A 230,686-nucleotide genomic window follows, 5' to 3' on the forward strand; every position below is an offset into this window, starting at 1 on the left:
CGGGAGGCGAATTCTACAGCGTTTCAACACGCTGTCAACCTTCTTCTCAACCGCTGCCGATCTGTTCGATCGTAGCCTTTACAGCACCACCCGAACTAGCTAACCCATTGAATCTCAAGGAGTTTCGCGTTCCGATGTCGCTGGAAGTGGGGCGCATTATAAGGGGATTCGGCACCGCGTCAACCTTTAATTTCATGTAAATCAAAAGCAAAGCGGGGGGAGGCCCTTCGGCCTCCCCCCGCTTATAGAGAGTAGGCGCAGCGAATGCCTTACTCTGCCTTGAGCGTGACGCGTGCGAACGACTTCTTACCTGCCTGGCAGATATGGGTCGCGCCCAGTGCAACCACAAAATCACGGTCAACTACGGCGCCATCGACCTTCACAGCCCCACTCCCCAATAGATCCCGCGCCTGCGCCGAGTTCTTGACCAGACCGGCACGGTTGAGCACCGCAGCAATGGGCAGCGGCTCGGCGGCAAGCACTTCGATCTCGGGCAAGTCTTCCGGCAACTCGCCGTCCTTCATACGATTCCCAGCGGCGCGATGAGCGTTGGCTGCGGCCTCCTCACCATGGAAACGCGCCACGATCTCCTCCGCCAGCTGGATCTTGATGTCCCGCGGGTTCGCCCCATTGGCTACATCCACGCGAAGCTGATCGATGTCCTCCATGGAACGGAAGCTCAGCAACTCGAAGTAACGCCACATCAGGGTGTCCGGAATCGACACCAGCTTGCTGTACATCACACCAGGCGCCTCCTGGATGCCGACATAATTACCCAGCGACTTGGACATCTTCTTGACGCCATCAAGCCCTTCGAGCAGGGGCATGGTCACGATACTCTGAGCTTCCTGACCGTAGGCACGCTGCAGTTCACGCCCCATCAACAGGTTGAACTTCTGGTCGGTACCGCCCAGCTCGACATCCGCCTTAAGCGCGACAGAGTCATAGCCCTGCACCAGCGGGTAGAGGAATTCATGAATCGCGATGGGTTGATTAGTGGTGTAGCGCTTGTCGAAATCGTCGCGCTCCAGCATACGGGCAACCGTGTACTGCGATGCCAGACGGATGAAGTCGGCGGGTGTCAGCGTGTCCATCCAGGTGGAATTGAACGCGACCTCGGTCCTGGCTGGGTCGAGAATCTTGAAGACCTGCTGCTTATAGGTCTCGGCATTGTCCAGCACCTGCTCACGGGTCAATGGCGGGCGTGTGGCGCTCTTGCCACTGGGGTCGCCGATCATGCCAGTGAAGTCACCGATCAGGAACACCACGGTATGCCCCAACTCCTGGAACTGGCGCAGCTTGTTGATCAGTACAGTGTGACCGAGATGAAGGTCAGGAGCGGTAGGGTCGAAACCGGCCTTGATGCGCAAGGGCTGACCACGCTTGAGTTTTTCAACCAGCTCGGACTCCACCAGTACTTCTTCCGCACCGCGCTTAATAAGCGCCAGCTGCTCTTCAACCGACTTCATAGACAAACCCGCAAGGCTCAGATTCAGGGGGAGCCAACCATACAAGATCGGCCGTCAAATACAAGTTTTGCAAAGGAATGTGACCTGGAGGCGTGTGCGCAGCGTCTACGCGCCCTTGCGTGAAAATAGTTTTGGTTATATTTTATACAGTTATTTCATCTTCATCATGTCATTCATCTATTCCATTTCACCTTTTTCAAAGTCTCCTTACCCATGACCAACGAACCGCCTAAAGCGCCTCCGCTTTATCCGAAAACACACCTGTTGGCCGCCAGCGGCATTGCCGCCCTGCTTAGCCTGGCATTGCTGGTGTTCCCATCCAGCGACGTGGAAGCCAAGAAAACCACCCTCAACCTCGAGCTGGAAACCTCAGCCGAGCAGCTGAAAGACGAATCCCGCGCGGCGCCACTGGTGCAGGCAGCCGGTGAGCAAGGCTCGCCGTTTGCGCAGATCGATGAGGCGGCTGCCTCCACCCAGAAAGCCGAACAGCAAACTCCGCCGGCCGAAGCCGCCGCACAGCCCGCGAAAGACCCTGCCCACCGGGAAGTCACCGTCGCAAGCGGAGATACCTTGTCAACGCTGTTCGCCAAGGTCGGCCTGCCGGCCAATGCCGTCCACGACATTCTTGCCAGCAGCAAGCAAGCCAAGCAGTTCAGCCAGCTCAAGCATGGCCAGGTCCTGCAGTTCGAATTGGACAAGCAAGGCCAGCTGGCCAGCTTGCACAGTAAGGTCGGCAGCCTCGAAACCATTCGCCTGACCAAGACGGCCAAGGGCTACACCTTCAACCGTGAAATCAGCAAACCCGTAGTGCGCACCGCCTACGCACATGGCGTCATCAAGAGCTCGCTCTCGGCATCGGCACAACGCGCCGGGTTGTCCCACAGCCTGACCATGGACATGGCCAAGGTGCTGGGCTACGACATCGACTTCGCCCAGGATATTCGCCAAGGTGACGAGTTCGACGTGGTCTATGAGCAGAAGGTAATGGACGGCAAAGTGGTCGGCACCGGTAATATCCTCTCGGCGCGCTTCACCAACCGCGGCAAGACCTACACGGCAGTGCGCTATACCAACAAGCAAGGCAACACCAGCTACTACACGGCCGATGGCAACAGCCTGCGCAAAGCCTTCATCCGCACACCCGTGGATTTCGCGCGCATCAGCTCCCGCTTCTCTGCCGGGCGCAAGCACCCGATTCTCAACAAGATCCGCGCCCACAAGGGGGTGGACTATGCAGCACCGCGAGGCACGCCCATCAAGGCCGCGGGTGATGGCCGTATCGAGCTGGCCGGCCGGCGCGGCGGCTACGGCAATACGGTGATCATCCAGCACGGCAATCGGTACAAGACCTTGTACGGTCACATGCAAGGCTTTGCCAAGGGCATCAAGACCGGGGGCTCGGTCAAGCAGGGCCAGATCATCGGCTATATCGGGACCACCGGCCTTTCCACCGGTCCCCACCTGCACTACGAGTTCCAGGTCAACGGCGTGCATGTTGACCCGCTGAGCCAGAAAGTGCCGATGTCCGATCCGATCGCCAAGAACGAGCGCCAGCGTTTCCTGCAGCAAAGCCAGCCGCTGATCGCACGCATGGACCAGGAAAAAGCCACGCTACTTGCCATGAACAAACGGTGAGCCCATGGGCCTTTACCTAGGTGTGATGTCAGGGACCAGCCTGGATGGGCTGGACATCGCCCTGATCGAGCAAGGCGAGCACATCGAACTGCTCGCCACCCATTATCTGCCCATGCCAACTGAACTGCGGCAAGCGCTGCTTGACCTGTGTACTTCTGGGCCGGATGAAGTAGCGCGGGTCGCCCTCGCTGAAAACCTGTGGGCGGCCTTGGCAGCCCGAGGCATACTGGATTTGCTCGACCACCATGCCTTGCAGCCCAAAGACATTCGCGCTATCGGCAGCCATGGCCAGACCATTCGCCATGAGCCTGCCCGAGGCTTCACCGTGCAGATCGGCAACCCGGCGCTCCTGGCTGAACTGTCAGGCATCACGGTCGTGGCCGACTTTCGTCGCCGTGACGTAGCGGCCGGCGGTCAGGGCGCGCCGCTCGTCCCGGCGTTCCACGAAACGCTGTTCGGCCATCTCGAACAGCCGCTGGCCATTCTGAACGTGGGCGGTTTCAGCAACCTCAGCTTGATTGCCAAAGACAAGCCGGTCCGAGGCTTCGATTGCGGACCGGGCAATGTCCTGATGGACGCCTGGATCGAGCGCAAACGCGGCCAGGCATACGATGCCAACGGCGCCTGGGCGGCGTGTGGGGCAGTGCAACCTGCCCTGCTGACCTCCCTCATGGCCGACCCATTCTTTGCCGGCAGTGGGCCCAAGAGTACAGGCCGTGAAGTCTTCAACCTGCGCTGGCTGGACAGCCATCTCGCTGCGCTGCCTGCCTACCGCGACGAGGACGTCCAGGCAACGCTGCTGGAAGTCAGCGCCCAAAGCATCATCGATTCGCTGAACACCGCACAGCAGGGCACCAGGACCCTTCTGGTATGCGGGGGTGGCGCACACAATGGCGCCTTGATGGCTCGTCTTGCAATAGGCCTGCCTGGCGTGAAGGTATCCAGCACAGCCGAACAGGGGGTAGACCCTGATTGGGTTGAGGCCATGGCGTTCGCCTGGCTGGCGCATTGCTGCCTTGAGGGCATCCCTGCCAACCGTCCCAGCGTAACGGCCGCCAAAGGCCTGCGTGTTCTGGGCGCCATCTATCCGGCCTGAGCCATTGACCTGCCCAACGAAAAACGCCGCGCTTAAGCGCGGCGTTTTGACGAAGGCAAGGCTTCAGATCGAGAACGAAGAGCCACAGCCACAGGTGGTGGCAGCATTGGGGTTCTTGATAATGAAGCGCGAGCCTTCCAGGCCCTCCTGGTAATCCACTTCGGCACCGGCCAGGTACTGGAAGCTCATCGGGTCCACTACCAGCGAGACCCCCTCGCGCTCCACGATGGTATCGTCGTCGGCCACTTCCTCATCGAACGTGAAGCCATACTGGAAACCCGAGCAACCGCCACCGGTGACGAATACACGCAGCTTCAGGCGGTCATTGCCCTCTTCGGAAACCAGGTTCTTCACCTTCAGCGCAGCACCGTGGGTAAATTCCAAAACCGTAGGGGTGAAGGTTTCGACGCTCATGTTGATTCTCCCGGCCGACGGCCGTCATAAAACTCGATGACGGCCATTATCCGCTTTCCCGAGAAAATCGGTCAACAATAGGCGACGGGCAGGTCGCGATCAGCACAGCTCGCCGTAAGCCCTCGTCAGCTTACGGTAACAGGCCGGCATGGCTCAGCCCCATGCGCTCATCAAGCCCGAACACGATGTTCATGTTCTGCACGGCCTGCCCGGAAGCGCCTTTGACCAGGTTGTCGATGACCGACAACACCACGACCAGATCACTCCCTTGTGGACGATGAACAGCAATGCGGCAGACGTTGGCGCCGCGCACGCTGCGGGTTTCGGGGTGGCTACCGGCGGGCATCACGTCCACGAAGGGTTCGTTGGCGTAGCGCTTCTCGTAAAGCGTCTGGAGGTCGACCGATGTGTCGGCGACAGTCGCATACAAGGTGGCATGGATGCCGCGGATCATCGGCGTCAGGTGAGGGACGAAGGTCAGACCAATGTCCTTGCCCGCGGCTAGACGCAGGCCCTGGCTGATTTCCGGAAGGTGACGATGCCCCTTGACCGCGTAGGCTTTCATGCTCTCACCGGCCTCACAGAACAGCGACCCGACAGCCGCACCCCGTCCGGCACCGCTGACACCGGACTTGCAGTCGGCGATCAAGCGCGACGCGTCGGCCAAGCCAGCTTCGAGCAACGGCAGGAAACCCAGTTGAGTGGCGGTTGGGTAGCAGCCCGGAACCGCGATCAGGCGCGCCTGGCGGATCTTGTCGCGGTTGACCTCGGGCAAACCGTACACGGCATCGTCGAGCAGATCAGGCGCGCCGTGAGGCTGGCCGTACCACTTGGCCCACTCCACTGCGTCCTGCAGGCGGAAGTCGGCCGACAGGTCGATGACCTTGGTGCCCGCCGCCAGGAGTTCGCCCGCCAGGGCATGAGCGACACCATGGGGGGTGGCAAAAAACACCACATCACACGCGCCCAGGGTCTTGCTGTCAGGCACGCTGAATGCAAGGCCGTCGTAATGGCCGCGCAGGTTCGGATACATGTCGGCCACCGCCACACCGGCTTCCGAGCGCGAGGTGATGACCGCTACCTCGGCCTGTGGGTGCTGAGCCAGCAGACGCAACAGTTCGACGCCGGTGTAACCCGTGCCGCCGACGATACCGACCTTGATCATAACGCTTGCCCCTTATCAACGAGCCGTCTGGAAAACGCACGATGATAGGGGCGTGATGCGTCTGTCACAACACTTCAGGTGTCCCTGAGGGTGCCTGGGCACTACTATCTGACGACCGTGAATACCTGAAGGAATGCCCCGATGCTCTACCTATGGATCAAAGCGCTGCACATCGTCAGCGTCGTATGCTGGTTCGCCGGCCTGTTCTACTTGCCACGGCTGTTCGTCTACCATGCCCAGAGCCAGGACAGCATCAGCCAGGACCGGTTCGTGACCATGGAACGCAAGCTGTACCGAGGCATCATGAACCCGGCGATGATCGCCACGTATGTGTTCGGCGCCTGGATGCTCTACCTCACACCGGGGTGGCTGAGCCAGGGCTGGCTGCACGCCAAGCTGACACTGGTGCTTCTGCTGACCGGCTACCACCATGTGTGCGGGGCCCAGCGCAAACGCTTCGCCGCCGGCACCAACACCCGCAGCCATGTCTACTATCGCTGGTTCAACGAGGTACCTGTTCTGATCCTGCTGGCGGTCGTTATCCTGGTGGTGGTCAAACCGTTCTGAGAATGGTGCCCAGCACTGGGGCTGCCAGGACGGTGCAAAGCTACTCGCCGATCGTCGTAAGCGCCACTGACAGCCCACGCAGCGGCGCACTCCCAGGCTTGGGCGGCCCAGCAAAACGCAGCATCCGCCACCGCCAAGCTGTACACTAGATGCCCTCTTCGGCCCCAGGAGCCCTGCATGACCCGTTACGCCATGATCACCGGCGCTTCCACCGGCTTGGGCCTGGCCCTGGCGGAGGCCCTGGCACGGCGCGGGCGCAACCTGATCCTGGTCGCACGCCACCGTGAAACCCTGGAGCCGGTCGCCATCGAGCTTGCCCAGCGTTTCGGCGTCGAAGTGCTGTTGCGTGCGTGCGATCTGAGCCAACCGCTTAGGCTGTCAGGGTTCGTCCTCGAGCTGGAAGAAGGCGAGCGGCGCATCGATTTGCTGGTCAACTGCGCCGGTCAGCGCACCTACGGCCCATTCCTGGCCCATGAATGGGCCGACGAACAGGACCTGCTCGAAGTCAACGTGCTGGCACTGAGCCGCTTGTGTCATGCCATCGGCAATCTGATGGCGGTACAGGGCGGCGGCCAGATCCTCAACGTTGCCGGGCTGGCCGGCGTGGCCCCCGGGCCATGGATGGCCACCTATGCCGCCAGCAAGGCATACGTGATGAATTTTTCCCAGGCCCTGCGTGAAGAGCTCAAACCCACAGGCATCAAGGTCTGCGTGCTGTGCCCGGGGCCGGTGCATTCCCCACGGCGCCACATCGCCCGGCTCGAAGGCAAAAGCCGCTGCCTCAGCCCCGAGGAAGTGGCGCTGTACACCGTTCGCGCGCTCGCCCGCAACCGCGCCTTGATTCTGCCGGGGCGACGCAATCGCTGGCTGGCGTTCGCCCCGCGCCTGCTGCCGAACGGGTTGGTGCGCAAGCTGGCAGGTGTGATTCACCGGCGTTATTGTCCAGTCGGTATGGAATAGTCGCTGGGCGAGCGGCTTCGGCCTGAGTACACTCGGCCCGGACCCTCACCATGGAGCAAGTGCTGTGGACGATTTATTCCTCAAGATCATTAACCGGGAGATCCCGGCGAAGATCATCTACGAAGATGACCAGGTTCTGGCATTTCACGACATCGCCCCCCAGGCCCCGGTGCATTTTCTGGTCATTCCGAAAAAGCACATCCGCACCCTCAACGACCTGACCGAAGAAGACAAGGGCCTGGCTGGGCACATTCTGTTCACGGCCCAGCGTCTGGCCAGGGAACTGGGCTGCGAGGAAGGCTTTCGCGTGGTCATGAACTGCAATGAACAAGGTGGGCAGACGGTCTACCACATTCACATGCACGTGCTCGGCCAACGCCAGATGAACTGGCCACCGGGCTGATCCACCGCAAGCGACTCGAGCGCGATTGGGTTAGACTGTCGGGCACATTCTTGCGGAGGTGCCCGATGGCTACCGAACGTCACTATTCCCCGCTCGACCGCTTGTTGCTGCAGGCCGACACTGCCATGCGCACCTTGCTGCCGTTCAGCGGCCAACCCTCTCGTCCGTCCCCGGCCATCGTCAAGCCCGCCGTCGAACTCGAAGATCGGCAGGCACGTCACGTGGCAGGGCTGATGCGCATAAACCACACCGGTGAAGTCTGCGCCCAGGCGCTTTATCAAGGCCAGGCCTTGACGGCCAAACTGCCGTCAGTGCGCAAGGCCATGGAGCGCGCTGCGGAAGAGGAAATCGATCATCTGGCCTGGTGCGAACAACGCATCCGTCAACTCAACAGCCACCCCAGCGTCCTGAACCCGCTGTTCTACGGTATGTCATTCGGCATCGGCGCTTTTGCCGGGCTGGTGAGCGACAAGGTGAGCCTGGGCTTCGTGGCAGCGACGGAGCACCAAGTCTGCAAGCACCTGGACGAGCACCTGGTACAGATCCCTACTGAAGATGAAAAATCCCGAGCCATCCTCGAGCAGATGCGCGTCGACGAAGAACAGCACGCCGATACGGCACTGCAAGCCGGTGGCTACCGCTTCCCTGCGCCTGTGCGTTTTGGCATGAGCCTGCTGGCCAAGGTCATGACCAAGAGCACCTATCGCATCTGAAGGCTCGCCATGACAACACGTTTCGATGCCAAGGATCTGGCGCGAGCGGTCGAGGCGGGGATTCTCCAGCCAGGCCAGGACCAGGCCTTGCAAGCCTTTCTCAGCCAGCGTCAAGAGGCGACGGGCAGCCTTCAACTGGCCCACAGCGCATTCTACTTCGGCGCGCTGCTGGTCATGGGGGCCATGGGCTGGCTGCTCAACGAGGCATGGCTACGCATCGGCGACACCGCGTTGCTGGCCGTGGCCAGTGCCTACATCGGGTTGCTGACCCTGGTCGCACTCATTCTTCAAAAGCGCAAGCAACCCATTGCGGCCGGCGTACTGGCCGCAGCCGCGGTCAGTATCGTGCCACTGGCGGTCTTCGCGCTGGAGCGGTTGCTCGGTTGGTGGCCGCTCGATGACGTGCGAGCCGATTACCACCAGTACTACACCCATGTACAGGGCGGTTGGCTGGCCATGGAGGCCGCCACCGTTGTTGCAGGTGTGGCGATGCTCCGCCTTGTCCCCTACCCATTTATCGTCATGCCCATTGCCGTTGCCCTGTGGTTCATGTCGATGGACCTTACCGAGTGGGTATTCGGCGCGCCATTTAGTTGGGAACAACGCCGAGTGGTATCTCTGTGGTTCGGGTTGGCGACCTTGCTGGTGTTTCTGGTAGTCGATGGCAGGACGCGGCAAGACTATGCCCACTGGGGCTATCTGGCCGGCCTTGCAGCCTTCTGGGGTGGGTTGACGATGCTCGACAGCGGCAGTGAATGGGGGAAAGCCACCTACTGCCTGATAAACCTTGTGCTCATGGGGGTGGCAGTGTTGCTGCGCCGGTCCGTCTTCATGGTGTTCGGGGCACTTGGCGTTACCGCCTACCTGGGGTACCTGGCGTATGACGTATTTGCCCAATCCCTGCTGTTCCCGCTGTTGGTCAGCTTGATCGGCCTGGGCGTCATAGGGCTGGGCCTGCTTTACCAAAAACACCGGGAGGCGTTGAGCCAGTCGGTCAGAAGCGCACTACCAGGCTGGCTATACGCGACACTGCCAGCACTGCGCCATTAAGCGCCGCCGGCACGCGCCGCGCAGCTCGCACCCGTTGCTCAACCCAGTTCCACGATCTCGTAGCCATGGGTGATTTCAACCCCGGCACGCTCAAGCATGATCGACGCCGAGCAGTATTTTTCGGCCGAAAGCTCGACGGCACGCTTGACCTGGGCCTCTTTCAACCCGCGGCCCTTTACCACGAAATTCATGTGGATCTTGGTAAATACCTTTGGATCCTCGCCTGCCCGCTCGGCCTCGAGAAACGCTTCGCAGCTCTCCACCGCCTGGCGCGACTTTTTCAGGATGCTGACCACATCGAAACTGCTGCACCCGCCCAGGCCCAGCAACAGCATTTCCATCGGCCTGACGCCCAGGTTGCGGCCGCCGGCCTCGGGTGGGCCATCCATTACCACGACGTGGCCGCTGCCGGACTCGCCAAGGAACATTGCCTCACCGGCCCACTGGATACGTGCCTTCATCACCCGAACTCCTGAATTCGCAAAAAGGGTGTCAGCTTAGTCGTTGTGCCGCTGTGGGAAAAGTATGTAAGGAGGCGCTTTAATGCCGAAACATTTTGTAGTGTCTGATAAGCTGGCGCCAATCGAATGGCGTTTTTCCAGCCAACAGCCATGGACGCCCATGGACTGCACAGAACAGGATTTCGCGATGGCAGCCTCTGCCCTACCCCCAAAGATCAAGAACATCGACAAATTGCTGGTGCACTGCCAACGCCGGCGCTACAGCGCCAAGAGCAACATCATCAGTGCAGGTGAACGCGCGCAGACATTGTCGTTCATCATCAAGGGGTCGGTCACCATCCTCATCGAAGACGAAAATGGCCATGAAATGATCATCGCCTACCTCAACAGCGGTGACTTCTTCGGTGAGCTAGGGCTGTTCGAACCGGTTGAGGCGCAGCAGCATCGTAGCGCCTGGGTTCGGGCCAAGACTGAGTGCGAAGTGGCGGAAATCAGCTACGACAAGTTCCGCGAACTGGTACGACACGAGCCGGACATGCTCTACGCCGTCAGCAGCCAGATGGCCCAGCGCCTGCGCGACACTACCCGCAAGGTTGGGGACCTGGCCTTCTTCGATGTCACCGGCCGAGTTGCGCGGTGCTTGCTCGACTTGTGCAAGCAGCCCGACGCCATGACCCATCCAGACGGCATGCAGATCAAGATCACCCGTCAGGAAATCGGGCGAATCGTCGGTTGTTCACGGGAAATGGTCGGCCGCGTCCTGAAGGACCTGGAAGAACGCAGCCTGGTCCAGGTCAAGGGCAAGACCATGGTGGTACATGGCACGCGCTAGCTGACGGGCACCTCAGCCAGCACCTGCGCGTACGCTTGGGATAGCCGTGCGAACCACGGTGCCGTCGGTGCTACCTCATGCAAGGCGATGTGTGCATCGGCGCGGCATCGCTGTTCAAGGTTGCAGCACATATTGAAGTGGTTGACGGCAGCTACCATTGCCTCCCGGTCGTTATCCAGCAGCAATGCCCCATGCACCAGCACCACTGGGCGTTTGCCTGCGGCGGCCTGGCGCCAGCGCTGGGCGGTCCCCACCAACTTGCGGCCATTGAGGTTGACGTTGTACCGGCCATCGCAGAATGCACCCTCGATCTCGCCCACCGAGGCGACACCTCCCCACTCCTGCAGCACCTCGCACAGGGGCAGGCACAAGCGCTGGTAGGCTTTTTCGATACGCCCTTGATCGCCCTCACTGCGCGGGGCCGCATAGACCAGGGCGATATTTACCGTCGAATGGGACTGCGGTACAGGTTCGCCGCCGGTTTCGCGCAGCAGCACTGGCCAGCCAGCGCCAGCCAATTGCGCACTCGCCGCTTCAAAGTGCTCCAGCCGGCTCATCCTGCGAGGCATCACCAGCGCTTGGTCAGTGGGGCGCCAGAACAACACACCGTTATCGCGCTCGCCCCGGCAAACGGCGGCCAGCAGGTCCTGTTCGGCAAGCAGCCCTTGCTTGACGGTAAGGGCCAGGGGCTGGTCAGTCATTGATTCACCTTCGATTGAGTTACGCAGCCTGTGGCCACCACCGTTAGCGTCACAGCCTCTGCACGACAGGCATCAGGGCGAAAGCGCCCCTGAGCCAGATGGCAACCATGAAAAAGCCGGCGACATGGCCGGCTTGGTTCATTCAGTCCAGTTGCTGAATGGTCTTTTTCACTTGATCAGGGAAGAACAAGCGCTGGAGCTCGAGCCCCGGGTTCTCAGCCCGCATGAATGCCTCACCCACCAGGAATGAATAGACGCGGTTGATCTTCATCAGCTGCACATCGGCCTGATTGAGGATGCCGCTCTCGGTAATGGCGAGCCGATCCGCGGGGATACGTGGCAGCAGGTCCAGCGTGGCCTCCAGGTTCACTTCGAAGGTATGAAGGTTACGGTTGTTGACCCCCACCAATGGCGTGTCCAGCGTCTTGAGTGCGCGCTCAAGCTCAGCACCATCGTGCACCTCCACCAGCACATCGAGCCCGACCGACTTGGCCGTGGCCGCCAGCTCGGCCATTTTCACATCGTCGAGCGCCGACACGATCAGCAGCACGCAATCTGCGCCCAGAGCACGGGCCTCGACGATTTGATAAGGGTCGACCATGAAGTCCTTGCGGATCACCGGCAGCGACACGGCTGCTCGCGCCTCTTTGAGGTAGTCGTCCGCCCCCTGAAAATAATCGACATCCGTTAACACCGACAGGCAAGTTGCGCCGCCTTTCTCGTAGCTCACGGCAATGTCTGCAGGGACGAAATGCTCCCGGATCACACCTTTGCTAGGGGAGGCCTTCTTGATTTCAGCGATAACCGCTGGCTGCTTGCGCTCGGCCTGACGCAGCATGGCGTTGGCGAAACCACGGGGCGCGTCGGCCGCCTTGGCCAACTGCTCAAGTTCGGCAAGGCTTACGCGAGCACTGCGCTCGGCCACTTCCTCGAACTTGCGGGCGATGATCTTTTCCAGCACCGTTGGCACGCTCATGCTTCATTCTCCACCTTGAATACGGCCGTAAACGCACCCAGCTCCTGCAGTTTCTCCCAGGCCAACCCGGTGTGCAGCACGTCGTGGGCAAGTTCAACGCCGGCCTTCAGGCTCATGGCGTGATCTGCGGCATATAGGGCTGCACCGGCATTGAGCACGATCATCTCGGCGGCCTTCTGGCCGTTCTCGGTCTTGCGTCGACCCAGCGCATCACGAATCAGCGCCAGGGACGCTTGCGGGTCCTCGACCGCCAGGCCATGAAGGCTCTGGCTCTTCATGCCCAAGTCTTCCGGTTCAACCCAGTACTCGGAAATCTCGCCATTTTTCAATTCAGCCACGAAGGTGGGCGCTGCCAGGCTGAACTCGTCCAGTCCATCCTTGGAATGCACCACCAGCACATGCTTGCTGCCCAGGCGGTGCAGCACCTCGGCCAGAGGACGGCAGAGCGCCTGGGTGAACACCCCAACCACCTGATGCTTCACACCGGCCGGATTCGTAAGCGGGCCAAGCATGTTGAACAAGGTCCTGAGCCCTAGATCGCGACGCGGCCCAGCGGCATGTTTCATGGCGCTGTGGTGGCTCTGGGCGAACATGAAGCCGATACCCAGGCTGTCGATGCAGCGGGCCACCTGAACGGGCGTCAGGTTCAGGTAGATGCCAGCCGCTTCGAGCAGGTCTGCGCTGCCACTTTTGCCGGACACCGCCCGGTTCCCATGTTTGGCGACGGTACAGCCGGCAGCGGCCAGTACAAAAGCGGATGCGGTAGACACGTTGAAGATATTGGCACCATCGCCCCCGGTACCCACGATGTCGACCACCCCATCAAGGGTGTTCAGCTCGACCTTATCAGCCAACTCCCGCATGACCGACACCGCGCCAACGATTTCGTCGATGCTTTCACTTTTCATGCGCATGCCCATCAGAAATGCGCCAATCTGCGCTTCACTGCATTGGCCGGTCATGATCTGGCGCATCACGCCGCGCATTTCATCGGTGGAAAGGTCCAGATGGCCGACGATGCGACCCAGCGCGCTCTTGATATCCATATTCGTTCCTTAGCGGTGGCCGCCAGTCTGCTGGAGGAAATTGGCGAACAGTTCATGGCCCTGCTCGGTGAGTATCGACTCGGGGTGAAATTGCACGCCCTCGATATTCAACGTCTTGTGCCGTACACCCATGATCTCGTCGACCGAGCCATCTTCGTGTACGGTCCAGGCCGTCACTTCCAGACACTCCGGCAGCGTCTGGCGCTTGATCACCAGCGAATGGTAGCGGGTCACGGTCACCGGATTGTTCAGGCCGCTGAATACGCCAAGGTCTCGATGGTGGACGGGGCTCGTCTTACCGTGCATCACCTGGCGTGCACGCACGACATCGCCACCGAACGCTTGGCCGATGGACTGATGGCCCAGGCACACGCCCAGAATCGGCAGTTTACCGGCAAAATGAAGAATGGCTTCGATGGACACACCGGCTTCGCTCGGCGTACAGGGCCCAGGCGAAACGACGATGCGCTCCGGCGCCAGGGCTTCGATCTGGGCAATGGTCATTTCGTCATTGCGAATGACCCGCACATCAGCCCCTAACTCGCCCAGGTACTGGACGACGTTGTAAGTGAATGAGTCGTAATTGTCGATCATCAGTAACATCGGATGAAACCTCTTGAACCTACTGACTTCATGATTCGAACCTTCCTGTACCTGTCGCAGGCGCAACTTTGCCGCTAAAGACGTTGAGACAGGAAGGCAAACAGGGGCGGGCCGGACGGACCGGCAGAGGATAAAGTCAGGCGCGCCAACGCCAACGGGCGTGGGCCTTGATAACGCGCATCAAGAGTTTGCTGACGATCAACACAGGGTAGGTCTCGCTCATACGTCTCGGCACAGTAGCCTACCGGGGCGGCGGGCGCAATATGCCCGTAAACACTGGGAAACGAATGGCATCAGGTGCATTGCGCGGCGTTTTGCTAAGGTCGATGGAGTTGTCCTGATAAAAACAAAGAAAAGGATGTTTCTCGATGCTCAACGTACCGTTATTGCGCGTCACCGCCGCCTCACTGGCATTGGCCTGCGGCCAGGCATTTGCATCTGCTGACCCGTACGCTTCATTGATCGTATTCGGTGATAGCCTGAGCGACGCCGGCCAGTTCGCAGGCCTTCGCTTCACCAACCGCAATGCCGATGGCAGCTATGCACCTGTGTCGCCGATGATCCTGGGCGCTCGCCTGGGCCTGGGCGCCAATGCGCTTGGGCCTTCCACATCGCCGGTCAATGCGGCGCTGGGCCTGCCCGATGGCAACAACTGGGCGGTTGGCGGCTATACCACCAAGCAGATCCTGGACTCCATCACCACCACCTCCAGCACGGTCATCCCACCGGGGCGCCTAGGCGCGGGCCTGGTGCTTCGGGAAAAGCCTGGCTATCTGGCTACGGGCCTTCGCGCCGATCCCAATGCACTTTATTACGTGACAGGCGGCGGCAACGACTTCCTGCAGGGTTTGGTCAACAGCCCAGCCGACGCCGTGGCTGCCGGTGCACGCCTGGCCGCCAGTGCTCAGGCCCTGCAACAGGGTGGTGCCCGTTACATCATGGTTTGGCTGTTGCCTGATCTTGGCCAGACGCCCAACTTCAGCGGTACGGCGCAGCAAAATTCCCTGTCGTTGCTGTCCGGTGCCTTTAACCAGGCACTGGTCAGCCAACTCAGGCAAATCGACGCTCAGGTCATCCCCCTGAATGTCCCACTGTTGCTGAGCGAGGCCCTGGCCCACCCCGCTCAGTTCGGACTGGCCAGCGACCAGAACCTGGTCGGTACGTGCTATAGCGGCGAAAGCTGCGTCGGCAACCCCGTGTATGGCGTCAACGGCATCACGCCAGACCCCACGAAGCTATTGTTCAACGACGCCGTGCACCCGACCATTGCTGGCCAGCAACTGATCGCCGATTACGCCTACTCCGTTCTGGCCGCCCCTTGGGAGCTTACCCTGCTTCCCGAAATGGCCCACGCCAGCGTCAGCGCTCATCAGGATGAACTGCGCAACCAATGGCAGGCCCCTTGGCAAGCGGTCGGTCAGTGGCAGCCTTTCATCGCCGCTGGTGCGCAAGACCTGGACTTCGGCGGGCAACGCAGCGCCGCCAACGGTGACGGCCACGGTTACAACCTGACTGTCGGCGGTAGCTACCGGGTCGACGATGTCTGGCGGCTGGGGCTGGCTGGCGGCGTGTACCGGCAGAAGCTGGAAGTGGGCAGCCATGATTCGGACTACACACTCGACAGCTACCTGGCCAGTGTCTTTGCGCAGTACCGCCAGCACCGCTGGTGGGCAGATGCGGCATTGACCGTCGGGCACCTGGATTATGACGATCTGAAACGCACCTTCGCGCTGGGGGTGAGCGAGCGCAGTGAAAAAGGCGATACCCAGGGCGAAACATGGGCCGTGTCTGGCCGACTGGGCTATAACCTGGCGCCGGAAAGTGCCCGCTGGCAGCTGGCGCCATTCCTGAGCGCTGACTATGCCAGGGTCAAGATCGATGGCTATGACGAAAGGAGCGGTCGCGCGACGGCGCTGGGGTTCGATGACCAGGAGCGCACGTCACGACGGCTGGGCCTGGGCCTGCTGGGTAGCGTGCAGGTATTGCCTGCTACCCGAGTATTTGCCGAGGTGGCTCAGGAGCACGAGTTCGAGCATGACCAGCAGGACGTACGCCTGAACTTCACCGCTTTGCCAGCCAATGATTTCACGCTCGACGGCTATACCCCCCATAGCAACTTGACCCGAGCGAGCCTTGGGGTCAGCCATGAAGTGGTGGCAGGGGTGAATGTGCGTGCCGGCTACAACTGGCGCAAGAGCGATGAGCTCAAGCAACAAGGTATGAGCCTTGCCGTTAGCGTGGATTTCTAGCAAAGGGCCAGCCTGAAATCAACGGGGCCGCTTCGCGGCCCATCGCGGCACAAGACCGCTCCTACAGGTCAGTGTAGGAGCGGCCTCGTGCCGCGATGGACCGTGAAACGGCCCCAACGATCTTAAGTGAACAGCATTACGCTCATACAGGGGCTTGGACTGCGTCACCGCTCAGGCAACCGCCACCTACCGAGAAGTGGTCTGTTCGGCCAACGCCACCGCACGGAACATGGCCCGACGCTTGTTGATGGTTTCTTCCCACTCCAGCGCTGGCACCGAATCGGCAACAATGCCACCGCCGGCCTGTACGTGCAGCTCTCCATCCTTGATCACAGCCGTACGGATGGCGATCGCCGTATCCATGTTGCCGTTCCAGGCGAAGTACCCCACTGCACCGCCATAAACCCCGCGCTTGACCGGTTCGAGCTCATCGATGATCTCCATCGCACGGATCTTGGGCGCCCCGGACAACGTACCGGCAGGCAGGATGGCCCGCAGTGCATCCATCGCCGTCAACCCTTCGCGCAACTGGCCGGTGACGTTGGAAACGATGTGCATGACATTGGAATAACGCTCGATCACCATCTTCTCGGTCAGGCGCACACTGCCTGTGGACGATACGCGGCCGACGTCGTTACGCCCCAGGTCGATCAGCATCAGGTGCTCTGCAATTTCCTTGTCGTCCGACAGCAAATCGTCTTCCAGCGCGCGATCGGCCTCCTCCGTCGCACCGCGTGGCCGTGTACCGGCGATGGGTCGCACCGTGACCAGGTTGTCCTCGACCCGCACCAGCACTTCGGGCGAGCTGCCGACGACATGAAAGTCCCCAAAGTTGAAGAAATACATGTACGGCGTCGGGTTGAAGCAACGCAAGGCGCGGTAGAGGTCGATGGGTGCTGCCTTGAAGTCGATGGACATGCGCTGCGACGGCACCACCTGCATGCAGTCACCGGCCAGGATGTATTCCTTGATACGACCGACGGCATGCTCATAATCGTCACGCGTGTAGCTCGACCGGAATGCAGGCTCGACTGCCTGAGGCCCGCTCAGATCAAGCCCGCGGCGTGGCGTGATGGGTTGGCGCAGCGTTTCGAGCAGGCTTTGCAGGCGCGCCTGGCCTTGCTCATAAGCCTGTTCCTGGGCAGGGTCAACCAGCACGATGGCGTGCATCTTGCCAGCGAGGTTGTCGAACACCACCACGGCATCGGAGACCATCAGCAGGATGTCCGGCACCCCGAGAGGGTCTGGGTTGGGGCTCGCGCCCAAACGTTTTTCAACGTAACGCACGCAGTCATACCCGAAATAGCCGACCAGTCCACCGTTGAAGCGCGGCAGGCCCGGAACGTCGGCCACGTTGTAGCGCTGCTTGAAGGTTTCGACGAACGCCAGGGGGTCCTCGACGTCATGGCTTTCGACCTCGACGCCGTCCTGCAGGATGGACACGTGGTAGCCATGCACACGCAGCACGGTCCGCGACGGCAGACCAATCATCGAGTACCGCCCCCATTTCTCGCCGCCCTGCACCGATTCGAGCAGGTAGGAATTGGGCTGGTCAGCCAGTTTCAGGTAGATCGACAGGGGCGTATCGAAGTCGGCCAGGGTTTCGCAGGCCAGGGGGATGCGGTTATAGCCGGCAGCGGCCAGGCGCAGGAATTCTTCGCGGATCATGAGTAGCCTCGTGGCAAACAGCATTGGTTCGGGCAAACGGATGGGCCGGCACACGCCGGCAGGCAGGCGTCAGGCGCGCCAACGCCATCGGGCCAGGGCCTTGATGACTTTCATCCAGAATTTGCCGGTAACCGCCACGTTGGACCCTTTTTGGTCTGAGGCTTGAAGGTCCGCCAACGTTATCCCAGTGGCAGGGTCTACGCAACCGGGCAACAAAGCCCGCAGGTCATCGATCACAAGGCTGGGCGATTCCTCTTCGATGGGCCGCCCGTGGTTGTAGCCATAGGTCAGCCCGACGCATTGCACGCCAGCTGCCTTGGCTGCCAACACGTCGCTGCGCGAATCGCCGACGAACAACGCTTGCTGCGGGGTCACGCCGGCCATCTGCATCACGAACAGCAACGCCGCTGGGTCCGGCTTCTTCTGAGCCAGGGTGTCTCCGCCGATGATCCAGCGGAAATAGCTGCCCAGCTTCATCTGGTCCAGCAAAGGCCCCACGAAGCGCTCCGGCTTGTTGGTGATCAAGGCCATTTCCACACCGCGCTTGCGCAGCCAGCGCAAGGTGTCCTGCACGCCTGGGTACACGACTGTCAGGTCGTGACTTTCGGCGTAGGCGTCCATGAACAGCGCCAAGGCCTGTTCGGCCAGGGCATCGTCCACCCCGGCGTGATCGATATCACCCGCCAGAGCACGGCGTACCAGCACCTGCGCGCCATTGCCCACCCACTGGCGCACGGCATCGAGGCCAGCGGCGGGTCGGCCGAGTTCGAGCAGCATGCGGTCCACCGCTGCGGCCAGGTCCGGGACGGAGTCGACCAAGGTGCCATCCAGGTCGAACATCACCAGCCTGGGCAGCGCTCCTGGGAACAGCTGCTCGAAGCCGCTCATGGGCGCGCCTGTGCCAGTTCGCTGCGCATCTGGGCGATGACCTGCTGGTAGTCGGGGGCGTTGAAGATCGCCGACCCGGCCACGAAGGTATCGGCACCGGCGGCGGCGATCTCACGGATGTTCTTCACGTTCACACCACCGTCGATTTCCAGACGAATGTCGCGGCCACTGGCGTCGATCAGCGCGCGCGCCTCACGCAGCTTGTCGAGCGTGCCCGGAATGAATTTCTGGCCACCGAAGCCTGGGTTGACGCTCATCAGCAGCACCATGTCGACCTTGTCCATCACGTATTTCAGGACGTCCAGGCTGGTGGCCGGGTTGAACACCAGGCCGGCCTTGCAGCCGCCGTCCTTGATCAGTTGCAACGAACGGTCGATGTGCTGGGTCGCTTCCGGGTGGAAGGTGATGTAGGTAGCGCCGGCCTCGATGAAGTCGCCGATGATGCGGTCCACGGGGCTGACCATCAGGTGCACGTCGATCGGCGCGGTCACGCCGTACTTGCGCAGCGCGCTGCAGACCATGGGGCCGATGGTCAGGTTGGGGACGTAGTGGTTGTCCATCACGTCGAAGTGGACGATATCGGCGCCTGCGGCCAGGACATTGTCGACCTCCTGGCCCAGGCGGGCGAAGTCGGCGGAAAGAATGGAGGGGGCAATAGCGTAGGGCTGCATGGCGCACCTGTTGGGCAGAATCACGGTGGCGCGCATTGTAACTCAGGCAAAGCGGTGAAGGCTGATTGGTATCAACGCATGTCGAGCAGCGGCTGCAACAAGCGCTGGCTTGTCTGTCGCCACACGGGCTGACAAGCCAGCACAGACAGCGCTGTCAGGCCGGCTGCTGGGTGCGCAGTTTCTCGCTGCGCCCCCGTAGCCATTCCAGGGTCAGCAGCAGCACCACCGAAAAACCGATCAGCAGGGTCGCCGCAGCCGCAATGGTCGGGCTCAGGTTCTCGCGAATGCCACTGAACATCTGCCGTGGCAGGGTCGCCTGCTCTGGTCCGGCCAGAAACAAGGTCACCACCACCTCGTCGAAGGATGTGGCGAAGGCAAACAACGCCCCGGAAATCACGCCGGGCGCGATCAACGGCAAAGTCACCTTGCGGAACGCCAGCAGCGGCGAAGCACCCAGGCTGGCAGCCGCGCGCACCAGGTTGTAGTTGAAGCCTTGCAGCGTCGCCGACACGGTGATGATCACGAACGGCACACCCAACACCGCGTGCACCAGAATCAGCGAGGTAAAGCTGTTGCCAAGGCCCAGGGGCGCGAAGAACAGGTAGCTGGCCACGCCGATGATCACCACCGGCACCACCATCGGTGATATCACCAAAGCCATTACCAGGGACTTGCCGGGGAAATCACCGCGGGTCAGCCCGATGGCCGCCAGCGTTCCGAAGACCATGGCCAGCACGGTCGCCGCCGGGGCGACGATGATGCTGTTCTTCAAGGCCCGCATCCATTCGGCCGAGCCGAAGAAGTCCTGGTACCACTGCAGCGAGAAGCCTTGCAGCGGGTAGACCAGGAAGCTACCGCTGTTGAACGACAGGGGCACGATCACCAGCACCGGCAGGATCAGAAACAGCAATATCAGGCCACAGAGAATACGCAGGCTGTAGAACCAGACCCGCTCGATGGGCGACATGTAAGGGCTCAGCATGACAAGGCTCCTCAGCTCAGGCGCAGGCGGCTGGCGCCGACCAGCCAGCTATAGATCAGGTACAGCAGCACGGTGGCCAGCAGCAGCAGACCGCCCAGCGCGGTGGCCATGCCCCAGTTGATGCTGGTGTTGGTGTAGAACGCCACGAAATAACTGACCATCTGGTCGTTCGGGCTGCCCAGCAACGCAGGCGTGATGTAGTAGCCGATGGCCAGAATGAATACCAGCAAGCACCCGGCACCTACCCCGGCATAGGTCTGCGGGAAGTACACTCGCCAGAAGCTGGCGAACGGATGGCAGCCCAGGGAAATGGCAGCGCGCATGTAGCTCGGGGAAATACCTTTCATCACGCTGTACAACGGCAGGATCATGAAGGGCAGCAGGATGTGCACCATCGAGATGTACACGCCGGTGCGGTTGAAGACCAGCTCCAGCGGCTGATCGATGATGCCCATGGCCATCAGCGCACTGTTGATCAACCCGCCGGACTGCAGCAGCACGATCCACGCGGCCACCCTTACCAGGATCGAGGTCCAGAACGGCAGCAGAACCAGGATCATCAACAGGTTGCTCTGGCGTGTCGGCAGGTTGGCCAGCAGGTAAGCCAGCGGATAGGCCAGCACCAGGCAAATGGCGGTGATCACCACGCCCATCCACAGGGTGCGGGTGAAAATATCCAGGTAGATGGCCTGGTCCGGCGTGGCCTTGGCCAGTTCGCCCAGGTCGTCGATACGGTGGTCCAGCGACGCCAACAGGTAGAAAGGTGTAAGGGTACTGGTATTGCGGCGAATCGCCTGCCAATAGGCGGGGTCGCCCCAGCGCTCGTCCAGCGCCTGCAAGCCGTCCTTGTAGGAGACAGGCTCGGCCTTGAAGGGCAGCGCCCGTGCGGTCTTGGCCAACAGGCTGCGGTAGCCGGCCAGCTCCATGTTCAAGCGCTTGGACAGGTCACCCAGGGTCTGGTTCTTGCGCGATTCGGCCAAGTCCTGGCTCAACGCCTTGTAGACGTCCTCGCCCGGCAGGCCCTTGCCATCCCACTGGGTGATGATATCGACCGTGCGCGGCAAGCCGGCGACCACTTCCGGGTTACCGACGCTCTTGTACAACAAGGCTGCGATCGGCACCAGGAACACCAGCAGCAGAAACAGCGCCAGGGGCGCGATCAGCGCCTGGGCCTTCCAGCGGTTGACCCGCTCGGCGTGTTTAAGGCGCTGTTTGAGATTAGGACCGGCGCCTTCGTTGAGGGGCACTGCAATGGCCATGGCGAACTCCACGATACACACTGAAAGAGGGGCCGCCGCGCGGCCCCTTGCACTGGACGTTTACTTCTTCGCCGCCCAGGCGTTGAAACGTTGCTCCAGCTGCTCGCTGTTGTCCGCCCAGAAGGCCACGTCGATCTGCACCTGATTGGCGATGTTCTCAGGCGTGGTCGGCATGTCTTTCTTGACCTCTTCGGACAGCAGGTCGACCGCCTTGCTGTTGGCCGGGCCATAGGCGATGTTTTCGGAATACACCTTCTGCTGTTCAGGCTGCACGCTGAAGGCGATGAATTTCTTCGCCTCGTCGCTGTTCTTGGCGCCCTTGGGAATCGCCCAGGCGTCGAAGTCATAGATGCCGCCGTTCCACACCACCTTCAGGTTGCTCTCCTTCTGCACGGCAGCGATGCGCCCGTTGTACGCCGAACTCATGACCACGTCGCCCGAGGCCAGGTACTGCGGCGGCTGGGCGCCGGCTTCCCACCACTGGATGCTCGGTTTGAGCTGGTCGAGCTTCTTGAAGGCGCGGTCCACGCCTTCTTTGGTACCCAGCACCTTGTACACGTCCTTGGGCGCCACACCATCGGCCATCAAGGCGAATTCCAGGGTGTACTTGGCGCCTTTGCGCAGGCCGCGCTTGCCTGGGAATTTCTCGGTGTCCCAGAAATCGGCCCAGCTGCTCGGGGCGGTCTTGAGCTTGTCGGCGTTGTAGGCCAGCACCGTCGACCAGACGAAGAAGCCGACACCACAAGGCTGGATCGCACCTGGCACGTAGTCGGCCTCGTTGCCGAACAGCGCAGGGTCGAGCTCTTCGAACATGCCCTCGTCGCAGCCTCGGGCCAGTTCGGGTGATTCCACCTCGACTAGGTTCCAGGAGACACTCTTGGTGTCGACCATGGCCTTGACCTTGGCCATTTCACCGTTGTACTCACCGGCGACGATCTTGCCCTTGCCGGCCTTTTCCCACGGCTCGTAAAACGCCTTCACCTGGGCGGCCTTGTTGGCGCCGCCGAACGACACCACGGTCAGGTCCGCAGCCATGCTCTGGCCAGCGGCGAACAGCCCAAGGGCCAGGGCGGTCAGTTTCAACTGCTTGCGCATTTATTATTCTCTCCACAGTTCAGGGTTGGTGCTGCAAACCATCAATGGGCTTCGGTGATCGGATCCAGTGCACGGGCGTGTTCTACTTCCCAACCCAGTGGCACCACATCGCCCACGGCCAGGGCCGGGTCGAGTTCGGCGATGGGCTGCTTGACGAAGAAGTCGGCCTTGCCACACACCTCCAGACGAACGCGCACGTGGTCGCCCAGGTAGATGAACTCGGCCACGCGGCCGGAAAAGCGGTTGGCGCAGTGCTCGCTGTGGCCATTGAGCCGTACCCGCTCCGGACGGATCGACAGGGTCACCGCTTCGCCTGGCCGGCCCACGTTTACAGCCAAGGCCTCGACCCGCTCGCCGCGCGCCAACTGCACCTGGCAGCGGTTACCGTCATGGGTGAGCAAGGTGCCGTTGAGCCGGTTGTTCTCACCGATGAAGTTGGCGACGAACGTGTTGCTGGGTGCTTCATACAGGGTGCGTGGATCGGCGATCTGCTGAATCTCCCCCTGGTGGAACACTGCCACCCGATCGGACATGGTCAGCGCTTCGCCCTGATCGTGGGTCACGTACACCACGGTCACGCCCAGGCGCTGGTGGATGTGCTTGATCTCCATCTGCATGTGTTCACGCAGTTGCTTGTCCAGCGCGCCCAGTGGCTCGTCCATCAACACCAGTTGCGGCTCGAACACCAACGCCCGCGCCAAGGCCACGCGCTGTTGCTGCCCACCGGACAATTGGCCCGGGTAGCGCTTGGCGAAGCTGTCGAGCTGAACCATGTTCAATACCCGTTTGACCCGCTCGCTGATATCGGTCTTGCTCAGGTTGCGCACGGTCAGGGGAAACGCGAGGTTCTCGGCCACGGTCATGTGTGGGAACAAGGCGTAGTTCTGGAACACCATGCCGATATCGCGCTTGTGCGGGGGTACGTTGTTGATGGAGCGACCGGCCAGCTGGATTTCCCCGGCGGTGGGGGTCTCGAAGCCAGCGAGCATCATCAGGCTGGTGGTCTTGCCGGACCCGGAAGGCCCCAGCAGGGTGAGGAACTCGCCCTTGCGGATGTCGAGGTTGAGGTTCTTGACGATCAGCGACTCGCCGTCGTAGCTCTTCTGCACACCACGGAAGCTGACCAGCGTTTCGCCGGTGGCAGCGTTCGACTTCGCCTCGCTCATGCCTGCACCTTATTGTTGGATGACTGCGTGGGGCAAAGCGTAGAAGAGCCGCATCCCCCCGCAAATCGGGCGCCCAGAGAGAATGTCATCGTCCGGATGGAAGATTTGTTGTAGGGAACGCCCTACAAGCATGGCGCTTTCAGAACACAGGCCCACACAGTTCCAGGCGCTTGACCGCCAGCCCTTGAGCGCAAGACCGCGCCTATGCAGGCAGCGGCGCTGCGGGCGGCGGAAGATACAGGCTGGCAGCCTTCGTCTAGGCACCGGGTCACGGCAGCGATGGCGCGGCCGTGAATGTCGCAATCAGATCAGCTTGTGCTCCATCGCATACTTGACCAGCTCGGCCAGCGAATTCACTTTCAGCTTCTGCATCAGGCGCGCCTTGTGGGTGCTGATGGTCTTGCTCGACAACGCCAGTTGCTGGGCGATGTCATTGACGTTGGCGCCCTGGGCCAGGCGTTCGAACACCGAAAACTCCCGTTCCGACAGCAAGGTGTGCAAAGGCCTGGATTCGGTCAGGCCCACTTCGAACACCATGCGGTCTGCCAGCGCCGGATCGATGTAACGCCCACCACCGGCTACCCGGCGTATCGCCGCCAGCAATAATGCCGGGTCGCTGTCCTTGGTCGCGTATCCGGCCGCCCCGGCCTTCAGGGCGCGGGCTGCCATCTGCGCCTCGTCATGCATCGACAGCATCAGGATCGCAGGCGCATCGTGCAGGGTACGGATGCGCGGGATCGCTTCCAGTCCACTCACGCCCGGCATCGAAATATCCAGCAGCACCACGTCGCACCGGGTGTGCCGCAGGCTGTCGAGCAACTGCTCGCCGTTTGCGGCTTCCCCTACCACCTGCATGTCCTTGGCCAGCCCGATCAACTGCTTGATCCCTTCCCGGACAATGGTGTGGTCCTCGGCCACCAGCACTCGAATCACGTTCGCTCCTCCTGCTCCAGGGCAATGGCTACGCTCAAGCGCGTGCCGTCGCCGGGCTCACTGTGCAGCACCATGCTGCCGCCCATCATCAATACCCGCTCGCGCATCCCGACCAGGCCAAACGAGCTGGGGCGCGGCTGGTCTGGGCAGAAACCCTGCCCGTCGTCACTGACCGTCATGCGCAACTGCCCGGCCTCGCGCACCAGCTCGATTTCCACGCTGTGCGCCTGGGCGTGGCGCATCACATTGGTAAGCGCTTCCTGAAGGATACGGAAAAGGCCCGTTGCTCGGGCGTCGCTCAACGCCGGCAGATGGTCAGGAACCTGTACCAGGCAAGGAATCTGGGTGCGCGCCTCGAAGCGCCGGGCTTGCCACTCGATGGCCGAGGCAATCCCGGCATCCAGAATGGGCGGGCGCAGCGCCGTGGCGACATCGCGTACCAGCTGAAACAACTGGCTGATCAGACGCTTCATGGTTGTCAGCCGCTCATTGAGGCCGGGGTCCAGTTCGGCAAAGGCCAGTTCGCACATGGATACTTCAAGCTTGAGTACGGTCAGCATCTGGCCCAGCTCATCGTGCACCTCGCGGGCGATTCGGGCTTTTTCCTCCTCGCGCACGCTTTCAAGGTGCGCCGAGAGTTCGCGCAGCTGCTCTTGGGAACGGGCCAGGGCCCGCTCGGCGCGTTTGCCCTGGGTGATGTCCCAGACCACCCCGTCCCAGACCAGCTGGCCGTTGCCCAGGCGCCGGGTGCTGGCCTTGATATCGGCCCAGCGCTGCTCGCCCTGACGCGTAAGGATGCGCCCCTGCCAGGCCCAGTCCTGCTCATTGGCCAGCGCCAGGTCTTGCACCCGGTGATAATCGGCGCGGTCGTCGGGATGTACCAGGTTGCGCAACCCCATCTGTGGGTGCTGGATCTCGCCAGGCGTATAGCCCACCAATGCTTCACTTCCCTCGCTGACATAAGGAAATTCAAGTCCACCCTCAGCGGGGTCTCGTTCCAGGCGAAACACCAGCCCTGGTACGTTGCCAGCGATCCCCTTCAGCCGTGCCTCACTTTCGCGCAAGGCAGCCGTGGCGCGATGGCGCTCGGTCACATCGGCCAGGTACACCACCAGGTATTCCGCATCGCGAAACCGCAGGAAACTCAATGACAGCTCCACCGGCAGCAGACGACCGTCAGCGCGCAGGCATCGGGTTTCGAACTGCCCCACACCGCTGTCGCCTGAACGCGCACCTTTCCACAGGTCCAGCCAGCGTTCCATGCTCAACGAGGGCTCGAAGTCCCCCAACGGCTTTTCCAGCAAGGCGCCTTCGCCATAACCCAGCATGCGCTCGGCAGCCGGGTTGGCATAGCGCACATGGCTGTCCCAGTTGACCCAGAGAATACCCACGGTGCTCTGGTCGATGGCGAACTGGCTCAGGCGCGAGGCTTCATCGCGCGCATGCCGCTCTACCAGTCGCTCACGGGTGGCCAACAGGCTGCGCTCCAGCTGGCTCTGCTGGCGGCGCTGCCATACCAGGGTGATCAACGCGCAGATCAGCAACAGCCCCAGTAACAAGGCCAGGTTTTGCCAGAACCCCGGCGACTCGCTGATCCTGGGATACCTGGGCTGCAACCACCGCTGATGCAGCTGTTCCAGTTCTTTGGCTGGCAGTGCCTGCAAACCACGCTCCAGCACCTCGGCCAACAGTGGCCAGTCTGGCCGAGAACCCATGCGCAGCAGCTGCGGCAGGCCGATATCCCCCACCACCGCCAGTTCGCTGAACTCGCTTTCACGGGACAGACGACTGAGTTGGGCCTCGTCCATGACGGCGTAGCTGGCCTGCCCTCCGACCACCAGTTGCAGGGCCTCACGGTCGTTCGGTACGCCCTGCAGGTTCAGGTTGCCGTAGTTGGCGCGCAGGTAATTGGCCAGAACCCCGGGCATTCTTACGGCCACGCGCTGGGCGGCGTCCAGTTTTTCCAGCTCAACGCCCAGCGCCGCGTTGCGGGGGCCCACGATCAACTGCGGCACGCGCATGTAGGGGTCGCTGAATAACCATAGGCGCAAGGTGGCCGGCGTCTGGGTCAAACCTGGCGCGAAGTCGATCTCCCCTGCTTGCAAGGCCCTTTCGAGATTGGCCTGGTCTGGGTAATGGCGCCACGTGAGGTCCAGATGCAGCACTTTGGCCAAGCTGCTCACCAGCTCCACGTTAGCCCCGTACAGCTGCTGCAGGCGGCGGTCGAACTGGGCATAGGGGGCTTGCAATACCAACCCCACGCGCAAGCTGCGATGGGTCTCGAGCCATTGTTGCTGCGTCGGCTCCAGTGTGACGCCAGGCAACGTCTCAGGCCTTGCCATGACCATCAGCGGCAGCCACAGGCAACCGATCATCAACAGGCGATGCACTCGCTTCATCTACACGTTCGTCCACACAGGGGCGGCCATCGACCGTGGCCGTAACGGGCAAATACCATTACGCTGCCGGTATCATTCTGGCTTTGGGTTGAGACATGTTCACACTCTATCGCACGACGCTGGCAATGTGCTGCCTGGTCTCGCTCCTTCCTGTGGCAGCGCGGGCTGACGACGCACCGGCTACCCCGCCCGAGACACCGCCTGCAGCAGAAGCTACGCCCTCGCGCCCTCCCCTGATCGAGCGCAGCCAGGAGGACGCCCAGGCACTCGAACGCCGCGTGCCCAAGGCCGAACAGCAGGCCCTGCAAGCCGGTGCCGACAGCTTCCTGGCGTTGTGGAAACCCGCCAACGACAGCGACCCGCAGGGCGCGGTGATCATCGTGCCAGGGGCCGGCGAAACGGCCGACTGGCCCAACGCCGTGGGGCCCCTACGCCAGAAATTCCCGGATGTGGGATGGCACAGCCTGAGCGTAAGCCTGCCTGACCTGCTGCTCGACAGCCCATTGGCGCGTGTGGAGGCCAAGCCTGCCACGGCGCCTGCTCAGGCTGATGGGCAAACGGCGCCTGCCAAGGACGAACCTGCCGACGCCAACGCCAACGTGGCGCAAGCCACCGCTGCCGAGCCCGAAGCGGCACAAGGGACCGATGCCGAAGCTGCCAGCCAGCAGGCCGACCCCGCCGATGCCGAGCGCATTTTCGCCCGCCTGGACGCCGCCGTCGCGTTCGCTCAGCAACACAATGCCCGCAGCATCGTGCTGATCGGCCATGGCAGTGGCGCCTACTGGGCAGCCCGTTACCTGAGCGAAAAGCAGCCGCCAGAGGTGCAGAAACTGGTCATGGTTGCCGCCCAGACACCGGCGCGTGTCGAGCATGACCTGGAGAGCCTGACGCCCACCCTGAAAGTGCCCACGGCCGACATCTACTACGTGACCCGCAGTGCTGATCGCAACGCTGCCATGCAGCGCCTGCAGGCCAGCAAGCGGCAGAAAGACAGTCAATACCGCCAGCTGTCCCTGATCGCCATGCCGGGCAATCAGGCCGCCGACCAGGAACAGTTGTTTCGTCGCGTGCGGGGCTGGATGCAGCCCTGATTGTGCGGGCAGGGCAGGATCTCTGCCGGCGCTCGGTCCCGGCTAGAAATCGCGGCGCTTACGGATCAGCGCGTAAGCCTGGTGCAGTTCGCGGGTTCGCTCGGTGGCTTCGCGTAGCTGCGCCTCGCTGGCGCCGGTGCCGGCCAGCTTGTCCGGGTGATGACGACTGACCAGTCGCCGATAAGCCTGTTTGACAAGCGCGCCCTCGGTGTCGGTGTCCACGCCAAGCAGGCGCATCGCGGCCGCATAGGTCATGCCGACCCCTGCCATGCCTGCCGTTCGACGAGGTTCGTACTCCTGGGACATGGCCTGCACCTGGCGCCGGCTCATGCCCAATTTGTGCCCCCAGTCCAGCAGCAGCTCCCGCTCCTTGTTGCCCATCTTGCCGTCGGCCCAGACCATGCGCCAGCTGGCGCGCAAGGTGCCTTCCGCCCCATGGGGCTGCTGGCGGATCCGGCGCAGATAGCTGCCCAACCGCTCCTTGCCACCCTTGCCCCGATTGAAGGCATCGATCGCCCGCAACCTGGCCGCTTCATCCAGGTTCAGCCGGGCCATTTCCTGCCGAGCCTGCTGGATATGCTGCTCGACCACACGCCCATCGCTCTTGGCCAGCCGCCCCAGCAGCACGAACAGCAACTCTTCGTCCCTTGGCGCCGGACGCCCGCCCAAACGCTCGCGCACATCGTCCCAGCCTTGCAGGCGCAGGTGACGGTCCATCATCTGCCCCGCCAGCGCACCGAGCAGGGCACCAGGAATGCTGGCGATGGCAAACCCTGCCCCAGCCCCGATCAACGTGCCTGGCCACCACATCTCAGCGGTGCTCGCCCAGCAGACGCTCGGCCTCGGCCAGGCGCGCGGCGGTGCCCACGTCGACCCAGTGCCCGGCAAAATGCTCACCGCTCACCTGGCCGCTGGCCATGGCCTGGCGCAGCAAGGGCGCCAACTTGAAGGCGCCAGGTTTGCAGCCTTCGAACAACGCCGGATGCAGCACCGAAATACCGCTGAAGGTCAACGTACCGGCTGCACCGTCCCCATCGACCACTTGGGTACCGACCAGGCGAAAGTCGCCTTGGCCGTGATGCTCGGGGTTGTTCACCAGCACCAGGTGGGCCTGCCCTTGCAGCGGCGCCTGCAAACGCGAGAAATCGTAATCGGTCCAGATGTCACCGTTGATCAACAGGAACGGCGCATCTCCCAGCAAAGGCAAGGCCTTGAAGATACCGCCTCCGGTCTCCAGCGGTTCGCCTTCCGGGGAATAGGCAATACGCAAGCCGTAACGGCTGCCATCGCCCAAGTGGTCCTCGATCTGCTCACCCAGCCAGGCGTGGTTGATCACGACGTCGGTGACCCCTGCCGCGGCAAGGGCCATCAGGTGGTATTCGATCAGCGGGCGCCCCGCCAGCGGTATCAGCGGCTTGGGCGTATGCAGGGTCAGCGGGCGCATACGCTCGCCTTTGCCTGCTGCCAGAATCATCGCCTTCATGCACGCGCTCCCGCTTGCAGGCCAGCAATCAGCTCGCCCAGCTCGGCAAGCTCTGGCCGCCGGCCGATCACTTCTTCTATATAGGTGAAGAAGCGCGGTACGTCGGCCAGATAACGGGGTTTGTCGTCACGGTGGCAGATGCGGGCGAAGATGCCGATCACCTTGAGATGGCGCTGTACGCCCATCAGGTCGCTGGCACGCTGGAAGGCTTCGAACGTGCCCTGCACCGGAACACCTGCGGCCTTGGCCTTATGCCAGTAATCGTGCAGCCAACCTTCGACCCTCGCTTGCGGCCAACTGAGGAACGCATCCTTGAACAGGCAGGTAATGTCGTAGGTGACCGGGCCGTAAACGGCATCCTGGAAATCCAGCACGCCGGGGTTAGGGGCGCTCTGCATCAGGTTGCGCGGCATGTAGTCGCGGTGTACCAGCACCTGCGGCTGGGCCAGGGCGCTGTCGATCAGCAACTGGCTGGACCGCTGCCACGCTGCCGCCTGGGCCTCGTCGAACGCCAGGCCAAGCGCATGCTTCACGTACCACTGGGGGAACAGTTCCACTTCCCGGCGCAGCAGTGCCTCGTCATAGCGGGGCAACGGTGCGTCCATGGGCAGCGCCTGCAAGGCCAGCAAGGCATCGATGGCATCGGCGAACAGGGCATCGGCATTGTCGGCGTTGATGACGTCCAGGTAGGTCTGGCGGCCCAGATCGCCCAGTAACAGGAAACCGCGTTCAAGGTCCTGGGCATGAATCACGGGCACATGCACACCGCCACTGGCCAGCAGGTGATCGATGGCGACGAACGGTCGGCAATCTTCCTGTGGCGGCGGTGCATCCATGATCACGAAACTGTGCCCTGCGCCCTCCCAGCGAAAATAGCGGCGAAAGCTCGCGTCGCTGCTGGCAGGCGTCAGGCTGCCGGCCGGCACCGGGCCCCAGGCCTGGCGCAGGAAAAGGTCTTGGAGTTGCTGGTCGAGCCACGCGGACAGTTGCTGCAGGCGTACATCGTGTTCAGGCATTACAAGGGTCTCCGACGGCCCTAGCCGTCAAGCGGGTCATGCTTTATTATCCAGCATCTTTTTCAGACCATCGAGAGGCGTGCGGCCCCACACGCGGGCAGATGGCACGCAGGAAGCCCGGACTAATAAGATGGCATTGAAATCCCCCGCGTTTCGTAGAAAGTTTCCGTTGCTCGTCACCGGCAGTCTGCTGGCCCTGCAACCTCTGGCCATGTCGCACGTCTTGGCAGCCGAACAATTCGACTGCCAAGTGTCCGCCTCCGGTGGTTGGGACTGCAAGCCCAAAACCGCCGTCACCAACCTGCCACCGCGCCCGGTGCACGAGGGTGCCGCCGCTGCTGGCGGTACCGGCACCGAAGCGGCCGGCGAAGCCGAGGCCGACCGGCCGGTGCTGGTCACCGAGGCCAAGGGCCGTGGGCTGAAGTCGCGCAGCGAGGACTACAGCCACCTGGACTGGGTCCCGCGTGACAAGCTGACCGCCGCGCAACTGGCCGAAACCGGCCCGTACTGCGGCGGTGCCTATGTCGAGCCGCTACGCCCCGGCATGGCTGACACCACGCCCAAGGACGAGTCGCCGACCTACATCAATGCCAAGGTATCCAAGTACCAGCAGGAGCAGCAGATTGCGACTCTGGCCGGTGACGTGGTCATGCGCCAGGGCAGCATGCAGGCCCAGGCCGACGAGGCCAACCTGTACCAGGCCGAGAACCGTGGCGAGCTCAAGGGCAACGTCAAGATCCGCGACAACGGCTCGCTGGTCGTCGGTGACCAGGCGCAGATCCAGCTCGACACCGGCGAAGCCCAGGTCGACAACGCCGAATACGTGATGCACAAGTCGCACATTCGCGGCAGTGCCCTGTACGCCAAGCGCGGTGAGAACGCCATCATCCGCCTCAAGGACGGTACGTACACCACCTGCGAACCGGGCAGCAACGCCTGGCAGCTCAAGGGCAACAACATCACCCTCAACCCGGCCACCGGGTTCGGCACCGCCACAAACGTCACGCTGCGGGTCAAGGATTTCCCGGTGTTCTACACACCGTACATCTACTTCCCGATCGACGACCGCCGCCAGTCCGGCTTCCTGCCGCCGTCGTTCAGCACCAGCAGCGACACCGGCTTCATGCTGGTGACCCCGTACTACTTCAACCTGGCGCCCAACTACGACGCCACCTTGTACCCGCGCTACATGACCAAGCGTGGCCTGTTGATGGAAGGCGAGTTCCGCTACCTGACGCCTTCGAGCGAAGGCCAGTTCGGCGGCGCCTACCTCAACGACAAGAGCGACGAGCGCAAGGACCAGACCGACTACAAAGACCAGCGCTACATGGTCAACTGGCAGCACAAGGGTGGCCTGAACGAGCGCCTGATGACCGAGGTGAACTACACCGACATCAGCGACCCGTTCTACTTCCAGGACCTGGAGTCGGACCAGATTGGCGTCGAGAACAAGGACTTCCTCGACCAGCAGGGTGCCCTGACCTACCGCGGCGACAGCTACACCGCGCGGTTGAACGTGCATGCCTACGAGGCGGCGACCATCTCGCAGATCACGCCTTACGACCGTCTGCCGCAGATCACCCTCAACGGTGTGCTGCCGTACCAACCGGGCGGCTTGACCATGGGCTACGAAACCGAAGCGGTACGTTTCGATCGTGACCTTAAGAGCGACTTCGTCCGCGACAAGGATGGCAACCCAGATCTGTCTGCAGGGTTCCCTGGCCGCCGTCTGGATCAGAATATCTTTGGCGTAGCGCGCGCCAACGGCACGCGCTTGAACGTGGCACCGTCCATCAGCCTGCCGATGACGGCCAGCTACGGTTACCTCACCCCCAAGCTCAAGTATGCATACACCAAGTACGACTTGGATCTAGACAGCGAAGGCAAACGCAACCTTATCGAAGACCCGAGCCGCATTGCGCTCGAAGGTGACTTCAAGAGCAGCCAAAGCCGCGACGTCCCGATCTTCAGCGTAGACAGCGGCCTGTATTTCGATCGCAACACTTCACTGTTCGGTACGAACTACAAGCAAACACTCGAGCCGCGCCTGTTCTACCTCTATGTCCCCTACAAGGATCAGAAAGACATTCCGCTGTTCGATACCAGCGAAACCCTGTTCAGCTACGACTCGCTGTTCCGCGACAACCGTTTCAGCGGTTCGGACCGCATTGGCGACGAGAACAAGCTCTCGCTGGGTGTCACCACTCGCTGGATCGAAGACGACGGCTTCGAGCGTCAGAACTTCAGCATCGGCCAAGCGTACTACTTCAAGGACCGCAAGGTTCAGCTGCCGGGTATCGATTACAAGAACCGCAGCTATGCCCAGTCCGACACTTCGCCTTACGCGCTGGTGTACAACTACTACTTCAACCGCGATTGGCGCTTCAATTCGGATTTCAACTGGGACCAGGACAGCCACAGCACTCGCTCGGCCAGCGCCATGTTCCACTACCAGCCTGAGGCCAATCCGAACAAGATCGTCAACCTGGGCTATCGCTACCGGAACGACACGGTCGCCTTCGATTCCAGCACGGGTCGCTGGAAAGTGGACGGTGGCGACTACGGCACCCCAGGTAGCCCGAACTACATCAAGGACTACTACAAGATCCAGCAGCACGACTTCTCGGTCATCTGGCCGATCGTCCCGCAGTGGAGCGTCATCGCTCGCTGGCAGCATGACTACAACCGCAACCGCACCCTGGAAGCCATGGGCGGTTTCGAATACGACAACTGCTGCTGGAAGCTGCGCTTGATCAACCGTTACTGGCTCGACTTCGACGACTACAGCCAGGCACTGCCGCAGAACGAAAAAGGCGACCATGGCGTATTCCTGCAGGTCGTTCTCAAGGGCCTCGGCGGCGTCGTTGGCAACAAGGTCGAATCCTTCCTCGGCCAAGGCATTCAAGGTTACCGTGAACGTGAAGAACAAGCTTATTGATCGACTGCGCCCAGTGCTGCTGGGCGTCGCTTTGCTGAGTGGCGCGGTGCATGCCGCGGTGCAACCGCTTGACCGGGTGGTGGCCATCGTCGACAACGACGTGGTCATGCAAAGCCAATTGGACCAGCGCGTGCGTGAAGTTCAGCAGACCATCGCCAAGCGCGGCGGCAGCGTGCCGCCAAGCGGCGCCCTGCAGCAGCAGGTGCTGGAACGCCTGATCGTCGAAAACCTGCAGTTGCAGATCGGCGAGCGCTCGGGCATCCGCATCACTGATGAGGAGCTGAACCAGGCGATCGGCACCATTGCCCAGCGCAACGGCATGTCCATCGACCAGTTCCGCGCGGCGCTGGCCCATGACGGCCTGTCGTTCGACGATGCTCGCGAGCAGGTCAAGCGCGAGATGATCATCAGCCGCGTGCGCCAACGCCGGGTGGCAGAGCGCATCCAGGTGTCAGAGCAGGAAGTTAAGAACTTCCTGAATTCGGACATGGGCAAGATGCAGATGTCCGAAGAATACCGTCTGGCCAACATCCTGATCCCAACGCCGGAAGCGGCCAACTCCAGCGACATCCAGAAGGCTGCGCGCAAAGTGGGCGATGTCTACCAGCAGCTCAAGCAAGGCGCGGACTTCGGTCAGATGGCAATCGCCAACTCGGCCAGCGAGAACGCGCTCGAGGGCGGCGAGATGGGCTGGCGCAAAGCCGGTCAACTGCCCCCAGACTTTGCCAAGATGCTGAGCAGCATGCCGGTGGGTGAGATCACCCAGCCCATTCGCATCCCCAACGGCTTCATCATCCTCAAACTCGAGGAGAAGCGTGGTGGCAGCGAGAACGTGCTGCGCGACGAGGTGCACGTACGCCACATCCTGATCAAGCCAAGTGAAGTGCGCAGCGAAGCCGCCACCCAGCAACTGGCTGAAAAGATCTACGAGCGCATCGAAAATGGTGAAGACTTTGCCACCCTGGCCAAGAGCTTCTCGGAAGATCCGGGCTCGGCGCTCAACGGCGGCGACCTCAACTGGGTAGACCCGAACACCCTGGTGCCGGAGTTCCGCGAGCAGATGGCCAACGCACAGCAAGGCGTGGTGACCAAGCCGTTCAAGACCCAATATGGCTGGCATGTGATGGAAGTGCTGGGCCGCCGCGCCACTGACAGCACCGAACAGGCCCGTGAACAGCAAGCCCTGAGCGTGCTGCGCAACCGCAAGTACGACGAAGAGCTGCAAACCTGGCTGCGCCAGATTCGCGACGAAGCCTACGTTGAAATCAAGCTGCCTGGCGCTGACCAGGCCGCTCAGTGAAGCCCCTGCGCTTCGCCGTCACACCCGGCGAGCCAGCGGGGATAGGTCCTGACCTATGCCTGCTGCTCGCTGCCGACGCTCAGCCCCACCCCCTGATTGCCATCTCCAACCGTGACCTGCTCGCCGAGCGGGCCACCCAGCTGGGGCTGGACATCACCTTGCTGCCTGTCATGCCAGGTCAATGGCCGAGTCAACCGGCACCCGCTGGCAGCCTGTATGTGTGGGACACGCCGCTGTCTGCCTCAGTGGTCGCCGGTCAGCTGGACAAGGCCAATGCGCCGTTCGTGCTGCAGACCTTGACCCGTGCCGGACAAGGCTGCCTGGACGGCGATTTCGACGGCATGATCACAGCGCCCGTGCACAAGGGCGTTATCAACGAAAGCGGTATCTCTTTTTCGGGGCATACCGAGTTTCTCGCTGAACTGACCCACACCGCCCAAGTGGTGATGATGCTGGCCACGGATGGCCTGCGCGTCGCCCTGGTCACTACCCACCTGCCCCTGCGTGACATCGCCGAGGCCATTACTGCCGAGCGCATCGAGCGCGTGACACGCATTCTGCACACCGACATGCGCGACAAATTCGGCATCGCCAACCCTCGCATCCTGGTATGCGGCCTGAACCCCCATGCGGGAGAAGGTGGCCACCTGGGCCGCGAGGAAATCGACATCATCGAGCCTACCCTGGCCCGCCTGCGTGCCGAAGGCATGGACCTGCGCGGGCCACTGCCGGCCGATACCCTGTTTACCCCCAAATATCTGGAGCACTGCGACGCGGTGCTGGCGATGTACCACGACCAAGGGCTTCCCGTACTCAAGTACAAGGGCTTCGGCGCTGCGGTCAATGTCACGCTGGGCCTGCCGATCATCCGTACCTCGGTCGATCATGGCACGGCCCTGGACCTGGCCGGCACCGGCAAAGTCGATACCGGCAGCCTGCGCGTTGCCTTGGACACCGCCTACCAGATGGCCGAGAACCGACCATGAACGAGCAATACCAACACCGGGCGCGCAAGCGTTTCGGGCAGAACTTCCTGCACGATGCAGGCATCATCGACCGCATCCTGCGTGCCATTAATGCCAAGCCAGGCGAACACTTGCTTGAAATCGGCCCGGGCCAGGGCGCATTGACCGAAGGCTTGCTGAGCAGCGGCGCGCAACTGGATGTGGTGGAGCTGGACAAGGACCTGGTGCCGATCCTGCAACACAAGTTTGCAGGCAATGGCAATTTCCGCCTGCACCAAGGTGACGCCCTGAAGTTCGACTTCAACCAGCTCGGCGTACCGGCACGTAGCCTCAAGGTGGTGGGCAACCTGCCCTACAACATCTCTACACCTTTGATCTTCCACCTGCTCAGCCACGCCGGCCTCATCCGGGACATGCACTTCATGCTGCAGAAGGAAGTGGTCGAGCGTATGGCCGCAGGGCCTGGGGGCGGTGATTGGGGTCGGCTGTCGATCATGGTCCAGTATCACTGCCGCGTCGAACACTTGTTCAACGTAGGCCCCGGCGCCTTCAACCCGCCGCCGAAAGTGGACTCAGCCATCGTCCGGCTGGTGCCGCACGACGTGCTGCCCCACCCGGCCAAGGATCCGCAGTTGCTTGAGCGGGTGGTTCGCGATGCGTTCAACCAGCGTCGCAAGACGTTGCGTAATACCCTCAAAGGCTTGCTCGACAGCGCCGCCATCGAGGCCGCTGGCGTGGATGGTAGCCTGCGCCCCGAGCAGCTGGATCTGGCGGCTTTCGTGCGCCTGGCCGACCAGTTGGCTGATCAACCGGCCTGACCGACCCCCAGCCCCTGCCCCGCTGACCGCAGTCAGCACTTGCAAGCTGATCGCCGCCCCGATGCTTTGGGCTTGCTTGCCGGGCCAGCCTGCCATCGCGCCGCTGGCCCTCGCCCCTCCCTATGGCCTAGACTGCATCATTGCGTCAGTTCCCCAAGGCCCTTGCATGACCGACCCTCGCTATCAGATCGACGTCAGCGTCGTGACCCGTTACCTCAAAGAGCAATCCGACCCTGAAAGCAGCCGTTTCGCTTTCGCCTACACCATCACGATCCATAACAATGGCTCGCTCAAGGCCAGGCTGCTGTCCCGGCACTGGCTGATCACCAACGGTGATGGCGAGGTCGAAGAGGTGCAAGGCTCTGGCGTGGTCGGTCAACAACCTACGATTGAGCCAGGCCAGAGCCATACCTACAGCAGCGGCGCCGTCATCACCACCCGCGTTGGAACCATGCAGGGCAGCTACGAAATGTTTGCCGAGGACGGCAAGCGCTTCGACGCACAGATCGCGCCGTTCCGCCTGGCAGTACCTGGGGCGCTGCACTGATGGCCACGTACGCCGTCGGTGACTTGCAAGGATGCCTGCAGCCGCTCAAATGCCTGCTTGAACGTGTGCGCTTCGACCCGGCTGTGGACAAGTTGTGGCTGGTCGGCGACCTGGTGAACCGTGGCCCCGAGTCGCTCGAGACGCTGCGCTATTTGTATTCGATTCGCCAGTCGCTCACCTGCGTGCTGGGCAACCATGACCTGCACCTGCTTGCGGCCTGGCGCAACGTCGAACGTCTCAAGAAGAGCGACACGTTGCGCGAAATCATCGAGGCCCCTGACGCCGACCAGCTGCTCGACTGGCTGCGCCAGCAAAAGCTGCTGCATTACGATGAACCGCGCGGCATCGCCTTGGTACACGCGGGCATTCCCCCGCAATGGACACTGGGCAAAGCCCTGGAGCTGGCTGCCGAAGTCGAAGAAGTACTGCGCGATGACAGCCGTCTGCCGCTGTATCTGGACGGTATGTACGGCAACGAGCCCGCCAAGTGGAGCAAGCGTCTGGCGGGTGTCGAACGCCTCAGGGTCATTACCAATTACCTGACGCGCATGCGCTTCTGCACCGCAGAAGGCAAACTTGAATTCAAGAGCAAGGAAGGGCTGGACAGCGCCCCCAAAGGGTACAAGCCCTGGTTCGCCCACAAAGGTCGGCGTTCGCGTCACGTGAAGATCATCTTCGGGCACTGGGCCGCCTTGCAGGGCCAGGTCGAGGAACCCGGAGTCATTGCGCTGGACACAGGCTGCGTATGGGGTGGGTCCATGACCCTGTACAACGTCGATGACGGCCAGTACCACCATTGCGATTGTGCCGATGACGGCACCCTGCGCCCTGCGGCGCCAATTCCAACCTTCAACGATCAACCCGGAACAGAGCCAACTCCATGAGCGAATTCAAGCGCATCCCTCCCGAACAGGCCCTGGCCCTGCGTGCGCAAGGTGCCGTCGTGGTCGACATTCGTGACCCGCAGGCCTACGCAGCAGGTCACATCACTGGTGCCCGCCACCTGGACAACCACTCGGTCGCCGACTTCATTCGCAATGCCGACCTGGACGCACCGACGCTGGTCGTCTGCTACCACGGCAATTCGAGCCAAAGCGCAGCTGCCTACCTGGTAGGACAAGGCTTTTCCGACGTGTACAGTGTCGATGGTGGCTTCGAGCTATGGCGCTCGACCTATCCTGCCGAAACCGCCCAAGGCATTGAAGAATAAATTTTTCATTGTCACTGCAGCCCGCGCCATGCGCGGGCTGGAGACCGTTCTGACGAACGGTCGCTAGCAACTTCCGTCACCCGTGCCCTTGACCTTGCCGATTACCAACTATCCTTAAGCGCAGGCCATCCGGAAAAAGGGGAGAGCCGGTACACCGGCGTGCGGGTCATCGGTAGCGCTATAGGGTGTTTGGGGGGTATATGGCAACCGGCAATGCCGCTTGCATACCAGCATCAGCTGACTGATCCGGCGTCGTCTCAACGTATCGAGCGAGGTGACGTCATGAGTATTTTTAGCCACTTCCAACAACGCTTCGAGTCCACGCGCCAAGAAGAACTCTCGCTGCAGGAGTACCTGGAACTGTGCAAGGAGGATCGTAGCGCCTACGCATCGGCATCCGAGCGCCTGTTGATGGCCATCGGTGAGCCAGAGCTGATCGACACCTCTACCAACTCTAGGCTGTCGCGCATCTTTTCCAACAAGATGATCCGGCGCTATCCGGCCTTTGCCGACTTCCATGGCATGGAAGAGTGCATCGACCAGATCGTGTCGTACTTCCGCCATGCCGCCCAAGGCCTGGAAGAGAAGAAGCAGATTCTTTACCTGCTTGGCCCGGTGGGTGGCGGTAAATCCTCCCTGGCCGAAAAGCTCAAGCAACTCATGGAGCGGGTGCCCTTCTACGCCATCAAGGGGTCGCCGGTCTTCGAGTCGCCGCTGGGGTTGTTCAACGCCACCGAAGACGGGGCCATTCTCGAGGAAGAGTACGGCATCCCGCGGCGCTACCTGAACACCATCATGTCGCCGTGGGCCACCAAGCGCTTGCAGGAATTCGGCGGCGATATCAGCAAGTTCAAGGTGGTCAAGCTCTACCCCTCCATCCTCAACCAGATTGCCATCGCCAAGACCGAGCCTGGCGACGAGAACAACCAAGACATCTCTGCACTCGTGGGCAAGGTGGATATCCGCAAGCTTGAAGAATTCCCGCAGAACGACGCCGACGCCTACAGTTATTCAGGCGCGCTTTGCCGAGCCAACCAGGGCTTGATGGAATTCGTCGAGATGTTCAAGGCGCCCATCAAGGTGCTTCACCCCCTGCTGACGGCCACCCAGGAAGGCAACTACAACAGCACCGAAGGCCTGGGCGCTATTCCCTACTCCGGGATCCTGCTGGCGCACTCCAACGAGTCCGAATGGCACACCTTCCGCAACAACAAGAACAACGAAGCTTTCATTGACCGTATCTACATCGTGAAGGTGCCTTACTGCCTGCGGGTCAGCGACGAGATCCGCATCTACGACAAGCTGCTGATCAACAGCTCGCTGTCCAAGGCCCATTGCGCCCCGGACACGCTGAAAATGCTGGCCCAGTTCACCGTCCTCTCGCGCCTCAAGGAGCCTGACAACTCCAACATCTATTCGAAGATGCGGGTGTACGACGGCGAAAACCTCAAAGACACCGACCCCAAGGCCAAGTCCATCCAGGAATACCGCGACTCGGCAGGCGTCGATGAAGGTATGAACGGCCTGTCGACCCGCTTCGCCTTCAAGATCCTGTCCAAGGTGTTCAACTTCGACCCTCACGAAGTGGCGGCCAACCCGGTGCACCTGCTGTATGTGCTCGAGCAGCAGATCGAACAGGAACAATTCCCGGCCGAGGTGCGTGAACGCTACCTGCGCTACCTGAAGGAATACCTGGCCCCCCGGTACATCGAGTTCATCGGCAAAGAAATCCAGACAGCTTACTTGGAGTCCTACAGCGAGTACGGCCAGAACATCTTCGACCGTTATGTGCTGTACGCCGACTTCTGGATCCAGGATCAGGAGTACCGCGATCCGGAAACTGGCGAGATTCTCAACCGCATCGCCCTGAACGAAGAGCTGGAGAAGATCGAGAAACCGGCGGGTATCAGCAACCCCAAAGACTTCCGCAACGAGATCGTCAACTTCGTGCTGCGCGCCCGGGCCAACAACAACGGCAAGAACCCAAGCTGGCTCAGCTACGAGAAGCTGCGGGTTGTGATCGAGAAGAAAATGTTCTCCAACACCGAAGACTTGCTGCCTGTCATCAGCTTCAACGCCAAGGCCAGCAAGGAGGATCAACAGAAACACAACGACTTCGTCACGCGCATGGTGGAGCGTGGCTACACCGACAAGCAGGTACGTCTGCTGTCGGAATGGTACCTGCGGGTCAGGAAATCGCAATAAAGCGGCAAGCGACAAGCCGCAGGCTTCACGCTGGCCGGCGCCGTGCACCCCTCGGCGCCAGTGCCCGCAGCTGCGGCGGCTGCTCTTTCTTGCAGCTTGAAGCTTATGGCTTGCAGCTGCTCCCCGCAGGAGGAACCATGAGCTACGTTATCGACCGACGCCTGAATGGCAAGAACAAGAGCACGGTCAACCGCCAGCGCTTTTTGCGCCGGTACCGTGATCACATCAAAAAGGCCGTGGAAGAAGCGGTCAGTCGCCGCTCCATCACGGACATGGAGCACGGTGAGCAGATCAGCATCCCAGGCCGTGATATCGACGAGCCAGTGCTGCACCATGGCCGTGGCGGCAAGCAGACCGTCGTACACCCGGGCAACAAGGAATTCACCGCAGGTGAGCATATCCCCCGTCCGCAGGGTGGTGGCGGCGGCAGTGGCCGTGGCAAGGCCGGCAATGCCGGTGACGGCATGGACGACTTCGTTTTCCAGATCACCCAGGAGGAGTTCCTGGAGTTCATGTTCGAGGACCTGGAGTTGCCCAACCTGGTCAAGCGTCACCTGACGGGTGCAGACACGTTCAAGAACGTGCGCGCCGGTATCGCAAGCGAGGGCAACCCGTCACGTATCAATATCGTACGCACACTGCGCTCGGCCCATGCTCGGCGCATCGCATTGACCGGCAGCAGCCGCGCCCTGCTTCGCGAAGCCCAGAAGGAGCTTGCCCGCCTGCGCGTCGAGGAGCCTGACAACTTTACGGACATCCAGGAAACCGAGCAGGAGATCGAGCGGTTGAAGGCGCGTATCAATCGGCTGCCCTTCCTCGACACCTTCGACCTCAAATACAACCTGCTGGTGAAGCAACCGAACCCCAGCTCCAAGGCTGTCATGTTCTGCCTGATGGACGTTTCGGGCTCGATGACCCAGGCCACCAAGGATATCGCCAAGCGCTTCTTCATCCTGCTGTATCTGTTCCTCAAGCGTAACTACGACCGGATCGAAGTCGTGTTCATACGGCACCACACCAGCGCGCGCGAGGTGGATGAAGAAGAGTTCTTCTACAGTCGCGAAACCGGCGGCACCATCGTCTCCAGTGCCTTGAAGCTGATGCAGGAAATCATGGCCGAACGCTACCCAGCAAGTGACTGGAACATCTACGCGGCCCAGGCGTCGGATGGCGATAACTGGAACGACGACTCACCGATCTGCCGCGACATCCTCACCCGGCAGATCATGCCGCACGTTCAGTACTACACTTACGTGGAAATCACCCCACGTGAACATCAGGCGCTCTGGTACGAGTACGAACGTATCGGCGATGCCTTCCCCGATACGTTCGCGCAACAGCAATTGGTATCGGCCGGCGATATCTACCCGGTCTTCCGTGAACTCTTCCAGCGCAGGTTAGCCACATGACCGCCAGAGCACAGAGACGCCAGCCCATCTCCACCGGCTCAGAGTGGACGTTCGACCTGATCCGAACCTATGACCGGGAAATCGGCCGCCTGGCCGAACGTTACGCCTTGGACACCTACCCCAATCAGATCGAGGTAATCACCGCCGAGCAGATGATGGACGCCTACGCTTCGGTCGGCATGCCGCTGGGTTATCACCACTGGTCCTACGGCAAGCAATTCCTCAGTACCGAGAAATCCTACAGCCGCGGGCAAATGGGGCTTGCTTACGAAATCGTCATCAACTCCGACCCCTGCATCGCCTATCTCATGGAAGAGAACACCATGTGCATGCAGGCCCTAGTGATCGCTCATGCGTGCTATGGGCACAACAGTTTCTTCAAGGGCAACTACCTGTTCCGCACCTGGACCGATGCCAGCTCGATCATCGATTACCTGGTCTTTGCCAAGCAGTACATCGCCCAGTGCGAGGAGCGTCACGGGATCGATGCGGTGGAAGACCTCATCGACTCTTGCCACGCCCTGATGAATTACGGGGTGGACCGCTACAAGCGCCCCTATCCCATTTCTGCCGAAGAAGAGCGTCGCCGGCAGAAGGATCGGGAGGAACACCTCCAACGGCAGATCAACGACCTGTGGCGCACCATTCCCAAAAGTGCCGACAAGACCAGTGAACGGGACGACGTGCGCTTCCCCGCCGAACCTCAGGAAAACATCCTCTACTTCATCGAGAAGAACGCACCGCTACTCGAACCCTGGCAGCGCGAGGTGGTGCGGATCGTGCGCAAGATCGCCCAGTATTTCTATCCACAGCGCCAGACACAGGTGATGAACGAAGGCTGGGCGACCTTCTGGCACTACACGCTGATGAACGATCTGTATGACGAGGGGCTGATCACCGAAGGCTTCATGATGGAGTTCCTTCAGTCCCATACCAGCGTGGTCTTCCAGCCTGGTTTCGATAGCCCCTATTACAACGGCATCAACCCTTACGCGTTGGGCTTTGCCATGTATACCGACATTCGGCGCATGTGTGAGGCACCCACCGAGGAAGATCGCCACTGGTTTCCGGACATTGCCGGCAGCGATTGGCTTTCAACCCTCAAGTTCGCCATGAGCAGCTTCAAGGACGAAAGCTTCATCCTTCAATACTTATCGCCCAAGGTGATGCGTGATCTGAAACTGTTCAGCATCCTGGACGATGACCAGCGGGACGAACTGTACGTGCCTGCCATCCACGACGATGCAGGCTATCGCACCATCCGCGAACAATTGGCCGCCCAATATAACCTCGGCAATCGCGAGCCGAACGTTCAGATATGGAGCGTCGATCGTCGCGGAGATCGGTCGCTGACGCTTCGGCACCAGCAACACAACCGCAAGCCCTTGGGGGATTCGACCGAAGAGGTACTCAAGCACCTGCATCGGTTGTGGGGGTTCGATATTCACCTGGAAACCGTGCAAGGCGACCAGGTGATGAAAACCCATCACATGCCCCCTCGTGGCGAGCACGGCGAAGGTTCTGACTACGGGCGCCTGGACATGGCGGTCATTCACCACCTGTGATGCGCCCCCTGGCGGTCGGCAGGTTATGCTGTCGGCAATCAGGGGGAGTTACTTATGCACATTTACAAAGTGGGGGGCGCAGTACGCGACCGCCTACTCGGCCGCCCGGTCACCGATATCGACTGGCTCGTGGTAGGCGCCACGGTTGAAGACATGCTTGCCAAAGGGTTCCGCCCGGTTGGCGCAGACTTTCCGGTGTTTCTGCATCCCAAGACCGGCCAGGAATATGCGTTGGCCCGTACCGAGCGAAAGAGCGGCAGGGGCTACGGCGGGTTCACCTTTCACGCAAGCCCGGACGTCACGCTCGAGCAAGACCTGATACGCCGCGACCTGACCATTAACGCGATGGCGGAGGACGCGGACGGCACCCTCTACGACCCTTATCAGGGCAAGGCCGACCTTGATCGGCGCCTGCTTCGCCACGTTTCGCCCGCGTTTGCCGAAGATCCACTGCGTGTGCTGCGCGTCGCTCGTTTTGCAGCGCGTTATGCGCCGTTGGGCTTCAAAGTGGCCGACGACACGCTGGGCTTGATGCAGCACATCAGCGCTTCGGGTGAACTGCTGGCGTTAACGGCAGAACGCACCTGGAAGGAAATCGAGCGGGCATTGATGGAGGCGCACCCCAAGGTGTTCTTCGAAGTCCTGCGAGCATGCAATGCCCTGCACGTGCTGCTGCCGGAACTGGAGCCTCATCCCCAGACCCTGGTCGCACTGGAACAGGCAGCCCGGCATCAGCTTGCGTTGCCCGTACGCTGGGCCTGTCTGCTGCATCCTTTACCAACCGCGTCGATCAAGGCGCTCAATCAGCGCCTGAAGACCCCGCGGGAGTGCCAGGATCTGTCGATGCTGACCAGCCAGTGCCTGGAGCAGGCCAACAAGGCGTTAGAGCTGCCTGCCCAGACGCTGTTGGATCTGTTGCAAACGTTCGACGTTTACCGCAGGCCGCAGCGTTTCGAGGACTTTCTAGCAGCCTGTCGAGCGATCGCGCAGGGCAACGGACAGACAGACTACCGGCAGGCAGACTACCTGCAAGGGGCTATGGCCGCTGCCCGGGCCGTGGATGTAAAGCCGCTGGTTCAGGCTGGTTTCACCGGCCAGGCGCTGGGTGAGGCCTTGAAAAATGAGCGCTTGCAGGCGCTCGATGCCTACAAGGGCAGCTAGCTACAATGTCGCGCAGCTCGCGCTCGACCTGCGCGACAACCCCAGCAGCAGCTGATGGCCGGCATGCTGGGCATTGTGTGCGACGGTATGAGCCTCAGGCAGGCGTCAGTTGCAACCCGCGCCACTCGAAGGCGACGGGCGCCAGGACCTGATCGATCTGCGACTCTTGCCACACCTGCGCCATGGTTTTGCCTACACCCGGGTGCACCAGATCAGGCGCCAGTAGCGACAACGGCCACAGCACGAAGGCATTTTTCAGAATCTCAGCCCGGGGCAGCACCAGCCCGTCGAAAGTGCCATGCAGGTCGTCATACATCAGCACGTCGATATCCAGCGGCAGGCCGAGTCGATCAGGGGCATACCGGCCATTGTCGGCCTCGATGAATTTCAGCCGCCGGTCCAGTTCGATCAACGGTAGCGTCGTCTGTCCGGTCACCACAAAATTGATGAACGGCCCGCTCTTGATGCCCACCGCCTGGCTTTCGAACGCGGGCGAGCAACGCATGTCGGTCAGAATGGCCGCCAGCGCATCGAGACCGGCACACAGGTGGGTATGCCGATCGACGTTGCTGCCAAGGCCCAGGTATACCGTGCTCAGAGACATCCGCGCTCGATCTCCACGCCAACACCACCGCGCGCTGCCGGCACTGCGCCCGGCTTGGTGAGCTTCAAGCGCACCCAGGGGATGCCGAACTCGTCCATCAACACGGCAACCAAGCGCTCGGCGAAGGTTTCGACCAACTCGAAGCGTGCCTGCTCGGCAAACCCCTGGATGCGCGTCGAAACGCTCGCGTAATCGAGCGCCAGGGCGAGGTCGTCGCCTGCGGCCGCAGGCCTGTTATCCCAGGCGAAGCTCAGGTCAAGACGCAGGCACTGGCGAATATCCCGCTCCCAGTCATAGGCACCGATCACGGTATCGACTTCCAGGCCTTCGATGAACACTCTGTCCAAGCACTTCTCTCCACAGCACGACAAGGGCGACTGGCGCCGTTAGAATCAGGGCGTCCTCGCCCGGAATAGTTAGCATGTTTTGGTTACTGGCGCTGCTCGCCTACCTGCTCGGCTCGCTGTCCTTCGCCATTGTCCTGAGCCGCCTTGCGGGCAGCCCGGACCCGCGTTGCAGTGGTTCGGGCAATGCCGGCGCTACCAACATGCTGCGCCTGGCAGGGCGCAAGATGGCGATCCTGACCCTGCTTGGCGACCTGTGCAAGGGGCTGTTGCCGGTAATGCTCGCCCGCCTTGCCGGGCTGGACCTGCACGCGCAGGCCTGGATCGGTATCTGTGCAGTGCTGGGCCACCTGTTCCCCGTGTACTTTCGCTTTCGCGGTGGCAAGGGCGTGGCGACCGCGGCTGGCATGCTGGTCGGCCTGTACTTGCCTGCCGCGTTGCTGGCCATCGTTGCCTGGGTGCTGACCCTGTACCTCACCCGTACCAGCTCCCTGGCTGCGCTGATCGCTACACCGCTGACCCTGCCATTGCTGGCCTGGCGCCAGCCCGAGGCCCTGCTGCCGATGACGGTACTGACCGTCCTGATCGTATGGCGCCATCGCAGTAACCTGCGTGACCTGTTTGCAGGCCGCGAGCGGCACTTCTGACCCCTACAGAGGCGGCAACTGCTCCATCGGCCAACGCGCCTGCACGCTGATCGCCAGGTCTTGCTGCTGCCCCGCCAGCAGCCGCTGGCAACCGGCATAGGCGATCATGGCCCCATTGTCAGTGCAGAACTGCGGACGGGCGTAATAGACATTGCCCTTGAGGTTGCCGAGCATGTCTTCCAGCGAAGCGCGCAGGGCCTTGTTGGCGCTGACCCCCCCGGCAATGACCAACCGCTTGAGGCCCGTCTGCTTGAGTGCCCGCTTGCACTTGATGGTCAAAGTCTCTACCACCGCCTGCTGGAACGCCAGGGACACGTCGCAACGGGTTTGTTCGTTGTCGTCACCAGCCTCCCGGCACTGCTGCCAGGTATTGAGGGCGAAGGTTTTCAGGCCACTGAAGCTCATTGCCAGGCCTGGCCGATCGGTCATCGGCCGAGGAAACACGAACCGGCCCGGTGTGCCGCGCTCGGCAAGCCGGGCAATTTCCGGCCCACCAGGGTAGTTCAGGCCGATGAGCTTGGCGGTCTTGTCGAACGCCTCGCCGGCCGCATCGTCCAGGCTCTCGCCCAGCAATTCGTACTGACCAATGCCATCGACGCGTACCAGCTGGGTATGACCGCCGGAAACCAACAAGGCAACGAACGGAAACGCCGGCGGGTTTTCTTCCAGCATGGGCGCCAGCAAGTGGCCTTCCATGTGGTGTACACCGATGGCCGGGATGTCCCAGGCAAAGGCCAGGGCCTGGGCGCAGGAGGCACCGACCAGGAGTGCGCCGACCAGCCCGGGGCCTGCTGTATACGCGATGGCGTCGATTTCGGTGGCCACGCAACCCGCTTCGTCCAGCACTTGGCGAATCAGCGGCAGCATGCGCTTGACGTGGTCGCGCGACGCGAGTTCGGGCACCACGCCGCCAAACACGCGGTGCAGATCGATCTGACTGAACAGCGCATCGGCCAGCAGGCCCCGTTCACTGTCGTATAATGCGACGCCGGTTTCGTCGCAGGATGTTTCCAATCCCAGTACTAGCATGGGCTCGTCCCTTGTGGGGGCTGAATTCGAAGGCGCGCATGATAGTCCTCGTGCAAGGTGCCGACCAGCGGTTTTCGATCAGAGGCTTTGCATTCCGGCTTGCTAAGGGTTAACATCCGCAACCCTTGAAAACCGACGTTCTCCAGCACACCTTTGTTTTGCCAGGAGCGCGTCTACCCCGGTAATGAATTAAGGTAGCCCTGGATGCCAGCCGTCAAAGTTAAAGAGAACGAACCCTTCGACGTAGCTCTGCGTCGTTTCAAGCGCTCCTGCGAAAAAGCCGGTGTACTGGCTGAAGTTCGTAGCCGCGAGTTTTACGAGAAGCCGACCGCAGAGCGTAAGCGTAAGGCAGCTGCCGCTGTCAAACGTCACGCCAAGAAAGTTCAGCGCGAACAGCGCCGCGCCGTTCGTCTGTACTAATACAGACGTTCATCGCAAAGCTTCTGCCCTGCCCGGTTAACCACCGGGCGATGGCAGTGGTCGTTTCAAACTTGAGCAGCTTGCTCAAGGCTCCATGCACATGTTCAAGCACCGTGCATGCGGGCAACCTGCCTGAAACGTCAGAACTGGTCATTGTGTTGTAGGCCAGGCGTGCACGTCCGACTGACGGGCCTCATGGGCCGGCGACGGGCACTTATTCCCCGCATAGCTTCAAGCATCACCCGCTGCATTCGGCGCGTGAGCGATTAGACTTGCCAGTTGCCAGATTGACGAGACTGCCATGGCCGGGCTGATTCCCCAGAGTTTCATCGACGACCTCATCAACCGCCTCGACATCGTCGACGTGGTCAGCTCCCGTGTCCAACTGAAAAAAACCGGCAAGAATTATTCTGCCTGTTGCCCGTTCCACAAGGAAAAGACCCCCTCCTTCACCGTGAGCCCCGACAAGCAGTTCTATTACTGCTTTGGTTGCGGCGCCGGTGGCAACGCCCTTGGCTTCGTCATGGACCACGACAACCTGGATTTCCCCCAGGCCGTCGAGGAACTGGCACGAGCGGCAGGCATGGAAGTCCCGCGCGAGCAAGGCCGGCGCGACCAGAAACCGCGCCAGCCGACCGACTCACCGTTGTATCCGCTGCTGGATGCCGCCTCGGAGTTCTACCGCCAAGCCCTGCGCAGTCACCCGACCCGCAAGGCAGCGGTGGAGTACCTGAAAGGCCGCGGTTTATCCGGCGAAGTGGCGCGCGACTTCGGCCTGGGTTTCGCGCCGCCTGGCTGGGACAACCTGCTCAAGCACCTGGGTGCCGACACGCTACAGCAGAAGGTCATGATCGATGCCGGCCTGCTGATCGAGAATGCCGAAACCGGCAAACGCTACGACCGCTTCCGCGATCGGGTGATGTTTCCGATTCGCGACAGCCGTGGCCGCATTATCGCCTTCGGCGGCAGGGTGCTAGGTGACGACAAGCCCAAGTACCTGAACTCTCCCGAAACGCCTGTGTTCCACAAGGGCCAGGAGCTGTACGGGCTGTACGAGGCCCGCAAGCACAACCGCAACCTCGACGAAATCATCGTGGTCGAGGGCTACATGGACGTGATTGCCCTGGCCCAGCAGGGGTTGCGCAACGCCGTGGCCACCCTGGGCACCGCCACCAGCGAAGAGCACCTCAAGCGCCTGTTTCGCGTGGTACCGAGCGTACTGTTCTGCTTCGACGGCGACCAGGCCGGGCGCAAGGCGGCCTGGCGAGCGCTGGAGTCCGCCCTGTCGAACCTGCAGGACGGCCGTCGCGCGCGTTTTCTGTTCCTGCCTGAAGGCGAAGACCCAGACAGCTTGGTCCGCGCCGAAGGCACCGACGCCTTCATGGCCCGCATCAACCAGCACGCGCAACCATTGGCTGACTACTTCTTCGAGCAGCTGAGCATCGAGGCAGACCCTCGCTCGCTCGAAGGCAAGGCGCACATGGCCACCCTGGCTGCACCGTTGATCGAAAAAATCCCGGGCGCCAACCTGCGTCAACTGATGCGCAACCGCTTGCGGGAAATCACCGGGCTCGATCCGCAGCAGGTTGAGCAACTGGCGCAACAGGCCCCCGCGGCGCCCAGCGCAGATTACGACCCAGGCTATGACTACGATGCCATGGTCAGCTACACGCCTGATTACGCCGACATGCCGCAGCCCGATTATGCTGGCGCTCATCAGGAACAGGCCTGGACGCCCAAAAAGGCCGGCGGCAAGAAAGCCTGGAGCGACAAACCCTGGGACAAGCATCGCAAGGGCGGCAAGCAGTGGCAGCGTGACGAGCCCCCGCCCCGCGTGCCGGCACCGGTCGAACCGCCTACGCTGGCGGCGCTGCGCACGCTGTTGCATCACCCGCTCCTGGCCGGCAAGGTGGAAGACGCCAGCCATTTTGCCGACGAAGAACAGCTCTACAGCCAACTGCTGGTGGCATTGATCGAAGCTGCACAGAAAAATCCTGGGCTAAGCTCAATGCAGTTGATCGCACGCTGGCATGGCACCGAACAAGGTCGCCTGCTGCGGGCGTTGGCGGAGAAGGAATGGCTGATCGTGGCCGACAACCTTGAACAACAGTTTTTCGACACCATTACTAGCTTGTCCGCTCGCCAACGTGAGCGAAGTCTGGAACAACTGCTCAGGAAATCCCGTCAAAGCGAATTGACCAGCGAGGAAAAAACCCAGCTTCTCGCCTTGTTGAGCCGGAATGTTCCCGCACAAAACCCGACCTCATCTGGCGCGTGAGGTCCATGCTCGGGTATAATCCTCGGCTTGTTTTTTGCCCGCCAAGACCTTCAGTGGATAGGGTGTTATGTCCGGAAAAGCGCAACAGCAGTCTCGTATCAAAGAGTTGATCACCCGCGGTCGTGAGCAGGGCTACCTGACTTACGCGGAGGTCAACGACCACCTGCCTGAGGATATTTCAGATCCTGAACAGGTGGAAGACATCATCCGCATGATCAACGACATGGGGATCAACGTATTCGAGAGTGCTCCGGATGCGGATGCCCTTCTGTTGGCGGAAGCCGACACCGACGAAGCCGCGGCCGAAGAAGCCGCTGCTGCGTTGGCGGCAGTTGAGACCGATATCGGCCGCACGACCGACCCGGTACGCATGTACATGCGTGAAATGGGTACTGTCGAGCTGCTGACCCGTGAAGGCGAGATCGAAATCGCCAAGCGGATCGAAGAAGGCATTCGTGAAGTCATGGGCGCCATCGCCCACTTCCCGGGCACTGTGGATTACATTCTCGGCGAGTACGACCGCGTCACCACCGAAGGTGGCCGTCTGTCGGACGTCCTCAGTGGTTACATCGATCCCGATGACAACATCGCGGCACCGACAGATGAAGTGCCGATTCCAGGCGCCAAGACTGCCGCTGCGAAGGAAGAGTCCGAGGACGAGGAAGAAGAGTCTGACAGTGACGACGAGGAAGAGACCGAAAGCGGTCCGGACCCTGTCGTTGCAGCTCAACGCTTCGGCGCGGTCTCGGATCAGCTTCAGGCCACCAACAAGGTCCTGAAGAAGAACGGTCGTGAGCACAAGGAAAGCGTTGCTGCCCTGCAGGCGCTGGCCGATCTGTTCATGCCGATCAAGCTGGTCCCCAAGCAGTTCGAAGTGCTGGTCGAGCGTGTTCGCAGCGCATTGAGCCGCCTGCGTCAGCAAGAACGCGCCATCATGCAGCTGTGCGTGCGTGATGCCCGTATGCCGCGTGCCGACTTCCTGCGCATGTTCCCGAGCAACGAAACCGACCAGACCTGGAGCGGTGACCTTGCCAAGCGCAACACCAAATGGGCTGCGGCCCTGGGTGAAAAAGACGCAGCCATCGTTGCCTGCCAGCAGAAACTGATCGACCTTGAGACCGAAACCGGCCTGACCGTTGCCGAGATCAAGGAAATCAACCGTCGCATGTCGATTGGCGAAGCCAAGGCTCGCCGCGCCAAGAAGGAAATGGTCGAGGCCAACCTGCGTCTGGTGATCTCCATCGCCAAGAAGTACACCAACCGTGGCCTGCAGTTCCTGGACCTGATTCAGGAAGGCAACATCGGCTTGATGAAGGCTGTGGACAAGTTCGAATACCGTCGCGGTTACAAGTTCTCGACCTATGCCACCTGGTGGATTCGTCAGGCGATCACCCGCTCCATCGCCGACCAGGCACGCACCATTCGTATTCCGGTGCACATGATCGAAACGATCAACAAGCTCAACCGCATTTCCCGGCAGATGCTGCAGGAAATGGGTCGTGAGCCGACCCCGGAAGAGTTGGGCGAGCGCATGGAAATGCCTGAGGACAAGATCCGCAAGGTACTGAAGATCGCCAAAGAGCCGATCTCCATGGAAACCCCGATCGGTGACGATGAAGACTCGCACCTGGGTGACTTCATCGAGGACTCGACCATGCAGTCCCCGATCGACGTGGCCACGGTCGAAAGCCTCAAGGAAGCGACCCGCGATGTGTTGTCGGGCCTCACTGCACGTGAAGCCAAGGTGCTGCGCATGCGTTTCGGCATCGACATGAACACCGATCACACCCTTGAAGAAGTGGGCAAGCAGTTCGACGTGACCCGCGAGCGGATCCGTCAGATCGAGGCGAAGGCGTTGCGAAAGCTGCGGCACCCGACTCGAAGCGAGCACTTGCGCTCCTTCCTCGACGAGTGATGACCAACCCCGGCCCAGGCCGGGGTTTTTTCTGGGCTTCGTATACCGCTGGCCATCCGTCTCCAAGGCCCTGTTAAGCCTGAAAAAATCTCCCTGACACCCATCCCAGAGCTAATTGGCCGTCTACACTCGACTCAGTCCATTTGAATGCGAGAGGCCGCTATGCCCCTGATGCCGGCCATCCTGCTGGTGGCCCTGAGCCTGTGGACCACGACGGGCGTTGCGCAAGTGCAACAACCAAGTCCGATCGCCGAGTACGTTGCCGTAGCGGTACCCGGCAAAACCACGGCACAACCCGCCCCCCCGCAAGCCTCCGCACAACACGGCACTGCGCGCATGTTCTGGTCCGATCTGGTGGTGTATGGCGTACCTACTGTATTGTTGCTGGTACTAGTGCTGGCCACGGTCATGCGTATCAACCGGCGCCTGAGCTCCGAAATCTCCCGGCGCATCGCATTGGAGCAGGAGCTGCGCAGCAGCGAATACCATTACCGTGGCCTGGTCGAGAGCCTTTCAGCCATCGCCTGGGAAGCGGACGTAAACGATTTCACGTACAGCTATGTATCGCCCCATGCCGAGGACCTGCTCGGCTATCCGCTGAGCAACTGGCTAAAGCCCGGCTTCTGGCGCAGCATCGTGCACCCTGACGATGCGCTATGGGCCCAGGCCTACTGCGAAAGCGAAACTGCTGCCGGGCGCGACCACAGCCTGGATTACCGGGTAATTCGTGCCGATGGCCAAGCGTTGTGGGTACGCAACATCGTCAGCATGATCAAGCATGGCCACCAGCCCGTCATGCGCGGCCTGATGATCGATATCAGCGAAACCAAGCGCACCGAAGACGCACTGCGTCTGTCCGAGCAGAAGTTTGCCTCGGTGTTCCAGCAGTGCCCGGACATCTTACTGATCGCTCGCCACAGCGACGGCTGCCTGCTGGAGGTCAACGAAGCGTTCGAAGAGCAGATAGGCCTGACGCCTGGTCAGGTCATCGGCCGGACGGCGACCGAGCTCAATCTATGGGCAGTCGAGGGTTCAGGGCCTCGCCTACTGGAGCGCCTGCACCTGGGCGGCATCCGCAACCTGGAAATGAGTTTCAGGCGCAGCAACGGCCAGTTGTTCACAGGGCTTACGTCCGCTGAAACCTTCGAGCTCGACGGCACGCCTGCGCTGGTGGTCGCCGTACGCGACATTAGCCAGCTCAAGGAAACCCAGCAGCAACTGCAGATTTCCGAGGAAAAGTTCGCCAAGGCGTTTCATGCCTCCCCAGATGGCCTGTTGCTGTCCCGTCAGCACGATGGCTTGCTGCTGGAGGTCAACGACGGGTTTTGCCGCCTTACCGGCTACGCCCTGCACCCCACCCTGGACCAGACGTCGCTCGACCTTGGCATCTGGGTAGACCTAAACGAACGCAAGCGCCTGCTCGACCAGCTCAACCGAGAGGGCTTCGTACGCGACTTCACCTGCCATATCCGCCGTAGCGACGGGCAGATTCGCCTATGCGAATTGTCTGCGCGCCCGCTGCCAATCGCCGGCACCGACTGCATGTTGACCATCGCCCGGGACATCACCGAACGCCACCTGATGCAGGAAAAACTGCAACTGGCCGCCACGGTGTTCGAAAACACCGCCGAGGGCGTGTTGATTACCGACATCGACCAGCGCATCAGTGCGGTGAACCGTGCTTTCAGCGAAATCACCGGGTACAGCGAGATCGAAGCGCTGGGCCAAACCCCTCGCCTGCTCGCCTCGGGCCAGCATGACAGCGCCTTCTACGCTGCCCTGTGGCATCAACTGACCGATGAAGGGCACTGGCAGGGCGAGATCTACAATAAACGCAAGAACGGCGAGCTGTACCCCAGCTGGCTGACCATCAGTGCCGTGCGCAATGCCGAGCGCGAGATCACGCACTTTGTAGCGGTGTTCGCCGACATCTCCAGTATCAAGCATGCCCAGGCCGAACTGGACTACCAGGCACATCACGACCCTCTCACTGGCCTGCCCAACCGTACCCTGTTCGAAAATCGGCTCCAGGCCGTGCTGACCTGTGGACAACTGTCCAACCGCCAGGGCGCCGTGCTGTTCCTGGACCTGGACCGTTTCAAGCATATCAACGACAGCCTCGGCCATCCGGTAGGTGACCTGCTGCTCAAGGGTATCGCGCAGCGTCTCAAAGAGCAGGTGCGCGATGTGGACACCGTGGCGCGTTTGGGGGGCGACGAGTTCATCATCCTGCTGCCTGGCCTGCACAAGCCCAGTGACGCGAGCACCATCGCCAACAAGCTGCTGACCTGTTTCAACGCTCCCTTCCAGGCCGGCGAGCATGAGTTCTTCACCAGCGCAAGCATTGGCATAAGCCTCTACCCACACGACGGCAGCGATGTCGCCACGCTCATCCGCAACGCCGATGCCGCCATGTACCGCTCCAAGGCCAAGGGGCGCAACCGGGTGGAAGTCTATACCCGCGACCTGACCGCCCAGGCCAGTGAGCGTGTCGCCTTGGAGCACGAACTGCGCCGGGCCATCGAACGCAACGAGATGAGCCTGTGCTTCCAGCCCAAGCTCAGCCTGCAAACCCAGACCCTGGTCGGTGCCGAAGCCTTGATCCGCTGGAGCCACCCGACGTTTGGCGAAGTGCCACCGGAGCATTTCATTCATCTGGCAGAGGAAAACGGCACCATCCTGCAACTGGGTGAGTGGGTACTGGAACAGGCCTGCCGTCAGATGCAGGCCTGGAAACAGCGGTACGAACCCTTTGGTCCGCTGTCGATCAACCTGGCCGGCGCGCAACTGCGCCAACCCAACCTCGCACGGCGCATCGAGGTACTGCTCAGGCAACACCAACTCAAGGCCGGCGACCTGCAGCTGGAGATCACCGAGAACTTCATCATGAGCCAGGCCGAAGAAGCCCTGGCGGTGCTGCACCAGTTGAAGAAATTGGGCGTGCAACTGGCGATCGACGATTTCGGCACCGGTTATTCGTCGTTGAGCTACCTCAAGCGGCTGCCGCTGGACATCCTCAAGATCGACAAATCCTTCATCCGCGGCCTGCCCGACGACCCCCACGATGCCGCCATCGCACGCGCCATCATCGCGCTTGGCCGCAGCATGCAGCTGACCATCATCGCCGAAGGCGTCGAGAACCAGGCCCAGCAGCGTTTTCTGGCTACCGAAGGCTGCGAGCAGATCCAAGGCTACATCGTCAGCCTGCCCTTGCTGCCGGAGGAATTCGCTGCGCGGTTTCTTCGTATAGCACTAACGGATCTTTCGGATGGCACAGGTGCGAAACCCTCGTTATAATCGCGCCTCCTACTGAGGGCCTATAGCTCAGTTGGTTAGAGCAGAGGACTCATAATCCTTTGGTCCACGGTTCGAGTCCGTGTGGGCCCACCATATTCAAAGCCGCGCTTAGCGCGGCTTTCGGCTTTTTGGGTCGGCGGCGCGAGCAGCAAGGTCATCGTGGCTCAGGCCAGCAAGCGGTCGATCAACGCCTGCTCGTAATCATCGAGAGGCTGATCCTCATAGAGCTTGTCGGAAGCCGCGACCAGCGCCTGGCCCTCGACCTCACGCCCAGTATCGCCATATACATGCCCAAGGTTCTCCAGCGACTGCAGGTTGCCGTGCAGAGAGAACGAGATCAGATACCAGCGCTCTGCCGCCTCGAGCTCGCCCAAACGGTGATAGGCCACAGCCAGGTTGTGCTGGGCGTAGACGTGGTCGGATTCCAGGGCCTGCAACAACGCCTGCTTGGCCTGCTGATAATCTTCGAGCTGCAAATACAGAAGGCCAAGATTGTTGTAGCCGTCGACATTGCCCAACTCGGCAGCGCGCCGGTAGGCCTGCTCAGCCTGCGGATAACGTTCGGCATGCAGATGGACGTCGCCGAGCAGGTTCAGCGCCTCTGGATGATCGTGGCGCACGGCGTCGTTGAGGTGCTCGACGGCGGTATCGTGATCGCCGTCCTGATAGGCCATGCTGCCAAGGTAGAAGTGGCTACGGGCACAATCGTACTCGGCGGCTTTCTGGAAGTACTGGCGGGCGGTGTCGTGATCACCCTCCTGGAAGGCCATGCTGCCGAGGTTGTAGTGACTGCCCGGATAATCGTGCTCGGCAGCCCTCTGGAAGTGTCGACGGGCGACGTCGTGATGACCGTCCTGGTAGGCCATGATGCCGAGGTTGTAGTGGCTGCCGGGATAGTCACGATCAGCAGCCCTCTGGAAGTGTCGATGGGCATCGGCGCGATCGTCACGCGCCAGGCTCACCGCGCCAACGCCATTCATCCAGCGTGGGTCGTCGGGACACGCTTTGGCAAGGTTTTCGAAGCACTCCTGCGCGGTGTCCAGATCCTGCTCTCGGAACGCCGCCCAGCCCTGGTCATTAAGCGCAGTCGCCTGCTCGGCACTGAGCGTTTTCTTGTTCATGAACCACATAGTGTTTCCTGCCTTGCGAGGGCCTCCCATTCTAGACGCGTGTATGGAAGCCAACAAGACAATGGCTCTGCTGGGCAGGTTTGAACCGTACCCGCCACACCCAGGCTGCGGCGGCGTGGATCCGAAGCGGGCGCAGCAGCAGGAAGCTAAATGAGTCTATGCATGGCTTTCAATGACTTAGCTTGAGGACATCGCCATCAACTGTTAATCCCTTGGTGGACGGTTCGCGTCCGTATGGGTCCAACCTTTGCCAAGCCGTGCATTCGCGCGGCTTTTGCTATTTACGGTGATGCAATCCGCGCCAAGCCTAGTCCGATCAATAATTGATGAGCCGATTAACCAGCCTATTCGGCTCATTTGATGAGCCGAATAGGCTGGTTAATCGGCTCAAGTGAATACCACTCATTGATAAACCGGCGCGTCGCTGGAGAAAAATGGCAAGCATGACCCCAAGCAGGACATCACCGCAGCACAACACCAAGCCGTGGCGAAGGCAATGAACGGCTGGGTTCACTCGTTCACTCCTCCTTGCCCCCACCCACCCACGCTAGCTAGGCTACCTCCCCCTTCCGCTCGCCGAGCCACGCCATGCCAGACCTTCGCCCATTTGCCCTGGATGAAATCGACCGCCAGCTGATCGCCCTGTTGCAGATCAATGCCCGCGAAAGCGTAGCCATGCTCGCGCGCCAGTTGGGCATCGCTCGCACCACGGTCAACTCACGGCTCGAGCGGTTGGAGAAGAACAAGGTGATTTCCGGTTACGGCGTGCGCTTGGGGCAGCAGGTGATGGGCGGTGGGCTACAGGCGTATGTGGGCATCAAGGTGCAGCCACGCTCGGGCAAAGAGGTCGTCAAACGGCTAAGCGCGATGGCCGCTGTGCGGCAGTTGTGCGCGGTGAGCGGTGAATTCGACTACGTGGCCTGGCTGCACACGGAGTCACCGGAACTACTGGACCAGTTGCTGGACCGGATCGGCAACGTCGAGGGCGTCGAAAAAACCACCACGTCGATCATCCTCAGCAGCAAGGTGGATCGCGGTCAGGCGCTTTGAAACCTGTATTCACAAACATGAATTCGTCAAAATACTCACAAACCACGCCACTATGACCAAAGAGGAGACATTTCGACCTCATTCTGCTTCTTAATAACGAAATGCCCCCTCTCTAAAATGACCGCCAGACGTCTCCTATACTCAGGCTCAGCACATCGCGCAGCCGCTCTGGCAAGGTCCTTTAATGAACAAGAACAACCGGCACCCTGACGACGGCAAGAAACCCATCACCATTTTCGGCCCTGACTTCCCATTCGCCTTCGATGACTGGCTGGAGCATCCGGCGGGCCTGGGCACGATTCCGGCGCAACGCCACGGCGAGGAAGTCGCGATCATCGGCGCCGGAATCGCCGGCTTGGTGGCCGCCTACGAGCTCATGAAACTGGGGCTCAAGCCAGTGGTGTACGAAGCCTCGAAGCTGGGTGGCCGGCTGCGCTCGCAAGCCTTCAATGGCACCGATGGCATCGTCGCCGAGTTGGGTGGCATGCGCTTTCCGGTGTCGTCCACGGCGTTCTATCACTACGTGGACAAACTGGGGTTGCAGACCAAGCCCTTTCCTAACCCATTGAGCTCGGCCTCCAGCAGCACGGTGATCGACCTCGAAGGGCAGACCTACTACGCCGAAACCCCTGCCGATCTTCCCAAGCTGTTCCATGAGGTGGCTGATGCCTGGGCTGACGCGTTGGAAAGCGGTGCGCAATTCGCCGATATCCAGCAAGCCATCCGTGATCGCGATGTACCACGCCTAAAGGCGCTGTGGAACAAACTCGTACCGCTGTGGGACGACCGCACCTTCTACGACTTCGTCGCCACCTCGCGCTCGTTCGCCAAGCTCAGTTTTCTGCACCGGGAAGTATTCGGCCAAGTGGGCTTCGGCACAGGCGGTTGGGACTCGGACTTCCCCAACTCGATGCTGGAGATCTTCCGGGTGGTCATGACCAACTGCGACGACCACCAGCATCTGATCGTGGGCGGCGTGGAGCAGGTACCGCAGGGTATCTGGCGCCATCGGCCCGAGCGCTGCGCCCATTGGCCCGAGGGCACCAGCTTGCGTTCCCTGCATGGCGGTGCACCCCGCACCGGGGTCAAGCGGATCCAGCGCGCTGCCGATGGCCGCCTGGCCGTCACCGACAACTGGGGGGACACCCGCCACTACGGCGCTGTGCTCGCCACCTGCCAGACGTGGTTACTGACCACCCAGATCGACTGCGAAGAATCGCTGTTTTCCCAGAAAATGTGGATGGCACTGGACCGTACCCGCTACATGCAGTCGTCGAAAACCTTCGTCATGGTCGACAGGCCGTTCTGGAAGGACAAGGACCCGGAAACCGGCCGCGACCTGCTGAGCATGACCCTGACCGACCGCCTGACCCGCGGGACGTACCTGTTCGATAACGGCGACGACAAGCCGGGGGTCATCTGCCTGTCCTATGCCTGGATGAGCGATGCCTTGAAGATGCTGCCGCACCCGGTGGAGAAACGTGTGCAGCTGGCCTTGGACGCGCTGAAGAAGATCTATCCGAAAACCGACATCGCCGGCCACATCATTGGCGACCCGATCACCGTTTCGTGGGAAGCGGACCCGTATTTCCTCGGTGCCTTCAAGGGCGCCTTGCCGGGTCATTACCGCTACAACCAACGCATGTACGCCCACTTCATGCAAAAGAACATGCCCGCCGAGCAACGCGGCATCTTCATTGCCGGCGACGATGTGTCGTGGACGCCTGCCTGGGTAGAGGGCGCCGTGCAGACGTCGCTCAATGCGGTGTGGGGTATCATCAATCACTTCGGCGGGCACACCCACCCCGAGAACCCGGGGCCGGGCGATGTGTTCGACGAGATCGGCCCGATCGCGCTGGCCGACTGACCCAGGAGCTGTCATGCGCATAGCCTTGTTCCAAGCCCTACCTGACCCGCTGGATGTGCCTGGCAACCTGCAGCGGCTGCGCGATCAGGCTCAGTTGGCAGCCGACCAGGGCGCGTCATTGCTGGTTTGCCCGGAAATGTTCCTGACCGGCTACAACATCGGCTCGGCTCAGGTGCAGCAACTGGCCGAAGCCTGCGATGGCCCGTCAGCACAGCACATCGTGCAGACCGCGCGCACCTGCGGTATCGCCATCGCCTACGGCTATCCGGAACGGGATCCGAACGGTGCCGTTTTCAACAGTGTGCAATTGATCGCTGCCGATGGCCGCCGCCTTTGCAACTACCGCAAGACGCACCTGTTCGGCGAGCTCGATCGCACGATGTTCGAGCAGGGGCCGGATCACTTTCCGGTCGTCGAGCTGGACGGCTGGAAAGTCGGCCTGCTGATTTGCTACGACATCGAGTTCCCGGAAAATGCCCGTCGGCTGGCCTTGGCCGGCGCCGAACTGATCCTGGTCCCGACGGCCAACATGCAGCCCTACGACTTCGTTTGCCAAGTGACGGTGCGGACACGGGCCCAGGAAAACCAGTGTTACCTGGTGTATGCCAACTACTGCGGCGCAGAAGACGCCATCGCCTATTGCGGACAAAGCAGCATCGTCGGCCCGGATGGCGGCGTATTGCGCATGGCAGGCCATGAAGAGTGCCTGCTGCTGGCCGAGCTGGAACAGCAAGCCGTGGTGCAGGGCCGTCGGGCCTTCCCCTACCTCACCGACCTGCGTCAGGCCTTACACGGACGAATGCCCCAGCAGGATCACTGACAGCGCACCGCTTGCAGGCTAGCATGGTCGGACCACACGGAGCCCCCATGCCTGACACCATCCGCCAGCTCACCCTTGCCAACGGCCTGCAGCTCACCCTGCGCCACGCCCCTCGTCTCAAGCGCGCGGCGGCGGCGCTCAGGGTGCACGCGGGCAGCCATGATGCCCCTGCCAAATGGCCTGGGCTGGCGCATTTTCTCGAGCACCTGTTCTTTCTGGGCACAACGCGTTATCCCCTGGAAGATGGCCTGATGCGCTACGTGCAAGCGCTTGGCGGCCAAGTCAATGCCAGTACCCGCGAGCGGACGACGGACTTCTTCTTCGAAACCCCGCCCACAGCCTTGGCGGGCGGTTTGATGCGGCTGTGCCAAATGCTGGCCGAGCCGGACCTGGCCATCGCCCGCCAACGCGACGAGCGCGAAGTGATCCACGCCGAATTCATCGCCTGGTCGCGTAGCCGCCAGGCCCAGGCGCATCATGCCTTGCTGCAATCCGTGGCGCCGGGGCATCCGTTGCGGGCCTTCCAGGCCGGTAACCGTTATACCTTGCCGCTGCAAGACCCCGCCTTCCAGCGAGCGTTGAGCGAGTTTCACCGAGGCTATTACCAGGGTGGTCAGATGGTGCTGGCGGTGAGCGGCCCTCAGTCCCTGGATGAGCTGGAACAGTTGGCCGTGCAATCCGCTCGACTGTTCGCCAGCGGCACGCGCGTGTTACAGCGCCCTCCACCCCCATTGGGCACAAGCTGCAACCGGCAACTGTTCGCCCATGAGCAGATGCCGGCCGGCGCTGAGCAGGCCCTGGCGCTGCTGATCAGTTGTCTGAACGACAGTCGCCCCGGCATGTGGCTCGCGGCCGCGCGCCAGCACTGCGGGTTGCAGGCCATCAAGGTGGAAACGCTCTACGCCTTTGCCGGGCAGTTGCTCTGGCACATTGACCTGACGCTGGGCGCCGGTATGCCAACTGGGCAGGCCATGGCCCTGCTGCACGGCTGGTTCGGATACATGCAGAACGCGGATTTTGCGCAACTCAATCGAGAATTCGGGCGTTTGCAAAGGCGCCGTGAGCACAGCGCCAGCGCCATGGAACTGGCACGCAGGGACAGCGCAGGGCTTCCCTTCACCGCGCTTGATACACAAGGGCAGCACGCCTTTACTGCGCTTCTGGCGAGCTTGCCACGTTCCGACCTGGGCCGTTGGCAGTTCCCTTTGAGCGAGCCATTGCTGCACACGCGGTTGCCTGAAACCGGTGAGTGTTCGTTACCCGGCGGGCTGAGCATCAGCGACGCCTTGCCCACCGCGCGTCAGCACGCCGCCCTGCTTGTACGCTGGCAGGTGCCCCTTGCTTTGAAGGAATCACTGCATGCTGTTCTGGACCAAGCCCTTGCCCCACTCAAAGCGCGCTGTGAGCGCGCCTCGGTACAACTACAGTTCAGCGGAGCGGGCCAGGGATGGGAGCTGCGCTGTGCAGGCGTAGCCTCGGCCGTGGTCACCGCCATCGGGATTGCCCTGCCCTTGTTGAAGGCCCCGCCGGCCGACTGTTGGGCTGACCGTGCTGGGCCACCCAGCCAACCCATGCCCATCAGGGCATTGCTGGAACAGTTGCCAAACGCCGTGGCAGGCCTCGACGTGCAAGCGGTGGCCGGGTCACGACAGAGCCAGCCCCAACTCGACAGGCTCTGGCAGCAGGTCACCTGGCACGGGCTGGCCGTCGGTTTCGATGCAGATGCACAGCAGGCACTGTCAGCCGTCCTGCAAGGCCTGCCCGGCCATGGCGGCGCGCCTGTTCCCGTTCCGCCGCTCACCCGTCGTTGGTACACGGTGGGCGGGTACGGCAGCGAACATGCCTTGCTGGTGTTCTGCCCTCTGCCAGCGGGCATGGAGGCAACGGGCAGGCTGCTGGCTCACCTGTTGCAAGGCCCTGTCTATCAACGTCTGCGGGTCGAGCTGCAACTGGGCTATGCGGTGTTCAGCGCCTTGCGCCAGGTGGAGGGGGTGCACGGGCTGATGATCGGCGTTCAATCGCCTCACGCCAGCCCGGACATGATTCTGGAACAGGTGGTCACGCTATTGCGCGAGCGCGTCACGCTGGACGTTCCCTCGCAGCAACTGCTGGCCGATCAGTTCGATGAAGTGGTCATGAGCAATGTCGAGGTTGTGGAGTGGGCCTGGCAGACACACCTGGCTACACAACCCCGGACGCTAGATGACGTACGCAAGGCTATCCTCAACGTGCGGCAGCATGATCTGGAAAGGCTACAGGATGCATTGCTCGATGGGCAGGCGCCCTGGACCTGTCTGGCCAACGCTGCCGCGCCACCTGACTTTCAGGCGCAGCAGCGCGAGATTGTTGCACCTGGTGCAACGCTACTTTCCTGATACACAGTCTTCGGATGAACGGTTTTCTTGTAAGATAGCGCAACCCTGATTCAGGGAACCTCCTGCCTATGGCGGTACCCAAGTAGTAGTCAAGCGTTCCTCAAACCCATTCGGAAGGAGTAATCCCATGTGGACCAAACCTGCATACACTGACCTGCGTATCGGCTTCGAAGTCACCATGTACTTCGCCAACCGCTAAGCACGGCTTAGGGTACGACGCCTCGGCCTGCCGGGGCGTTTTCGTTTTTTGGACACGACTTTCCGCACAGCATAGAGAGCACCCATGTATATCCAGGTTCTCGGCTCGGCCGCCGGTGGCGGGTTTCCGCAGTGGAACTGCAACTGCGACAACTGCAAGGGCTTCAGGGACGGTACCCTGCGGGCCACTGCCCGCACCCAGTCATCCATCGCCCTGTCAGACGACGGTGTGCATTGGGTGTTGTGCAACGCTTCGCCAGACATTCGTGCACAGCTCCAGGCCTTCGCGCCCATGCAGCCTGCCCGAGGTCTGCGCGATACCGGCATAGACGCCATCATCCTGCTAGACAGCCAGATCGATCACACCACTGGCCTGCTCAGCCTGCGCGAAGGTTGCCCGCACCCGGTCTGGTGCACGGACATGGTCCACCAGGACCTGACCACCGGCTTTCCGCTGTTCACCATGCTCAGCCACTGGAACGGCGGCCTGCAATGGAACCGAATCGAGCTTGAAGGCAGTTTCGTCATCCAGGCCTGCCCTAACCTGCGGTTCACCCCTTTCCCGCTGCGCAGTGCGGCACCGCCCTATTCCCCACACCGCTTCGACCCGCACCCAGGCGACAACCTTGGCCTGCTGGTGGAGGACACCCGCACCGGTGGCAAGCTGTTCTATGCCCCGGGCCTTGGCCAGGTGGACGAGCAGTTGCTGGAGATGATGCAAGGCGCCGATTGTCTGCTGGTCGATGGCACCTTGTGGGAGGACGACGAGATGCAGCGCCGCGGGGTGGGCACGCGTACCGGCCGTGAAATGGGGCACCTGGCCCAGAACGGCGCCGGCGGCATGCTCGAAGTACTCGACGGCTTTGCGCGCCAGCGCAAAGTGCTCATCCACATCAACAACACCAACCCGATTCTCGACGAAGACTCACCCGAGCGCGCCGAAGTGCTGCGCCGCGGTGTGGAAGTAGCCTTCGACGGCATGAGCATCGAGTTGTAACGGGCCTGCCTGCCACCCCAGCCTTCCAGGAGCCAGCCGAATGAGCGATGCACTGCCAATGTCCCCTGCCGAGTTCGAGCAGGCCCTGCGCGCCAAGGGCGCCTACTACCACATTCACCATCCCTACCACGTAGCCATGTATGAAGGCCGTGCTACCCGCGAACAGATCCAGGGTTGGGTAGCCAACCGCTTCTATTACCAGGTCAACATCCCGATGAAGGACGCCGCCATCCTGGCCAATTGCCCGGATCGCGAGGTACGCCGGGAGTGGATACAGCGCTTGCTCGACCATGATGGCGCACCTGGTGAAGACGGCGGCATCGAAGCCTGGCTGCGCCTGGGCCAGGCGGTTGGCCTTGACCCTGAGCAGTTGCGCTCACAGGAATTGGTATTGCCGGGGGTGCGCTTTGCCGTGGATGCCTACGTGAATTTTGCCCGTCGCGCCAGCTGGCAGGAAGCGGCCAGCAGCTCGCTGACCGAACTCTTCGCCCCGCAGATCCACCAATCACGCCTGGACAGCTGGCCGCAGCACTACCCCTGGATCGACCCGGCAGGCTACGCGTATTTCCGCACGCGCCTTGGCCAGGCTCGCCGCGATGTTGAGCATGGCCTAGCCATTACCTTGCAGCACTACACCACCTGGGCTGGGCAGCAGCGTATGCTGGAAATCCTCCAGTTCAAGCTGGACATCCTGTGGAGCATGCTCGATGCCATGAGCATGGCCTATGAGCTGAACCGGCCGCCCTATCACTCCGTCACCCAGGAGCGGGTGTGGCATAAAGGAATCACTCTATGAAATTCGATCGTCAGCAAGTGCCCAGGTGGCGCCAGGGTTACCGCTTCCAGTACGAGCCTGCCCAGAAAGGCCATGTACTGCTCTACCCTGAAGGCATGATCAAGCTCAACGAAAGCGCCAGCCTGATCGGTGGGTTGATCGACGGCCAGCGCAATGTGGCAGCCATCATCGACGCACTCCAGCAGCAATTCCCCGATGTGCCGGAAGTGGCCGACGATATCGAGCAGTTCATGGAGGTGGCCCGTGCCGAACACTGGATCGAGCTTGCCTGAGCTACCGCCCACGCCCGAGGTCGGCCTGCCGCTGTGGCTGCTGGCCGAGTTGACCTACCGCTGCCCGCTGCAGTGCCCCTATTGCTCCAACCCCCTGGATTTCGCAGCCCAGGGCCAGGAGTTGAGCACTGCGCAGTGGTTCAAGGTCATGGCCCAGGCCCGCGAGATGGGCGCCGCGCAGATTGGGTTTTCCGGGGGCGAGCCGCTGGTTCGCCAGGACCTCGCCGAGCTGATCGCCGAGGCCCGCCGGCTGGGGTACTACACCAACCTGATTACCTCGGGTATCGGCTTGACCGAGGCGCGCATCGCCGCCTTCAAGCAGGCCGGCCTGGACCATATCCAGATCAGCTTCCAGGCCAGCGACGAGCAGGTGAACAACCTGCTGGCCGGTTCCCGAAAGGCGTTCGCACAGAAGTTGGAAATGGCCCGCGCCGTGAAGGCCCATGGTTACCCCATGGTGCTCAACTTCGTCACCCACCGGCACAACATCGACAAGATCGACCGCATCATCGAGTTGTGCATCGCCCTGGATGCGGATTTCGTCGAACTGGCCACGTGCCAGTTCTACGGTTGGGCGCACCTTAACCGGGTTGGGCTGTTGCCCACCCGTGATCAGCTGGAGCGGGCCGAGCGGATTACCAACGAGTATCGCGACAAGCTCAAGACCGAAGGCAACCCGTGCAAGCTGATCTTCGTCACGCCGGACTACTACGAAGAGCGGCCCAAGGCCTGCATGAACGGCTGGGGCAACCTGTTCCTGACCATCACCCCCGACGGCACCGCCCTGCCGTGCCATGGGGCCCGTCAGTTGCCGGTGCAGTTCCCCAACGTGCGTGAGCATGACCTGCGACACATCTGGTATGAGTCGTTCGGTTTCAACCGCTTCCGTGGCTACCAATGGATGCCGGAACCCTGCCGCTCCTGCGATGAAAAGGAGAAGGATTTTGGTGGCTGCCGCTGTCAGGCCTTCATGCTCACCGGTGATGCCAGCAATGCCGACCCGGTATGTGCCAAGTCGCCCGACCACGGCTTGATCCTCAAGGCCCGCGAGCAGGCGCAAAGCGCCGACCTCGCCATAGATCAGATGACTTTCCGAAATGAACGAAACTCCCGTGTCATCGCCCGAGGCTGAATTCACCGCCGCCCAGGCCGTCGCCGCCGGCACCGATTTTGCCGAACTCAAGGTCGGTGATGCCGGCCTGTTCTGGGTTGAATTTCGGCCGGCCGACGACGCTTGCCGCATCTGGCACTGGCATCATCACCAGGCACGTTGCCTGACCCCGGACGGCTTCAGTGTACGCAGCCGTGTCTACGAATATGGTGGGGGCAGTTTCTGCCTGGGCGGGGACGGCCTCGTGTTCGTCAACGAGAAGGACCAGCAGGTTTACACCCAGCCCTTGGACAACACGCCGCCGCGCCCCCTTACCCAGGACCCCGCCTGCCGCTATGGCGATGTGCAATGGCATGACGGGCAGGCTCTGGCTGTGGAGGAGCGCCATGGCGAAACCGTGGAGCACCGCCTGGTGGCTTTGGCCGAGGGGACGCGTCAGGTGCTGGCCGAAGGCGCCGATTTCTACGCCTCGCCCACGGTCAGCCCGGACGGGCAGCGCCTGGCCTGGATCGAATGGGACCGCCCGGCGCAGCCGTGGACGGTAACGCGGCTGATGACCTGCCGTCGCGAGGCCAGCGGCCAATGGGGGGCAGCGCAAACGGTAGCAGCGGGCGATGAATCGCTGCAGCAACCTCGCTTCGATACGGCTAACCGCCTGTACTGCCTGTCCGATCGCAACAGTTTCTGGCAGCCGTGGGGTGAGCTTGATGGCAGCTGGCAAGCGCTGGCAAGCGAGCCTGCCGACCATGCCGCAGCACCGTGGCAACTGGGCGCCAGTACCTGGCTGGCACTCGGGCCACAGCATTACCTGGCCACTTGGTTCGAAGCAGGTTTCGGGCAACTGGGCCTGCGCACGCCCGATGGTCGCAGCGAGCGGTTCGCCAGCGCCTATACCCGCTTCCGCCACCTGGCCATGGACGCCACCTGCGTGTATGCCATCGCCGCCTCGCCTATCAGCCCTGCGGCGGTCATTGCGATTGCCCGTGACACCCATGAAGTGAACGTACTGGCCGGTGGCGCCGAGGTATTACCGGCGCATCGGATCAGCTTGCCCCAGTCATTTCATTGCGGGGCTGGAGAGGCGCTGGCCCATGGCTTTTTCTATCCGGCTGCCGGCAATATCACGCCATCGCCGCTGATCGTCTTCGTTCATGGCGGCCCGACCTCGGCCTGCTATCCCGTGCTCGACCCGAGAATCCAGTTCTGGACCCACCGAGGTTTCGCCGTTGCCGACCTCAACTACCGCGGCAGTAGTGGCTATGGCCGTGAGTACCGCCATGTCCTGCACCTGCGTTGGGGCCAAAGCGATGTAGAAGATGCCTGCTCAGCCGTCGAGCGTCTGGCTGCCGATGGCCTGATCGACAGGACCCAGGTGTTCATCCGGGGCGGCAGCGCCGGCGGCTACACCGCTCTTTGCGCACTGGCGTTCACGGACGTATTCCGGGCAGGCGCGAGCCTGTATGGCGTCAGCGACCCGGTGGCACTGGCGCGTGCCACGCACAAGTTCGAGGGTGACTACCTGGACTGGCTGATCGGTGATCCGGTCCAGGATGCCGAGCGCTACCGGCAGCGCACGCCGCTGCTGCACGCCGAGCGAATCAAGGTGCCGGTGGTGTTCTTTCAAGGGGAACTGGATGCGGTCGTGGTGCCAGAGCAGACCCGCGCCATGCTCGCAGCGCTCAATGCCAATGGCATCGAAGCCCAGGCACATTTCTACAAGGGCGAGCGGCACGGGTTTCGCAAGGCCCGTAACCTGGAGCATGCGCTCGATCAGGAATGGCGATTCTACTGCAAGGTGCTTGAGCAGCATTAAGCCGGCGGCTCACGGCTATCCGTGAGCCGCACGGAATTCAGCGCCTGGCGATGATGTACACCGCGTGCACGATGCCTGGGATATAGCCCAGCAAGGTCAGCAGAATGTTCAGCCAGAAGGCTCCACCAAACCCCACCTGCAGAAACACGCCCAAGGGCGGCAGAATGATTGCGATGATAATCCGGATAATGTCCATGCGAGTCTCTCCGTAAGGGGTTACATCACAGACTCGCCGCCGCTTGCAGAGGTTCCACAGCCAAAAAAAACGCCCAGGGCCGAATGTGACAGGCCCGGGGCGGTGCGCAGAAACGCCAGACGGTTCGGTTTTACGTGGGTGGACTAGGCGGGCATCTTTCGTCCCGAGGCCTGGACAGCGTGCAGTCGCGCGAACGCGCGCGAAAGCCTCAACAGCATTTCGTCGACATTGCCGCGGGTCACCGTTAGCGCCGGCGAGAACCGCAGCACATCGGCCTGGGGCGCACCGACCAGCAGGCACTCTTGCAATGCCGCACGCTCCAACGCCCGTGCCAGGGGATCACTGAGCTGCAACGTCCACAACAGCCCACTCCCGCAGACCTGGCCCTGGCCAAAGCGGCCCGCCAGGCGGCTAAGTCCCTCACGTAGATGACGGCCAGTGTCCTGCACGTGCTCAAGGAAGCCTGCATCCAGCACCGTCTTCAGGACTGCCAGGCCTGCTGCGGCCGTCACCGCATTGCTGTACCGGGCACCCGGCAGCCCTGCCAACGGCGAGCAGCAAGCGCTGTTGCGCACCAGCACAGCGGCAAGTGGCACACCCCCACCAAGGCCGGCACCCAGCACCAAGATGTCGGCTTGCACGCCGTACAGGGTTTCGGCCAGCAATGCACCGCAGCGGCCCATGCCTGTGCGCGCTTCATCAAGAATCAGCAGAATGCCCAGCTCGCGGCAAAGGGCCTCTGCGCCCTTGAGGTATTCGGCGGTTGCAAGAACGATCGCACCCTGACTTTGCAATGGTTCCAACACGATGGCTACCGTGCGCGACTCGACTGCGGCGTGCAGTGCAGCCAGGTCATTGAACGGCACATGACTCAGATGGGCGTGTTCCGTTTTGCTATGGCTTGCACTGCTGGCCACAGGCACACCGTACACGTCTTCCCCGCCCTGGCGGGCAACGATGATATGGCCCGCGCCGTGGCGGTGGCGTTCACCCCAGTGGCGAGCCAGGCGAATAGCGGCTTCATGTGCCTGTGCCGCGCTGTCGAAAAGCAGGGCACGTTCACTCCCGGTCGCTTGGCAGAGCTGGTCGCTCAATGCCAGAACGCCCTCGTGCGAGCGCCCCACACCCGGATTGATCAAGGCCTGAGCCTGGTTCGCCACCGCTTTGACGATCGACTCGGGGCTGTGCCCCAGCGTGTTGACCCCGTCGCCTTGGTTGAAGTCCAGACAGGCTTGGCCTTGGTCGTCCCAAAGCCACGCACCTTGCCCTCTGATGAAAACAGGTGAGTCAGGGGCCTTGGCATCAATACGAGGCCGAGCGCGTGCTGGCTCAGGCAACGTTTCAGTCCCGACAGCACGCGCTGGACGGCGAAGGTTGAACAGGTTCATCGAAGTTATGCACGCTTGGATGATGGGCAGGGCTGGAACGGCCTTAATTGAAGTGAAATGCCGTGCCTATGGATAGGGAGTCAGACCGTGGTAAAAATAAGGTCCTCGTAAAGCCTGTAACCCGTTGTTATACCGCGATAGACTAGGCGCCGGATACTGATTCCGACATTTCGATTTAGCAGTATTTTCAATAAGTAGAACTTATGGATTTTCGCCAACTGCGTTATTTCGTCGCGGTCTACGAAGAAGGCCATGTCGGGCGTGCCGCCGAGCGCCTGTCATTGTCTCAGCCGGCCCTGTCTCAGCAGATTCGCCAGCTCGAGCATGGCCTGGACCTAAGCCTGTTCGAGCGCAGTAACAAGCGCCTGCTGCCTACACTGGCGGCGCACACCTTGTACAACCATGCCCTGCCCTTGCTCGATGGCTTGCAAAGGGCCCACGAGGCGATGCGAAACTTCAAGGGGCAGGCACTGCGAACCCTGGCGATCGGCGTCTTGCAAACGGTTCGGCCGAGCCTGGTACCGCAGCTTCTGGAACGACTGCGAAAGGCCCAGCCGCACCTGGTAGTGCAGATCTATGAGTTGTCGGGGTTGGAAATCGAGAAGCGCCTGATCAGCGGCACGTTGGACATCGGCATCAGCTACCTGCCCGCGCGCCAACCTGGGCTGCATGGCGTGTTGTTGTACGAGGACGAATTGCAGTTGGTCATCCCAGCGACCCACCCGCTCAAGGACTTCAAGAAGGTGTCGATCCGCCAGGCGGCGGAACTGCCCATGCTGATGCTGGGCGAGGAATTCCAGATGCGTCAGATCTGGCAGGCACAGCTGGCCAGCCAAGGTCGTCGCCCGCAGGTTCAGGCAGAAATGAATAACATGGCAGGCATTCTCGACAGCCTATCGCACACCTCACTGGCGACCATCCTGCCGGGGCGGGCCAAGGAAGCCGAACAGGCGCAGCAAGGGCTGCTGTGGAAGCCGTTGAGTGAACCCAGGGTGCCCTTGAAGGTAGGCCTGGTGTTCCGTGACGCTCAGCGTCAGCAGGCCTCAATAGAACTTCTGCGTGGCCTGCTCGAAGAAGAGACTGACTTGCGTGGACCGGCGGCTTCGCCACTCGATGCACTGGGCTGAACGTGACGCACAAGAAAAACCCCGCCGAGGCGGGGTTCTTCAGACTGTTTCCCTGTGACATCCGTATCGCCCCACCATCCTGGCAGGAAATCCTTCGTCGTCTTCCGTGATCTGTCCTATGCGCTTCCTGCGCAACGTCCATGGAATAAAGATAACCCTGGATCCAATCTGAGAACAGTGGTGAAAAGTCACCACGTGCTGTAGGAAAAGGCTTACAAAGGGTAATCATCCCTATCTGCACCCTTTGTAGTGGCGCCCACCCTGAAGCGGGCGCCCTTAGCTACGGCCGTATCAACGTCTGCGCCAGTCCTAGAACTGCTCCGCATCCAACAGGTACAGCGTTTCGCTACCCGCCTTGACCGAGGCGATGAGCGAGTCGACGCGCGGCAGCAAGCGAGCAAAATAGAAGCGTGCCGTGCCGAGCTTGCCTTGGTAGAACGCTTCATCACCCTCGCCTGCCAGGGCAGCCTGGGCCATCAATGCCCACATGTAGGCATAGGCGACATAGCCGAAGGCATGCAGGTATTCAACCGACGCTGCCCCGATCTCGTTCGGATTGCCCTTGGCTTGTTGCAGCACCCAGTCGGTCACACCGTCCAGCTGGTCGAGCGCGGCGCCTAGGGGAGCGGTAAACGCAGCCATGTCAGCCCCGGCACCGGCAATGAACTGACGCACTTCGTCGGAGAACAACTGGTAGTACGCGCCACCACTGGCCACCACCTTGCGGCCCATCAAGTCCAGCGCCTGGATACCATTGGTGCCTTCGTAGATTTGGGTAATGCGCACATCGCGCACCAGCTGCTCCTGCCCCCATTCGCGGATATACCCGTGCCCACCGAACACTTGCTGGCCGTGAAGGGTGCACTCAAGGCCCAGGTCCGTCAGAAATGCCTTGGCCACAGGAGTTAACAGCGCGACCAATTCTTCGCTGCGCTTGCGTACGGCACTGTCTTGCGCGTATTTGGCGCTGTCCAGCTGCATGGCCACGTAGCTGGAAAACGCCCGCCCGCCCTCGGTCAGCGCCTTCATGGTCAGCAGCATGCGCCGCACATCCGGGTGCACGATGATCGGGTCAGCAGGCTTTTCCTTGGCTTGCGGCCCAGTCGGCGCACGACTTTGCAGGCGCTCGCGGGCATAGTCGACAGCATTCTGATAAGAGCGCTCGGCCGAGGCGAGCCCCTGGATACCAACGCCAAGCCGCTCGTAGTTCATCATGGTGAACATCGCGGCCAGGCCCTTGTTGGGCTCCCCAACGATGTAGCCGACCGCCTCGTCGAAATTCATCACGCAGGTGGCCGAGGCCTGGATACCCATCTTGTGCTCGATGGACCCGCAGGTCGCCGGGTTGCGGGCACCCAGGCTGCCGTCGTCGTTGACCAGGAATTTGGGGACCAGAAACAGGGAGATCCCCTTGGGGCCCGCCGGTGCGTCCGGTAGCTTGGCCAGGACCAGATGAATGATGTTCTCGGTCAGGTCGTGCTCGCCACCGGTGATGAAGATCTTGGTGCCGGTCACCCGGTAGCTGCCGTCAGCCTGAGGCTCGGCCTTGGTTCGGATCATGCCAAGGTCAGTGCCCGCATGGGGTTCGGTCAGGCACATGGAGCCTGCCCACAGACCTGAATACATGTTCGGCAAATACGTGTGCTTGAGCGCCTCGTCGGCGTGCGCGTTGATCGACAGGCAGGCGCCTGCGGTGAGCATGGGGTACAAGCCAAACGACAGGCTGGCTGCGTTGACCATCTCCTCGACTTGGGCCGATACCGCCTTGGGCATGCCCATGCCGCCGAAGGCTGGGTCACCACCCACGCCTACCCAGCCACCTTGAGCATAGGTGTCATAGGCTTCGATGAATCCTGCGGGCGTATGCACCGCGCCATTGTCCCAGCGGCAGCCTTCCTCGTCGGCAGCGCGGCTAAGCGGTGCGATGCTGCGTGCAGTGACCTTGCCCGCCTCTTCGAGCACCGCCATGGCCGTCTCGGCATCGACCAACTCGGCCAGGCCCGGCAGTTGCGCCCACTGCTGGCCTACGTTGAAGACTTCATTCAGTACGAAGCGCATGTCGCGCAGGGGCGCTTTATATTCAGCCATGACAACCTCTCGCTGGTCAGGACGGGCGGCGATGAGTACCGCAGCACGGGTAGTGGAACCAGTGTAACCGAACAACTTTTACGACACATAGGGTCATCAACAGACTGTAGAGTCAGCAATGGTCACGCTTCCCGCACCGCTCCACGACGGTTTCTCAGGCCGTGAACCATCAAACAATTGCGCCCTGCGGCCTTGGCGGCATACAGCGCCTGGTCGGCAGCCTTGAGCACCTCATCAACGCTACGGTTGTCGCCCTGCCGCTCGGCCACACCCAGGCTGATGGTCACCGTAACCGTGTCGCCACTGCTGCCCGCGCGGCGCTGGCGCCCGGTGTTGTCATCCAGCGGACGCGCACTTTGGTCACGCAAGTGCATGGCATAGCCGGCGATCGCCTCTCGAACCGCTTCCAGATGCGGCACGCACTGCTCGGCCGTCTTGCCCGCGAACACCACGGCGAATTCTTCGCCGCCGTAGCGATAGGCGCGGCCTCCCCCTTTGACCTTGCCAAGCCGGCTGGCGACGAGGCGCAATACCTGGTCGCCGACATCATGCCCGTGGGTATCGTTGAAGCGCTTGAAATGGTCCACGTCGGCCATGGCAATCACATAGGAGCGCCCTAGTCGCTGCAGGCGCTCATTGAGCGCGCGACGGCCCGGCAACCCGGTGAGCTCGTCACGAAACGCCATCTGGTACGCTTCATGGGCGACTGCCGTGGCAATCATCAGCATGACCTGACTGCACATGATGTTAAGCGTGAAGGGCAACACGAACGTCTTGGGCAGCATCCAGAAAATACCGACTTGGCCCACGATCAAGGCGCCATGCAGGGGCCTGGGCGCACGCAGGTACTGCACGACGAGTAACGCCAGCATGCCCATGAACACCGGGTAGGCCAGCTGGATCAGGCTCATCCACTGGCCGTGCAGGACCGGCCAGCGGATTTCCGCCAGGCTGGCCAGCAACGCCTCGGGAAAGCTTTGCTCGAAGCCTGCCGCCACCGCGGCCGTGGCCACCAGCACCGCACACCGGGCGACCAGGTCCTGGAGCAGATGCGTGCGCTCCTGCCAGATGCCATAAAGGCCATACAACGCCGGTAGCAGCAGGCACACCAGGTGAAAGATCACGGCAGCATCTTCACGAACGCGGCCGTTGTCCCGGTAGAAGTCGGTCTGGGTATCGAGCAGGAAATAGGCGATGTACACCGTGAGCATCAGAAACAGCTCCCGCTGGCGCCTGTATACCGCGCAATAGGCGCCACCCATCAACAGCACGAGGGTTGGCAAAACATTGAAAAGCGACGTGAAGAAAACGCTGAGGTCCTTGACGTAAGCCGCAGCCAAGCCTGCCCCCAGCAAGACGAGAGAGGGTACGAAGTGGATTGCGCGAACAGCGTCAAGGCGAAGCAAAGGCAATTCCAACCTGGCAGACCAATAGTGGCATTGTGCCCTTAGTTGATCGGCCATTCACCCGTACACTTGAGCACCTTTGCTATTGGCTTGCGCCAGACATAAAAAAACCGTCTGCCGGAGCAGACGGTTCGCGTACAACCTGAGGTAACTCAGTAAGCCAGGCCGAAGTGTTCTTCGTCCATGGCCATCAGGTTGTCCGCACCGGACAGCATGGCAGCCACATGCGTGCGGGTGCGCGGCAGGATGCGCTGGAAGTAGAAGCGTGCCGTCTGCAGCTTGGCGGTGTAGAACGCCGCTTCACTGGTACCTGCTGCCAGCTTTTCGGCAGCCAACCGGGCGATGTCGGCCCAGAAGTAAGCCAGGCAGGCGTAGCCGGAGTACATGAGGTAGTCCACCGAGGCCGCGCCAACTTCCTCACGGTCCTTCATGGCGGCCATGCCTACCTTCATGGTCAGCTCACCCCATTCCTTGTTCAACGCGGCCAGGGGCTGAACGAACTCGTTGACGGCTTCGTTGCCTTCCTGCGACTGGCAGAACTTGTGCACGATCTTGGTAAAGCCCTTCAGGGCCTCGCCTTGGGTCATCAGCACCTTGCGGCCCAGCAAGTCCAGGGCCTGGATACCTGTGGTGCCCTCGTACAGCATGGAAATACGGCTGTCACGAACGTTCTGCTCCATGCCCCACTCGGCGATGAAGCCGTGCCCACCGTAGACCTGAACCCCATGGTTGGCAGCCTCGAAGCCTACTTCGGTCATGAAGGCCTTGGCGATTGGGGTCAGGAACGCCAGCAAGGCATCGGCCTTCTTGCGCTCTTCCTCGTCCTGGCTGTACTTGACGATGTCCACCTGCTTGGCGGTGAAGTACACCATCGCACGGGTGCCTTCGGCAAAGGCCTTCATGGTCAAGAGCATACGACGCACATCCGGGTGGACGATGATCGGGTCGGCGGCCTTCTCAGGCGCCTTGGGCCCGGTCAGCGAGCGCATTTGCAGGCGCTCGCGGGCGTACTTCAAGCCCCCCTGGAAGGCCACTTCGGCATGGGCCAGACCTTGCAGCGCAGTACCCAGGCGTGCCGTGTTCATGAAGGTGAACATGCAGTTCAGGCCTTTGTTGGCCGGGCCAATCAGGTAACCAGTGGCTGCGTCGAAGTTCATCACGCAAGTGGCATTGCCATGGATGCCCATCTTGTGCTCAAGGGAGCCGCAGCTCACACCATTGCGCTCACCCGCTGCGCCTTCGGCGTTAGGCAGGAACTTCGGCACGATGAACAGGGAAATACCCTTGGTACCAGCCGGTGCATCAGGCAGGCGTGCCAGCACGATGTGCACGATGTTCTCGGCCATGTCGTGCTCACCGGCCGAAATGAAGATCTTGGTACCGCTGACTTTGTAGCTGCCGTCGGCCTGGGGTTCGGCCTTGGTGCGCAGCATGCCCAAGTCGGTGCCGCAATGGGGTTCGGTCAGGCACATGGTGCCGGTCCACTCACCCGAAACCAGCTTGGTCAGGTAGGTGTGCTGCTGTTCGGCAGTACCGTGGGCCGAGATCGTGTTCATCGCGCCGTGGGACAAGCCTGGGTACATGCCCCAGGACCAGTTGGCACCGCCTACCATTTCGCTCAGGGCCAGGCCCAGCGACTCGGGCAGGCCCTGACCACCATGCTCCACATCGTGCGCCAGGCTTGGCCAGCCGCCTTCGACGAACTGCTGGTAGGCTTCCTTGAAACCGGTCGGCGTCTTCACGCCCGACTCGCTCCAGGTGCAACCTTCCTGATCGCCTACGCGGTTGAGCGGCGACAGTACCTGCTCACAGAACTTCGCACCTTCCTCGAGGATCGCGTCCACCATGTCGGGCGTGGCGTCCTGACAGCCTGGCAGGCTTTGATAGTGCGCCTCGTAGCCGAGCAGTTCGTCACGTACGAAGCGAATATCACGCAGGGGGGCTTTGTAGTCAGGCATGGCGATGAACCTCTAGGTGAGTTCTGTGGGGGACCGGCACACGCGGCAGGGTCTATCAAACAGTTGTTTGAAACTTACGTTTACCGCTGCCGGATGTCAAGAAGGCCCCACGATGCCATTTACGCCACGAAAAATGACGAATCTGCCATCCGCACACATGCCTGCGTCCCCGCAGGAACGAGGACACTTCAAGCGGAGAAGAGGAAACGAGGCAGTGCAAGCTTCCGAGCGTTGCGTGTCAGGCGAGAACGCGCTATCGACCGTCAGGCATAGGTATCGATGATACGACCCAGCATTTCGTCGGATGCCTTGACGACTTTGGCGCCAAGCTCGACTTCGGTTCTGCCCAAGGCCATTTGCACGGTGCTGGTGGCCATGTCCATTTGCTGACTTCTGTCGACGGCACGCAGCCGCTCGGCCTGAAAATCACTCGATTGACTGGTGGCGGAACGTTCGGCGGTGGAATTGGCGATCTGGCTGGCGGCCTGGTCGACGCGATTCTGACCAGTGTGAATGGCGCCTAGGCCGGCGTAGAAGGCGGAGCTACCGGTGATTTCCATGTCAGGACTCCATCGACACTGGATGACGGTGAGGCCCCATTAAAGCAAGCCAGCCACAAAAAAACCCGTTTAAATCGCTAATGGCTCGGTGCCACTTGATAGACCTTGACCATGCCAGCGTCGGGTAACCTTCATACGCTCGACCCTATCCGCAGCGCAGGTACGCGCAGGTTATGCCAGCAGGTCCAGTTGCAAATGCTCGGCCACCTTGTCCGCCGTGGCTTGCTTGAGCTTGGGCACACGGCCCAGACAAGGCGCTGGCAGCCGTTCAGCCAGGCTGGCCAGGTTATCTTCGAGCCGCGACGTTCTTGGCTCGATGATGTTCGCCACCCATCCGGCGAGCTGTAGTCCGTCACGCTCGATGGCTTCGGCACTGAGCAGCGCGTGGCTGATGCAACCCAGCCTTACCCCTACCACCAGGATGACCGGCAGCTTCAATGCAACGGCCAGGTCGGACAGGTTCTCAAGGCCCGAGAGCGGCACCCGCCAGCCACCGGCACCCTCGATCAAGGTGAAATCGGCCTGCTGCTCCAATACCGTGTGCATGTCTGCCAGCAACTTCGCCACCGCCAGCGTCACACCGGCCTCCCGCGCGGCGACATGGGGGGCGATGGCTGGCTCGAAGGCGAATGGGTTGACCTGCTCGTAGGCGAGCTTGATGGTGCTTTCGTCGATGAGCGCCAGGGCGTCGCTGTTGCGCAAGCCCTTGGCTGTCATGTTGCAGCCCGATGCCACCGGCTTGGCGCCCAGGGTGCTCAACCCCTGCAACTTCGCTGCATGCAGAAGACCGGCGGCAATGGTGGTCTTGCCGACATCGGTGTCAGTTCCGGCAATGAAATACGCCTGACTCATGAAGTACTCCTATGCCACAGGTTTGCGCAGCACGCCGTAGACCACTTGATAAGTGGCAGGCAGCCCTTGTGGCTGGCGATAGGCTTCGTATGCCTGGAGCATACCCTGTAGACGGGCGCGTCCGGTGAGCCCGGCGGGACGACCCGGGTTGAGATTGTGTGCCCCCAGTGCTTTGAGCTCATGGGTCAATGTGCGCACGTCCGCATAATGCAATACATGCGGCAACTGTTGCAGGGTCAGCGTCTCGAGCGTGCTGGCTGCACATGAATGTTGGTATTCGTCGAAGCGCCTGAAGCGGTTGACATGCACTTGGCCATCCACGGCCTGCCAACTGCCGCGCAATTCATCCAGCGTACCCACGCACAGGCTGCTGAAGGCCAGGACACCGCCCGGTCGCAAGATACGCAACGCTTCATCCAGCACTTGGGCGAAATGGTTGCACCACTGCACGGCCAGGCTGGAAAAGACGAGATCGACGCAACCCTCGCCCAGCGGCAGGCGCTCGGCATCGCCGACGATGTAGCACTGGGCGCCATCGGCTCGACCGCGAGCATGGCGCAGCATGCCTTCGGCGATGTCCACGGCGATACCGCTTGCAGGCCCGTAACGCTCTGCAAGCGCCCGGCTGAAATGGCCCGTGCCACTGCCCAGGTCCAGCCAGCGAGACGGCTCGAGGTCAGATGGCAGCATCGTCAACAGGTTCATGCCGACCGCACGCTGCAGGGCTGCCACGCTGTCATAGCTGGCGGCCGCACGCGAAAACGACGCGGCCACCTGGCGTTTATCGGGCAAGGCGCCAGGCAAACCTGGCTGGGATAGGTCAGTCATCGCCACTCTCATGCAGAAAACTTTTGATACCGCTGGCCAGTTCTTGTGGATACTCGAGCACAAACGCATGGGAACTGTCTTCCACAAGGCCGACTTCCACGTCAGGCAACAGCTCGCTCAACCCCTGCGCAGCTTCGGCTGGCACCAAGGCATCTGCGCCGGCAAAAAGGTGAAGCTGCGGGCCGGCGAATGCCTCGAGGGCTGCGCGGGTATCCAGCTGAGCCAGTACCTGCAGCGCCGTAGCCAGGTACAGCGGGTCCGTGTCTGGAACGCCTACGCCCAGCTGCCGAAGCAATGTGCGCGGTTGCATCGCCCCATCGCTGCACAGGGTGCGAAAGCGCTTGAGCGTGACCGAAGGATGGCTGCGACAACCATCCAGAAACGTTCCGAAGGTGTCTTCGGCCATCCCGTGAGGCCAATCGGCACGGGCCACGAAACTGGGGTTGCTGGCCAGGGTGAGCAAGCCGCAGCAGTGGTCGCCGCGCTTGTCGGCCAGGGCACTGGCCAGCATGCCGCCCAATGACCACCCCCCAAGCCACACATCGTGGGGTACCTTGCGATCCAGGTGGTCGACCCACCCCTGCACATCACAGTGATCCAGCTCCGGCAAGGGCATCAGCGTCACCTCAAGCCTAGGGTCCTGGGCGCGCAGGCTGGCTGCAAGCGGTTCAAGGGAAGCGGTTCCCAGGCCCCAGCCTGGTAGCAGTACGAGTCGGTTACGCATCGGCGCGCTCCAGCTGTGGATAACACTCTGCCAACGCATTCAACAATAGCTGCACCTGGGCTGCCGTGTGGGCGGCGCTCAAGGTAACGCGCAATCGCGCACTACCGACCGCCACCGTAGGTGGCCGGATAGCCGTCACCAACAGGCCGCGCTCACGCAGTAACCGCGACAGGCGAAGCGCTTGAGCGCTGTCACCGATGACAATCGGCTGGATCGGCGTCTGGCTCTCCATCAGGCGCAAGCCCAGTTGTTCTGCGCTCTCGCGAAATTGTTGTATCAGTGCCGCCAGGTGCTCGCGCCGCCAGGCCTGTGTCCGCACCAGCTCAAGGCTCTTGAGGGTGGCGCAGGCCAAAGCGGGCGGCTGGCTGGTGGTGTAGATGTAGGGCCGGGCGAACTGGATCAGCGCCTCGATCAGCGCTTCACTGCCTGCCACGAATGCACCCGCCGTACCGCACGCCTTGCCCAGCGTACCCACCAGTACCGGGACATCGTCCACGCCAAGGCCATAGTGCTCGACGACCCCACCGCCGCCCGCACCCAGGGTGCCCAGGCCGTGGGCATCGTCCACCATCAGCCAGGCGTCGCGCGCACGGGCCGCCTGGGCCAGCGCCGGCAGATCGGCTACATCACCGTCCATGCTGAACACGCCATCGGTCACGACCAGCGCATTGCCTGTAGCCTTGGCCAGACGGTCACTCAGGCTGCCAACATCATTGTGCAGGTAACGGCTGAAGCGCGCGCCGCTGAGCAGGCCGCCGTCGAGCAGCGAGGCATGGTTCAGGCGGTCCTGCAACACCGTATCGCCCTTGCCCACCAAAGCGGTGATCACCCCCAGGTTGGCCATGTAGCCGGTGGAGAACAGCAGCGCTCGCGGCCGCCCGGTTAGTTCGGCCAATGCTTCCTCAAGTTGGTGGTGTGCCGTGGTGTGGCCTATGACCAGGTGCGAAGCCCCCCCACCTACACCCCAGCGATCGGCACCCGCCTGCCAGGCAGCGACCACGTCGGGGTGATTCGCCAGGCCCAGGTAATCGTTGCTGCAGAAGGCCAGCAGCGGCTGGCCATCGACCACCAGCCTTGGCCCTTGTGGGCCTTCCAGCAAGGGGCGCTGTCGATAAAGGTCCGCCGCGCGCCGTTCGGCCAGCCGCGCGGCCAGGTCGAAGGCCATGTCAGGCCGACGCTGCGTCGTAGAACAACGCGTCGTTGCGCTGCTCGACCAGCGCCTGCTCGATCGCAGCCTGGTGCACTTCGTCGGCGTGCTCTTCACGGGCTTCAGGCTGGATCCCCAGGCGTGCGAACAGCTGCATGTCCTTGTCGGCCTGGGGGTTGGCCGTTGTCAGCAACTTTTCACCGTAGAAGATCGAGTTGGCACCGGCCAGGAAGGCCAAGGCCTGCATTTGTTCGTTCATCTGCTCACGGCCTGCCGAAAGGCGCACGTGCGACTTGGGCATGAGGATACGGGCCACCGCCAGCATGCGGATGAAGTCGAACGGATCGACGTCGGCCTCATCGGCCAGCGGCGTACCGGCCACCTTGACCAACATGTTGATCGGCACGGACTCCGGATGCTCGGGCAGGTTGGCCAGTTGGATCAGCAGGCCTGCGCGGTCATCGAGTGTCTCGCCCATGCCGAGGATGCCGCCAGAGCAGATTTTCATGCCGGCATCGCGCACATAGGCCAGGGTCTGCAAGCGCTCGGCGTAGGTGCGAGTGGTGATGATGCTGCCGTAGAACTCGGGGGAGGTATCGAGGTTGTGGTTGTAATAGTCCAGGCCCGCCTGGGCCAGCGCCTGGGTCTGCTCCTGGTCGAGCTTGCCGAGGGTCATGCAGGTTTCCAGGCCCATGGCTTTGACACCTTTGACCATCTCCAGCACATAGGGCATGTCCTTGGCCGAAGGGTGCTTCCACGCAGCGCCCATGCAAAAGCGCGTAGAACCGATCGCCTTGGCGCGCGCGGCCTCCTCGAGCACCTTCTGCACCTCCATCAGCTTCTGCTTTTCCAGGCCGGTGTTGTAGTGGCCGGACTGCGGGCAGTACTTGCAGTCTTCGGGGCAGGCACCGGTCTTGATCGACAGCAACGTGGAGACTTGCACCCGGTTGGCATCGAAATGCGCACGGTGTACGGCCTGTGCGTTGAAGATCAGGTCGTTGAACGGCTGTTGGAACAGCGCCTTGACCTCGGCCAGGGACCAGTCGTGACGTGTTGTTGCAGTTGTGCTGGCGCTCATCGGCGTTTCCTTGTTTAGGCTCTAGCAAGCGCCGGGCAAGGAGAACGCCCGCGCTTCACGGATCGCCGAAATAGTCAGGGAAGGCCCATGAACTGTCAACTTATGCTTAAAAGACTGGTTTACAAATGGTCAGTAATTGACCAGACATGTGGTTTATGCAGCGCACCTGCGTTGCAACCTTACGCACTGTGCGAGCCATGTGAACAACAATTGCCCTGGCTGGATGATGACCACTGCATACGCTGCGCCCTGCCTCTGGCCATGGCAGGCATGGAGTGCGGGCAGTGCAACCGCAGGCCGCCAGCATTCGAACGGGTGCTTGCACCCTGGCATTTCACCTTTCCGGTGGACACCCTGATCAGTCGATTCAAGCACAACCGCCAGTGGCCGCTGGGACGCCTGATGGCTGAGATTGCCGGTCATGCATTGAGCCATCACTACGCCGAAGACCTGCCCCGTCCCGACGTGCTGGTTCCCGTACCCATGGCACAGCGCCGGCTGCGCGAACGGGGATTCAACCAGGCCGCGATGCTGGCGCGTTGGTGGTCCAGGCAATTGGCAGTGCCCTGTGTCGAACATCTGCTGGTACGCACCCGCCACACCACGGCCCAACAGCATTTGAGCGCCAAGGCTCGATGGCGCAACCTGCGCCAGGCGTTCGCCGTGTGCGATGGCCTGCACGGCCAACATGTCGCGCTCGTCGACGATGTACTGACCACCGGTGCGACGGCGCAGGCTATTGCACAGGTCCTGCGCAAGGCAGGTGCCGCACGTGTGGACGTCTATTGCCTGGCACGTACACCCAAGCCCGGCCATGCATAGCCTGCAGACCAGTGATGGCGACGCAGTGGTACGCTACGCCCACCCCGTACACTGGCCCATCACCGAACCGGTCGGATGCCCATGCCCCTACCTGTCCCACTGACCCACCACATTACCTGCCGCCCACAGCGCGTGGCCCTCTTGCAGCATATTGCCGAGCAGGGTTCCATTACCCGCGCCGCCAAGGCTGCCGGCATGAGCTACAAGGCTGCCTGGGATGCCATCGATGAACTCAACAACCTGGCCAGCAGCCCCCTGGTGGAGCGCAGCACTGGTGGTCGCGGTGGCGGGGGGGCACGCCTGTCTGCCGAAGGCGAACGGGTGCTGCGGCTGTATCAGCGTCTGCAAGCCCTGCAGGCTCAGTTACTCGAAGCCACCGATGATGTGAGCGACCTTGACCTGCTCGGTCGCCTGATGCTGCGCACCAGCGCCCGAAACCAGCTGCAAGGGCAGGTCAGCGACCTGCATCGCGTGGGATGGCATGACCAAGTTGGGCTCGCACTAAGTGGGGGGTTACAGATCCAAGCCTTGATTACCCACGACAGCACCGAGCGCCTTGGGCTAACCCTGGGCACGACGGTGGTGGCCTTGCTCAAGGCAGGCTGGGTGCGCCTGCTGGGCCACAGCGACCAGGCGGATCAACAGCACAATTGCCTGCAGGTGACCGTGGACGCGCTTCTCACGGGCACCGACGGCCCCCACGAAGTGCGCCTTGCGCTTGGCAATGGTCAGATCCTGTGCGCCTTCGCCGAACCGGCCTGGCTGGCAGAGCACCAGGTGACAGTGGGTAGCGCCCTGCGTGTGCAGTTCTCTGCCGCTGATGTGGTGATTGGCATCCCGGCCTGACCTGTCGCGGCCCTGGCAAATGGCCGAGTGCCCTGCGGCGCCTGGCTGGCCAACGCGGTAACATGAGGACCACGCTGCCTACCGCCGGAGTCATCATGTCCCACCCGTTCGCCACACTTACCCCCGACTTGGTGCTCGACGCCGTGGAATCCCTGGGGTTTCTCAGCGATGCGCGGGTATTGGCGCTCAACAGCTATGAAAACCGCGTTTACCAGGTGGGTATCGAGGGCGAGCAGCCCTTGATCGCCAAGTTCTACCGGCCCGGACGCTGGAGCGATGCAGCCATCGTCGAGGAGCACCGCTTCACGGCCGAACTGGCCGCCTGCGAAGTGCCGGTGGTAGCGCCCCTGCAGCATCAAGGCAACACGCTGTTCGAACACGGTGGCTTTCGCTTTACGCTGTTTCCGCGACGTGGTGGCCATGCCCCGGAACCCGGCAACCTCGACCAGCTGTACCGCCTTGGCCAGTTGATCGGTCGTCTGCATGCCGTGGCTGCCAGCAGACCGTTCGAACACCGGGAGGCGCTGGCTGTGGATAACTTCGGGCATGACTCGCTGGATACACTGCTCAAGGGCGATTTCGTTCCCCGAGAATTGCTGCCCGCATTCGAATCGGTTGCACGCGATGTGCTGGCACGCGTGGAAGCCGCCTATGCCCGCACCCCGCACCAGACCATCCGCCTGCACGGTGATCTGCACCCGGGCAACCTGATGCACCGCGACGAGATCTACCATGTAGTTGACCTGGACGACTGCCGCATGGGCCCTGCGGTGCAGGACCTGTGGATGCTGCTGGCGGGCAATCGGGATGAGCGTCAGGGCCAGCTGGCCGAATTGGTTGAGGGCTACAACGAATTTCACGACTTCGACCCGCGCGAGCTGACGTTGATCGAGCCGCTGCGTGCCCTGCGTCAACTGCACTACAGTGCCTGGTTGGCGCGTCGCTGGGATGACCCGGCATTCCCACCCAGCTTCCCTTGGTTTGGTCAGCCGCGGTACTGGGGCGATCAGATTCTGGCGCTGCGTGAGCAAATGGCCGCCCTCGATGAGGCCCCACTCAAGTTGTTCTAGATCGACCGTCGGCTCTGTCTACAATAACTGCCGTTAATCAGCATCTTAAGCAAGGACTCTGCATGCACGCTGCAAACCCGCGTCGCGGGTATCTCCTGGGCCTGAGCGCCTACATCATCTGGGGCCTGTTCCCCCTGTACTTCAAAGCCATCCAGAGCGTGCCCGCCGTGGAGATCATCGTCCACCGTGTGCTGTGGTCAGCACTGTTCGGCTCGGTACTGCTCGCCTTCTGGAAGCACCCCGGCTGGTGGCGTGACCTGCGCGACAACCCGCGGCGCCTGGCCATCCTGGCGTTGAGCGGCACATTGATCGCAGCCAATTGGCTGACGTATGTCTGGTCGGTGAACAATGGACGCATGCTCGAGGCCAGCCTTGGCTACTACATCAACCCGCTGATCAACGTCCTGCTCGGCATGCTCATCCTCGGCGAGCGACTGCGCCGCCTGCAGTGGCTGGCGGTCGGCCTGGCCGCGCTCGGCGTGATGCAACAGGTCTGGCAAGTGGGCAGCTTGCCCTGGGTATCCTTGGCACTGGCGCTGACCTTCGGGTTTTACGGGCTGATTCGCAAACAAGCCCCCGTGGCGGCCCTGCCCGGGCTGGTGGTCGAGACCTGGATGCTGGTACCGCTGGCGCTTGGCTGGCTGCTGCTGCACCCCGCCGCCATGAGCGCGCAAGGCACGTTCTACGCCACAAGCGAGGCCTTGTGGCTCATGGCTGCAGGCCCTGTGACGCTGGTGCCGCTGGTGTGCTTTAACGCTGCCGCACGGCACCTGCCTTACACCACGCTGGGCTTTCTGCAGTACCTGGCACCAACGCTGGTCTTGCTCCAGGCCATATGGCTGTTCGACGAGCATCTGTCCCCAAGCACGCTCACGGCATTCATGTTCATCTGGGCGGGGCTGGCGCTGTACAGCGTCGATGCGTGGTGGAGTTTGCGTAAAAGCCGCTGATCAAAAAATGATCATGTCTCTGTATACCTTGATTTCCAAAGGCTGCAGAGACATCTCCAGAGCTTATCCACACCCTCTTCCCCGTCGTTTGTGAACAACCCCCTCTGCATTGATCAATTTTCGATCAAATCTCCGCAGCCCTTGCAGGCCGGGCGCTCGGGCGCGATAGCCCCAGCTTATCCACAAGGCCGTCCCCTTTAAATAGGGATAACCCCTGCAAGCTTTACTGCAAGCGCGATCGGCATTCACTCATCCGCGCGTAGTCGCAACTCCACCATCAAGTCATCGGCCAGGGCCTCCAAACGTTGCTGCAGTTGCTCCAGAGGAAGGGACGCGGGCACTGCCAGAAGGGCCTCGGCATGGAACAGCGGTTCGTTGCTCATCGGTGCCGGACGTACCTGCGTGGCGATCCGTTCGACGTTCACGTTCAGCTCGGCCAGCACACGGGTGATATCGCGCACGATCCCTGGCCGGTCGTTACCAACCAGGTCCATGCCAAAGGGTTTGGATGCATGGGTAGGCTCGCCGCCACTTTCTGCCAATTGCACGCGAATGCCGTGTGCGGACAATGCCCCAAGCGCGTCTACCAACGCGTCATACCGATCCGCCGGCACTGCTACCCGCAGGATGCCGGCAAATTGCCCAGCCATGCGCGACATGCTGCTTTCCAGCCAATTGCCCTCGAAATCAGCGATGCACTGGGCGATCCGCTCGACTTGGCCAGCCTTGTCTGGGGCGATCGCGGTAAGCACAAGATGTTCCACGGGATGTTCCTCGAGTGGGGTTCAGGCCCTGCATGGGCCGGGGTGTCGCCACAGTATAGGCACGGCGCGTCAACCTGCCGCAGGGCAATCTGACTTATAAATCGTGTACTGTTTTTAGATTTATCTGGAACAATCACTCCGTTTTTTGCGAACATGGCGTTTCCTTGCATGATCTTGTGCGACCAACAGGTCGCCTGACGCCGCTTTTAGTCTGATAGTGCCCAGCCGGCTGCTTCATGTAGTATCCGTGGGCGCGGACTACACAACGTCGTTTGAAGGTCTGTCGAGGCGCCTGTGAAGAATGCACGCTGCTTGCCGTCAGGCAGGCAAACCGCACCCAGCCGCGTCCGGGCTCCTACCGGAGGCATGCACTGGTGCCGTGCGAGGAGAAGCGCTACAGGCTCAATACAAAAGAGCGAAATAGCTGAGCAGAGTGAGGCAAGCAATGACTGGATACGTTCAAGTCGGTGGCCTTCAGGTCGCCAAGGTCCTGTACGACTTCGTGAACAACGAAGCCATCCCCGGAACCGGCATCGTCGCCGAGCAGTTCTGGGCAGGTGCTGAAAAGATCATCAACGACCTCGCTCCAAAGAACAAAGCCCTCCTCGCCAAGCGCGACGAGCTGCAAGCCCAGATCGACGCCTGGCATCAGGCCCGCAAAGGCCAGGCCCACGACGCCCCGGCTTACAAGGCTTTCCTTCAGGAAATCGGTTACCTGCTGCCACAAGCCGACGATTTCCAGGCCACCACGCAAAATGTGGACGAAGAAATCGCCCACATGGCCGGTCCGCAGTTGGTGGTACCGGTCATGAACGCACGCTTTGCCCTGAACGCCGCCAATGCCCGCTGGGGCTCGCTATACGACGCGCTTTACGGCACCGACGCCATCAGCGACGAAGGCGGTGCCGAGAAGGGGCAAGGCTACAACAAGGTACGTGGCGACAAAGTGATCGCTTTCGCCCGTGCCTTCCTCGATGAAGCGGCACCGCTGGCGGCAGGTTCGCACGTCGATTCCACGGCTTATCGCATCGAGGCCGGCCAGTTGGTCGTCACCCTCAAAGGCGGTAGCAACACCGGCCTGCGCGACGATGCCCAACTGGTTGGGTTCCACGGCGACAGCAACGCCCCGACTGCCGTGTTGCTCAAGCACAACGGCCTGCACTTCGAAATCCAGATCGATGCCAGTACCCCGGTGGGCAGCACCGATGCTGCAGGCGTCAAGGACATCCTGATGGAATCGGCACTGACCACCATCATGGACTGCGAAGACTCCGTGGCGGCAGTCGATGCCGACGACAAGGTGATCGTGTATCGCAATTGGCTGGGGCTGATGAAAGGTGACCTGGCCGAAAGCGTCAGCAAAGGCGGCAAGACGTTCACCCGCACCATGAACCCTGATCGCGAGTACGCAGCGCCCAACGGGGGCAGCGTTACCCTGCATGGTCGCTCGCTGCTGTTCGTGCGCAACGTGGGTCACCTGATGACCAACCCGGCCATCCTCGACGCCCAAGGCAACGAAGTCCCGGAAGGTATCCAGGACGGTCTGTTCACCAACCTCATGGCGCTGCACAACCTCAACGGCACCACTAGCCGTCGCAACACCCGTACCGGCAGTGTGTACATCGTCAAGCCGAAGATGCATGGCCCGGAAGAAGTGGCGTTCGCCGCCGAGATATTCAGCCGGGTCGAAGACCTGCTGGGCATGAAGCGCAATACCGTCAAAGTCGGCATCATGGACGAGGAGCGCCGCACAACGGTCAACCTCAAATCCTGCATCAAGGCCGCTGCCGAGCGCGTGGTGTTCATCAATACGGGCTTCCTCGACCGCACTGGCGACGAAATCCATACCTCCATGGAGGCAGGCCCGGTGGTGCGCAAAGGCGCCATGAAAAACGAGAAGTGGATCGGCGCCTATGAAAACAACAACGTCGATGTAGGCCTTGCCACCGGCCTGCAAGGGCGTGCGCAGATCGGCAAGGGCATGTGGGCCATGCCCGACCTGATGGCCGCCATGCTGGAGCAGAAGATCGCTCACCCGCTGGCCGGTGCCAATACCGCGTGGGTGCCTTCGCCAACGGCCGCCACCCTGCACGCCCTGCATTACCACAAGGTGGACGTGCAGGCGCGCCAGCGCGAGCTGGCTTCGCGCACACCGGCTTCGGTCGATGACATCCTGGCCATTCCGCTGGCGACCAACCCCAACTGGTCTGACGAGGAAATCCGCAACGAGCTGGACAACAATGCCCAGGGCATCCTGGGCTATGTGGTTCGCTGGATCGACCAGGGCGTGGGTTGCTCCAAGGTGCCCGACATCAACAACGTGGGGCTGATGGAGGACCGTGCCACCTTGCGCATTTCTGCCCAGTTGCTGGCCAACTGGCTGCGCCATGGCGTAGTTAGCCAGGAGCAGGTGCTCGAAAGCCTCAAGCGCATGGCGGCGGTGGTCGACAAGCAGAACGCCAGCGACCCGCTGTATCGCCCGATGGCGGGCAACTTCGACGACAACGTTGCCTTCCAGGCGGCAGTCGAGCTGGTACTCGAAGGCGCCAAGCAACCCAACGGCTATACCGAGCCTGTGCTGCATCGCCGTCGCCGTGAGTTCAAGGCACGCAACGGACTTTGAACGACCGGTGGATAAAGTGAGCTGCTTGCAGCGTTGATCGGCGGGGCCTTAGGGCCCCGCTTGCGCGTCAGGCCATCTTCAGTTCGCGCTTCACCAGTTCGAGCAGCTTCGTGAGGTCCACGGGCTTCAACAGAAAGTCCACAACCCCCAGGTGCATGACATCAACGGCCTCTTTCACATCGGTATCGCCTGATACCACGATGATCGAAAGCGCGGCCCGGTCCGCCTCCGGCATCTCGCGCACCTTGTGGATAAGGGACAGCCCATCCTCGGGCTGCATCCGCAGATCGGTGATCATCAGCGCGATTCGAGGTTCGTAATGAAGCTTGAACAGCGCCTCCTGGGCGCCATCGGCCGTCATGCCGTCGATACCCTTGCTTTTGAGGTACAACATCAAGGCTTCGCTATTGACCGGATTGTCGTCGACCACGAGCACCACCGGCCGGGCAGGCGGTGGCGCGCTCACAGCAGCCAGTGCCGCGCGCTCTGCGTCGCTCAAAATGTCGGTGTGCTCAGACATGGTCGTCTCGTATCCATTCGCTCTACAGGTAAGACCGCGGATTTTCCGACACCCGATTTACCTTTCGTCGGATCATTGACGTGGTCGCGCCCTAGACTTACGTCCAATGGGCACCAAGCCCCTGCAGGCCGACCATGAACGCCGAAAACAACAAAGCCGGCCCTATAGATAGATATATATAGTTCGGCGTAGCGATACGGTCAGGTCGATGAGCAAAAAAGACGCCTACCAGCAAGCGGGTAGAACTGCGGTGCTGCAGAACATTCAGGGCACCCTGCAATTCCTCCAACGCTTTGCACCCTTCAATCAGATGGAGCAGAGCCATCTGGCCTATCTGGTCGAGCAGTGCCAGCTGCGCTTCTACGCCAGCGGCGAAAGCATCATCAAGCCAAGCGACGGGCCGGTTGAGCATTTCTACATCGTCAAGCAGGGCCGCGTCGTCGGTGAACGGCAGCACCTGGTCAAACCGGGGGTTGAGACCACGTTCGAGATTACCCATGGCGAGTGTTTTCCATTGGCGGCCCTGCTCGGCGAGCGAGCCACGCGTACGGAGCACCTGGCCGGTGACGACACCTTCTGCCTGCAACTGAACAAAGCGGCATTCATCCGCGTCTTTTCCCTCTCCGAGGTGTTCCGCGATTTCGCCTTGCGAGGGGTCAGCAGCCTGCTGGACCAAGTCAACCAACAAGTCCGTCAGCAGGCGGTGCAGACCCTGGGCACCCAGTACTCCCTGAATACACCGCTGGGCGAACTGGCCATGCGTCATCCCGTGGCCTGCGCCCCTGAGACTCCGCTGCGCGAAGCCGTAAGGCTGATGCATGAGCAGCAGGTTGGCTCGATCGTGATCGTCGATGGGCAGCGCCAGCCCACGGGCATTTTCACCTTGCGCGACCTGCGCCAGGTGGTGGCCGCAGCCGATGCCGACCTGGGTGCACCCGTGGCGCGGCACATGACCGCCGCACCGTTCTACCTGAGCCCCCAGGCAAGTGCCTTCGATGCCGCCATGGCAATGACCGAGCGACACATCGCGCACGTCTGCCTGGTGGAGAACCGGCGATTGTGTGGGGTGGTGTCCGAGCGCGATCTGTTTTCCCTGCAGCGGGTAGACCTTGTTCACTTGGCACGCACCATTCGTCATGCACCGCGCCTGGACACCCTCGTTTCCCTGCGAGGCGAAATCAGCCAGTTGGTCGAGCGCATGCTCGCACACGGTGCTTCCTCTACACAGATCACCCAAATCATCACCTTGCTCAACGACCACACGGTGTGCCGAGTCATCGAACTGGCGCTGGCAGAGCGTGGCGATCCGGGGGTGCCATTCAGTTGGCTCTGTTTTGGCAGTGAGGGGCGGCGCGAGCAGACCCTGCACACCGACCAGGACAACGGTATTCTTTTCGACGCGGCCGATGACACCGAAGCCCAGGCCATTCGGGCGCGGTTGCTACCGTTGGCGCAGTACATCAACCAATGCCTGGCGCAGTGCGGTTTTACGCTGTGCAAGGGCAATGTCATGGCCGGCAACCCTGCGCTGTGCCTGTCGCACAGCGAGTGGTCGCGGCGCTTTGCCGGCTTCGTGCGTGAGGCCAGCCCGGAAAACCTCCTGGGCTCGAGCATTTACTTCGACCTGCGGGTGGTCTGGGGCGATGAGCACACCTGCGAGGCGTTGCGCAGCACATTGCTGAAGCAGATAGGCGACAACCGTATCTTCCAACGCATGCTGGCTGACAATGCCCTGCGCCAACGCCCGCCTGTGGGCCGTCTGCGCGACTTCGTGCTGACCCGCCAGGGTGCTGACAAGGCTGGCACGCTGGACCTCAAGGTTCAGGGCCTGACGCCCTTCGTCGACGGCGCACGTGTGCTGGCGCTGGCTCACGGGATCAGCGCCTGCAATACCCTGGAGCGCATTCGCCAACTGGTGGGCAAGGGCGTGATCGACCCACTGGACGGCGCCGCGTACGAAGAGGCGTACCATTTCATCCAACAGACCCGCATGCAGCAACATCAACGCCAGGCACGCGAGCACCTGGCCTACTCCAACCGCCTGGACCCAGATAGCCTCAACCACCTGGACCGGCGCATCTTGCGCGAGTCCCTGCGCCAAGCTCAGCGGTTGCAGAGCAGCCTGGCCATGCGGTACCAGCTGTGAGCTTGTTCGCATGGCTGCGTCCCCATGCTCCGCAGCTTGCGCTTTCGCAGCGTGAACGCCTGGCGGCCTTGCCTACACCCACTGCGCTTGGCACCTGCACCCTGCGCGAGCAGCGCTGGGTGGTGCTTGACCTGGAAACTAGCGGCCTGAACACCAACCGCGATCAAGTGCTGTCCATAGGCGCAGTGGCTATCGAGGACGGGGCGCTGGACTTCTCGCAGCAGTTCGAACAAACCCTGTACCGACCTGAGCAGAAAACCAACCCCAGCGTCCTGATACACGGCCTGGGCCCAAGCGCTCTGGCAGCGGGGTGCGACCCAGGGCACGCACTGCTTGACCTGCTCGAGTTCATTGGCACCAGCCCGGTACTGGCATTCCACGCGCCATTCGACGAACGCATGCTTGCACGGGCCCTCAAACAGAGCCTGGGTTATCGTCTGCAAATACCCTTCCTAGATGTGGCCGAGATGGCACCCATGCTCAATCCCGACACGGTGTTGCGAGAGGCCGGGCTCGATGACTGGGTGGCGCGTTTCGGGCTGCAGGTACAGGCGCGTCATCACGCCAGCGCCGACGCACAGGTGACCGCCGAGCTGGCGTTGATTCTGCTGAGCCAGGCGCGCCGCCAGCACATCCAGAGCCCGGCGCAACTTGAGCAATGCCTACACAACTGGCGACGCCGGATGGCCCAGCGCCACGGCCTATAGGCAACGGGGGCGTGGTCTGGCAGCCGCGCCTTACTGCGTAATGGCAGTAGCGGGTTAGCACGCATGCCCCTGCCATATCGCCCAGGCTCGCGATCTCTCTAAAGGAGCTCGCATCATGCCATCCGTCTCACCCTTGCAACATTTCGAGTCATTCGACGCGGCAATCACTGACCTGTTGTCCCCCCTGCCCTCACCAGACTTGCAGCTTCCACCGGTGGCGGGCCGGCAACAGTTCTTCGGCGCGCTTGCAGACTACTGGAACCTGCCGGACGCAACAGGCAATAACCGCCGTACTCGGCTCATTGCGCTTCGGCGACAACAGCTTCAGGCCGAAATGGACCTGCGCATCACTGACGCAACACTGGAGCCTGTGGCGGCATCGCTGTTACAGACGTGCCTTGACCAACCCATGTCCTGGGCTCGCCAAGGCATCGAGGCGTCCAGGCGTCCACAGCTCTATCGCCTGCTGCTCGACTGCTCACGACCCAACTGGCGGGCCTACTTGCCAGGCGCCGTACTGCTTGTACAAGGCGGTGTCGAGGGGCAGATGATGACGGGCGATGCGGTCAGCGGCCCAGCCTTGTTATGCAGCCTCTCTCACGGCATCGAAGCGTTCGCCGATGTTCAGAGCCTGCACCTGGAACTGTGCGAGCGGCTGGATGATCCCCTGCAAAGTCAGCCGATGCTCACGCTGCTGGCGCTGGGTGATGCCGACCGCGCCCATAACGCACAGCGACTGCGTTACGACTGGCTGCCCGACGATCTTGTGGAAGTCCAGATCCAGGCTTTGATTGATGCCCAGCATGGGCGATTGAACGAGGCATGGAGTAGCCAACCCATGGATCAACCGGGTTTTGCCGAGCGCCTGACCAAGGCCGCAGACCTGCTGCCCTGGGTGACCAGCAAGGCAGCGATGCCGACGCGTTATGGCCTGCTGCTTGAAAAGCACGCTCCTGCCTGGCTCAAGAAGACCTCTACCCAAGGGCTCACGCATATCATGCAGACGATGCAAGAGCTGATCGTGGCCATTGATCAGGCCGCAGCGCCGGGCATTCCTACGCTTGAACAATTCACCGAACGTAACAGCCTGCTGCAGTGGACCCGTGCCCGCCTCAGCGAGCGCCTGAGATTGGACCACCAACTCGATCTGGCACCGGAGCAGATCTTCATCAGTGTCACCATTGCCCGTCAGACCGGCCCGGTGATGCCTCCCGGTCAGCCCAGCAGCTATATACCCATCGCTAGCCGACCGCAGACAGGGAACACCGTGGAGTTGGTCAGGCAAACCTACAGCCTGGATCAGTTGGCGTTGCTGAACGTGGGCTTGCTAGACCTGGACTATTGGCTAACCGCTCGCGTCCACCATAGGGACGAGACGAACATTCAAGGCTTGTCCCCTGCGCAGGCTCGCCAGATGGTCCGTGAACTCAATGTCGGCGACAGCTATTCGCGTTTCCTGCGCAGCCACCTGATCGACCTCGCGCAAGGGCAGTGGCGACGGGATGCACATGCCCGAATCAACTGTGCTCGCATGCGGGCAGAGGCCGCCAAGGCCCGCTATGCTGGCCACTTCATACCCGACCCGCTCGAACAGGGCTATCGCTGGAGCAGGGCCGTTCTCAACTACCCCGACAGCGACTGGCGCCCCTTGGTGCAAGAGAACCGCCTGAGTGTCCGGCAGTTGTTGATTGCCGGGCACACCGTACAGGGGGTATTGCTGATCACGCCTGAAACACCCCAGATGCAGCGCTTTCTGGTGTATGCGCCAGATGCACCGGATCGCAGGCCATGGCGCGAATACGCCAATGCGCGTGCGCTGCTCCGATCGCTTCGCGCCAGCCCGGATCTACGCACTTACGTGATCGACCGCATGCCCTTGGCCCGGCGCAAAACCGTCGAGCGCCTGTTGAGCAAGGGCGGGCTCGCTCAACGGCTGAGTCGTCCGGTCATCTCCGGCAATTTTTTGCATGCCTGTTATTTGGCAGAGGTCCGCGCGTTCATATCGGCGGTCGATGCCAGCACTAATACCAAACAGGAGCTGCTGGGCGAGGCCAGCCTGCATGCCTTGTGGATCATGCTCGATTTGATCAGCTTCGTGATTCCGGTCCGTGCCCTGACGCCGCTGGCATTCGCCCGCGCTGTGCTGAGCGTACTGGACAGCCTTGAAGCACTGGAAAAGGAGGATCAGGTAGGCGTGCTCAAGCATATGGTGGAGGCTTTTACCCATATGAACGATGGCATCAACAGCATCGGCGGCACGACAGTGATCAGGCGCGCCATTCGCGCCATGCCTCCTACTCCGCCATTGATGCTACCACCTACCTTCCAGGTACGCCCGGACACCGCCAAGTTGCGTTACCGAATCGATGGTATCCATAGCGAAGGCGTGTATGAAAAGCCATCCGAACGTGCAGGGCTGGCTCTCTACTACATCCAGGACAAGCAAGGCCGGTACTACCAGGTGGCGTTCGACGGTTATCGCTGGCGCGCCATCGATCCCAGGCAACCCGATGCCTACAGCAAGGTGGCGGTCAGACGGAGCGCTGAAGGCGAGTGGATCGTCGACTCACCCGTCCTGTGGCACGACGGCCTGCCAGACCTCACCGCATTGCTGGAACACTGCCAGCTTCCCGCGACCCCGGATGGGGTACCACTGGAAGGGGCGAGTGAACTGTACGAGAGCGATGGCCAACCCTACTTGCTCGCCGGTGGCCATGCCTTGCCCGTGCGTGCCCACCTGCTAGCCGATCACTACCATCTGCTGATACCCGGACAGCCTGCCGCGACCACCACCGCCTGGGCAATCCTGCGCTGGCGCGACGGCCAGTGGCGTATACGCGTGCGCCAACCGGGGCGAAGCAGCGACTGGCTGGCGCTGCCTGCCGCTTATGCCGTTAACGTAGGCAGCACCTGATCGAGCCGTTGGTGCAAGGCACTTTCAGCCGGCCAGTTGCGCAGCAATCGTGCCCGGTCCCGAGCGAAGGCCGGCGCGAAGCTGCCCTGGCTGCTGTGCTGGCACACGGCGTCCAAGTCGATCAGCGACCACCGACCCTGATCCCAAAACAGGTTGTGGCCCTTGAAGTCACCGTGGCTGATGCGCTCGCGGATCAGCTGTTGCATGAGCTGCACCAGGGCCTCCACCTGTTCGGCCGGCGCATCGCCCTGCTCGACGAAGGGGGCAAAGCATTCGATGAGGTCGGGGCCGTCGATGTAGTCGGTGACCAGGTAGGCACGCGTGCGCAATCCCAGCACTCGCTGCTCCAGCACCGCCAGTGGGCGCGGGGTAGCGATGTCGAGAAATGACAGGCGATGCCCTTCGATCCATGAGTGCCAGGCCCTGCTCGGTCGCCAGAAGCGCTTGAGCCAGTGGACAGTGTTCTTGATGTTGTAGCGTTTGATGACCCGTTTGCGGCCATCCACCTCGACCCGTGCCACGCTGGCCGCGCCGCCAGTCTTGTACAGGTGCCCACGATCGATCAGCGCATCCGCCTGTTCAAGCACTGGCAACAGGGCCTGGGCCTCGCTACGGACCACCGCCCGCAGGGCGGTCAGGCTGCGCTCGACACTGAACAGGCTACAATCGCGGCCGGCCTTGTCCAGGAAGTCGCGTTGGCGCCAGGCGCGGACTTTGTCTATTTGCTTCTGCAAGGCCTCCATGGGCAATGCGTGCTCGGCATTGGCCAACAGGTAATGCACCAGCAGCTCTTCGGTGAACGGCTCCAGCCGCTTGGGTAGCTGCGCGAAGAACACACCCAGGTTTTCCAGTACGCGAGGACGCGAAAGCTGCTGGCCTGGCGTTTCAGCCTTGATACCGGCCCCATCGATCAGGTACAGCTTGCCTGCATGACGCAGCAGGTTGTCCAAGTGCAGGTCTTCCTGCCACAGCCCCCGGCGGTGCATCTGCGCCACAGCCGCCAGGGCCTCGCCCAGCACCTGCTGCTGCTCGTCGGCAAGCACAGGCAGGTGCTCGACCACGGACCAGGCATCGGCCAGGCTTTGGGCGCCATCGAGGTACTCGAACAACAGCCAGCCGCCCTCGCCTTCCACCAGGCCATCGGCGAGCAGCACCGGCGTGGTCAGCCCCTGCGCCGCGAGCAGCTTTACCCCTTGCAGCTCACGCTGGAAGTGACGCGCGGCATTGCTGCCCACCAGCAACTTGGCCAGTACCGGCCTGCCACGCCATACCCCGGCCCCCACGTAACGCTGGCCCGGCAGCACGCGCAGCAGGCTGAGCAATTGCAACTCAGCGCTACCGGCGGCATCGGCGAGGTTGACGGCAAGCGGCAGCGATGGGCTGCGACCTGTTTCCTTCAGCTCGGAAAGCTGCATCAGCGAGCCTCCTTATGATGACGGCGTTGTACCAGGCGGTTGACCCAGGTTTCGACCAGCGTGCTGTCGATGGGTTGTGCGAGGTAGGCTGCCAGCAATGTACGTATCTCGCCGTCACTCCATACCGGCGCCCGGCGCAGCAAGGGCTCGAGGTCCTTGAGGCGGTCACGCATGCCAAAGAGCAAGGGACGGGTTTTCTCCAGGTCGATCAACTGCGCGTCCCAGCCTTCTCTGCGCTTACGCAGAAAAATGTGCTTGGGATAGAAGCAACCATGCACCTGCCCAGCACCGTGCAGCGTGCGCGCCAACTGGCCGCAGGCCTGGAGCATGCCAATGCGCACCGATGCATCGAGTTCGGGCCATTGCAGCAACTGGCTGTCGAGGTCGTGCCAGTCGTCCAGCGCGCGGGTCATCAACAAGGCTCGATGCTGGCCACCTTGCTTGCGCTCGCCGTAGAACACGGCTTCCAGCGCAGGGATGTGCAGCTTCTGGTAGCGAACGATATTGCGAAATTCGCGGGCGAAGGTCGGCTCGCCAAAGGGCTTGTGCAGGCTGCGGGTAAGGTAGTCGCTCTGGCGCTTGAGGTAATAGCCCTTGCCCTCGAGTTCCAGGCGGTAAACGCTGCTCCAACCGCCGCGGCCGGTATTGGGCTCGTCCACCGCGTCGAGTTCGAGTGCCCACAGCGCCTCGAAGTCGTCCAGGCCATGGCGCTGGAGCAAGGCACGGTCTGCACTGGCCATATAGTCGGTCATTCCCTTCCCTCGAAAAAGCCCAGTACCTGACGAATGCGCTTCTTGTCCCGGGCGTTCAGCCGGTCGCGGCCTCGGTACTGCAAGTAAAAGCGCAGGCGCTGGGTTGCCGAAAGGTGGTACTTGGCGACCTTGTCCAGGCAGGCCAGGTCCTTGATCAGGCGATGGCGCCACATGAACCCACGCCAGAAATCACCTGTGGGGCAGTCGATGAAGAACAGCGTCCCTTGGTCATCGACCAGCAGGTTGCGCCACTTCAGATCGTTATGGGCGAAGCGGTGCTCGTGCATGACCCGGGTATGGCGTGCCAGCTGGCGGCTGATGTGGTCCACCCAGGCGCGATCGGCCAGGCGGGCATCGTTGCGCTCGGCCAGCGCCGAGAGGTCCTCGGTGTTGGGCAGCTCGCGGGTAATCATCGCGCCACGGCCGAACGCCAGGCCATTGCGTTCGAGCCCCCAGGCGACCACCTCGGCCGTGGGAATGCCCCACTTGGCGAACTGCTTGAGGTTCTGCCATTCGGCCTTGATACGTGGGCGGCCCAGGTAGCGGCGCATGTGCTTGCCAGCGCCGGTGTAGCGCTTGACGTAATAGTTGACGCCTTCACGCTCGACACGCACCACTTCGCTGAGCGGATCACGGGTCAGGCGTTCGCCCTGAACGGCGAATACCGCCTCGAGGCTGCCAAAATCCTTCGCCAGGTGCTCGTAACCTGGCGCCAGTGTCCAACTGGCCATCAGAGTGCATCCCCATAGCGTTGTTTACGGTCGTAGAGTTTCTGCGCCTTGCGCTCAAGCCAGGCGAGCAGTGCAGCTTCGTCCTTCATGACCTGACGCAGCGGGCGCTGGAAGTAGCTGCGCAGAAAACGCAGCTTGTCGCGTTGGGTCAGGCCAATGTCCAGGGCTGAGAAGTACAGGGCGGCCAGGTCCTTGTTACGCCAGCGGCGGCTAATGGCGGGGCGTGTCTGGGCGCGGTGCAGGTCGATCACCGACAGCTTGAAATCATCGGCCGTCACGGGCCGGTCGGTGTGCAGCAGGAAGTGACAGATGTAGCAGTCCCGGTGGTTGACGCCGGCACGGTGCATGCCACCGGTCATCTCGGCCACGCGCGCGATCAGGGCACGCTTGAGGCGTGGCGCAGGCGGCTGCCGGAGCCAGTCGATGCTGAAGTCTTCCAGGCTGACGGTCGGCGCCAGTTCCTCGGTGATGATGAAGGAGTGCTGGGTGGCCGGGTTGCCGCCCCGCTCACCGAAGGCCACGGCCGTCATGGTTGGCACGCCGACCTGATGCAGGCGCTCGATGGCTTGCCACTCCTGGCCGGCGCCCAGTACTGGCAACTTGGCCGTGAGCAGGTTCTTGAAGATCTCGCCCCAGCCGATGCCACGATGGATCTTCACGAAGAAGCCTTCGCCGGCGACCTCCGTACGCAGGGTACGGCGCCCTTCAAGTTCCCGATAGACTTCGCCTTGCAGCGCTTCTACCGCCTCGAAGGCATCGCGCCCCGCCCAAAGCCGCTTGAAGGGCTCTGCCACGATCAACTTCATGCCCCCTCCTGCCCTAGGATCACATCGGCGGCATGCTGCGGCATGCTGTAAAGGTCGGCCGTATCGGCATACGCCAGGCCGTTGCGCGACCAATCGGCCCGCGCCGCGGGGTCATCGAGCATACGCTGCAGGTAGCGGTTGAGCTGCTCCTGCTCGAACGGCTCGTCCAGCACCAGACCGCAGTCGGCCTCGGCGATGTAGTGGGCATAGCCGCACACGCGCGACACCAGCACCGGCAAGCCCGCGACCAGGGCTTCGAGCAGCACGGTACCGGTGTTCTCGTTGTAGGCCGGGTGGATCAGCAGGTCGGCGCCCAGCAGGAAGCGCGGGATATCGCTGCGCCCCTTGAGAAACTGCACTTGGTCGCCCAGGCCCAGCGTCGCGCTCTGCAACTGGAAGACCTTGGGGTCATCCTGACCGATCACCAGCAATCGGGTGCGCTTGCGCAAGGCCGTGGGCAATGCCGCCAACGCCTTGAGGCTGCGGTCCACGCCCTTGGTCTTGAACCCTGAACCGATCTGCACGATCAGCAACGCATCCTCGGCCAGATCGAACTCCCTGCGCAGGTCGGCACGGATTTCAGCGGCGTTGGGCGGTGCACGACGATCCTGGGAGATGCCCGGCGGCAGCAGGTGAAAACGCTCGACCGGCGTGCCGTAGTGCTTGATGAACAGCGGCTGCTGCACCTCGGAGATCATCAGGATCTCGGTACCGGCCTCCTTGGCGAACACCGCCCGCTCGTATTCGGCGAAATGCCGGTAGCGGCCCCAACGCCGGTACAGGTCGCTGCGCAGGTTCTGCGCCTTGTCCTCGAAGCAGCCGTCGGCGGCGTAGTACACATCCAGCCCAGGCATCTTGTTGAAACCGATGAGCCGGTCCACCGGACGCTTGGCCAGGTCGGCCTGCATCCAGGCGGTGAGTTTCTCATTGCGCCGATGATTGAAGATCGCCTTGACCGGCGCCACCAGCACTTCGAAACCTGGCGGAATATCGCCCTCCCAGATCAGCGTGTAGACGCGGATCTGGTGGCCGCGCTGCTGGCATTCCAGGGCGATGCGCATGAAATCGCGCTGCAGGCCGCCAAAGGGGAAGTATTTGTAAAGTACGAAAGCCAGTTGCATCAACGGACATCCTCAGCCAGCAGCAGCGCGCTCAGGCGGCTCGCTACATGCTCGGGATTCAGGCGAGTGAAGCACAGTGGCCACTCGCGGTTCAGATCGTACCGGCGCAGGTCTTCGGCGCTCGGTTTGTAGGTGCACTTCTTCTGCAGGCAGGGTGCGCACGGCCAGTCACTGGCCTGGTGGATCTGGGTCCGTCCATAAGCGCCGGTCAGGCCCGGGTTGGTCGGGCCGAACAGCGAAAGCGTCGGTACATCGAGGGCTGCGGCCAAGTGGCCCAGGCCGGTATCGACGGCGACGCAGGCCTTTGCAGCGGCCAGCACCCGTGCAACGCCGGCCAGGTTCAATTTGGGCAGCACTTGGCAATTGTTCAAGCCCTGGGCGATGCGCTCGGCCCTGGCCTTCTCAACCGGGTTGCCCCAGGGCAGGCGCACTTCCAGCCTGCGCCGGCCCATGCGCTCGGCCAACTCGCGCCAGTAGGCCTCGGGCCAGTGCTTGGTGGCCCAGGTGGTACCGTGCAGGAAGACCACATAGGGCGCTGCCGGCGGCAACTGCAAGCGTTCAAGGTCCAGGCCGTAACGGCCGATGCCCTCGGGCAGGTCATAGGCCAGCGCCATGGCGAATAGCTGGCGCACGCGCTCGACGGCATGCTGGCCGACCGCAACCGACAGGCGTCGGTCGTAGAAGCGGCTGGCCCAGCCTTCACGGGCCGAGTACCGGTCCAGGCCTGCGACCGGCGCCTTCACATAGCGGGTCAGCCATGCTGACTTGACCAGGCCCTGGGCATCGATCACCAAGTCGTACTGGCGCTCGCGCAGGCGCTGCTTGAAGGCCTTCCACTCGCCGCTGCGAACGGTCTGCCAGAGGTGCTTGCGCCAGCGACGGATGGCCACCGGAATGACCTGATCGACCGCCGGATGCCAGCTGGGTATCTCGGCGAAACCTTCCTCGACGACCCAGTCGAAGCGGATGCCGGGGATGGCATGGGCTGCATCGGTAAGCGCTGGCAGCGTGTGGATCACATCACCCAGCGAGGACGTCTTGATGATCAGTACCCGCACTTAGTCGACCTCGGTCAGCACGTCGATGATGTTCGCACCGCCCAGGCGGGTCAGCGCGGCTATGACCTGACCGGGTTCGAGCAGACGCAGGCAGTTGTAGTGACCGAAGCGGCAGGTGCGATCGAAACACGGACTGCATTCGATGCCCAAGCGCACCACCTCGACCTGGCTGGCCAGCGGCGGTGTGAAACCAGGCGATGTGGAGCCGTACACGGCGACCAGCGGGCGATTGAGCGCCGCCGCAACATGCATCAAGCCAGAATCGTTAGAGACTACGGCGTCTGCGCAGGACATCAGGTCGATCGCCTCGGCCAGGGAGGTTTCACCGGCCAGGTTCACGGACTCTTCGCGTAGCCCAGGGATCAGCCGTTCGCGGATCTGCTCACCCACTGGGTGATCGCTTTTCGAACCGAACAGCCAGACCTGCCACCCCTGGCGGATCATGGCATCGGCCACGGCGGCATAGTGCTCGGCCGGCCAGCGCTTGGCTTCGCCGAATTCAGCGCCTGGGCTTAGCGCCAGCACCGGACGGTCCAGCTCCAGGCCGAACTTGGTCAGCGCCGCTTCACGGCTGTGTGGCTCGATCTGCAGGCTGGGCTGGGGGTAGGGCTTTGGCAGCTCGGCACCGGGGGCATAGGCCAAGGCCATGAAGCGCTCGATCATCAACGGGTAACGCGCTTTGTCCAGCTTGCGGACATCGTTGAGCAAACCGAAACGCATTTCGCCACGCCAGCCGGTGCGTTTGGGGATACCGGCAAAGAACGGTACCAGCGCCGATTTCAGCGAATTGGGCAACAAGATGGCCTGGTCGTACTGACCGCTGAGCGACTTGCCGATGCGCCGCCGTGTGGCCAGCTCCAGCGCACCGTGGCCGAGCGGGAAGCTCAAGGCCTGGCGCACCTCGGGCATGCGCTCAAGGATTGGCCGGCTCCATTCGGGGGCCAGCACATCGATCACGCAGTCGGGGTGCTGCTGTTTCAGGCACTGGAACAAGGTCTGCGCCATCACCATGTCGCCGACCCAGCTGGGGCCAATGATCAGTATTCTCATGCTAGGTCCAGAAACGCTCGGGGAGGCGACAGGCTGCAATTCAGCCCGGCCTCCCCTCTTTATATTCAGGCTATGTGGCCGACAGTGTAACACCGGGGCTGCTTCACGCCTCAATCGCGGCGGATCCTCACCCTGAGGAGCCGCCTCGACTGGGCTCAGCTCAGGCCGAGCTCGCTCCAGATACGCCGCACCTGGCGGCGCTCATCGGCAAACTGCGCAGCATCGATCACCCCGGCCTGCTTCTGCAGCGCCTGGCGGTGAGAGGCCGAGCGAAATGCCTTGTACACCTCGCGCAGCAACACCGCGTCGGCGGCAGGCATCAGCCCCACTTGCTCCAGCTCTTCAAGAATACGGATGTTATCGGTCCATCGAACCAGGCCCGTGTGGTCATGGGACCAGGCCAAAGCGGCGTATTGCACCATAAATTCGATATCGACGATACCGCCCGCATCCTGCTTGATGTCAAAGGGCATACCCGGCTCGAAGGCGTTGGGTGCGGTGCCGGCGACCGTGGCCTTCGTGCCCAGGCTGGCGCGCATCTTGGCGCGCATTTCACTGACTTCGATACGCAGCTTCTCAAGGTCGCGGGGTTGTCCCAGCACCTGCGCCCGTACTCTCTCGAACGCCTGTCCAACCCGCGGGCAGCCCACCAGCACGCGGGCACGGACCAGTGCCTGGTGCTCCCAGGTCCAGGCCTCGCTTTGCTGGTAGCGCTCGAATGCGCCCAGCGAGCTGACCAACAGGCCCGCGGCGCCTGAGGGCCGTAGACGCATGTCCACGTCATACAGCTGGCCCGAGTTGGTCTGGGTGGTCAGCAGGTGAATGATGCGCTGCCCCAGCCGCGTGAAGAACTGGGCACCGTCGATAGGCTTGGCGCCGTCGGTTTCGGCCTGGGGGTCGCCATCATGGATGAACACCAGGTCCAGGTCCGACCCATGGCCCGTTTCCAGGCCGCCAACCTTGCCGTAGCCGATGATAACGAACCCCGGGTCGCAGGGCATGCCGTCGCTGCCCATCGGTTGGCCGTGGCGGGCAACGGTCTGGCGCCAGGCCAGGGCAAGCACCTGATCGAGGATGGCCTCGGCCAGCCACGTCAGGTAGTCGCTGACCTTCATCAACGGCAGGTTGCCACTGATTTCCGAGGCGGCCACGCGCAAGCTATGCGCCAGCTTGAAATGACGCAGCGCCTCCATTTGTTGTTCCAGGTCATCTTCCGGAATGCGCGTGAGGCGCTCGCGCAATTCGCTGGCCAGCTCCGGTGCCAGGGGCGGGCTGAACAGGCGGCCTTCATTGAGCAACTCATCGAGCAACAACGGGTAGCGTGCGATCTGCTCGGCAATCCATGGACTGGCTGCGCACAGGGTCAGCAGACGGCGCAGGGCACCGGGGTTCTCGGTGAGCAATACCAGGTAGGCAGAGCGCCGGGCCACGGCCTCGACCAGCGGCAGTACTCGCTCAAGCACCAGGTCGGGGTTCTCGTGCTCGACCGCCTGGGCCAGCAATCGCGGAATGAAGGCGTCCAGCCGCTCGCGCCCAAGGCGCTGCATCGAACGCAGCTGCGGGCTGGCACGCAGAGCTGCCAGGCGCCGCAAGGCCTCGCCCGGCAGCTTGAAGCCGGCCTCCTCCAGCTGACGGCCAGCAGCCTCTTCATCCTGGGCCTGCTCCCATAACGGCGACCATTCACCGCCGACCACCAACTCGCTTTCGCTTTCGTCTTCGTCGGGGTCGGCGATGACCTGCCGGAAATGCCAGTCAATGCGCTCACGCCACTGGCCAAGTTGAGCTTGGAAGGCTTGCCAGTCGGCGTAGCCCAGCATGTAGGCGACACGGGCCTGATCGGTTTCGTTCTCCGGCAACATCTGCGTCTGGCGGTCGGCAATGGCCTGGATGGCGTGCTCGGTGTAGCGCAAGAATGCATAACCCTCCCGCAGCTCGGTGACTACGGCAGGGGGCAGGTAGCCTTGGCCTTCCAGGGTAGCCAGCACCTTGAGCAGAGGCCGCTGCTGCAAGCTGAGGTCGCGACCGCCGTGAATCAGCTGGAAGGCCTGGGCGATGAACTCCACTTCGCGAATGCCGCCTGCACCCAGCTTGATGTTGTCCGCCATGCCCTTGCGCCGCACTTCCTGCTGAATCAGCTGCTTCATGGTGCGCAGGGCTTCGATGGCTGAGAAATCCAGGTACCGCCGGTAGACGAACGGGCGCAGCATGTCTTGCAACTGGGCGCCGGCGGCCTGATCGCCTGCCACTACCCGTGCCTTGATCATGGCATAGCGTTCCCAGTCGCGGCCCTGGTCCTGGTAATACTGTTCCAGCGCGTTGAAGCTGAGCACCAGTGCACCGGATGACCCGTAAGGGCGCAGGCGCATGTCGACGCGAAACACGAAGCCATCGACAGTGACCGGGTCCAGGGCCTTGATCAGGCGCTGACCCAGGCGGGTGAAGAACTCCTGGTTGTCCAGCGAGCGTTTCACGCCTTCGGTTTCGCCGCCTTCGGGGAATGCGAAGATCAAGTCGATGTCCGAGGAGAGGTTCAGCTCGCGTGCACCGAGCTTGCCCATGCCCAGCACCACCATGTGTTGTGGGTGGCCGCTGCGGTTGCCGATCGGCGTGCCGAATTGCTGGCAGTGCCGTGGGTACAACCACTGGTAGGCCTCGTCGATGGCGGCATCGGCCAGGTCGGAGAGATCGCGGCAGGTCTCACCGAGATCGGCCTGGCGGGTAATGTCACGCCAGATGATGCGTACCTGCTGGCGGTTGCGCTCGCGACGCAGGTTGCGGGCAAGCTCGTCCTCGCTTTGAGCCGCCTGGGCAACCTTGGCAACATGGCCGCGCAGCTCGCCTGGCCCGTAGCTGCGCTCCAGCTCGCCGCTGCGCATCAGCCCGCAGAGCAGGCCCGGGTCGCGCTGCACCTGGGTCAGCACGAAGTCGCTGACGGCCGCCACCTGGTCGAACTGCCGAGCATGCCACTCGCTCCAACTGCCCAGGTCCAGTTCGGGGTGTGCGGCCACTGCCTCGTGCAGAAACTGTTGGTTGCGCAGGGTCAGTGGTTGAAGAACGGCAGGCAGCTGGCAAGGCAAAGGCAGGCGCATGGGCTATCCTTGATCGGCGTAAAATGGATGAGGAAAGGCGGCCAAGGGAAAGCCGGACCACGGTTGGACTGTCATACAAAAGTTGGAAATAGCTGAAAACATCGAATTCGTGGCATGGAACATCAACAGTTACCCGTTCGTGGAACATTGCCAACCAACATGAACGTTTTTCCTCACAAGCCAGGATGCGACCAAACGTCGCACAAATGTAGTTTTACTACTGTGCCTGTCGCGCAAAAGCATGAAATGCGAAAGCAAATGTAGTAAAACTACACGGCGCCGGACGAAGATCCCGGTAATCCAAGAATTCACGACGTCTGCCCATAAGGCCAGTCGCAATCTCAGGCAATCGATTCTGGTTGCCTTTCCGCCCTGGAGCAAGCCATGCAAGACCTCGATCCAATCGAAACCCAGGAATGGCTGGATGCCCTGGAGTCGGTCCTCGACAAAGAAGGCGAAGACCGCGCTCATTACCTGATGACCCGTATGGGCGAGCTGGCCACCCGCAGTGGCTCCCAGCTGCCATATGCGATCACCACGCCATACCGCAACACCATCCCTGTCACCCACGAAGCACGCATGCCTGGCGACCTGTTCATGGAACGCCGCATTCGCTCGATGGTGCGTTGGAACGCCCTGGCCATGGTCGTGCGCACCAACCTGAAAGACTCGGACCTGGGCGGACACATCTCCAGCTTCGCCTCCAGCGCCACCCTGTACGACATCGGCTTCAACTACTTCTTCCAGGCGCCGACCGAAGAACACGGCGGCGACCTGATCTTCTTCCAGGGCCACGCCTCGCCGGGCATCTACGCCCGCGCCTTCATGGAAGGCCGCATCAGCGAAGAGCAGATGAACAACTTCCGCCAGGAAGTCGATGGCAACGGCCTGTCCTCGTACCCACACCCTTGGCTGATGCCTGACTTCTGGCAGTTCCCGACCGTTTCGATGGGCCTGGGCCCAATCCAGGCCATCTACCAGGCACGCTTCATGAAGTACCTGGAAGCCCGTGGGTTCATTCCGGCAGGCAAGCAGAAAGTCTGGTGCTTCATGGGCGACGGCGAGTGCGACGAGCCCGAATCCTTGGGCGCAATCGCCCTGGCCGGCCGCGAGAAGCTGGACAACCTGATCTTCGTCATCAACTGCAACCTGCAGCGCCTCGACGGCCCGGTTCGCGGCAACGGCAAGATCATCCAGGAACTCGAGGGCGTGTTCCGCGGCGGTGGCTGGAACGTCAACAAAGTGGTCTGGGGTCGCTTCTGGGATCCGCTGCTGGCCAAGGACACCAACGGTGCCCTGCAACGCCGTATGGACGAAGTCATCGACGGCGAGTACCAGAACTACAAGGCCAAAGACGGCGCTTACGTGCGTGAGCACTTCTTCAACACCCCAGAGCTCAAGGCCATGGTCGAAGACCTGTCCGACGACGAGATCTGGAAGCTCAACCGTGGCGGCCACGACCCGTACAAGGTCTATGCAGCCTACCACCAGGCGGTCAACCACAAGGACCAGCCTACCGTCATCCTGGCCAAGACCATCAAGGGTTACGGTACCGGTGCCGGCGAAGCCAAGAACACCGCGCACAACACCAAGAAGGTCGATGTCGACAGCCTGCGTCACTTCCGTGACCGCTTCGATATTCCCGTCAAGGATGCGGACCTGGAGAACCTGCCGTTCTACAAGCCCGAAGAAGGTTCTGCCGAGGCCCGTTACCTGGCCGAGCGCCGTGCAGCCCTGGGCGGCTTCGTGCCACAGCGCCGCGCCAAGAGCTTCAGCGTGCCGACCCCGCCTCTGGAAACCCTCAAGGCGATCCTGGACGGCTCGGGCGACCGCGAAATTTCCACTACCATGGCGTTCGTGCGCATCCTGGCGCAGTTGGTCAAGGACAAGGAAATCGGTCAGCGCATCGTGCCGATCATCCCTGACGAAGCGCGTACTTTCGGCATGGAAGGCATGTTCCGTCAGTTGGGCATCTACTCGTCGGTTGGCCAGCTCTACGAGCCGGTCGACAAGGATCAGGTGATGTTCTACCGCGAGGACAAGAAAGGCCAGATCCTCGAGGAAGGCATCAACGAAGCCGGCGCCATGTCGTCGTTCATCGCTGCCGGTACTTCGTACAGCTGCCACAACCAGCCGATGCTGCCGTTCTACATCTTCTACTCGATGTTCGGCTTCCAGCGTATCGGCGACCTGGCCTGGGCCGCTGGCGACAGCCGTACCCGTGGCTTCCTGATCGGCGGCACCGCCGGCCGTACCACGCTCAACGGCGAAGGCCTGCAGCACGAGGACGGTCACAGCCACATGATGGCCGGTACCATCCCGAACTGCCGCACCTATGATCCGACCTACGGCTACGAGCTGGCGGTGATCATCCAGGACGGCATGAAGAAGATGACCGAAGAACAACAGGACATCTTCTACTACATCACCGTGATGAACGAGTCCTACCAGCAGCCAGCCATTCCGGCAGGTGCCGAAGAAGGCATCATCAAGGGCATGTACCTGCTCGAGGAAGACACTCGCGAAGCCGCACACCACGTGCAGCTGATGGGTTCGGGCACCATCCTGCGCGAAGTGCGCGAAGCGGCGAAGATTCTGCGTGAAGAGTTCAACGTCGGTGCCGACGTGTGGAGCGTCACCAGCTTCAACGAACTGCGTCGCGACGGCCTGGCCGTGGAACGTGCCAACCGCCTCAAGCCTGGCCAGAAGCCACAGCAGACCTACGTCGAGCAGTGCCTGAGCGGCCGCAAGGGGCCAGTCATCGCGTCCACCGACTACATGAAGCTGTTCGCCGAGCAGATCCGCCAGTGGGTGCCGAGCAAAGAGTTCAAGGTCCTGGGTACCGACGGTTACGGTCGCAGCGACAGCCGCAAGAAGCTGCGTCACTTCTTCGAAGTAGACCGTCACTTCGTGGTACTGGCTGCCCTGGAAGCGCTGGCTGACCGTGGCGAGATCGAACCCAAGGTTGTGGCTGACGCCATCGTCAAGTTCGGCATCGACCCGGACAAGCGCAACCCATTGGACTGCTGAGGAGTATTTTTAAGTGAGCGAACTCATTCGCGTACCTGACATCGGCAGCGGTGAAGGTGAAATCATCGAGCTGTTCGTCAAGGTCGGTGATCGTATCGAGGCTGACCAAAGCCTGCTGACCCTGGAGTCCGACAAGGCCTCCATGGAGATTCCGGCGCCAAAGGCCGGCATCGTCAAGGAACTGAAAGTCAAGCTGGGTGATCGCCTGAAAGAAGGCGACGAACTCCTGGTTCTGGAAGCCGAGGGTGCCGCTGATGCGGCCCCTGAGGCACCTGCGGCCGAGCAGCAGCCCGCACAGGCCGAAGCGGCCGCACCGGCACCTGCTGCCGAGGCAGCGCCAGCACAAGCTGCCGCCCCGGCTGCCGCTAGCGTGCAGGACATCCACGTGCCTGACATTGGCTCGTCGGGTAAGGCCAAGATCATCGAAGTGCTGGTCAAGGCAGGCGATACCGTCGAAGCCGATCAGTCGCTGATCACCCTGGAGTCCGACAAGGCCTCCATGGAAATCCCTTCGCCTGCCGCTGGCGTGGTCAAGGAAGTCATTGCCAAGCTTGATGACGAAGTGGGCACCGGCGACCTGATCCTCAAGCTGGAAATTGCAGGTGCAGCGCCTGCCCCAGCGCAGGCTCCAGCCGCCGCTGCACCGGCCAAGACCGAAGCCGCACCCGCCGCTGCCCCTGCCGCTGCTGCCCCGGCTGCCGCTGCGCCTGCGCCAGCTGCAACCGCCCCGGCTGCCGGCAACAACGCCAAGGTGCATGCCGGCCCAGCCGTGCGTCAGCTGGCCCGTGAGTTCGGCGTAGAGCTCGGTGCCGTGGCAGCGACCGGCCCACACGGCCGCATCCTGAAAGAAGACGTGCAGGTTTACGTCAAGGCCATGATGCAGAAGGCCAAGGAAGCGCCGGCAGCTGCCGGTGCAACCGGCGGCGCTGGCATTCCGCCAATTCCGGTAGTCGATTTCAGCAAGTTCGGTGAAGTCGAAGAAGTGGCCATGACCCGCCTGATGCAGGTCGGTGCTGCCAACCTGCACCGCAGCTGGCTGAACGTGCCGCACGTGACCCAGTTCGACTCGGCTGACATCACTGAGCTCGAAGCCTTCCGGGTTGCCCAGAAAGCCGTCGCAGAAAAGGCCGGCGTCAAGCTGACCGTCCTGCCGCTGCTGCTCAAGGCCTGCGCCTTCCTGCTCAAGGAACTGCCAGACTTCAACAGCTCGCTGGCACCAAGCGGCAAAGCGGTCATCCGCAAGAAATACGTGCACATCGGTTTTGCCGTGGACACGCCCGATGGCCTGCTGGTACCGGTAATCAAGAACGTCGACCAGAAGAGCCTGCTGCAGCTTGCTGCCGAAGCGGCTGCCCTGGCCGAGAAGGCGCGCACCAAGAAGCTGTCGGCGGACGAGATGCAGGGCGCCTGCTTCACCATCTCCAGCCTTGGTCACATTGGCGGCACCGGCTTCACGCCGATCGTCAACGCCCCCGAGGTGGCCATCCTGGGCGTCTCCAAGGCGACCATGCAGCCTGTCTGGGACGGCAAGGCCTTCCAGCCCAAGCTGATGCTGCCGCTGTCGCTGTCGTACGATCACCGTGTGATCAACGGCGCCGCCGCTGCGCGCTTCACCAAGCGTCTGGGCGATGTGCTGGGCGATATCCGCACCATGCTGCTGTAAAGCAGCGCACTGCCCCTCCTGGTGAGGGGCAGCTTCTTTTTCGAGCTGCCACGCTCGTACCTCAACCCCGTCGATTGACGGGGCTTTTTTTGCCTGGAGCAAAGTAGGCGCTGAGCGGGAACAGGATGGTCCCGGCGCACGGCCGCGTTGCCGAGCATCGCTGCAAACCCGCACTGAACAGCCGTCCTACAGATTTCGTGGTGTCGGCCGATAACCCTGTTACAGCTTCGTACATGGCCGCTTGCCAGCTATAGGGACATGATGCAACCTTGCCAGATTCGACGCGGTCCAACGGGCGCGTTCCCTCTTCAAGCGAGTCTTCGATGAAAAGCCAACCCGATGCTGGCAACCGTGTGACGGGCGAGGTCGTCACGCAGTTACCCGTGCCCTCGCGGTTGGGCATGCTGCGCTTCGAAAGGCTCAACGAAGCCAGTTGGTCGCTGCTCTACCTGGACCCAGCCTGCGAGCGCCAGTTCGGCGTTCATGCCAGTGACCTCTGCGCGCTGGTCGATGCCCCTTACGCCAGCCTCATGGAACCCGAGGCCCGCTACCGACTTCATGACGACATCCAGCTGCAACTGTCGCAACGCGGCTATTACCGCGTGCGCTACACCCTGCACACGCCAGGCGCCTGCGTGCGCATGCTGGAGGTCGGCGAAGTTTTCAAACAGCATGCCCGCCAGTTGTTATGTGGTTACCTGAGCGTACTCGACGATCACCCGGAAGACACGGGCGAGACCGCCAGTGACCTGGAATCACGCAACAACCGCCTGCAGTTGGCCCTGCAACTGAACCAGCGTGCCCAGCGTGAGCAGCTCGAGCACCTGGAGCGCGTGCGCAGCCAGCAGGACCTCATCCTGCGCCTGGCCCGTCAACGCTACAGCGCCGAGAACTCGTTGCTCGAAGCCGCCGAACTGATCACCCGTAGCGCTTGTGAGATCTACAAGATCGACTGCGCCGGTATCTGGCACTTGGAAGGCCAACGGCTTGAGCCGATCACCGCCTGGTACAGCGACGTGCAAGCGCACCGCCAGCCCGAAGCCATCGATGCCAGCCATTTCCCGGACTACCTCGAGGCCCTGCATGCCAGCCGTGCGATCGACGCGCACAACGCCGGGCACGATCCCCGTACACGTGCATTAATGCAGAGCCTGGGGCCTGGCAACAAGGCGATGCTCGATGCCAGCATCCGCGTCGACGGACAGGTGGTGGGCGTCTTGTGCCTGGAACAGGCCGGCCAGCCACGCGCCTGGCAGTCCGATGAGATCGCCTTTGCCGGTGAGCTGGCCGACCAGTTCGCCCAGGTCATCACCAACCACAACCGCCGTGCGGCGGCCAGTGCGCTGCACCTGTTCCAACGCGCCGTGGAGCAGAGCGCCAGCGCCTTCCTGCTGGTGAACCGGGATGGGCAGGTTGAGTATGTGAACCCAAGCTTCACCGCCATCACCCAATACAGCACCGAGGAAGTGCAAGGGCGTCACCTGGGTGAATTGCCCGCCCTGGAGAACCTCAACGAGCTGCTGTTCGACTCGCCTTCGAGCCTGGCCATGGGTAACAGCTGGCAGGGCGAATTCAAGAGCCGGCGCAAGAACCTGGAGCCCTACTGGGGGCAGCTGTCGATTTCCAAGGTGTATGGTGACAACCGCGAGCTGACCCACTACATCGGCATCTACGAAGATGTCACCCAGAGCAAGCTTGCGCAGCAGCGCATCGAGCGGCTGGCCTACACCGACAACCTGACCAACCTGGGTAACCGTCCGGCGTTCATCCGCAGCCTGGACGAATGCTTCGCCCGGGATGTGCAGAATCCGATGTGCCTGCTGCTGGTGGACATCGACAACTTCAAGCGCATCAACGACAGCCTGGGCCATCATACGGGCGACAAGTTGCTTATCAGCCTGGCCAGGCGCCTGCGCAACAGCCTGCATGCCGGCGGCATCCTGGCCCGATTTGCCAGCAACGAGTTTGCCGTGTTGCTCGACGACACCAGCCTGGAGGCCGGCCAGGGGGTTGCCCAACAACTGTTGCGCACCCTCGACAAACCAATGTTCGTCGACAACCAGCTGATCAATGTCACTGCATCGGTGGGCCTGGCCAGCGCTCCCCAGCATGGTGCCGACCCCACCAGCCTGATGAAAAACGCCGGGTTGGCACTGCACAAGGCCAAGGCCAACGGCAAGCACCAGGTGCAGGTATTCACTGAGGTCCTCAACGCCGAAGCCAGCTACAAACTGTTCGTCGAGAACAACCTGCGCCGCGCATTGACCCAGAACGAGCTGGAGGTGTTCTATCAGCCCAAGCTGTGCCTGCGCAGCGGCCGGCTGCTGGGCTTGGAAGCCCTGCTGCGCTGGAACCATCCCGAACGGGGCATGATCCGCCCTGACCAGTTCATCAGCGTGGCCGAAGAAACCGGTCTGATCATTCCCATCGGCAAATGGGTGGTGCGCCAGTCGTGCCGCATGAGCAACGATCTGCGTGCAGCAGGGCTTGGCAACCTGCACGTTGCGATCAACCTGTCGCCCAAGCAGTTTTCCGACCCTGATCTGGTCGCCTCGATCAGTAGCATCATCGGGGAAGAAGGCTTGCCTGCGCACCAACTGGAGCTGGAGCTGACCGAAGGGTTGCTGCTCGAAGCCAGTGAAGACACCCATCGGCAACTCGACGAGCTCAAGGCATTGGGCCTGACCCTGGCCATGGATGACTTCGGCACCGGTTACTCCTCGCTGAGCTACCTGAAGAAGTTTCCGATCGACATCCTCAAGATCGACCGCAGCTTCATCAAGGACATCCCCGACAACCAGGACGACATGGAAATCACCTCGGCGGTGATCGCCATGGCCCATAACCTCAAGCTGAAGGTGGTGGCCGAGGGCATTGAAACTCCTGCGCAGCTGGGTTTCCTGCGTCGACACCGGTGTGACATCGGGCAGGGCTATCTGTTTGACCGGCCTATCCCGGGGCGAGAGCTGGCAGAGCGCCTGCAACGCTACCCGCGAGGCCCAGCCGCCTGACAGCAGCGCAAACCTCGGGCACACTAGAAACCATTCGGGCTGCATCGCAGGCAGGTCCGTCCTCACAGATCGCGCAGGTCATGTGATCGGGAACGGACTTGGCGGCGATGGCCCTGACGCTATCCAACTGAATAGACACAGAGGAACGGCCATGGTCCTGCGTTCGGAAATACTGGTGAACAAAAATGTCATGCCTACTGCGGAGCAGGCCCTGCCCGGCCGCGAAACGCCGATGAGCCTGCCCGAGTTCCACTACGTGTTCAAGGAGACGCCGCTGCTTGGGCCATTCTTCGAGGACGTGGATTTCGCGATTTTCGGCCTGGGGTGTTTCTGGGGCGCGGAACGCCGATTCTGGCAGCGTGAGGGGGTGGTCAGTACCGTTGTGGGTTATGCCGGCGGCTTTACGCCGAACCCTACCTACGAAGAGGTCTGCTCAGGCCTGACCGGGCACACCGAAGTGGTGCTGGTGGTCTTCGACAAGAGCAAAGTGAGCTACGGTGAACTGCTGACCATGTTCTGGGAACTGCACAACCCGACCCAGGGCATGCGCCAGGGCAACGATGTCGGCACGCAGTACCGCTCGGCCATCTACTGCACCAGCCCCGAACAGTTGGAACAAGCCAAGGCCAGCCGCGACGCTTTCCAGGCCGAACTGAGCAAGGCTGGCTTCGGCGAAATCACCACTGAAATCGACCAGGCACCGACGGTGTACTTCGCCGAGGCCTACCACCAGCAGTACCTGGCCAAGAACCCGGACGGCTACTGCGGTATCGGCGGCACGGGCGTGTGCATGCCGGCCAGTTTGCAAGGAAACTGAGCATGAGCACCATGACCCTGTTCCACTCGCCCCTGTCGCCATTCGTACGCAAGGTCATGGTGGTGTTGCACGAGACCGGCCAACTGGACCGAGTGGCACTTGAGCCTGTGAACATCAGCCCGGTCAACGGGGACGAGCTGCTCAACGCCGGCAATCCGATTGGCAAGATTCCGGCGTTGCGCCTTGCAGACGGTACCGTGCTGCACGACAGCCGGGTGATCTGCGAGTACCTGGATCAGCAACATGTGGGGTTGCCGCTGCTGCCCCGTGAAGGCTCTGCTCGCTGGCGACGCATGACGCTGGCCTCCCAGGCGGATGCCATTCTGGATGCGGCCGTCTCGAGCCGCTACGAAACGTTCGTGCGGCCGGTCGAGAAACGTTGGGACGGGTGGCTGGAGGCGCAGGGTGACAAGATCCGCCGCAGCCTGGCCAACCTTGAGCAAGCCCACTTGGCGGAGCTTATGTCGGGGTTTGACTTGGCAGCGATCGGCGTGGCTTGCGCGTTGGGTTACCTGGACTTGCGTCAGCCGGCGTTCGGGTGGCGTGAGCGCCAGCCTGGACTGGCGGCTTGGTATGCCGAGGTGAGCAAGCGGCCTTCGATGGTGGCAACGGCACCGGATGCCTGACAGACGGGCCAGTGGAGCGGCCTCACCGATGCGCCTGCTCAGGCAACGATGATCAGCAGTCAGGCTCGCCAGCGGTGAATCGTTTTGCCGGATTCACCGCGCCCTTGAACTCACGCAGCGCCTTGGCACCCACCAGCAGCGGGTAGTTGAAGTTGCTGCGATCCACCAAGTTGACCTCCACGGTTCGCTTCACGTCTCCCAGGCACAGTTCCAGGTCTACCACCGGGCGCTTGGCACTCTCGGGTGTATCGCCCTCATCCTCGTCATCGGCACGGCCCTTGATCTTGCTGATACGCGAGACTTGGTGCTCGTAAACCTTGCCGTCGGCATCCTTGGTCGCCAGGCGGAAACGTACCCACTCCTGCCCATGGCGGGTGAACAACTCGATGTCCTTGGCCGACAGCGACGCCGTATAGGCGCCAGTATCCATCTTGGCCTTGAGCGTCTGGCCAATCTCCGGCAGCGCGATATTCTCGTAGCGCCCGTACAGCGTAGGTTCGGCGGCCACCACCGGTAGCGTCAACAACGTCAGCACGGCAAACAGTGATTTCACAAGCAAGGTTCCTTGATCGATTTACGGATTAGACCGCACAAGCAGCCCAGGTTCGCGGTCCAAAGCCTAACCAACATAATGTGAAACATTTGTCCGTGCCGCCGGGCATTGGAGGTTTGGCGTAGTCCGCAAGCCTGCTTATCATTGCCGATCGTTATGGTTCTGACAGAAAGAGTCTCCTTATGCGTCGCGTGCTGACCGGCATACTTACAGCCACCTTGCTGCTGCTCAACACCTTGGTGTTGATCGGGCCCCTGCTGGTGTTCGCCTTGTTCAAACTGGTGCTGCCTGGCCGTGGGCGCGACCGTGCATCAGGAGCCGTGATGTGGGTGGCCGAAACCTGGTCGGAAATCGACAAAGCCATCTTTGCCTTGTGCACACCCACCCAATGGGACATTCGCGGTATCGAAAACCTGCGTCGTGACACCTCGTACCTTGCAATGAGCAATCACCAGAGCTGGGTGGACATTCCCGCCTTGATCGAGAGCCTCAACCGGCGTACCCCCTTCTTCAAGTTCTTCCTGAAAAAGGAATTGATCTGGGTGCCGCTGCTGGGCCTGGCGTGGTGGGGCCTGGACTATCCGTTCATGAAGCGCTACAGCAAGGCCTTTCTGGAGAAGCACCCCGAGCTCAAGGGCAAGGATCTGGAAATCACCAAGGCTGCCTGCGAGCTGTTCAAGCGCCAACCGGTGACCGTGGTCAATTACCTGGAAGGCACCCGCTTCACCGAGGCCAAGCGCCAGGCGCAACACTCACCTTACCGCCATCTGCTAAAGCCCAAGGCCGGTGGCGTGGCGTTCGTGCTCGCAGCGCTGGGTGAGCAGCTCGATGCGCTGCTGGACGTCACCATCGTGTACCCCGGCGACAAGGCGCCAGGTTTCTGGGACTTGCTCAATGGCAGTGTCAGCCGGGTAATTATCGACATTCAGGTGCGCGAGCTCGACCCAGCGCTGTGGGCGGGCGATTACGAAAGCGATCCTGTTTTCCGTCAGACAGTGCAGGCGTGGGTGAACCAGCTGTGGCTGGAAAAGGATGAGCGGATCGGGCGGTTGCGTTGGGAATGAATGCACTTTGTTGCTTCTGTGGCTCTAGCGCCGGCAAGCCGGGGCCTGAAGGATCATGACAGCCATCGGACATTAAGGCGGCCGGGCTACTTGACGCTGGAACAGCCTGCCAATGCCCGCCAAGTTTTTTTTCGGCCTCCTGATACTTCTTGTCACACACCCCTTTTGTGGATAAAGATCGATCACAGACAACTACAAAAAACTCTGGATCGATCGATGACCCAACCATCAAGCTCAGCCCCACCCCAACTCCGTCGAGTTCTGGGCCTCCCTGCCCTGGTATTCTTCGGCCTTGTGTACATGGTCCCGCTGACCATTTTCACCACCTACGGCATCGTCACCGAGCTTACCGGTGGCCGCACGTCAGGCGCCTATCTGATCACGCTGATGGCCATGCTGTTCACAGCCGCGTCCTACAGTTTCATGGTCAAACGCTTCCCGGTCGCGGGTTCGGCCTACTCCTACACCCACATGGCTTTCGGCCAGAACACAGGCTTTCTGGCGGGCTGGTCGCTGCTGCTCGACTACCTGTTCCTGCCGATGATCAACTACCTGCTCATCGGCCTGTTCCTGAATATCGCCTTCCCAGCAGTGCCGGCTTGGGCTTTCGTACTCGCCTGCATCGCTTTGGTGACCGTCCTCAACGTGCTCGGTATCAGCTCGGTGGCCAAGACCAGCAACCTGATCGTGGGCGCGCAAATCGTCTTCATTGGGGTGTTCATCGCGCTGTCCTGGCAGACCCTCAACCACGGCCAGCCCATCGACTGGCTGGCGCCGCTGCACGGTGACGGTAGCGCACCTGGCTTTGGTCCGATGATGGCAGGCGCGGCAGTGCTATGCCTGTCCTTCCTGGGGTTCGATGCCGTCTCCACCCTCGCCGAGGAAAGCCGCGATGCTCGGCGTGACGTGCCTCGGGCAATCATCCTCACCACGCTGTTCGCCGGCCTGCTGTTCACCGTGCTGGCCTATGTGAGCCAACTGGTGCTGCCAGGCAGCACCTTCGCCAATGCCGATGCTGCTGCGAATGAGGTCATGCTCAAGGCAGGCGGGCAGTTCCTGGCCAACTTCTTCACTGCCGCTTATGTCGCCGGTAGCCTCGGCTCGGCCTTGGCATCGCAGGCCGCAGTGTCGCGCATTCTCTACACCATGGGCCGTGACCGGGTGCTGCCGCAGCGCACCTTCGGTCACCTGTCGCCACGCCTCGGTACACCGGTATTCGCCATCGTGGTGGTGTCGGCGTTCTCACTGCTGGCGCTGGTGATCGACTTGTCCACCCTGGCCTCGCTGATCAGCTTCGGCGCCTTGGTGGCGTTCTCGGCGGTGAACCTGGCGGTGGTGAAGACGCATCTGATGGACGATGCAAGCCTGCGCACTGCGAAAGGGCTATTGAGCTATGGCGTAGTGCCACTGGTGGGCTTGGGATTGACGCTGTGGCTGTGGACCAGTCTGTCGGCGCTGACCTTGGTGATTGGCCTGTGCTGGTTTGCGCTGGGGCTGGCATACCTGGCAGTGCTGACCGCCGGCTTCCGCCGCCCGGTGCGCTTGGTGGACTTCACCGAGGCTGCCTGACCCAATCATCTCGCGGCCTGCGCGGCCCCTTGAGCGGCCTTGCCGGGGCGCCGGACCGGTCGGAAAGGGCCGCGTAGCTGTCCTGGCAATCTCCGAGGCGAAGCTGAAATTCCGGAGCCGCTACGCCAGGGCAGCTCCCCTGAAGTAGTCTGAAGCCAGCGGCGTGCACTAGTAATTCTGCTAGTTGTACCTGGCCTCGAAAGCGCCAAGACTCAGGCTTACCGACTTGCAAGGCCAAACCCTGTGTCAACAACGCTGCCTGCCTATTGCCCTTATGGGTACCACCAAAATCAAGCAAGCCCTGCATCTATGCTTGGCTTCAATGGTGAGCGATACGACCCGTTTACTTATGGGTATGCCTTGGGTCAAGGCTACCGTTGCTACAGCCCGACATTGATGCGTTTCCAAGGGCCAGACGACCTCAGTCCGTTTCTAGAAGGAGGGTTTAATACCTATATTTATTGCAAGGGTGATCCCGTTAATTACCAAGACGACTCAGGGCGTGCTCCGACGCCCGCGCAACTGACTGCGGCCATCAATAAGCTGAAGCCTGTTTCATCGGCCCGTGCCGAACAGCAAATCTTTACCAAAACAAATAGGCACCACGAGCAACCCGCCGCCCGTGCGATTAAAATGAAGCAGAAGGCAAAAAGCGTGAGTTTTGCGGAAGACACCATCTTTGAAAGGAACCGCTCTGCTCATTACAGGGAGTACCAAGAGCGAAAAAAACTTATCAACGAAATGAATCGGCTTCATACATTCAATGAGGAACTGAATAACGACCTCAATCAACTCTGGAGCCCTGTCACTCGAAGCAACTATCGAGCGTATAACCTCTTACCCGATTATCGGCGCCGGCTTGAGTCGATCAATCACAGCCTCCGTAAAGTGCAGTTGAAAAAGGAAGCAATCCAGTTACGCCTGCAACAAATCCGGCGATAAAGCACGCTATTTCACACCGACGGAGTGGCTGCCGCTGCTGGCATAGTCCATAGACTACCCAGATTCTGCAACAACGACCCGGCAATCCCCTGCTGCCCCAGGTACTGCAGAATCAACGGCGCAAACTTCCCGATCATCCCGGTATCCATCCCCAGCGCTTTGAACGCATTGTCCAGGTCGCTCCGGCTCTGCACATCGTAGCCCAACGCCTTGTTCAAGGCGGACTGGCTGCCCTTGTCATTGCCCAGCAATTCACCCAGCCCGCTCAACCCGCCCAGGGCATTGGCGCCCGACAGCAGGTCCAGGCGCGGCATGACCTTGGTCAACTGGCCATAGTCGTCGCTGCTCAGGTTGTTACGCGCCAGCCCCAGCATCGCCCCTGCCCCGCCCACGGCCTGCTCGGGGGTGATATTCAACTGGCTGCCCAGCGTGTTGAGCAGGTTGGCCTGCCCTTCAGGCGCCTACACCTGGCTTTGTTGCTGCGGGTTCTGCATGGCGGGGACGGCGTTGGCAGCGTCGCTGAGGTTGAAGGCGAACACAGGGCTTGCGGCCAGGGTTGCCAGGGTTGCCAGGGTCAATGCTTTCATCGGGAGTGACCTCATTGGCCGGGATGGTCTGGGAAACGAGGGGTTTAACTCGTGGTTCTGGCGTTCGTTCCGAACCGGCTATCGATACTCAATCGTCGGCCCCCGTCGTAAGCATTGGGATTTGAAGAACGAAATGACAGCGCACAGTCAACTCGCCCCCCTCAACCTTGCGTTAAACATTTGGACGTCGCGTGCCATTTGATCTTCCAGAGTTATAAACCTGTCGAAATCCGAAGCTGGACCCGCGGTTGAAACCCTCGTAAACCTGAGTAAATGGTGCGCAGGCCTCTCAATCCTCAATTCGTTTATACCTTTACTCCGCACCAACCCTCGCGCAGAATTATCCTTAACCTTAGCAAAATCAACTGTACTTACAGCCAATACAGTACCTTTCTTCTTCAGGGCTGCATAGCGATCAGCATTGCCGAACGTATCGGTCAAAAAAAATGTACCCGTCTTACTTTCAACACCCTTCTTCAAAATTTTCTTTGCCGCAGTACCACTTGTCCCATGATAGCCAACAAAAGTTTCTTGAACCGCCTGGCTTTTCCCAGGCTTCCGAGAAGAACGGAATGGTTTACTCAAGAAATTCCATACGGATCCAATTCGAAAGTGCCCTGATGGATCGGAAAAATTCACTGGATCACCCACGCAGTACATATACGAACTCAGCCATCCCTTACCAAAAGGACTCAAGCTATCCGAACTGCCAAATCGCATCAGGCTTGGGATATACACGCGACAACCATTCCCTAGCAGGTAACAGCCAGCACGCTGTTCAAACATTTGCCCATTAAATCCAATTAAAGTATCCATTAAGCGCTCGGAAGATGCATAACCATAAGGCGCATAAGCGACATCTAATCCCGCACCATGTTTCAATACACGTGAAACTGATAGTTTTGCATCTTGACAAATCATTCCTACATCGTAGCGATTGTCATGGGCGTGGAGTTGAGCAAGCAAACCATGCTCTGTTCTAAAAATTGACTGCTGTTTCGAGCCTTGAATGTGGGTATGCAGATTATTACCCTGGTAAAAATGTCGGGCGGATGTGACCGTCAACCTGCTGTCACGTTTCCCAGACATCCCTTGTTCGTACACAGATGCAGATGACATAAAAGCACCTCCAATAGCACGATCACCTCAGCCTATACACTAGCTCAATTCAGGAGAGGTCATCTACCAGCAAAAATGTCAGGTCAAAGCGTAATCCCCGCGTGCTCGGAAATGCTTCGGAGAAAGGCCGGAAAGCCATATCGTTCAAAAAGCAATTGTTAGTTTTTCTAGTAGCAAGAACGAAACAAATCAATTTAGTGTAATTATATTTACTAAAATTCGCCGTCTCACTACCGGGCGCCACAAAACAAACTCGATGTATTGGAGTGCGGGCTTTGAGGCCAATGACACAGCCATGAAAAAGCCCCTCGGTTAGAGGGGCTCTTGTAAAGCGATGTTTGTTACGCCGCCCCCCACATCTTATGCGGGTCAATCACAAACTTCTTCGGCACGCCCGCATCAAACTCGCCATACCCTTCTGGCGCCTGATCCAGGTTAATCACCTGCACGCCCACCACTTCGGCAATGTTGATGCGGTCCCACATGATTGCCTGCATCAGCTGGCGGTTGTACTTCATGGTCGGAGTCTGGCCGGTGTGGAAGCTGTGCGACTTGGCCCAGCCCAAGCCGAAGCGGATGCTCAGTGCACCGATTTTGGCAGCAGCGTCCACCGCACCCGGGTCTTCGGTCACGTACAGGCCCGGAATACCGATCTGCCCAGCCACACGGGTCACCTGCATCAGCGAGTTCAATACAGTTGCCGGCGCCTCGTGCTTGGCGCCTTCATGGCCATGACCGCGAGCTTCGAAGCCTACGGCATCGACGGCGCAATCCACTTCCGGCTCGCCGAGAATGTCCACGATCTGTTCGTGAAGCGGCGTGTCCTTGGACAGGTCGACCACTTCGAAACCCTGGGACTTGGCGTGGGCCAGGCGCGCAGGGTTCAGGTCACCGACGATGACGCAGGCGGCGCCCAGCAGGCGGGCCGAAGCGGCAGCAGCCAGGCCTACAGGGCCAGCACCGGCTACGTAGACGGTGCTGCCAGGGCCGACCCCAGCGGTCACCGCACCGTGGTAGCCGGTCGGCAGAATATCGGACAGGCAGGTCAGGTCACGGATCTTCTCCATGGCCTTGTCGCGTTCTGGCAGTTTCAACAGGTTGAAGTCAGCGTACGGCACCAGCACGTATTCGGCCTGGCCGCCCGTCCAGTCACCCATGTCGACATAACCGTAGGCACCACCAGCACGGGCCGGGTTGACGGTCAGGCAGACGCCCGTATGCATTTCCTTGCAGGAGCGGCAGCGACCACAGGCGACGTTGAACGGTACCGAGACCAGATCGCCGATCTGCATGCGCTCGACGTCACTGCCCTTCTCGACAATTTCGCCGGTGATTTCGTGGCCCAGCACCAGACCGACCTGGGCCGTGGTACGGCCTCGGACCATGTGCTGGTCGGAACCGCAGATGTTGGTGGAAACCACCTTGAGGATCACGCCGTGCTCGATCTTCTTGCCGCGTGGGTCTTGCATTTTCGGGTAGTCGATTTTCTGCACCTCGACCTTGCCCGCGCCGAGATACACCACTCCACGATTGCCAGACATGCTCTTACCTCGCTTTATTTGTATTTATGCAGCGGTGGTGAACGCGCCGCCATCCATGGGCGGCATGTGTTACTGGATGGGGGAATTGTGGGCTCGATGGGCGATGTCACAGTGACTGGTTGCGACAGGGGTATGCCTGTTAGCGGCGCCTACCGCCTGGAGGGTGAGCGGTCGCAGCCAAGCCGCTACCTGACATTTATTTATATGCAGCCAGCGGTGGTGAACGCGTCACCCTCCATGGGCAGCCCGTGTCATTGAAATGTAGGGGTGGTGGGCGTGTTAAGCCGCTGTGCGGTGACTGGAGACAGCAGGGGGATACTTTTTCACCGTGCCCCGTTTGGCAACCTATTAGTTTTGCCAGTGGTAGAGGCACGGCGGGTGTTGAGAATGGACGTGTGTCAACCGCGCTCATCCGTTGCACAGAGACGTTCATCATGACGACAACGAACCGTTCACTTTATTTCTACCAGGCCAACAGACTCATCGCAGTGCAACAGAGTGGCGACCACCGCTCAGTTTTTCGCACCGCAGGCACACCCTTAGCCGAACAATTATCAGGACAACTGGGCACGAGCCTGCTCGCAGTCGAGGGGAGCGGGACCGTACTGCGGGCCGGCTGTGCTGGTCAGAACGAACCACACCACTACACAGCTTACGGGTACGATCCGAAACTGCCGTCCTACATGACGCTGCTGGGGTTCAACGGCGAAGTATTAATTGCGTTGCAAGATGACTACGCCCTTGGCCAAGGCCATCGCTGTTTCAGTCCGGTGAGGATGCGCTTCAATACGCCCGATAGGTTGAGCCCTTTCGAGGCGGGCGGTTTGAATACTTACTGTTACTGTGAAGGGGATCCCGTCAATTACATAGACCCCAGCGGGCAAATGAAACGCTTAGGGAGGAACGCCAAGCCGTCCGTGAGTGCTCATAATGCGAGTACCCGACGACCCCGCCACTCACCGCCTCCCACCACCGGGTTGTCAAACTTAACAAACGACAACAAGACGGTGGCGGCCGCACAACCGCCTGCGTCAAGGAAACCCGCTGGGCTTTTACCCCGGCAGGCCGTATTACGTTCTGACAACCCCAATCCCAGCCCTAGGTCTGATTGGATAGAGGACCCCAGAAGTGACTCATTTATATTCAACGTAAATATAAACCCAAAACCCACGGCCGTGGTCACACCCATTCAAACTTCACGGCCATCAAGCCCCTACCGGCAGCAGCCCCACTCCCCTGCATCTTCAGCGAACTCGTCAAGGGACTCGACGCCCGCTGAAAGTCGATCATCCAGTCCTCCATCTGGACTGATACCCGACTTCGTTCAGAGAACTATCGATATTCGCCAAAGCTCTTTTTACAGCCGTCGACATGATCCATCTAATTTCTATGGCTCATAGCCAGCATGCCGGCTCCCACACGGGCCTCCCCTGCCCTGATGTCCAAACAGCCAGCACAACCGGTCAGAGCACAACCGTCCGATTGGCGTTCAGAAACACCCGCCTTTCAATGTGGTACCCCACCGCCCGCGCCAAGGTCAGGCACTCGATGTCTCGCCCTTTGGCGATCAGGTCCTCGGGGTAATAGGTGTGGTCCACCACCTCCACGCCCTGGGCGATGATCGGCCCTTCGTCCAGGTCGTTGTTGATGTAGTGCGCCGTGGCCCCGACCATCTTCACACCTTTGTTGTACGCCTGGTGGTAAGGCTTGGCGCCCTTGAAACCCGGTAGTAGCGAATGGTGGATGTTGATCGCGCGGCCATCGAGCTGGCGGCACAGTTCAGGCGAGAGCACCTGCATGTAGCGGGCGAGGATGACCAGCTCTGCGCCCGTGTCCTCGATCACCTGCAATACCTTGCGCTCCTGCGCAGGCTTGTCTTTGGGATCGAGCGCGAAGTGGTAGTAGGGAATCTTGTGCCAGTGTGCCAAAGGCTCGAGGTCGGGGTGGTTGGAAACCACCGCCGCCACGTCCATGCCCAGTTGACCGATGCGCTGGCGATACAGCAGGTCGTTCAGGCAATGATCGGCCTTGGAGACCATGATCACCACCTTGGGGCGATGGTTGGGCGCCGTCAGCTCGAACGCCATGCCAAACGCCTCGCTGCGCTCGGCAAGGCCTGCACGCAACCCGTCTTCGTCGAAGCCATCAGGCACGCGAAACTCCACGCGAATGAAGAAGCGCCCTGACAGCCGATCATCGAAGGAATGGTGCTCCGTCACGTAGCAGCGTTGCTCGAAGAGGTAACGCGTCACCACGTCGACGGTACCGAGCATGCTCGGGCAGTCGGCGGTGAGAATCCAGGTATCCGGTGCCCGACTCATGGTGTTTCTCCTTAAGCCTCGATGGCCAGTCCGTACTCAGCCGATGCGTCCTGCAGCCACAGCCACCAGTAATCGGAGAAGCTGCGGCGGATGACCAGTTCCCAGGTGTCTTCGGCGGTGCGCCGAATCACCAGTTGCGACTTGGCAAACACCGTGCCGACAGCCTTGCCGACCGGGAAGTTGTTCGGATGCACATCATAGCTGGTGGATTTCATCAGCACTTCGCGCACGTTCGGGCCGCGCAGTTCCAGCAGGCTCTGCCCACCGCTGACGTTGACCACCTGGATGTGTTGCCCTTCCAGGGCATCGCGCAACTTCTGCTCAATCGCCACTTCCTGCCCACCCGGAACGATCAGCAGCCATTCGTCAGGGCCGACCCATTGCAGCGACAGGTCGCCATTGGCAACGACGGTCAGTGCCACCGGCAACTCCAGGCCCAGGGCCTTGTGGACGCCACCGGCAAAGGCGGGATCATGGCCGTTGCCACGCAGGGTCAGGTGACCGAGGAACTTGCGCTCGCGCAAGGTCACGCCGGCATTTTTGCGGCCCTTACCCACCAGGCTTGCCAGGTCGGCGTGGTGCAATGGCGACTCGGCCTTGGCCGAGGCACCAGGGTTTTGCTCGAAGACGTTGATAGCGCTCATTTCATACCTGCCTAGAATTCTTGTTCGTCGATGGGATGCAGACATCCGGTCCTGCAAACTCTGCCGGCCTCATCGCCGGCGAGCCTGCGCCGATCCTTGACGTCTGCATCGCGCCATTAGGAGCAGGCCTGGCCTGCTCCTAATGGAGCCCGGAGTCAAACGTTCTGCCGCTCACCCTTCGGATCGAAGAACACCGAAGACACGATTTCCGCCTCGATCACGCTGCCATCGGCCTGAGGCGAGTAGACACGCTCGCCCATGCGCTTGAGGCCGCCCTTGACCACACCCATGGCGAACGAGTAGCCCAGAGAGTTGGCAGCGTAGCTGGAGGTAACGTGGCCAACCATGTCCATCGGGATGGGCTGCTTCGGATCGAACACCAGTTGAGCGCCTTCAGGCAGCCACTGGTTCGGGTCGATCGGTTTCAGGCCAACCAGCTGCTTGCGGTTTTCACGCACGCAGTCTTCACGGTTCATGCCGCGCAGGCCGATCCACGAATACGGCTTGTTGCGCCCTACGCACCAGCTCATGTTCAGGTCGTCCGGGGTCATCGAGCCGTCCGTGTCCTGGCCGACGATGATGAAGCCCTTCTCGGCACGCAACACGTGCATGGTCTCGGTGCCGTACGGGGTCAGGTTGTACTTCTTGCCTGCCTCGACGATCTGCTCCAGCACGCCCATGGCGTAGTTGGCCTGCACGTTGATTTCGTACGACAGTTCACCGGTGAACGAGATACGGAAGACACGGGCCGGCACACCGCCGACGTTGCCTTCCTTCCAGGTCATGAACGGGAAGGCTTCCTTGTCCATGTCGATGTCGGTCAACTCGCTGAGCAGCTTGCGGCTGTTCGGCCCGGACAAGGTCATGGTCGCCCAGTGGTCGGTCACCGAGGTGAAGTACACCTTAAGGTCCGGCCACTCGGTCTGGTGGTACAGCTCCAGCCACTGCAACACGCGCGCCGCGCCGCCAGTGGTGGTGGTCATGATGAAGTGATTGTCGCCGACGCAGGCGGTCACGCCGTCGTCGAACACCATGCCGTCTTCCTTGCACATCAGGCCATAGCGCGCCTTGCCCACATCGAGCTTGGTCCAGGCGTTGGTGTACACGCGGTTGAGGAACTCGCGCGAATCCGGGCCCTGAATATCGATCTTGCCCAGGGTAGAGGCGTCCAGGAAGCCGACGCTGTCACGCACGGCCTTGCATTCGCGGGCAACGGCGGCGTGAATGTCTTCACCGGCCTTGGGGAAGTACCACGGGCGCTTCCACTGGCCGACGTCCTCGAACTCGGCGCCGTTCTTCACGTGCCAGGCATGCAGGGCCGTAAAGCGCACGGGCTCGAACAAGTGCCCACAGTGACGGCCCGCCACCGCGCCGAACGTCACCGGCGTGTAGTTGGGGCGGAACATGGTGGTGCCCATTTCCGGAATGGTAATGCCCATCGAACGCGCCGCAATGGCTAGGCCGTTGATGTTGCCCAGCTTGCCCTGGTCGGTACCGAAACCCAGCGCGGTGTAGCGCTTGACGTGCTCGACCGACTCGAAGCCTTCACGGGTAGCCAGCTCGATGGCAGCGGCCGTGACGTCGTTCTGCTGATCGACGAACTGCTTCGGCGCACGGGCGGTGCCCTTGTCGTGTGGCACCTGGAACAGCGCCAGGGTGGCGTCTTCCTTGCGCGAAACGGTTTTCGGCAAGGTGCCTACGCTGGCCTTGAAACCTGCTTCGGTGGCTGCACGCACGCCGCCTTCGAAGCCGTCGGCAATGGCATCGCCCAACGGGTAGACACCGTTGATGCCGCCAACGCACTCGCGCTTTTGCGGGGCATTGCCCGGCACGAAGCCCAGGATGTCTTCACGCCATACCGGACGGCCGCCCAGGTGCGAAGCCAGGTGAACCACAGGGCTATAGCCCCCGGAGGTGGCGATCAAATCGCACTCGAGGGTTTCACCAGGGCTGGTGACCTTGTGGGCCTGCACATCGATGGCCGCCACACGAGCGCCGGTGACGTGCTTGCTGCCCTTGGCTTCGATGACGGCACTGGAAGTGAGGATACGAATACCCTTGGCGCGCGCTTCTTCGACCAGCGAGCCACGTGGGTTGTGGCGCGCATCGGCGATGGCCACCACTTGCAGCCCAGCATCGTGCCAGTCCAGCGCGGTACGGTAGGCGTGGTCGTTGTTGGTCGACAGCACCAGCTTGCGGCCAGGTGCTACGCCATAGCGACGAACGTAGGTCGAAACGGCGCCGGCCAGCATGTTGCCCGGCACGTCGTTGTTGCCGTACACCAGCGGGCGCTCATGGGCGCCGGTGGCCAGTACGACACGTTTGGCCCGTACACGGTGCACGCGGTGGCGCACCTGACCAAGCGGAGCACGGTCGCCCAGGTGGTCGGTGAGGCGCTCATGGATGGTCAGGAAGTTGTGGTCGTGGTAGCCGTTGACCGTGGCGCGTGGCAGCAAGGTCACTTCCGGCAGGCCTTCGAGCTCCTTGATGACGCCACTGACCCATTCAGCGGCCGGCTTGCCATCGAGGGTTTCACGGGTGTCCAGCAGGCTGCCACCGAATTCTTCCTGCTCGTCCGCCAGGATCACGCGAGCACCGCTGCGCGCAGCGGCAAGGGCCGCCGCCAGGCCCGCAGGCCCTGCACCGACGATCAGCACGTCGCAGTGCTGGTTCATGTAGTCATAGCTGTCCGGATCATTCTGCAGCGGCGCGCGGCCAAGGCCGGCTGCCTTACGGATGTACTTCTCGTACGTCATCCAGAACGACTTAGGGTACATGAAAGTTTTGTAGTAGAAGCCCGGCGGCATCATGCTGCCGCCCACCTTGCCGAGGATACCCATGACGTCATTGTTGACGTTCGGCCAGCCATTGGTGCTGGTGGCGACCAGGCCCGAATACAGGGCTTGCTGGGTGGCGCGCACGTTGGGGATCTGGGTGGCTTCGCTGGAGCCGATCTGCAAGATGGCGTTCGGCTCCTCGGTGCCTGCGGCAATGATGCCGCGCGGACGCGAGTACTTAAAGCTGCGGCCAACGATGTCGACGCCGTTGGCCAGCAGGGCCGCTGCCAGGCTGTCGCCGGCATAGCCCTGGTAAGTCTTGCCGTTGAAGGTGAAGTTCAACACCTTGCTGCGGTCGATACGGCCGCCGCTGGCGAGGCGATAGGTCTGGCTCATACGTTGACTCCCCGTTCGTTTACAGCAGCCGAGCGCGCCGGTGTGTGTTCACGGGCGCTGACTTGCGGCTTCTCGCCAATCTTGTAGGTTTCCAGAATCTCGTAGGTTTCGGTGTTACGGGTGACGTTGAAATACTGACGGCAGCCGGCAACGTGATCCCACAGTTCGTGGTGGATACCGCGCGGGTTGTCACGGTAGAACATGTACGTGCCCCACTCCTGGTCGGAGCAGGCGTTGGGGTCCAGCGGGCGGGCAATGTGCGCCTGGCCAGAGGCGTGGAACTCTTCTTCGGAGCGCAGCTCGCCGCAGTGGGGACAGAAAATATGCAACATGACGGTGTCTCCGGTTAGTGGGCGACGGCGGCAGCGCCGTGTTCGTCGATCAGGGCGCCGTTGTAGAAGCGGTCCATGGAGAACGGCGCGGCCAGTGGGTGCATCTCGCCCTTGGCCAGGCTCGCGGCGAAGACGTTGCCCGAACCTGGGGTCGCCTTGAAGCCGCCAGTACCCCATCCGCAGTTGAAGAACATGTTCTTGACCGGGGTCTTGGTGATGATCGGGCAGGCGTCCGGCGAGGTGTCGACGATGCCGCCCCATTGGCGGTTCATGCGCACACGCGAGAGGTTGGGGAACATCTCGACGATGGCCTGCAAGGTGTGCTCGATCACCGGGTAAGAACCACGCTGGCCATAGCCGACCCAGCTGTCGATACCCGCACCGATCACCAGGTCACCTTTGTCCGATTGGCTGATGTAGCCGTGCACGGCGTTGGACATGATGACGCTGTCGATGATGGGCTTGATCGGTTCGGAAACCAGTGCCTGCAAGGGGTGCGATTCGAGCGGCAAGCGGAAGCCGGCCAGCTTGGCCATGTGGCCTGAGTTACCTGCCGTGACCACACCCACGCGCTTGGCGCCGATGAAACCCTTGTTGGTTTCCACGCCGATGACCGCGCCATTTTCCTTGCGGAAACCCGTCACTTCGGTCTGCTGGATCAAATCCACGCCCAGGGCGTCGGCGGCACGGGCGTAACCCCAGGCCACGGCATCGTGACGGGCAACGCCGCCACGGCGCTGTACGGTAGCACCCAGGATTGGGTAACGGGTGTTCTTGGAGCAGTCCAGGTACGGAATCTCGGCCGCGACCTGGGCGGTATTGAGCAGCTCGCCATCGACGCCATTAAGGCGGTTGGCGCTGACCCGGCGTTCGGAGTCACGCATGTCCTGCAGGGTATGGCACAGGTTGTACACGCCGCGCTGGGAGAACATGACGTTGTAGTTGAGGTCCTGGGACAGGCCCTCCCACAGCTTCATGGCGTGCTCGTAGAGGTGGGCCGACTCGTCCCACAGGTAGTTGGAGCGCACGATGGTGGTGTTACGGGCGGTGTTGCCGCCGCCCAGGTAACCTTTTTCGATCACCGCGACATTGGTGATGCCGTGTTCCTTGGCCAGGTAGTAGGCCGTGGCCAGACCGTGGCCACCACCGCCGACGATGACCACGTCGTACACCTTCTTCGGTGTCGGCGTACGCCACATGCGCTGCCAGTTCTCGTGGTGGCTGAGGGAGTGCTTGAGAAGGCCGAAGCCCGAGTAACGTTGCATGGTGTGGGACTCCACTCAGCGGTAAACAGGGAAATCTGCGCACAGCGCCGCGACATTGCTGGCCACATCGGCTTCGACGTCAGCGTCACCGAGGTTGTCGAGCACGTCGCAGATCCAGCCGGCCAGGGCCACGCATTGGGCGACCTTGAAGCCACGGGTGGTGACCGCCGGGGTGCCGATGCGCAGGCCCGAGGTCACGAACGGCGATTGCGGGTCGTTGGGGACGGCGTTCTTGTTGACGGTAATGTGCGCGCGGCCCAGGGCAGCGTCGGCATCTTTGCCCGTCAGGCCCTGGCGAATCAGGCTGACCAGGAACAGGTGGTTGTCGGTGCCACCGGAAACCACGTCATAGCCGCGTTCGATGAACACCTGCGCCATGGCCTGGGCGTTTTCGATGACCTGCTTCTGGTAGCTCTTGAACTCAGGCTCAAGCGCTTCCTTGAAGCAGACCGCCTTGCCGGCGATTACGTGCATCAGCGGGCCGCCCTGGGCGCCCGGGAAGACGGCAGCGTTGAGTTTCTTCTCGATCTCTTCGTTCGACTTGGCCAGGATCAGGCCGCCACGCGGGCCGCGCAAGGTCTTGTGGGTGGTGGTGGTCACTACGTCCGCGAACGGGACCGGGTTCGGGTAAAGGCCCGCAGCGACCAGGCCGGCCACGTGGGCCATGTCCACGAACAACAGCGCCCCGACCTTGTCGGCGATGGCGCGAAAACGCGGGAAATCCAGGGTCTTGGAGTAGGCCGAGAAGCCCGCGACGATCATTCTAGGCTTGTGCTCGACCGCCAGTCGCTCGACTTCGTCGTAGTCGATCAGGCCGGTATCGGTGTCGATGCCGTACTGCACGGCGTTGTACAGCTTGCCCGAAGACGACACCTTGGCGCCGTGGGTCAGGTGGCCGCCATGGGCCAGGCTCATGCCCAAAATGGTGTCGCCAGGCTGCAGCAACGCCAGGTATACAGCGCTGTTGGCCGAGGAGCCGGAGTGCGGCTGGACGTTGGCATAGTCGGCACCGAACAGCTGCTTGGCGCGCTCGATGGCCAGCGCTTCGACCTTGTCGACATGCTCGCAGCCACCGTAGTAGCGCTTGCCTGGGTAGCCTTCGGCGTATTTGTTGGTCAGGCCGCTGCCTTGGGCCTGCATCACGCGCTTGGACGTGTAGTTCTCCGAGGCGATCAGCTCGATGTGGTCTTCCTGACGCTGCTCTTCGGCACTCATCGCCGCCAGCAGTGCATCGTCGTAACCTTGAATCTGGTCTTGCTTGCTGAACATCTTGTATCTCCCGGCAGCGATCATTTTTTGTTCGGAGGGTTCACTTTGACCCTTTGTGGCGATGGTAGGGCTGGCCGGGGTGTGCCAGATGCCTGCGCACGCCTTGCAATGGCGCGTTTACGACATTGGTCAGCGTCCCGATCACACTGACCACACGTACGGCTTGCGTTGGGGGGCGCTGGCCTGAACACCCGCCAGGCCACGGCCCGTTTCTTCATCGGGCCAAGCTCACTGACCTGACGCTTCGGCACGCCTGCCTGGATTTGGATACAGCGAAGCCCGTGAACAAGTGCGCTTGAAACGCATGGGTATCGGGGTTGTATAGTCAACCGCTGAATCGATGGTTTAGAGTGCTGTCCTGCGTCGTTCACAGGACAGTGTCATGACAGATAAGAGCCAACAATTCGCCAGCGACAACTATTCCGGCATCTGCCCGGAAGCCTGGTCTGCGATGGAAAAAGCCAACCACGGCCACGACCGCGCCTACGGCGACGATCAATGGACGGCGCGCGCCTCGGAATACTTTCGGGCCTTGTTCGAAACCGACTGCGAAGTGTTCTTCGCCTTCAACGGCACCGCCGCCAACTCGCTGGCCCTGGCCTCGCTGTGCCAGAGCTACCACAGCGTGATCTGCTCGGAGACCGCGCATGTCGAAACAGACGAGTGCGGCGCCCCGGAATTTTTCTCCAACGGCTCCAAGCTGCTTACCGCCCCCAGTACCAACGGCAAGCTCACCCCCGAGTCGATCCGCGAAGTGGCGCTCAAGCGCCAGGACATTCACTATCCAAAGCCCCGCGTGGTCACGCTCACGCAAGCCACGGAAGTCGGCACCGTCTACCGCCCCGACGAACTCAAGGCGATCAGCGCCACCTGCAAGGAATTGGGCCTTAACTTGCACATGGACGGCGCGCGCTTTACCAATGCTTGCGCTTTCCTGGGCTGCAGCCCGGCCGAACTGACCTGGAAAGCCGGCGTCGACGTATTGTGTTTTGGCGGCACCAAGAACGGCATGGCCGTCGGGGAAGCCATCCTGTTCTTCAACCGGCAGTTGGCCGAAGACTTCGACTACCGTTGCAAGCAAGCCGGGCAATTGGCTTCGAAGATGCGGTTTCTGTCTGCGCCTTGGGTCGGGATACTCGAAGACGGCGCCTGGATGCGGCACGGCAAGCATGCCAACCACTGCGCCCAATTATTGGCATCACTGGTGAGTGATTTGCCAGGCATCGAGCTGATGTTCCCAGTGGAAGCCAACGGGGTGTTCCTGCAAATGCCCGAACCGGTGATCGAGGCCTTGCGAGGCAAGGGCTGGCGCTTCTATACCTTCATCGGCAGCGGCGGTGCGCGGTTCATGTGTTCCTGGGACACTGAAGAAGAACGTGTGCGCGAGCTGGCGGCAGACATCCGGGCCATCGCCGGCACTTGATACTTCTGCCAGTTTCTCCCTCCCGGACAGGACGATAGGCTGCTTGCACCTGGCCGGGGAATCACTCTTGTGAACTGGAGAAACGCGATCAATGTAAAAAATACCTTCAGTCATTCAATAACGATAAAAAAAATCGTGAAGGGCTTGTGGTTCAACACCCTCATCGGCAGCGACGGCGCAGGGTTCATGTGCGCTTGGGATAGGAAGATGCGAGAGCTGGCAGTGGACATACGCAGCTTTGTCAGTCATTGACACAGGCGTACTGACAAATGTGCCAGTAGGTGGGCCGGTGCAGGGTTGTTATGGTGGGCGTACGGTCCCACGAAAGCACCCCTCATGCCAACCCGTTTATCACCAGCGTGTCCACGATCCACGTTGAGGCCCTCACCGGCCTTTACGCCATTCGGGTATAAGCCACCTCTGTGCAACATGCACATAGCCTTTGTCGGTGAAGTGCTGGACCCGGCAAGTTCTGCCTATTTGCTAGGTAACGGACGGCGGGCCTACTCCCCTTTGCTAATGAGGTTCCGATCCCCCGATCCGCTCAGCCCGATGGGGGCCGGTGGCCCCAACTGTTATGCGTACTGCACCAACGATCCGGTCAACTTCACAGACCCGTCTGGCCACGCACCGCTGCGCCGAAGTCCAGTAAATTCACAGCCTTCTCTTGTCCAGCATTACGCAGCGAGGGGGGCAAACGCGTTCGGCTCTGTGGTGGGTATGGGCATGTCATTCGCCGAGATAGCCATTGAGCACCGCCAACTGCAGCGTCAGCAGCCAGGGGCATCTTTTCCGGCCCTTCACAGGGCTCGCAGAATTGCGGGGTTTCATGCTCTGGCAACACCGGCAGTGTCGGATACCATCGAGTTGTTTTTGCCACCTGAGGCGGCGGACCGTACAGGTTTGGTCGACAATCTCGGCCTGGCCAGCGCCGGACTTTTCACAACAGAAGCGGCAGTAGCGTTAGGTTCGACGCTGCGCACTGAGGGCGTCGCAGGGCTAATACCCGGAATGCAGTCGCTCATCTACGCTGCCGGGGAAGTGACCTTGATCGGGCCCATAAAAGATGCTGCCATGCATGTTGGCCGTTATACCGTGAGGCGGGTGGGGCAATTGCTTTCGAACAGAAGGCAGCCCCCCCCCGGTATCGTACTGCAAACTATCCGAGGCCTTCGGGAGCCTGCAGAGTCTTGACGATCGCCTCGACGGTCGCATCAACCTTGGCCTGAGTCTGCTCCAACACTTGCTGATGTTCACGCTGCTGTTCGATCTGCCGCGAACACAGGTTCAGTGCTGCCAAGACCATGAGCTTGTCGCCGATGAGTGTCGGAAACTGGCGCTTGGTCTCAGCCAGCACTGCATTGAGCATGCGAGCAGCCTGGGCCAGGGTTTCTTCCTGACCAGCGGGTGCCTTGAGGGAATAGTCATTGCCCAGAATGGAAACGACATTGACCGGGCTTGAGTGGGAGGTCATGCGCCTACTGCACCCGAGTTGGCGCGTTCCAGCAGGGCCTGCAGGGCCTGCAGGCGGGCGGCAGTGCTGCCGTTCTGCTCTTCCTGCTCCATCAGCGACAGCTGCAGGGTTTCGTTTTCTTCCTTTGCCTTGGCCAGTTCCTGGCCCAGGGCGGTGTTCTGCTCGGTGAGTTGAGCGTTTTTTTGCATCAGGTCGCTGACCAGCTGCTCGATTTGATTGAGGGAGGCTTCAAGCATGGGTCTATCTCAGGTTGTTGCGAGGGGCGCACACGATAAAGAAAAGTGCCGCCCATCGCCATTAAATATCGAATTCACAAGGTTTCCGCCCCGCAGATTGACAGGGTATCCACCTGCTTGTTCCGACCTGAGTCAACCACCGGTCAGTCAGGCTGCACAAACACAACCCCAGCCTGGCCCTCAATAATCGATGCGCACATCCCCTTTCGGCACGCTGCAGCACGACAGGATGTACCCCTCGGCTTCATCTTCCTCGGTGATACCGCCGTTGTGCTCCATTTCGACTTCGCCACCCAGCTTGAGCACCTTGCAGGTACCGCAAATGCCCATGCCGCAAGCTTTCGGGATCATCAGGCCGACCTTGGCCGCTGCAGCGTGCACGGTTTCGCCGGGGGCGATGCGGATGCTCTTCTCGCTGCCGATGAACTCAACCAGGTTGAGGTCGGCGGCGTCCACTTCGGGTGCCTCGGCGGCCGCTTCGGCGTGTTCGACCGCATCGGCCTTGGCCTCGGCTGGCGTCGCCCCGAACGACTCCTCGTGGTAATTGTTCATGTCGAAGCCGACAGCCTCGAGCATGCGCTTGACCGCCGTCATGTAAGGGGTCGGGCCACAGCAGAACACCACACGCTCCATGTAGTCCGGCGCGATCAGCTCCATCAGCCGTTGGTTCAGGTAGCCACGGTAGCCCGCCCAAGGCTCGCCCAGGCCATGCTTCTCGCAGATGATGTGCAGGCTGAAATTGGGCACGCGGGAGGCCATCTGCTCCAGTTCGCGATGGTAGATGATGTCCTTGGGTGAACGGGCACTGTGAACGAAGACCATGTCGACATTGGCGTTGGTGTCATAGAACCAGCGGGCCATGGACATGACCGGGGTGATGCCCACGCCGCCAGACAGGTACAGCACCTTGGCGCCTGGAAAATCGATGGCGTTGAACAGCCCCACAGGTCCGTGTACCGGCAGCTCGGCACCTTCGTGCATGGTGTCATGCAGGAAGTTGGACACCAGTCCGCCGGGTACGCGCTTGACCGTGATGGAGAAGCTGTAGGGCACCGATGGCGAGCTGGATATGGTGTAGGAACGCATCACCGGCTTGCCTTCGATTTCCAGCTCCAGGGTCACGAATTGCCCGGGCTTGAAGAAGAACATGATCGGCTGGTCTGCCATGAAGCAGAAGGTGCGCACGTCCCAGGTCTCCTGGATGACCTTGACGCAGCGCACGATGTGGCGGCCGTTGGCCCAGGTCTGGGTAGTGACCGGATTGAGGAAGGTTTCGGACATGTTCATCTCCAGCAGCCGACAGTTGGCCTTTTTATGGCTCGGATGATGCTCAAGCTTGCGACCTTGAACATTCCTGCCAGCGACATCGGCGTACTTATCGCGACCAGCCCCACACGACAAGGGTTGCGGCGTCGTAATTCAAATCGGCCATGTCGCCCATGGATACGGTTCACGCCGCCTTCGGACGCACACTCCACCGCAAAACAACACGCTGTTCATGGTTAACAGCCTTGCGGCACCACAACAACGATTAGCCACCTTTTGCCGGCCGCACACGGCCCCGAGGAATACACGATGGACGTCACCGCAACCCTGAGCCTGGGCGATCCACTTGAACCTGCACGCAAGGCGACTGCCCAGATGCTGCAGAACCGCGAGCGCACCTACTCGCTGCCCCAGCCGTTCTACACCGACGAGCGTCTGTTCCAGATCGACATGCAGGAGATTTTCCACAAGGAGTGGCTGATCGCCGGCATGACCTGCGAGATCCCGGCGAAGGGCAATTACCTCACGCTGCAGATCGGCAAGAACCCGATCATTGTAGTGCGTGGTACCGAGGGCAAGGTGCATGCGTTTCACAACGTGTGCCGTCACCGCGGCTCGCGCCTGTGCGTCAGCGAAAAAGGCAAGGTGGCCAAGCTGGTGTGCCCTTACCACCAGTGGACCTACGAGCTGGACGGCCGCCTGCTGTTCGCCGGCACCGAAATGGGCGCCGACTTCGACATGAACCAGTACGGCCTCAAGCCTGTGAACGTGAAGGTCGCTGGCGGCTACATCTTCATCAGCCTGGCGGAAAACCCACCAGCCATCGACGAGTTCCTGGCCACCCTTGACCACTACATGGAACCGTACGACATGGAAAATGCCAAGGTGGCGGTGCAGACCACCTTGATGGAAAAGGCCAACTGGAAGCTGGTGCTGGAAAACAACCGTGAATGCTATCACTGCAATGGCTCGCACCCGGAGCTGCTGCAGACCCTGCTGGAATGGGACGACACCAACGACCCACGCGCCAGCCAGGAATTCAAGGACCACGTGGCCGCCTCTGCTGCCGCCTGGGAAGCCGAGAAGATCCCGTACCTGCACAAGAGCCACGGCCTGCGTAACCGTATCGTGCGCATGCCGCTGCTCAAGGGCACGGTCTCGATGACCATGGACGGCAAGCAGGCCTGCCAGAAGCTGATGGGCCGCATCAAGAACCCAGACCTGGGCTCGATGCGCATCCTGCACCTGCCGCACTCCTGGAACCACTGCATGGGCGATCACATGATCGTGTTCACCGTGTGGCCGATCAGCGCCCAGGAAACCATGGTCACCACCAAGTGGCTGGTGCACAAGGATGCCGTCGAAGGCGTGGACTACAACCCTGAGAACATGCGAAAGGTGTGGGACGCCACCAACGACCAGGACCGCCGCCTGGCAGAAGAGAACCAGCGAGGCATCAATTCCACGGCATACCAGCCTGGGCCTTACTCGAAGACCTACGAGTTTGGCGTGGTGAATTTCATTGACTGGTACAGCGGGCGCTTGCTGAACAACTTGGGGGCGGAGCCTGCTCCGTACTTGAAGGAAGTGCTAGCTCAGTAGTCATCAGATGGAGCAGTAGCGCGCTCTGCCTTTCACCGGCAGAGCGTGCTTAGCCTCGTGGCATTCTTAACGCTAGCTCTGCACGTCATAGGGGCGAGTACCCCAGGACCTTATCTTGGCCGCAGCTGATATGAACCCACGGCCAACAGTGGATAGCATCTCGTCCACCATCGTGACATCCATCAGCGTCTCGAAGGCTACTGTGGGAATTTCTCGCAGGTTAGCCCGCAAATAACCGACTACCTCGCGAGCAGCCGCAAAGTTACCGATCGAGCCGCCGCTCAGATTCGTGACTGCGTTCACGACGCCCAGTACATCCGTGGCCGATTGAAAAGTGGCAGTTGCACCTGTGAACGCGGCAGTGAGCTGACCCGCCACCCCTGCGCTTCCAGTGATGAAGAATTGCTGGTTTGCAACCCTGGAAGCCTGCGTCAACTCCGTATGATTGAGCGGACTTTCTCTGCTTGCATTGGTGCTTGCAGCCTTGAATGCGCTTCTACGCCCAACAACGTTCCTGGCGGTTCGCATCAATGAACCGAAGAGCGTTGCGCCGCTGGATGCAACACCAATGGTTCTGAGCAGAGCGCTCCAGAAAGCGCCATCCGGATCGTGGCGATTGACGGGATCACCACCGCAGTACCCGTATGCATTGATACCCCCCTTGCCAAATGGGCTCAGCGAGTCCGGGCTGGTGAAGCGCCCCAGCCTGGGACTGTAGAAACGACGACCGTTTCCTAGCGGATACTTAGCCGTCAGCGCATCCCTGAACTCACCACAGAACCCTATGCAGGTGGCCTGTGCCAAGCACCGGGCACCGTAGGGTGTGTAGGCAAGTGGCTTGCGGTGACTTTTTCCCGATACAGAATAAAGTCGGTCGGTGCTATCCAGAAGGGTCGCCATGATCACTCTGACTCGCTTGGCATACGCGTAGAGTAAGTGAGGATGCGGTGCTTGCGAACTGGCAGAAATGACAGGTAGTGAACGGCGCGTATCGTTCATTGTGAGAGCGGGCGAACCCGCGTTCACTGCCAGCTACTGCGCTGGATGCCTCGCGGGTTCAGTCATGTGGCATGCCCGTCAGCGCAGCACGCCTTCCTCCACCAATAGTTTCATGATGGCTTCAGCGCCTTCCTGCGGCGTAACGTCCTTCAGCACCTTGCCCCCGCCCCCACTGGCCTTGGCCGTTGCGGCCTTCATCCGGTCAGCGCCGCTCTTGGCCTTGATAACCTTCAAGCGCTTGGGCCGTGGACGCGCCGGCTGAAGGGCCTCTTCGCCCAACAGCTCATCCTCCACCACCTGTACGTCCTGCGCCGCCAGCACACCACGGCGCGCTGGCCCGAAGGCGCTTTGACGCGGCTTTGGCGCGGCGTTATCCACTGTCGCCACCATGGGTAGGCGTACTTTCAAACGCCGGCGCTGACCGCGCGGTAGCGCCTGCAACACCTGGGCAGTACCGTTCTCGATGGATTCCACCTCGGCCAGCCCCACCACCAACGGCCAGCCAAGTTTTTCGGCGAGCAGGAACGGCAGCATGCCCGACCCCTCCCCCGTCTCGGCCTGGCTGCCGGTAAGTACCAGTTGCGCACCGGCACCGCGCAGGTAATCGCCTAGTACTCCCAGCACATCGGCGCCTGCGGGTTGCTCAAGCACATCCAAATGTTCCAGGCCCATCCCCAGGTAACCGCGCAACGCTTCCTCACGGGGATCCCCTGCGTGCACGACTTGCAGGTCTTCGCCGGCCAGTTGCAGGCCCAACTCGACTGCCCGCGAGTCCTGCTCGGCGCGCCGCGTGCGACCGGAGCTTGGATGCGCACCGATCGAAACCAGGCTGATGACTTTCGTACTCATGCTCGTGCCCTTATGCCGCGTCACGCTGGGCGCCGTTGCGGAACTGCTCCACAGCGTCGATCAGTGCCTGAAGAATCGCCGCGCTGTCGCCAATCACCGACAGGTCGGCCCGTTTGATCATGTCGCAACCCGGATCCATGTTGATCGCCACCACTTTGTCGCACGCACCGATGCCCTGCAGGTGCTGGATCGCGCCAGAGATACCCACCGCCATGTACACCCGAGCCGTTACCCACGTACCCGTGGCGCCGACCTGGCGATCACGCGGCATGTGGCCATCATCCACCGCCACCCGCGATGCACCTTGGGTCGCGCCCAGTGCCGTGGTCGCCTTGTGGAACAAGGCCCAGTCCTTGACCCCGTTACCGCCGGATACGATGAACTCGGCTTCGGCCATGGCGATCTTGGCCGGGTCGACGGCCACCGAGCCCAGGTCCTCGATGCGCGAGATACTGCGCGCCACACTGCCGGACAACTCGACCGGCAAAGCCTCGTGACGGGTTTCGCTGACAGGCTCTGCACATTCGGCCGCAGCCAGGATCAGGCGTGGCAGCGCGCGTTGCATGTCTTGCTGGCCCGCACCGGCGCGGCCGATGCACTGCCCATCCTTGACCTGCCAGACGCGTGTTGCCGGGCGCTCGCCCAGCGCAGCACCCAGGCGTCGGCCGAGCTCGCCACCGCCGGTGCGGCTGTCTGGCAGCAGCCAGTGGCGCGGAGCGAACTGGTTGTCGACAGCGCGCAGGCCCTGCACCAACTGCTCCGGTGCATACCCTTGATACGCCTCGCCTTCGATGACCAGCAAGCGGTCCACACCTGCGCCGGCAAAGTTGGTTTCCTTGTGCTCGCCGAACACGATTGCCAGTACCGCACCGTCACTGCCCGCCAGCCCATGGGCTAGGCCCAGCAGGTCGCGGTCATGGCTACCCAGGCGCCCGCCGATCATGTCCGGTACTACGGCAATGTAGAACGCAGGCTCTGGCACCTGGTGCAGCGGCAACTGCACTTCGACCGCAGCGCTACGGCGTGCGCCACCACTGGTGCCCTGCTGGGCCCCCGAGCGGTCGATGCGCTTGAGCCCATTGGGGCCGATGAAGCCCGCTGCACTGGCGTGAGGGTTCTTGCGCACGAGGCCGTTGGGCCCCATCCAGCTGGTCTGTTGCGTCTGCATGGCTGCATGCAGCGGATGCAGGCGGTTACGGGCGATCCACTCGGCGCGAGGGTCGCGGCGGATGATGTCGCTCATCAATGCACCTCCGCAGGTTCACGTTTGGATTTCGCAGGCTTGGCAGCCGCTGGCTGGGCCTCTTCCTCGATCAGTACATCGGCCACCAGTTCGGCCAGGTCCTTGATCAGCGGCCGTGGCTCTACTACCCCTTCAAGCATGGCCGTGCACTGCGGGCAGCCCACGGCAACCACTTCGGCTTCGGTGGTGCGGATGTCGTCCATGCGCATGTCGGGAATACGCTGTTTGCCAGGGATGTCAGTGATCGGCGCACCGCCTCCCCCGCCACAGCAGCGTGAGCGAAAGCCCGAGCGCTCCATTTCGCGAACTTCGATTCCCAGCGCGCGGAGCACCTCGCGAGGCGCCTCGTACTCGCCGTTGTAGCGGCCCAGGTAGCACGGATCGTGGTAGGTGACGCTGCCGCCCTTGTGCTGCCCCAGGTTGAGTTTGTTGGCGCCAATCAGCTCGGCAATGTAGGTGCTGTGGTGCTGCACCTGGTAGTTGCCGCCCAGTGCGCCGTATTCATTCTTGAGCACATGGAAGCTGTGCGGGTCGCAGGTGACGATGCGCTGGAACTTGTACTTGGCCAGGGTCTGGATATTGCGTTTGGCCAGTTGCTGGAACGTCGCTTCGTCACCCAGGCGGCGCGCCACGTCGCCGCTGTCGCGCTCCTCCAGGCCCAGCACGGCGAAGTCCACACCCGAAGCCTTGAGTACCTTGACGAACGAACGCAGCGTGCGCTGGTTGCGCATGTCGAACGCGCCGTCGCCCACCCAGAACAGCACCTCGGTGCTCTTCACCTCCGACAGCAGCTTGAGGTTCAGGTCGGCAGCCCAGTTCATGCGGCCACCCGGTGCGAAACCACCGGGGTTGTCAGTGGCAATCAGGTTGTCGAGCACTTCGGCACCCTTGTTCGGGGTGGCGCCCTTTTCCAGGGTGAGGTGGCGGCGCATATCGACGATGGCATCGACGTGCTCGATCATCATCGGGCACTCTTCAACGCAGGCGCGGCAAGTGGTGCACGACCAAAGTGTCTCGGCATCCACCAGGCCGTTGACGATCGGCTGGTGCGGATGGCCACCATGCTCGCCAATCGGCTTGCCGGGGTAAGGGCTGCCGGCGAACTTGGCGTCAGTGCCACCGGCCAGGCCGATGACCATGTCCTGAATGAGTTTTTTCGGGTTCAACGGCTGCCCAGCGGCGAAGGCCGGGCACATGGCCTCGCACTTGCCGCATTGCACGCAGGCGTCAAAGCCCAGCAGCTGGTTCCAGGTGAAGTCCACCGGCTTTTCCACGCCAAGCGGCGCACGTGGGTCTTCCAGGTCCAAAGGCTTGAGGCCGGTCGAGCGGCCGCCACCAAAACGCTCGGCGCGCCGGTGCCAGGCCAGGTGCAGGGCACCGGCGAAGGCGTGCTTCATGGGCCCGCCCCAGGTCATGCCGAAGAAGAGCTCCGACACGCCCCACAGCACGCCCAGGCCCAGAATGCCGACCATCACCCAGCCGCCCGTGTTGGCCGGCAGAATACCGGCCACCGGCAAGGTGGCGATGAAGAAGCTGGCAGCAAATACCAGCAGGCTCTTAGGCAGGCGCATCCACGGGCCCTTGGACAGGCGCGAAGGCGGGTTCAGGCGACGCTTGAAGACGAAGATGGCGCCGGTGAACATGATCACCGTGGCCAGCAGCAAGGCGTAACCCAGGACCTTGCTCTGCAGGCCGAAACCGTGCACCAGGATCGCCAGCAGCGCCGAGAGCACGAAACCACCAGCGGTGGCCACGTGGGTGTTGGACATGTACTTGTCGCGCTCGACCACATGGTGCAGGTCCACCAGGTAGCGGCGCGGCATGGCCAGCAGGCCGCCGATCAGGTCCACCTTGGAGGGCCGGCCACGGCGCCACATGTTCACACGGCGCAGCGCACCGAGCACGGCAAGCCCGAGCGCGGCGAACAGCAGGATGGGTAGAAGGGTGTTCAACATGGGAAGCTCCCACAACAGCTAGATTCTTGCGCCACCCCGAAGGCCAGCGCGGACCCCTGTAGGAGCGGCCTGTCGCCGCGAAAGGGCTGCGAAGCGGCCCCAGCATCCGTGGTACTGATCAAATGCTGGGGCCGCTTCGCAGCCCTTTCGCGGCGCAAGGCCGCTCCTACAGGGGGGCCAGTCCCGCTTTCAGAAAGGCGGTGCGATCAGAAGTCCTTGCACAGCCGCAAGGCATCGTAGATCGCCGCATGCACGTTACGCTGGGCCACACAGTCGCCGATGCGGTACAGCAGGTAGCCTTCGCCTGGCTGGCTCAGGATCGGCTGTGGCTTGATGGCGAACAGCGCCTCCACGTCGATCTGGCCCTTGTTGCGCGAGCCGTCCTTGAGGGCGTAGTACAGCTGCTCGTCCGGACGCACGCCGTTCTCCACCACCACCTGATCGACCACCCGCTCTTCCTTGGCGCCGGTGTACTCGTTCTCCAGCACAGCGACCAGCTTGTCGCCCTCGCGATAGACTTTCTCCAGCATCATGTCCCCGGTCATGATCACTTCCTTGGGGTACATGCTGCGGTAGTAGGTCGGGAAGGTCGTACCGCCCATGGCCACACCCGGCTTGATGTCGTCGGTGACGATCTCGACCTGGCTCCCCTTGTCAGCAATGAAGTCGGCCACCGACATGCCGGTGAACTCGCAGATGGTGTCGTACACCAGCACGTTCTTGCCCGGCGCGACCTTGCCATCGAGCACGTCCCAGCTGCTGACCACCAGCCCTTCTGCTGCACCCCAATGTTCGTTCTGCTCCAGGAACGAATGCCCGCCCACGGCCAGCACGATGATGTCCGGGCGCAGATCCTGGATGGTGTCTACATCGGCCGCGGTGCCCAGGCGCAGGTCCACCTTCAGGCGGGCCAGCTCCAATTGGTACCAGCGGGTGATACCAGCAATCTGGTCACGCTGCGGCGCCTTGGCCGCGATGGTGATCTGGCCACCGATCTGGTCGCGTTTTTCGAACAGAGTCACATCGTGGCCACGCTCGGCGGCCACGCGCGCCGCCTCCATGCCGGCAGGGCCGGCACCGACGATGACGACCTTGCGCTTGGCGCCGGTGGTCTTCTCGATGATGTGCGGCACACCCATGTACTCACGGGAGGTCGCGGCGTTCTGGATGCACAGCACGTCCAGGCCTTGGTACTGGCGGTCGATGCAGTAGTTGGCGCCGACGCACTGCTTGATCTGGTCGATCTGGCCCATCTTGATCTTGGCGATCAGGTGCGGGTCGGCCATGTGTGCACGGGTCATGCCGACCATGTCTACATAACCACCTTCGAGAATCCGGGTAGCCTGGTTTGGGTCCTTGATGTTCTGCGCGTGCAGGACCGGGACCTTGACCACTTCCTTGATGCCAGCTGCCAAATGTAGGAACGGCTCTGGCGGGTAGCTCATGTTCGGAATGACGTTGGCCAGGGTGTTGTGGGTATCGCAACCCGAGCCCACCACACCGATGAAGTCGAGCATGCCGGTGCCATCGTAGTAGGCAGCGATCTGCTTCATGTCTTCGTGGCTGAGGCCATCGGGGTGGAACTCGTCGCCGCAGATACGCATGCCCACGCAGAAGTCGTCGCCCACTTCGGCACGCACGGCCTTGAGTACTTCCAGGCCGAACTTCATGCGGCCTTCGAAGCTGCCGCCCCACTCGTCGGTACGCTTGTTGACGCGCGGGCTCCAGAACTGGTCGATCATGTGCTGGTGCACCGCCGACAGCTCGACGCCATCGAGGCCACCTTCCTTGGCACGGCGGGCCGCCTGCGCATAGTTACCGATCACACGCCAGATCTCTTCCACCTCGATGGTCTTGCAGGTGGCGCGGTGCACCGGTTCGCGGATGCCCGAGGGCGACATCAGGGTCGGCCAGTTGAAGCCATCCCAGCGCGAACGACGACCCATATGGGTAATCTGGATCATGATCTTGGCGCCATGCTTGTGCATGGCGTCGGCCAGGTTCTGGAAGTGCGGAATGATACGGTCGGTGGACAGGTTGACCGACGACCACCATTCCTGCGGACTGTCGATGGCCACCACGGACGAGCCGCCGCAGATGGCCAAGCCGATGCCACCCTTGGCCTTCTCTTCGTAATACTTCACATAGCGGTCGGTCGTCATGCCGCCGTCAGTGGCGTAGACCTCGGCGTGCGCGGTGCTGAGCACGCGGTTGCGGACGGTCAGTTTGCCGATCTGGATCGGCTGGAACATTGCTTCGAATGCCATGACGCTATCTCCGGCTTACAACGGCTTCGTTACGAACAGGCCATCTTCGTGGCCTTCTTCCGACCCGCCATATACCTGCTCGGCAACAGTGCGGATCGAGCTGCCGCGGGCAGCGAGAATCTGGTCCATGGCACCGGCGAACCAGCCAGTGAACATGTAGTCGACCTTGCGGCCGCACTTGCCATAGACATAGACGAAAGCCGAGTGCTTGAGCTTGACGCTGCACGTGCCCTTGTCCAGATCGATGTCCTGAATCTCGAACAGCCCCCAGCCGCGCTGGCTCAGGCGTTTCATGTAGTGCTCAAAGACCGCGACCCCTTCCAGGCCATGGCACTCGGCTTCCTTCTCGCACCAGTGCCACGCCGACTTGTAACCGGCCTTGTAGAGAATTTCGGCGTACTTGTCGGCGCCCAGGACCTCTTCGATGCCCATGTGGTTGTTGACGAAGAAATGGCGTGGCACGTACAGCATCGGCAAGGCGTCGCTGGTCCAGACACCGGTCTCGCTGTCGACTTCGATTGGCAATTGCGGGGCGATCTTGGCCATGGAAACTCAACTCCAGAAAAAATTTTTATTGGGTTGCCCCGGCGATGCTGGCAGGGGCTTGAAGCTTGGAGAGCGGCTTATTCGCCCCAGACGTCTTTCAACACGTTGACCCAGTTCTCGCCCATGATCTTGCGAACCACGCGCTCGGAGTGGCCACGTTTGAGCAAGGTCTCGGTGAGGTTGGGGAACTCGCCCACGGTACGAATGCCCAGTGGGTTGATGATCTTGCCGAAGTTGGTCAGGCGACGGGCGTAGCCCTTGTCGTGGGTGAGGTATTCGAAGAATTCCTTGCCGTGACCTTGGGTGAAGTCGGTACCGATGCCGATGGCATCTTCACCCACGATGTTCATGGTGTACTCGATGGCCTCGGCATAATCGTCGATGGTCGAGTCGATCCCCTTGGCCAGGAACGGTGCAAACATGGTCACGCCAACGAAACCACCGTGGTCGGCGATGAACTTCAGTTCCTCATCGGACTTGTTGCGAGGGTGCTCCTTGAGGCCCGATGGCAAGCAGTGGGAGTAGCACACCGGCTTTTTCGATTCGAGGATGACTTCCTCGGAGGTTTTGGACCCGACGTGGGACAAGTCGCACATGATGCCGACGCGGTTCATTTCGGCAACGATCTCGCGACCGAAGCCTGACAGGCCGCCGTCGCGCTCGTAGCAGCCGGTGCCCACCAGGTTCTGGGTGTTGTAGCACATCTGCACGATGCCCACGCCCAGCTGCTTGAACACCTCCACGTAACCGATCTGATCTTCGAAGGCATGGGCGTTCTGGAAGCCGAAGAGGATACCGGTCTTGCCCAGTTCCTTGGCCTTGCGAATATCGGCGGTGGTGCGCACGGGCATCACCAGGTCGCTGTTCTCGCGGATAAGCTTCTGGCTGGCGGCGATCTGGTCGACGGTGGCCTTGAAACCTTCCCAAACCGACACGGTGCAGTTGGCGGCGGTAAGGCCACCTTTGCGCATATCCTCGAACAGCTCGCGGTTCCACTTGGCGATGATCAGGCCATCGATGACGATGCTGTCGGCGTGTAATTCGGCTGGGCTCATCAGGCGTCCCCTTTTATTGAATGGGCTGGCGCCAAACCTTGTGCCGGCGCTTTGGGGCCAGCATATGCCTGTGCCCCGAGGCGCCCCGATGCAAAAACGACAGGGGGTTTGCCGAAAGCGTCAATGCGCGACAACGCGCGCTCTGGCGCGGTCTGTGGCGATGAGACACAGTCTCGATAACGACCATGGAGGGTCCTTTGATGAACAATTTGCCCAGGTGATACCGTACGCGCCGAGAGTGCGCGAGAATCGTCGGCATTCGTCAGTCGATGGAGGAAACAGCGAATGAAAGCGATGGCAGCAGTGGTACTGCTGGCGGTGGCGGCAGCAGCCCAGGCCGGTGAGGAGGAAAATACCCCATGCGATAACGTCGAGACAGAGGCGCAAGCCCATGCCTGCGCAGCGTTCAACAAGCAAGCTTCCGAACGGGAGCTAAAATCGGCCTATGACGAACTTCTCCAGCGCGTTCACGACGCGTTTGACGACAAAGGCGGCATTGCAGCAACGATGATCGAGCGCTTGAAACAGGCTCAGGGGCTATGGACGCAGCTTCGCGATGCCGATTGCAAGGCGGAAACCTTCGCCCTGCCCACCAACGGCAAGGCTTACCAGGCAGCCTGGGACACCTGCGTCGCGCAGCGCACTGATGACCGGTCCGAATACCTGCAATCGATTCTGCAACAGTAGAGTAGGACTGCCTGGTTGGGAAAAGTTTGCGGCTTATTCATCAAGCTGGCTCGTATCAAAGTGAGTGCCAAGTGCCCTTATCCAAGGCGCTTCACCCACTTAACAGGAGTCGCAGATATGACCGTGAACCTCACGAAAACCGACATGGACAGTGCCATCGCTGCCTTGAAGAAAGAAGGCGAAGAGCGGGCCGTCATGGTGGCAAACACTGTGTGCATCTTCGCACCAGACGTACCGGCCAGCGTCGCTGAAGACGTGCTGGACGGCATGCGCCTGATGAACCTGTCGGCGAACAAGAAGTTCGACAAGGAAACGCAGCAGCGCGAGTGGTACAACTTCTACAATGATGGGCTCGGCAAGTTCGGCTGGACGCTGACCGGCGCCGCCCATGTGGAAGAGGCGGTCGACAAGGACACCCATACCCTGGCAACCCTGGTGCCAGAAATCGTCTCGGTGCAGATTGGCCACAACCATCGTCTGAACCGCTGCGTCAAACGCTCTTTCGAAGTGATCGTCAAGACACCCAAGGCCCAGCAGTTGCTGGAAGAAAGCGCCGCGAGCGTTTCCGGTAAATCCAGCACCGTGCAGATTTCGACCTGCGAAATGTCGCCACAGGGGCTGCCGATCATGCACATGACCAGTGTTCAACTGAGCTACGACAAAGCCGAGAAGACTGCCGGCGCCACTGGCCGCACCCTCGACAAGTCCAATACCCGTGTGTATCGCGCCTCGCAGCAGGGTTCCTTCAGCATCCGCCACTTCAATGCCATGCGCGAAGCGGTCAGGCTGAAACTGGCCAGCCAGGCCGTCGATATTCTGGCCCTGGACATCTGAACAAGCCCTGGCGCCGCGCTGCGGCGCCAAGCTTCCCTGTTTGCCGAAGGCCTATCTAATGCCCATGGAAGTTGTCAGCCACCCTTACGAGGACCTGCAGGGCTGCCTGCGCGTGGCGCAGTTGGAAGCCAACCTTGTCCACAATCAACACCTGGACAGCCAACGCTGGTTCGAGCATTTTCTAACCAACCTGGAGCGCTACGGCGCCTTGTTATTCGAGCGGACCACCAGAACAATACCGTACGTGCCCACCGAGGCAGTTTTCGAAGACATCTTCTCAGGTTGGATCCCCGCTCCCCAAGGCAAGAATCTCAAGTTCCAACGTGTGGGCAACGACATTCTGCAGGGACTGAAGCAGCCAGACCCGGCCTTGTTGAAGATTCGATCGGCAAGCTCACACATGCTCATCGACTTCGACACTGACGAGGCGGCACGGCCCGTGGCCATCGTTCTGCACATGGCCTGCTCGACCAACCCAGATACGAGTCGAACCAAGGCGTTGCTTGAACTGGATCACTTGGGTATCCGGCTTGTCGATGAATACGCAGCGCTGTACAGAGACTGCGTAGAACGACGTCTCGAGGCGCATAGCAGCATCGATCACCTCTAATTCGGTGGAGACGACTTCACGAACTTGCGCTCTTCGCGTGGGCAGCACCCGAAGCGGCGCTTGTAACGTCGGGTAAAGTACGACGGCAGTTCAAAACCGCATGCCACGCTGACCTGGGTGATCGTCATCTGGGTCTGGCGCAGCAACTGGCGAGCCTTGTCCAGGCGCAGGCCAAGGTAAAAACCGCTGGGCGTATCGTTGAGATGCAACCTAAACAGGCGCTCCATCTGCCGACGCGTGATCATCACGCGCGCGGCCAATTCTGTTGTACCAAGCGGGTGTTCGGTATGCTTTTCCATCTCTGTGATCACCTGCACCAGCTTGCGGTTGCTGATGCCATAGCGTGCAGCAATCTGCATGCGCTGATGATCTTGGCGCGGTCGAATACGGCTCAACACGAACTGCTCGGAAACTTGCACAGCGAGCTCGGCGCCATGGGCCTGGGCGATCAGATCGAGCATCAAGTCGATCGAAGCGGTCCCGCCCGCACAGGTGATGCGTTGCCGGTCAATTTCGAACAGCTCCTGGGTGGCATGCAGGCTGGGATAGTTTTCCCTGAACGCATCCAGCGCCTCCCAATGCACGGTCGCACGATGACCATCGAGCAAGCCTGCCTCGGCCAGCACCACAGCGCCGGTATCGATACCGCCTAGCATGACGCCCTCGTGAGCCAGGCGGCGCAGGCTTTGCTGAAGCTTTGGGGCGTAGCAGCCCAGGGGTTCGAAGCCTGCCACGATCAGCAATGTACTGCAGGGCGTTTGCGCGCCCAACGCTGCATCGGCATTGACTGACATGCCGTTGCTGGCGTTCACGGCGCTCCCATCCAGGCTCAATACCTGCCAGTGGTATGCCTGGGCTTTGAACCTGTTGGCCACGCGCAGGGGCTCCAGGGCACTGATGAACCCCATGGCGGAGAAACCGGGTAACAACAGAAAGTGGATGATCCCCGCCATGGCATGCTCCAGCGAACAGGTCGCCTGCGTGCAAATGTTGGTCGCCGGCGTGCGATTTTCAATAGTGCCACCAGCGTAGCGTGTTCACACGGTCCGCAGAGGCCGCCCCCATAAAAATATGCACTGCCGATGGAGAGCCACCATGCACAGCTTGATCCGCCGCAGCCTGTTGACCTTGGCCCTGACCAGCCTTGCTACCCCCTCGCTTTACGCCGCCGATGCCGCTGCTTGCAAGAATGTCCGTCTGGGCGTGGTCAACTGGACCGATGTGATCGCGACCAGCGCCATCGCCCAGGCTTTGTTCGATGGCCTGGGTTACACCACCAAGCAAACCAGCGCGTCGCAGCAGATCATCTTCGCTGGCATTCGCGACAAACGCCTGGACATGTTCCTGGGCTACTGGAACCCGATCATGACCCAGACCATCACCCCCTTCATCGATGCCGGGCAGGTCAAAGTCATGGACAAGGCGAGCCTTGACGATGCCCGGGCCACGTTGGCAGTGCCCAAGTACCTGGCGGACAAGGGGCTGCGCACCTTCGCCGACATACACAAATTCGAGAAAGAACTGGGCGGCAAGCTCTATGGTATCGAGCCGGGTTCGGGCGCCAACACCCAGATCAAGGCCATGATCGCCAAGAACCAGTTCGGCCTGGGCAAGTTCCAGCTGGTCGAGTCCAGCGAAGCGGGCATGCTGGCCGCCGTGGACCGGGCAGTACGGCGCAAGGAAGCCGTGGTGTTCTTCGGCTGGACCCCACACCCCATGAACGTGAACATCGACATGGTGTACCTCGGGGACAGCCAGGACGCGCTCGGCCCGGACGAAGGCCGCGCGACGGTGTGGACCGTCACCGCACCCGATTATGCAGCGCGCTGCCCCAATGCCAACCGCCTGCTGGCCAACCTGAGTTTCAGCGCCGAAGACGAGAGCCGCATGATGCAGCCATTGCTCGATCACAAGGACCCGCTGGAATCGGCGCGCCAATGGCTCAAGGACCACCCCGAGGACAAGGCCCGCTGGCTTGAGGGTGTAACCACCTTCGATGGCAAACCGGCCGCCGACAATCTCAAGCTTACCGCCAACTGAAACCGCCCCATCACCGACAAACCAGCCCCTACAGATTCACGGACACCAAGGTTCGTCCAGAACCTTGCAGGGGTCGGCTTGCCGGCGAAAAGCCCACAACAGATCGCACAGGATCCCCCATGAACCACGACGTCATCATTACGTGCGCCCTGACCGGCGCCGGCGACACTGCCTCAAAAAGCCATCTGGTCCCCGTCACGCCGAAGCAGATCGCTGCAGCGGCCGTGGAAGCCGCCAAGGCCGGCGCCACAGTGGTCCACTGCCACGTACGCGACCCGCAGACAGGGCGCTTCAGCCGTGATGTGGCCCTGTATCGCGAAGTCATGGAGCGCATTCGCGAAGCCGACGTGGACATCATCGTCAACCTCACTGCCGGCATGGGCGGCGACCTGGAAATCGGGCCCGATGAAAACCCCATGGCATTCGGGCAGGGCACTGACCTGATCGGCCCCCTCGAACGCCTGGCCCACGTCGAGGCGTTATTACCGGAAATCTGCACCCTGGACTGCGGCACCCTCAATTTCGGTGACGGCAATTCCATCTACGTTTCCACGCCCGCGCAACTACGCGCCGGTGCCCGGCGCATTACGGAGCTGGGGGTCAAGGCAGAGCTGGAAATTTTCGATACCGGCCACCTGTGGTTCGCCAAGCAAATGATGAAGGAAGGGCTGCTCGACAACCCCTTGTTCCAGCTGTGCCTGGGAATACCGTGGGGCGCACCGGCAGACACCACCACCATGAAAGCTATGGTCGATAACCTGCCCGCCGATGTCACCTGGGCCGGCTTTGGCATCGGCCGCATGCAGATGCCCATGGCCGCGCAGGCCGTGTTGCTCGGCGGTAACGTGCGAGTCGGCCTGGAAGACAACCTGTACCTGGACCGTGGCGTACTGGCGAGCAACGGCCAGTTGGTCGAGCGCGCGGTAGAGATCATTTCGCGCCTGGGTGCCCGTGTCCTGAGCCCCGCAGAAGGCCGGGCAAAGATGAACCTGAACCGTCGCTGATCGCTTCTGGAGACCTGCATGACCTTCATCACTGACATCAAGACATTTGCCGCGTTGGGCAGCGGCGTGATCGGCAGCGGCTGGGTTGCACGCGCCCTCGCCCATGGCCTGGACGTGATCGCCTGGGACCCGGCGCCAGGCGCCGAACAGGCCCTGCGCAAACGCATCGCCAACGCCTGGCCTGCCTTGGAGAAACAGGGCCTTGCGCCAGGCGCATCGCAAGCTCGCCTGACCTTTTTCGATACCGTTGAAACGTGCGTGCGCGAGGCTGATTTCATCCAGGAAAGCGCGCCTGAGCGGCTGGACCTGAAGCTCGATTTGCATGCACGGATCAGCGCCGCTGCCAAACCCGATGCAATTATTGCCAGCAGCACGTCGGGCTTGTTGCCCAGCGAGTTCTACGCCTCGGCCGTTCACCCTGAGCGCTGTGTGGTAGGCCATCCTTTCAACCCGGTGTACCTGCTGCCATTGGTCGAGATCGTCGGCGGCAAGCAGACTGCGCCGCAGGCCATCGAGGCGGCCAGCAATGTTTATACCGCCCTTGGCATGCGGCCACTGCACGTACGCAAGGAAGTCCCCGGTTTCATCGCCGACCGGTTACTCGAAGCGCTGTGGCGCGAGGCGCTGCACCTGGTCAACGACGGGGTCGCCACCACGGGTGAAATCGACGACGCCATCCGTTTTGGCGCGGGCCTGCGCTGGTCGTTCATGGGCACCTTCCTGACCTACACCCTGGCCGGTGGCGATGCCGGCATGCGTCACTTCATGTCGCAATTCGGGCCGGCACTGAAGCTGCCGTGGACCTACCTGCCGGCGCCTGAGCTGACCGACAAACTGATCGACGATGTGGTGGAGGGTACGTCGCAGCAACTGGGTGATCGCAGCATCGCCGCGCTGGAACGCTACCGGGATGACACGCTGCTGGCGGTGCTGGAAGCGGTGACCACCAGCAAGGCCAACCATGGCATGTCGTTCAGCGACTGAGGAGAGCACGATGCCTGCATTGATCACCTACCGGACCCAAGTGCTGGAAGACTGGGTCGATTACAACGGTCACCTGCGTGATGCGTTCTACCTGCTGATATTCAGCTACGCCACCGACGCGCTGATGGAGCGCATTGGGCTGGATGCCGAAAGCCGTGGGCAGGGTGGCAACTCTCTGTTCACGCTCGAGGCGCACATCAACTACTTGCACGAGGTAAAACTCGGCACCGAGGTGTGGGTGCAGACGCACATCGTCGGTTTTGACCGCAAGCGCCTGCATGTCTACCACAGCCTGCACCGCGCGGGGTTTGGAGATCCATTGGCGGCGAGCGAACAGATGCTGCTGCATGTGGACCTCGCGGGGCCGAAATCCGCACCCTTCAGTCAGCGCAGCAGCGCTGCCCTGGCCGCCACCCTCAATGCTCAGGGACCTGTACCGGCCAACGCCTATACCGGGCGGGTGATCCGCCTTCCAGCGAACGGCTAGGGTCTTGCGAGCGATTGAAAATGGATAGGTGATCTGCAAAAAAATAACCCCGGAAAGCCGTGAGCATCCGGGGCCAAGAGCGAGCAACATCCACTGTGCACGAGTGAGGGTGACCAAACCCTCCGTAGCGGTAGATGACTAGAGTGTGCGCAGTTCCTGGGCAGCGGATTTAGCCGGAAACGACCTGTTCATAGCCAAAGCGGCCACTCTGCCCTTTCGAGGTTGCGAGCATGACGGCGGCGCCACAGAATCGGTCGTGATCACTGCAGCACTCTCTACGCGATAAAAGGGACAACAGCCATGATGCATGCCGATTTGATTGATCAAGACGACCTGGCGGGCCACCTGCGGGCACGCGGGTTCGACATTCCGGCCGGTGCCAGCGCCGAGCAGGCGTGTGAGGCCGTAGTACGCGGGCTCACCGAGCCGAATGCGCGGGCGCTCAAGGGGATGGTCGAGCAGATGTACGCGGGCAGCGCCACCCTGTTACCGGCCGTGCGGCAGGCGATTGATAAACAGCTGCTGCCAGCCTTGGCGCAATTCAACAAGCGCGCCTGAGCGATTGCTCCGATGCCGGCGTGATCGTCGGCAAGCCGGCCCCTAGAGGGGCCGCGCGATGCCGGCGAACGGGCTGCAGCGCAGCCCTGAACCCTTAGAGCCTTACACTGGCAAACGTTGACTCATTACGCGCCTGGCTCAATGCCGCCATCGGACCACTGTGGGGCGACAGGGTGATGGCCTGTGGAATCGGCATCATCGCCACCTGCTGGGTGGTATTGGAGCCAACACGCTCGTCGCGCGGTGGAATGCCGAAGTATTCGCGGTAGCACTTGGAGAAGTGCGGCGTGGACACGAAGCCGCAGACCGAAGCCACCTCGATGATCGACATCGGCGTCTGCTTGAGCAACTGGCGTGCGCGTATCAGCCGCAGCTTGAGGTAATAGCGCGAAGGCGAGCAGTGCAGATACTTCTGGAACAGCCGCTCCAGCTGCCGACGCGACACGGATACGTAGACGGCGAGTTCGTCCAGGTCGATCGGCTCCTCGAGGTTGGCTTCCATCAGGGCGACGATTTCCTGCAGTTTCGGCTGATTGGTGCCCAGCATGTGCTTGAGCGGTACGCGCTGGTGATCCTGCTCGTTACGGATGCGCTCGTAGACGAACATCTCGGAAATGGCCGCCGACAATTCCCGACCATGATCGCGGCTGATCAAGTGCAGCATCATGTCCAACGGCGCGGTGCCGCCAGAGCTGGTGAAGCGGTTGCGGTCGAGCGTGAACAGGCGCGTGCTCATGTTGACCCGTGGGTAGGCCTCTTGCATGGCCGCCAGGCATTCCCAGTGCACGCTGCAATCGAAGCCGTCGAGCAGGCCGGCGCAGGCCAGCGCCCAGCTGCCGGTGCACACCGCCCCAAGGCGGCGCGACTGGCGAGCCTGGGCTTGCAGCCAGGTCACGTGCTCACGCGTCACGGTGCGCTGGATACCCACACCGCCACAGACGATGACCGTGTCCATGGGGGGCGCGCTGTGCATGGCGGCATCGGGTGTGATCTGCAAGCCGTCGCTGGCCCAGACCTGGCCGCCATCGACGGTCAGGGTATGCCAGCGGTACAGCTCGCGGCCGGACAGCTGGTTGGCCATGCGCAGGGGCTCGACCGCCGACGCCAGAGAAATGAGGGTGAAGTTGTCCAGGAGAAGAAACCCGATGGACTGGGGGGTTGTGCGGTTCTGGGTTGGGTTCCCGGAGGTGTACGACGTCATCGCGATTTCTCCTCACACAAATGCAGGGCGTGCCTCAGGCGGACACTGATTTCTTGTTATTGCCCCGGGGTCGTCCACGGGGCTTGGTTGTCTATCACTACGCAAACGCCGTGCCTGAAATTGAACAGCTATCCGAAAAAACCTGAAAACGACCTACTCCGTCGTCAAAATCAGGACTTTCCTACAAGTCTGTTACAGCCCTCAAACAGGCGTTCTAGGCGGCATGCGTGTCACCCCTGAGCACTTTGGTGACACGCATTACCCAAGTTGCCCAGAAACGACACTCTTGAGTGTCACCGACAACGCCTGCACCGATCGCGACATCCGACTGACGGTAGGCATCGTCTTGCACGTTTTAAGGTCACGAGGTGGTGCTTTGCACCGTTATGATGAGCGTGGTGCCAGCGCCGATCGCTCGACGATGACACCGCAGGTCGAAGAAGTGCATCAGCACTCGATGGCGCTGACGGCAAGGCCGCCGCGCGAGGTTTCCTTGTACTTGTCGTGCATGTCGGCACCTGTATCACGCATGGTGCGGATCACCTGGTCGAGGGAGATGAAATGCTCGCCATCACCACGCAACGCCATCTGCACAGCGTTGATGGCTTTCACTGCAGCAATTGCATTGCGCTCGATGCAGGGCACCTGCACCAGTCCGCCTACCGGGTCGCACGTCAGGCCCAAATTGTGTTCCAGGGCAATCTCGGCTGCGTTTTCAACCTGGGGCGGGGTAGCGCCCAGTACCTGAGCAAGTCCTGCAGCGGCCATGGCGCAGGCCGAGCCCACCTCACCCTGACAGCCCACCTCGGCCCCTGAGATCGAGGCGTTCTTCTTGCACAGGATGCCCACGGCGGCGGCCGCCAGGAAGAAATCCACCACGCTGGACTCGTCCACCTCGTCACTAAAGCGCATGTAGTAGTGCAGCACCGCCGGAATGATGCCGGCCGCGCCATTGGTAGGCGCGGTGACCATGCGCCCGCCTGCGGCGTTTTCCTCGTTCACGGCCAAGGCGAACAGGTTGACCCACTCCATGGCGCTCATGGTCGAGCCGATCACGTTGGGCTTGCCGATTTCCTGCAGGCTGCGGTGCAGCTTGGCAGCACGACGACGGACATTCAGCCCGCCCGGCAGCGTGCCTTCGTACTTGAGCCCATTGTTGACGCACTCCTGCATGGCATCCCAAAGCGTGTGCAGGCCGGCCCGAATTTCTGCCTCGCTGCGCCAGACCCGTTCATTGGCCATCATCAATTGCGACACACTCAGGTCGTTTTGCTTGCACAGGCGCAACAGCTCGGCCGCGCTGTTGAAATCGTACGGCAGCACGGTCTGGTCGGCGTCCAGCACGCCACTGGCGGCCTGGGCGGCATCGACCACGAAGCCACCGCCGACTGAGTAGTAGGTATCTCGGTGAATTTCGCCCTGCTCGCCTTCTGCCACAAGGGTCATGGCGTTCGGGTGGTAAGGCAGGTTCTCGTCAAGCAGCAGCATGTCACGGGCCCAGATGAAATCGATGGGCAGGCGGTTATCGAGTTTGAGCACTTGGGTTTCGCGCAGGTCGGCGATACGCGGGACAATCTGGGTAGGGTCGATGGCGTCTGGCCATTCGCCCATCAGCCCCATGATGGTGGCGTTGTCGGTTCCATGGCCGATACCGGTAGCCGACAGCGAGCCATACAGGCGCACCTCGATCCGCTTAACCTGTTCCAGCTCGCCGCGCTCGCGCAGCCCCTGGACAAACAGGGCACCGGCTCGCATGGGGCCGACGGTATGCGAGCTGGAAGGCCCGACACCGATCTTGAACAGGTCGAACACGCTGATGGCCATTGTCGAATCACCTCTTGCTGGGCTTGTCTGTACGCGCAATGCGCAGGGCGGGGCAGCTGCTAGGCTGGACTGCAGGCCGCCTTCAATGCACGCATCATCGGGCTTTTGCCACCCTGCTCGCCGTCTGCAACCGACGTAGTCTTGTCCAGCCGCGCCGCCTGTTTTGCAGGCTCAGTGCGCCGCTTTCCGGTGCCTTGGTGACGCAAAAAAGCGGCAGGATGGGTAGAAGAATCCATAAGCGACATTGCCCATACTGGATGCGACCCGTTGCGTACTGGATACGACTCCACCAGTAGGCGATTGCCCGGCGCTGGAGGATTATCGAAAGCGACTCGTAAAGCACGGCCACGCAACCTGCCCTCTGCAGGCCTGATCGATCGGACCCTCAGAACGTCCGACGAACCACGCGAACCCGAAGACAAAATCACAGGAGTCCACCCATGAAAGGTTCACCCTCGCTGTTGCTGGTCGCGTTGCTGTCCGCACCGGTACTGGCCCAGGCCGCAGAACCCGAGCAGTGCCAGACGGTGCGGTTTTCGGATGTCGGCTGGACCGACATCACGGTAACCACGGCCACCACCAGCGCTGTGCTCGACGCCCTGGGCTACAAGACGCACACCACCATGATCTCGGTGCCGGTGACCTACAAGTCGCTGGCGGCCGGCAAGGACCTGGACGTGTTTCTCGGCAACTGGATGCCGACCATGGAGAACGACATCAAGCAGTACCGCGACGCCGGTACGGTCGAAACCCTGCGCGCCAACCTGGAAAACGCCAAGTATACGCTCGCAGTACCGCAAGCCCTGTACGACAAGGGTTTGAAGGATTTCAGCGACATTCCCAAGTTCAAGGATGAGCTAGGCGGCAAGATCTACGGGATCGAGCCGGGCAACGATGGCAACCGCACCATCCAGAGCATGATCGACAAGAACGCCTTCGGCCTGAAGGACGCCGGCTTCAAGATTGTCCAGTCCAGCGAGGCCGGCATGCTCTCCCAGGTGGACCGCTCGCAGAAACGTGGCGAGGCCATCGTGTTCCTGGGATGGGAGCCGCACCCGATGAACACCCGGTTCAAGATGCAGTACCTGACCGGTGGCGATGAGTTCTTCGGCCCCGATTTCGGCAAGGCGACGGTGTACACCAATACCCGCAAGGGGTATGCGCAGGAATGCAGCAACGTCGGCCAACTGTTGAAGAACCTGTCGTTCGAGCTCAAGGACGAAAGCACCATGATGGGCTATGTCCTGGACGACAAGATGAAGCCTGACGCCGCTGCGCGGAAATGGCTCAAGGACAATCCCGGCAAGCTGGACACCTGGCTGGCAGGCGTGACCACTGTGGATGGCAAACCTGGCCTCGAGGCGGCCAAGGCCAAGCTGACGCAATAACCGAACTACGCAGTAGCGCTACCTCGGGGCAGGACCGTGCCCGCCCCGGGTTGATTTCAATCTACGCAGGTGGAAGCTCGCTATCATGCTTATCGATCAGAAAATACCCCTGGGCCAGTACATGTCCTCGTTCGTCGAGTGGCTGACCCAGCACGGCGCGAATTATTTCGACGCCATCGCCCAAGGCCTGGAGTTCATGATCCATGGCTTCACCAGTACCCTGACCTGGTTCAACCCGCTCGTGCTCATCGCCCTGTTCGCTGCACTGGCGCACCTGATCCAGCGCAAGTGGGCATTGACCGCCTTCGTCGGATTGTCCTTCCTGCTGATCCTCAACCTGGGCTACTGGCAGGAAACCATGGAAACCCTGGCCCAGGTCAGCTTCGCCACCGTGGTCTGCGTGGCTATCGGCGTGCCGCTGGGTATCGTCGCCGCACACAAGCCGATGTTCTACACCGCCATGCGGCCGGTGCTCGACCTGATGCAGACGGTCCCCACCTTCGTCTACCTGATCCCTACCCTTACCCTGTTCGGCCTGGGCGTGGTGCCTGGGTTGATCTCGACGGTCGTGTTCGCCATCGCCGCCCCCATCCGCCTGACCTACCTGGGCATCTGCGATGTCCCCCAGGAACTGATGGACGCCGGCAAGGCCTTTGGCTGCTCGCGCCGTCAACTGCTCACCCGTATCGAACTGCCCCATGCGATGCCGAGCATCGCCGCAGGCGTCACCCAATGCATCATGCTGTCGCTGTCGATGGTGGTGATCGCCGCCCTGGTGGGCGCCGACGGCCTGGGCAAACCTGTGGTCAACGCACTGAACACCGCCGATATTTCCCTGGGCTTCGAAGCGGGCCTGGCAATCGTGCTGCTGGCGATCATGCTCGACCGTATCTGCAAGCAACCGGAGCTGCCGGCCAGGAGTGAAGCATGAGTATCATTCGATTCGAAGACGTCGACGTCATCTTCTCCAACAAGCCACGCGAAGCGCTGTCGTTGCTGGACCAGGGCAAGACCCGCGAAGAGATTCTCAAGCAGACCGGCCTTGTGGTCGGCGTAGAGAAAGCCAACCTGGACATCCAGAAAGGCGAGATCTGCGTGCTCATGGGCCTTTCCGGTTCGGGCAAGTCCAGCCTGCTGCGCTGTATCAACGGGCTGAACACCGTGAGCCGCGGCAAGCTGTTCGTGGAGCACGTAGGCAAGCACATCGATATCGCCCACTGCACCCCGGCTGAACTGAAGATGATGCGCACCAAACGTATCGCCATGGTGTTCCAGAAGTTCGCCCTGATGCCTTGGCTCACGGTGCGCGAGAACATCAGCTTCGGCCTGGAAATGCAGGGCCGCCCCGAGAAGGAACGGCGCAAGCTGGTCGACGAAAAACTCGAACTGGTAGGCCTGGCCCAGTGGCGCAACAAGAAGCCCGATGAATTGTCCGGCGGCATGCAACAGCGCGTAGGCCTGGCACGCGCGCTGGCCATGGACGCCGACATCCTGCTGATGGACGAACCGTTCTCAGCCCTGGACCCTTTGATCCGCCAAGGCCTTCAGGACGAATTGCTGACCCTGCAGAGCCAGCTGAACAAGACCATCGTCTTCGTCAGCCACGACCTGGACGAGGCGCTCAAGCTGGGCAGCCGGATCGCGATCATGAAGGACGGACGGATCATCCAGTACAGCAAGCCCGAGGAAATCGTGCTGAACCCGGCCGATGAATACGTGCGCACCTTCGTGGCCCATACCAACCCACTGAACGTGCTGTGCGGACGCAGCCTGATGCGCTCGCTGGACAACTGCAAGCGCGTCAACGGTTCGGTCTGCCTGGACCCCGGCGGCGACTCGTGGCTGGACCTGGGTGAAGGCAATTCGATAAAGCGTGCACGGCAAGGCCAGAATGGCCTGGAGATGCAGAACTGGGCGCCTGGGCAGGCAGTGGAAGGCCTGAGCCGCAGGCCAACCCTGGTGCATGCCGACATCGGCATGCGTGAGGCCCTGCAGATTCGCTACCAGACCGGCAACAAGCTGGTGCTGCAGGAAAACGACAAAGTCGTGGGCATTCTGGGAGACACCGAGCTGTATCACGCGTTGCTGGGCAAGAACCACGGTTGATTGCACGAGGGCCGCACTCGCGGCCCTCTTCTTTGAGGGGAGCGGTTCGCGCTGCGGGCTGGCTTGCCTACATCTTCAGAAACGCTTTACAGGCTGCCAATTCATCAGGTTAGAATCGGTTGGCACGCGACCTGCTAGCAAACATCGAATACGCGCTACCACGTCTTCCCTCCTCGTTGTCCCGGAGTACCTGCCTTTGGATGCCAGTACCATCAATAGCCTGTTCCTGATCGGCGCATTGCTGGTAGGGGCAAGCATCCTGGTCAGTTCGCTGTCGTCGCGGCTCGGCATCCCGATTCTGGTCATCATCCTGGCCGTCGGCATGATCGCTGGCGTGGACGGGGGTGGCATCATTTTCAACAACTACCCGACCGCCTACCTGGTGGGCAACCTCGCGCTTGCCGTGATCCTGCTCGACGGTGGTCTGCGCACGCGGGTAGCAAGCTTCCGGGTCGCCTTGTGGCCGGCGCTTTCGCTGGCAACGGTCGGGGTCATGATCACGACGGCGCTGACCGGCATGGTGGCGGCCTGGTTGTTCGACCTGAGCCTGATCCAGGGCCTGCTGATTGGCGCCATCGTGGGCTCCACCGATGCCGCGGCGGTCTTTTCACTGCTGGGCGGTAAAGGCCTGAACGAACGGGTCACCGCCACGCTGGAAATCGAATCGGGTAGCAACGACCCGATGGCGGTGTTCCTCACCGTGACCCTCATCGACATGATCGCTAGCGGCCAGACCGGGCTGCACTGGAGCCTGCTGGGCCACCTGCTGCGCGAGTTCGGCATCGGCGGGCTGCTGGGGCTGGGCGGCGGCTGGGTGATGCTGCAGCTGGTCAACCGCATCAACCTGGCAGGCGGCCTGTACCCGATTCTGGTCGTGGCCGGTGGCCTGGTGGTCTTCTCGCTGACCAACGCCCTGCATGGCAGTGGTTTCCTGGCGGTCTACCTGTGCGGGCTGGTGCTGGGCAACAAGCCGATCCGCAGCCGCCACGGCATTCTGCACATGCTCGACGGCATGGCGTGGCTGGCCCAGATCGGGATGTTCTTGGTGCTGGGCCTGTTGGTGACGCCTCACGATCTGCTGCCTATCGCCCTGCCGGCACTGGGCCTTGCCCTGTGGATGATTCTGGTCGCACGCCCCTTGTCGGTGGTCGCCGCACTGCTCCCCTTCAAGGCGTTCCACGACCGCGAGAAGGCCTTCATTTCCTGGGTGGGCCTGCGCGGCGCCGTGCCCATCATCCTGGCGGTATTCCCGTTGATGGCCGGCCTGCCAGACGCTCAGCTGTTCTTCAACTTGGCGTTCTTCATCGTCCTGGTTTCGCTGCTGGTGCAGGGCACCAGCCTGCCCTGGATGGCCAAACTGCTCAAGGTGACGGTCCCGCCAGACCCGGCGCCCATTTCACGCTCGGCACTGGAAGTGCACATCACCAGCGAATGGGAGATGTTCGTCTATCGCCTGGGTGCCGAAAAGTGGTGCATTGGCGCAGCGCTGAGGGAGCTGAAGATGCCAGAGGGCACGCGCATCGCCGCGCTGTTCCGTGGCGAACAATTGCTACACCCTTCGGGCAGTACGGTGCTGGAAGTGGACGACATGCTGTGCGTGATCGGGCATGAGCACAACCTGCCTGCACTGGGCAAACTCTTCAGCCAGGCACCCCAGCGCGGGCTGGACCTGCGCTTCTTCGGCGACTTCGTGCTCGAAGGCGATGCCGAACTCGGCGCCGTGGCATCGCTCTACGGTCTCAACGTCGACAGCCAGGATGCCCACATGCCGCTGGCGCAGTTCATCCGACAGAAGGTCGGAGGCGCGCCAGTGGTAGGCGACCAGGTCGAATGGCATGGCACGATCTGGACCGTGGCGACCATGGACGGGAACAAGATTCAGAAAGTGGGCGTCAGATTCCCCGAAGGATCGCGACCAGGACCAGGATTGTTCCTCTAAACTTCGTTTCTGCCTGATCCACAAGTAGTCTGCCTATGTCCTTTCGCCTGCACCTTCGCACAGCCCTGCTCGGGCTGTGCCTTTGCCTTCCCCTGGCGGTCGCCGCCGCTGAAGCCCCCACCACCGCCAGCGTCCAGGAAAGCCTCGACAAGATCGCCGAGCGCAAGCTGCCCGAAGCCGATCAGAAGGCCCTGCAGCAAGTGCTCGAGCAGACCCTCGGCCTGCTGGCCAGCAAGGAAGACAACGAACGCAAGCTGGCTGCCCTCAAGCAGCAACTGGCCAGCGCGCCCAAGGAAACCAGCGACAGCCAGAAAGAGCTGGCAAGGCTCAAGCAGAGTTCGGTGCAGTCGGTGGCCCAGCGCTACGCAAACCTAGGCGTGCCGCAGCTCGAGCAGATGCTCAGTGAGCGCACTACCCAGCAAGGCGAGCTGCAAAAAGCGCTGGCCGAAGCCAACAGCCTGATCATCAATTCGCAGACCCGTCCCGAACGGGCCCAGTCCGAGATCAGCGGCAGCCAGGCGCGGGCCCAGCAAATCAACAGCATCCTCAAAAGCGGCAAGGACGCGGGCAAGCCTGTCAGCCCCGACCTGCGCAACCAGCTCAACGCCGAACTGGCCTCGCTCAACGCCCTTACCCAGTTGCGCCGCCAGGAGCTGGCTGGAAACAGTGTGCTGCAGGACCTGGGCAATGCCCGCCACGACCTGCTGATCGAGCGCACAGCACGCCTGGAACAGGAAATCCAGGACCTGCAGACTCTGATCAATGACAAACGCCTGGCCCAGTCCCAGGAAACCGTCACGCAGCAGTCGATCGAAGCCCAGAAAGCCGGCGGCAGCAGCCTGCTGGCCACCGAAAGCGCAGCCAACCTCAAGCTGTCCGACTACCTGCTCAGAAGCACCGACCGGCTCAACGAACTGACCCAGCAGAATCTGCGGACCAAGCAGCAGCTCGACACCTTGACCCAGGCCGACCAGGCGCTGGACGAGCAGATCAGCGTGCTCAAGGGCAGCCTGCTGCTGTCCAAGATCCTCTACAAACAGAAACAGACCCTGCCGCATCTCAAGCTCGACCGTGACTTGGCTGACCAGATCGCCGACACACGCCTGTACCAGTTCGAGGTCAATCAGCAGCGCGAGCAGATGAGTAGCCCGATCAGCTACGTGGACAAACTGCTGGCAGCCCAGCCCCCTGAAACCGTCACCCCCCAGTTGCGCAAGGCATTGCTGGAAGTGGCCATCACCCGCAGCGACTTGCTCGAACGCCTGAACCGGGAGCTGTCGGCCCTGCTCAACGAATCCATTACCTTGCAGCTGAACCAGAAGCAGCTGCTGGGCACTGCCCAAAGCCTGCGTACCACGCTGGACGAGCAGATGTTCTGGATACCCAGCAACAAGCCATTGGACTGGGACTGGCTGGCCTATGTGCCGCAACGCCTGGCTGACCAGGTGGCGGACCTGCCGTGGGGCTCGGGCCTCAAGGAGCTGGCTGACGGGTTGAGTCAGCGCCCGTTGCTGTTCCTGCCGCTGTTGCTGGTGATCGGCGCGTTGCTGTGGCGTCGCAAGTACCTGTACCAGCGCCTGGGCAAGGTGCACCAGGACATCGGCCATTTCCGCCGCGACAGCCAGTGGCACACCCCTCAGGCGATCTTGATCAACATCCTGCTGGCGATGCCGGTGAGCCTGGGTCTTGCGCTGTGCAGCTATGCCTTGCAGATCGACGCCCGCGGGCAGAACGCCAACCTTGGCGCGGCGCTGTGGCAACTGGCCCAGGCCTGGCTGGTGTTCTATACGGCCTACCGCATTCTCTCGCCTGGCGGGGTGGCCGAGATTCACTTCCGCTGGTACAAGCCGCAAGTGGAGTTCCTGCGCAGCTGGGTCCGGCGTCTTGGCACCGTGGTGCTGGCACTGGTAGGGGTAGTGGCGGTAGCCGAACACCAGCCCTCGGCGCTGGCCGATGACGTTCTGGGGATTGGCGTGGTACTGACTTGCTACGCATTGATGGCCTGGTTGCTCAGCCGCCTGTTGCTGAGCAGCCCTGCCCACCGCGACACCTCGCTGTTTCGCAAGGCAGTGGGTGTGGCGTTCACGGCCTTGCCCATCGCCCTGTTCATCGCCGTGTGCTTCGGCTACTACTACACGGCGCTGAAACTCACCGACCGCCTGATCTACACCCTCTACCTGCTGCTGTTCTGGCTGGTGATCGAGGCGGCATTCGTGCGCGGGCTGTCCGTGGCCGCCCGACGCCTGGCCTACCAGCGCGCGCTCAGCAAGCGGGCTGCGGCCAAGGAAGGGCTCGATGGTGAAGTCGTCGTCGAAGAACCGACGCTGGATATCGAACAGGTCAACCAGCAGTCCCTGCGCCTGATCCGCCTGGCCTTGCTCGGCGGTTTCATCGCCGGCCTGTACTGGGTGTGGTCGGACCTGCTCTCGGTGTTCGCCTACCTCAACAACTTCGTGCTGTACGAATACACCAGCGGTACAGGCGCTGCGGCGAGCATGGTCCCCATCAGCCTCGGTGACCTGCTCGGCGCACTGGTGATCGTGGGCATCACCTTCGCCCTGGCCGGCAACTTGCCCGGCCTGCTGGAGGTGCTGGTACTGTCGCGGCTGAACCTGGCCCAGGGCAGCGCCTACGCCACCACCACGCTGCTGTCCTACACCATCGTCGGCGTCGGCATCGTCAGCACCCTCTCCACCCTGGGGGTCAGCTGGGACAAGCTGCAGTGGCTGGTCGCCGCGCTGTCGGTAGGCCTGGGTTTCGGCATGCAGGAAATCTTCGCCAACTTCATTTCGGGCATCATGATCCTGTTCGAACGCCCGGTGCGTATCGGTGACACCATCACCATCGGCAACTTGTCGGGCACGGTGAGCAAGATCCGCATCCGCGCCACCACCATCACCGACTTCGACCGCAAGGACATCATCGTCCCCAACAAGACGTTCATCACCGGGCAACTGATCAACTGGTCGCTCACCGATACCGTCACCCGCGTGACCCTGAAGCTGGGCATCGACTACGGCTCGGACCTGGACCTGGTGCGCGACCTGCTGCTCAAGGGTGCACATGAGAACCCCAGGGTACTCAAGGACCCCGAACCCCTGGTGTACTTCCTGCAATTCGGGGAAAGCTCGCTGGACCACGAACTGCGCATGCATGTCCGTGACCTGGGCGATCGCAACCCCACGCTGGACGAGATCAATCGCTACATCAACCGGGAATTCAAGGCGCACGACATCAAGATCTCCGTACGCCAGGTCGAGGTGTTCCTGATGGACCCCAAAGCCGGCAAACAACAGTTGATACCGATGGACTCGCCAAAATCCGATGGCACTCCCCCGGTGTGATTGGACTCCATAGGGCAGATATGCCTGTTCCACCCGCGAGGGCGTGGTCCTCGCTCATGGCCGGTCCGCCCGCACAGGGCCACGCAGCGGCCTCTTGTCACCCCGACTCAGGAGCAGCCCCGTGAAAGCGCTCGACCAGCTCACCTTCGACAACCGCTTCGCCCGCCTGGGCGACGCATTCTCTACCCAGGTACTGCCCGAGCCCATCGCAGACCCTCGCCTGGTGGTTGCCAGTGCGTCGGCCATGGCGCTGATCGACCTGGACCCGGCCCAGGCCGAGCTGCCGTTGTTCGCCGAGCTGTTCAGCGGCCACAAGCTCTGGGAAGGCGCCGATCCGCGGGCGATGGTGTACTCCGGCCATCAGTTCGGCGGCTACAACCCGCGCCTGGGGGACGGGCGCGGCCTGTTGCTGACCGAGGTGGTCAACGATGCCGGGGAACATTGGGACCTGCACCTCAAGGGAGCCGGCCAGACACCCTACTCACGCATGGGCGATGGCCGTGCCGTGCTGCGTTCCTCGATCCGTGAGTTTCTGGCCAGCGAAGCCTTGCATGCCTTGGGCATACCCAGCAGCCGCGCCCTGTGCGTGATCGGCTCCAGTACCCCGGTGTGGCGCGAAACCCAGGAAAGCGCTGCCATGCTCACCCGCCTTGCCCAGAGCCATATCCGCTTTGGCCATTTCGAGTACTTCTATTACACCCAGCAGCCCGAGCAGCAGCGCGTGCTGATCGACCATGTACTCGATGAGCATTACCCGCAGTGCAAAGACGCCGCACAGCCTTACCTGGCTATGTTCCAGACCATCGTCGAGCGCAATGCCGAGCTGATCGCACGCTGGCAAGCGTACGGCTTCTGTCACGGCGTGATGAACACCGACAACATGTCGATCCTGGGAATCACCTTCGATTTCGGTCCGTTCGCATTCCTCGACGATTTTGATGCCAACTTCATCTGTAACCACTCCGACGACCGCGGCCGCTACAGCTATGCCAACCAAGTACCGATCGCCCATTGGAACCTCAGTGCGCTGGCCCAGGCCTTGACCACGGTGATCGATGTCGAAGCGCTCAAGCAGGCGCTGGCGCTGTTCCTGCCCCTGTACCAGGCCCATTACCTGGACCTGATGCGTCGTCGGCTCGGCCTGACGACGGCCGAGGACGAGGACATGGCCCTGGTCGAGCGCCTGCTGCAACGCATGCAGAGCGGTGGCGTGGACTACAACCTGTTCTTCCGCCGACTGGGCGATCAACCGCTGGCCGACGCGCTGCAATCGGTACGTGACGACTTCGTCGACTTGGCGGGTTTCGACGCCTGGGCGGTGGACTATCAAGCGCGCTGCGAACGTGAACCGAACCATGCTGCCGGGCGGCGTGAGCGCATGCACGCCGTGAACCCGCTGTATGTGCTGCGTAACTATCTGGCGCAGAACGCCATCGAAGCGGCCGAGGCAGGCGACTACACTGAGGTCAGGCGCTTGCATCAGGTGCTCAGCCGCCCGTTCGAGGAACAGACCGGGATGCAGGCCTATGCAGCGCCGCCCCCTGCATGGGGCAAGCACTTGGAAATCAGTTGCTCGTCCTGAAACCCACTTACTCGGACGGAGATGAAATGACCGATTCGCTGGTTGTCCCTTGCCCTCACTGCAACGGCCTGAACCGCTTACCCGCCGACCGCCTGGGCGATGCGCCCAAGTGTGGCCGCTGCAAGCAGCAGGTCGTGCTGCAGACGCCGTTCGTGCTGACCGAGAACAGCTATGCCAGCCAGGTCAAAGGCGACCTGCCCTTGCTGATCGACGTCTGGGCCGATTGGTGCGGCCCCTGCAAGGCCTTCGCGCCAGTGTTCGAACAGGCGGCCCGCCAATTGAGTGGCCGCTGCCGCCTGGCCAAGCTCGACAGCGAAGCCAACCGCACCTTGGCCGGGCAACTGGGCATTCGCTCGATCCCGAGCCTCATCCTGATGCGCAACGGCCGCGAGGTCGTGCGCCAGGCGGGGGCTCTTCCCCTTCAGGCACTGCTGGAGTGGCTGCGCAGCAAAGGGGTTTGACTTCAGGTACCCCCCAGCAGCGACTCATAGGGGATGCGTAGCCCCTCGTGCAGGCGTCTGATCATGGAGAGGCTCAGCCTACGCTTTCCATTCAAGACCTCAGATACCCGGCCACTGGGCCCGATATAGGGCTCCAGGTCTCGCGGGGTGAGGCTTTGTTGCTCCATGCAGAATTTGATGGCTTCCAGAGGGGTAGCCGACTGAATGGGGTAGTACTTGTTTTCGTACACTTCAATCAGGGTTACGAGTACTTCCATTTCATCAGCTTCGGGGGTGCCCGGTTCGGCTTGGAAGATAGCCTCAAGCCGCCGAAAGGCCGCGTGCAGATCCTCATCACTGCGAATAGGCTTAATATTCACACACTGTCTCCACGTCAATTTCGTCATAGCATTCATGGGTGCCGACGAATTTCACCCAGGCGATGCCCGCCTTATATTGCATTTCCACGACGAGGCGATATTTATTACCGCCAATGTTGAAAACAATGCGGTTCCTTCCACAGATGCGAGCGTTGCCGAGCTGATCTTTCACATCCTGCGGCGTTAGCCAAGTAGCTTTGATCACTAAGTCATACCAGCTTTCCAATGCAGCCTTGGCATCGTGATTACCGGGCATCTCCCAAAATTTCACTAGACTGCTTTTGGCAATCACCCGCATTTCAAAAAATCTCCCGTTTTGGGAGATTATGATCAACACCAGACTTGCACGAAAGCTGCGCCTACCCCTCCCCACCCAGCAAATCATGCAGCGCCACGAATTGCTGGGTCAGTTTGTGGCGGGGGTCGAGGTGGATCAGGGGCAGGCTGGCGTGGTGCGACTCACGCATCTTCACCGAACTGCCCAGATACACCGGCAGCACCGGCAAGCCTTCGGCCAGTAGCGCGTCCAGCATCTGCTGCGGCAGGCTGGCACGGGGCTGGAACTGGTTCACCACGATGCCCTCGACGATCAGGTGTTCGTTGTGGTCTTCCTTGATGTCCTCGATCTCGGCCAGCAGCCCGTACAGGGCCTGGCGCGAGAAACTGTCGCAGTCGAACGGGATCAGTACACGGTCCGCTGCGATGAGCGCCGAGACGGCGTAGAAGTTGAGAGCCGGCGGGGTGTCGATGTAAATCCGCTCATAGTCTTCACTCAAGTTTTCGAGCAGTTTTCGCAGCTTGTTGATCTTGTGCTTGGCTTCGAGCTTGGGTTGCAGGTCGGCCAGCTCAGAGGTGGCGGTGACCACGTGCAGGTCGTCGAATGGCGTCTGGTAGATTTCGACCTTGTTCTTCTTTGCTCCAGGTCCGCCGGACAGGCTTTGCTTGAAGAAATCGGCGATCCCCATGGGAATGTCTTCGCCCACCAGCCCAGTGAGGTACTGGGTCGAGTTGGCCTGTGCATCCAGGTCGATCAGCAAGGTTCGGTAGCCTTCATGGGCACTTACCGCGGCCAAGTTGCAGGCGATGCTGGACTTGCCCACCCCGCCTTTCTGATTGAACACCACGCGTCGCATGACTGAGCTCCGGATAGGGACGAGGTACCGAGTATGTGGCGAGGTTGTGTCCATGACCAGCGCTGCTACAGCGGCCATCCACCACGCCCGGCGGCCATACCCTGGGCGCTGCCGGTGCGCTCGAGGCGGCGTTCTGCTGGCTGAGCCTGAGCAGGCAGAACCCGTTGGGCTTGCTGCCGCCGCACCTGTGGGACGGCCAGCCCGACCCTGCCCTGCCTGAACTGACCCTGGTCGACGGCAGCCAGCGCCTGGCAGCCCATGGCCCACGCCGACTGATGAGCAACTCGTTCGCCTTCGGCGGCAACAACGTCAGCCTGATTCTTGGAGACATCGCATGATCACCTGGCCCCTGGCCGAGCTGCTGCCCCATGCTGGCGACATGATCCTGATCGATCACATCGAGCACTGTGACGAGGAGCAGATCAGCACCCGTACCACCGTACGGCCCGGCGCACTGTTCAATCGCGCCGATGGCAGCCTGCCGGCTCGGTTCGGCATCGAGCTGATGGCCCAGAGCGTCGCCGCCTACGCCGGTTGCCGGGCGCGACGCAATGGCCAGGCCATCGAGCTGGTTTTTTTGCTCGGTGCCCGCAAGTACACGTGCGATGTCGAGTCTTTCCCGGCCGGCGCCCAATTGCATGTCCACGCCCAACGCTCGCTCGAAGACGAGAACGGCATGGGCGTTTTCGAATGTCACCTGCGCGGCCCCGGCATCCACGCCACCGCCCGACTGAATGTGTACCGCCCGCCGCAAGCGGCCAGCTACCTGGCCGATGCGGGCCCTGAGGAGCCCCTTTCATGACTGATACCATCCTGGTGACCGGTTCGAGCCGTGGAATCGGCCGTGCCATCGCCCTGCGCCTGGCACGTTCGGGTTACGACCTGGTACTGCATTGCCGCAGCGGCCGGTCCGAAGCCGACGTGGTGGCCGATCAAGTGCGTGCTCTGGGGCAGCAGGCGCGCGTATTGCAGTTCGACATCGGCGAACGCGCCGCCTGCCGCTTGGCGCTCGAAGCCGACGTGGAGGCGCACGGTGCTTACTACGGCGTGGTGTGCAATGCCGGCCTGACCCGCGATGGCGCTTTCCCCGCGCTGACCGACGAGGATTGGGACCAGGTGCTGCGGACCAACCTGGACGGTTTCTACAATGTGCTGCAGCCACTGACCATGCCCATGATCCGCCGCCGCGCGCCGGGCCGCATCGTCTGCATCACCTCGGTTTCAGGGCTCATCGGCAACCGCGGGCAGGTCAACTACAGCGCTTCGAAGGCGGGCCTGATCGGGGCGGCCAAGGCCCTGGCAATCGAACTGGGCAAGCGGCGTATCACCGTCAACTGCGTAGCGCCCGGGCTGATCGACACGGCCATGCTCGACGAACATGTGCCGGTGGACGAACTGATGAAGATGATCCCTGCCGGGCGCATGGGCACCGCTGAAGAGGTAGCAGGCGCCGTCAACTTCCTCATGTCGCCGGAGGCCAGCTACATCACCCGCCAAGTGCTGGCGGTCAACGGGGGGCTGTGCTGATGCGCCGCGTGGTCGTCACCGGCATGGCCGGCATCACCTCGCTGGGCAACGACTGGGCAACCATTGCCGGTCATTTCGCCAGCCAACGCAGTGGTATCCGCCGCATGGACGAGTGGGACCGCTTCGAGGAAATGAACACGCGCCTGGCCGGGCCCATCGATGATTTCAAGGTCCCGGCGCACTGGACGCGCAAGCAGCTTCGCAGCATGGGCCGGGTGTCGCGCCTAGCCGTTGGCGCTGCCGAACAGGCCCTCGCCGATGCAGGCTTGCTCGGCGACCCGAGCATTCGCGATGGCCGCATGGGCGTTGCCTGCGGCTCATCCACCGGCAGTACCGACGAGATCAAGGCGTTCGGCAACATGCTGCTCAACTCGGTGGCCGACGGGCTCAACGCCAATTCCTATGTGCGCATGATGCCGCACACGACCGCCGCCAACATCAGCATTTTCTTCGGCCTGACCGGGCGCCTGATCCCCACGTCCAGTGCCTGCACCAGCGGCAGCCAAGGCATTGGTTATGCCTATGAAGCCATCAAGTACGGGCGCCTGCCGATGATGCTGGCCGGCGGTGCCGAAGAACTGTGCCCGACCGAGGCCATGGTCTTCGACGCGCTCTATGCCACCAGCCTCAAGAACGACACGCCGCACCTCAGCCCGCGCCCCTACGACTGCGGCAGGGATGGCCTGGTGATCGGCGAAGGCGCAGGCATGCTGGTGCTCGAAGAGCTTGAGCATGCACGGGCGCGAGGCGCGAAGATTCATGCCGAGATCATCGGTTTCGGCAGCAATGCCGACGGCCAGCACACGACCCGACCCGAACAGTCGACCATGCGCCGGGCCATGGAACTGGCGCTCGAAGACGCAGGCCTGGCACCGGAGGCGATTGGCTATGTGAACGGCCATGGCACCGCGACCGAGCAAGGCGACATCGCCGAAACCCTGGCCACCAGCAGCCTGTTCGGCCCACGCATGCCCCTCAGTTCGCAGAAGAGCTTCCTGGGCCATACCCTGGGGGCGTGCGGTGCGCTGGAGTCCTGGTTCAGCATCGAAATGATGAACAGCGACCGCTATGTGCACACGCTGAACCTGGACGCGGTAGACCCTCGCTGCGGCGAACTGGACTACCTGCGTGGTGAGTTCCGCCACATGAGCCACGGGTTCGTGATGAACAACAATTTTGCCTTCGGCGGGGTCAACACGTCGCTGATCTTCCGCCGCTGGCCCTGACCCTCAATAGGAGCGCAAGGAATGTCCTCACTGCTACGCGCCGCTGCACTAGGGCTGGTACTGGCCGGCCTTGCCGGTTGTACCTCCAAGCCGGTGCTCAACCCCTCGGAACAACTGGCTGCTGCCACCCCTTACACCCAGCAGCAGGTCCAGCAGGCGATCCTCAAGGCCATCGTCGAGCGTGGCTGGACGGCCCGTTCGGTGGGCGCCTCGGTCATTCAGGCCGACATCACCGTGCGCAATACCTTCTACGCCGCCGTGGATATTCACTACAGCGCCAGCCAGTTCCGCATCGATTACCGCGATAGCCGCGAACTGGGCTATGACGACGGCAAGATCCACCGCAACTATAACCGCTGGGTCTACAACCTGGACCGCAGCATCGTGCGCCAGCTCAACGCACTGTCCGCCGATCAGCTTCTGCAACGCAGCAACGCCTCATCCAACCACTGACCAAGGAAGACCCCGATGCGCTTGAAAACCCTGACCGCCGCCACCGCCCTGCTGCTCGCTGCCCTACCCGGCCTGAGCCAGGCTCGCGACACGGCGCTGTACCTGCCGTTCGAAAAGGTGGTGCAGCAGATGCTCGCCGAGAAGAAGCTCGATGGCTCGGTCAAATTCTACCTGGCCGGCGTAAAGCCGCGCGGCAAGGTCACCGTGATCAGCCCCAACTCGGTCACCAACAAGAAAACCAACGCGTTCAACAAGAGTGACGAGGCTGCCTGTGAGTGGGCCCTGCAATCCGCGTTGCTGACCTTGCAGGACGCTGCTCGCAAGGCAAACGCCAATGCCGTGACGAACATCGCCAGCTACTACAAGCGCAACGAGCGCAAGGACGCTTCCACCTACGAATGCCACGCCGGTGCAGTGATTGCCGGTGTTGCGCTCAAGGGTGACCTGGCCCGCGTCAACTGATGACCCGCCCCGCTCACCGGGCAGGCTTCATCCCTGAACCTGCCCGGTGAGCAGCTCGGCAAACGCCTCGGCCATCGCCGACCTGCGGCACTGGCGCTGTACCAGCCAGACCGCCGAGGTGGCCTGCTCGTCCAGCAAGGTGCGGTACACCACGCCCTCGATGCGCATGCGCTGATAGGACGCCGGCAGCACCGACACCCCAAGCCCCGCCGACACCAGGCCGATGATGGTCATGGCCTCCCCTGCTTCCTGCGCGAAATGGGGACTGAAACCCGCCTGGCGCGCCAGATCCAGTAACTGCGCGTACAAACCACTGCCGTAGCTGCGTGGAAAGAAAACGAAAGGCTCGTGGGCCAGCGCTGCTAGGTGCACACCCTGCTCGGCGCCGTTGGCCAGCGCATGGGAGGCGTTGATCACTGCCACCAAGGGCTCACGAAACAGCTCGGTCGCAACCAGGCCGTCGGCCAGCGGCATGGGTCGCATCAGCCCCACTTCGATGGACTCGTCGAACACGCCCTGCGCCACTTCGCGGCTGCTCATTTCCATGAGGTTCAGGTGCACGGCAGGGAAGCGCTGCCGGAACGCATGAATCGCCTTGGGAATTTTCGATGTGAACGGGGCCGAGGATGTGAAGCCGATCTTCATTTCACCCAGTTCGCCCAACTGTGCGCGGCGGGCGACATCGGCGGCCTTTTCGACCTGCGCCAACACCTGACGAGCCTCTTCCAGAAACAGTCGCCCGGCCTCGCTGAGCTCGACACGGCGGTTGGTCCGTTCGAACAGCCGCGCACCGAGTTCCTGCTCGAGCGCAAGGATCTGTTGGCTAAGTGGAGGCTGCGAGATGCCCAGTTGCTGGGCTGCCCGGCCGAAGTGCAACTCTTCGGCAACCGCGACGAAATAGCGTAAGTGGCGCAGCTCCATCACCCACCTCATAGGTCGTGAAACGTCTCAATTAGGTCGAACAATATATTGGACCTAATTATTAGCCAGCTATATGATTTTTTCACTGCCTCTGAGGTACTTGCCCGTGAAAACCGCTGTAGCCCTCGTATCGACCCAACCCGAACCCGAGCCTGTGACCTCGCACGACGCCTGGATCGAAAAGGGCACCCCGGCGTTCATGAGAACGGTCCTGGCGCTGTTCAGCGGCGGCTTCGCCACCTTTGCCCTGCTCTACTGTGTACAACCGATGATGCCCTTGCTGTCGAAGGAATTCGGCATCAACGCTGCACAGAGCAGCCTGGTGCTTTCGGTCTCGACTGGCATGCTGGCGCTTGGGCTGCTGGTCACGGGCCCGATCTCTGACCGCATCGGCCGCAAGCCAGTGATGGTGGCGGCCCTGGGCTGCGCGGCCTTGTCCACGATAGCCAGCGCGCTGATGCCGACCTGGGAACTGGTCCTGGCAACTCGGGCCTTGGTCGGGTTGTCGTTGAGCGGGCTGGCGGCCGTGGCCATGACCTACCTTAGTGAAGAGATCCACCCACAGCACATTGGCCTGGCCATGGGCCTGTACATCGGCGGCAATGCCATCGGCGGCATGTGCGGGCGCCTGATCACGGGCGTGCTGATCGATTTCGTCAGCTGGCACGCGGCATTGCTCACCTTGGGAAGCCTGGCACTGCTGGCGGCCATCGTGTTCTGGAAGGCATTGCCCGAGTCGCGCAACTTCCAGCCCCAGACCCTGAACCCACGCACGTTGGTCAACGGGTTCCTCATGCACTTCAAGGACGCCGGCCTGCCCTGGCTGTTTCTCGAAGCCTTCCTGCTCATGGGCGCCTTCGTCACGCTGTTCAACTACATCGGCTACCGCTTGCTGGCCGAGCCTTATCACATGAATCAAGCCCTGGTGGGTTTGCTGTCGGTCGTCTACCTGTCTGGCATCTACAGTTCGGCCCAGGTGGGCGCTCTGGCTGACAGGCTGGGACGGCGCAAGGTGTTCTGGGCCAGCATCGTGGTCATGGGCGGCGGCTTGCTCATGACCCTGACCCAGCCGCTGTCGCTGATCATCCTGGGCATGCTTGTCTTCACCTTCGGCTTCTTCGGGGCCCACTCGGTGGCCAGCAGCTGGATCGGGCGACGAGCGCTCACAGCCAAGGGGCAGGCCTCCTCGCTGTACCTGTTCTGTTACTACGCCGGTTCAAGCGTGGCTGGCACGGCTGGCGGGGTGTTCTGGCACCATTGGGGCTGGAACGGCATCGGCCTGTTCATTGGATGCTTGCTGGCGGTGGCCCTGATGGTGGCGTTGCGCCTGAGCACCTTGGCGCCGAAGGCCGCCTGAAGGCAGGGGAACGCGGCAACACAGGCAGGCTCGCAGTGGATCCGCCGCGAGCCTGCCTGCGACAGGATCACTGGATCAGTTGATGATCTCGACCCGGTCCACGTCCACCTCGCGGCTCATCAAGTGTTTTTCGACTTCACCGATGAGCTTGACCTTGGTCTTGTCATTGAAGGGTGTGGGCGGCAGGTCCTCGTCGTCGATCTCGACCGTAATGGTGCCGGTGCTGTCCTTGAATTCGTATTTATCATCGTTGTCGAGCTTGCGGGTCACGTAGCCCTGCAAGACCACCGGCGTATCGTCCGCGGCCTCGCTGGCAGCGGCCACGGTGGCAATCGACTGCGCACCAGGGCCGGTGTAGCCGCCTGACGCCAGTGCAGCGGTGCTGAACAAGGGGGCAAGGATCAGGGCAAGGTAGCGTGCTTTCATGGGAGCGGGTCCTATCTCTGTTGGAGTAGGACCAGCCTAGCGAGCACCGCTGAATTGAAACTTAATGCGACAATCTCGCTGCACTCAGCCCCGGCCGGGCTACGCAGCGTCATGCGCTGTCACAAGCGGCTCACAGGTGATACTGCGCCGACAGCTCGTGCACGGCGTTGATGAAAGCGCCCGCGTGTTCAGGATCGACCTCCGGCGTGATGCCGTGGCCCAAGTTGAACACATGGCCGCTGCCGTGGCCGTAGCTGGCCAGGATGCGTGCCACTTCCGCACGAATGGCCTGCGGCCGGGCATACAGGACGGTCGGGTCCATGTTGCCCTGCAAGGCGACCTTGTCACCCACCCGGCGACGGGCATCGCCGATGTCGCAGGTCCAGTCCAGCCCCAATGCATCGGCCCCGGCATCGGCAATGCTTTCCAGCCACAGGCCGCCGTTCTTGGTGAACAGGATCACCGGCACCTTGCGCCCGTCGTGTTCGCGAATCAGGCCGCTGACGATCTTGCGCATATAGGCCAGGGAGAACTCCTGATAGGCCGCCGACGACAGGTTGCCGCCCCAGGTATCGAAGATCTGCACGGCCTGGGCACCGGCCAGGATCTGCCCATTGAGGTAGCTGGTCACCGACTGCGCCAGTTTGTCCAGTAACAGGTGCAGTGCCTGCGGATTGTCATAGGCCATGGCCTTGGTCTTGCGAAAATCCTTGGAGGAGCCGCCTTCGACCATGTAGGTGGCCAGGGTCCAGGGGCTGCCGGAGAAGCCGATCAGCGGCACGCGGCCGTTGAGTTCGCGGCGGATGGTACTGACCGCGTCCATCACATAGCCCAGGTCTTTCTGCGCGTCGGGAACAGGCAGCGCCTCGATGTCGGCCGGGGTGCTGACCACCTTCCTGAAACGCGGGCCTTCACCGGTTTCGAAATACAGGCCAAGGCCCATGGCGTCCGGGATGGTGAGGATGTCCGAGAACAGGATCGCCGCATCCAGCGGGTAACGGTCCAGCGGCTGCAGGGTCACTTCGCAGGCGAACTGCGGGTTCTTGCACAGGCTCATGAAGTCGCCGGCCTTGGCGCGGCTGGCGCGGTACTCCGGAAGATAGCGGCCGGCCTGGCGCATCATCCAGACCGGGGTCACGTCAACGGGTTGCTTGAGCAGAGCACGCAGGAAACGGTCGTTCTTCAGGGCAGTCATGTCGGCATCCGGAAAAATAGTGGGGGCATTTTCTCAGACACCGACACAAAAGGCACGGTCGGGGCCATGCGTTTTGTTTTTTGCGTGCTTCAGGTCAAGCATTCCCGGGCAGGTCTGGCGCTTGTCCCTGGCAAGTGAGGCCGCCCAGCGACCCCACGTGACCTGCCAGAGCGCGCTTAGACCTCCAGGTAGTCCAGGATGCCTTCGGCTGCGGTGCGCCCTTCGAAGATCGCGGTCACGACCAGGTCCGACCCGCGCACCATGTCGCCACCGGCGAACACTTTCGGGTTGCTGGTCTGATGCTTGAACCTGCTCTTCTCCGGCGCCACCACACGGCCCTGGCTGTCGAGCTGGATATCGTGCTGCTCGAACCAGGGGGCAGGGCTGGGGCGGAAGCCGAACGCGATCACCACCGCATCGGCCGGCAGGATCTCTTCGGAGCCTGGGATCGGCTCCGGGCTGCGGCGCCCACGCGCATCAGGCTCGCCCAGACGCGTCTCGACCACCTTCACCCCCTCGACCTTGTCCTCACCGACAATGGCGATGGGCTGGCGGTTGTAGAGGAACTTGACCCCCTCTTCCTTGGCGTTCTTCACTTCCTTGCGCGAACCCGGCATGTTGGCTTCGTCGCGGCGATAGGCACAGGTCACCGACTGGGCACCCTGGCGAATCGAGGTGCGGTTGCAGTCCATGGCCGTGTCACCACCACCCAAGACCACGACTTTCTTACCCTTCATGTCGACGAAATCTTCAGGCGACTTCTCGAAACCCAGGTTGCGGTTGACGTTGGCGATCAGGAAATCCAGAGCCTCGTGCACCCCCGGCAGGTCCTCGCCAGGGAAGCCGCCTTTCATGTAGGTATAGGTGCCCATGCCCATGAAGACTGCGTCGTACTCAGCCAGCAACTGCTCCATGGTCACGTCCGTGCCCACGTTGGTGTTGAGGCGGAACTCGATACCCATGCCGGTGAAGACTTCGCGGCGATTGCTGAGCACGCTTTTCTCGAGCTTGAACTCAGGGATGCCGAAGGTCAGCAAGCCGCCGATTTCCGGGTTCTTGTCGAACACCACGGGCGTCACGCCGGCGCGCACCAGTACGTCTGCGCAGCCCAGGCCAGCCGGGCCGGCACCGATGATGGCCACGCGCTTGCCGGTTGGTTTGACCTTGGACATGTCCGGGCGCCAGCCCATGGCGAAGGCCGTGTCAGTGATGTACTTTTCCACCGAGCCGATGGTCACGGCGCCGAAACCGTCGTTCAGGGTGCAGGCACCTTCGCACAGACGGTCTTGTGGGCATACGCGCCCACAGACTTCGGGCAAGGTGTTGGTCTGGTGCGACAGCTCGGCGGCCGCCAGGATGTTGCCCTCGGACACCAGCTTCAACCAGTTGGGAATGAAGTTGTGCACGGGGCACTTCCACTCGCAATACGGGTTACCGCAGCCCAGGCAACGGTGCGCCTGTTCCACGGACTGCTGCGGCTTGAAGGGTTCGTAGATTTCCACGAACTCTTTCTTGCGCTGGCGCAGCAATTTTTTCTTCGGGTCCTTGCGGCCCACTTCGATGAACTGGAAGTCGTTGTTCAGACGTTCAGCCATTTTTCAAAACCTCTTAACAGCAGCCGCACGCTACACGCTGCAAGCCGCAAGACGATCACTTGAGCCGGGCAAACCCTGGGCTGCTCGGTTCGAGCGCCCAGGGTTGGTCACGTGCAGCTGTTTACTGCGGGTTGGCGCGGGTGCTGGACAGCAGTTGCTTGAGGTTGGCGGCCTTGGGCTTGACCAACCAGAAACGTCGTACGTAGTCGTCCAGGTTTTCGGAGAGCTCACGCCCCCACTCACTGCCGGTTTCATCCACATACTCGGCAAGAACCCGCGCCAGGTGACTGCGGTAAGCCTCCATCGCTTCACCACTGATGCGCTGGATTTCCACCAGTTCGTGGTTGAGCTTGTCGACGAAGCTGTTGTCCATGTCGAGCACGTAGGCGAAACCGCCCGTCATGCCAGAGCCGAAGTTGTAACCGGTCTTGCCCAGAACACAGACGAAGCCGCCGGTCATGTACTCACAGCAGTGATCACCAGTGCCCTCTACCACGGCGTGGGCACCAGAGTTGCGTACAGCAAAGCGCTCGCCCGCCGTACCGGCAGCGAACAACCTGCCACCGGTGGCGCCGTACAGGCAGGTGTTGCCGACGATTGCGCTGTGCTGGGTTTCGAACGGGCTGCCGGCCGGCGGCACGATGGTGACCTTGCCACCGGTCATGCCCTTGCCGACGTAGTCGTTGGCGTCACCCTCAAGGTACAGGTTCAGGCCGCCTGCGTTCCAGACGCCGAAGCTCTGGCCTGCAGTGCCTTTGAAACGGAACGTGATCGGCGCACCGGCCATGCCCTGGTTGCCGTACAACCGGGCGATTTCACCGGAGACACGCGCACCGATGGAACGGTCGCAGTTGCAGATGTCGAGCGCGAACTCGCCACCGGCCTGGTCACGCACAGCGGGCATGGCCATTTCGACCATCTTCTCGGCAAGCTCGCCCTTGTCGAAGGGTGGGTTGCTGTCCACTTCACAAAACTGCGGCTTGTCGGCCGCAATGTGCGAGCTGCCCAACAGCGGGGTCAGGTCCAGGTGGTGCTGGCGCTCGGTGTCGCCCGGCAGCACCTCGAGCAGGTCGGTGCGCCCGATCAGCTCGCCAAGGCTGCGCACGCCAAGCCTTGCCAGCCACTCTCGGGTTTCCTCAGCCACGAAGGTAAAGAAGTTGACGACCATGTCGACCGTGCCGATGTAGTGATCCTTGCGCAGCTTGTCGTTCTGGGTCGCCACGCCGGTCGCGCAGTTGTTCAGGTGGCAGATACGCAGGTACTTGCAGCCCAGCGCGATCATTGGGGCGGTGCCGAAGCCGAAGCTCTCGGCACCCAGGATGGCAGCCTTGATGACGTCCAGGCCGGTCTTGAGGCCGCCGTCAGTCTGTACCCGGACCTTGCCGCGCAAATCGTTGCCGCGCAGTGTCTGGTGAGTCTCGGCAAGGCCCAGTTCCCACGGCGCGCCCGCATACTTGATCGAGGTCAGTGGCGATGCGCCCGTGCCGCCGTCGTAGCCCGAGATGGTGATGAGATCGGCATAGGCCTTGGCCACGCCAGCGGCGATGGTACCGACACCCGCCTCGGCCACCAGCTTGACCGAAACCAGCGCCTGCGGATTGACCTGCTTGAGGTCATAGATCAGCTGCGCCAGGTCTTCGATCGAGTAGATGTCGTGGTGCGGTGGGGGCGAGATCAGCGTCACGCCCGGTACGGCATAGCGCAGCTTGGCGATCAGGCCGTTGACCTTGCCGCCGGGCAGCTGGCCGCCCTCGCCGGGTTTGGCGCCCTGGGCCACCTTGATCTGCAACACTTCGGCATTGACCAGGTATTCAGGGGTCACGCCAAAGCGGCCGGTCGCCACCTGCTTGATCTTGGAACTCTTGAGGGTGCCGTAGCGGGCTGGGTCTTCTCCGCCTTCACCGGAGTTGGAACGCGCGCCCAGGCGATTCATCGCCTCGGCCAAGGCTTCGTGAGCCTCTGGAGACAGCGCACCCAGCGAGATACCGGCAGAATCGAAGCGCTTGAGGATGGCGTCGAGCGGCTCGATCTGCTCCAGCGGCAACGGCTGGTCGGCCACCTTGACCTTCAACAGGTCGCGAATCATCGACACCGGACGCTGGTCGACCAGCGTGGTGTACTCCTTGAACTTGGCGAAGTCGCCCTGCTGCACGGCGGCTTGCAGGGTGTTGACCACGTCGGGGTTATAGGCGTGGTATTCGCCGCCATGGACGAACTTCAGCAAGCCACCCTGCTGAATCGGCTTGCGCACGCTCCAGGCCTCGGCAGCCAACAGCTTCTGGTCACTTTCCAGATCGACGAAGCGCGCACCCTTGATACGGCTCGACACACCCTTGAAGCTCAACCCGACCACTTCTTCGGCAAGGCCAATGGCTTCGAACAACTGGGCGCCCCGGTAGGAGGCGACCGTGGAGATGCCCATTTTCGACAGGATCTTGAGCAGACCTTTGGAGATGCCCTTGCGGTAGTACTTGAAGACCTCGTCCAGATCGCCCAGCACTTCGCCCGTGCGGATCAGGTCGGCCAGCACTTCATAGGCCAGGTACGGGTACACAGCCGAGGCCCCGAAGCCCAGCAGCACGGCGAAGTGGTGCGGGTCGCGGGCGGTGGCGGTTTCCACCAGGATGTTGCTGTCGCAACGCAGGCCTTGCTCGGTCAAGCGGTGATGCACTGCACCTACGGCCAGCGAAGCATGCACCGGCAGCTTGCCGGGTGCGATGTGGCGGTCGCTGAGCACCAGTTGCGTCTTGCCCGCGCGCACGGCCTCTTCGGCCTGGTCGGCGATGTTGCGGATAGCCGCTTCCAGCCCGACGGCCTCTTCGTAGTTCAGATCGATCAACTGACGCTCGAAGCCGTCACGCTCCAGATTCATCAGCGAGCGCCACTTGGCCGGCGAAATGACGGGCGAGCTCAGGATGACGCGTGAGGCATGCTCCGGCGACTCCTGGAAAATGTTGCGCTCGGCGCCCAGGCAGATCTCCAGCGACATCACGATCGCTTCACGCAGCGGGTCGATCGGCGGGTTGGTGACCTGGGCGAACTGCTGGCGGAAGAAATCGTACGGCGAGCGCACGCGCTGCGACAGCACGGCCATCGGCGTGTCGTCACCCATCGAACCGACCGCCTCCTGGCCCTGTTCACCCAAGGGGCGCAGCACCTGGTCACGTTCCTCGAAGGTAACCTGGAACATCTTCATGTACTGCTTGAGCTGGTCAGCGTCGTAGCTGGCCACACCCTGGTCGTCGGTCAGAGTCGCCTGGATCCGCGTGGCGTGCTGACGCAGCCAGCGCTTGTACGGGTGGCGAGACTTGAGACGGTCATCGATGGCATCGGTGTCGAGGATCTGCCCGGTCTCGGTGTCCACCGCCAGGATCTGCCCAGGCCCGACGCGGCCCTTGGCCAGTACTTCATCAGGCTGATAGCCCCACACCCCGATTTCCGAGGCAATGGTGATGTAGCCGTTGGTGGTGGTGACCCAGCGCGCCGGGCGCAGCCCATTGCGATCGAGCAGGCATACCGCGTGGCGGCCTTCGGTCATCACGATGCCGGCCGGGCCGTCCCATGGCTCCATGTGCATGGAGTTGTATTCATAGAAGGCGCGCAGGTCGGCGTCCATGGTCTCGACGTTCTGCCAGGCTGGCGGCACCAGCATGCGCACGCCACGGAACAGGTCAATCCCGCCGGTCACCATCAGTTCGAGCATGTTGTCCATGCTCGAGGAGTCTGAGCCGACGCGATTGACCAGCGGGCCAAGCTCTTCAAGATCGGGGATCTGGTCATTGGCGAATTTGGTACGCCGAGCCATGGCCCAGTTGCGGTTACCCGTGATGGTATTGATCTCGCCGTTATGGGCGAGGAAGCGGAAGGGCTGCGCCAGTGGCCACTTCGGCAGGGTGTTGGTGGAGAAGCGCTGGTGGAACACGCAGATCGCGGTTTGCAGGCGCTCGTCGCTCAGGTCCGGGTAGAACGCAGCCAGGTCCCGCGGCATCATCAAGCCTTTGTAGATGATGGTCTTGTGCGAGAAGCTGCAAATGTAGTGGTCGGCGTCATGGGCATTGGCTACCGACGAACGGCGACGGGCGCTGAACAGCTTGATGGCCAGTTCCTGATCGCTCAGGCCGTCGCCACCGATGAACACCTGCTCGATCTGCGGCAAGCGCTCCAGGGCCAGGCGGCCCAGCACGCTGGTGTCGATCGGCACCTTGCGCCAGCCCACCAGCTGCAGGCCGGCCGCACGGATTTCACGGTCCATGTTGGCGCGAGCCGCTTCTGCCTTTATCGGGTCCTGGTTGAAGAACACCATGCCAACGGCGTACTGCCTGGGCAGTTCGACGGCAAAATGTTCCTGGGCCATGGCACGCAGGAACTGATCGGGCTTCTGCATCAACAGCCCGCAACCGTCGCCGGTCTTGCCGTCGGCGTTGATACCGCCGCGGTGCGTCATGCAGGTCAACGCCTGCATGGCGGTTTGCAGAAGGTGGTGGCTGGGCTCGCCCGTCATATGGGCGATCAGGCCGAAACCACAGTTGTCCTTGAATTCTTCGGGATGGTACAGACCTGTTTTCATAGACACATTCTCACCAGGTTCACCCCTCAACGGAGGCAAATCTCTTTTTTAACAACCACTTACCATCCACGCCGATCAAACGCCAGCTTTTTTGCGGTGGCCATGGAAAACCATTGTTGCACAGCGACAGCGACACTCACAAATTTTCATGTCTCACCATTGAAAATTTATGTCGCATTTTTGAATGTATTGATGCCGCCAACCAGGTGGCGACTTCACTGGACTCTGAAGCGATTCAGCCAGAGCTGCGTGGGTGGCTTGTGGCCGACAGCCCGGGACAGAAAAGCCTGCCGCGCTTGGGCGCAGCAGGCTAGACGAAAACCAGAATTCGCTTGGCTACAGGGCAGCGGGGTGATGCTGCCCGGAAGGTATCAGCGGGCCGAAGCCAGCTCTTGTTGGACGCTGGCGACAGTACGTGGCCAAGGTTTACCAGCCTGGACCTTCGCTGGCAAGTTCTTGATGGCGGCCACCGCTGCATCGCGGTTGGCGAAGTTGCCGTAGGTGACCACGTACAGCGGCTTGCCCTGCAGGGACTTGCGGAAGTAGCGATAGTCGCCACCTTGGGCTTTCACAAAGGCCTGGGCCGACGCTTCGGAGCTGGTCCCCAGAATCTGAACCACGTAGTTGCCCGGCTTCTGGCCGGTGTACCAGGCGCTGTTGCCGCTGCCACCTGACGCTGATTTTTCAGCAGGTTTCTCGGCAGCCTTGGGCGCGGGCTTGGCCACCGCCACCTGGGTAGGTGCAGGCTCAGGCTTGGCCGGCGTGGTCTGCTTGGGCTGTTGCGTGACCGCCGGCTTGGGCGTGGAGGTAATCGGCTGGGCAGGCGCCGGCGCTGGGCCTGCAGACACGCCCTGTGGCGGTGCGATGGTGGTGACCGTAGGTGGCGGATTGCCCGGTTGCAGCGCGGTATCACCCGCCGGGCTGCCTTCTTCGCCCTCGCCCATGCCTGCTGCCTGGGCCAACGGTTCACGCATCACCGGTTGCGACTGCCCGCCCAACGGCAGGGGCTTGGGCTGGGAAGAGCCGGAGAACTCGATTGCCGCGCTGGAATTGCCGTCGCCAAGGGGCAACTGGGCTTGGGCTGCGGGTGCATCTTCAGGGGCCTTGTCGCCCTTGCGGGGCATCAACACCGCCGCGGCCACGGCGACGACGACCACGGCGGATAGCGCGAGTACGTGTTTTTTAGGCATCTTGAACCCCATGGCTGGTCGCTTTGCCGTCGTGCGGCTGGCGATCATGGCTTCGATCAGAGTGTCACGGGCAACCTGGTTGATAGTGCCAGGCCACCCATCGGCATTTTCATGGATATCGGCGATCTGCTCCCGGCTGAACACCTCGATACCCCGACCGGCACCCACCAGGCGCTGTTCGAGGTATTCGCGGGTTTCTTCCTCGCTGTACGGCGCAAGTTCGATGATGTGGAAGCGTTCTTCCTCGATATTCAACTCATCGAGCCCTGCAATCAGCGATGGCTCACCGAACAGGAAGACATGCGGACGCCCTTCGGGAACGCCTGCCGCCAATTCCAGCAACGCTTGGAGTGCCGACTCGTCCAGTTGTTCCGCATCGTCCACCAGCAGATACACTTCCTGGCCAGTCAGGGCCAGTTGCACCATCTTGGACAGGATGCTCTGTACCTGCGGCTCGGCCACATCCAGGTATTGCGCGATCTGGCCGAGAATACTGGCAGCGTCGCCGGCACTGCGGGCAGACACCACGACGCTCTGCACCGACTGCTTGTTGGTGCTGGCCGCCAGCGCCTGGCGCAGCAGGGTCTTGCCGCTGCCCAGAGGCCCGGTGACCACCAGCATCAGGTGGCTGTAGCGGGCCAGGTGGTGCAGCTGTGCCAGGACCGGCTTGCGCTGGGCGGGGAAGAACTTGAAGCCCGGTACGCGTGGTGCGAACGGGTCGTGACTCAGTTGGTAATGGTCGAGAAAGGCCTCATCGGCGTGCAAACTGGTCATTGCGCTGTCACAACCTCAAAGCTGGGCCACGATCGCGCGGTAATCCGCCGACAGCGTGGCCTGAAGAATCTCATTGGGATAGTCGTCGGTGACCACGGCCTCGCCTAGCTGGCGCAGCAGCACCAAGCGCAGACGGCCGTCCAGCACCTTCTTGTCGACCGCCATGTGTTCCATGAAATGCGCCGGGGTCATTTCCTGTGGGGGCACCACCGGCAAGCCTGCTTCCAGCAGCAAGCCAATGCCGCGGTCGCGTTCGGCCTGAGTGATCCAGCCCAGCCGCATGGACATCTCCAGCGCCATGGCCGTACCTGCTGCCACGGCTTCGCCATGCAGCCAGACGCCATAGCCCATATGGGTTTCGATGGCGTGGCCGAAGGTATGGCCAAGATTGAGCGTGGCCCGAACACCCGACTCGCGCTCGTCAGCCCCTACGACGGCTGCCTTGGCCGCGCACGAGCGACGGATGGCTTCGGTCAACGCTACTGGGTCAAGACTGCGCAGCGCCGGCATATTTTCTTCGAGCCAGGCCATGAAAGGCTTGTCACAGATCAAGCCGTATTTGATGACTTCGGCCAACCCGGCAGACAGCTCACGCGCTGGCAACGTCCCGAGCGTCGTGGTGTCGATCACCACGGCGTTTGGCTGGTAGAAGGCGCCGACCATGTTCTTGCCCAGCGGGTGATTGATGCCGGTCTTGCCGCCGACCGACGAATCCACCTGCGACAGCAGGGTGGTGGGCACCTGGATGAAATCCACACCGCGCTGGTAGCACGCTGCGGCAAAACCGGCCATGTCGCCGATCACGCCGCCACCGAGCGCCACGACAGTGGTGCGCCGATCGTGGCGGGCCGTCAGCAGGCCATCGAAGATCAGCTGCAACGTTTCCCAGTTCTTGTGGGCCTCACCGTCAGGCAGTACCACCGGCAGTACGCTGTAAGCCCCCAATGTCTTGCTCAGACGTTCCAGATAGAGCGGCGCCACAGTTTCATTGGAAACGATGGCAACCTGACGGCCCGCGATATGCGGCGTCAGCCACTCAGGCTGGTCAAGCAGGCCTTCGCCAATGTAGATCGGGTAGCTGCGCTCGCCCAGGTCGACCTTCAGTGTCTGCATGTATCCCCACAATGAGCTGGTGCACGGCGCCTTTGGCAGGCAAGCCACGCGGTATCGTTGAACCTCGCCTTGGCGCAGGAGGCCGAGAATAGTCCCGGGCTAACGGGGCGGCAACTGCTGCAGGCGCTCGAGAATGTCGATCACTACCATCCGCGGTGGCCGCTCGTCGGTTTGCACCACCAGATCGGCAATTTCACGGTAAAGCGGGTCTCGGGTTTCGAGCAAGGCGCGCAGGGTCGCCTCCGGGTTGGCGGTACGCAGCAATGGCCGGTTGCGATCCCGAGCGGTGCGGCCAACCTGCTGCTCGACCGAGGCATGCAGGTAGATCACCCGGCCGCCCTGGTGCAGCACGCGGCGATTGGCCTCGCGCATGACAGCCCCGCCGCCTGTGGCAACGACCACGCCATCGAGGCTGCATAACTCGGCGATCATGGCCTGCTCGCGGTCACGGAAACCCGGCTCGCCTTCCTTGTCGAAGATCCACGGGATGTTGGCACCGCACCTCAGTTCGATTTCCTTGTCGGAATCCCTGAATGGCAGGCGCAGCTCTTTGGCCAATAGGCGCCCGATGGTGCTTTTACCAGCACCCATGGGCCCCACAAGTATCAAATTTCGCACAGAATCAACGACTCACAGCAATCGTCTGGTCACTCATGATACGCGGAGTCAGGAAGACCAGCAGCTCGGATTTTTTCTCTTGTAGTACATCGCGTCGAAACAGCCGTCCAACATACGGCAGATCGCCAAGAAATGGCACCTTGTCCACCACATTGTTTTGCGTGGTCGAGTAGACGCCTCCGATCACGATCGTCTGTCCGTTCTCGACCCTGACCTTGGCATTGACCTCGTTCTTGCGAATGGGCGGGACGTCATTCAGGGCATTGACATAGTCAGGTTCGTCCTTGGTCACTCTCACGGTCATGACGACACTGTCATCGGGCGTGATCTGCGGCGTTACTTCCAGTGAAAGCGAAGCCTCGCGAAACGACACAGTCGTCGCGCCGTTCTTGTTGGACTGCTGGTAAGGCACCTCGGTACCTTTGAGTATCCGCGCCGTCTCCTTGTCAGCGGTCACTACCTTGGGCTGCGAGATGATCTCCCCCTCACCGCTCTTTTCCATGGCGCTGAGTTCAAGATCAAGGAGCACGTCGCCGCGCAACAGACCAACGCCAAGGCTGCTGCCGCCCCGCTCGACGCCCAGGTCTACAAACAGGTCCTTGCCCGGTCTTAGTTCGTTGCTGTACAGGTCGCCGCCCCATCGCACCCCCAGGCCTTTCTGGTAGTCGACATTGGCCTCCACGATACGGGCTTCGATCGCGACCTGACGCACGGGCACATCCAACTGGGCGATCAGTTGCCGAATCTCGGCAAGTCGATTCGCCGGCTGGTGGACAACCAGCGTGTTGGTACGCTCATCCACACCCAGGCTGCCCCTGCCGGCAAGGATGCCGTCCTCAGACAGGCTCGCCAACAACAGCTCGGACAAATCTGCGGCCTTGACATAGTGGATACGCATCAGTTCTCGACGCATGGGCTGTTGTTGCACGTCGAGTGAATTTGCGGTGCCCTCGAACGACTGCGCGTTCAGGGTCGAAAGCGGTGCGATCAGCAGTACATTGCCTTCCTGGCGTCGACCCAGGCCCTTGCTGCGCAATACCAGGTCGATCGCTTGATCCCAGGGGACATCTTCCAGCCGCAAGGTGACGCTCCCTTGGACGTCGTCGCTGGCGACCAGGTTGATACCGGCATGGTCGGCAAGCACCTGCAGCACGGCGCGTACCTCGACATCCTGAAAATTCAGTGACAGCCGTTCACCCTGGTAGGGGGCGGCCATTGCCGTCAACGGCAACAGCAGGGTTGCGAGTAGCCATTTCCATGTCTTGCTCATCCAGGATCAGGGCCTCCTTGCCCGCAGGTGTTGCCATAGAGATAAACGCAACGCGCTCGTGCCATGCACCGTCCATGAACCAGTGTTCGCGAATTTCCACCTGACCCGGATCGATATGCGCAACGACCCCTTGATCGCGCCCGACCCGGTCACCCAGGCTTACCCGATGAACCCTACCGGCTGCCATCAACAGCGCTTCGTGAGCCTGCGCCCGCGACAGACTGCCAACCATGCGCACCTGCGACAGCGGCACGCTTGCCAGCCCGCGATCAGGCAGTTGGTCCTGCTGCGGCCTGAATGGGTCGACGTGCGGTGCCGCCACGGGCATGCGTGCCGGCAGCTGGGCCAATGCCTGTGCCGGCAGCGTTGGGACGGTTGCCTGGAAGGCATCGACCTGCAGCCGCAGTTGCACCATGCCAGGCTGCCCGGTGACAGGTTCCAGGCTCATGTCGCCAGTGCGCAGCAGCCGAGCCTGGCCAAGCCACTCGAACAACCATTGCCGCACGCCGGCATACTCGCCTTTGACCCGCAGTTCCAGCGGCACCTGTTGGTAATCACCGTGGGTTTGCGCCTCTTGCACCCGCAGCAGCTCGATGAGCAAGCCGTGGGCGCGGCCCAACGCCGCGATGTGATCCACCAGGTCGCTCATGTCCTGGCCGGCGGCCATGCTCCACAGGGCCACCTGCAGGCGTTGCTCGGCCTCAGCCACCGCGGCGCGCAGACTGTCGAGCCCCGCGCGCTCTGCATTCAAGGCCGATTGCCGCTCATCCAGCGCCTGGGCCCTGGCCTGCTCCCGGTCCATTTGCTGCAGTGCCGCGGGCAGGCGTATTGCGCAGCCCAAGATGAACAGGCAACAGGCAAGCAGCACCGGCGCCAGGCTCTTGGCCCGCGCGGACTGCCCGAACGCCGCCGCTCGCTCAAAGACCGTCTGCAGTTTCATGACCAGGACGCAGCGACGCGTGCCGTCAGCAGGAACTGATCGGCACGGGGCAGGCTTTTGATCTGCTTAAGTTGCAGGTCGATCAACATGCCCGAGCGATCCAGGTCCCGCATGAATTGGGCGATCACGGCGCCAGAGGGAGCCAGGCCCGTTATCTGCAAGTGTCTGTCTTCAAATTGCAGGCCCAACAACTGCACAGTGGTTGGCAGGGCGCGCTCAAGGTCCGTGAACAACCCCTCCAGAATGCGCTGCTCAGCGCGCAGCGTCTCAAACCGGGAAAGCTGGCTCGACGACGTGGCGTGCTGGTCCTGCAGCTGTGCCCTAGACGCTGCCGGCTCACCCAGGGCCGTCAATTCAGCCGCTCGCTGCTTGTTATCGGCCGCCTGCAAGTGGGCCCGTTGACGCGCCAACTGATCGACCGTCGTCACGGCGCACAGGGCCGCCAATGCGCTTGCCAATAGCTGGTTGCGAAAGCGCCGAATGGCCGCTTGCCGCTGCCGCTCGCGCCAAGGAAGCAGGTTGAACCGGATCATGCCCGCAACCCTCCTGCCGCCAGCGTGCTGGCAAGCAGCATGGGGCCGCCGAGACATTCGAGCCCGCCGGGTGCAGGTAACGGCCGGCAATGTACGTTGAGCCTTTCGCTCATCGCTTGCAGGTGCCGATGGGTCATGCAGTCGCCGCTTGACACCCACAGGTCGGCCGGCAGGCCCTGCGACACGAGCGCCGCAGCAACCTGCTCTGACAACTCACCCGACCGCATGGGTTCAGTCGCCGTCCACTCCCATCGCTGGCAGACGCCTTTGGGTTGCCAGCGATGCAGCACGATGTTTTGCCGATCAATCCGCAACAAGGCTGCCTGATCCGAAAATGCAGACGGTAACAGGCGGGTAAGGGCGACCGTGTCGACCTCCACGGCCTCGAGTTGTAGCCCCGCTTGCGTCACCATCGATTGCACCAGTGCCAGCGTGCTTTGCCGGCAAGCCGCCACCATCACGTCGATACTGTTGGGCTCATCAAGGCTGGGGCCCAGTACATGAAAATCCATGGCCAGGTCATCCAGTGCAAAAGGCAGTAGCCGCTCGGCTTCGGCGAGCAATTGCGCTTCGATCTGTTCCTCACAAGCCTGAAGCGGCAGGCAGGTCGGCTTGCAGATCACCTGGTCGGCTGGCAGCGCCATGGCCACTCGATGCTGGCGTAGACCGTGACGTTCGAAGGCGCGCCGCAGCGCAGCTGCGGCATGTGCTGGCTGGGCCATCCAGGTGGTGGCCGCTGGCTGTCGGTAGGATTCCTGTGTCTGGCACAGCACCTCAAAGCCCCGCTTGCGTTTGCGCAACTGAACCACCCGCACCGCATTCTCGACGATTTCAATCCCTGTAAATGAACCGGCATCCCTGCTAAAGCGTCCAAGCATCGCGGCCTCCCTGCGCTCGATACCCCCTGGGGCGTTCCCTGAATCCGGCCGCCGCCAGACGACGAGCAGCCCGGGCGGTAACCCCGGCGTGGCGAAAAATGCTTATAATGCCCGGCGTTTTCCGGCCCGCCGGGCCTGCGTGCAATCCATTCACAACCTGGACACCGAAAAGCCTTGATACGTCTGCTTAAGTTCTTCTGGTGGTCTTCCGTCGCAGCCATCTGCGCGCTCGTACTCGGTGTGAGCGGTGCGTTTCTGTATCTTAGCCCCAACCTGCCTTCGGTCGATTCGCTCAGAAGCATCCAGTTGCAGATCCCCCTCAAGGTGTTCAGCAGCGACGGTAAGCTGATCGCCGAATTTGGCGAAATGCGCCGTTCCCCGATCCGCTTCTCGGAGATTCCGCCACAGTTCATTCAGGCACTTCTGTCCGCCGAGGACGACAATTTCCTCAACCACTATGGCGTCGACCCCAGCAGCCTGATGCGCGCGGCCACACAGCTGGTCAAGACCGGCCATATCCAGACCGGTGGCAGCACTATCACCATGCAGGTGGCGAAGAACTTCTTCCTGACCAGCGAACGCAGTTTCTCGCGCAAGACCAACGAGATTCTGCTGGCACTGCAGATCGAGCGCGAGCTGACCAAGGACGAAATTCTCGAGCTGTACGTGAACAAGATCTACCTGGGCAACCGCGCGTACGGCATCGATGCCGCCGCCCAGGTTTACTACGGCAAGTCGATCCGTGACGTGAGCCTGGCGCAGATGGCGATGATCGCGGGCCTGCCCAAGGCGCCGTCACGCTTCAACCCGCTGGCCAACCCGGTCCGCGCCAAGGAGCGCCGTGACTGGATCCTGGGCCGCATGTACAAGCTCGGCAAGATCGACGAGGCAAGCTACCAGGCCGCCCTGGCCGAACCGCTGAACGCCCGCTATCACGTGCCCACGCCGGAGGTGAATGCGCCCTTCGTCGCCGAAATGGCCCGCGCCGAGATGGTCGGCCGCTACGGCAGCGACGCCTATACCGAAGGCTTGCGCGTGACCACCACTGTACCCAGCGACACCCAGGAAATCGCCAACAAGGCGGTGCTCAAGGGGTTGACCGACTACGATCAGCGCCATGGCTACCGCGGCCCCGAGGCCCGATTCCCTGGGCGCACCGTGGCGGCCTGGACCCACGAACTGGCCAGGCAGCGCACACTGGGTGGACTGGAACCGGCCATCGTTACCCGCGTCGAGAAGACCGGCCTTCAGGTGCTGACCCGCAACGGCAAGGAACAGACCGTGGCCTGGGACACCATGAAGTGGGCACGTCCGTTCATCAACACCAATGCCCAGGGCCGTGCGCCTCAGTCGCCGGCAGACGTTGCCCAAGTGGGCGACCTGGTGCGCCTGCAACGCCTGGATGACGGGTCATTGAAATTCAGCCAGGTGCCTAGTGCACAGAGCGCACTCGTCACCCTGGACCCGACCAGCGGCGCCATCCGTGCACTGGTCGGCGGCTTCTCGTTCGAGCAGAGCAACTATAACCGTGCCATGCAGGCCAAGCGCCAGCCTGGTTCGAGTTTCAAGCCCTTCATCTACAGCGCAGCGCTCGACAGCGGCTACACCGCTTCCAGCCTGGTCAACGACGCGCCGATCGTGTTCGTCGACGAGTCGGTGGACAAGGTCTGGCGCCCCAAGAACGACACCAATACGTTCCTCGGCCCGATTCGCATGCGCGAAGCCCTGTACAAGTCACGTAACCTGGTTTCGATCCGGCTGCTGCAGGCCATGGGCATCGACCGCACCATCGACTACATCGCCAAGTTCGGTTTCAACAAGCAGGACCTGCCCCGTAACCTATCGCTGGCACTGGGTACCGCCACCCTGACGCCGATGGAAATCGCCACCGGCTGGAGTACGTTCGCCAATGGCGGCTACAAAATCTCGCCCTACCTCATCGACCGTATCGAGAGCCGCAATGGCGAGACGCTGTTCACGGCCAACCCGCCACGCGTTCCCCAGGGTTCGGAAGACAACGCCGGGCTGGCCGCTCCCGAGCAGCCCATCAGCACTGGGCAGGTTCCTGGTGAGCCCGCCGGCTCGTTCGATCAGACACCCGCACCCCAAGCCCCGGCAGTGGCCGAGCGCATTATCGACGGCCGTACCACCTACATCCTCACCAGCATGCTGCAGGACGTCATCAAACGCGGTACGGGCCGCCGAGCGCTGGCACTGGGACGCACCGACCTGGCAGGCAAGACCGGTACCACCAACGAATCCAAGGATGCCTGGTTCTCTGGCTACAACGCCGACTACGTGACCACGGTATGGGTTGGTTTCGATCAGCCCGAAACCCTGGGTCGTCGGGAATACGGTGGCACTGCCGCACTGCCGATCTGGATGGGCTTCATGGGCCCTGCCTTGCAAGGCCGGCCGGAGCACCCGCCTGCGCAGCCTGAAGGCATCCTGAGCCTGCGGGTCGATCCGGTCAGTGGCCGTGCTGCCTCGGCAAGTACGCCCAATGCCTATTTCGAGCTGTTCAAGGCGGAGGACTCTCCACCCTCGGTGGATGAACTGGGTAACGGGACTGCACCGGGTAGCCCGCTTCCAGCCGATGAAACAACGCCCATGGATCTCTTCTGATATCCAACCGGCACCCTGACAGGGCTGCAACGCGGCCCTGGCATTACGGCGCGATGCCGGCGATTTTCCGCGAACCCTTCGTTTGTCCAGCCATGAAAAAACCCGGCAGTCATGGCTTGATGCTGTCTTGATATCGTTGGGGCCGCTTCGCGGCCCTACGTAAACAGCATCAGGCCATGACAGCCGGGTTAGTCAGTGCAGAACAACGATCAGCCGTTGAACACGTCGTCAACGTTCTTGAGCGGGTAATGCTTCGGATACGGCAGCGTAGCGACGCCCGACTCGATGGCAGCCTTGGCCACGGCGTCGGAGACGACAGTGATCAGGCGTGCATCCAGTGGCTTGGGAATGATGTACTCACGGCCGAATTCCAGACCGTCCACACCGTAGGCTTCGCATACTTCCTTGGGAACCGGCTGCTTGGCCAGGTCTTTCAGGGCGATGGCAGCGGCGATCTTCATTTCTTCGTTGATACGCTTGGCTCGAACGTCCAGCGCGCCGCGGAAGATGAACGGGAAGCCCAGTACGTTGTTGACCTGGTTCGGATAGTCGGAACGACCAGTGGCCATGATCACGTCGTCGCGCGTGGCATGGGCCAACTCAGGGGCGATCTCGGGATCGGGGTTCGAGCAGGCGAACACGATCGGGTTGGCGGCCATCGACTTCAGGCCTTCAGCGCTCAACAGGTTCGGACCGGACAGTCCCACGAACACGTCAGCACCCTCGAGGGCATCGGCCAGGGTACGTTTGTCGGTCGCGTGCGCGAACTGCGCCTTGTACTGGTTCAGGTCGTCACGGCCAGCGTGGATAACGCCGCTGCGGTCGATCATGAAGATGTTCTCGACCTTGGCACCCATGCTGACCAGCAGCTTCATGCAGGAAATGGCCGCTGCACCAGCGCCCAGGCAGACGATCTTGGCGTCTTCGAGGGTCTTGCCGGCGATTTCCAAGGCGTTGATCATGCCGGCGGCCGTAACGATGGCGGTGCCGTGCTGGTCATCGTGGAAGACCGGAATGTCGCACTGCTCGATCAGGGTGCGTTCGATCTCGAAGCACTCTGGCGCCTTGATGTCTTCAAGGTTGATGCCACCGAAGGTGATCGAAATGCGGCGTACGGTATCGATGAACGCCTGCGGGCTCTCGGACTCGACTTCGATGTCGAACACGTCGATACCGGCGAAACGCTTGAACAGAACACCCTTGCCTTCCATGACAGGCTTGGACGCCAGCGGACCCAGATCGCCAAGACCGAGAATGGCAGTACCATCGGAAATCACGGCAACCAGGTTGCCTTTGCCGGTGTACTTGTAGGCCAGCTCCGGATCACGACCGATCTCGCGCACAGGCTCTGCCACACCTGGGCTGTAAGCCAAGGCGAGGTCGCGGGCGGTGGCGGTGGGCTTGGAGAGCTCGACGCTCAGTTTCCCTGGACGAGGGTGAGCGTGATATTCGAGAGCGGCGGTTTTCAGGTCTGACATGTTGGGCATTCCGCTATTGGCTGTTCTGACGGACCGCCGAGGATACGCAAAGAGTCCAGCCGTCACAAGACTGGCCGGTCACTCGTGTCAAGGCCTCTAGCCTAAGACTTTATGCTACAACCCACGGGGCATGCAGGCTTCAGTGTGTACAATCTGCTGTAGAAATGTCTACATCTTTTATCTCTGCACACGGTCGAGCATGCTGACGTCTGTGAGGGTCAGCTGCCAGCGTCGCTGACCCGACGTGTAGGAAGCCTTACGTGATGCACTGCGAATCCAACCCCTGGCCTCGACCTTTTGCCCCTTGAGGTTATCGAAGAAACCTGTGGGGAATGCACGGCGCAGACGAGCGGGTATATGAAGCGTCACGGCGCTGTCGAGGGTCACTCGAATGCCCGCGCGGCTCCGTTCGATGGCGGTGACGCGGCCTGACACCAGCGCAAAACCTGGCTTGCGCACTGCATGGGCGGGCACCACCGGTGAGCGCTTCCACACACCGACAGCCGCCTGACGCGCAACTGACTCGGCACTTTGCTGGCAGCGGCTGAGCTCAGTATTGGGTGCGAAGGCGATACGGTATGCAAGGCCTTCGCTGAGCAGCTGCGCCTCAACGTTATGCCCCTCACGGCTGTACAGGTGGGCCAGCGTGCGACCGTACCGGTCTTTGGCTTCCTTACCGCGTACCAAGCCAACGCGCCCGTCACTGGCCTTGATCAATGCTTGCAAGCGTTTTCGGGCAGCCTGGGCGAAAGGTTCATCCGCTTGCCCCTTGCGGCCGATTTCGGGGGCATTGATCCCGATCAGACGCACACTGCGGCCATCGACCAAGCGCACGGTGTCGCCATCGACCACATGCCGTACGGCGACCCATTGCGCACGTGCCGGGGGCGGGCAGAAAGCCAGCGCCTGGGATGCCCAGCAAACGAGCATAAAAAAAGCGCCCACAAGGGGCGCTTTTCTCTGCAACGCTGCGAAACCCGAAGGGTTCGCCACGCACATCAGCCTTTCTTGGCACCGAACATGCCGAAGCGATCGGCGAACTTCTGTACGCGGCCGCCGGTGTCCAGGACTTTCTGCTTACCGGTGTAGAAAGGGTGGCACAGGTTGCATACGTCGATCGACAGGGTATCGCCCAGGGTCGAACGGGTTTCGAATTTGTTGCCGCAGCTGCAGGTGACAGCAACTGCTTCGTAGTTCGGATGGATATCAGCTTTCATGGTCACTTCCTCGAGCTGCGTGCCGCCACCCAACACCAATTGTTGAATACCGCACGTAATTAGGCGGCAAATAATACCAGAGCATGGCGCCAGCGCAAGTTGTCGCTTGTACCGACCGTCGTCTGCTAGGCTCGCCAGTTCTGAAACGCCCCCCGAGACCTTTAGCGTGCCCGACGTCATCCTGCGCCTTGCCCTGCCCTCCCCGCTGCGCCGCCTGTTCGACTACAAGGCGCCGGTCGGCATGGCGAACCAGACATGGATGCCTGGCATGCGCCTGCGCGTGCCGTTCGGGCGGCGCGAGATGATCGGTGTCCTGGTAGAAGTGTGTGCCGAAAGCGAGGTGCCGGCTGACAAACTCAAGCCAGCAAGCGCCCTGCTCGACCCGGTATCGCCCATTCCAGCCTCGCTGTTCAAGCTGTGCCTGTGGACCGCCCAGTACTACCAGCACAGCTTGGGTGACACCTTGAGCTGGGCGCTTCCTACCCTGCTGCGTCAGGGTGAACCTGCCGAGATGCGCCAGGAACGTTTCTGGCACGCAGCGCCGGGCGCTCGCCTTGAAGACCCGCGCATCGCGCGTGCACCTCGCCAACGCGATGCGCTCAAGACCCTGGCTCAGCACCCGCATGGGGTGGCCCACAGCGTGCTGTCGAAGCTCAACCTCAACAAGGACAGCCTTGACCTGCTGTTGGCCAAAGAGCTGGTGTGCGTAGAAATACGCCGTCAGCGCCCGGCCGAACGGCGTGAGCATTGGCTGGCGCAGTCGGAATTGCCCCTGAACGAAGAACAGCGTGATGCCTTCGATGCCGTGCTCGGCGGTTTCGGGCAGTTCGGCGCTTTTCTGCTGGCGGGCGTCACAGGAAGCGGCAAGACCGAGGTTTACCTGCAACTGATTCGTGAAACGCTCGAAGCAGGCAAGCAAGCCCTGGTATTGATCCCGGAGATCAACCTGGGGCCGCAGACACTGGCGCGTTTCGAGCAGCGCTTCAACGCCCGCATTGCCCTCGTGCACTCGAACGTCAGCGACCGTGAGCGCCTCGATGCCTGGCTGGCGGCGCGTGACGGCGAGGCAGACATCATCATCGGCACACGCTCGGCCTTGTTCACGCCCATGAAGAACCCGGGCCTGATCATCATCGACGAGGAACACGACGGCTCTTATAAGCAGCAGGAGGGCCTGCGCTACCACGCCAGGGATCTGGCGCTGGTGCGCGCGCATCAGGAGAACGTGCCGATCGTGCTTGGCTCGGCCACGCCCTCCCTGGAAACCCTGCACAACGCCGTGAGCGGCCGCTACCGCCTGCTGCACATGACCCAGCGCGCAGGCGGTGCGCGTGCACCACGCATGTTGCGCCTGGACGTGAAAAGCCTGCCGCTGGACAGCGGCATCAGCGGCCCCCTGCAGCAGGCCATTGGCCAGACCCTAGAGGCGGGACAACAGGTACTGGTGTTCCTCAATCGCCGTGGCTTCGCGCCTACCCTGCTATGCCACGACTGCGGCTGGCTGTCCGAATGCCCGCGGTGCGATGCGCGCATGACGGTTCACCAGCGCTCCGGCGTGCTGCGCTGCCACCACTGCGGCTACGACGAGCGGTTGCCGCATCACTGCCCACAATGCAAGCACGTGGACCTGCGCCCTGTCGGGGCCGGCACCGAGCGCGCCGAAGAGCGCCTGAAGGTGTTGTTCCCGGATTATCCCGTGCTGCGCGTGGACCGCGACAGCACCTCGCGCAAGGACGCGATGCACCAACTGTTCACAACCATTCAACGCGGCCAGCCAAGCCTGTTGGTCGGCACGCAGATGCTCGCCAAAGGGCATCACTTCCCCCGGGTAACGCTGGTTGCCATTCTCGATGCCGATGGCGGTCTGTTTTCCGGGGACTTCCGCGCCAGTGAACGCATGGCCCAATTGATCGTACAGGTCGCTGGCCGTGCAGGACGGGCGGAAGAGCCCGGCAAGGTCATCATCCAGACGCACTTGGCTGACCACCCTTTACTGGTTCAACTGACCGAGCAGGGCTATTTTGCCTTCGCCAAACAGGCGCTCGACGAACGCCGCGCCGCCGGTTTGCCGCCCTTTTCGCACTTGGCCCTGTTGCGCGCCGAAGCGCACAAGCCGGGGCAGGCCGAGGCGTTTCTGGATGAAGCCTGCACAGCGGCCGAGCGCCTGATGGCGCAGCAGCGCCTGCCCGGCATCGAACTGCTTGGCCCGGTACCGGCGCCCATGGAGCGCCGAGCGGGGCGCTTTCGCGCACAACTGTTGCTGCAGGCCAGTACCCGTGCCCCTCTGCACCGCCTCATCAGCGCCTGGCTACTGGTGCTGGAGCAACTGCCAAGCGGGCGCCAGGTACGCTGGTCGATAGACGTCGACCCGGTGGATCTTTACTGAAGGCACGTTTGAAGCGCCACGCCGCGCGCGGCGAGGCTGCATCAGGACCCAGCGAAGGCTTTCAAGTTGCCCCGTGCCTGGCCACGTGCCTGCCAAAGGTTGGCAACGCGCGCCCAGCCACGGATAATGCCCAGTTTTTCCACCAGCGCATCCAGGCGCCCGCCGCGCTTGCGGTCGAAAAGAGATTCCTATGAAAGACACCATTCGCCAGCTGATCCAGCAAGCCCTCACCCAACTCGTCAACGACGGTGTGTTGCCTGACGGGCTGTCGCCGGCGATCCAGGTGGAAAACGCCAGGGACAAGACCCACGGCGATTTCGCCAGCAACATTGCCATGATGCTGGCCAAGCCGGCCGGCATGAAGCCGCGTGACCTGGCCGAAAAACTGATCCAGGCCCTGCCGGCCAGCGCCGACATCAGCAAGGTCGAGATCGCAGGTCCGGGCTTTCTGAACTTCTTCCAAAACACCGCTGCATTGGCCGCCCGCCTGGACGCAGCGCTTGAAGATCCTCGGCTTGGCGCGCGCAAGGCTGGCCCTGCGCAGAAGGTGGTGGTCGACCTGTCGGCGCCGAACCTCGCCAAGGAAATGCACGTTGGTCACCTGCGCTCGACCATCATCGGCGACAGCGTGGCGCGGGTACTCGAGTTCCTGGGTGACCAGGTGATCCGCCAGAACCACGTAGGCGACTGGGGCACCCAGTTCGGCATGCTGCTGGCATACCTCGAAGAAAACCCCATCACCAGCGACGAACTCTCCGACCTGGAAAACTTCTACCGTGCGGCCAAGAAGCGCTTCGACGAATCCGAAGCCTTCGCCACGCGCGCGCGCGGGTTGGTGGTCAAGCTGCAGGCGGGTGACCCTGACTGCCTGGCCCTGTGGACACGGTTCAAGGACATCTCGCTGTCGCACTGCCAGAAGACCTACGAACTGCTCAACGTCAAGCTGACCATGGCCGACGTCATGGGCGAAAGCGCCTACAACGATGACCTGGCCAATGTCGTCGCCGAACTCAAGGCCAAGGGCCTGTTGGTCGAAGACCAGGGTGCCCAGTGCGTGTTCCTGGAGGAGTTCAAGAACAGCGAAGGCGAACCGCTGCCCGTGATCGTGCAGAAGGCCGATGGTGGCTACCTGTACGCGACCACGGACCTTGCCGCGGTGCGCTACCGCAGCAATGTGCTCAAGGCAGATCGCGCCCTCTATTTCGTCGACCAACGCCAGGCGCTGCACTTCAACCAGGTATTCGAAGTCGCTCGCCGCGCCGGCTTCCTCGGGCACCCGATGCAGATGGAGCACATGGGCTTTGGCACCATGAACGGCGCCGACGGCCGCCCGTTCAAGACCCGTGACGGCGGCACGGTCAAGTTGATCGACCTGCTCAACGAAGCCAAGGACCGTGCGTATGCGCTGGTGAAGGAAAAAAATCCAGGCCTGCCCGAAGACGACCTGCGTCGCATCGGTGAGGTGGTGGGTATCGGTGCGGTGAAATATGCCGACCTGTCCAAGCACCGTACCAGCGACTACAGCTTCAACTTCGAGTTGATGCTCAACTTCGAAGGCAATACGGCCCCCTACCTGCTGTACGCCTACACCCGTGTGGCCGGGGTGTTCCGCAAGCTGGGCAAGGGCTTTGACGAAGTCGAAGGCACTATCGTGCTGCAAGCGCCTCACGAGCAGGACCTGGCCGCGCGCCTGGCCCAGTTCGGGGAAATTCTCAACAACGTAGCCGACAAGGGCACGCCACACGTCTTGTGCAGCTACCTGTACGACCTGGCAGGCCTGTTCTCCAGCTTCTACGAAAATTGCCCGATCCTGGCTGCCGAGACGCCCGAGCAGCAACAAAGCCGCCTACGTCTGGCAGCGCTGACCGGGCGCACCCTCAAGCAAGGTCTGCAACTGCTCGGCCTGGAAACTCTGGAGCGCATGTAAGGTGGCTGCCAAGAAGAAACCTGCCCCCAAACGTGGCGCCAGTCGTCAGACGGCGCCCGCCAAGCAGCCCATGCCCGGCTGGGTATGGCTGGCAGTCGGCCTGACCATCGGTGCGTTCATCGTGTTTCTGATGAAGCTCGAACCCGGTGGCGGCGATATCAAACGCACCAAGCCCGAACAGCAGAAAACCGAAAAGACGGTCGAAGCCGGGAAGTCGACCCAGGCCACCCCGCAACAGCCGGTAAAGCCCAAGTACGACTTCTACACCTTGCTGCCCGAGTCGGAAGTCATCGTGCCGCCTGAGGCAGTGCCCGAGAAGACGCCACCTGTGCCAGCCCAGCCGGTCACCCCAGTGACCCCGGCAGAGGCCGCCAAGATCGACACCGCACGCGCCCAAGCTGCATTGCTGGGCCAGACACCACCGCCTGCCCCTCCGGTGATCAAGCCGGCGGCAACCACGCAGTTCTTCCTCCAGGCAGGCTCGTTCCGCAAGCAGGCCGATGCCGACAAGGTGCGCGCGCAGATCATCCTGCTGGGGCAGAGCGTGAAAGTGGAGTCCGGCACGGTGAAGGACGAAACCTGGTACCGGGTGCTGGTCGGGCCGTTCAGCAACCGCGAGCAGTTGACCGTCGCCCAGAAGCAATTGGCCGGCGCGGGCTTCAGTAACCTGCTGCTGCAACAGCGTCAGACCCGCCAATAGCAGTCAGTGCCCACAGGCTGGCGCGGCCTGGCCAGGCCGCGCCAGCGTTTCTAACGGTCAGCGCTGGCCGGCATTGCGCTCGGACACCTGCCCGTTCAACGTCCAGAAGTCATACAGAACGCCCACCAGGAACAACCCGCCCGTGCAGAAGTAGATGATGGCGGTGATCCACTTGCCTTGATAAAGGCGGTGCAGGCCGAAGATGCCCAGGAACGTCAGCAGTATCCAGGCGATGTTGTAGTCGATTCGGCCAGAGTGGAAACGCAGGTCGGCTTCGCGGTCCATGGCCGGGATCAGGAACAGGTCGATGAGCCAGCCAATGCCCAGCAGCCCGAAGGTGAAGAACCAGATCGTCCCGGTGATGGGCTTGCCGTAATAGAAACGGTGCGAGCCGGTAAAGCCGAAAATCCACAGCAAGTAGCCGATCACCTTGCTGTGGGTGTCGTGGAAGGGCGCGCCCTGTTGATAAGTGTTCATGCATGGCCCTCGTGGGTTGCTGATTAAATTTTCTATAAAAAGTTGTGACTTTTTCCGCCAAGGCCGACGGATGGTAAGCAAGAATCGACCAGCGGATCAAAATTTGATCAAAAAGCTGTTATAAAGTTGCGCGCCCAACACACAACTATTCATAAGAGCTTCATCTATGCCGCCTTTGATCAAGACATGGCTGACCCTCTGCCTACTATTGCCCCTGGCCGCCCACGCCACCAACCGTGAGCAACGTCTTCCCAACGGCTTTACCGGTTACACCACCAACGCCTCGGTAAAGCGCACGCCCATCAAGCAGACCACCCTGCACGCCCGCCCTGGCAACGCTGCCAGTAAGTCGCGTGGCAAGACGGTGGCGGCTGCTTCGAGCAAGCAAAGCAGCGCCGTGCTCGATCGTGCCGTGAACATGCTCGGCACCCCTTATGTTTGGGGCGGTACCAGCCCGAAAAAAGGGTTCGATTGCAGCGGCCTGGTTCGCTACGCCTTCAACGACGTGGCTGAGGTCAACCTGCCTCGCACTTCCAGCGCCATGGCCAGCGGTCACGGCATCAAGGTTGCCAAGGGCGATCTCAAGCCGGGCGACCTGATCTTCTTCAACATCAAGAGCCGCCGCGTCAACCATGTTGCCATCTACCTGGGCAATGACCGCTTCATTCATGCGCCGCGTCGCGGCAAGCGGGTGAGCATCGATAACTTGAGCAAGCCCTATTGGCAGAAACACTACGTGGTCGCCAAACGCGTACTGCCCAAGGAAAAGCAACAGCTTAGCCTGGCCAAGCGTTAACCCTGCCTCATGACAACCCCATGGAGGGCCGCTCCGCTGCCAACCCTAGGTGGTGGGTAGCGGCCCTGGTTGCATCACTCAGCGAGCAGCCCGCGCGCTCGAAGTTGCCTCATGGCCCCGTCCAAGGTTTGCATACCCTCTGCCGCGCCGGTCTGCATCACCGAATGGAGCTGGGCCATGCGCCCTTCGCGGATCAGATTGCGGACTGCATCCGTCACCACCAGCACTTCTCGCGCCGCGACCCTCCCACCGCCCCGGCGGCCAACCAGCACTTGCGCCACTACCACTCGCAGAGAGTCTGCCAGCATCGCGCGCACCCATGCCTTTCCCTGCGCAGGGAATACCTCTACTACCCGGTCGATGCTGTTCACCGCTGAGCGTGTATGAACGGTTGCCAGTACCAGATGACCTGTTTCGGCGGCACGCAGTGCAAGACGAATGGTTTCCAGGTCCCTCAACTCGCCCAGCACGATCACGTCGGGGTCCTGACGCAACGCACTGCGCAGGCCTTGGGCAAAGCTGCAGCAATCTCGGCCGACCTCACGTTGGTTGACCACACCCTGATGGCTGGCATGGACGACCTCGATCGGATCCTCGAGGGTGACGATGTGCAGCGCGCGCTCGCGGCTCATCTGATCGAGCAGGGCTGCCAACGTGCTCGTCTTGCCACTGCCCGTCGGCCCACCTATGAGCACCAGACCGTCACGGTATTGGCCAATGGTTTGGGCAATCTCGCCCAGGCCGAGCGATTCGGCGCAGGCGAGCCGCGCGGGGATCAAGCGGAACGTGAGCGCAGGGCCGTTCATCTGCCTGAACAGGTTCACGCGAAACCGCCCAAGCGCGGGCAGCTCCAGTGCCAGGTCCAGGTCGTGACCGGCGACCCACTGTCGATACGGGTCGGCGTCGAGCAACGTTTCCATGCTTCGCATCAATCCATCCGGCGTTGCCATCGGCACGGGCAGGCGTTGCAGCACGCCATGCACGCGCACTGTCGGCGCCTGGCCTGCAGCCAGGTGCAGGTCGCTGGCACCTGCCTTCAAAGCAAGCGCCAGCAGGTCTGTCACATCCATGAGACTCCCCATCTGCCTTCAACCAGGTAAAATGCGGCGAAACTTCAGCTGCCGGCCTCGATCTATGTCCACCCTAGCAGACAACCTTTCCTCGATTCGCGACCGCATCAACCGGGGTGCCCAGGCTGCCGGGCGTAATCCCGCCGACGTCCGGTTGCTGGCCGTCAGCAAAACCAAGCCGGCCGCCGCCATACGCGAACTCCACGTCGCAGGCGTGCAGGATTTCGGGGAAAACTACCTACAAGAGGCGCTGACTAAACAACAGCAACTCATCGACCTGCCTCTGACCTGGCACTTCATTGGCCCTATTCAGTCGAACAAGACCAAGGCCATTGCCGAGCATTTCGACTGGGTGCATTCCGTGGATCGCCTGAAAATCGCCCAACGCCTTTCAGAACAGCGCCCAGTTGGCCTGGCGCCGCTCAACATCTGCCTTCAGGTGAACGTCAGCGGTGAGGCCAGCAAGGCCGGTTGCGCACCCGCGCAACTGCCCGCACTGGTGGAGGCCGTGGCTGCCCTACCCAACCTGCGTTTGCGTGGGCTGATGGCAATCCCCGAACCTACCGATGATCGTAACGCCCAGGAAGCAGCGTTCGCCCAGCTGCGCCAGTTACAGGACGCGCTCGGGCTGGGCCTGGACACCCTGTCCATGGGCATGAGCCATGACCTGGAAGCGGCAATTGCTCAAGGCGCGACCTGGGTCCGTATCGGCACCGCCTTGTTTGGTGCCCGCGACTACGGCAACGCTTGATGACATGCTTAACTCACTTTTCCTAACAAGGACCTGACATGAGCAAGACACGTATTGCCTTTATCGGCGCCGGCAACATGGCCGCAAGCCTGATCGGTGGTCTGCGTGCCCAGGGCGTGGAGGCGACGCACATTCGCGCCAGCGACCCCGGTGCCGAAACCCGTACTCGCCTCCAGGCCGAACAGGGCATCGAAACCTTCGAGCACAATGCACAGGCCATCGAAGGCGCCGATGTGATCGTGCTGGCGGTCAAGCCGCAGGTGATGAAGACCGTGTGCCAGGCCTTGCGCGATGACCTGAAGGAAGGCCAGCTGATCGTGTCCATCGCTGCGGGCATCACCTGCGCCAGCCTGCAGAGCTGGGTGGGCAGCCACCCGATAGTGCGCTGCATGCCCAACACGCCGTCGCTGCTGCGCCAGGGCGTCAGTGGCCTGTACGCCACAGCCGAAGTCACGGCCGAGCAACGCCAGCAGGCCGAGCAACTGTTGTCGGCGGTAGGGACGGCGCTCTGGCTCGAACAGGAGCAGCAACTGGATGCAGTGACCGCCGTCTCCGGTAGCGGCCCTGCGTATTTCTTCCTGCTGATCGAGGCCATGACTGCGGCGGGCGAGAAGCTCGGCCTGCCTCGGGAGACCGCCACCGAGCTGACCTTGCACACGGCGTTGGGCGCCGCCCGCATGGCGGTTGCCAGCGATGTGGACGCCGCCGAATTGCGCCGCCGCGTGACATCACCTGCCGGCACCACCGAAGCCGCTATCAAATCGTTCCAGGCCAGTGGTTTCGAGGCCATCGTGGAGCAGGCGCTGCACGCTGCAGCCACACGCTCTGCTGAGCTGGCCGAGCAACTGGGCAAATAAGGAGTTTCAAATGAATGCACTGTCCGGCGCCGCGATTTTCGTGGTGCAAACACTGGTCAGCCTGTACTTGGTGATCGTCCTGTTGCGCTTTGTGCTGCAACTGGTCAAGGCCAACTTCTACAACCCGCTCAGCCAGTTCACGGTGCGCGCGACCCAACCGCTGCTCAAGCCGATCCGCCGGATCGTACCCAGCATCGCCGGGCTGGATACCTCATCGCTGCTGCTGGCCGTGCTCATCCAGGCCCTGCTGATGGGGTTCGTGCTGATGGTGACCTACGGCACCTTCGGTGATGTGCTGCACCTGCTGTTGTGGGCCATTATCGGCATCACCTCGCTGTTCCTGAAAATCTTCTGGGTGGCAATGATCGTCATGGTGATCGTTTCCTGGATAGCGCCCAACAGTCACAACCCGGCGGCCGAGCTTGCGTATCAGATCAGCGAGCCGGTGCTGGCGCCGTTCCGCCGTATCGTGCCAAACCTGGGGGGCTTGGATATTTCGCCGATTTTTGCGTTCCTGGCCATTCAGGTCATCCAGTCGTTCGTCATGCCACCACTGGCTGCCTACGCTGGCATGCCGCAGGAGCTGTGGCGGATGATCTGACCCGGCAGCACCCTGGCGACAAGCCTGCGCTTGCCGCTGGGGGTGGTGCTCTTTAGACTTACGCCTCCGTCAAGCGTGAGCAGGGTCGATGTCCACTGTCTTTCCAGAAGATTCCGTCGGTCTGGTCGTACCCCAGACCGCCCGGTTCGACGAGCCGCTGGCTCTGGCCTGCGGCCGTTCGCTGAGCAGCTACGAGCTGGTCTACGAAACCTATGGCACGCTGAACGCCAGCGCGAGCAATGCAGTACTGATCTGCCATGCCCTGTCTGGGCACCACCATGCCGCGGGCTACCACGCTGCCACTGACCGCAAGCCGGGTTGGTGGGACAGCTGCATCGGCCCAGGCAAGCCCATCGACACCAACCGCTTCTTCGTGGTCAGCCTGAACAACCTGGGCGGCTGCAATGGCAGCACCGGGCCAAGCAGCATCAACCCGGCCACTGGCAAGGCCTATGGCGCCGACTTCCCAATCCTGACCGTCGAAGACTGGGTTCACAGCCAGGTCCGCCTGGCAGAGCGCCTGGGCATCGCGCAGTGGGCCGCCGTGGTGGGTGGCAGCCTGGGCGGCATGCAAGCGCTGCAATGGACCATCAGCTATCCCGAGCGCGTGCGCCACTGTATCGATATCGCCTCGGCGCCCAAGCTGTCCGCGCAGAACATCGCGTTCAACGAGGTGGCGCGCCAGGCCATTCTCACCGACCCCGAGTTCCATGGCGGCTCGTTCCAGGATCAGGGCGTGATTCCCAAGCGGGGCTTGATGCTGGCACGCATGGTCGGGCATATCACCTACCTGTCGGATGACTCGATGGGTGAGAAATTCGGCCGCGAGCTCAAGAGTGACAAGCTCAACTACGACTTCCACAGTGTGGAGTTCCAGGTCGAAAGCTACCTGCGCTACCAGGGCGAAGAATTCTCCGGGCGCTTCGATGCCAACACGTACCTGCTGATGACCAAGGCACTGGACTACTTCGACCCGGCGGCGGCGCACAATGGCGATCTGGCCGCGACCCTGGCCCATGTCAAGGCCAACTACTGCATCATGTCGTTCACTACCGACTGGCGCTTCTCGCCGGCCCGCTCGCGGGAAATCGTCGATGCTCTGATGGCGGCGCGCAAGAACGTCTGCTACCTGGAAATCGACTCGCCCTACGGCCACGATGCCTTCCTGATTCCCACGCCTCGCTACATGCAGGGTTTCTCGAACTACATGAACCGCATTACCCTCTGAGGACAGCATGAGAGCCGATCTGGAAATCATCCACGACTGGATTCCCGCCGGCAGCCGGGTACTGGACCTGGGCTGTGGTACCGGCGAGCTGCTGGCTTCGCTGCGCGACCGCAAGCAGGTCACCGGCTACGGCCTCGAAATCGACGGGGACAATATCGCCGCCTGCGTGGCCAAGGGCGTGAACGTCATCGAGCAGGACCTGGACAAAGGCCTGGGCAATTTCGCCAGCGACAGTTTCGATGTGGTGATCATGACCCAGGCCTTGCAGGCGGTGGAGTACCCCGACCGCATCCTGGACGAAATGCTGCGCGTCGGTCGCCAGTGCATCATCACCTTCCCCAACTTCGGTCACTGGCGCTGCCGGTGGTACCTGGCGACCAAAGGCCGCATGCCCGTCTCGGACTTCATGCCGTACACCTGGTACAACACCCCTAACATCCACTTCTGCACCTTCGCCGACTTCGAAGAGCTGGTCCACGAGCGCAAGGCCAAGGTGCTGGACCGGCTGGCGGTGGATCATATGCACCGCAACGGTCTGGGCGGCCGGCTGTGGCCTAACCTTCTGGGCGAAATCGGTATCTACCGCGTCAGCAGCCCCGGCCCGCAGGCACATCAACTCGCGGTCTGACCCAGGAGAATCTGCACCATGCGTCGCCTTGCCCTGCTTTTGATCAGCCTGTGTCTGGCAATGCCAGCACTGGCAGCCGATACTGCACGCGCTGCTCGCAAAGAGGTATTTGGCGATATCACGGTGCACTACGGCGCGTTTACCTCAAGCATGCTCACCCCGCAGGTCGCAGCGGCCACAGGCCTGGTCCGCAGCCGTCACCAGGGCGTGCTCAGCCTCACCGTACTCAGAGCCGGCAAACCCATCACGGCCGTGGTCAGCGGCGCGGTCAAGGACCTGACCGGTCGCAAGGAGCCCCTGGCCTTCAAGCAGGTCACCGACCACGGCACCGCGTCTTACGTCGCCCAATTCAAGATCGAACACCCTGAGACCGTCGTCTTCGAGCTAGGTGTCCAAGCCGGTGGTGTCAGTCACTCCTTCAGCTTCAACCAGGACGTTTTCCCAGGCGAATGATGAATTTCCAGCAACTCGTATTGGCCAGCCATAACGCCGGCAAACTCAAGGAACTGCAGGCGATGCTCGGTCAATCCGTGCAATTGCGATCGATTGGCGAATTCAGCCAGGTCGAGCCGGAAGAAACCGGCCTCTCGTTCGTTGAGAACGCCATCTTGAAAGCCCGCAATGCCGCGCGCATTTCCGGGCTGCCCGCCTTGGCGGACGATTCCGGTCTGGCCGTGGATTACCTGGGAGGTGCACCTGGCATCTACTCAGCGCGTTATGCCGACGGCCAAGGCGATGCCGCCAACAACGCCAAGTTGCTCGACGCACTGAAGCACGTACCCGAGGCCGAGCGCGGTGCGCAGTTCGTCTGTGTATTGGCGCTGGTACGGCACGCCGATGATCCGTTGCCAATCCTGTGCGAAGGCCTGTGGCATGGTCGCATCCTGCTCAAGGCAAGCGGCGAACACGGGTTTGGCTACGACCCACTGTTCTGGGTGCCAGAACGTGATTGCTCAAGCGCCGACCTGACCCCGGCTGACAAGAATCAGATCAGCCACCGTGCCCGCGCCATGGCACTGCTGCGTCAACGTCTGGGCCTGGCATGACCCTGACGTCGTCGCTCATCCAGGCGCCGGGCATCAGCCAGTTGCCGCCGTTGGCGTTGTACATCCACATCCCGTGGTGCGTGCGCAAATGCCCCTACTGCGACTTCAACTCCCATGCCGCGGGGCCTGAGCTGCCCGAAGCGGCCTACGTTGCGGCGCTGCTGACCGACCTTGACCAGGAACTGGCCGCAGTCCAGGGCCGCGTCATCACCTCGATCTTCTTCGGTGGTGGCACACCAAGCCTGTTCAGTGCCGATGCCCTGGGCCGGTTGCTGCGCGGCGTCGAGCAACGCATCCCATTCGCTTCGGACATTGAGATCACCCTGGAAGCCAACCCGGGAACGTTCGAACAGGACAAGTTCAAGGCCTATCGCCAGACCGGCATCAACCGCCTGTCCATTGGCGTGCAGAGTTTCCAACCCGCCAAGCTGCAAGCGCTGGGCCGCATCCACAACGGCGAGGAGGCGATCCGCGCTGCTGGCATGGCAAGGGCCGCAGGCTTCGACAACTTCAACATGGACCTGATGCATGGCTTGCCCGACCAATCGATGGACGACGCCCTGGGCGATCTGCGTCAGGCAATCGAGCTCGGGCCCACGCACCTGTCCTGGTATCAACTGACGGTAGAGCCCAACACCGTATTCTGGAACCAGCCGCCCGAGCTGCCCGAGGACGATATCCTCTGGGACATCCAGGAAGCCGGCCAGGGCCTGATGGCGGCCAATGGGTTCGGCCAGTACGAGGTGTCTGCCTACGCTCAGCCCGAGCGCGCTGCCCGCCACAACCTCAACTACTGGCGCTTCGGAGACTTCATCGGCATTGGTGCCGGGGCCCATGGCAAGCTCACCTATGCGGACGGCCGTATCGTACGCACCTGGAAAACCCGGCTGCCCAAGGACTACCTGAACCTGGCCAAACCGTTCAAGGCCGGCGAAAAACAGTTGCCCGAGGACGAGCTGCCCTTCGAGTTCCTGATGAACGCGCTGCGCCTGACCCAGGGTGTGGAAGCGCAGCTGTTCACCGACCGCACCGGGTTGCCGCTCGCACGGCTCGCCCAAGCCCGTCGCCTGGCAGAACAAAGGGGGCTTTTGCAGGTCGAACCGGATCGACTGGTGGCAACGCCCAGGGGCCAACTGTTCCTCAATGACTTGCTGCAGTATTTCTTGACCTAAGGATGACCCATGGATCTGGTACTCGACCTGCTCGCGACGATTTCCCGCTGGAGCCGCAGCAACTTGTCGGAGATTTCTCTGGCGTTGGTAGGCTGTCTGCTGGTGCTGTTCGGGACGGACATCAAGGCCTGGGCCGAGCAGCGCCTGGGCGGGCTGACAGGGGCCCTGCGGGTGCCGCTGATGGCATTGCTGGTGATGATCGGCAGCGGCGCGGCCTTGATCTACGCCACACCCTGGGTTTTGAAGGGGCTGAGCCAGTTCAACAACTACGCGTTGGCGCCTGTGCTGCTGGTGGTCCTGGCGCTGATCGGCGTGGTGGCGGACCGTCGCGGCTGAAGCTGTAGCAGTCCGGCCGCCTTTTACGTAACGCCCTGGCGTTAGCCCCCGTGGTTGTCGGCACTCAAAAACCGACCTTGCAGAATGATGCTGTTCATCAAGATCGCTGGGGCCGCGCCGTGGCCCCAAATACTAGCGCTTGCAAGGCAGCTTTTTGTCCATCCGCACAGCGTCAGGCTTAGCGGGTCACGCGGTCTTTTCGAATTTCAGGTCCCAGACACCATGGCCCAAGCGCTCGCCGCGGCGTTCGAACTTGGTGATCGGCCGCTCGGTCGGGCGCGGCACGTAGGTACCGTCCGCTGCTTGATTGCGATAGCCAGGGGCTGCATTCATCACTTCCAGCATGTACTCGGCATAGGGTTCCCAATCCGTGGCCATGTGAAACACGCCGCCGGGCTTGAGCTTGCGCCGTACCAACTCGGCGAACGCCAGCTGGACAATGCGGCGCTTGTGGTGGCGCGCCTTGTGCCAAGGGTCAGGGAAGAACAGCATCAGGCGGTCAAGGCTGTCGTCGGCCACGCAACGGTTCAATACCTCGATGGCATCGCAATCGTATACCCGCAGGTTGGTCAGCCCTTGGGTGAGCACGCCATTGAGCAGCGCCCCTACGCCTGGGCGATGGACCTCGACACCGATGAAGTCCTGCTCAGGCGCAGCGGCGGCCATTTCCAGCAGGGAATGACCCATGCCGAAGCCGATTTCCAGCGTGCGCGGTGCCGAGCGGCCGAAGACCTGGTCGTAGTCGACCGGGCTGTCCGCCAGCGGCAGGATGTACAGCGGCCCACCCTGGTCCAGGCCGCGCTGCTGGCCTTCGGTCATGCGCCCGGCACGCATCACGAAGCTCTTGATGCGGCGGTGTGGGCGGGCGTCGCCGTCGGCGGCGTTCGGCAGATCTTGCGAATCAGTCATCAGGGGCTCTTACTTGATCAGACCATCCAGCGGCGAAGAGGCGCTGGCATAGAGTTTCTTGGGCATGCGACCGGCCAGGTACGCCATGCGACCCGCCACGATGGCGTGCTTCATGGCCTCGGCCATCAATACCGGTTGCTGGGCATGGGCGATGGCCGAGTTCATCAGCACCGCCTCGCAGCCCATTTCCATGGCGATGGTGGCGTCGGAGGCAGTGCCTACGCCAGCATCCACCAGCACCGGTACTTTGGATTCTTCGAGGATGATCTGCAGGTTGTAGGGGTTGCAGATGCCAAGCCCTGTACCGATCAGGCCAGCCAGGGGCATGACGGCGATACAGCCGGCTTCGGCCAGTTGGCGGGCGATGATCGGGTCGTCGCTGGTGTAGACCATCACGTCGAAGCCATCCTTGACGAGCACCTCGGCGGCCTTGAGGGTTTCGATTACGTTGGGGAACAGGGTTTTCTGGTCGGCCAGCACTTCCAGCTTGACCAGGTTATGCCCATCGAGCAGCTCCCGGGCCAGGCGGCAGGTACGCACCGCTTCGACGGCGTCATAGCAGCCGGCAGTATTGGGCAGAATGGTGTAGCGGTCCGGTGGCAGTACGTCCAGCAGGTTCGGCTCGCCCGGGTTCTGACCAATGTTCGTGCGGCGCACCGCGACAGTCACGATCTCGGCACCCGAGGCCTCGATGGCCTGGCGGGTTTGCTCCATGTCACGGTACTTGCCGGTGCCTACCAGCAGGCGCGACTGGAAGGTACGCCCGGCCAGGGTGAAGGGCTTGTCGCTGCGAACGTTGCTCATCGTTGTTCCTCGGGAAAAGGTTGCGGGGCCTGCCGTTGGGTTGCCGACAGCGGTCAGCCGCCGCCAATCGCGTGCACCACTTCGACCTGGTCGCCATCGCTCAGCGCGGTGGTGACATGCTGACTGCGCGGCACGATGTCCTGATTCAGCTCTACCGCCACGCGGCGGCCAGCCAGCTCAAGGCGTGCCAGTAGCCCGGCGACGCTTTCGCCAGCAGGCAATTCGTAGGGTTCACCGTTCAGTTGGATACGCATGCTCACGGCCACCATTGTTCTTTGGGGCCCGCATTCTAGCGCCGAAAGGCCGCGCAACCCAAGGCCACCGCACGCCATTAGTCGTTAATGTGGACTGGGCAGTCAGCCCAGTCGCCACGCGGCGAGCCCAAGGCAAAGCCACCCTGCCAGGAAGCACAGGCCACCGATGGGCGTGATCATGCCCAGCTTGCTGATGCCGGTCAGCGTCAGCAGGTACAGGCTGCCGGAGAACAGCACGATACCCAGCACGAACAGATAACCCGCCCAACCCACCAGCCGACCAGGCAGATGGACCGCCAGCAATGCCACGCCAAACAGCGCCAGCGCGTGAACCAGTTGGTAGGTGACACCGGTGTGGAAGATAGCCAGGTAGTCAGCGCTGAGTCGATTTTTCAGGCCGTGGGCTGCAAAGGCGCCCAGGGCCACGCCGGTAAAGCCGAAAAAAGCGGCAAGCATCAGGAAGCTGCGAAGCATGAGACGACTCCTCCAATCGGGTCTGTATAATGGCCCTTCCCAAACGTCCGGCCAAGCCACCCTATGCTGCGAAACCTTCTCCGACGTCTTCTGCGCGCCCTGCTCTGGTTTGCTGCCGTCAGTATCGTGCTGGTTTTGGTGTTTCGCTGGGTGCCCCCGCCCGGTACGGCGTTGATGCTCGAGCGCAAGGTGCAATCGTGGGTGAGCGGCGAACCGATTGATCTGCAGCGCGAATGGGTGGGTTGGGACCATATCTCCGATGACCTCAAGGTGGCGGTCATCGCTGGCGAAGACCAGAAGTTCGCCAGCCATTGGGGGTTCGACATACCCGCCATCCAGGCAGCCCTGGCTTTCAACGAGCGTGGCGGTAGCGTGCGCGGGGCCAGCACCCTGACCCAACAGGTGGCCAAGAATCTGTTCCTGTGGCCGGGGCGCAGCTGGCTGCGCAAGGGGCTGGAAGCATGGTTCACCGGCTTGATCGAGCTGTTCTGGACCAAGCAGCGCATTCTTGAGGTCTACCTGAACAGTGCCGAGTGGGGCCAGGGTGTGTTCGGCGCCCAGGCAGCCGCTCGCCATCACTTTGGTGTGGAGGCCAGTCAACTCAGCCGGCAACAAGCCGCGCAACTGGCCGCGGTGCTGCCCAGCCCTCTCAAGTGGAATGCTGGGAAGCCAAGCACCTACGTGGCCAGCCGTGCTGGCTGGATTCGCCGCCAGATGAGCCAGCTGGGTGGGCCAAGCTACTTGATGCAATTGGACACATCACGCAGGCCCTGAGCCTGGCACCGCGTACAGGGCAGACATGAAAAAGCCGCTGTTCCTTTGCGGGGCAGCGGCTTTCTTGTCGAACAGAGAACGATCAGGCTGCGATCAAGGCCTTGACCTTGTTCATCGCGTTCTTCTCCAACTGGCGAATACGCTCGGCCGACACGCTGTATTTCTCGGCCAGCTCATGCAGGGTAGCTTTCTCTTCGGCCAACCAGCGCTGGTACAGAATATCCCGGCTACGGTCATCCAGACCCTGCAAGGCCTCATGAAGGTTGCTGGTGGAGTTGTCGCTCCAGTCTGCATCTTCAAGCTGTACTGCCGGGTCGTAACGGTGGTCTTCCAGGTAATGCGCAGGCGACTGGAAGGCACTGTCGTCATCGGCTTCGGCTGCCGGATCGAACGCCATGTCGTGACCGCTCAGACGGCTTTCCATCTCGCGGACTTCACGAGGCTCGACCCCCAGGCTTTCGGCAACCCGGTGCACTTCGTCGTTATTCAACCAGGCCAGACGCTTTTTCTGGCTGCGCAGGTTGAAGAACAGCTTGCGCTGGGCCTTGGTGGTCGCCACCTTGACGATACGCCAGTTGCGCAGGATGAACTCGTGAATCTCGGCCTTGATCCAGTGCACGGCGAACGACACCAGGCGCACGCCCATTTCAGGGTTGAAGCGCTTGACGGCCTTCATCAGGCCAACGTTGCCTTCCTGGATCAGGTCGGCCTGGGCCAGCCCATAACCGGCATAGCTACGGGCGATATGCACGACGAACCGCAGGTGGGCCATTACCATCTGCCGAGCAGCTTCGAGGTCCTGCTCGTAATAGAGACGCTCAGCCAGATCACGCTCCTGCTCGACAGTCAGCAGCGGGATGCTGTTGACCGTATGCACGTAGGACTCCAGGTTTGCACCGGGGACCAGGGCATACGCAGGTTGCAACGATGTGGTCATTCAAGAACCTCCGACTTACTGAACTCGCGCTTTTCAGGCGCTGCCTACATAGACCTGGGGCCCAGGTACAAGTTCCAACGGGCACGCCCAGGCCAATGCTGGCCAATAAAAACTATCGCGGCGCCAGCTCGTTCAAGTGGCGGGCGACTGCAATCCATGCACCGATATACCCCAACAGCACCGCTCCGATCAAGAGCGACAGACCATCCGAGGCAGGTACGCCACCCAAGGCGAAATCGCTGCCATACAGACCGGACAGGCTCACCACGGCCTCGTTCAGCCACCCTAGGCCAAACGCCAGGATGGCCCAGGCCAACAGGCCCGCGCCCAGGCCGTACAAGGCCCCCATGTACAGGAAAGGCCGGCGTACGTACGCATCGGTGCCCCCCACCAGCTTGATCACTTCGATCTCGACACGGCGGTTCTCGATATGTAGACGAATTGTGTTGCCAATTACTAAAAGCAGCGCAGAAATGAGCATGACGGCCAGCCCGAAAACGAACCGGTCCCCAAGCTTGAGGATGGCCGCCAGCCGCTCGACCCACACCAGGTCCAGCTGCGCTACATCGACGCGCGGCAACTCCGACAGGCGCTGACGCAACGCTTCCAAGGCCGGCTTGTCGACTTCGGTCGGGGTCACCACGACCACGCCGGGCAGTGGGTTGTCGGGCAACTCACGCAGCGCCTCGCCCAGGCCCGATTGCTGCTGGAACTCCTGCAGCGCCTGCTCGCGACTGACATACTGCGCCTCTGCTACGCCAGGCATGCCCTTGATTTCATCGCGCAACGCCTCGCCGTCACGGCTGCTGGCATCGAGCTTGAGGTACAGGGATATCTGCGCGGCGCGCTGCCAGGACCCGCCCAACTGCTCGATGTTCTTGAGCAACAACGACAGCCCCATGGGCATGCTCAGCGCCACGGCCATCACCATGCACGTGAAGAAGCTGCCAATGGGCTGCTTGCCCAGTCGCCGTAAGCTATCCGCCAGGCTGGCGCGATGGCTCTCGAGCCAGGCATGCATGAGCGATCGCAGGTCCGGACCGTCATCGTCGGAGCCTGCGCCACGTTTCTTCGCAGGCTGTGGGTCGGCAGGTTTAGGCGCGACGCGCTCGGAGACCTTCGGTGATCGTGTCGTACTCATTGTCCGGCCTCCCCGTCGCCGATCAGACGCCCGCGCTGCAAGGTGAGCATGCGGTGACGCATGCGCGCGATCAGGGCCAGGTCGTGGCTGGCGATCAAGACCGTTGTGCCCAATCGGTTGATGTCCTCGAACACCCCCATGATTTCCGCAGCCAGGCGCGGGTCCAGGTTACCCGTTGGCTCGTCGGCCAGCAGCAGGGCTGGCTGGTGCACGATGGCGCGGGCGATACCCACGCGCTGCTGCTGGCCGGTCGACAGGTCGGCAGGGTACAGCTCGCCTTTGTCGACCAGAGACACCCGCTCCAGCGCCGAGTCCACGCGCTTGGCGATCTCGGCCTTGGACAAGCCCAGTATCTGCAGGGGCAAGGCAATGTTGTTGAAGACCGTGCGGTCGAACAGCAACTGGTGGTTCTGGAACACCACGCCTATCTGGCGGCGCAAAAACGGGATCTGCGAATTGCTGATCTGGCCCAGGTCCTGCCCGGCCAGCATCAGTTTGCCGCTGGTAGGACGCTCCATGGCCAGCAGCAGGCGCAGCAGCGTACTTTTACCTGCGCCCGAGTGCCCGGTGACGAACAGGAATTCGCCCCGACGCGCCCGGAAACTCAGCTCGTGCAGCCCCACGTGGCCGTTGGGGTAGCGCTTGGCAACCTGTTCGAATCGAATCATGGTCAGTCTCGCTCGGCGAACAGGGCCTTGACGAACGGCTCGGCCTCGAAGGTGCGCAGGTCATCGATCCCTTCACCAACACCGATGAACCGGATAGGCAGCTTGAATTGCTTGGCCAGGGCGAAGATGACACCCCCCTTGGCGGTACCGTCGAGCTTGGTGAGCGCAAGGCCGGTCAGCTCCACGCTCTGGTGGAAATACTTGGCCTGGCTGATGGCGTTCTGGCCAGTACCGGCGTCGAGCACCAGCAGCACTTCGTGCGGTGCATCGGGATCGAGCTTGCCAATGACGCGACGGACCTTCTTCAGCTCCTCCATCAGGTTGTCCTTGGTGTGCAGGCGCCCGGCGGTATCGGCGATCAGCACATCCACGCCCCTGGCCTTGGCTGCCTGCACCGCGTCGAAGATCACCGAGGCGGAGTCGGCGCCGGTGTGCTGCGCGATCACCGGGATGCGGTTACGCTCACCCCACACCTGCAATTGCTCGACCGCCGCGGCCCGGAAGGTGTCGCCTGCAGCGAGCATCACTTTCTTGCCTTCCATTTGCAGCTTCTTGGCCAGCTTGCCGATGGTGGTGGTCTTGCCGGCGCCATTGACGCCTACCACCAGGATCACATAAGGCTTGTTCTGCGCCGCCACGACCAGCGGCTGCTCGACAGGCCTGAGCAACGCGGCCAGTTCTTCCTGCAAGGACTTGTACAGCGCATCGGCGTCGGCCAGCTGCTTGCGAGCCACCTTCTGCGTCAGGTTCTGAACGATGGTGGACGTGGCCTCCACCCCGACGTCGGCGGTCAGCAGGCGAGTCTCGATCTCGTCGAGCAAGTCGTCGTCGATGACTTTCTTGCCCAGGAACAGGCTGGCCATGCCTTCGCCAATGCTGGCGCTGGTTTTCGACAACCCCTGCTTAAGACGGGCGAAAAAGCCTGCTTTCACAGGCTCGGCCTGGGCGGCCTGGGCGGCCTCGACGGGCGGGGCAGCCTCGGCCTCGACGTGCGGATCGACCTTGGGCGGCTCTGCAATGGGCTGGACTGCTGGCGCAGGCGCCGGGCGATCCGGAATGACCGGTGGCGCCTTGGCTTGCAGATCGGGCACAAGCGCCACGGGTTCTTCTGCAACCGGCAGCACCAGGTTGCTCACGGGGGCAGGGATTTCGGCTTCAGGCGCGACCGCTTGAACAGGCGCGGGCACGTGCGGTGCAGGATCGACTACCGGCGCCGGTGCCTCGGGCACGGCGACCTCTGGCAAGGGCTCAGCCGTCACGGGAGCAGGGGGTATAGGCTCCGCACGCGGCGCAACGACCGGGGCCGCAGCGGCGTGCTCGTCCAGCGGCGCAGGCACCTCCGCTCGCTCGGAATCAGCTAGTGCGGGCGCTTCGACAGCTGGGGATTTTTCCGCCGGCACGTCCGCTTGCGCAGGTGGCTGCGGCTTCTTGCGGAACCAGCCGAACAGGCCTTTCTTCTCGCCAGCCTCGGCCGGCGCTTTTTTGTCGTCGTTGGAACCAAACATGGAAGACGGCTATCTCAGGGTAGCGATGGCCCGCTAGGGCGCATCAGGAATTCTTTCTACGCAGAACAGACTATCTAGAAGCCGGCTGGTTCATGCGCAACGTTTTGTCTTGATGTCCTGCAGGCCAGAACGGCGACAGGCATGGTCGCCAGGCAACCGGATCAGTATCCTAGCACCTCCTGGCCTGCCGACGCTAAACCCAGCGGGCCGCCGAACAGGTTAAACACCGTATGAATGCTCTAGCCCGCCGCGCCGCTGGCCTGTTGCTCGGCACGCTGTGCCTCCCGCTTGCGGCCTTCGCCGCCGATGTGCAACCCACCCACGAATTCATCCTGGATAACGGCCTCAAAGTGGTCGTGCGCGAAGACCATCGCGCGCCAGTGGTGGTCTCGCAAATCTGGTACAAGGTCGGCTCCAGCTACGAGACGCCTGGCCAGACCGGCCTTTCCCATGCGCTCGAGCACATGATGTTCAAGGGCAGTGCCAAGGTCGGCCCCGGCGAAGCCTCGCGTATCCTGCGGGACCTGGGCGCCGAAGAGAACGCGTTCACCAGCGACGACTACACCGCCTACTACCAAGTGCTGGCGCGTGATCGCTTGCCGGTTGCCTTCGAGCTGGAGGCCGATCGGCTGGCCAGCCTGCGTCTGCCAGCCGACGAGTTCAGCCGTGAAATCGAGGTCATCAAGGAAGAGCGCCGCCTGCGCACCGATGACCAGCCCAATGCCAAGGCGTTCGAGCTGTTTCGGGCCATGGCCTACCCAGCCAGTGGCTACCACACCCCGACCATCGGCTGGATGGCCGACCTGGAGCGCATGAAGGTCGAGGAGCTGCGCCACTGGTACACCTCCTGGTACGCGCCCAACAACGCCACGCTCGTGGTGGTGGGCGATGTCACCGCCGAGGAAGTCAAGGGCCTGGCCCAGAAGTACTTCGGCGCTATCCCTCGCCGGGACACACCTGCGGCCAAGCTGCCGCTGGAGCTGGCTGAGCCCGGCCAGCGTCAGTTGACCCTGCACGTGCGCACCCAGCTGCCAAGCCTGATCTACGGCTTCAACGTACCCGGCCTGCCCACGGCCAAGGACCCTCGCACGGTGCATGCCTTACGTCTGATCTCGGCCTTGCTCGACGGCGGCTACAGCGCACGCATGCCCGCACGACTGGAGCGCGGGCAGGAACTGGTGGCCGGCGCCTCGTCCAGCTACAACGCCTTCACGCGCGGCGACAGCCTGTTCCTCATTTCAGCCACACCCAACGTGCAGAAGCAAAAAACCCTGGCAGACGTAGAAAAGGGCATCTGGCAACTGCTGGATGAACTCAAGACTACTCCGCCCACGGCAGAAGAGCTCGAGCGCGTGCGCGCCCAGGTCATCGCCGGGCTGGTGTATGACCGCGACTCAATCAGCAGTCAGGCAACCACCATCGGCCAGCTGGAAACCGTCGGGCTGTCCTGGAAGCTGATCGACAGCGAGCTGGACGAACTCAAGCGCGTTACCCCTCAGGACATCCAGCAAGCTGCCCGTACCTATTTCACCCGCGAACGCCTGAGCGTTGCCCATGTTCTGCCCGAGGAGTCCGCTCATGAGTGACCGTCGCTTGCACCGCCCCCACTGGCTGGCTACGGGTATCTGTACCTGGGCATTGACGGCTGCGCTGGCCGTACCGGCACTGGCCCAGGACGCTGCCAAGGCTGGCAATGCACAAGCCCGGCAGGCCAACACTCTACAGTCCCTGGCCGAGCTTGATGGCAAGGCGCCCACCACCCGCCAGTTGAACATCCAGCACTGGAACACGGCTGAAGGCGCGCGGGTGCTGTTCGTCGAGGCCCGCGAGCTTCCGATGTTCGACCTGCGCGTGACCTTCGCTGCCGGCAGCAGCCAGGACGGTGACACACCAGGCCTGGCGGCGCTGACCAACGCCATGCTCAACGAAGGCGTACAGGGCAAGGATGTGACGGCCATCGCCCAGGGCTTCGAGGGCCTGGGCGCAGATTTCGGTAACGGCTCGTACCGCGACATGGCCGTCGCCTCGCTACGTAGCCTCAGTGCCAAGGACAAGCGCGACCAGGCCTTGAAGCTGTTTACCGAAGTCACAGGCAAGCCCACCTTCCCGGAGGATGCGCTCAAACGGCTCAAGAACCAGATGCTGGCCGGCTTCGAATACGACAAGCAGAACCCCGGCAAGCTCGCAGGCAAGACGCTGTTCGCCAACCTGTACGGCGAACACCCTTATGCGCATCCCAGCGATGGAACACCGCAAAGCATCACTGGCATTACCCTGGAGCAGTTGCGAGCGTTTCACGCCAAGGCCTACACGCCTGGCAATGCCGTCATCGCACTGGTGGGTGACCTGAACCGCAGCGAAGCCGAGGCAATTGCCGCGCAGGTTTCAGCCGGTCTGCCCAAAGGCCCGGCCTTGCCTGCTCCAGCCCAACCGACGGAGCCCAAGGCAGGCTTCACCCACATCGAGTTTCCGTCTCAGCAGACCCACCTGATGCTCGCAGAGCTGGGTATCGATCGCCAGGACAAGGATTGGCCAGCCCTGTCACTGGGCAATCAGATCCTGGGTGGCGGCGCGTTCGGGACGCGGCTGATGAGCGAGGTGCGGGAAAAGCGCGGCCTGACCTACGGTGTCTATTCGGCCTTCAGCCCAATGCAAGTGCGCGGCCCGTTCATGATCAACCTGCAAACCCGCGCCGAGCTCAGCGAAGGGACATTGAAGCTGGTTCAGGGTATTCTGGCCGACTACCTGCGCAGCGGTCCTACCCAGCAAGAACTGGACGATGCCAAGCGCGAGCTGGCCGGAAGCTTCCCGCTCTCCAATGCCAGCAATGCCAGCATTGTCGGCCAACTGGGCGCCATCGGCTTCTACAACCTGCCATTGAGCTGGCTGGAAGATTTCATGCAGCAGTCCCAGGCCCTGACCGTCGAACAGGTTAAAGACGCCATGAACAAGCACCTGTCTGCCGACAAGCTGGTCATCGTCACGGTTGGCCCGAAGGTGCCGCAGAAGCCACTGCCAGCCCCCACTGATAAACCCTCCGGGCAACCGCTCGGGGTACCGGAGCACTAATGCCAAGATCCAACCCTCCCGCTCGCCAGCAACCGGGCCAGAGCAAGGGCCAGGGCCACCTGCGTATCATCGCGGGCCAATGGCGCAGCCGTCGCCTGGCCGTGCCCGACGGCGAGGGCTTGCGCCCTACGCCTGACCGGGTACGCGAGACGGTTTTCAACTGGCTGGCACCCTACATCGAGGGCGCGCACGTGCTCGATGCCTTCACCGGCAGCGGAGCCTTGGTGCTGGAGGCCCTGTCTCGCGGGGCTGAGGATGCCGTGGCGCTGGACAGCAATCCTGCGGCCATCGCCAACCTCAAGAACAACCTCGAGCTCCTGCGCTGCCCACGGGGGCAGATCCTGCAGACCGATGCCTTGCGTTATCTGCAAGGCCCTGCAAAAAAGCAGTTCGACCTGGTGTTCCTTGATCCACCCTTCCATCAACAGTTGCTGGCAGACACCTGCAATCTGCTTGAACAGCACCAGTGGCTGAGCGAGCAAGCATGGGTATACACCGAGAGCGAAGCGGCTCCATCGACCTTGCAGTTGCCTGCCAACTGGCGCCTGCACCGGGAGAAAAAAACCGGACAGGTGTACTACGCGCTGTGGCAACGGGGCTAGTTATATAGCGCAGGCCAGGTCTTGCATTGACTGATGCTGCTCGGGTCTCTAGCCACCCGAGCACCTCAGCATGACCGTATCACTCTCTGCGCCTTCACTGGCCGATGATGTCTCGGCGGCGCTTGCCTCTCTTACAAGCGCCAGCCCCTCCCCTCTCCAGCATTTCACGCTTGAAAACGGTCTGTCCGTCTACCTAAGGCAGCAGAGCCGAAATGCCCTCGCCGCCGTCCAGCTCTGGTACAACGTCGGTACCCGCCATGAGCCGGCAGGGCAGACCAACCTCTCGCACTTGCTCGAACACGTCATATTCGAAGGCAGCCGCAAGCTGGAGCCTGGGCAGTACGCCAAAGTCGTTGCCCGCCTTGCGGGACAGGCCAATGCCAGTACTCACCTCGACGCCACCTCTTTCGACATGCTGCTGCCTGCATCGCGCCTGCCCGTTGCGCTCGAACTGTTGGCAGATGCCATGACCACAGCCACATTCGGGTTGCCCGAGTTGGCACGAGGCGCCAAGGCAATCGCTGACGAACGACGCCTGAAGGTAGACGCCCAGCCCGTCCAGCAAGCCTACGACCGTCACTTGGCTTTGGCACACGGCAGCAGCCCTTATGCCACCCCAAGCTTCGGCTCGCCGGTGGATCTACAGAACATCGACCTTCCAACGCTGCGGCAGTGGTACATCACCCATTACCGGCCTAACAACGCCACGCTCGTCGTGGTGGGCAACGTAGAACTGGAAACGTTGAAACAGCAGGTCGAAAGGTACTTTGCGCACGTGGAGCGCGGCCAGCTGACAGACTCGCCTTTTCCTCGCTCAGACGCGCCATTGGCTGAACGCAGCCAGACCGTCAGCTTGCCGGGGCTTAGCCATGGTCTGTTGATGTCCTTCAACGTCCCCAGCTGTGCCACAGCCATCAATGCACTCACGAGCAAGACCCTCGAACTGATCTGTGAAGTACTGGCCGAGGGCTCCAGCGCTTGGTTGTATGCCGAACTTGTCAGGGGCCGGGGTCTGCTGACAGGCGTTGCCGCAACCTACGACCTCCTCGTACGTGGCGACACCGTAATCACCTTCTCAGCCTATGTGAACACGCTGAATGCGACCCTCGAACAAGCTGCTGATGCTATCTACAAGCAGATAGCACGCCTGCATACCGAAGCCTTGTCCGACGAGCAGTTGCAGCGGATAAAACTGCGATTGCTCGCCCGCCAGCTTTTCTCTCTCGACAGCCCAATTGCCCAAGCCTCACAAATCGGCGCCATGGCCGCGACAGGGCAGCCAGCAACCCTGATCGACGAACATGCGCGCCTGATCTCGATCATCGATAGCGCTCAGGTGCAGCAGGTAGCGCGCACTTATCTGGGCCGTGAGCGGCTGACCACCACCTCTCTTTTACCAGGAGCGCAAGCATGACCGACGATCAGATACGCCAAGCAGCACCTGTGCTGTGCCAGGGGCCTGCCATCGATGCTGCGCGTCAAGCGATGGCAAGGCTGACCTCGACCCAAACGGTCGAGCTCGACCAGCCTCCTGCCCTCCTGGCCACGGCTGAGCGATGGGAGACGGCGCAAGGTACGAAGGTCAGTTTCATAGCTGCGCACGATCGGCCCATGATTGATCTGGTGCTGCGATTCCGGGCAGGTAGCGCTCTTGATGGCGATCACCCAGGGCTGGCTGCGCTGACGCTCTACAGCCTTGATCAGGGTACCGAAACCCTCAGTGCGGCGCAGTTTGCCGAGCACATGGCTGCAAGGGGCGCCATCGTGGGACGCTCGTTGAGCGAAGACAAAGCCACGATCACGCTAAGGTGCCTAAGCACACCCGGCTTGCTGCGAGCTGTTTCGCAAACGCTGGCGCAGATGCTGGCCCGCCCAGCGTTTCGCGCAGAGGACGTGGCGAAGATACGTGATCGAATAGCGCTCTACCAAGGCCGGCAAAACCTCAATCCGCTGGCACGCCTGATCAATACGACCACCGGTCATGTATTCAGCGGCCATCCGTACGCTTCGCACGCCGATGCAGCAATCATCGGCCCCTTGACCACTGATCAGGTGCGGGCCTTTCATGCAAAGGCTTACTCGGCCAGTAACCTCGCTATAGGACTGGTTGGCGACCTGAGCCGAGACGAGGCGGAACAGCTGGTCAATGACCTGATACGTGATTTGCCGCAGCAGTGGGCATCGCAACCACCGTCCATGTTAGGTGAGCAGTCGCCTCTGTCACGCCATATTGCGCACCCTGGCAGTGCAACTCAGGCAATGCTGACCCTGGCCATCCCCGTGCTACCCAACGCCCCGGTCTATGCTGCACTGGAGTTGCTGACCGAGATTCTTGGCGGCAACTACGAGGCGCGCTTGCCTCAGGAACTGCGCCATGTGCGAGGGCTGACCTACACGGTCACTACCAAACTGAGGCACTTGGATGCGGGAGCACTGTTGCACGTACACTGGGACGTCGCCCCGCAATACCGGGAAGCTTCACATGCCCTTGTCGCAGGCATGCTGGATTGCCTCCATGAACTTGGACCAACTCAGGTGGAGTGCGACATGGCCGTTAACCAGATCGCTGCTCGGCTGCACCGGGAACTGGCCGACAGCGCAAAGCTGGCAGCGACATTGGCCACGCACAGTCATCAGGGCCTGCCCGCCGATTACCTGACCACCCATCTGGACAGGCTTGCTTCATTGACCCCTGCCCACCTTCGTGAAGTAGCGCAGGTGTGGTGGCGCAACGCACCTCAGGTATTCGTCACCCTCGGCCCCGACGCCGAGCAGTCCCCCTTGCCTACGCCGGAGCCAGCACAGCGATAGGCGAGCAGGAGCACAGGCGAGTCAGTGAGAGCTGATACAGGCGCTGTTTCATGGCACTCTAGCCGGGCACATCACGAGTTACCCAGCATGCCAAGCTCCAGCGCCCTGTTTCATCCTGCCAAAGGCCTTTCCAACCCCCACCTGCAAACATTGTGGGGTCCCCTCTGGCGCAAAATCCCAGTGCTGCAACGCGACCGCGAACGCATCTGGCTGGCGGACGGGGATTTCATCGACCTCGACTGGCATGGCCCGCACCAGCCCCATGCGCCGCTGGTGCTAGTGCTTCATGGGTTGACGGGGTCATCGGGCTCACCCTATGTCAAAGGCCTGCAACAGGCGCTGCACGCACTGGGCTGGGCCAGCGTTGCAGCGAACTGGCGGGGCTGTTCTGGGGAGCCGAACCTGCTGCCGCGCAGCTACCACTCTGGCGCCAGCGAGGATCTGGCTGAAATCATCAGCCACTTGCGCGCCAAAAGGCCCCTGGCCCCCCTGTCCGCGGTCGGCTACTCCCTGGGAGGCAATGTCCTGCTTAAATACCTGGGCGAACAGGGTGACGACAGCCAGTTGCAGGCAGCAGTTGCCGTCTCCGTGCCTTTTCGCCTGGACCAGTGTGCCGATCGTATCGGCCTAGGGTTTTCGAAGGTGTACCAGGCACATTTCATGCGCGAAATGCTCGCCTACGTGCAGATCAAGCAGCGCTTGTTCAAAGACCAAGGCCACCCAGAACGTCTGGCGAAGCTGGAGCAGCTCGGGCCACTGCGCGGCTTGCGCACGTTCTGGGATTTCGACGCCAAGGTCACTGCACCGCTGAATGGTTTTCAGGATGTGCACGACTATTATCGCCGCGCTTCAAGTGGCTTCTACCTGGGTCAGAACCGTACCCGGACCCTGATCATCCAGGCCAGCGACGACCCCTTCGTCTCGCCCCTGAGCTTACCAACGGCAAACGAGCTGGCCCCGGGGACCGAGCTGGAGTTGCACGCCCATGGCGGCCACGTCGGGTTCGTCGACGGCAGCCTGCGAAAACCGGGCTATTACCTGGAGCGCCGGATTCCGCAGTGGTTGCGCGAAGGTATGCAGAGGACGGCTTACTGATCGCCCGTTGCCACTGCATGCTCAGGGCGGGTGATCCATTCACTCCATGAGCCTGCATACAGTTTGCCGAGCGGGTAGCCTGCCAACGCCAACGCGAACAGGTTATGACACGCCGTTACCCCCGAACCACAGTACGCAACCAGTTGCTCAGGCGCACGCCCCTGCAGTTGCTGCTCGAAACGTTGTCTGAGTTGCTCGGGCGGCAGAAAACGGCCATCGCTGCCAAGGTTTTCGGTGAAAGCGGCGCAGCGTGCTCCAGGGATATGCCCTGCCACTGGGTCGATGGGTTCCATGTCGCCACGAAAACGTGGCAATGCGCGCGCATCCAGCAGGGTCAGGTCTGCGCTGTCCAGGCGCTGATCCAGGCCATCGGCATCGATCAACATCGCATCATCGGGCTGGCCGCTGAAGTTGCCTTCGCGCCGGGCCGGGGGGTCCAGGCTCAATGGCAGGTGCGCGGCGTGCCAGGCGGTCAGGCCGCCGTCCAGGAGGGCAACGCCACTGCGTTTGCCCAGCCAGGCCAGCAGCCACCAACCTCGCGCGGCATAGGCGCCGGTACCGTCGTCGTACAGCACCACTTCGCTCTCGTTATCCACGCCCCATTCGCGCAGGCGGGCTACCAGCTTTTCTGGATCGGGCAGCGGGTGACGCCCTGTCACTCCCTTGCTGACCGAGCCGCTGAAGTCTCGTTCAAGGTCGGCAAAGTGCGCCCCTTCGATATGACCCAGGGCGTAACTGCGCTGACCGTAATCCACATCCTCAAGGGCGAAGCGACAGTCGAGAATGACAAGGTTTGGTGAATCCAGCCGCTCAGCCAACTGCTGCGGGGTGATCAACTGCGCAAGTGACATGACAATCTCCTGATCGATGTAATCCCAGGCCCTGGCGCTAGTGCTCAAGCGCCTGAATGAACGGTACGTGAAACTCGCGGCACAAGGCTTGCACCGCATTGCGCGCAGGCTCGGTGACGAACCCCAGCTCAAGGGCCAGCACTTGATACACGCCCCGCTTGAACGCTTCTTCACCCAGGTGCGCTGCATGCTCCCGGGTCGTGCTGAGAAAGCGCACCCATGAGGTGAGCACGATCCAGGCGTTGATGGTCAGCGACTCCTGCTGCGCGGGGTTCATCGCCAGGATACCCGCCTCGACGAAACCGCGGTAAATGGCCTTGCCCTGACGCATGCAGCGTGCGGAGAAGCGTCGATAACGGGCTGCCAGCTCAGCATCGCTGCCCAGCAGATGCTCCAGATCGCGGTGCAGAAAACGGTAGTTCCACATCGCAGCCAGCAGTGCCTGCAGGTAGAACCGCTTGTCCTGCACCGCCAGCGGGCGCCCCTGCGGCGGGCGCAGAAAGCTGTCTACGTGCGCTTCGTAATGGCCGAACAAAACCGCAATAATCGCCTGCTTGTTGGGGAAGTGGTAATACAGATTGCCGGGTGAGATGCCCAGATGCGCCGCGATATGGTTGGTGCTGACGCTGCGCTCGCCCGACTGATTGAACAGCTCGAGGCTGCTCTGGACGATTCTCTCGCGGGTCTTGATGGGCCGGGCCATGTCCAGCTTCCTGTATACGGAGCAGTGAAAACCGCCATGGTACGAGGTATTGCCGAGGTGTTGCACGGTACCCAAGCGCTGCGGCCTCGCACCATCGGCTGGCCCAAAGTATAGTGCCTTGGCCGGCCGCATGACTTGGCCGGGCGCAGTCGCTGCGCTACCATCCGACTCCCCAACGCACTCCAGCCAGGATGACGCGATGAACCGAGTGTTGTACCCGGGTACTTTCGACCCCATTACCAAAGGCCATGGCGATCTGGTCGAGCGCGCCTCGCGGCTGTTCGACACCGTGATCATTGCAGTGGCCGCCAGCCCCAAGAAAAACCCTTTGTTCCCGCTGGAACAACGCGTGGAGCTGGCCCGTGAGGTCACCAGGCACCTGCCCAATGTCGAAGTCATCGGCTTTTCCTCGCTGCTGGCGCATTTCGCCAAGGAGCAAGGTGCCAATGTGTTCCTTCGTGGTTTGCGTGCAGTGTCGGACTTCGAATACGAGTTCCAGCTGGCGAACATGAACCGTCAACTGGCCCCCGACGTCGAGAGCCTGTTTCTTACGCCGTCAGAGCGGTACTCGTTCATCTCGTCGACCCTGGTTCGCGAAATCGCCGCACTGGGGGGCGATATCAGCAAATTTGTGCACCCGGCCGTGGCCGATGCGCTGACTGAGCGCTTCAAGAAATAAAGCCGCTGTTCCAGATCGTCGCGCCTGCGTGCACTGCAGGCGCGAATGCGGCACAATTGTGCCCATTGCGTTGAACATGCCCGGGCGTTGAGCCCCGGCCGGAGCCCCCATGTCCCTGATCATCACCGACGATTGCATCAACTGCGACGTCTGCGAACCCGAGTGCCCCAACGAGGCCATCTCCCAAGGCGAAGAGATCTACGTGATCGACCCCAACCTGTGCACCCAGTGCGTGGGTCATTACGACGAGCCGCAGTGCCAACAGGTCTGCCCGGTCGACTGCATCCCGCTGGATGAGGCGCACCCGGAAAGCCAAGAGCAGCTGATGGCCAAGTACCTGAAGATCACCGGCAAGGCCTGACGCTGCCGGCCATCGGCATGCCCGCGCCTTGCTCCTCCGTGGCGATCATCCCGAAGCGCGCAAGGCCTCAGCGCTGGCAGCGCGGGCAGAACACGCTGGCGCGTTGACCCAGCTTCACATCCCGTAGTTCGGTGCTACATACCTTGCAGGGCAAGCCGCCGCGCCCGTAGGCGAACAGTGTCTGCTGGAAATACCCTGGCTGGCCGTCACCGCCGATGAAATCGCGCAGCGTGGTGCCGCCCAGCTCGATGGCCGCCGCCAGCACGCGCTTGATCTCGATGGCCAGCTTCAGGTAACGCGCCCGCGAAATGCCACCGGCCGCGCGGCGCGGATCGATGCCGGCAGCGAACAGCGCTTCGGTCGCATAGATGTTGCCTACGCCAACGACCACGGCGTTGTCCATGATGAAGGGCTTGACCGCCATCGACCGACCGCGGGACAGCTGGAACAGTCGCTCACCGTCAAACAGGTCGGTCAGTGGCTCGGGGCCAAGTCGCAGCAGCAACGCATGATTGAGCGGGTCCTGGCTCCAGAGCATGGCGCCAAAGCGGCGCGGGTCGGTGTAGCGCAGCATCAGACCGGATTCGAGCTCGATGTCCACGTGCTCGTGCTTGCCAGCCGGCAAGCCCGCCTCCACCAGCCGTAGATTGCCCGACATGCCCAAGTGGCTGATCAGGGTCCCTACTTCGGCATTGATCAGCAGGTACTTGGCCCGGCGTTCGACCGTGACGATGCGTTGCCCGGAGAGCCGCACGTCCAGGTCCTCCGGGATCGGCCAGCGCAAGCGGCGGTCACGCACGACCACGCGGCTGACGCGCTGACCTTCGACATGCGGTGCAATGCCGCGCCGGGTGGTCTCTACCTCGGGTAACTCAGGCATGTATCAGTGCCCACCTAGTTCTCGGATGTTCTGTTTGAGGTTATCGAAGTCGTATTCCGACAAGCCTATGTAATCGAGCACCAGCGGCCCCACTACGTTCCATTCCTGATCCACCGTCTGGTTGCCCAATACCCGGTAGGAGGCACAGATGTGCTCGGCCATCTTGAGCACCGCCAACAGGTTTTTCATCTGGCTTTGGTTGTTGCGGGCGCTGTCATCGCGAAACACTGCCAGCGCGTTGTGGTGGTTGGCGATGGCGCCGGTCAGGTGTTCGGGCAGGCGCCAGGACTTGGCCGTGAAATAGCCGACGACGGCATGATTGGTGTTGAAGGCGCGGTTCTCGGTGTCCACCACGCGGGTCTGCTCGTTGGTTTTTGCATAGGCCTCTTCGAGCACATCCATGTACGTGGGGAAGCGCTTGAGCATCAGCGGAACGCCGCAATCGTGGAACAGCCCGAGGGTATAGGCTTCGTCGGCGGGCTGGATACCCGTGCGCTTGGCCAGCGTCAGACAGGTCATTGCCACATCCTGCGCGGTATCCCAGAACCGGTTAAGGGTGACGATGGTTTCATCGCTCATTTCACCCTTGATCGACTGCGCGTTGATCAGGTTGATGATCGAACGACTACCCAGCAAATTCACCGCACGCTGGATCGAGCCAATCTTGTTGGACAGGCCAAAGTGCGCCGAGTTGACCAGCTTGAGCAAGGCCCCCGACAACCCGGGGTCCTGAGCGATCAGTTTGGCGATGGTTTCCAGGTCCGGGTCAGGCATGTACTGCTCGAACTGCAAATCGACCATGATCTGCGGCTGCGGCGGAATGGTGATGCCTTGCAAGGCTTGCTGGATCTGTTCGGCGGTGAGTTCTTGGGACATGCGTGCACACTCGTATGGGACTGCCGATTCTACCGCGATGCACCCCACAGAACTAACCGCTGGATCAGTGAACTTGAACTTTCATGAGCGCGGGTGGGCCTGTTTCTCATATTCATCAAGTAAAGGAGCAAGGCCCATGGGTACTGAACTGAACGGCAAGCGCGTGGCTATCCTGGTGACTGATGGCTTCGAGCAGGTGGAATTGACAGGCCCGCGTGACGCCCTGCAGCAGGCGGGCGCCCAGGTGCACGTGCTGAGCGAGAAGCAAGGCACGGTGCGCGGCTGGAACCACGACGAGCCCGCGGACGAATTCAAGGTCGACGGCACCTTCGACAGCGCCAGCGAACTCTACGATGCCGTGGTCCTGCCAGGCGGCGTACAGAACTCGGACACCATCCGCCTGGTTGAAGGCGCGCAGAAAATCGTCAAAAGCCATGACGCGGCCGGCAAACCGATTGCCGTGATCTGCCACGGCGGCTGGTTGCTGATTTCGAGCGGCTTGACCCAGGGCAAGCGCATGACCAGCTTCAAGACCCTGCAGGATGACCTGCGCAACGCTGGCGCCGAGTGGGTCGACGAAGAAGTAGTGGTTGACGGGAACCTGATCAGCAGCCGGCAGCCCGATGACATCCCTGCCTTCAACAAGGCACTGATCCAGGCCCTGTCGTCCTGACAGCTGGCGCTCAGCATTAAGGTTGGGTAGGGGTTATACTCCCGCTCTTTTTTCCGGAGCGACGTCATGTCCCTGCCCAGCCTTCGCCTCAAAGCCAATGCCGACCGCCGCCTGCGCGCAGGCCATCTGTGGGTCTACAGCAACGAGGTAGACGTTGCCACCACCCCGCTGCAAGGCTTGCAGGCCGGCCAGCAAGCCGTGCTCGAAGCCGCCAACGGCAAGCCACTGGGCATCGTTGCCCTGAGCCCCAATAACCTGATCTGCGCCCGCTTGCTGTCACGCGACGTCAAGCTGCCACTGGACAAGTCACTGCTGGTGCACCGCCTGAACGTGGCCTTGTCACTGCGCGAGCGCCTGTTCGACAAGCCATGCTATCGCCTCGTCTATGGCGATTCCGATTGGCTGCCGGGGCTGGTCGTCGATCGCTTCTTCGACATCCTGGTGGTGCAACTGGCATCGGCAACCATGGAAGCGCACAAGGATGAGGTGATCGCGGCGCTGGTCCAGGTGCTCAAGCCAAGCGGCATCCTGTTCAAGAACGATTCGGCAGCCCGTGATGCCGAAGGCCTGCAGCGCTATGTCGAAACCGTTTACGGTGAAGTCCCGGATTGGGTTCCGCTGGAAGAAAACGGTGTTCGTTTCGAAGCCCCGGTCCGTGAAGGCCAGAAAACCGGCTGGTTCTATGACCACCGCATGAACCGTGCACGCCTGGCCCCCTATGTTCAGGGCAAGCGCGTACTCGACCTGTTCAGCTACATCGGCGGTTGGGGTGTGCAGGCGGGTGCCTTCGGCGCCAGCGAAGTGTTCTGCGTCGATGCATCGGGCTTTGCCCTGGATGGCGTTGAGCGCAACGCCGCGCTCAACGGTATTGGTGAGAAGCTGACCTGCGTCGAGGGCGACGTCTTCGAAGCCTTGCGCGAACTCAAGGCAGCCGAGGAGCGCTTCGACGTGATCATTGCCGACCCGCCCGCCTTCATCAAGCGCAAGAAAGACCTGAAGAACGGCGAGGCGGCTTACCGCAGGCTCAACGAGCAGGCCATGCGCATGCTGAACAAGGACGGCATTCTGGTCAGTGCTTCTTGCTCGATGCACCTGCCCGAAGACGATCTGCACAACATCCTGCTGACCAGTGCCCGTCACCTGGACCGCAACATGCAGCTGCTCGAGCGCGGTGGTCAGGGCCCTGACCATCCGGTGCACCCGGCGATTGGCGAAACCCGCTACATCAAGAGCATCACCTGCCGGTTACTGCCCAACAGCTGAGCCATGACGGGGGCCTGGGTGGCCCCCGATCGTTTCAGAGTTCAAGCACCTGGGTCGCGATACCGAAGTACACCAACACGCCTGCTGCGTCGGCAATGGACGTTATCAATGGCCCGCTGGCCGTGGCGGGGTCCAGCTTGAGCCGGCTCAGCAGAAACGGCAGGCTCATGCCGATCAGGCTGCCGACCAGCACGATCACCACCATGCTGCTGGCCACGATCAAGGCGATCTGCGGGCCGCCACGCAACAGCCCAAGCGATGCCACGGCTACCGCCATGGTGCAGCCCAGCAGCAGCGCGACGCCAAATTCGCGCCCTAGCATTCGCCCCCAGTCGCTCAGCGTGACTTCGCCTGTGGCCAGGCCCCTGACCATGAGGGTTGCCGACTGGGAGCCTGCATTGCCGCCGCTGTCGACCAGCAGTGGCAGAAAGAACACCAGGGCGATATGCGCGGCAATGGTTTCTTCGAAGGCCGCGATGCCTGCCCCTGAGAACAGGTTGCCGAACACCAGCAGCACCAGCCACAGCACCCGCTTGCGGTACAGCAATCCGAGGGTCGCGTGCCGCAGGTCACCGATGGTAGTGGTGATGGAGGCGCCTTTGTGGAAGCTTTCGGTGGTTTGCCGCCGTTGCGCATCGAGCGCAGCGTCGACGGCACCAGCAGCGATGGTTTTATCGATAGGGTTTTGCATGAAGTTCTCCAGGCGCCGACCAGGCGCCTGCAGGCTTCAGCCTCGCAGACTCAAGCCCTCGGCAGCCCTGGCGGCGGCGCGCTCAGTGCCAGGTTGCAGTTCGTGACGAACCGGTAACTGGGAAGGTCCATTGAGGGTTATCTCGTCAAGCCGCACATGCGGCGGCCGAATGATAATGGCAAGTCAGGCGCAGGTCAGCCTCACACGGATCGTTTCAGACGGTTCCTACAACTTCGGGTTTCCGCCCAAAACCGCCGCCCGGACACATCGTCATGCCTTCCCGGCGCCAGCGGTGTAGAATCGGGCTATTCATCGCCAGTCATCCCCCGGCGGGTTTATGAGCTCTGGCCAAGCACGCGGCGATCCCGCGCGGTCTTCGGCCCCATCCGTGCCAGTGGCAACCGGCCTGCGGTACAGAGGACAAGAGAAGCTCACTCCCCTTTCTGTGACCTGATTAAGCCGCCAGGAGTGTTTCATGCCTGATTACCGTTCCAAGACTTCCACCCACGGCCGCAACATGGCAGGTGCACGCGCCC

The 230,686-nt window shown here is 61.9% G+C and carries 203 protein-coding genes, 1 tRNA gene and 4 pseudogenes (1 of these 208 cut by a window edge); 107 read left to right on the forward strand and 101 right to left on the reverse strand.

Annotated features, from left to right (window positions below; translation table 11 throughout):
• Positions 1–200, forward strand: a 200-nt coding sequence (locus FS777_RS21545; protein WP_218570379.1) for a hypothetical protein, incomplete at its 5' end; no start/stop codon positions are given.
• 69 nt (positions 201–269) lie between these two features.
• On the opposite strand, the gene tyrS is transcribed toward FS777_RS21545, so the two are convergent.
• The gene (gene tyrS, locus FS777_RS02730) at positions 270–1,469 is read right to left on the reverse strand and encodes a tyrosine--tRNA ligase (protein ID WP_058639583.1); all 1,200 of its coding nucleotides are present in this window, start codon (positions 1,467–1,469) and stop codon (positions 270–272) included.
• A gap of 213 nt (positions 1,470–1,682) precedes the next feature.
• On the opposite strand from tyrS, the gene FS777_RS02740 reads away from it, so the two are divergent.
• Together FS777_RS02740 and FS777_RS02745 are read left to right on the forward strand one after the other, a co-directional pair.
• Positions 1,683–3,104, forward strand: a complete 1,422-nt coding sequence (locus tag FS777_RS02740) for a peptidoglycan DD-metalloendopeptidase family protein (protein WP_058639584.1) — start codon at positions 1,683–1,685, stop codon at positions 3,102–3,104.
• Positions 3,105–3,108: 4 nt separating this feature from the next.
• Positions 3,109–4,200 (forward strand): anhydro-N-acetylmuramic acid kinase, encoded by a 1,092-nt coding sequence (locus FS777_RS02745; RefSeq protein ID WP_078479205.1) that lies wholly within the window; start codon positions 3,109–3,111, stop codon positions 4,198–4,200.
• A 63-nt stretch (positions 4,201–4,263) separates the two neighbouring features.
• Here FS777_RS02745 and erpA read toward each other — a convergent pair whose 3' ends face one another.
• Entirely contained in the window at positions 4,264–4,614 is a 351-nt protein-coding gene (gene erpA / locus FS777_RS02750; protein ID WP_023532751.1) for an iron-sulfur cluster insertion protein ErpA, read from the reverse strand.
• Positions 4,615–4,744: 130 nt separating this feature from the next.
• Positions 4,745–5,779 carry an N-acetyl-gamma-glutamyl-phosphate reductase gene (argC, locus tag FS777_RS02755; RefSeq protein WP_058639586.1) on the reverse strand — a complete coding sequence of 345 codons (1,035 nt, stop codon included), beginning with the start codon at positions 5,777–5,779 and terminating at the stop codon, positions 4,745–4,747.
• Between the two features lie 141 nt (positions 5,780–5,920).
• On the opposite strand from argC, the gene hemJ reads away from it, so the two are divergent.
• The 5 genes from hemJ (at position 5,921) to FS777_RS02780 (ending at position 9,472) form a co-directional block, all read left to right on the forward strand.
• The gene (hemJ, locus tag FS777_RS02760) at positions 5,921–6,346 is read left to right on the forward strand and encodes a protoporphyrinogen oxidase HemJ (protein WP_023532455.1); all 426 of its coding nucleotides are present in this window, start codon (positions 5,921–5,923) and stop codon (positions 6,344–6,346) included.
• Positions 6,347–6,523: 177 nt separating this feature from the next.
• A complete protein-coding gene (locus FS777_RS02765; RefSeq protein WP_058639588.1) occupies positions 6,524–7,306 on the forward strand; it encodes an SDR family oxidoreductase in 783 nt (260 codons plus the stop codon).
• 64 nt (positions 7,307–7,370) lie between these two features.
• Complete coding sequence (locus FS777_RS02770) at positions 7,371–7,709, forward strand: histidine triad nucleotide-binding protein (RefSeq protein ID WP_058603062.1); 339 nt, start codon at positions 7,371–7,373, stop codon at positions 7,707–7,709.
• Positions 7,710–7,774: 65 nt separating this feature from the next.
• Complete coding sequence (gene coq7, locus FS777_RS02775) at positions 7,775–8,422, forward strand: 2-polyprenyl-3-methyl-6-methoxy-1,4-benzoquinone monooxygenase (protein WP_058639589.1); 648 nt, start codon at positions 7,775–7,777, stop codon at positions 8,420–8,422.
• Between the two features lie 9 nt (positions 8,423–8,431).
• The gene (locus FS777_RS02780; RefSeq protein WP_145253905.1) at positions 8,432–9,472 is read left to right on the forward strand and encodes a DUF2157 domain-containing protein; all 1,041 of its coding nucleotides are present in this window, start codon (positions 8,432–8,434) and stop codon (positions 9,470–9,472) included.
• A gap of 38 nt (positions 9,473–9,510) precedes the next feature.
• Here the strand turns inward: FS777_RS02780 and FS777_RS02785 are convergent, their stop codons facing one another.
• Positions 9,511–9,933 (reverse strand): OsmC family protein, encoded by a 423-nt coding sequence (locus FS777_RS02785; protein ID WP_023532673.1) that lies wholly within the window; start codon positions 9,931–9,933, stop codon positions 9,511–9,513.
• Between the two features lie 187 nt (positions 9,934–10,120).
• Here FS777_RS02785 and crp point away from each other — a divergent pair, with 187 nt between their 5' ends.
• Complete coding sequence (gene crp / locus FS777_RS02790) at positions 10,121–10,765, forward strand: cAMP-activated global transcriptional regulator CRP (RefSeq protein WP_023532600.1); 645 nt, start codon at positions 10,121–10,123, stop codon at positions 10,763–10,765.
• Here the strand turns inward: crp and FS777_RS02795 are convergent.
• The 4 genes from FS777_RS02795 to FS777_RS02810 form a co-directional block, all read right to left on the reverse strand.
• Positions 10,762–11,466 (reverse strand): lipoate--protein ligase family protein, encoded by a 705-nt coding sequence (locus FS777_RS02795; protein ID WP_145253908.1) that lies wholly within the window; start codon positions 11,464–11,466, stop codon positions 10,762–10,764. The two genes, crp and FS777_RS02795, sit on opposite strands and share 4 nt — an antisense overlap.
• A gap of 142 nt (positions 11,467–11,608) precedes the next feature.
• Positions 11,609–12,442: an indole-3-glycerol phosphate synthase TrpC gene (trpC, locus tag FS777_RS02800; RefSeq protein WP_058639593.1), complete on the reverse strand. Its 834-nt coding sequence runs from the start codon at positions 12,440–12,442 to the stop codon at positions 11,609–11,611.
• A complete protein-coding gene (gene trpD, locus FS777_RS02805) occupies positions 12,439–13,488 on the reverse strand; it encodes an anthranilate phosphoribosyltransferase (RefSeq protein ID WP_145253911.1) in 1,050 nt (349 codons plus the stop codon). The genes trpC and trpD overlap by 4 nt, the downstream gene beginning before the upstream one ends.
• 9 nt (positions 13,489–13,497) lie before the next feature.
• Positions 13,498–14,091: an aminodeoxychorismate/anthranilate synthase component II gene (locus FS777_RS02810; RefSeq protein ID WP_145253914.1), complete on the reverse strand. Its 594-nt coding sequence runs from the start codon at positions 14,089–14,091 to the stop codon at positions 13,498–13,500.
• A gap of 368 nt (positions 14,092–14,459) precedes the next feature.
• On the opposite strand from FS777_RS02810, the gene estP reads away from it, so the two are divergent.
• Positions 14,460–16,340 (forward strand): esterase EstP, encoded by a 1,881-nt coding sequence (gene estP, locus FS777_RS02815; RefSeq protein ID WP_145253917.1) that lies wholly within the window; start codon positions 14,460–14,462, stop codon positions 16,338–16,340.
• A 186-nt stretch (positions 16,341–16,526) separates the two neighbouring features.
• Here the strand turns inward: estP and trpE are convergent, their stop codons facing one another.
• From trpE to FS777_RS02860, 9 genes are all read right to left on the reverse strand, one after another.
• Complete coding sequence (trpE, locus tag FS777_RS02820; protein WP_145253920.1) at positions 16,527–18,008, reverse strand: anthranilate synthase component I; 1,482 nt, start codon at positions 18,006–18,008, stop codon at positions 16,527–16,529.
• A gap of 69 nt (positions 18,009–18,077) precedes the next feature.
• Positions 18,078–18,896, reverse strand: coding sequence for a phosphoglycolate phosphatase (locus FS777_RS02825; protein ID WP_027913641.1), 819 nt, complete (start codon positions 18,894–18,896; stop codon positions 18,078–18,080).
• On the reverse strand, positions 18,893–19,567 hold the full coding sequence (gene rpe / locus FS777_RS02830) for a ribulose-phosphate 3-epimerase (protein WP_058639616.1): 675 nt from the start codon (positions 19,565–19,567) through the stop codon (positions 18,893–18,895). The genes FS777_RS02825 and rpe overlap by 4 nt, the downstream gene beginning before the upstream one ends.
• A 154-nt stretch (positions 19,568–19,721) precedes the next feature.
• Positions 19,722–20,549 (reverse strand): ABC transporter permease, encoded by an 828-nt coding sequence (locus FS777_RS02835; RefSeq protein WP_058603051.1) that lies wholly within the window; start codon positions 20,547–20,549, stop codon positions 19,722–19,724.
• Between the two features lie 11 nt (positions 20,550–20,560).
• The gene (locus FS777_RS02840) at positions 20,561–21,808 is read right to left on the reverse strand and encodes an ABC transporter permease (protein WP_058639599.1); all 1,248 of its coding nucleotides are present in this window, start codon (positions 21,806–21,808) and stop codon (positions 20,561–20,563) included.
• Positions 21,809–21,868: 60 nt separating this feature from the next.
• Positions 21,869–22,903 (reverse strand): ABC transporter substrate-binding protein, encoded by a 1,035-nt coding sequence (locus tag FS777_RS02845; RefSeq protein WP_058603049.1) that lies wholly within the window; start codon positions 22,901–22,903, stop codon positions 21,869–21,871.
• Positions 22,904–22,944: 41 nt separating this feature from the next.
• Entirely contained in the window at positions 22,945–24,069 is a 1,125-nt protein-coding gene (locus FS777_RS02850) for an ABC transporter ATP-binding protein (RefSeq protein WP_058603048.1), read from the reverse strand.
• 303 nt (positions 24,070–24,372) lie between these two features.
• Positions 24,373–25,002, reverse strand: coding sequence for a response regulator transcription factor (locus tag FS777_RS02855; protein WP_145253923.1), 630 nt, complete (start codon positions 25,000–25,002; stop codon positions 24,373–24,375).
• Positions 24,999–27,401 carry a PAS domain S-box protein gene (locus tag FS777_RS02860; protein ID WP_058639601.1) on the reverse strand — a complete coding sequence of 801 codons (2,403 nt, stop codon included), beginning with the start codon at positions 27,399–27,401 and terminating at the stop codon, positions 24,999–25,001. The genes FS777_RS02855 and FS777_RS02860 overlap by 4 nt, the downstream gene beginning before the upstream one ends.
• 95 nt (positions 27,402–27,496) lie before the next feature.
• Between FS777_RS02860 and FS777_RS02865 the strand changes: the two genes are divergently transcribed.
• Positions 27,497–28,492, forward strand: coding sequence for an alpha/beta hydrolase family protein (locus FS777_RS02865; protein ID WP_078479212.1), 996 nt, complete (start codon positions 27,497–27,499; stop codon positions 28,490–28,492).
• Positions 28,493–28,534: 42 nt separating this feature from the next.
• On the opposite strand, the gene FS777_RS02870 is transcribed toward FS777_RS02865, so the two are convergent.
• From FS777_RS02870 to FS777_RS02880, 3 genes are read right to left on the reverse strand one after another with little or no spacing between them, the layout of a single operon-like run.
• A complete protein-coding gene (locus tag FS777_RS02870) occupies positions 28,535–29,302 on the reverse strand; it encodes a TerB family tellurite resistance protein (protein WP_078479213.1) in 768 nt (255 codons plus the stop codon).
• Position 29,303: 1 nt separating this feature from the next.
• Positions 29,304–29,975, reverse strand: coding sequence for an N-acetylmuramate alpha-1-phosphate uridylyltransferase MurU (gene murU, locus FS777_RS02875; protein ID WP_078479214.1), 672 nt, complete (start codon positions 29,973–29,975; stop codon positions 29,304–29,306).
• On the reverse strand, positions 29,972–30,991 hold the full coding sequence (locus tag FS777_RS02880; protein ID WP_145253926.1) for an aminoglycoside phosphotransferase family protein: 1,020 nt from the start codon (positions 30,989–30,991) through the stop codon (positions 29,972–29,974). The genes murU and FS777_RS02880 overlap by 4 nt, the downstream gene beginning before the upstream one ends.
• A gap of 130 nt (positions 30,992–31,121) precedes the next feature.
• On the opposite strand from FS777_RS02880, the gene FS777_RS02885 reads away from it, so the two are divergent.
• The 11 genes from FS777_RS02885 to FS777_RS02935 all read left to right on the forward strand — a co-directional run bounded on the left by FS777_RS02885 (position 31,122) and on the right by FS777_RS02935 (position 45,109).
• A complete protein-coding gene (locus FS777_RS02885) occupies positions 31,122–33,929 on the forward strand; it encodes an LPS-assembly protein LptD (RefSeq protein WP_078479216.1) in 2,808 nt (935 codons plus the stop codon).
• Positions 33,904–35,229 carry a peptidylprolyl isomerase SurA gene (surA, locus tag FS777_RS02890; protein ID WP_088523757.1) on the forward strand — a complete coding sequence of 442 codons (1,326 nt, stop codon included), beginning with the start codon at positions 33,904–33,906 and terminating at the stop codon, positions 35,227–35,229. Before FS777_RS02885 ends, surA begins: the two co-directional genes overlap by 26 nt.
• The gene (gene pdxA / locus FS777_RS02895) at positions 35,226–36,215 is read left to right on the forward strand and encodes a 4-hydroxythreonine-4-phosphate dehydrogenase PdxA (protein ID WP_145253929.1); all 990 of its coding nucleotides are present in this window, start codon (positions 35,226–35,228) and stop codon (positions 36,213–36,215) included. Before surA ends, pdxA begins: the two co-directional genes overlap by 4 nt.
• Complete coding sequence (gene rsmA, locus FS777_RS02900) at positions 36,212–37,012, forward strand: 16S rRNA (adenine(1518)-N(6)/adenine(1519)-N(6))-dimethyltransferase RsmA (protein ID WP_078479218.1); 801 nt, start codon at positions 36,212–36,214, stop codon at positions 37,010–37,012. Before pdxA ends, rsmA begins: the two co-directional genes overlap by 4 nt.
• A 166-nt stretch (positions 37,013–37,178) precedes the next feature.
• Positions 37,179–37,559 (forward strand): Co2+/Mg2+ efflux protein ApaG, encoded by a 381-nt coding sequence (gene apaG / locus FS777_RS02905; protein ID WP_058603038.1) that lies wholly within the window; start codon positions 37,179–37,181, stop codon positions 37,557–37,559.
• A complete protein-coding gene (locus FS777_RS02910) occupies positions 37,559–38,443 on the forward strand; it encodes a symmetrical bis(5'-nucleosyl)-tetraphosphatase (RefSeq protein WP_145253931.1) in 885 nt (294 codons plus the stop codon). The genes apaG and FS777_RS02910 overlap by 1 nt, the downstream gene beginning before the upstream one ends.
• Positions 38,440–38,769, forward strand: coding sequence for a thiosulfate sulfurtransferase GlpE (gene glpE, locus FS777_RS02915; protein WP_058603036.1), 330 nt, complete (start codon positions 38,440–38,442; stop codon positions 38,767–38,769). The genes FS777_RS02910 and glpE overlap by 4 nt, the downstream gene beginning before the upstream one ends.
• Positions 38,770–39,051: 282 nt before the next feature.
• On the forward strand, positions 39,052–40,974 hold the full coding sequence (locus tag FS777_RS02920; protein ID WP_058639617.1) for a PrkA family serine protein kinase: 1,923 nt from the start codon (positions 39,052–39,054) through the stop codon (positions 40,972–40,974).
• A 137-nt stretch (positions 40,975–41,111) separates the two neighbouring features.
• Complete coding sequence (locus tag FS777_RS02925; RefSeq protein ID WP_058639609.1) at positions 41,112–42,383, forward strand: YeaH/YhbH family protein; 1,272 nt, start codon at positions 41,112–41,114, stop codon at positions 42,381–42,383.
• The gene (locus FS777_RS02930; protein WP_058639610.1) at positions 42,380–43,948 is read left to right on the forward strand and encodes a SpoVR family protein; all 1,569 of its coding nucleotides are present in this window, start codon (positions 42,380–42,382) and stop codon (positions 43,946–43,948) included. Before FS777_RS02925 ends, FS777_RS02930 begins: the two co-directional genes overlap by 4 nt.
• A 54-nt stretch (positions 43,949–44,002) precedes the next feature.
• Positions 44,003–45,109: a multifunctional CCA addition/repair protein gene (locus FS777_RS02935; protein WP_058639611.1), complete on the forward strand. Its 1,107-nt coding sequence runs from the start codon at positions 44,003–44,005 to the stop codon at positions 45,107–45,109.
• A 94-nt stretch (positions 45,110–45,203) separates the two neighbouring features.
• On the opposite strand, the gene folK is transcribed toward FS777_RS02935, so the two are convergent.
• A complete protein-coding gene (gene folK / locus FS777_RS02940) occupies positions 45,204–45,713 on the reverse strand; it encodes a 2-amino-4-hydroxy-6-hydroxymethyldihydropteridine diphosphokinase (protein WP_058639612.1) in 510 nt (169 codons plus the stop codon).
• The gene (folB, locus tag FS777_RS02945) at positions 45,704–46,060 is read right to left on the reverse strand and encodes a dihydroneopterin aldolase (protein ID WP_027913621.1); all 357 of its coding nucleotides are present in this window, start codon (positions 46,058–46,060) and stop codon (positions 45,704–45,706) included. The genes folK and folB overlap by 10 nt, the downstream gene beginning before the upstream one ends.
• Positions 46,061–46,134: 74 nt before the next feature.
• On the opposite strand from folB, the gene plsY reads away from it, so the two are divergent.
• The gene (plsY, locus tag FS777_RS02950) at positions 46,135–46,704 is read left to right on the forward strand and encodes a glycerol-3-phosphate 1-O-acyltransferase PlsY (protein ID WP_058603030.1); all 570 of its coding nucleotides are present in this window, start codon (positions 46,135–46,137) and stop codon (positions 46,702–46,704) included.
• A 3-nt stretch (positions 46,705–46,707) separates the two neighbouring features.
• Here the strand turns inward: plsY and tsaD are convergent, their stop codons facing one another.
• Complete coding sequence (gene tsaD, locus FS777_RS02955; protein WP_058603029.1) at positions 46,708–47,733, reverse strand: tRNA (adenosine(37)-N6)-threonylcarbamoyltransferase complex transferase subunit TsaD; 1,026 nt, start codon at positions 47,731–47,733, stop codon at positions 46,708–46,710.
• Positions 47,734–47,937: 204 nt separating this feature from the next.
• On the opposite strand from tsaD, the gene rpsU reads away from it, so the two are divergent.
• From rpsU to FS777_RS02980, 5 genes and pseudogenes are all read left to right on the forward strand, one after another.
• Positions 47,938–48,153 (forward strand): 30S ribosomal protein S21, encoded by a 216-nt coding sequence (rpsU, locus tag FS777_RS02960; RefSeq protein ID WP_003255575.1) that lies wholly within the window; start codon positions 47,938–47,940, stop codon positions 48,151–48,153.
• A gap of 301 nt (positions 48,154–48,454) precedes the next feature.
• Complete coding sequence (gene dnaG / locus FS777_RS02965; protein WP_058639613.1) at positions 48,455–50,431, forward strand: DNA primase; 1,977 nt, start codon at positions 48,455–48,457, stop codon at positions 50,429–50,431.
• A 67-nt stretch (positions 50,432–50,498) separates the two neighbouring features.
• Entirely contained in the window at positions 50,499–52,346 is a 1,848-nt protein-coding gene (gene rpoD, locus FS777_RS02970) for an RNA polymerase sigma factor RpoD (protein WP_058639614.1), read from the forward strand.
• Between the two features lie 333 nt (positions 52,347–52,679).
• A pseudogene (locus tag FS777_RS02975) lies at positions 52,680–55,643 on the forward strand (EAL domain-containing protein); the annotation flags it as partial.
• Between the two features lie 16 nt (positions 55,644–55,659).
• Positions 55,660–55,736, forward strand: a tRNA-Ile gene (locus tag FS777_RS02980).
• A gap of 71 nt (positions 55,737–55,807) precedes the next feature.
• On the opposite strand, the gene FS777_RS02985 is transcribed toward FS777_RS02980, so the two are convergent.
• Complete coding sequence (locus FS777_RS02985) at positions 55,808–56,764, reverse strand: lipopolysaccharide assembly protein LapB (protein ID WP_230375011.1); 957 nt, start codon at positions 56,762–56,764, stop codon at positions 55,808–55,810.
• Between the two features lie 597 nt (positions 56,765–57,361).
• On the opposite strand from FS777_RS02985, the gene FS777_RS02990 reads away from it, so the two are divergent.
• The 10 genes from FS777_RS02990 to FS777_RS03035 all read left to right on the forward strand — a co-directional run bounded on the left by FS777_RS02990 (position 57,362) and on the right by FS777_RS03035 (position 68,072).
• Positions 57,362–57,823 carry an Lrp/AsnC family transcriptional regulator gene (locus FS777_RS02990; RefSeq protein ID WP_058603024.1) on the forward strand — a complete coding sequence of 154 codons (462 nt, stop codon included), beginning with the start codon at positions 57,362–57,364 and terminating at the stop codon, positions 57,821–57,823.
• Positions 57,824–58,007: 184 nt separating this feature from the next.
• Positions 58,008–59,690: an NAD(P)/FAD-dependent oxidoreductase gene (locus FS777_RS02995; RefSeq protein ID WP_058639104.1), complete on the forward strand. Its 1,683-nt coding sequence runs from the start codon at positions 58,008–58,010 to the stop codon at positions 59,688–59,690.
• A gap of 13 nt (positions 59,691–59,703) precedes the next feature.
• A complete protein-coding gene (locus tag FS777_RS03000; protein ID WP_145253937.1) occupies positions 59,704–60,510 on the forward strand; it encodes a carbon-nitrogen hydrolase family protein in 807 nt (268 codons plus the stop codon).
• Positions 60,511–60,557: 47 nt separating this feature from the next.
• Positions 60,558–62,885, forward strand: a complete 2,328-nt coding sequence (gene pqqF, locus FS777_RS03005) for a pyrroloquinoline quinone biosynthesis protein PqqF (RefSeq protein ID WP_145253940.1) — start codon at positions 60,558–60,560, stop codon at positions 62,883–62,885.
• Positions 62,886–63,012: 127 nt separating this feature from the next.
• Positions 63,013–63,084, forward strand: coding sequence for a pyrroloquinoline quinone precursor peptide PqqA (pqqA, locus tag FS777_RS03010; protein ID WP_003243383.1), 72 nt, complete (start codon positions 63,013–63,015; stop codon positions 63,082–63,084).
• 84 nt (positions 63,085–63,168) lie between these two features.
• A complete protein-coding gene (gene pqqB, locus FS777_RS03015; RefSeq protein ID WP_078479231.1) occupies positions 63,169–64,080 on the forward strand; it encodes a pyrroloquinoline quinone biosynthesis protein PqqB in 912 nt (303 codons plus the stop codon).
• Positions 64,081–64,120: 40 nt separating this feature from the next.
• The gene (gene pqqC / locus FS777_RS03020; RefSeq protein ID WP_023532576.1) at positions 64,121–64,876 is read left to right on the forward strand and encodes a pyrroloquinoline-quinone synthase PqqC; all 756 of its coding nucleotides are present in this window, start codon (positions 64,121–64,123) and stop codon (positions 64,874–64,876) included.
• Positions 64,873–65,148, forward strand: coding sequence for a pyrroloquinoline quinone biosynthesis peptide chaperone PqqD (gene pqqD / locus FS777_RS03025; RefSeq protein ID WP_058639100.1), 276 nt, complete (start codon positions 64,873–64,875; stop codon positions 65,146–65,148). Before pqqC ends, pqqD begins: the two co-directional genes overlap by 4 nt.
• Positions 65,120–66,280 carry a pyrroloquinoline quinone biosynthesis protein PqqE gene (pqqE, locus tag FS777_RS03030; protein ID WP_078479232.1) on the forward strand — a complete coding sequence of 387 codons (1,161 nt, stop codon included), beginning with the start codon at positions 65,120–65,122 and terminating at the stop codon, positions 66,278–66,280. Before pqqD ends, pqqE begins: the two co-directional genes overlap by 29 nt.
• Entirely contained in the window at positions 66,246–68,072 is a 1,827-nt protein-coding gene (locus FS777_RS03035; RefSeq protein ID WP_145253943.1) for a S9 family peptidase, read from the forward strand. The genes pqqE and FS777_RS03035 overlap by 35 nt, the downstream gene beginning before the upstream one ends.
• A gap of 37 nt (positions 68,073–68,109) precedes the next feature.
• On the opposite strand, the gene FS777_RS03040 is transcribed toward FS777_RS03035, so the two are convergent.
• Entirely contained in the window at positions 68,110–68,268 is a 159-nt protein-coding gene (locus FS777_RS03040; RefSeq protein WP_023532725.1) for a YqaE/Pmp3 family membrane protein, read from the reverse strand.
• A 143-nt stretch (positions 68,269–68,411) separates the two neighbouring features.
• Positions 68,412–69,656, reverse strand: coding sequence for an aminotransferase class III-fold pyridoxal phosphate-dependent enzyme (locus FS777_RS03045; RefSeq protein WP_058639097.1), 1,245 nt, complete (start codon positions 69,654–69,656; stop codon positions 68,412–68,414).
• Positions 69,657–69,859: 203 nt separating this feature from the next.
• Here FS777_RS03045 and FS777_RS03050 point away from each other — a divergent pair, with 203 nt between their 5' ends.
• Complete coding sequence (locus FS777_RS03050) at positions 69,860–70,783, forward strand: LysR family transcriptional regulator (protein WP_058603015.1); 924 nt, start codon at positions 69,860–69,862, stop codon at positions 70,781–70,783.
• 309 nt (positions 70,784–71,092) lie between these two features.
• On the opposite strand, the gene FS777_RS03055 is transcribed toward FS777_RS03050, so the two are convergent.
• From FS777_RS03055 to bioB, 9 genes are all read right to left on the reverse strand, one after another.
• Entirely contained in the window at positions 71,093–72,871 is a 1,779-nt protein-coding gene (locus FS777_RS03055; RefSeq protein WP_145253946.1) for an acyl-CoA dehydrogenase C-terminal domain-containing protein, read from the reverse strand.
• A 122-nt stretch (positions 72,872–72,993) separates the two neighbouring features.
• Complete coding sequence (locus FS777_RS03060) at positions 72,994–74,277, reverse strand: diguanylate cyclase (RefSeq protein ID WP_145253949.1); 1,284 nt, start codon at positions 74,275–74,277, stop codon at positions 72,994–72,996.
• 152 nt (positions 74,278–74,429) lie between these two features.
• Positions 74,430–76,235, reverse strand: coding sequence for a phenylacyl-CoA dehydrogenase (locus FS777_RS03065; RefSeq protein ID WP_058639094.1), 1,806 nt, complete (start codon positions 76,233–76,235; stop codon positions 74,430–74,432).
• 263 nt (positions 76,236–76,498) lie between these two features.
• Positions 76,499–76,795 carry a pyrroloquinoline quinone biosynthesis protein PqqE gene (locus tag FS777_RS03070; protein WP_145253952.1) on the reverse strand — a complete coding sequence of 99 codons (297 nt, stop codon included), beginning with the start codon at positions 76,793–76,795 and terminating at the stop codon, positions 76,499–76,501.
• Between the two features lie 171 nt (positions 76,796–76,966).
• Complete coding sequence (bioD, locus tag FS777_RS03075) at positions 76,967–77,647, reverse strand: dethiobiotin synthase (RefSeq protein ID WP_058639092.1); 681 nt, start codon at positions 77,645–77,647, stop codon at positions 76,967–76,969.
• Positions 77,648–77,656: 9 nt separating this feature from the next.
• Positions 77,657–78,475 carry a malonyl-ACP O-methyltransferase BioC gene (gene bioC / locus FS777_RS03080; protein ID WP_058639091.1) on the reverse strand — a complete coding sequence of 273 codons (819 nt, stop codon included), beginning with the start codon at positions 78,473–78,475 and terminating at the stop codon, positions 77,657–77,659.
• Positions 78,468–79,199, reverse strand: a complete 732-nt coding sequence (locus tag FS777_RS03085; RefSeq protein WP_145253956.1) for an alpha/beta fold hydrolase — start codon at positions 79,197–79,199, stop codon at positions 78,468–78,470. The genes bioC and FS777_RS03085 overlap by 8 nt, the downstream gene beginning before the upstream one ends.
• Positions 79,192–80,364, reverse strand: a complete 1,173-nt coding sequence (gene bioF / locus FS777_RS03090; protein WP_145253959.1) for an 8-amino-7-oxononanoate synthase — start codon at positions 80,362–80,364, stop codon at positions 79,192–79,194. Before bioF ends, FS777_RS03085 begins: the two co-directional genes overlap by 8 nt.
• A gap of 1 nt (position 80,365) precedes the next feature.
• Complete coding sequence (bioB, locus tag FS777_RS03095) at positions 80,366–81,424, reverse strand: biotin synthase BioB (RefSeq protein ID WP_058603006.1); 1,059 nt, start codon at positions 81,422–81,424, stop codon at positions 80,366–80,368.
• 87 nt (positions 81,425–81,511) lie between these two features.
• Here bioB and FS777_RS03100 point away from each other — a divergent pair, with 87 nt between their 5' ends.
• From FS777_RS03100 to rarD, 4 genes are all read left to right on the forward strand, one after another.
• Complete coding sequence (locus FS777_RS03100) at positions 81,512–82,246, forward strand: ComF family protein (RefSeq protein WP_145253962.1); 735 nt, start codon at positions 81,512–81,514, stop codon at positions 82,244–82,246.
• 81 nt (positions 82,247–82,327) lie between these two features.
• Positions 82,328–83,092, forward strand: coding sequence for a TOBE domain-containing protein (locus FS777_RS03105; protein ID WP_145253965.1), 765 nt, complete (start codon positions 82,328–82,330; stop codon positions 83,090–83,092).
• A gap of 95 nt (positions 83,093–83,187) precedes the next feature.
• Positions 83,188–84,162, forward strand: coding sequence for a serine/threonine protein kinase (locus FS777_RS03110; protein ID WP_145253968.1), 975 nt, complete (start codon positions 83,188–83,190; stop codon positions 84,160–84,162).
• A gap of 62 nt (positions 84,163–84,224) precedes the next feature.
• Complete coding sequence (gene rarD / locus FS777_RS03115; RefSeq protein ID WP_145253971.1) at positions 84,225–85,112, forward strand: EamA family transporter RarD; 888 nt, start codon at positions 84,225–84,227, stop codon at positions 85,110–85,112.
• Between the two features lie 245 nt (positions 85,113–85,357).
• On the opposite strand, the gene FS777_RS03120 is transcribed toward rarD, so the two are convergent.
• The gene (locus FS777_RS03120) at positions 85,358–85,876 is read right to left on the reverse strand and encodes a glycine cleavage system protein R (protein ID WP_058639085.1); all 519 of its coding nucleotides are present in this window, start codon (positions 85,874–85,876) and stop codon (positions 85,358–85,360) included.
• Positions 85,877–86,321: 445 nt separating this feature from the next.
• Between FS777_RS03120 and FS777_RS03125 the strand changes: the two genes are divergently transcribed.
• Positions 86,322–88,499 carry a malate synthase G gene (locus FS777_RS03125; protein ID WP_144964016.1) on the forward strand — a complete coding sequence of 726 codons (2,178 nt, stop codon included), beginning with the start codon at positions 86,322–86,324 and terminating at the stop codon, positions 88,497–88,499.
• 67 nt (positions 88,500–88,566) lie between these two features.
• Here FS777_RS03125 and FS777_RS03130 read toward each other — a convergent pair whose 3' ends face one another.
• The gene (locus FS777_RS03130) at positions 88,567–89,019 is read right to left on the reverse strand and encodes a response regulator (RefSeq protein WP_058603000.1); all 453 of its coding nucleotides are present in this window, start codon (positions 89,017–89,019) and stop codon (positions 88,567–88,569) included.
• A 208-nt stretch (positions 89,020–89,227) separates the two neighbouring features.
• Between FS777_RS03130 and FS777_RS03135 the strand changes: the two genes are divergently transcribed.
• From FS777_RS03135 to FS777_RS03145, 3 genes are all read left to right on the forward strand, one after another.
• Complete coding sequence (locus tag FS777_RS03135; RefSeq protein WP_145253975.1) at positions 89,228–91,165, forward strand: putative nucleotidyltransferase substrate binding domain-containing protein; 1,938 nt, start codon at positions 89,228–89,230, stop codon at positions 91,163–91,165.
• Positions 91,162–91,872, forward strand: a complete 711-nt coding sequence (locus tag FS777_RS03140; protein ID WP_145253978.1) for a PolC-type DNA polymerase III — start codon at positions 91,162–91,164, stop codon at positions 91,870–91,872. The genes FS777_RS03135 and FS777_RS03140 overlap by 4 nt, the downstream gene beginning before the upstream one ends.
• Before the next feature lie 115 nt (positions 91,873–91,987).
• Positions 91,988–94,786, forward strand: coding sequence for a dermonecrotic toxin domain-containing protein (locus tag FS777_RS03145; RefSeq protein ID WP_145253981.1), 2,799 nt, complete (start codon positions 91,988–91,990; stop codon positions 94,784–94,786).
• Here FS777_RS03145 and FS777_RS03150 read toward each other — a convergent pair.
• From FS777_RS03150 to glnE, 8 genes are all read right to left on the reverse strand, one after another.
• Entirely contained in the window at positions 94,759–96,201 is a 1,443-nt protein-coding gene (locus FS777_RS03150) for a lipopolysaccharide kinase InaA family protein (RefSeq protein ID WP_145253986.1), read from the reverse strand. The two genes, FS777_RS03145 and FS777_RS03150, sit on opposite strands and share 28 nt — an antisense overlap.
• Positions 96,201–96,953, reverse strand: a complete 753-nt coding sequence (locus tag FS777_RS03155) for a lipopolysaccharide kinase InaA family protein (protein ID WP_058639078.1) — start codon at positions 96,951–96,953, stop codon at positions 96,201–96,203. The genes FS777_RS03150 and FS777_RS03155 overlap by 1 nt, the downstream gene beginning before the upstream one ends.
• Positions 96,950–97,684, reverse strand: a complete 735-nt coding sequence (locus FS777_RS03160; protein WP_058602994.1) for a lipopolysaccharide kinase InaA family protein — start codon at positions 97,682–97,684, stop codon at positions 96,950–96,952. Before FS777_RS03160 ends, FS777_RS03155 begins: the two co-directional genes overlap by 4 nt.
• Positions 97,684–98,490: a lipopolysaccharide core heptose(I) kinase RfaP gene (gene rfaP, locus FS777_RS03165; protein ID WP_058602993.1), complete on the reverse strand. Its 807-nt coding sequence runs from the start codon at positions 98,488–98,490 to the stop codon at positions 97,684–97,686. The genes FS777_RS03160 and rfaP overlap by 1 nt, the downstream gene beginning before the upstream one ends.
• Positions 98,487–99,611 (reverse strand): glycosyltransferase family 4 protein, encoded by a 1,125-nt coding sequence (locus tag FS777_RS03170; RefSeq protein ID WP_058602992.1) that lies wholly within the window; start codon positions 99,609–99,611, stop codon positions 98,487–98,489. Before FS777_RS03170 ends, rfaP begins: the two co-directional genes overlap by 4 nt.
• Positions 99,611–100,669 carry a lipopolysaccharide heptosyltransferase I gene (waaC, locus tag FS777_RS03175; RefSeq protein WP_145253989.1) on the reverse strand — a complete coding sequence of 353 codons (1,059 nt, stop codon included), beginning with the start codon at positions 100,667–100,669 and terminating at the stop codon, positions 99,611–99,613. Before waaC ends, FS777_RS03170 begins: the two co-directional genes overlap by 1 nt.
• Positions 100,670–101,719, reverse strand: a complete 1,050-nt coding sequence (waaF, locus tag FS777_RS03180; RefSeq protein WP_145253992.1) for a lipopolysaccharide heptosyltransferase II — start codon at positions 101,717–101,719, stop codon at positions 100,670–100,672. It abuts the gene before it with no gap.
• Between the two features lie 155 nt (positions 101,720–101,874).
• Positions 101,875–104,808 (reverse strand): bifunctional [glutamate--ammonia ligase]-adenylyl-L-tyrosine phosphorylase/[glutamate--ammonia-ligase] adenylyltransferase, encoded by a 2,934-nt coding sequence (gene glnE, locus FS777_RS03185; RefSeq protein WP_145253995.1) that lies wholly within the window; start codon positions 104,806–104,808, stop codon positions 101,875–101,877.
• A gap of 384 nt (positions 104,809–105,192) precedes the next feature.
• Between glnE and aceE the strand changes: the two genes are divergently transcribed.
• From aceE to FS777_RS03215, 5 genes are all read left to right on the forward strand, one after another.
• Positions 105,193–107,838 carry a pyruvate dehydrogenase (acetyl-transferring), homodimeric type gene (gene aceE / locus FS777_RS03195; RefSeq protein WP_058639075.1) on the forward strand — a complete coding sequence of 882 codons (2,646 nt, stop codon included), beginning with the start codon at positions 105,193–105,195 and terminating at the stop codon, positions 107,836–107,838.
• A gap of 13 nt (positions 107,839–107,851) precedes the next feature.
• Positions 107,852–109,501 (forward strand): dihydrolipoyllysine-residue acetyltransferase, encoded by a 1,650-nt coding sequence (gene aceF / locus FS777_RS03200; protein WP_058639074.1) that lies wholly within the window; start codon positions 107,852–107,854, stop codon positions 109,499–109,501.
• Between the two features lie 323 nt (positions 109,502–109,824).
• Positions 109,825–112,512, forward strand: a complete 2,688-nt coding sequence (locus FS777_RS03205; protein ID WP_145253998.1) for a bifunctional diguanylate cyclase/phosphodiesterase — start codon at positions 109,825–109,827, stop codon at positions 112,510–112,512.
• 151 nt (positions 112,513–112,663) lie between these two features.
• Positions 112,664–113,329, forward strand: coding sequence for a peptide-methionine (S)-S-oxide reductase MsrA (msrA, locus tag FS777_RS03210; RefSeq protein ID WP_058639072.1), 666 nt, complete (start codon positions 112,664–112,666; stop codon positions 113,327–113,329).
• A gap of 2 nt (positions 113,330–113,331) precedes the next feature.
• Positions 113,332–113,955 (forward strand): glutathione S-transferase, encoded by a 624-nt coding sequence (locus FS777_RS03215; protein WP_145254001.1) that lies wholly within the window; start codon positions 113,332–113,334, stop codon positions 113,953–113,955.
• A gap of 52 nt (positions 113,956–114,007) precedes the next feature.
• Here the strand turns inward: FS777_RS03215 and FS777_RS03220 are convergent, their stop codons facing one another.
• Complete coding sequence (locus tag FS777_RS03220) at positions 114,008–114,508, reverse strand: ATP-dependent zinc protease (RefSeq protein ID WP_058639070.1); 501 nt, start codon at positions 114,506–114,508, stop codon at positions 114,008–114,010.
• A 182-nt stretch (positions 114,509–114,690) separates the two neighbouring features.
• On the opposite strand from FS777_RS03220, the gene FS777_RS03225 reads away from it, so the two are divergent.
• The 3 genes from FS777_RS03225 to FS777_RS03235 all read left to right on the forward strand — a co-directional run bounded on the left by FS777_RS03225 (position 114,691) and on the right by FS777_RS03235 (position 118,083).
• Positions 114,691–115,572 (forward strand): acyltransferase, encoded by an 882-nt coding sequence (locus FS777_RS03225; RefSeq protein ID WP_058639069.1) that lies wholly within the window; start codon positions 114,691–114,693, stop codon positions 115,570–115,572.
• Between the two features lie 216 nt (positions 115,573–115,788).
• Complete coding sequence (locus tag FS777_RS03230) at positions 115,789–117,141, forward strand: APC family permease (RefSeq protein WP_145254004.1); 1,353 nt, start codon at positions 115,789–115,791, stop codon at positions 117,139–117,141.
• Positions 117,142–117,384: 243 nt separating this feature from the next.
• Positions 117,385–118,083, forward strand: coding sequence for an RHS repeat-associated core domain-containing protein (locus FS777_RS03235; RefSeq protein WP_256675152.1), 699 nt, complete (start codon positions 117,385–117,387; stop codon positions 118,081–118,083).
• 11 nt (positions 118,084–118,094) lie between these two features.
• On the opposite strand, the pseudogene FS777_RS03240 reads toward FS777_RS03235, so the two are convergent.
• From FS777_RS03240 to fdhA, 3 genes and pseudogenes are all read right to left on the reverse strand, one after another.
• Positions 118,095–118,670, reverse strand: a pseudogene (locus tag FS777_RS03240) (DUF2780 domain-containing protein).
• A 147-nt stretch (positions 118,671–118,817) separates the two neighbouring features.
• Positions 118,818–119,789 carry an RHS repeat-associated core domain-containing protein gene (locus FS777_RS03245; RefSeq protein WP_145254006.1) on the reverse strand — a complete coding sequence of 324 codons (972 nt, stop codon included), beginning with the start codon at positions 119,787–119,789 and terminating at the stop codon, positions 118,818–118,820.
• A 341-nt stretch (positions 119,790–120,130) separates the two neighbouring features.
• Complete coding sequence (fdhA, locus tag FS777_RS03250; RefSeq protein WP_023532721.1) at positions 120,131–121,330, reverse strand: formaldehyde dehydrogenase, glutathione-independent; 1,200 nt, start codon at positions 121,328–121,330, stop codon at positions 120,131–120,133.
• A gap of 434 nt (positions 121,331–121,764) precedes the next feature.
• On the opposite strand from fdhA, the gene FS777_RS03255 reads away from it, so the two are divergent.
• Positions 121,765–122,730 carry an RHS repeat-associated core domain-containing protein gene (locus FS777_RS03255; RefSeq protein WP_145254009.1) on the forward strand — a complete coding sequence of 322 codons (966 nt, stop codon included), beginning with the start codon at positions 121,765–121,767 and terminating at the stop codon, positions 122,728–122,730.
• A gap of 63 nt (positions 122,731–122,793) precedes the next feature.
• Here FS777_RS03255 and purU read toward each other — a convergent pair whose 3' ends face one another.
• The 6 genes from purU to FS777_RS03285 form a co-directional block, all read right to left on the reverse strand.
• Positions 122,794–123,651, reverse strand: a complete 858-nt coding sequence (gene purU / locus FS777_RS03260; RefSeq protein WP_058638083.1) for a formyltetrahydrofolate deformylase — start codon at positions 123,649–123,651, stop codon at positions 122,794–122,796.
• 11 nt (positions 123,652–123,662) lie between these two features.
• Complete coding sequence (locus FS777_RS03265) at positions 123,663–124,295, reverse strand: sarcosine oxidase subunit gamma (protein WP_058638084.1); 633 nt, start codon at positions 124,293–124,295, stop codon at positions 123,663–123,665.
• Positions 124,296–124,450: 155 nt separating this feature from the next.
• Positions 124,451–127,468: a sarcosine oxidase subunit alpha gene (locus FS777_RS03270; RefSeq protein WP_058638085.1), complete on the reverse strand. Its 3,018-nt coding sequence runs from the start codon at positions 127,466–127,468 to the stop codon at positions 124,451–124,453.
• On the reverse strand, positions 127,465–127,800 hold the full coding sequence (locus FS777_RS03275) for a sarcosine oxidase subunit delta (protein ID WP_027913567.1): 336 nt from the start codon (positions 127,798–127,800) through the stop codon (positions 127,465–127,467). Before FS777_RS03275 ends, FS777_RS03270 begins: the two co-directional genes overlap by 4 nt.
• Positions 127,801–127,814: 14 nt before the next feature.
• Positions 127,815–129,065 (reverse strand): sarcosine oxidase subunit beta family protein, encoded by a 1,251-nt coding sequence (locus FS777_RS03280; protein WP_023532460.1) that lies wholly within the window; start codon positions 129,063–129,065, stop codon positions 127,815–127,817.
• A gap of 15 nt (positions 129,066–129,080) precedes the next feature.
• Positions 129,081–130,334 carry a serine hydroxymethyltransferase gene (locus FS777_RS03285; protein WP_078479258.1) on the reverse strand — a complete coding sequence of 418 codons (1,254 nt, stop codon included), beginning with the start codon at positions 130,332–130,334 and terminating at the stop codon, positions 129,081–129,083.
• Between the two features lie 382 nt (positions 130,335–130,716).
• Between FS777_RS03285 and FS777_RS03290 the strand changes: the two genes are divergently transcribed.
• Together FS777_RS03290 and FS777_RS21355 are read left to right on the forward strand one after the other, a co-directional pair.
• Entirely contained in the window at positions 130,717–131,757 is a 1,041-nt protein-coding gene (locus FS777_RS03290) for a low specificity L-threonine aldolase (protein ID WP_078479259.1), read from the forward strand.
• A 336-nt stretch (positions 131,758–132,093) separates the two neighbouring features.
• The gene (locus FS777_RS21355) at positions 132,094–132,951 is read left to right on the forward strand and encodes an RHS repeat-associated core domain-containing protein (RefSeq protein WP_078479260.1); all 858 of its coding nucleotides are present in this window, start codon (positions 132,094–132,096) and stop codon (positions 132,949–132,951) included.
• On the opposite strand, the gene FS777_RS03305 is transcribed toward FS777_RS21355, so the two are convergent.
• The 3 genes from FS777_RS03305 to gbcB all read right to left on the reverse strand — a co-directional run bounded on the left by FS777_RS03305 (position 132,917) and on the right by gbcB (position 134,748).
• Positions 132,917–133,231: a cell division protein ZapA gene (locus FS777_RS03305; protein WP_058638087.1), complete on the reverse strand. Its 315-nt coding sequence runs from the start codon at positions 133,229–133,231 to the stop codon at positions 132,917–132,919. The genes FS777_RS21355 and FS777_RS03305 overlap by 35 nt on opposite strands.
• The gene (locus FS777_RS03310; protein WP_145254015.1) at positions 133,228–133,467 is read right to left on the reverse strand and encodes a hypothetical protein; all 240 of its coding nucleotides are present in this window, start codon (positions 133,465–133,467) and stop codon (positions 133,228–133,230) included. Before FS777_RS03310 ends, FS777_RS03305 begins: the two co-directional genes overlap by 4 nt.
• 180 nt (positions 133,468–133,647) lie before the next feature.
• Complete coding sequence (gene gbcB, locus FS777_RS03315) at positions 133,648–134,748, reverse strand: glycine-betaine demethylase subunit GbcB (RefSeq protein WP_058638089.1); 1,101 nt, start codon at positions 134,746–134,748, stop codon at positions 133,648–133,650.
• 294 nt (positions 134,749–135,042) lie between these two features.
• Here gbcB and gbcA point away from each other — a divergent pair, with 294 nt between their 5' ends.
• Positions 135,043–136,335, forward strand: a complete 1,293-nt coding sequence (gene gbcA, locus FS777_RS03325; protein ID WP_058638090.1) for a glycine-betaine demethylase subunit GbcA — start codon at positions 135,043–135,045, stop codon at positions 136,333–136,335.
• 72 nt (positions 136,336–136,407) lie between these two features.
• On the opposite strand, the gene FS777_RS03330 is transcribed toward gbcA, so the two are convergent.
• From FS777_RS03330 to FS777_RS03360, 7 genes are all read right to left on the reverse strand, one after another.
• The gene (locus tag FS777_RS03330) at positions 136,408–137,235 is read right to left on the reverse strand and encodes an RHS repeat-associated core domain-containing protein (RefSeq protein WP_145254018.1); all 828 of its coding nucleotides are present in this window, start codon (positions 137,233–137,235) and stop codon (positions 136,408–136,410) included.
• Between the two features lie 177 nt (positions 137,236–137,412).
• On the reverse strand, positions 137,413–138,183 hold the full coding sequence (locus tag FS777_RS03335; protein WP_058638091.1) for an electron transfer flavoprotein subunit beta: 771 nt from the start codon (positions 138,181–138,183) through the stop codon (positions 137,413–137,415).
• Positions 138,184–138,193: 10 nt separating this feature from the next.
• A complete protein-coding gene (locus FS777_RS03340; RefSeq protein ID WP_058602964.1) occupies positions 138,194–139,426 on the reverse strand; it encodes an electron transfer flavoprotein subunit alpha/FixB family protein in 1,233 nt (410 codons plus the stop codon).
• Positions 139,426–141,381 carry a dimethylglycine demethylation protein DgcB gene (dgcB, locus tag FS777_RS03345; protein WP_078479262.1) on the reverse strand — a complete coding sequence of 652 codons (1,956 nt, stop codon included), beginning with the start codon at positions 141,379–141,381 and terminating at the stop codon, positions 139,426–139,428. Before dgcB ends, FS777_RS03340 begins: the two co-directional genes overlap by 1 nt.
• Positions 141,382–141,587: 206 nt before the next feature.
• Positions 141,588–143,648 (reverse strand): dimethylglycine demethylation protein DgcA, encoded by a 2,061-nt coding sequence (dgcA, locus tag FS777_RS03350; protein WP_027913555.1) that lies wholly within the window; start codon positions 143,646–143,648, stop codon positions 141,588–141,590.
• Between the two features lie 15 nt (positions 143,649–143,663).
• Complete coding sequence (locus FS777_RS03355; protein WP_013970507.1) at positions 143,664–144,194, reverse strand: DUF5943 domain-containing protein; 531 nt, start codon at positions 144,192–144,194, stop codon at positions 143,664–143,666.
• A gap of 77 nt (positions 144,195–144,271) precedes the next feature.
• Positions 144,272–145,249 (reverse strand): dipeptidase, encoded by a 978-nt coding sequence (locus FS777_RS03360; RefSeq protein ID WP_023532386.1) that lies wholly within the window; start codon positions 145,247–145,249, stop codon positions 144,272–144,274.
• Between the two features lie 285 nt (positions 145,250–145,534).
• On the opposite strand from FS777_RS03360, the gene FS777_RS03365 reads away from it, so the two are divergent.
• The 3 genes from FS777_RS03365 (at position 145,535) to FS777_RS03375 (ending at position 147,380) form a co-directional block, all read left to right on the forward strand.
• A complete protein-coding gene (locus tag FS777_RS03365; RefSeq protein ID WP_058638095.1) occupies positions 145,535–145,936 on the forward strand; it encodes a lysozyme inhibitor LprI family protein in 402 nt (133 codons plus the stop codon).
• Positions 145,937–146,053: 117 nt separating this feature from the next.
• Positions 146,054–146,770, forward strand: a complete 717-nt coding sequence (locus FS777_RS03370) for a hypothetical protein (RefSeq protein ID WP_078479264.1) — start codon at positions 146,054–146,056, stop codon at positions 146,768–146,770.
• Between the two features lie 58 nt (positions 146,771–146,828).
• On the forward strand, positions 146,829–147,380 hold the full coding sequence (locus FS777_RS03375; RefSeq protein WP_058638096.1) for a hypothetical protein: 552 nt from the start codon (positions 146,829–146,831) through the stop codon (positions 147,378–147,380).
• Here the strand turns inward: FS777_RS03375 and FS777_RS03380 are convergent.
• On the reverse strand, positions 147,377–148,333 hold the full coding sequence (locus FS777_RS03380; RefSeq protein ID WP_145254021.1) for a GlxA family transcriptional regulator: 957 nt from the start codon (positions 148,331–148,333) through the stop codon (positions 147,377–147,379). The genes FS777_RS03375 and FS777_RS03380 overlap by 4 nt on opposite strands.
• 142 nt (positions 148,334–148,475) lie before the next feature.
• Here FS777_RS03380 and choX point away from each other — a divergent pair, with 142 nt between their 5' ends.
• The 5 genes from choX to FS777_RS03405 all read left to right on the forward strand — a co-directional run bounded on the left by choX (position 148,476) and on the right by FS777_RS03405 (position 152,453).
• A complete protein-coding gene (choX, locus tag FS777_RS03385; RefSeq protein ID WP_145254023.1) occupies positions 148,476–149,420 on the forward strand; it encodes a choline ABC transporter substrate-binding protein in 945 nt (314 codons plus the stop codon).
• A gap of 119 nt (positions 149,421–149,539) precedes the next feature.
• Positions 149,540–150,424: a 3-keto-5-aminohexanoate cleavage protein gene (locus FS777_RS03390; protein WP_058638099.1), complete on the forward strand. Its 885-nt coding sequence runs from the start codon at positions 149,540–149,542 to the stop codon at positions 150,422–150,424.
• Between the two features lie 18 nt (positions 150,425–150,442).
• The gene (locus FS777_RS03395) at positions 150,443–151,408 is read left to right on the forward strand and encodes an L-carnitine dehydrogenase (protein ID WP_145254026.1); all 966 of its coding nucleotides are present in this window, start codon (positions 150,443–150,445) and stop codon (positions 151,406–151,408) included.
• A gap of 10 nt (positions 151,409–151,418) precedes the next feature.
• Positions 151,419–151,895 carry a thioesterase family protein gene (locus tag FS777_RS03400; protein ID WP_058638101.1) on the forward strand — a complete coding sequence of 159 codons (477 nt, stop codon included), beginning with the start codon at positions 151,419–151,421 and terminating at the stop codon, positions 151,893–151,895.
• A 300-nt stretch (positions 151,896–152,195) separates the two neighbouring features.
• Positions 152,196–152,453 (forward strand): hypothetical protein, encoded by a 258-nt coding sequence (locus FS777_RS03405; RefSeq protein WP_023532364.1) that lies wholly within the window; start codon positions 152,196–152,198, stop codon positions 152,451–152,453.
• A gap of 94 nt (positions 152,454–152,547) precedes the next feature.
• On the opposite strand, the gene FS777_RS03410 is transcribed toward FS777_RS03405, so the two are convergent.
• Positions 152,548–153,654, reverse strand: coding sequence for a GlxA family transcriptional regulator (locus tag FS777_RS03410; protein ID WP_023532694.1), 1,107 nt, complete (start codon positions 153,652–153,654; stop codon positions 152,548–152,550).
• Positions 153,655–154,101: 447 nt separating this feature from the next.
• Positions 154,102–155,478, reverse strand: coding sequence for an L-serine ammonia-lyase (locus FS777_RS03415; RefSeq protein WP_078479266.1), 1,377 nt, complete (start codon positions 155,476–155,478; stop codon positions 154,102–154,104).
• 440 nt (positions 155,479–155,918) lie between these two features.
• Here FS777_RS03415 and FS777_RS03420 point away from each other — a divergent pair, with 440 nt between their 5' ends.
• The 7 genes from FS777_RS03420 to trxC all read left to right on the forward strand — a co-directional run bounded on the left by FS777_RS03420 (position 155,919) and on the right by trxC (position 166,298).
• Positions 155,919–156,866 carry a choline ABC transporter substrate-binding protein gene (locus tag FS777_RS03420; protein WP_023532510.1) on the forward strand — a complete coding sequence of 316 codons (948 nt, stop codon included), beginning with the start codon at positions 155,919–155,921 and terminating at the stop codon, positions 156,864–156,866.
• A gap of 82 nt (positions 156,867–156,948) precedes the next feature.
• The gene (gene choW, locus FS777_RS03425; protein WP_178091245.1) at positions 156,949–157,797 is read left to right on the forward strand and encodes a choline ABC transporter permease subunit; all 849 of its coding nucleotides are present in this window, start codon (positions 156,949–156,951) and stop codon (positions 157,795–157,797) included.
• The gene (gene choV, locus FS777_RS03430; RefSeq protein WP_145254032.1) at positions 157,794–158,972 is read left to right on the forward strand and encodes a choline ABC transporter ATP-binding protein; all 1,179 of its coding nucleotides are present in this window, start codon (positions 157,794–157,796) and stop codon (positions 158,970–158,972) included. Before choW ends, choV begins: the two co-directional genes overlap by 4 nt.
• Positions 158,973–159,168: 196 nt before the next feature.
• Complete coding sequence (locus FS777_RS03435) at positions 159,169–160,911, forward strand: potassium/proton antiporter (RefSeq protein ID WP_058602953.1); 1,743 nt, start codon at positions 159,169–159,171, stop codon at positions 160,909–160,911.
• A 35-nt stretch (positions 160,912–160,946) separates the two neighbouring features.
• On the forward strand, positions 160,947–164,255 hold the full coding sequence (mscK, locus tag FS777_RS03440; protein WP_145254035.1) for a mechanosensitive channel MscK: 3,309 nt from the start codon (positions 160,947–160,949) through the stop codon (positions 164,253–164,255).
• 121 nt (positions 164,256–164,376) lie between these two features.
• The gene (gene selO, locus FS777_RS03445; protein ID WP_058638105.1) at positions 164,377–165,837 is read left to right on the forward strand and encodes a protein adenylyltransferase SelO; all 1,461 of its coding nucleotides are present in this window, start codon (positions 164,377–164,379) and stop codon (positions 165,835–165,837) included.
• A gap of 26 nt (positions 165,838–165,863) precedes the next feature.
• Positions 165,864–166,298, forward strand: coding sequence for a thioredoxin TrxC (gene trxC / locus FS777_RS03450; RefSeq protein WP_058638106.1), 435 nt, complete (start codon positions 165,864–165,866; stop codon positions 166,296–166,298).
• A 2-nt stretch (positions 166,299–166,300) separates the two neighbouring features.
• On the opposite strand, the gene FS777_RS03455 is transcribed toward trxC, so the two are convergent.
• The 3 genes from FS777_RS03455 to FS777_RS03465 all read right to left on the reverse strand — a co-directional run bounded on the left by FS777_RS03455 (position 166,301) and on the right by FS777_RS03465 (position 167,790).
• Positions 166,301–166,657 carry a type II toxin-antitoxin system HigA family antitoxin gene (locus FS777_RS03455; RefSeq protein WP_058638107.1) on the reverse strand — a complete coding sequence of 119 codons (357 nt, stop codon included), beginning with the start codon at positions 166,655–166,657 and terminating at the stop codon, positions 166,301–166,303.
• The gene (locus FS777_RS03460) at positions 166,647–166,955 is read right to left on the reverse strand and encodes a type II toxin-antitoxin system HigB family toxin (RefSeq protein WP_058638200.1); all 309 of its coding nucleotides are present in this window, start codon (positions 166,953–166,955) and stop codon (positions 166,647–166,649) included. The genes FS777_RS03455 and FS777_RS03460 overlap by 11 nt, the downstream gene beginning before the upstream one ends.
• Positions 166,956–167,016: 61 nt before the next feature.
• Entirely contained in the window at positions 167,017–167,790 is a 774-nt protein-coding gene (locus tag FS777_RS03465) for a ParA family protein (RefSeq protein ID WP_058638108.1), read from the reverse strand.
• Positions 167,791–167,861: 71 nt separating this feature from the next.
• On the opposite strand from FS777_RS03465, the pseudogene FS777_RS03470 reads away from it, so the two are divergent.
• From FS777_RS03470 to FS777_RS03495, 6 genes and pseudogenes are all read left to right on the forward strand, one after another.
• Positions 167,862–168,128: pseudogene (locus FS777_RS03470) on the forward strand (beta-ketoacyl-[acyl-carrier-protein] synthase II); the annotation flags it as partial.
• Positions 168,125–168,592: a hotdog family protein gene (locus FS777_RS03475; protein ID WP_145254038.1), complete on the forward strand. Its 468-nt coding sequence runs from the start codon at positions 168,125–168,127 to the stop codon at positions 168,590–168,592. The pseudogene FS777_RS03470 and the gene FS777_RS03475, both read left to right, overlap by 4 nt.
• Positions 168,589–169,317, forward strand: a complete 729-nt coding sequence (gene fabG, locus FS777_RS03480) for a 3-oxoacyl-ACP reductase FabG (RefSeq protein ID WP_058602930.1) — start codon at positions 168,589–168,591, stop codon at positions 169,315–169,317. The genes FS777_RS03475 and fabG overlap by 4 nt, the downstream gene beginning before the upstream one ends.
• On the forward strand, positions 169,317–170,543 hold the full coding sequence (locus tag FS777_RS03485; protein ID WP_058638110.1) for a beta-ketoacyl-ACP synthase: 1,227 nt from the start codon (positions 169,317–169,319) through the stop codon (positions 170,541–170,543). The genes fabG and FS777_RS03485 overlap by 1 nt, the downstream gene beginning before the upstream one ends.
• Positions 170,544–170,564: 21 nt before the next feature.
• Entirely contained in the window at positions 170,565–170,996 is a 432-nt protein-coding gene (locus FS777_RS03490) for a hypothetical protein (RefSeq protein ID WP_058638111.1), read from the forward strand.
• Between the two features lie 15 nt (positions 170,997–171,011).
• Positions 171,012–171,458: a hypothetical protein gene (locus tag FS777_RS03495; protein WP_027913518.1), complete on the forward strand. Its 447-nt coding sequence runs from the start codon at positions 171,012–171,014 to the stop codon at positions 171,456–171,458.
• Positions 171,459–171,485: 27 nt separating this feature from the next.
• Here FS777_RS03495 and FS777_RS03500 read toward each other — a convergent pair whose 3' ends face one another.
• On the reverse strand, positions 171,486–172,379 hold the full coding sequence (locus tag FS777_RS03500) for a LysR family transcriptional regulator (RefSeq protein ID WP_058602927.1): 894 nt from the start codon (positions 172,377–172,379) through the stop codon (positions 171,486–171,488).
• A gap of 199 nt (positions 172,380–172,578) precedes the next feature.
• On the opposite strand from FS777_RS03500, the gene FS777_RS03505 reads away from it, so the two are divergent.
• Positions 172,579–173,736: an MFS transporter gene (locus FS777_RS03505; RefSeq protein WP_196121378.1), complete on the forward strand. Its 1,158-nt coding sequence runs from the start codon at positions 172,579–172,581 to the stop codon at positions 173,734–173,736.
• 75 nt (positions 173,737–173,811) lie between these two features.
• On the opposite strand, the gene FS777_RS03510 is transcribed toward FS777_RS03505, so the two are convergent.
• The 11 genes from FS777_RS03510 to pilM all read right to left on the reverse strand — a co-directional run bounded on the left by FS777_RS03510 (position 173,812) and on the right by pilM (position 188,835).
• On the reverse strand, positions 173,812–174,162 hold the full coding sequence (locus FS777_RS03510) for a YgiW/YdeI family stress tolerance OB fold protein (protein ID WP_058602925.1): 351 nt from the start codon (positions 174,160–174,162) through the stop codon (positions 173,812–173,814).
• A 130-nt stretch (positions 174,163–174,292) separates the two neighbouring features.
• Positions 174,293–175,357 carry a uroporphyrinogen decarboxylase gene (gene hemE / locus FS777_RS03515; RefSeq protein WP_078479269.1) on the reverse strand — a complete coding sequence of 355 codons (1,065 nt, stop codon included), beginning with the start codon at positions 175,355–175,357 and terminating at the stop codon, positions 174,293–174,295.
• 176 nt (positions 175,358–175,533) lie between these two features.
• On the reverse strand, positions 175,534–176,952 hold the full coding sequence (locus FS777_RS03520; RefSeq protein ID WP_145254041.1) for an FAD-dependent oxidoreductase: 1,419 nt from the start codon (positions 176,950–176,952) through the stop codon (positions 175,534–175,536).
• Positions 176,953–177,073: 121 nt separating this feature from the next.
• On the reverse strand, positions 177,074–181,519 hold the full coding sequence (gene gltB, locus FS777_RS03525) for a glutamate synthase large subunit (RefSeq protein WP_145254044.1): 4,446 nt from the start codon (positions 181,517–181,519) through the stop codon (positions 177,074–177,076).
• 371 nt (positions 181,520–181,890) lie between these two features.
• Positions 181,891–183,483, reverse strand: a complete 1,593-nt coding sequence (locus tag FS777_RS03530) for an SPOR domain-containing protein (protein ID WP_100852423.1) — start codon at positions 183,481–183,483, stop codon at positions 181,891–181,893.
• Positions 183,484–183,498: 15 nt separating this feature from the next.
• Positions 183,499–184,596 carry a 3-dehydroquinate synthase gene (gene aroB, locus FS777_RS03535; RefSeq protein WP_058602920.1) on the reverse strand — a complete coding sequence of 366 codons (1,098 nt, stop codon included), beginning with the start codon at positions 184,594–184,596 and terminating at the stop codon, positions 183,499–183,501.
• A gap of 99 nt (positions 184,597–184,695) precedes the next feature.
• Positions 184,696–185,214: a shikimate kinase AroK gene (aroK, locus tag FS777_RS03540; RefSeq protein WP_058638116.1), complete on the reverse strand. Its 519-nt coding sequence runs from the start codon at positions 185,212–185,214 to the stop codon at positions 184,696–184,698.
• A 4-nt stretch (positions 185,215–185,218) separates the two neighbouring features.
• The gene (locus FS777_RS03545; protein WP_145254047.1) at positions 185,219–186,484 is read right to left on the reverse strand and encodes a type IV pilus secretin PilQ; all 1,266 of its coding nucleotides are present in this window, start codon (positions 186,482–186,484) and stop codon (positions 185,219–185,221) included.
• Positions 186,408–187,424: a pilus assembly protein PilP gene (locus tag FS777_RS03550; RefSeq protein ID WP_145254050.1), complete on the reverse strand. Its 1,017-nt coding sequence runs from the start codon at positions 187,422–187,424 to the stop codon at positions 186,408–186,410. Before FS777_RS03550 ends, FS777_RS03545 begins: the two co-directional genes overlap by 77 nt.
• Entirely contained in the window at positions 187,421–187,957 is a 537-nt protein-coding gene (locus FS777_RS03555) for a PilN domain-containing protein (RefSeq protein ID WP_078479273.1), read from the reverse strand. The genes FS777_RS03550 and FS777_RS03555 overlap by 4 nt, the downstream gene beginning before the upstream one ends.
• On the reverse strand, positions 187,954–188,835 hold the full coding sequence (gene pilM / locus FS777_RS03560) for a type IV pilus biogenesis protein PilM (protein WP_078479274.1): 882 nt from the start codon (positions 188,833–188,835) through the stop codon (positions 187,954–187,956). Before pilM ends, FS777_RS03555 begins: the two co-directional genes overlap by 4 nt.
• Before the next feature lie 174 nt (positions 188,836–189,009).
• Here pilM and FS777_RS03565 point away from each other — a divergent pair, with 174 nt between their 5' ends.
• Complete coding sequence (locus tag FS777_RS03565; RefSeq protein ID WP_078479275.1) at positions 189,010–191,460, forward strand: penicillin-binding protein 1A; 2,451 nt, start codon at positions 189,010–189,012, stop codon at positions 191,458–191,460.
• 209 nt (positions 191,461–191,669) lie between these two features.
• On the opposite strand, the gene FS777_RS03570 is transcribed toward FS777_RS03565, so the two are convergent.
• The 3 genes from FS777_RS03570 to rpmE all read right to left on the reverse strand — a co-directional run bounded on the left by FS777_RS03570 (position 191,670) and on the right by rpmE (position 194,155).
• The gene (locus FS777_RS03570; protein WP_023532374.1) at positions 191,670–192,938 is read right to left on the reverse strand and encodes a malic enzyme-like NAD(P)-binding protein; all 1,269 of its coding nucleotides are present in this window, start codon (positions 192,936–192,938) and stop codon (positions 191,670–191,672) included.
• Positions 192,939–193,115: 177 nt separating this feature from the next.
• Entirely contained in the window at positions 193,116–193,937 is an 822-nt protein-coding gene (locus FS777_RS03575) for a thermonuclease family protein (protein WP_145254053.1), read from the reverse strand.
• Positions 193,937–194,155: a 50S ribosomal protein L31 gene (rpmE, locus tag FS777_RS03580; RefSeq protein ID WP_023532368.1), complete on the reverse strand. Its 219-nt coding sequence runs from the start codon at positions 194,153–194,155 to the stop codon at positions 193,937–193,939. Before rpmE ends, FS777_RS03575 begins: the two co-directional genes overlap by 1 nt.
• Before the next feature lie 166 nt (positions 194,156–194,321).
• Between rpmE and FS777_RS03585 the strand changes: the two genes are divergently transcribed.
• From FS777_RS03585 to FS777_RS03595, 3 genes are all read left to right on the forward strand, one after another.
• Positions 194,322–196,541 carry a primosomal protein N' gene (locus FS777_RS03585; protein WP_078479277.1) on the forward strand — a complete coding sequence of 740 codons (2,220 nt, stop codon included), beginning with the start codon at positions 194,322–194,324 and terminating at the stop codon, positions 196,539–196,541.
• A 190-nt stretch (positions 196,542–196,731) separates the two neighbouring features.
• Complete coding sequence (gene argS / locus FS777_RS03590) at positions 196,732–198,468, forward strand: arginine--tRNA ligase (protein WP_145254056.1); 1,737 nt, start codon at positions 196,732–196,734, stop codon at positions 198,466–198,468.
• A gap of 1 nt (position 198,469) precedes the next feature.
• Positions 198,470–199,168 carry an SPOR domain-containing protein gene (locus FS777_RS03595; RefSeq protein WP_023532748.1) on the forward strand — a complete coding sequence of 233 codons (699 nt, stop codon included), beginning with the start codon at positions 198,470–198,472 and terminating at the stop codon, positions 199,166–199,168.
• A 57-nt stretch (positions 199,169–199,225) separates the two neighbouring features.
• On the opposite strand, the gene FS777_RS03600 is transcribed toward FS777_RS03595, so the two are convergent.
• Positions 199,226–199,645, reverse strand: a complete 420-nt coding sequence (locus FS777_RS03600) for a TM2 domain-containing protein (protein WP_023532338.1) — start codon at positions 199,643–199,645, stop codon at positions 199,226–199,228.
• 166 nt (positions 199,646–199,811) lie between these two features.
• Between FS777_RS03600 and FS777_RS03605 the strand changes: the two genes are divergently transcribed.
• Entirely contained in the window at positions 199,812–200,441 is a 630-nt protein-coding gene (locus FS777_RS03605; protein ID WP_145254059.1) for a C40 family peptidase, read from the forward strand.
• 74 nt (positions 200,442–200,515) lie between these two features.
• Here the strand turns inward: FS777_RS03605 and FS777_RS03610 are convergent, their stop codons facing one another.
• Positions 200,516–201,511 carry a type IV pilus twitching motility protein PilT gene (locus FS777_RS03610; protein ID WP_145254062.1) on the reverse strand — a complete coding sequence of 332 codons (996 nt, stop codon included), beginning with the start codon at positions 201,509–201,511 and terminating at the stop codon, positions 200,516–200,518.
• Positions 201,512–201,575: 64 nt separating this feature from the next.
• On the opposite strand from FS777_RS03610, the gene FS777_RS03615 reads away from it, so the two are divergent.
• From FS777_RS03615 to FS777_RS03655, 9 genes and pseudogenes are all read left to right on the forward strand, one after another.
• On the forward strand, positions 201,576–202,262 hold the full coding sequence (locus tag FS777_RS03615; protein ID WP_058638126.1) for a YggS family pyridoxal phosphate-dependent enzyme: 687 nt from the start codon (positions 201,576–201,578) through the stop codon (positions 202,260–202,262).
• Positions 202,263–202,300: 38 nt separating this feature from the next.
• Positions 202,301–203,119 (forward strand): pyrroline-5-carboxylate reductase, encoded by an 819-nt coding sequence (gene proC, locus FS777_RS03620; RefSeq protein ID WP_058638127.1) that lies wholly within the window; start codon positions 202,301–202,303, stop codon positions 203,117–203,119.
• A 10-nt stretch (positions 203,120–203,129) separates the two neighbouring features.
• Entirely contained in the window at positions 203,130–203,720 is a 591-nt protein-coding gene (locus FS777_RS03625) for a YggT family protein (RefSeq protein WP_058638128.1), read from the forward strand.
• A gap of 88 nt (positions 203,721–203,808) precedes the next feature.
• A complete protein-coding gene (locus FS777_RS03630; RefSeq protein WP_058602903.1) occupies positions 203,809–204,948 on the forward strand; it encodes a homoserine O-acetyltransferase in 1,140 nt (379 codons plus the stop codon).
• A gap of 7 nt (positions 204,949–204,955) precedes the next feature.
• Complete coding sequence (metW, locus tag FS777_RS03635; protein WP_058638129.1) at positions 204,956–205,576, forward strand: methionine biosynthesis protein MetW; 621 nt, start codon at positions 204,956–204,958, stop codon at positions 205,574–205,576.
• A gap of 18 nt (positions 205,577–205,594) precedes the next feature.
• Positions 205,595–206,029, forward strand: a complete 435-nt coding sequence (locus FS777_RS03640; RefSeq protein ID WP_058638130.1) for a DUF4426 domain-containing protein — start codon at positions 205,595–205,597, stop codon at positions 206,027–206,029.
• Entirely contained in the window at positions 206,026–206,622 is a 597-nt protein-coding gene (gene rdgB, locus FS777_RS03645; RefSeq protein ID WP_058602900.1) for an RdgB/HAM1 family non-canonical purine NTP pyrophosphatase, read from the forward strand. The genes FS777_RS03640 and rdgB overlap by 4 nt, the downstream gene beginning before the upstream one ends.
• A 35-nt stretch (positions 206,623–206,657) precedes the next feature.
• Positions 206,658–207,794, forward strand: a pseudogene (gene hemW, locus FS777_RS03650) (radical SAM family heme chaperone HemW); the annotation flags it as partial.
• 9 nt (positions 207,795–207,803) lie between these two features.
• Positions 207,804–208,130, forward strand: a complete 327-nt coding sequence (locus tag FS777_RS03655) for a DUF3392 domain-containing protein (protein ID WP_023532330.1) — start codon at positions 207,804–207,806, stop codon at positions 208,128–208,130.
• Positions 208,131–208,316: 186 nt separating this feature from the next.
• Here the strand turns inward: FS777_RS03655 and trmB are convergent, their stop codons facing one another.
• The 4 genes from trmB to FS777_RS03675 all read right to left on the reverse strand — a co-directional run bounded on the left by trmB (position 208,317) and on the right by FS777_RS03675 (position 210,571).
• Complete coding sequence (gene trmB, locus FS777_RS03660) at positions 208,317–209,039, reverse strand: tRNA (guanosine(46)-N7)-methyltransferase TrmB (protein ID WP_058602898.1); 723 nt, start codon at positions 209,037–209,039, stop codon at positions 208,317–208,319.
• A 9-nt stretch (positions 209,040–209,048) separates the two neighbouring features.
• Positions 209,049–209,843, reverse strand: a complete 795-nt coding sequence (locus tag FS777_RS03665; protein ID WP_023532295.1) for a thiazole synthase — start codon at positions 209,841–209,843, stop codon at positions 209,049–209,051.
• A gap of 53 nt (positions 209,844–209,896) precedes the next feature.
• Complete coding sequence (gene thiS / locus FS777_RS03670; RefSeq protein ID WP_058603078.1) at positions 209,897–210,097, reverse strand: sulfur carrier protein ThiS; 201 nt, start codon at positions 210,095–210,097, stop codon at positions 209,897–209,899.
• A 102-nt stretch (positions 210,098–210,199) separates the two neighbouring features.
• Positions 210,200–210,571 carry a DUF423 domain-containing protein gene (locus tag FS777_RS03675; RefSeq protein WP_027913492.1) on the reverse strand — a complete coding sequence of 124 codons (372 nt, stop codon included), beginning with the start codon at positions 210,569–210,571 and terminating at the stop codon, positions 210,200–210,202.
• A gap of 63 nt (positions 210,572–210,634) precedes the next feature.
• Between FS777_RS03675 and mtgA the strand changes: the two genes are divergently transcribed.
• A complete protein-coding gene (gene mtgA / locus FS777_RS03680; RefSeq protein ID WP_058602896.1) occupies positions 210,635–211,345 on the forward strand; it encodes a monofunctional biosynthetic peptidoglycan transglycosylase in 711 nt (236 codons plus the stop codon).
• An 82-nt stretch (positions 211,346–211,427) separates the two neighbouring features.
• On the opposite strand, the gene rpoH is transcribed toward mtgA, so the two are convergent.
• The 4 genes from rpoH to ftsY form a co-directional block, all read right to left on the reverse strand.
• On the reverse strand, positions 211,428–212,282 hold the full coding sequence (rpoH, locus tag FS777_RS03685; protein ID WP_023532728.1) for an RNA polymerase sigma factor RpoH: 855 nt from the start codon (positions 212,280–212,282) through the stop codon (positions 211,428–211,430).
• Between the two features lie 112 nt (positions 212,283–212,394).
• Positions 212,395–213,423, reverse strand: coding sequence for a permease-like cell division protein FtsX (gene ftsX, locus FS777_RS03690; protein WP_058602895.1), 1,029 nt, complete (start codon positions 213,421–213,423; stop codon positions 212,395–212,397).
• Positions 213,420–214,091, reverse strand: coding sequence for a cell division ATP-binding protein FtsE (gene ftsE, locus FS777_RS03695; protein ID WP_023532835.1), 672 nt, complete (start codon positions 214,089–214,091; stop codon positions 213,420–213,422). The genes ftsX and ftsE overlap by 4 nt, the downstream gene beginning before the upstream one ends.
• Positions 214,092–214,093: 2 nt before the next feature.
• Positions 214,094–215,596: a signal recognition particle-docking protein FtsY gene (gene ftsY / locus FS777_RS03700; RefSeq protein WP_145254066.1), complete on the reverse strand. Its 1,503-nt coding sequence runs from the start codon at positions 215,594–215,596 to the stop codon at positions 214,094–214,096.
• Between the two features lie 230 nt (positions 215,597–215,826).
• Here ftsY and FS777_RS03710 point away from each other — a divergent pair, with 230 nt between their 5' ends.
• The 6 genes from FS777_RS03710 to FS777_RS03735 all read left to right on the forward strand — a co-directional run bounded on the left by FS777_RS03710 (position 215,827) and on the right by FS777_RS03735 (position 223,173).
• Entirely contained in the window at positions 215,827–217,182 is a 1,356-nt protein-coding gene (locus FS777_RS03710) for a pitrilysin family protein (RefSeq protein WP_058602893.1), read from the forward strand.
• Positions 217,175–218,665, forward strand: coding sequence for a pitrilysin family protein (locus FS777_RS03715; protein ID WP_078479283.1), 1,491 nt, complete (start codon positions 217,175–217,177; stop codon positions 218,663–218,665). Before FS777_RS03710 ends, FS777_RS03715 begins: the two co-directional genes overlap by 8 nt.
• Positions 218,665–219,267 carry a 16S rRNA (guanine(966)-N(2))-methyltransferase RsmD gene (rsmD, locus tag FS777_RS03720; RefSeq protein WP_058638137.1) on the forward strand — a complete coding sequence of 201 codons (603 nt, stop codon included), beginning with the start codon at positions 218,665–218,667 and terminating at the stop codon, positions 219,265–219,267. The genes FS777_RS03715 and rsmD overlap by 1 nt, the downstream gene beginning before the upstream one ends.
• 70 nt (positions 219,268–219,337) lie before the next feature.
• Positions 219,338–220,681: a pitrilysin family protein gene (locus FS777_RS03725; protein WP_058638138.1), complete on the forward strand. Its 1,344-nt coding sequence runs from the start codon at positions 219,338–219,340 to the stop codon at positions 220,679–220,681.
• Entirely contained in the window at positions 220,678–222,078 is a 1,401-nt protein-coding gene (locus FS777_RS03730) for a pitrilysin family protein (protein WP_058638139.1), read from the forward strand. The genes FS777_RS03725 and FS777_RS03730 overlap by 4 nt, the downstream gene beginning before the upstream one ends.
• A gap of 87 nt (positions 222,079–222,165) precedes the next feature.
• Positions 222,166–223,173 (forward strand): hydrolase, encoded by a 1,008-nt coding sequence (locus FS777_RS03735; RefSeq protein WP_058638140.1) that lies wholly within the window; start codon positions 222,166–222,168, stop codon positions 223,171–223,173.
• Here FS777_RS03735 and FS777_RS03740 read toward each other — a convergent pair.
• The gene (locus tag FS777_RS03740; RefSeq protein WP_058638141.1) at positions 223,167–224,024 is read right to left on the reverse strand and encodes a sulfurtransferase; all 858 of its coding nucleotides are present in this window, start codon (positions 224,022–224,024) and stop codon (positions 223,167–223,169) included. The genes FS777_RS03735 and FS777_RS03740 overlap by 7 nt on opposite strands.
• Before the next feature lie 37 nt (positions 224,025–224,061).
• A complete protein-coding gene (locus FS777_RS03745; RefSeq protein WP_058638142.1) occupies positions 224,062–224,727 on the reverse strand; it encodes a TetR/AcrR family transcriptional regulator in 666 nt (221 codons plus the stop codon).
• 199 nt (positions 224,728–224,926) lie between these two features.
• Between FS777_RS03745 and coaD the strand changes: the two genes are divergently transcribed.
• Together coaD and FS777_RS03755 are read left to right on the forward strand one after the other, a co-directional pair.
• Positions 224,927–225,406 carry a pantetheine-phosphate adenylyltransferase gene (coaD, locus tag FS777_RS03750; protein ID WP_023532462.1) on the forward strand — a complete coding sequence of 160 codons (480 nt, stop codon included), beginning with the start codon at positions 224,927–224,929 and terminating at the stop codon, positions 225,404–225,406.
• Positions 225,407–225,515: 109 nt separating this feature from the next.
• Positions 225,516–225,767, forward strand: coding sequence for a YfhL family 4Fe-4S dicluster ferredoxin (locus FS777_RS03755; protein ID WP_058602885.1), 252 nt, complete (start codon positions 225,516–225,518; stop codon positions 225,765–225,767).
• Positions 225,768–225,834: 67 nt separating this feature from the next.
• Here FS777_RS03755 and mutM read toward each other — a convergent pair whose 3' ends face one another.
• Together mutM and FS777_RS03765 are read right to left on the reverse strand one after the other, a co-directional pair.
• Positions 225,835–226,647: a bifunctional DNA-formamidopyrimidine glycosylase/DNA-(apurinic or apyrimidinic site) lyase gene (gene mutM / locus FS777_RS03760; RefSeq protein WP_058602884.1), complete on the reverse strand. Its 813-nt coding sequence runs from the start codon at positions 226,645–226,647 to the stop codon at positions 225,835–225,837.
• 3 nt (positions 226,648–226,650) lie between these two features.
• Complete coding sequence (locus FS777_RS03765; RefSeq protein WP_178091246.1) at positions 226,651–227,469, reverse strand: HDOD domain-containing protein; 819 nt, start codon at positions 227,467–227,469, stop codon at positions 226,651–226,653.
• A gap of 190 nt (positions 227,470–227,659) precedes the next feature.
• Between FS777_RS03765 and FS777_RS03770 the strand changes: the two genes are divergently transcribed.
• The gene (locus tag FS777_RS03770) at positions 227,660–228,196 is read left to right on the forward strand and encodes a type 1 glutamine amidotransferase domain-containing protein (RefSeq protein ID WP_058638143.1); all 537 of its coding nucleotides are present in this window, start codon (positions 227,660–227,662) and stop codon (positions 228,194–228,196) included.
• A gap of 66 nt (positions 228,197–228,262) precedes the next feature.
• Positions 228,263–229,459, forward strand: a complete 1,197-nt coding sequence (locus FS777_RS03775) for a class I SAM-dependent rRNA methyltransferase (RefSeq protein WP_058638144.1) — start codon at positions 228,263–228,265, stop codon at positions 229,457–229,459.
• Between the two features lie 34 nt (positions 229,460–229,493).
• Here FS777_RS03775 and FS777_RS03780 read toward each other — a convergent pair whose 3' ends face one another.
• Positions 229,494–230,150, reverse strand: a complete 657-nt coding sequence (locus FS777_RS03780; protein ID WP_081321296.1) for a magnesium transporter — start codon at positions 230,148–230,150, stop codon at positions 229,494–229,496.
• Positions 230,151–230,625: 475 nt separating this feature from the next.
• On the opposite strand from FS777_RS03780, the gene ilvD reads away from it, so the two are divergent.
• A protein-coding gene (gene ilvD, locus FS777_RS03785) for a dihydroxy-acid dehydratase (protein ID WP_058638145.1) crosses the window boundary here: on the forward strand, positions 230,626–230,686 show its start. It continues 1,781 nt past the right edge of the window; only the first 61 of its 1,842 coding nucleotides appear in the window; it begins with the start codon at positions 230,626–230,628; its stop codon lies beyond the right edge, outside the window.

It is taken from the genome of Pseudomonas sp. DE0157 (genome assembly GCF_007678615.1).
GTDB lineage: Bacteria > Pseudomonadota > Gammaproteobacteria > Pseudomonadales > Pseudomonadaceae > Aquipseudomonas > Aquipseudomonas parafulva_B.

Coding starts and splice junctions, on each gene's coding strand:
- tyrS (WP_058639583.1), bottom strand. CDS start 1,469: ATGAAGTCGGTTGAAGAGCAGCTGGCGCTTATTAAGCGCGGTGCGGAA.
- FS777_RS02740 (WP_058639584.1), top strand. CDS start 1,683: ATGACCAACGAACCGCCTAAAGCGCCTCCGCTTTATCCGAAAACACAC.
- FS777_RS02745 (WP_078479205.1), top strand. CDS start 3,109: ATGGGCCTTTACCTAGGTGTGATGTCAGGGACCAGCCTGGATGGGCTG.
- erpA (WP_023532751.1), bottom strand. CDS start 4,614: ATGAGCGTCGAAACCTTCACCCCTACGGTTTTGGAATTTACCCACGGT.
- argC (WP_058639586.1), bottom strand. CDS start 5,779: ATGATCAAGGTCGGTATCGTCGGCGGCACGGGTTACACCGGCGTCGAA.
- hemJ (WP_023532455.1), top strand. CDS start 5,921: ATGCTCTACCTATGGATCAAAGCGCTGCACATCGTCAGCGTCGTATGC.
- FS777_RS02765 (WP_058639588.1), top strand. CDS start 6,524: ATGACCCGTTACGCCATGATCACCGGCGCTTCCACCGGCTTGGGCCTG.
- coq7 (WP_058639589.1), top strand. CDS start 7,775: ATGGCTACCGAACGTCACTATTCCCCGCTCGACCGCTTGTTGCTGCAG.
- FS777_RS02780 (WP_145253905.1), top strand. CDS start 8,432: ATGACAACACGTTTCGATGCCAAGGATCTGGCGCGAGCGGTCGAGGCG.
- FS777_RS02785 (WP_023532673.1), bottom strand. CDS start 9,933: ATGAAGGCACGTATCCAGTGGGCCGGTGAGGCAATGTTCCTTGGCGAG.
- crp (WP_023532600.1), top strand. CDS start 10,121: ATGGCAGCCTCTGCCCTACCCCCAAAGATCAAGAACATCGACAAATTG.
- FS777_RS02795 (WP_145253908.1), bottom strand. CDS start 11,466: ATGACTGACCAGCCCCTGGCCCTTACCGTCAAGCAAGGGCTGCTTGCC.
- trpC (WP_058639593.1), bottom strand. CDS start 12,442: ATGAGCGTGCCAACGGTGCTGGAAAAGATCATCGCCCGCAAGTTCGAG.
- trpD (WP_145253911.1), bottom strand. CDS start 13,488: ATGGATATCAAGAGCGCGCTGGGTCGCATCGTCGGCCATCTGGACCTT.
- FS777_RS02810 (WP_145253914.1), bottom strand. CDS start 14,091: ATGTTACTGATGATCGACAATTACGACTCATTCACTTACAACGTCGTC.
- estP (WP_145253917.1), top strand. CDS start 14,460: ATGCTCAACGTACCGTTATTGCGCGTCACCGCCGCCTCACTGGCATTG.
- trpE (WP_145253920.1), bottom strand. CDS start 18,008: ATGATCCGCGAAGAATTCCTGCGCCTGGCCGCTGCCGGCTATAACCGC.
- FS777_RS02825 (WP_027913641.1), bottom strand. CDS start 18,896: ATGAGCGGCTTCGAGCAGCTGTTCCCAGGAGCGCTGCCCAGGCTGGTG.
- rpe (WP_058639616.1), bottom strand. CDS start 19,567: ATGCAGCCCTACGCTATTGCCCCCTCCATTCTTTCCGCCGACTTCGCC.
- FS777_RS02835 (WP_058603051.1), bottom strand. CDS start 20,549: ATGCTGAGCCCTTACATGTCGCCCATCGAGCGGGTCTGGTTCTACAGC.
- FS777_RS02840 (WP_058639599.1), bottom strand. CDS start 21,808: ATGGCCATTGCAGTGCCCCTCAACGAAGGCGCCGGTCCTAATCTCAAA.
- FS777_RS02845 (WP_058603049.1), bottom strand. CDS start 22,903: ATGCGCAAGCAGTTGAAACTGACCGCCCTGGCCCTTGGGCTGTTCGCC.
- FS777_RS02850 (WP_058603048.1), bottom strand. CDS start 24,069: ATGAGCGAGGCGAAGTCGAACGCTGCCACCGGCGAAACGCTGGTCAGC.
- FS777_RS02860 (WP_058639601.1), bottom strand. CDS start 27,401: ATGAAGCGAGTGCATCGCCTGTTGATGATCGGTTGCCTGTGGCTGCCG.
- FS777_RS02865 (WP_078479212.1), top strand. CDS start 27,497: ATGTTCACACTCTATCGCACGACGCTGGCAATGTGCTGCCTGGTCTCG.
- FS777_RS02870 (WP_078479213.1), bottom strand. CDS start 29,302: ATGTGGTGGCCAGGCACGTTGATCGGGGCTGGGGCAGGGTTTGCCATC.
- murU (WP_078479214.1), bottom strand. CDS start 29,975: ATGAAGGCGATGATTCTGGCAGCAGGCAAAGGCGAGCGTATGCGCCCG.
- FS777_RS02880 (WP_145253926.1), bottom strand. CDS start 30,991: ATGCCTGAACACGATGTACGCCTGCAGCAACTGTCCGCGTGGCTCGAC.
- FS777_RS02885 (WP_078479216.1), top strand. CDS start 31,122: ATGGCATTGAAATCCCCCGCGTTTCGTAGAAAGTTTCCGTTGCTCGTC.
- rsmA (WP_078479218.1), top strand. CDS start 36,212: ATGAACGAGCAATACCAACACCGGGCGCGCAAGCGTTTCGGGCAGAAC.
- apaG (WP_058603038.1), top strand. CDS start 37,179: ATGACCGACCCTCGCTATCAGATCGACGTCAGCGTCGTGACCCGTTAC.
- FS777_RS02910 (WP_145253931.1), top strand. CDS start 37,559: ATGGCCACGTACGCCGTCGGTGACTTGCAAGGATGCCTGCAGCCGCTC.
- glpE (WP_058603036.1), top strand. CDS start 38,440: ATGAGCGAATTCAAGCGCATCCCTCCCGAACAGGCCCTGGCCCTGCGT.
- FS777_RS02920 (WP_058639617.1), top strand. CDS start 39,052: ATGAGTATTTTTAGCCACTTCCAACAACGCTTCGAGTCCACGCGCCAA.
- FS777_RS02925 (WP_058639609.1), top strand. CDS start 41,112: ATGAGCTACGTTATCGACCGACGCCTGAATGGCAAGAACAAGAGCACG.
- FS777_RS02930 (WP_058639610.1), top strand. CDS start 42,380: ATGACCGCCAGAGCACAGAGACGCCAGCCCATCTCCACCGGCTCAGAG.
- FS777_RS02935 (WP_058639611.1), top strand. CDS start 44,003: ATGCACATTTACAAAGTGGGGGGCGCAGTACGCGACCGCCTACTCGGC.
- folK (WP_058639612.1), bottom strand. CDS start 45,713: ATGTCTCTGAGCACGGTATACCTGGGCCTTGGCAGCAACGTCGATCGG.
- plsY (WP_058603030.1), top strand. CDS start 46,135: ATGTTTTGGTTACTGGCGCTGCTCGCCTACCTGCTCGGCTCGCTGTCC.
- tsaD (WP_058603029.1), bottom strand. CDS start 47,733: ATGCTAGTACTGGGATTGGAAACATCCTGCGACGAAACCGGCGTCGCA.
- rpsU (WP_003255575.1), top strand. CDS start 47,938: ATGCCAGCCGTCAAAGTTAAAGAGAACGAACCCTTCGACGTAGCTCTG.
- dnaG (WP_058639613.1), top strand. CDS start 48,455: ATGGCCGGGCTGATTCCCCAGAGTTTCATCGACGACCTCATCAACCGC.
- rpoD (WP_058639614.1), top strand. CDS start 50,499: ATGTCCGGAAAAGCGCAACAGCAGTCTCGTATCAAAGAGTTGATCACC.
- FS777_RS02985 (WP_230375011.1), bottom strand. CDS start 56,764: ATGAACAAGAAAACGCTCAGTGCCGAGCAGGCGACTGCGCTTAATGAC.
- FS777_RS02990 (WP_058603024.1), top strand. CDS start 57,362: ATGCCAGACCTTCGCCCATTTGCCCTGGATGAAATCGACCGCCAGCTG.
- FS777_RS02995 (WP_058639104.1), top strand. CDS start 58,008: ATGAACAAGAACAACCGGCACCCTGACGACGGCAAGAAACCCATCACC.
- FS777_RS03000 (WP_145253937.1), top strand. CDS start 59,704: ATGCGCATAGCCTTGTTCCAAGCCCTACCTGACCCGCTGGATGTGCCT.
- pqqF (WP_145253940.1), top strand. CDS start 60,558: ATGCCTGACACCATCCGCCAGCTCACCCTTGCCAACGGCCTGCAGCTC.
- pqqB (WP_078479231.1), top strand. CDS start 63,169: ATGTATATCCAGGTTCTCGGCTCGGCCGCCGGTGGCGGGTTTCCGCAG.
- pqqC (WP_023532576.1), top strand. CDS start 64,121: ATGAGCGATGCACTGCCAATGTCCCCTGCCGAGTTCGAGCAGGCCCTG.
- pqqD (WP_058639100.1), top strand. CDS start 64,873: ATGAAATTCGATCGTCAGCAAGTGCCCAGGTGGCGCCAGGGTTACCGC.
- FS777_RS03035 (WP_145253943.1), top strand. CDS start 66,246: ATGAACGAAACTCCCGTGTCATCGCCCGAGGCTGAATTCACCGCCGCC.
- FS777_RS03040 (WP_023532725.1), bottom strand. CDS start 68,268: ATGGACATTATCCGGATTATCATCGCAATCATTCTGCCGCCCTTGGGC.
- FS777_RS03045 (WP_058639097.1), bottom strand. CDS start 69,656: ATGAACCTGTTCAACCTTCGCCGTCCAGCGCGTGCTGTCGGGACTGAA.
- FS777_RS03050 (WP_058603015.1), top strand. CDS start 69,860: ATGGATTTTCGCCAACTGCGTTATTTCGTCGCGGTCTACGAAGAAGGC.
- FS777_RS03055 (WP_145253946.1), bottom strand. CDS start 72,871: ATGGCTGAATATAAAGCGCCCCTGCGCGACATGCGCTTCGTACTGAAT.
- FS777_RS03065 (WP_058639094.1), bottom strand. CDS start 76,235: ATGCCTGACTACAAAGCCCCCCTGCGTGATATTCGCTTCGTACGTGAC.
- FS777_RS03070 (WP_145253952.1), bottom strand. CDS start 76,795: ATGGAAATCACCGGTAGCTCCGCCTTCTACGCCGGCCTAGGCGCCATT.
- bioD (WP_058639092.1), bottom strand. CDS start 77,647: ATGAGTCAGGCGTATTTCATTGCCGGAACTGACACCGATGTCGGCAAG.
- bioC (WP_058639091.1), bottom strand. CDS start 78,475: ATGACTGACCTATCCCAGCCAGGTTTGCCTGGCGCCTTGCCCGATAAA.
- FS777_RS03085 (WP_145253956.1), bottom strand. CDS start 79,199: ATGCGTAACCGACTCGTACTGCTACCAGGCTGGGGCCTGGGAACCGCT.
- bioF (WP_145253959.1), bottom strand. CDS start 80,364: ATGGCCTTCGACCTGGCCGCGCGGCTGGCCGAACGGCGCGCGGCGGAC.
- bioB (WP_058603006.1), bottom strand. CDS start 81,424: ATGAGCGCCAGCACAACTGCAACAACACGTCACGACTGGTCCCTGGCC.
- FS777_RS03100 (WP_145253962.1), top strand. CDS start 81,512: ATGAACTGTCAACTTATGCTTAAAAGACTGGTTTACAAATGGTCAGTA.
- FS777_RS03105 (WP_145253965.1), top strand. CDS start 82,328: ATGCCCCTACCTGTCCCACTGACCCACCACATTACCTGCCGCCCACAG.
- FS777_RS03110 (WP_145253968.1), top strand. CDS start 83,188: ATGTCCCACCCGTTCGCCACACTTACCCCCGACTTGGTGCTCGACGCC.
- rarD (WP_145253971.1), top strand. CDS start 84,225: ATGCACGCTGCAAACCCGCGTCGCGGGTATCTCCTGGGCCTGAGCGCC.
- FS777_RS03125 (WP_144964016.1), top strand. CDS start 86,322: ATGACTGGATACGTTCAAGTCGGTGGCCTTCAGGTCGCCAAGGTCCTG.
- FS777_RS03130 (WP_058603000.1), bottom strand. CDS start 89,019: ATGTCTGAGCACACCGACATTTTGAGCGACGCAGAGCGCGCGGCACTG.
- FS777_RS03135 (WP_145253975.1), top strand. CDS start 89,228: ATGAGCAAAAAAGACGCCTACCAGCAAGCGGGTAGAACTGCGGTGCTG.
- FS777_RS03145 (WP_145253981.1), top strand. CDS start 91,988: ATGCCATCCGTCTCACCCTTGCAACATTTCGAGTCATTCGACGCGGCA.
- FS777_RS03150 (WP_145253986.1), bottom strand. CDS start 96,201: ATGCAGCTTTCCGAGCTGAAGGAAACAGGTCGCAGCCCATCGCTGCCG.
- FS777_RS03155 (WP_058639078.1), bottom strand. CDS start 96,953: ATGACCGACTATATGGCCAGTGCAGACCGTGCCTTGCTCCAGCGCCAT.
- FS777_RS03160 (WP_058602994.1), bottom strand. CDS start 97,684: ATGGCCAGTTGGACACTGGCGCCAGGTTACGAGCACCTGGCGAAGGAT.
- rfaP (WP_058602993.1), bottom strand. CDS start 98,490: ATGAAGTTGATCGTGGCAGAGCCCTTCAAGCGGCTTTGGGCGGGGCGC.
- FS777_RS03170 (WP_058602992.1), bottom strand. CDS start 99,611: ATGCAACTGGCTTTCGTACTTTACAAATACTTCCCCTTTGGCGGCCTG.
- waaF (WP_145253992.1), bottom strand. CDS start 101,719: ATGAGAATACTGATCATTGGCCCCAGCTGGGTCGGCGACATGGTGATG.
- glnE (WP_145253995.1), bottom strand. CDS start 104,808: ATGCGCCTGCCTTTGCCTTGCCAGCTGCCTGCCGTTCTTCAACCACTG.
- aceE (WP_058639075.1), top strand. CDS start 105,193: ATGCAAGACCTCGATCCAATCGAAACCCAGGAATGGCTGGATGCCCTG.
- FS777_RS03205 (WP_145253998.1), top strand. CDS start 109,825: ATGAAAAGCCAACCCGATGCTGGCAACCGTGTGACGGGCGAGGTCGTC.
- msrA (WP_058639072.1), top strand. CDS start 112,664: ATGGTCCTGCGTTCGGAAATACTGGTGAACAAAAATGTCATGCCTACT.
- FS777_RS03215 (WP_145254001.1), top strand. CDS start 113,332: ATGAGCACCATGACCCTGTTCCACTCGCCCCTGTCGCCATTCGTACGC.
- FS777_RS03225 (WP_058639069.1), top strand. CDS start 114,691: ATGCGTCGCGTGCTGACCGGCATACTTACAGCCACCTTGCTGCTGCTC.
- FS777_RS03230 (WP_145254004.1), top strand. CDS start 115,789: ATGACCCAACCATCAAGCTCAGCCCCACCCCAACTCCGTCGAGTTCTG.
- FS777_RS03245 (WP_145254006.1), bottom strand. CDS start 119,789: ATGTCATCTGCATCTGTGTACGAACAAGGGATGTCTGGGAAACGTGAC.
- fdhA (WP_023532721.1), bottom strand. CDS start 121,330: ATGTCTGGCAATCGTGGAGTGGTGTATCTCGGCGCGGGCAAGGTCGAG.
- FS777_RS03255 (WP_145254009.1), top strand. CDS start 121,765: ATGACGACAACGAACCGTTCACTTTATTTCTACCAGGCCAACAGACTC.
- purU (WP_058638083.1), bottom strand. CDS start 123,651: ATGAGTCGGGCACCGGATACCTGGATTCTCACCGCCGACTGCCCGAGC.
- FS777_RS03265 (WP_058638084.1), bottom strand. CDS start 124,295: ATGAGCGCTATCAACGTCTTCGAGCAAAACCCTGGTGCCTCGGCCAAG.
- FS777_RS03270 (WP_058638085.1), bottom strand. CDS start 127,468: ATGAGCCAGACCTATCGCCTCGCCAGCGGCGGCCGTATCGACCGCAGC.
- FS777_RS03275 (WP_027913567.1), bottom strand. CDS start 127,800: ATGTTGCATATTTTCTGTCCCCACTGCGGCGAGCTGCGCTCCGAAGAA.
- FS777_RS03280 (WP_023532460.1), bottom strand. CDS start 129,065: ATGCAACGTTACTCGGGCTTCGGCCTTCTCAAGCACTCCCTCAGCCAC.
- FS777_RS03285 (WP_078479258.1), bottom strand. CDS start 130,334: ATGTTCAGCAAGCAAGACCAGATTCAAGGTTACGACGATGCACTGCTG.
- FS777_RS03290 (WP_078479259.1), top strand. CDS start 130,717: ATGACAGATAAGAGCCAACAATTCGCCAGCGACAACTATTCCGGCATC.
- FS777_RS21355 (WP_078479260.1), top strand. CDS start 132,094: ATGCCAACCCGTTTATCACCAGCGTGTCCACGATCCACGTTGAGGCCC.
- FS777_RS03305 (WP_058638087.1), bottom strand. CDS start 133,231: ATGACCTCCCACTCAAGCCCGGTCAATGTCGTTTCCATTCTGGGCAAT.
- FS777_RS03310 (WP_145254015.1), bottom strand. CDS start 133,467: ATGCTTGAAGCCTCCCTCAATCAAATCGAGCAGCTGGTCAGCGACCTG.
- gbcB (WP_058638089.1), bottom strand. CDS start 134,748: ATGTCCGAAACCTTCCTCAATCCGGTCACTACCCAGACCTGGGCCAAC.
- gbcA (WP_058638090.1), top strand. CDS start 135,043: ATGGACGTCACCGCAACCCTGAGCCTGGGCGATCCACTTGAACCTGCA.
- FS777_RS03330 (WP_145254018.1), bottom strand. CDS start 137,235: ATGGCGACCCTTCTGGATAGCACCGACCGACTTTATTCTGTATCGGGA.
- FS777_RS03335 (WP_058638091.1), bottom strand. CDS start 138,183: ATGAGTACGAAAGTCATCAGCCTGGTTTCGATCGGTGCGCATCCAAGC.
- FS777_RS03340 (WP_058602964.1), bottom strand. CDS start 139,426: ATGAGCGACATCATCCGCCGCGACCCTCGCGCCGAGTGGATCGCCCGT.
- dgcB (WP_078479262.1), bottom strand. CDS start 141,381: ATGTTGAACACCCTTCTACCCATCCTGCTGTTCGCCGCGCTCGGGCTT.
- dgcA (WP_027913555.1), bottom strand. CDS start 143,648: ATGGCATTCGAAGCAATGTTCCAGCCGATCCAGATCGGCAAACTGACC.
- FS777_RS03355 (WP_013970507.1), bottom strand. CDS start 144,194: ATGGCCAAGATCGCCCCGCAATTGCCAATCGAAGTCGACAGCGAGACC.
- FS777_RS03360 (WP_023532386.1), bottom strand. CDS start 145,249: ATGAGCCCAGCCGAATTACACGCCGACAGCATCGTCATCGATGGCCTG.
- FS777_RS03365 (WP_058638095.1), top strand. CDS start 145,535: ATGAAAGCGATGGCAGCAGTGGTACTGCTGGCGGTGGCGGCAGCAGCC.
- FS777_RS03370 (WP_078479264.1), top strand. CDS start 146,054: ATGACCGTGAACCTCACGAAAACCGACATGGACAGTGCCATCGCTGCC.
- FS777_RS03375 (WP_058638096.1), top strand. CDS start 146,829: ATGCCCATGGAAGTTGTCAGCCACCCTTACGAGGACCTGCAGGGCTGC.
- FS777_RS03380 (WP_145254021.1), bottom strand. CDS start 148,333: ATGGCGGGGATCATCCACTTTCTGTTGTTACCCGGTTTCTCCGCCATG.
- choX (WP_145254023.1), top strand. CDS start 148,476: ATGCACAGCTTGATCCGCCGCAGCCTGTTGACCTTGGCCCTGACCAGC.
- FS777_RS03390 (WP_058638099.1), top strand. CDS start 149,540: ATGAACCACGACGTCATCATTACGTGCGCCCTGACCGGCGCCGGCGAC.
- FS777_RS03395 (WP_145254026.1), top strand. CDS start 150,443: ATGACCTTCATCACTGACATCAAGACATTTGCCGCGTTGGGCAGCGGC.
- FS777_RS03400 (WP_058638101.1), top strand. CDS start 151,419: ATGCCTGCATTGATCACCTACCGGACCCAAGTGCTGGAAGACTGGGTC.
- FS777_RS03405 (WP_023532364.1), top strand. CDS start 152,196: ATGATGCATGCCGATTTGATTGATCAAGACGACCTGGCGGGCCACCTG.
- FS777_RS03410 (WP_023532694.1), bottom strand. CDS start 153,654: ATGACGTCGTACACCTCCGGGAACCCAACCCAGAACCGCACAACCCCC.
- FS777_RS03415 (WP_078479266.1), bottom strand. CDS start 155,478: ATGGCCATCAGCGTGTTCGACCTGTTCAAGATCGGTGTCGGGCCTTCC.
- FS777_RS03420 (WP_023532510.1), top strand. CDS start 155,919: ATGAAAGGTTCACCCTCGCTGTTGCTGGTCGCGTTGCTGTCCGCACCG.
- choV (WP_145254032.1), top strand. CDS start 157,794: ATGAGTATCATTCGATTCGAAGACGTCGACGTCATCTTCTCCAACAAG.
- mscK (WP_145254035.1), top strand. CDS start 160,947: ATGTCCTTTCGCCTGCACCTTCGCACAGCCCTGCTCGGGCTGTGCCTT.
- trxC (WP_058638106.1), top strand. CDS start 165,864: ATGACCGATTCGCTGGTTGTCCCTTGCCCTCACTGCAACGGCCTGAAC.
- FS777_RS03460 (WP_058638200.1), bottom strand. CDS start 166,955: ATGCGGGTGATTGCCAAAAGCAGTCTAGTGAAATTTTGGGAGATGCCC.
- FS777_RS03465 (WP_058638108.1), bottom strand. CDS start 167,790: ATGCGACGCGTGGTGTTCAATCAGAAAGGCGGGGTGGGCAAGTCCAGC.
- FS777_RS03475 (WP_145254038.1), top strand. CDS start 168,125: ATGATCACCTGGCCCCTGGCCGAGCTGCTGCCCCATGCTGGCGACATG.
- fabG (WP_058602930.1), top strand. CDS start 168,589: ATGACTGATACCATCCTGGTGACCGGTTCGAGCCGTGGAATCGGCCGT.
- FS777_RS03485 (WP_058638110.1), top strand. CDS start 169,317: ATGCGCCGCGTGGTCGTCACCGGCATGGCCGGCATCACCTCGCTGGGC.
- FS777_RS03490 (WP_058638111.1), top strand. CDS start 170,565: ATGTCCTCACTGCTACGCGCCGCTGCACTAGGGCTGGTACTGGCCGGC.
- FS777_RS03495 (WP_027913518.1), top strand. CDS start 171,012: ATGCGCTTGAAAACCCTGACCGCCGCCACCGCCCTGCTGCTCGCTGCC.
- FS777_RS03500 (WP_058602927.1), bottom strand. CDS start 172,379: ATGGAGCTGCGCCACTTACGCTATTTCGTCGCGGTTGCCGAAGAGTTG.
- FS777_RS03505 (WP_196121378.1), top strand. CDS start 172,579: ATGAGAACGGTCCTGGCGCTGTTCAGCGGCGGCTTCGCCACCTTTGCC.
- FS777_RS03510 (WP_058602925.1), bottom strand. CDS start 174,162: ATGAAAGCACGCTACCTTGCCCTGATCCTTGCCCCCTTGTTCAGCACC.
- hemE (WP_078479269.1), bottom strand. CDS start 175,357: ATGACTGCCCTGAAGAACGACCGTTTCCTGCGTGCTCTGCTCAAGCAA.
- FS777_RS03520 (WP_145254041.1), bottom strand. CDS start 176,952: ATGGCTGAACGTCTGAACAACGACTTCCAGTTCATCGAAGTGGGCCGC.
- gltB (WP_145254044.1), bottom strand. CDS start 181,519: ATGAAAACAGGTCTGTACCATCCCGAAGAATTCAAGGACAACTGTGGT.
- FS777_RS03530 (WP_100852423.1), bottom strand. CDS start 183,483: ATGACCAGTTTGCACGCCGATGAGGCCTTTCTCGACCATTACCAACTG.
- aroB (WP_058602920.1), bottom strand. CDS start 184,596: ATGCAGACACTGAAGGTCGACCTGGGCGAGCGCAGCTACCCGATCTAC.
- FS777_RS03545 (WP_145254047.1), bottom strand. CDS start 186,484: ATGAGCAAGACATGGAAATGGCTACTCGCAACCCTGCTGTTGCCGTTG.
- FS777_RS03550 (WP_145254050.1), bottom strand. CDS start 187,424: ATGAAACTGCAGACGGTCTTTGAGCGAGCGGCGGCGTTCGGGCAGTCC.
- FS777_RS03555 (WP_078479273.1), bottom strand. CDS start 187,957: ATGATCCGGTTCAACCTGCTTCCTTGGCGCGAGCGGCAGCGGCAAGCG.
- pilM (WP_078479274.1), bottom strand. CDS start 188,835: ATGCTTGGACGCTTTAGCAGGGATGCCGGTTCATTTACAGGGATTGAA.
- FS777_RS03570 (WP_023532374.1), bottom strand. CDS start 192,938: ATGTCAGACCTGAAAACCGCCGCTCTCGAATATCACGCTCACCCTCGT.
- FS777_RS03575 (WP_145254053.1), bottom strand. CDS start 193,937: ATGTGCGTGGCGAACCCTTCGGGTTTCGCAGCGTTGCAGAGAAAAGCG.
- rpmE (WP_023532368.1), bottom strand. CDS start 194,155: ATGAAAGCTGATATCCATCCGAACTACGAAGCAGTTGCTGTCACCTGC.
- argS (WP_145254056.1), top strand. CDS start 196,732: ATGAAAGACACCATTCGCCAGCTGATCCAGCAAGCCCTCACCCAACTC.
- FS777_RS03600 (WP_023532338.1), bottom strand. CDS start 199,645: ATGAACACTTATCAACAGGGCGCGCCCTTCCACGACACCCACAGCAAG.
- FS777_RS03605 (WP_145254059.1), top strand. CDS start 199,812: ATGCCGCCTTTGATCAAGACATGGCTGACCCTCTGCCTACTATTGCCC.
- FS777_RS03610 (WP_145254062.1), bottom strand. CDS start 201,511: ATGGATGTGACAGACCTGCTGGCGCTTGCTTTGAAGGCAGGTGCCAGC.
- FS777_RS03615 (WP_058638126.1), top strand. CDS start 201,576: ATGTCCACCCTAGCAGACAACCTTTCCTCGATTCGCGACCGCATCAAC.
- proC (WP_058638127.1), top strand. CDS start 202,301: ATGAGCAAGACACGTATTGCCTTTATCGGCGCCGGCAACATGGCCGCA.
- FS777_RS03625 (WP_058638128.1), top strand. CDS start 203,130: ATGAATGCACTGTCCGGCGCCGCGATTTTCGTGGTGCAAACACTGGTC.
- FS777_RS03630 (WP_058602903.1), top strand. CDS start 203,809: ATGTCCACTGTCTTTCCAGAAGATTCCGTCGGTCTGGTCGTACCCCAG.
- metW (WP_058638129.1), top strand. CDS start 204,956: ATGAGAGCCGATCTGGAAATCATCCACGACTGGATTCCCGCCGGCAGC.
- FS777_RS03640 (WP_058638130.1), top strand. CDS start 205,595: ATGCGTCGCCTTGCCCTGCTTTTGATCAGCCTGTGTCTGGCAATGCCA.
- rdgB (WP_058602900.1), top strand. CDS start 206,026: ATGATGAATTTCCAGCAACTCGTATTGGCCAGCCATAACGCCGGCAAA.
- FS777_RS03655 (WP_023532330.1), top strand. CDS start 207,804: ATGGATCTGGTACTCGACCTGCTCGCGACGATTTCCCGCTGGAGCCGC.
- trmB (WP_058602898.1), bottom strand. CDS start 209,039: ATGACTGATTCGCAAGATCTGCCGAACGCCGCCGACGGCGACGCCCGC.
- FS777_RS03665 (WP_023532295.1), bottom strand. CDS start 209,843: ATGAGCAACGTTCGCAGCGACAAGCCCTTCACCCTGGCCGGGCGTACC.
- thiS (WP_058603078.1), bottom strand. CDS start 210,097: ATGCGTATCCAACTGAACGGTGAACCCTACGAATTGCCTGCTGGCGAA.
- FS777_RS03675 (WP_027913492.1), bottom strand. CDS start 210,571: ATGCTTCGCAGCTTCCTGATGCTTGCCGCTTTTTTCGGCTTTACCGGC.
- mtgA (WP_058602896.1), top strand. CDS start 210,635: ATGCTGCGAAACCTTCTCCGACGTCTTCTGCGCGCCCTGCTCTGGTTT.
- rpoH (WP_023532728.1), bottom strand. CDS start 212,282: ATGACCACATCGTTGCAACCTGCGTATGCCCTGGTCCCCGGTGCAAAC.
- ftsX (WP_058602895.1), bottom strand. CDS start 213,423: ATGAGTACGACACGATCACCGAAGGTCTCCGAGCGCGTCGCGCCTAAA.
- ftsE (WP_023532835.1), bottom strand. CDS start 214,091: ATGATTCGATTCGAACAGGTTGCCAAGCGCTACCCCAACGGCCACGTG.
- ftsY (WP_145254066.1), bottom strand. CDS start 215,596: ATGTTTGGTTCCAACGACGACAAAAAAGCGCCGGCCGAGGCTGGCGAG.
- FS777_RS03710 (WP_058602893.1), top strand. CDS start 215,827: ATGAATGCTCTAGCCCGCCGCGCCGCTGGCCTGTTGCTCGGCACGCTG.
- FS777_RS03715 (WP_078479283.1), top strand. CDS start 217,175: ATGAGTGACCGTCGCTTGCACCGCCCCCACTGGCTGGCTACGGGTATC.
- rsmD (WP_058638137.1), top strand. CDS start 218,665: ATGCCAAGATCCAACCCTCCCGCTCGCCAGCAACCGGGCCAGAGCAAG.
- FS777_RS03725 (WP_058638138.1), top strand. CDS start 219,338: ATGACCGTATCACTCTCTGCGCCTTCACTGGCCGATGATGTCTCGGCG.
- FS777_RS03730 (WP_058638139.1), top strand. CDS start 220,678: ATGACCGACGATCAGATACGCCAAGCAGCACCTGTGCTGTGCCAGGGG.
- FS777_RS03735 (WP_058638140.1), top strand. CDS start 222,166: ATGCCAAGCTCCAGCGCCCTGTTTCATCCTGCCAAAGGCCTTTCCAAC.
- FS777_RS03740 (WP_058638141.1), bottom strand. CDS start 224,024: ATGTCACTTGCGCAGTTGATCACCCCGCAGCAGTTGGCTGAGCGGCTG.
- FS777_RS03745 (WP_058638142.1), bottom strand. CDS start 224,727: ATGGCCCGGCCCATCAAGACCCGCGAGAGAATCGTCCAGAGCAGCCTC.
- coaD (WP_023532462.1), top strand. CDS start 224,927: ATGAACCGAGTGTTGTACCCGGGTACTTTCGACCCCATTACCAAAGGC.
- FS777_RS03755 (WP_058602885.1), top strand. CDS start 225,516: ATGTCCCTGATCATCACCGACGATTGCATCAACTGCGACGTCTGCGAA.
- mutM (WP_058602884.1), bottom strand. CDS start 226,647: ATGCCTGAGTTACCCGAGGTAGAGACCACCCGGCGCGGCATTGCACCG.
- FS777_RS03770 (WP_058638143.1), top strand. CDS start 227,660: ATGGGTACTGAACTGAACGGCAAGCGCGTGGCTATCCTGGTGACTGAT.
- FS777_RS03775 (WP_058638144.1), top strand. CDS start 228,263: ATGTCCCTGCCCAGCCTTCGCCTCAAAGCCAATGCCGACCGCCGCCTG.
- FS777_RS03780 (WP_081321296.1), bottom strand. CDS start 230,150: ATGCAAAACCCTATCGATAAAACCATCGCTGCTGGTGCCGTCGACGCT.